Origin of the sequence: Streptomyces sp. NPDC004111 (assembly GCF_042874215.1) — a bacterium.
Taxonomy (GTDB): domain Bacteria; phylum Actinomycetota; class Actinomycetes; order Streptomycetales; family Streptomycetaceae; genus Streptomyces.
The window spans coordinates 170,831-334,737 of the sequence record NZ_JBIAMU010000012.1; the positions used below are offsets into that span (position 1 = coordinate 170,831).

At 72.7% G+C, this 163,907-nt stretch carries 141 protein-coding genes and 1 tRNA gene; 89 read left to right on the forward strand and 53 right to left on the reverse strand.

Going from position 1 to position 163,907, the window contains the following annotated elements; all coding sequences use genetic code 11:
- Positions 1 to 124: 124 nt before the first annotated feature.
- The 4 genes from ybaK to ACFYVL_RS23835 form a co-directional block, all read right to left on the reverse strand.
- Positions 125 to 625: a Cys-tRNA(Pro) deacylase gene (ybaK, locus tag ACFYVL_RS23820; protein ID WP_389247963.1), complete on the reverse strand. Its 501-nt coding sequence runs from the start codon at positions 623 to 625 to the stop codon at positions 125 to 127.
- 17 nt (positions 626 to 642) lie between these two features.
- On the reverse strand, positions 643 to 1,458 hold the full coding sequence (locus ACFYVL_RS23825; protein WP_389247965.1) for an LON peptidase substrate-binding domain-containing protein: 816 nt from the start codon (positions 1,456 to 1,458) through the stop codon (positions 643 to 645).
- Positions 1,459 to 1,463: 5 nt separating this feature from the next.
- Positions 1,464 to 2,528 carry a hypothetical protein gene (locus ACFYVL_RS23830; RefSeq protein WP_389247967.1) on the reverse strand — a complete coding sequence of 355 codons (1,065 nt, stop codon included), beginning with the start codon at positions 2,526 to 2,528 and terminating at the stop codon, positions 1,464 to 1,466.
- Positions 2,529 to 2,738: 210 nt separating this feature from the next.
- A complete protein-coding gene (locus ACFYVL_RS23835) occupies positions 2,739 to 4,286 on the reverse strand; it encodes an oxidoreductase (RefSeq protein WP_389248236.1) in 1,548 nt (515 codons plus the stop codon).
- Between the two features lie 208 nt (positions 4,287 to 4,494).
- Between ACFYVL_RS23835 and hisD the strand changes: the two genes are divergently transcribed.
- From hisD to ACFYVL_RS23890, 11 genes are all read left to right on the forward strand, one after another.
- Positions 4,495 to 5,817: a histidinol dehydrogenase gene (gene hisD / locus ACFYVL_RS23840; protein ID WP_389247969.1), complete on the forward strand. Its 1,323-nt coding sequence runs from the start codon at positions 4,495 to 4,497 to the stop codon at positions 5,815 to 5,817.
- Positions 5,814 to 6,920 carry a histidinol-phosphate transaminase gene (locus ACFYVL_RS23845; RefSeq protein ID WP_389247971.1) on the forward strand — a complete coding sequence of 369 codons (1,107 nt, stop codon included), beginning with the start codon at positions 5,814 to 5,816 and terminating at the stop codon, positions 6,918 to 6,920. Before hisD ends, ACFYVL_RS23845 begins: the two co-directional genes overlap by 4 nt.
- Positions 6,917 to 7,510, forward strand: coding sequence for an imidazoleglycerol-phosphate dehydratase HisB (gene hisB / locus ACFYVL_RS23850; RefSeq protein ID WP_389247973.1), 594 nt, complete (start codon positions 6,917 to 6,919; stop codon positions 7,508 to 7,510). The genes ACFYVL_RS23845 and hisB overlap by 4 nt, the downstream gene beginning before the upstream one ends.
- A 4-nt stretch (positions 7,511 to 7,514) precedes the next feature.
- Positions 7,515 to 7,682: a hypothetical protein gene (locus ACFYVL_RS23855; protein ID WP_389247975.1), complete on the forward strand. Its 168-nt coding sequence runs from the start codon at positions 7,515 to 7,517 to the stop codon at positions 7,680 to 7,682.
- The gene (gene hisH, locus ACFYVL_RS23860) at positions 7,679 to 8,320 is read left to right on the forward strand and encodes an imidazole glycerol phosphate synthase subunit HisH (RefSeq protein WP_389247977.1); all 642 of its coding nucleotides are present in this window, start codon (positions 7,679 to 7,681) and stop codon (positions 8,318 to 8,320) included. Before ACFYVL_RS23855 ends, hisH begins: the two co-directional genes overlap by 4 nt.
- Positions 8,320 to 9,051 (forward strand): bifunctional 1-(5-phosphoribosyl)-5-((5-phosphoribosylamino)methylideneamino)imidazole-4-carboxamide isomerase/phosphoribosylanthranilate isomerase PriA, encoded by a 732-nt coding sequence (gene priA, locus ACFYVL_RS23865; protein ID WP_389247979.1) that lies wholly within the window; start codon positions 8,320 to 8,322, stop codon positions 9,049 to 9,051. The genes hisH and priA overlap by 1 nt, the downstream gene beginning before the upstream one ends.
- On the forward strand, positions 9,048 to 9,449 hold the full coding sequence (locus ACFYVL_RS23870) for a RidA family protein (RefSeq protein ID WP_389247981.1): 402 nt from the start codon (positions 9,048 to 9,050) through the stop codon (positions 9,447 to 9,449). Before priA ends, ACFYVL_RS23870 begins: the two co-directional genes overlap by 4 nt.
- Positions 9,446 to 10,201 (forward strand): imidazole glycerol phosphate synthase subunit HisF, encoded by a 756-nt coding sequence (gene hisF / locus ACFYVL_RS23875; RefSeq protein ID WP_389247983.1) that lies wholly within the window; start codon positions 9,446 to 9,448, stop codon positions 10,199 to 10,201. The genes ACFYVL_RS23870 and hisF overlap by 4 nt, the downstream gene beginning before the upstream one ends.
- Before the next feature lie 112 nt (positions 10,202 to 10,313).
- Entirely contained in the window at positions 10,314 to 11,534 is a 1,221-nt protein-coding gene (locus ACFYVL_RS23880; protein WP_389247985.1) for a cytochrome P450, read from the forward strand.
- Positions 11,535 to 11,683: 149 nt separating this feature from the next.
- Positions 11,684 to 12,289: a helix-turn-helix domain-containing protein gene (locus ACFYVL_RS23885; RefSeq protein WP_389247987.1), complete on the forward strand. Its 606-nt coding sequence runs from the start codon at positions 11,684 to 11,686 to the stop codon at positions 12,287 to 12,289.
- A 15-nt stretch (positions 12,290 to 12,304) separates the two neighbouring features.
- Entirely contained in the window at positions 12,305 to 13,789 is a 1,485-nt protein-coding gene (locus tag ACFYVL_RS23890) for an MFS transporter (protein WP_389247988.1), read from the forward strand.
- Between the two features lie 71 nt (positions 13,790 to 13,860).
- On the opposite strand, the gene ACFYVL_RS23895 is transcribed toward ACFYVL_RS23890, so the two are convergent.
- Entirely contained in the window at positions 13,861 to 14,493 is a 633-nt protein-coding gene (locus ACFYVL_RS23895; RefSeq protein WP_389247990.1) for a TIGR03085 family metal-binding protein, read from the reverse strand.
- Positions 14,494 to 14,576: 83 nt separating this feature from the next.
- On the opposite strand from ACFYVL_RS23895, the gene hisI reads away from it, so the two are divergent.
- From hisI to lgt, 11 genes are all read left to right on the forward strand, one after another.
- Positions 14,577 to 14,957 carry a phosphoribosyl-AMP cyclohydrolase gene (hisI, locus tag ACFYVL_RS23900; protein WP_389247992.1) on the forward strand — a complete coding sequence of 127 codons (381 nt, stop codon included), beginning with the start codon at positions 14,577 to 14,579 and terminating at the stop codon, positions 14,955 to 14,957.
- An 11-nt stretch (positions 14,958 to 14,968) separates the two neighbouring features.
- Positions 14,969 to 16,465, forward strand: a complete 1,497-nt coding sequence (locus ACFYVL_RS23905; protein ID WP_389247994.1) for an anthranilate synthase component I — start codon at positions 14,969 to 14,971, stop codon at positions 16,463 to 16,465.
- A 6-nt stretch (positions 16,466 to 16,471) separates the two neighbouring features.
- Positions 16,472 to 17,176 carry a TIGR02234 family membrane protein gene (locus tag ACFYVL_RS23910; RefSeq protein WP_389247996.1) on the forward strand — a complete coding sequence of 235 codons (705 nt, stop codon included), beginning with the start codon at positions 16,472 to 16,474 and terminating at the stop codon, positions 17,174 to 17,176.
- 86 nt (positions 17,177 to 17,262) lie between these two features.
- The gene (locus tag ACFYVL_RS23915; RefSeq protein ID WP_389247998.1) at positions 17,263 to 17,517 is read left to right on the forward strand and encodes an HGxxPAAW family protein; all 255 of its coding nucleotides are present in this window, start codon (positions 17,263 to 17,265) and stop codon (positions 17,515 to 17,517) included.
- Positions 17,518 to 17,659: 142 nt separating this feature from the next.
- Positions 17,660 to 18,106: a DUF2752 domain-containing protein gene (locus ACFYVL_RS23920; protein ID WP_389248000.1), complete on the forward strand. Its 447-nt coding sequence runs from the start codon at positions 17,660 to 17,662 to the stop codon at positions 18,104 to 18,106.
- Positions 18,107 to 18,222: 116 nt separating this feature from the next.
- Positions 18,223 to 19,032 carry an indole-3-glycerol phosphate synthase TrpC gene (gene trpC / locus ACFYVL_RS23925; RefSeq protein ID WP_389248002.1) on the forward strand — a complete coding sequence of 270 codons (810 nt, stop codon included), beginning with the start codon at positions 18,223 to 18,225 and terminating at the stop codon, positions 19,030 to 19,032.
- Between the two features lie 9 nt (positions 19,033 to 19,041).
- Entirely contained in the window at positions 19,042 to 19,179 is a 138-nt protein-coding gene (gene trpM, locus ACFYVL_RS23930) for a tryptophan biosynthesis modulator TrpM (protein ID WP_389248003.1), read from the forward strand.
- A gap of 85 nt (positions 19,180 to 19,264) precedes the next feature.
- Positions 19,265 to 20,509, forward strand: coding sequence for a tryptophan synthase subunit beta (trpB, locus tag ACFYVL_RS23935; RefSeq protein ID WP_389248004.1), 1,245 nt, complete (start codon positions 19,265 to 19,267; stop codon positions 20,507 to 20,509).
- On the forward strand, positions 20,506 to 21,321 hold the full coding sequence (trpA, locus tag ACFYVL_RS23940) for a tryptophan synthase subunit alpha (protein WP_389248005.1): 816 nt from the start codon (positions 20,506 to 20,508) through the stop codon (positions 21,319 to 21,321). Before trpB ends, trpA begins: the two co-directional genes overlap by 4 nt.
- Positions 21,322 to 21,516: 195 nt before the next feature.
- A complete protein-coding gene (locus ACFYVL_RS23945; protein WP_389248006.1) occupies positions 21,517 to 22,452 on the forward strand; it encodes a DsbA family protein in 936 nt (311 codons plus the stop codon).
- Positions 22,453 to 22,680: 228 nt separating this feature from the next.
- Complete coding sequence (gene lgt, locus ACFYVL_RS23950) at positions 22,681 to 23,718, forward strand: prolipoprotein diacylglyceryl transferase (RefSeq protein WP_389248007.1); 1,038 nt, start codon at positions 22,681 to 22,683, stop codon at positions 23,716 to 23,718.
- Between the two features lie 108 nt (positions 23,719 to 23,826).
- Here lgt and rbsK read toward each other — a convergent pair whose 3' ends face one another.
- The gene (rbsK, locus tag ACFYVL_RS23955) at positions 23,827 to 24,720 is read right to left on the reverse strand and encodes a ribokinase (protein WP_389248008.1); all 894 of its coding nucleotides are present in this window, start codon (positions 24,718 to 24,720) and stop codon (positions 23,827 to 23,829) included.
- 239 nt (positions 24,721 to 24,959) lie between these two features.
- Between rbsK and ACFYVL_RS23960 the strand changes: the two genes are divergently transcribed.
- From ACFYVL_RS23960 to ACFYVL_RS23985, 6 genes are all read left to right on the forward strand, one after another.
- Positions 24,960 to 25,688 carry a VIT1/CCC1 transporter family protein gene (locus ACFYVL_RS23960; RefSeq protein WP_389248009.1) on the forward strand — a complete coding sequence of 243 codons (729 nt, stop codon included), beginning with the start codon at positions 24,960 to 24,962 and terminating at the stop codon, positions 25,686 to 25,688.
- A 487-nt stretch (positions 25,689 to 26,175) separates the two neighbouring features.
- Complete coding sequence (gene gltB, locus ACFYVL_RS23965; RefSeq protein ID WP_389248010.1) at positions 26,176 to 30,744, forward strand: glutamate synthase large subunit; 4,569 nt, start codon at positions 26,176 to 26,178, stop codon at positions 30,742 to 30,744.
- Positions 30,737 to 32,197 (forward strand): glutamate synthase subunit beta, encoded by a 1,461-nt coding sequence (locus tag ACFYVL_RS23970; protein ID WP_389248011.1) that lies wholly within the window; start codon positions 30,737 to 30,739, stop codon positions 32,195 to 32,197. The genes gltB and ACFYVL_RS23970 overlap by 8 nt, the downstream gene beginning before the upstream one ends.
- A gap of 247 nt (positions 32,198 to 32,444) precedes the next feature.
- Entirely contained in the window at positions 32,445 to 33,395 is a 951-nt protein-coding gene (locus ACFYVL_RS23975; RefSeq protein ID WP_389248013.1) for a hypothetical protein, read from the forward strand.
- A gap of 24 nt (positions 33,396 to 33,419) precedes the next feature.
- Positions 33,420 to 34,100 carry a hypothetical protein gene (locus ACFYVL_RS23980; RefSeq protein WP_389248015.1) on the forward strand — a complete coding sequence of 227 codons (681 nt, stop codon included), beginning with the start codon at positions 33,420 to 33,422 and terminating at the stop codon, positions 34,098 to 34,100.
- A complete protein-coding gene (locus ACFYVL_RS23985) occupies positions 34,093 to 34,917 on the forward strand; it encodes an inositol monophosphatase family protein (protein WP_389248017.1) in 825 nt (274 codons plus the stop codon). The genes ACFYVL_RS23980 and ACFYVL_RS23985 overlap by 8 nt, the downstream gene beginning before the upstream one ends.
- Positions 34,918 to 35,006: 89 nt before the next feature.
- Here ACFYVL_RS23985 and ACFYVL_RS23990 read toward each other — a convergent pair whose 3' ends face one another.
- Positions 35,007 to 36,206, reverse strand: a complete 1,200-nt coding sequence (locus ACFYVL_RS23990; protein WP_389248018.1) for an SLC13 family permease — start codon at positions 36,204 to 36,206, stop codon at positions 35,007 to 35,009.
- Between the two features lie 110 nt (positions 36,207 to 36,316).
- On the opposite strand from ACFYVL_RS23990, the gene ACFYVL_RS23995 reads away from it, so the two are divergent.
- Positions 36,317 to 42,241 carry a TIR domain-containing protein gene (locus tag ACFYVL_RS23995; RefSeq protein WP_389248020.1) on the forward strand — a complete coding sequence of 1,975 codons (5,925 nt, stop codon included), beginning with the start codon at positions 36,317 to 36,319 and terminating at the stop codon, positions 42,239 to 42,241.
- On the opposite strand, the gene ACFYVL_RS24000 is transcribed toward ACFYVL_RS23995, so the two are convergent.
- Positions 42,174 to 43,790, reverse strand: coding sequence for an MFS transporter (locus ACFYVL_RS24000; protein ID WP_389248022.1), 1,617 nt, complete (start codon positions 43,788 to 43,790; stop codon positions 42,174 to 42,176). The two genes, ACFYVL_RS23995 and ACFYVL_RS24000, sit on opposite strands and share 68 nt — an antisense overlap.
- A gap of 120 nt (positions 43,791 to 43,910) precedes the next feature.
- On the opposite strand from ACFYVL_RS24000, the gene ACFYVL_RS24005 reads away from it, so the two are divergent.
- Complete coding sequence (locus ACFYVL_RS24005) at positions 43,911 to 44,600, forward strand: HEAT repeat domain-containing protein (protein WP_389248024.1); 690 nt, start codon at positions 43,911 to 43,913, stop codon at positions 44,598 to 44,600.
- A gap of 56 nt (positions 44,601 to 44,656) precedes the next feature.
- Positions 44,657 to 45,679 carry a MerR family transcriptional regulator gene (locus ACFYVL_RS24010; protein ID WP_389248026.1) on the forward strand — a complete coding sequence of 341 codons (1,023 nt, stop codon included), beginning with the start codon at positions 44,657 to 44,659 and terminating at the stop codon, positions 45,677 to 45,679.
- A 257-nt stretch (positions 45,680 to 45,936) separates the two neighbouring features.
- On the opposite strand, the gene ACFYVL_RS24015 is transcribed toward ACFYVL_RS24010, so the two are convergent.
- The 3 genes from ACFYVL_RS24015 to ACFYVL_RS24025 are packed head-to-tail and all read right to left on the reverse strand — an operon-like array spanning position 45,937 to position 49,042.
- Positions 45,937 to 47,175 (reverse strand): alpha/beta hydrolase fold domain-containing protein, encoded by a 1,239-nt coding sequence (locus ACFYVL_RS24015; RefSeq protein ID WP_389248028.1) that lies wholly within the window; start codon positions 47,173 to 47,175, stop codon positions 45,937 to 45,939.
- Positions 47,172 to 47,903 carry an SDR family NAD(P)-dependent oxidoreductase gene (locus ACFYVL_RS24020; RefSeq protein WP_389248238.1) on the reverse strand — a complete coding sequence of 244 codons (732 nt, stop codon included), beginning with the start codon at positions 47,901 to 47,903 and terminating at the stop codon, positions 47,172 to 47,174. Before ACFYVL_RS24020 ends, ACFYVL_RS24015 begins: the two co-directional genes overlap by 4 nt.
- Before the next feature lie 5 nt (positions 47,904 to 47,908).
- Complete coding sequence (locus tag ACFYVL_RS24025; protein ID WP_389248030.1) at positions 47,909 to 49,042, reverse strand: LLM class flavin-dependent oxidoreductase; 1,134 nt, start codon at positions 49,040 to 49,042, stop codon at positions 47,909 to 47,911.
- A gap of 231 nt (positions 49,043 to 49,273) precedes the next feature.
- Here ACFYVL_RS24025 and ACFYVL_RS24030 point away from each other — a divergent pair, with 231 nt between their 5' ends.
- Positions 49,274 to 49,882 (forward strand): helix-turn-helix transcriptional regulator, encoded by a 609-nt coding sequence (locus ACFYVL_RS24030; protein WP_389248240.1) that lies wholly within the window; start codon positions 49,274 to 49,276, stop codon positions 49,880 to 49,882.
- Positions 49,883 to 50,225: 343 nt separating this feature from the next.
- On the opposite strand, the gene ACFYVL_RS24035 is transcribed toward ACFYVL_RS24030, so the two are convergent.
- A complete protein-coding gene (locus tag ACFYVL_RS24035; protein WP_389248032.1) occupies positions 50,226 to 50,915 on the reverse strand; it encodes a flavin reductase family protein in 690 nt (229 codons plus the stop codon).
- A gap of 121 nt (positions 50,916 to 51,036) precedes the next feature.
- Between ACFYVL_RS24035 and ACFYVL_RS24040 the strand changes: the two genes are divergently transcribed.
- From ACFYVL_RS24040 to ACFYVL_RS24055, 4 genes are read left to right on the forward strand one after another with little or no spacing between them, the layout of a single operon-like run.
- Positions 51,037 to 52,668: a FadD3 family acyl-CoA ligase gene (locus tag ACFYVL_RS24040; RefSeq protein WP_389248034.1), complete on the forward strand. Its 1,632-nt coding sequence runs from the start codon at positions 51,037 to 51,039 to the stop codon at positions 52,666 to 52,668.
- A complete protein-coding gene (locus ACFYVL_RS24045; protein WP_389248036.1) occupies positions 52,665 to 53,807 on the forward strand; it encodes an acyl-CoA dehydrogenase family protein in 1,143 nt (380 codons plus the stop codon). The genes ACFYVL_RS24040 and ACFYVL_RS24045 overlap by 4 nt, the downstream gene beginning before the upstream one ends.
- A gap of 40 nt (positions 53,808 to 53,847) precedes the next feature.
- The gene (locus tag ACFYVL_RS24050; RefSeq protein ID WP_389248038.1) at positions 53,848 to 54,573 is read left to right on the forward strand and encodes a vWA domain-containing protein; all 726 of its coding nucleotides are present in this window, start codon (positions 53,848 to 53,850) and stop codon (positions 54,571 to 54,573) included.
- A complete protein-coding gene (locus ACFYVL_RS24055; protein WP_389248040.1) occupies positions 54,525 to 55,160 on the forward strand; it encodes a HutD family protein in 636 nt (211 codons plus the stop codon). Before ACFYVL_RS24050 ends, ACFYVL_RS24055 begins: the two co-directional genes overlap by 49 nt.
- A gap of 126 nt (positions 55,161 to 55,286) precedes the next feature.
- Here ACFYVL_RS24055 and ACFYVL_RS24060 read toward each other — a convergent pair whose 3' ends face one another.
- The 4 genes from ACFYVL_RS24060 to ACFYVL_RS24075 all read right to left on the reverse strand — a co-directional run bounded on the left by ACFYVL_RS24060 (position 55,287) and on the right by ACFYVL_RS24075 (position 58,734).
- Entirely contained in the window at positions 55,287 to 55,490 is a 204-nt protein-coding gene (locus ACFYVL_RS24060) for a hypothetical protein (RefSeq protein WP_389248041.1), read from the reverse strand.
- A gap of 288 nt (positions 55,491 to 55,778) precedes the next feature.
- Entirely contained in the window at positions 55,779 to 56,717 is a 939-nt protein-coding gene (locus ACFYVL_RS24065) for an acyl-CoA dehydrogenase family protein (RefSeq protein WP_389248043.1), read from the reverse strand.
- Positions 56,717 to 57,862 carry an acyl-CoA dehydrogenase family protein gene (locus ACFYVL_RS24070; protein ID WP_389248045.1) on the reverse strand — a complete coding sequence of 382 codons (1,146 nt, stop codon included), beginning with the start codon at positions 57,860 to 57,862 and terminating at the stop codon, positions 56,717 to 56,719. Before ACFYVL_RS24070 ends, ACFYVL_RS24065 begins: the two co-directional genes overlap by 1 nt.
- Positions 57,863 to 57,867: 5 nt before the next feature.
- Complete coding sequence (locus tag ACFYVL_RS24075) at positions 57,868 to 58,734, reverse strand: enoyl-CoA hydratase (protein ID WP_389248047.1); 867 nt, start codon at positions 58,732 to 58,734, stop codon at positions 57,868 to 57,870.
- A gap of 49 nt (positions 58,735 to 58,783) precedes the next feature.
- On the opposite strand from ACFYVL_RS24075, the gene ACFYVL_RS24080 reads away from it, so the two are divergent.
- The 6 genes from ACFYVL_RS24080 to ACFYVL_RS24105 all read left to right on the forward strand — a co-directional run bounded on the left by ACFYVL_RS24080 (position 58,784) and on the right by ACFYVL_RS24105 (position 64,857).
- Entirely contained in the window at positions 58,784 to 59,923 is a 1,140-nt protein-coding gene (locus ACFYVL_RS24080; protein ID WP_389248049.1) for an acyl-CoA dehydrogenase family protein, read from the forward strand.
- The gene (locus tag ACFYVL_RS24085) at positions 59,920 to 60,705 is read left to right on the forward strand and encodes an SDR family oxidoreductase (RefSeq protein ID WP_389248051.1); all 786 of its coding nucleotides are present in this window, start codon (positions 59,920 to 59,922) and stop codon (positions 60,703 to 60,705) included. The genes ACFYVL_RS24080 and ACFYVL_RS24085 overlap by 4 nt, the downstream gene beginning before the upstream one ends.
- 21 nt (positions 60,706 to 60,726) lie before the next feature.
- Positions 60,727 to 61,341, forward strand: coding sequence for a TetR/AcrR family transcriptional regulator (locus tag ACFYVL_RS24090; RefSeq protein ID WP_389248053.1), 615 nt, complete (start codon positions 60,727 to 60,729; stop codon positions 61,339 to 61,341).
- Between the two features lie 21 nt (positions 61,342 to 61,362).
- Positions 61,363 to 62,520 (forward strand): acetyl-CoA C-acetyltransferase, encoded by a 1,158-nt coding sequence (locus ACFYVL_RS24095; RefSeq protein ID WP_389248055.1) that lies wholly within the window; start codon positions 61,363 to 61,365, stop codon positions 62,518 to 62,520.
- Between the two features lie 294 nt (positions 62,521 to 62,814).
- Positions 62,815 to 63,018 (forward strand): cold-shock protein, encoded by a 204-nt coding sequence (locus ACFYVL_RS24100; protein WP_003969786.1) that lies wholly within the window; start codon positions 62,815 to 62,817, stop codon positions 63,016 to 63,018.
- Positions 63,019 to 63,144: 126 nt separating this feature from the next.
- Positions 63,145 to 64,857: a DEAD/DEAH box helicase gene (locus tag ACFYVL_RS24105; RefSeq protein WP_389248057.1), complete on the forward strand. Its 1,713-nt coding sequence runs from the start codon at positions 63,145 to 63,147 to the stop codon at positions 64,855 to 64,857.
- Positions 64,858 to 64,971: 114 nt separating this feature from the next.
- Here the strand turns inward: ACFYVL_RS24105 and ACFYVL_RS24110 are convergent, their stop codons facing one another.
- From ACFYVL_RS24110 to ACFYVL_RS24130, 5 genes are read right to left on the reverse strand one after another with little or no spacing between them, the layout of a single operon-like run.
- A complete protein-coding gene (locus ACFYVL_RS24110; protein ID WP_389248059.1) occupies positions 64,972 to 65,898 on the reverse strand; it encodes a tyrosine-protein phosphatase in 927 nt (308 codons plus the stop codon).
- A 58-nt stretch (positions 65,899 to 65,956) separates the two neighbouring features.
- A complete protein-coding gene (locus ACFYVL_RS24115) occupies positions 65,957 to 67,027 on the reverse strand; it encodes an NAD(P)H-dependent flavin oxidoreductase (RefSeq protein WP_389248242.1) in 1,071 nt (356 codons plus the stop codon).
- 17 nt (positions 67,028 to 67,044) lie between these two features.
- Positions 67,045 to 67,806 (reverse strand): CoA-transferase subunit beta, encoded by a 762-nt coding sequence (locus tag ACFYVL_RS24120; RefSeq protein ID WP_389248061.1) that lies wholly within the window; start codon positions 67,804 to 67,806, stop codon positions 67,045 to 67,047.
- On the reverse strand, positions 67,803 to 68,654 hold the full coding sequence (locus ACFYVL_RS24125) for a CoA transferase subunit A (RefSeq protein ID WP_389248063.1): 852 nt from the start codon (positions 68,652 to 68,654) through the stop codon (positions 67,803 to 67,805). The genes ACFYVL_RS24120 and ACFYVL_RS24125 overlap by 4 nt, the downstream gene beginning before the upstream one ends.
- Positions 68,651 to 69,442, reverse strand: a complete 792-nt coding sequence (locus ACFYVL_RS24130; RefSeq protein ID WP_389248065.1) for an enoyl-CoA hydratase family protein — start codon at positions 69,440 to 69,442, stop codon at positions 68,651 to 68,653. The genes ACFYVL_RS24125 and ACFYVL_RS24130 overlap by 4 nt, the downstream gene beginning before the upstream one ends.
- Before the next feature lie 67 nt (positions 69,443 to 69,509).
- Here ACFYVL_RS24130 and ACFYVL_RS24135 point away from each other — a divergent pair, with 67 nt between their 5' ends.
- Together ACFYVL_RS24135 and ACFYVL_RS24140 are read left to right on the forward strand one after the other, a co-directional pair.
- On the forward strand, positions 69,510 to 70,277 hold the full coding sequence (locus ACFYVL_RS24135; RefSeq protein WP_389248067.1) for an SDR family oxidoreductase: 768 nt from the start codon (positions 69,510 to 69,512) through the stop codon (positions 70,275 to 70,277).
- Positions 70,278 to 71,198: an SDR family oxidoreductase gene (locus ACFYVL_RS24140; protein ID WP_389248069.1), complete on the forward strand. Its 921-nt coding sequence runs from the start codon at positions 70,278 to 70,280 to the stop codon at positions 71,196 to 71,198.
- Between the two features lie 84 nt (positions 71,199 to 71,282).
- On the opposite strand, the gene ACFYVL_RS24145 is transcribed toward ACFYVL_RS24140, so the two are convergent.
- Positions 71,283 to 71,912: a TetR family transcriptional regulator gene (locus ACFYVL_RS24145; protein WP_389248071.1), complete on the reverse strand. Its 630-nt coding sequence runs from the start codon at positions 71,910 to 71,912 to the stop codon at positions 71,283 to 71,285.
- Between the two features lie 106 nt (positions 71,913 to 72,018).
- On the opposite strand from ACFYVL_RS24145, the gene ACFYVL_RS24150 reads away from it, so the two are divergent.
- The 8 genes from ACFYVL_RS24150 (at position 72,019) to ACFYVL_RS24185 (ending at position 79,153) form a co-directional block, all read left to right on the forward strand.
- Positions 72,019 to 73,032 (forward strand): oxidoreductase, encoded by a 1,014-nt coding sequence (locus ACFYVL_RS24150; RefSeq protein ID WP_389248073.1) that lies wholly within the window; start codon positions 72,019 to 72,021, stop codon positions 73,030 to 73,032.
- Between the two features lie 303 nt (positions 73,033 to 73,335).
- A complete protein-coding gene (locus ACFYVL_RS24155) occupies positions 73,336 to 74,118 on the forward strand; it encodes a 2-keto-4-pentenoate hydratase (RefSeq protein ID WP_389248075.1) in 783 nt (260 codons plus the stop codon).
- 7 nt (positions 74,119 to 74,125) lie between these two features.
- A complete protein-coding gene (locus tag ACFYVL_RS24160; protein ID WP_389248077.1) occupies positions 74,126 to 75,034 on the forward strand; it encodes an acetaldehyde dehydrogenase (acetylating) in 909 nt (302 codons plus the stop codon).
- On the forward strand, positions 75,031 to 76,128 hold the full coding sequence (gene dmpG, locus ACFYVL_RS24165) for a 4-hydroxy-2-oxovalerate aldolase (protein WP_389248079.1): 1,098 nt from the start codon (positions 75,031 to 75,033) through the stop codon (positions 76,126 to 76,128). Before ACFYVL_RS24160 ends, dmpG begins: the two co-directional genes overlap by 4 nt.
- 10 nt (positions 76,129 to 76,138) lie before the next feature.
- Entirely contained in the window at positions 76,139 to 77,377 is a 1,239-nt protein-coding gene (locus tag ACFYVL_RS24170) for a Rieske 2Fe-2S domain-containing protein (RefSeq protein WP_389248081.1), read from the forward strand.
- Positions 77,374 to 77,604, forward strand: coding sequence for a hypothetical protein (locus tag ACFYVL_RS24175; RefSeq protein WP_389248083.1), 231 nt, complete (start codon positions 77,374 to 77,376; stop codon positions 77,602 to 77,604). Before ACFYVL_RS24170 ends, ACFYVL_RS24175 begins: the two co-directional genes overlap by 4 nt.
- Positions 77,601 to 78,602 carry a 2Fe-2S iron-sulfur cluster-binding protein gene (locus ACFYVL_RS24180; protein ID WP_389248085.1) on the forward strand — a complete coding sequence of 334 codons (1,002 nt, stop codon included), beginning with the start codon at positions 77,601 to 77,603 and terminating at the stop codon, positions 78,600 to 78,602. The genes ACFYVL_RS24175 and ACFYVL_RS24180 overlap by 4 nt, the downstream gene beginning before the upstream one ends.
- A 122-nt stretch (positions 78,603 to 78,724) precedes the next feature.
- Positions 78,725 to 79,153 carry a ribonuclease domain-containing protein gene (locus tag ACFYVL_RS24185; RefSeq protein WP_389248087.1) on the forward strand — a complete coding sequence of 143 codons (429 nt, stop codon included), beginning with the start codon at positions 78,725 to 78,727 and terminating at the stop codon, positions 79,151 to 79,153.
- Between the two features lie 64 nt (positions 79,154 to 79,217).
- On the opposite strand, the gene ACFYVL_RS24190 is transcribed toward ACFYVL_RS24185, so the two are convergent.
- Positions 79,218 to 80,222 carry an IclR family transcriptional regulator gene (locus ACFYVL_RS24190; RefSeq protein WP_389248089.1) on the reverse strand — a complete coding sequence of 335 codons (1,005 nt, stop codon included), beginning with the start codon at positions 80,220 to 80,222 and terminating at the stop codon, positions 79,218 to 79,220.
- A 253-nt stretch (positions 80,223 to 80,475) separates the two neighbouring features.
- Here ACFYVL_RS24190 and hsaA point away from each other — a divergent pair, with 253 nt between their 5' ends.
- From hsaA to ACFYVL_RS24215, 5 genes are all read left to right on the forward strand, one after another.
- Entirely contained in the window at positions 80,476 to 81,657 is a 1,182-nt protein-coding gene (hsaA, locus tag ACFYVL_RS24195) for a 3-hydroxy-9,10-secoandrosta-1,3,5(10)-triene-9,17-dione monooxygenase oxygenase subunit (RefSeq protein ID WP_389248091.1), read from the forward strand.
- Positions 81,654 to 82,526 (forward strand): 4,5:9,10-diseco-3-hydroxy-5,9,17-trioxoandrosta-1(10),2-diene-4-oate hydrolase, encoded by an 873-nt coding sequence (gene hsaD / locus ACFYVL_RS24200; RefSeq protein WP_389248093.1) that lies wholly within the window; start codon positions 81,654 to 81,656, stop codon positions 82,524 to 82,526. The genes hsaA and hsaD overlap by 4 nt, the downstream gene beginning before the upstream one ends.
- A 189-nt stretch (positions 82,527 to 82,715) precedes the next feature.
- Complete coding sequence (locus tag ACFYVL_RS24205; protein WP_389248095.1) at positions 82,716 to 83,624, forward strand: VOC family protein; 909 nt, start codon at positions 82,716 to 82,718, stop codon at positions 83,622 to 83,624.
- A 143-nt stretch (positions 83,625 to 83,767) separates the two neighbouring features.
- Positions 83,768 to 84,220, forward strand: coding sequence for a flavin reductase family protein (locus tag ACFYVL_RS24210; RefSeq protein ID WP_389248096.1), 453 nt, complete (start codon positions 83,768 to 83,770; stop codon positions 84,218 to 84,220).
- Positions 84,217 to 85,923: an FAD-dependent oxidoreductase gene (locus tag ACFYVL_RS24215; protein ID WP_389248098.1), complete on the forward strand. Its 1,707-nt coding sequence runs from the start codon at positions 84,217 to 84,219 to the stop codon at positions 85,921 to 85,923. Before ACFYVL_RS24210 ends, ACFYVL_RS24215 begins: the two co-directional genes overlap by 4 nt.
- Here ACFYVL_RS24215 and ACFYVL_RS24220 read toward each other — a convergent pair.
- On the reverse strand, positions 85,883 to 87,610 hold the full coding sequence (locus ACFYVL_RS24220) for an ankyrin repeat domain-containing protein (RefSeq protein ID WP_389248100.1): 1,728 nt from the start codon (positions 87,608 to 87,610) through the stop codon (positions 85,883 to 85,885). The two genes, ACFYVL_RS24215 and ACFYVL_RS24220, sit on opposite strands and share 41 nt — an antisense overlap.
- A gap of 113 nt (positions 87,611 to 87,723) precedes the next feature.
- Positions 87,724 to 88,629, reverse strand: coding sequence for a hypothetical protein (locus ACFYVL_RS24225; RefSeq protein WP_389248101.1), 906 nt, complete (start codon positions 88,627 to 88,629; stop codon positions 87,724 to 87,726).
- Between the two features lie 217 nt (positions 88,630 to 88,846).
- On the opposite strand from ACFYVL_RS24225, the gene ACFYVL_RS24230 reads away from it, so the two are divergent.
- The gene (locus ACFYVL_RS24230) at positions 88,847 to 89,635 is read left to right on the forward strand and encodes a S1 family peptidase (protein ID WP_389248103.1); all 789 of its coding nucleotides are present in this window, start codon (positions 88,847 to 88,849) and stop codon (positions 89,633 to 89,635) included.
- 385 nt (positions 89,636 to 90,020) lie between these two features.
- Here the strand turns inward: ACFYVL_RS24230 and ACFYVL_RS24235 are convergent, their stop codons facing one another.
- Positions 90,021 to 91,784: a glycoside hydrolase family 35 protein gene (locus ACFYVL_RS24235; protein ID WP_389248105.1), complete on the reverse strand. Its 1,764-nt coding sequence runs from the start codon at positions 91,782 to 91,784 to the stop codon at positions 90,021 to 90,023.
- 321 nt (positions 91,785 to 92,105) lie between these two features.
- On the opposite strand from ACFYVL_RS24235, the gene ACFYVL_RS24240 reads away from it, so the two are divergent.
- The 8 genes from ACFYVL_RS24240 (at position 92,106) to ACFYVL_RS24275 (ending at position 103,247) form a co-directional block, all read left to right on the forward strand.
- Complete coding sequence (locus ACFYVL_RS24240) at positions 92,106 to 92,993, forward strand: helix-turn-helix domain-containing protein (protein WP_389248107.1); 888 nt, start codon at positions 92,106 to 92,108, stop codon at positions 92,991 to 92,993.
- An 11-nt stretch (positions 92,994 to 93,004) separates the two neighbouring features.
- A complete protein-coding gene (locus tag ACFYVL_RS24245) occupies positions 93,005 to 93,394 on the forward strand; it encodes a chorismate mutase (protein WP_389248109.1) in 390 nt (129 codons plus the stop codon).
- 392 nt (positions 93,395 to 93,786) lie between these two features.
- Complete coding sequence (gene pepN, locus ACFYVL_RS24250) at positions 93,787 to 96,444, forward strand: aminopeptidase N (RefSeq protein ID WP_389248111.1); 2,658 nt, start codon at positions 93,787 to 93,789, stop codon at positions 96,442 to 96,444.
- 518 nt (positions 96,445 to 96,962) lie between these two features.
- Positions 96,963 to 98,420 (forward strand): pyridoxal phosphate-dependent decarboxylase family protein, encoded by a 1,458-nt coding sequence (locus ACFYVL_RS24255; protein ID WP_389248113.1) that lies wholly within the window; start codon positions 96,963 to 96,965, stop codon positions 98,418 to 98,420.
- A 265-nt stretch (positions 98,421 to 98,685) separates the two neighbouring features.
- Positions 98,686 to 100,110 carry a lysine N(6)-hydroxylase/L-ornithine N(5)-oxygenase family protein gene (locus ACFYVL_RS24260; protein WP_389248115.1) on the forward strand — a complete coding sequence of 475 codons (1,425 nt, stop codon included), beginning with the start codon at positions 98,686 to 98,688 and terminating at the stop codon, positions 100,108 to 100,110.
- A gap of 326 nt (positions 100,111 to 100,436) precedes the next feature.
- On the forward strand, positions 100,437 to 100,799 hold the full coding sequence (locus ACFYVL_RS24265; RefSeq protein ID WP_389248117.1) for a hypothetical protein: 363 nt from the start codon (positions 100,437 to 100,439) through the stop codon (positions 100,797 to 100,799).
- Positions 100,800 to 100,803: 4 nt separating this feature from the next.
- Positions 100,804 to 102,711: an alpha/beta hydrolase gene (locus ACFYVL_RS24270; protein WP_389248119.1), complete on the forward strand. Its 1,908-nt coding sequence runs from the start codon at positions 100,804 to 100,806 to the stop codon at positions 102,709 to 102,711.
- Entirely contained in the window at positions 102,708 to 103,247 is a 540-nt protein-coding gene (locus tag ACFYVL_RS24275; RefSeq protein ID WP_389248121.1) for a hypothetical protein, read from the forward strand. The genes ACFYVL_RS24270 and ACFYVL_RS24275 overlap by 4 nt, the downstream gene beginning before the upstream one ends.
- Before the next feature lie 76 nt (positions 103,248 to 103,323).
- On the opposite strand, the gene ACFYVL_RS24280 is transcribed toward ACFYVL_RS24275, so the two are convergent.
- Positions 103,324 to 105,132 carry a 5'-nucleotidase C-terminal domain-containing protein gene (locus tag ACFYVL_RS24280; protein WP_389248123.1) on the reverse strand — a complete coding sequence of 603 codons (1,809 nt, stop codon included), beginning with the start codon at positions 105,130 to 105,132 and terminating at the stop codon, positions 103,324 to 103,326.
- Between the two features lie 233 nt (positions 105,133 to 105,365).
- On the opposite strand from ACFYVL_RS24280, the gene ACFYVL_RS24285 reads away from it, so the two are divergent.
- Positions 105,366 to 106,061 carry an SIMPL domain-containing protein gene (locus ACFYVL_RS24285; RefSeq protein ID WP_389248125.1) on the forward strand — a complete coding sequence of 232 codons (696 nt, stop codon included), beginning with the start codon at positions 105,366 to 105,368 and terminating at the stop codon, positions 106,059 to 106,061.
- Between the two features lie 142 nt (positions 106,062 to 106,203).
- Complete coding sequence (gene pyk / locus ACFYVL_RS24290; protein WP_389248126.1) at positions 106,204 to 107,637, forward strand: pyruvate kinase; 1,434 nt, start codon at positions 106,204 to 106,206, stop codon at positions 107,635 to 107,637.
- 10 nt (positions 107,638 to 107,647) lie between these two features.
- Here pyk and ACFYVL_RS24295 read toward each other — a convergent pair whose 3' ends face one another.
- On the reverse strand, positions 107,648 to 108,409 hold the full coding sequence (locus ACFYVL_RS24295; protein WP_389248128.1) for a transcriptional regulator: 762 nt from the start codon (positions 108,407 to 108,409) through the stop codon (positions 107,648 to 107,650).
- Positions 108,410 to 108,518: 109 nt separating this feature from the next.
- Positions 108,519 to 108,591, reverse strand: a tRNA-Leu gene (locus ACFYVL_RS24300).
- A 99-nt stretch (positions 108,592 to 108,690) separates the two neighbouring features.
- Here ACFYVL_RS24300 and ACFYVL_RS24305 point away from each other — a divergent pair.
- A complete protein-coding gene (locus tag ACFYVL_RS24305; RefSeq protein WP_389248130.1) occupies positions 108,691 to 109,347 on the forward strand; it encodes an ANTAR domain-containing response regulator in 657 nt (218 codons plus the stop codon).
- Positions 109,348 to 109,431: 84 nt separating this feature from the next.
- Here the strand turns inward: ACFYVL_RS24305 and ACFYVL_RS24310 are convergent, their stop codons facing one another.
- The 6 genes from ACFYVL_RS24310 to ACFYVL_RS24335 form a co-directional block, all read right to left on the reverse strand.
- The gene (locus ACFYVL_RS24310; RefSeq protein WP_389248132.1) at positions 109,432 to 110,148 is read right to left on the reverse strand and encodes an ABC transporter ATP-binding protein; all 717 of its coding nucleotides are present in this window, start codon (positions 110,146 to 110,148) and stop codon (positions 109,432 to 109,434) included.
- Complete coding sequence (locus ACFYVL_RS24315; protein ID WP_389248134.1) at positions 110,145 to 111,062, reverse strand: ABC transporter ATP-binding protein; 918 nt, start codon at positions 111,060 to 111,062, stop codon at positions 110,145 to 110,147. The genes ACFYVL_RS24310 and ACFYVL_RS24315 overlap by 4 nt, the downstream gene beginning before the upstream one ends.
- 5 nt (positions 111,063 to 111,067) lie before the next feature.
- Entirely contained in the window at positions 111,068 to 112,873 is a 1,806-nt protein-coding gene (locus ACFYVL_RS24320) for a branched-chain amino acid ABC transporter permease (protein ID WP_389248244.1), read from the reverse strand.
- 5 nt (positions 112,874 to 112,878) lie between these two features.
- The gene (locus ACFYVL_RS24325) at positions 112,879 to 113,808 is read right to left on the reverse strand and encodes a branched-chain amino acid ABC transporter permease (protein ID WP_389248136.1); all 930 of its coding nucleotides are present in this window, start codon (positions 113,806 to 113,808) and stop codon (positions 112,879 to 112,881) included.
- A gap of 98 nt (positions 113,809 to 113,906) precedes the next feature.
- Complete coding sequence (locus ACFYVL_RS24330; RefSeq protein WP_389248246.1) at positions 113,907 to 115,124, reverse strand: branched-chain amino acid ABC transporter substrate-binding protein; 1,218 nt, start codon at positions 115,122 to 115,124, stop codon at positions 113,907 to 113,909.
- Positions 115,125 to 115,608: 484 nt separating this feature from the next.
- A complete protein-coding gene (locus ACFYVL_RS24335; RefSeq protein WP_389248138.1) occupies positions 115,609 to 116,013 on the reverse strand; it encodes a hypothetical protein in 405 nt (134 codons plus the stop codon).
- 213 nt (positions 116,014 to 116,226) lie between these two features.
- Between ACFYVL_RS24335 and ACFYVL_RS24340 the strand changes: the two genes are divergently transcribed.
- Entirely contained in the window at positions 116,227 to 118,164 is a 1,938-nt protein-coding gene (locus ACFYVL_RS24340; protein WP_389248140.1) for a Xaa-Pro dipeptidyl-peptidase, read from the forward strand.
- A 13-nt stretch (positions 118,165 to 118,177) separates the two neighbouring features.
- On the opposite strand, the gene ACFYVL_RS24345 is transcribed toward ACFYVL_RS24340, so the two are convergent.
- Both ACFYVL_RS24345 and ACFYVL_RS24350 read right to left on the reverse strand, forming a co-directional pair.
- Positions 118,178 to 118,639: a PaaI family thioesterase gene (locus tag ACFYVL_RS24345; protein ID WP_389248142.1), complete on the reverse strand. Its 462-nt coding sequence runs from the start codon at positions 118,637 to 118,639 to the stop codon at positions 118,178 to 118,180.
- A 59-nt stretch (positions 118,640 to 118,698) separates the two neighbouring features.
- On the reverse strand, positions 118,699 to 120,978 hold the full coding sequence (locus ACFYVL_RS24350; RefSeq protein WP_389248144.1) for an FdhF/YdeP family oxidoreductase: 2,280 nt from the start codon (positions 120,976 to 120,978) through the stop codon (positions 118,699 to 118,701).
- Positions 120,979 to 121,123: 145 nt separating this feature from the next.
- Here ACFYVL_RS24350 and polA point away from each other — a divergent pair, with 145 nt between their 5' ends.
- Positions 121,124 to 123,883: a DNA polymerase I gene (polA, locus tag ACFYVL_RS24355; protein WP_389248146.1), complete on the forward strand. Its 2,760-nt coding sequence runs from the start codon at positions 121,124 to 121,126 to the stop codon at positions 123,881 to 123,883.
- A 150-nt stretch (positions 123,884 to 124,033) separates the two neighbouring features.
- Here polA and ACFYVL_RS24360 read toward each other — a convergent pair whose 3' ends face one another.
- Positions 124,034 to 124,918 carry a DUF4184 family protein gene (locus ACFYVL_RS24360; RefSeq protein ID WP_389248148.1) on the reverse strand — a complete coding sequence of 295 codons (885 nt, stop codon included), beginning with the start codon at positions 124,916 to 124,918 and terminating at the stop codon, positions 124,034 to 124,036.
- A gap of 220 nt (positions 124,919 to 125,138) precedes the next feature.
- On the opposite strand from ACFYVL_RS24360, the gene ACFYVL_RS24365 reads away from it, so the two are divergent.
- The 3 genes from ACFYVL_RS24365 (at position 125,139) to ACFYVL_RS24375 (ending at position 128,250) form a co-directional block, all read left to right on the forward strand.
- Positions 125,139 to 126,944, forward strand: a complete 1,806-nt coding sequence (locus ACFYVL_RS24365) for a lytic murein transglycosylase (protein WP_389248150.1) — start codon at positions 125,139 to 125,141, stop codon at positions 126,942 to 126,944.
- A gap of 149 nt (positions 126,945 to 127,093) precedes the next feature.
- Positions 127,094 to 127,231 carry an SPW_0924 family protein gene (locus tag ACFYVL_RS24370; protein WP_389248152.1) on the forward strand — a complete coding sequence of 46 codons (138 nt, stop codon included), beginning with the start codon at positions 127,094 to 127,096 and terminating at the stop codon, positions 127,229 to 127,231.
- 14 nt (positions 127,232 to 127,245) lie between these two features.
- Positions 127,246 to 128,250: a DUF3068 domain-containing protein gene (locus tag ACFYVL_RS24375; RefSeq protein WP_389248154.1), complete on the forward strand. Its 1,005-nt coding sequence runs from the start codon at positions 127,246 to 127,248 to the stop codon at positions 128,248 to 128,250.
- 143 nt (positions 128,251 to 128,393) lie between these two features.
- Here the strand turns inward: ACFYVL_RS24375 and hrpB are convergent, their stop codons facing one another.
- Entirely contained in the window at positions 128,394 to 130,928 is a 2,535-nt protein-coding gene (gene hrpB, locus ACFYVL_RS24380) for an ATP-dependent helicase HrpB (RefSeq protein ID WP_389248156.1), read from the reverse strand.
- A gap of 229 nt (positions 130,929 to 131,157) precedes the next feature.
- The gene (locus tag ACFYVL_RS24385; RefSeq protein WP_389248158.1) at positions 131,158 to 132,024 is read right to left on the reverse strand and encodes a class I SAM-dependent methyltransferase; all 867 of its coding nucleotides are present in this window, start codon (positions 132,022 to 132,024) and stop codon (positions 131,158 to 131,160) included.
- Between the two features lie 386 nt (positions 132,025 to 132,410).
- Between ACFYVL_RS24385 and rpsA the strand changes: the two genes are divergently transcribed.
- The 3 genes from rpsA (at position 132,411) to coaE (ending at position 135,793) form a co-directional block, all read left to right on the forward strand.
- Positions 132,411 to 133,922: a 30S ribosomal protein S1 gene (rpsA, locus tag ACFYVL_RS24390; RefSeq protein ID WP_389248160.1), complete on the forward strand. Its 1,512-nt coding sequence runs from the start codon at positions 132,411 to 132,413 to the stop codon at positions 133,920 to 133,922.
- A 291-nt stretch (positions 133,923 to 134,213) separates the two neighbouring features.
- Positions 134,214 to 135,152 carry a PAC2 family protein gene (locus ACFYVL_RS24395; protein WP_389248162.1) on the forward strand — a complete coding sequence of 313 codons (939 nt, stop codon included), beginning with the start codon at positions 134,214 to 134,216 and terminating at the stop codon, positions 135,150 to 135,152.
- A 35-nt stretch (positions 135,153 to 135,187) separates the two neighbouring features.
- Positions 135,188 to 135,793, forward strand: coding sequence for a dephospho-CoA kinase (gene coaE, locus ACFYVL_RS24400; RefSeq protein ID WP_389248164.1), 606 nt, complete (start codon positions 135,188 to 135,190; stop codon positions 135,791 to 135,793).
- 278 nt (positions 135,794 to 136,071) lie between these two features.
- On the opposite strand, the gene ACFYVL_RS24405 is transcribed toward coaE, so the two are convergent.
- The 4 genes from ACFYVL_RS24405 to ACFYVL_RS24420 all read right to left on the reverse strand — a co-directional run bounded on the left by ACFYVL_RS24405 (position 136,072) and on the right by ACFYVL_RS24420 (position 140,330).
- Positions 136,072 to 136,923: an ABC transporter ATP-binding protein gene (locus tag ACFYVL_RS24405; RefSeq protein WP_389248166.1), complete on the reverse strand. Its 852-nt coding sequence runs from the start codon at positions 136,921 to 136,923 to the stop codon at positions 136,072 to 136,074.
- Positions 136,910 to 137,998 (reverse strand): glycine betaine ABC transporter substrate-binding protein, encoded by a 1,089-nt coding sequence (locus ACFYVL_RS24410; RefSeq protein WP_389248168.1) that lies wholly within the window; start codon positions 137,996 to 137,998, stop codon positions 136,910 to 136,912. The genes ACFYVL_RS24405 and ACFYVL_RS24410 overlap by 14 nt, the downstream gene beginning before the upstream one ends.
- Positions 137,999 to 138,162: 164 nt before the next feature.
- Positions 138,163 to 139,032, reverse strand: coding sequence for an ABC transporter permease (locus tag ACFYVL_RS24415; RefSeq protein WP_389248170.1), 870 nt, complete (start codon positions 139,030 to 139,032; stop codon positions 138,163 to 138,165).
- Positions 139,029 to 140,330, reverse strand: coding sequence for an LLM class flavin-dependent oxidoreductase (locus ACFYVL_RS24420; protein ID WP_389248172.1), 1,302 nt, complete (start codon positions 140,328 to 140,330; stop codon positions 139,029 to 139,031). Before ACFYVL_RS24420 ends, ACFYVL_RS24415 begins: the two co-directional genes overlap by 4 nt.
- Before the next feature lie 511 nt (positions 140,331 to 140,841).
- On the opposite strand from ACFYVL_RS24420, the gene ACFYVL_RS24425 reads away from it, so the two are divergent.
- The 4 genes from ACFYVL_RS24425 to ACFYVL_RS24440 all read left to right on the forward strand — a co-directional run bounded on the left by ACFYVL_RS24425 (position 140,842) and on the right by ACFYVL_RS24440 (position 147,427).
- A complete protein-coding gene (locus ACFYVL_RS24425; protein WP_389248174.1) occupies positions 140,842 to 141,834 on the forward strand; it encodes an acyltransferase domain-containing protein in 993 nt (330 codons plus the stop codon).
- 291 nt (positions 141,835 to 142,125) lie between these two features.
- Entirely contained in the window at positions 142,126 to 142,581 is a 456-nt protein-coding gene (locus ACFYVL_RS24430; protein ID WP_389248176.1) for a hypothetical protein, read from the forward strand.
- Between the two features lie 351 nt (positions 142,582 to 142,932).
- Positions 142,933 to 145,797: a DEAD/DEAH box helicase gene (locus tag ACFYVL_RS24435; RefSeq protein ID WP_389248178.1), complete on the forward strand. Its 2,865-nt coding sequence runs from the start codon at positions 142,933 to 142,935 to the stop codon at positions 145,795 to 145,797.
- Positions 145,798 to 146,161: 364 nt separating this feature from the next.
- Positions 146,162 to 147,427, forward strand: coding sequence for an SWIM zinc finger family protein (locus tag ACFYVL_RS24440; protein WP_389248180.1), 1,266 nt, complete (start codon positions 146,162 to 146,164; stop codon positions 147,425 to 147,427).
- Positions 147,428 to 147,463: 36 nt separating this feature from the next.
- Here the strand turns inward: ACFYVL_RS24440 and ACFYVL_RS24445 are convergent, their stop codons facing one another.
- Together ACFYVL_RS24445 and ACFYVL_RS24450 are read right to left on the reverse strand one after the other, a co-directional pair.
- A complete protein-coding gene (locus ACFYVL_RS24445; protein ID WP_389248182.1) occupies positions 147,464 to 148,021 on the reverse strand; it encodes a hypothetical protein in 558 nt (185 codons plus the stop codon).
- A 164-nt stretch (positions 148,022 to 148,185) separates the two neighbouring features.
- Complete coding sequence (locus ACFYVL_RS24450) at positions 148,186 to 148,860, reverse strand: DUF2293 domain-containing protein (RefSeq protein WP_389248184.1); 675 nt, start codon at positions 148,858 to 148,860, stop codon at positions 148,186 to 148,188.
- A 160-nt stretch (positions 148,861 to 149,020) separates the two neighbouring features.
- Between ACFYVL_RS24450 and ACFYVL_RS24455 the strand changes: the two genes are divergently transcribed.
- A complete protein-coding gene (locus ACFYVL_RS24455; RefSeq protein WP_389248186.1) occupies positions 149,021 to 149,755 on the forward strand; it encodes a hypothetical protein in 735 nt (244 codons plus the stop codon).
- A gap of 364 nt (positions 149,756 to 150,119) precedes the next feature.
- Here the strand turns inward: ACFYVL_RS24455 and ACFYVL_RS24460 are convergent, their stop codons facing one another.
- Both ACFYVL_RS24460 and ACFYVL_RS24465 read right to left on the reverse strand, forming a co-directional pair.
- Positions 150,120 to 150,548: a MerR family transcriptional regulator gene (locus ACFYVL_RS24460; RefSeq protein ID WP_389248188.1), complete on the reverse strand. Its 429-nt coding sequence runs from the start codon at positions 150,546 to 150,548 to the stop codon at positions 150,120 to 150,122.
- A gap of 138 nt (positions 150,549 to 150,686) precedes the next feature.
- Positions 150,687 to 151,514 carry an SDR family NAD(P)-dependent oxidoreductase gene (locus ACFYVL_RS24465; RefSeq protein ID WP_389248190.1) on the reverse strand — a complete coding sequence of 276 codons (828 nt, stop codon included), beginning with the start codon at positions 151,512 to 151,514 and terminating at the stop codon, positions 150,687 to 150,689.
- A gap of 65 nt (positions 151,515 to 151,579) precedes the next feature.
- Between ACFYVL_RS24465 and ACFYVL_RS24470 the strand changes: the two genes are divergently transcribed.
- Positions 151,580 to 152,221, forward strand: a complete 642-nt coding sequence (locus ACFYVL_RS24470; RefSeq protein WP_389248192.1) for a uridine kinase — start codon at positions 151,580 to 151,582, stop codon at positions 152,219 to 152,221.
- A gap of 84 nt (positions 152,222 to 152,305) precedes the next feature.
- On the opposite strand, the gene ACFYVL_RS24475 is transcribed toward ACFYVL_RS24470, so the two are convergent.
- On the reverse strand, positions 152,306 to 152,587 hold the full coding sequence (locus ACFYVL_RS24475; protein ID WP_389248194.1) for a GlsB/YeaQ/YmgE family stress response membrane protein: 282 nt from the start codon (positions 152,585 to 152,587) through the stop codon (positions 152,306 to 152,308).
- 161 nt (positions 152,588 to 152,748) lie between these two features.
- Here ACFYVL_RS24475 and ACFYVL_RS24480 point away from each other — a divergent pair, with 161 nt between their 5' ends.
- Positions 152,749 to 153,255, forward strand: coding sequence for an SRPBCC domain-containing protein (locus ACFYVL_RS24480; RefSeq protein WP_389248196.1), 507 nt, complete (start codon positions 152,749 to 152,751; stop codon positions 153,253 to 153,255).
- The gene (locus ACFYVL_RS24485; RefSeq protein ID WP_389248198.1) at positions 153,242 to 153,625 is read left to right on the forward strand and encodes a cupin domain-containing protein; all 384 of its coding nucleotides are present in this window, start codon (positions 153,242 to 153,244) and stop codon (positions 153,623 to 153,625) included. Before ACFYVL_RS24480 ends, ACFYVL_RS24485 begins: the two co-directional genes overlap by 14 nt.
- 126 nt (positions 153,626 to 153,751) lie before the next feature.
- Here the strand turns inward: ACFYVL_RS24485 and ACFYVL_RS24490 are convergent, their stop codons facing one another.
- From ACFYVL_RS24490 to ACFYVL_RS24505, 4 genes are all read right to left on the reverse strand, one after another.
- Positions 153,752 to 155,002, reverse strand: coding sequence for an MFS transporter (locus ACFYVL_RS24490; RefSeq protein WP_389248248.1), 1,251 nt, complete (start codon positions 155,000 to 155,002; stop codon positions 153,752 to 153,754).
- A gap of 191 nt (positions 155,003 to 155,193) precedes the next feature.
- Entirely contained in the window at positions 155,194 to 155,607 is a 414-nt protein-coding gene (locus tag ACFYVL_RS24495) for a hypothetical protein (RefSeq protein WP_389248200.1), read from the reverse strand.
- A 74-nt stretch (positions 155,608 to 155,681) separates the two neighbouring features.
- Complete coding sequence (locus tag ACFYVL_RS24500) at positions 155,682 to 156,251, reverse strand: methylated-DNA--[protein]-cysteine S-methyltransferase (protein WP_389248202.1); 570 nt, start codon at positions 156,249 to 156,251, stop codon at positions 155,682 to 155,684.
- Positions 156,252 to 156,332: 81 nt separating this feature from the next.
- Positions 156,333 to 157,247 (reverse strand): glycerophosphodiester phosphodiesterase, encoded by a 915-nt coding sequence (locus tag ACFYVL_RS24505; protein ID WP_389248204.1) that lies wholly within the window; start codon positions 157,245 to 157,247, stop codon positions 156,333 to 156,335.
- Between the two features lie 243 nt (positions 157,248 to 157,490).
- On the opposite strand from ACFYVL_RS24505, the gene uvrB reads away from it, so the two are divergent.
- From uvrB to ACFYVL_RS24525, 4 genes are all read left to right on the forward strand, one after another.
- Entirely contained in the window at positions 157,491 to 159,623 is a 2,133-nt protein-coding gene (gene uvrB / locus ACFYVL_RS24510; protein WP_389248206.1) for an excinuclease ABC subunit UvrB, read from the forward strand.
- A gap of 169 nt (positions 159,624 to 159,792) precedes the next feature.
- A complete protein-coding gene (locus ACFYVL_RS24515) occupies positions 159,793 to 160,371 on the forward strand; it encodes a TerD family protein (RefSeq protein WP_389248208.1) in 579 nt (192 codons plus the stop codon).
- Between the two features lie 116 nt (positions 160,372 to 160,487).
- Positions 160,488 to 162,485: a TerD family protein gene (locus ACFYVL_RS24520; RefSeq protein ID WP_389248210.1), complete on the forward strand. Its 1,998-nt coding sequence runs from the start codon at positions 160,488 to 160,490 to the stop codon at positions 162,483 to 162,485.
- A 266-nt stretch (positions 162,486 to 162,751) separates the two neighbouring features.
- A complete protein-coding gene (locus ACFYVL_RS24525; protein WP_389248212.1) occupies positions 162,752 to 163,747 on the forward strand; it encodes a TerC family protein in 996 nt (331 codons plus the stop codon).
- The last annotated feature ends 160 nt before the right edge of the window (positions 163,748 to 163,907 follow it).

The window sequence follows — 163,907 nt, forward strand, 5'->3', positions numbered from 1 at the left end:
GACTTCTTGACGCGCCACTTGCGTTTGCGGGTCTTCTTCGACATAAGTCGTGCTCCCTCGGGGTCGGACCGGGAAACGAGCCTTTCCTGAGGTCCTAGTCGGGGGAGCGCGATCCGTCGAGTCCCTACGCGCGGCCGATCGGGGCCAGTACCGCCGAGGTCAGTGCCGTCAGGTCGGCCGGGGCGAGTTCGACCTCCAGGCCGCGACGGCCCGCCGAGACGCAGATCGTGGCGTGGGCCCGCGCCGAGTCGTCCAGGACCGTACGCAGCCGCTTGCGCTGGCCCAGCGGGGAGATGCCGCCCCGGACGTAGCCCGTGGTGCGTTCGGCGGCGGCCGGGTCCGCCATCGTGGCGCGCTTGCCGCCCACCGCCGAGGCGAGCGCCTTGAGGTCCAGGGAGCCGGCCACCGGCACCACCGCGACCGTGAGCGTGCCGTCGACGTCCGCGACCAGGGTCTTGAAGACGCGGTCCGGGGTGACGCCGAGCGCCTCGGCCGCCTCCTCGCCGTAGGACGCCGTGGCGGGGTCGTGCGCGTAGGAGTGCAGCGTGTACGCGGTGCCCGCCGCCGCCAGGGCCACCGTCGCCGGGGTCCCGCCCGCCGGCTGGGCCTGCTTCTTCTTCGCCAACGTACGCGGCCCTTCGGTCAGTTGGGGCAGGTGGGGGTGCGGGTGAGGGCTTCCGCGGGGATGGAGGGGAGGTGGCGGATCAGCGCCGTCTCGGTGCGCAGCACGGTCAGCTCCTCACGCAGCCGGGTGGCCGTGTCCGGGGCCTGGAGGAGCCGCTGCCTGGTCGGGGTGTCCAGCATCGTCGCCGCCGCCACCAGGTAGGAGACCACCGACGGCTCGTCCGGGAGGTCCGCCGAGGTGGTGAGGGTCGCCTCGCGGGCGCCCGCCAGCCGCTTCTGGTACTGGCGGAACGCGCGCAGCACCCCCTCGGCGAGGGCCCCCGCCCCGTCGCCCTGGTCCTCCTCCAGCTCCTCCAGCTCCGCCACGAGATACGGGCCGCTCGCGTCCACGGACAGCAGCCTGACCCGCTTCGTACCGGTGGCGAGCACCTCGAAGCTGCCGTCCTCGCGTTCGCGGATGGTCGCCGCGTCCGCGATGCAGCCCACCCGGTGGAACGCCTGGATCGGGTCCTTGCCGAAGCCCGCCGCCGGACCGCGCTCGGACATCGCGGTGGGATCGTCGGGCATACCGGTGGCGGTCCTGGCGGTCTCCCTGCCGTCGCGGATCGCGACGACGGCGAACCGGCGGGCCCCCTCGTCACCGGGTGCGTCCTGCGGGCCGTCGCCGGGCGCACCGGGAAGGGAGCCGTCGTCGGCCCCCTCGGTCCCGGGAGCCGACTTCAGCAGGTCGCGCATCATGGCGCGATAACGCTCCTCGAAGACGTTCAGCGGCAGTACGAGGCCGGGGAACAGCACCGAGTTCAGCGGAAAGAGCGGAAGGCGAACGGTGGTCACAGCGCTCAAGCGTAATGGCCGTTCGACCGGCTACGGCCGGTACTCCACTTGCGGGCCCCCACCACCCGTGTCCCGCCCGTCGCGAGCGGCACCGCCGAGGCCGCCCGGGTGCGGGTGACGTCGCGCACTTCGAGGAAGCGGCCGAGGGGGTCCTCGGTCAGCGACGCCCACGGGAAGGAGGTCGCGTACGGCCCGATCAGCTGGAACTGCTCCAGCGCCTGCGGCCACCGCTCCCTGCTGACCAGCACGTACGCGAGCAGGTTGCGCATCTCCGCGGCCCACGGGTCGCCGCTCTCGAACTCCGCGGACAGCGCGATCGCCAGGTCGGCCGCCTTGTCGATCCGGGCGACCAGGTCGCGGGCGGGCGACGCGGCGGAGGCCAGGCCGTCGGACAGCAGGATGAAGGCGGCCCGCACCGGCAGCGCCTGGATGAGGGAGCCGGGCAGCGCGTCGTCCGCAGCCTGCTCGGCGAAGTCGAAGCACTCGCGGTACGTGGAGCCCTGCGCGGCCAGATAGCGCAGTGCCGCCACATGGCAGCCGTAGTGGTGCGAGGAGCGGCGGATCGCCTGGCCCCACAGCGCCTCGAACGTGTCGTGCGCGGCCATGGTGCCGCGCGCGTGGTCCAGCGCGATGCGCCAGGGCACCGGGTCGCACGGGGAGCCCGCCGCCGCGGCGTCGATCAGGGCGCCCGCCGGACGCAGCCGGTCCGCCGGAGCCGGCGACTCCAGGGCCCTGCGCACCTCCAGCTCCGCGTTGACCAGCAGGGCGTCCGGGTCCTGCGGGTCGGCCAGCAGCCAGTCGGTCAGCCAGTCCTGCCGGTGATGGGCGAACGCGGCCAGCCGCAGCGTGTAGCGGTCGCGGTTCTCCCACTCGGCCCGTTCACGGGTGGTGGCGAGGAGTTCGGCGGCCGGGGCGTAGCCGCCCTGGGCGGCGGCGACGAGGGCCGGGGCGATGCGGGCGTCGGGGGCGTCGAGCAGCAGGTCGTCGTCCGTCGCCGGCCCTGCGGTGGCACGCGGCGCGGGGCGGCGGACCAGGCGGGCGGAGCTCAGCAGCGCGCGAAGGAATGACATGGTTGAACCATTGAAAACCGCAGGTGAGCGGGGTGCCAGGGGCTGGCTGTGAAGCTTTGGTAGCGGCCGGAAGGTTGTACTGGCAGAGGTCAAGGGACGGTAAAGAAAGGCGGCCCAGGGGGAGGGCGTGTGGCGCAGTTGGGAGGGCCCGGTGAATGCCCGCGGGCCCCGGGCGCACGCCGCGCCCCGGCCGCACGGCGCGCACCCCCTTCACCCGCGCCGCAGCAGCCGGGAGGCGCCCGCGGCGACCGTGGTGGCGAGGATCCAGCCGAGCAGGATCAGCCCCGCCGCCGCCCACTGCCAGCCGCCCTCCAGCCGCCAGTAGCCGTCCTGCCCGAGGTTGATGACCGGGATCAGCAGGTCGAGGGCGAAGAGCGGGGCGCTCCACTGCGGATGCTCGTCCGGCTTGATGGGCGCCGGGTCGTAGCGGGCGAAGGCGAAGGTGCCCGCCGCCCACAGGACCGCCATCCACAGGGCCGCCCGGCCGGGCCGGTAGCCGTAGGCGACCACCCAGTCCTGGAGGACGCCCCACGCCTTCCCGGCCAGCGGCAGGGTCTCCCGGCGGCGCCGCTGCTTGGCGAGCAGCACCTCGCGGGCCTCGGAGTCCTCGCCGCCCGCCCGCTTCACGGCGGCCAGCCGCTCGTACGGCTCCGGCGCGTACTCGGGGGTCGCCGCCGTCACCCACTCCAGGCGCCGGGCGAGCGGGAAGTGGCCGAGCGGCACCAGGTTCTCGTACACGAAGCCGCCCATCGACAGCATCCCCGGCCCCGGCCAGCTGGTCGACCTGTCGACCAGGGTGATGATCCGCGCCCCGGACAGCACCACCTTCCCGCGCTCCGGCCGCTCGGAGAGGAAGCGCAGCTCGGGCGTCTGGATGCGGCGCAGCGACAGCTCCTGGTCGTTCTCCAGCGTGAAGCGGGCGTCCTGGAGGTCGACGGCGTCGCCGAACCGCCCGTCGTCCAGCCGCAGCCCGCCCTCGCACTCGAAGCGCTGTATCCGCTGCCCGCGCACCGGCGCCTGCCCGAGGCCACGGCCGATGCCGTACGGCGGCGTCGTGTTGCCGTAGGTGGCCGAGGACAGGCCCGCGGGTGTCAGGTACAGCGTGCGTTCCACCGTGAGCTGCGGGGCGTTCAGCGCCCGCTTGCCGTACGGGTTGCGCAGCCGGCTGCCGCGCAGGCTCAGCGAGACGCCGACCTTCGCGCCGCGCAGGCTGATCTCCCCGTACGACTCGATCAGTTCGGCCTGGAGGTCCTGGCCGACCGCGAGCCCGTCGGCGGCGATGGAGCGGTTGTTGCGGTCGCGGTGCACGACGATCTGGTTGATCAGCAGGTCGGTGCCGATCTGGGCGTCGGTCAGCCGCATCCCGCCCTCGATCCGGCAGCGGGGCAGGTGCAGGTCTCCCTCGGTGTGCAGCCGGGCCGCCTCCAGCCGGGGGATCGCGCAGCCCACCAGCCGCAGCGTGGTGAAGCGGCACTCCGGCAGCAGCACCTGTCCGTCGAAGCGGCAGCCGGTCAGCTCCACGTACGGGGCCACCGTCCCGCCCGACAGGTCGAGCGCCCCGGTGATCTGCACTCCGCGCACCTTGAGCGCCGCGACCCGCCCGGGGAGCGCGTCGGGTCCGCTGAGCAGCAGCAGGGCCACCACCTCGGCCCGCACGGTGCGCTCCGCCCCCCACGGGCGGTCCACCATCGGGTCGTCGGCCAGTGCGTCGTCCACCCGCAGGTCGTAGGTGTTGCCGCTGCGGAACGCCCGCCACATCCCCAGCTCCGCCGCGGTGAGCCAGTCCGGCGCCTCCTGGTCCCGCTGCGACTCGGTCACTGAGACCTCCCCCCTCGATTCCGCTACGTGACGGAGTGCACGCTAGTGGTCACCGATGACATGCGGGACGGCTGCTTCGTCCTGTGGCCTGTATCAGCCATTGATACGGGCGACCGTTGGCCGGAAGCGGTCTGAGAGAATTGACCGCGTGATCTCACGAATCGATCTGCGCGGTGACGCCCTCCCCGAGGGTGGAGCCCTGCGCGACCTGCTGCCCCGTGCCGACTTCGACGTCACGGCCGCCCTGGAGAAGGTGCGGCCGATCTGCGAGGACGTGCATCATCGTGGCGACGCGGCGCTGATCGACTACGCGGAGAGGTTCGACGGCGTGCGGCTGTCCGAGGTCAGGGTGCCCGCACGGGCCCTCGCCGACGCGCTCGCCGGGCTCGATGCCGAGGTGCGCGCCGCCCTGGAGGAGTCGATCAGGCGGGCCAGGCTGGTCCATCGCGAGCAGCGCCGCAGCACCAAGGTCACCCAGGTCGTCCCCGGCGGCACCGTCGCCGAGAAGTGGGTCCCGGTCGACCGGGTCGGGCTCTACGCGCCCGGCGGCCTGTCCGTCTACCCCTCGTCCGTGATCATGAACGTGGTCCCGGCGCAGGAGGCCGGCGTCGCCTCCGTCGCGCTCGCCTCGCCGCCGCAGAGCGCCTTCGGCGGCCTGCCGCACCCCACGATCCTGGCCGCCTGCGCGCTGCTCGGCATCGACGAGGTGTACGCGGCCGGCGGCGCCCAGGCCGTCGCGATGTTCGCGTACGGCACCGAGTCCTGCCAGCCCGCCAACATGGTGACCGGTCCCGGCAACATCTGGGTCGCCGCCGCCAAGCGCTACTTCACCGGCCGCATCGGCATCGACACCGAGGCCGGCCCCACCGAGATCGCCGTGCTCGCCGACGACACCGCCGACCCGGTGCACGTCGCCGCCGACCTGATCTCCCAGGCCGAGCACGACCCGCTGGCCGCCGCCGTCCTGGTCACCGACTCGGCCGAACTGGCCGACGCGGTGGACAAGGAGCTGGCCGGGCAGGTGGCGGCCAGCAAGCACGTCGACGACCGGATCGTCCCGGCGCTGGCCGGCCGCCAGTCCGCGATCGTGCTGGTGGAGTCGCTGGAGGACGGCCTCAAGGTGGTCGACGCGTACGGCGCCGAGCACCTGGAGATCCAGACCCGCGACGCCGCCGCCGTCGCCGACCGGGTCCGCAACGCGGGCGCGATCTTCGTCGGCGCGTACGCCCCGGTCTCGCTGGGCGACTACTGCGCGGGCTCCAACCACGTCCTGCCCACCGGCGGCTGCGCCTGCCACTCCTCCGGCCTCTCGGTGCAGTCCTTCCTGCGCGGCATCCACATCGTGGACTACTCCCGCGAGGCGCTGGCCGACGTCGCGCACCACGTGGTGACGCTCGCCGAGGCGGAGGACCTGCCCGCGCACGGCGCCGCGGTCAAGGCCAGGTTCGGATGGAAGGTGCCGAACAAGTGACGCGCATCGACGACCTCCCCATCCGGGAGGAGCTGCGGGGCAAGTCCCCCTACGGCGCCCCCCAGCTGGACGTCCCCGTCCGGCTGAACACCAACGAGAACCCGTACCCGCTGCCCGACGCCCTGGTCGACCGGATCGCCGAGCGCGTCCGCGAGGCCGCCCGCAACCTCAACCGCTACCCCGACCGGGACGCGGTCGAGCTGCGTACGGAACTGGCCGGGTACCTCACCAGGACCGCCGGGCACGAGGTCACCGCGAGGCACCTCTGGGCCGCCAACGGCTCCAACGAGATCCTCCAGCAGCTCCTGCAGACCTTCGGCGGCCCCGGCCGTACCGCCCTCGGCTTCGAGCCCTCGTACTCGATGCACGCGCTCATCTCGCGCGGCACGGGCACCGGCTGGATCTCCGGTCCGCGCAACGACGACTTCACCATCGACGTCGAAGCCGCCACGAAGGCCATCGCCGAGCAGCAGCCCGACGTCGTCTTCATCACCAGCCCCAACAACCCCACCGGCACCGCGGTCGAGGCCGCCACCGTCCTCGCGCTGTACGAGGCGGCGCAGGCGGCGAAGCCGTCCCTGGTCGTCGTCGACGAGGCGTACGGCGAGTTCAGCCACCACGCCTCGCTGCTCCCGCTGATCGAGGGCCGCCCGAACCTGGTGCTCTCGCGCACCATGTCCAAGGCCTTCGGCGCGGCGGGCCTGCGGCTGGGCTACCTGGCCGCCGACCCCGCCGTCGTGGACGCCGTACAGCTGGTGCGCCTGCCGTACCACCTGTCGTCGATCACCCAGGCGACCGCGCTGGCCGCGCTGGAGCACACCGACACGCTGCTCGGCTACGTCGAGCAGCTCAAGGCCGAGCGCGACCGGCTGGTCGCCGAGCTGCGGGCCGCCGGATACGAAGTGACCGATTCGGACGCCAACTTCGTGCAGTTCGGCCGCTTCGAGGACGCCCACGGGGTCTGGCAGCAGATCCTCGACCGGGGCGTCCTGGTCCGGGACAACGGCGTGCCCGGCTGGCTGCGGGTCACCGCCGGCACCCCCGACGAGAACGACGCGTTCCTGCAAGCGGTACGCGACCTGAAGAAGGAGTCACGAGCATGAGCCGCACAGGGCGCGTCGCACGCACCACCAAGGAGACCTCGGTCGTCGTCGAGATCGACCTCGACGGCACCGGCAAGGTCGACGTCGCCACCGGGGTCGGCTTCTACGACCACATGCTCGACCAGCTCGGCCGGCACGGCCTCTTCGACCTCACCGTCAAGACCGACGGCGACCTGCACATCGACACCCACCACACCATCGAGGACACCGCCCTCGCGCTGGGCGCCGCCTTCAAGCAGGCCCTCGGCGACAAGGTGGGCATCTACCGCTTCGGCAACTGCACCGTCCCCCTCGACGAGTCGCTCGCCCAGGTCACCGTGGACCTCTCCGGCCGCCCCTACCTGGTGCACACCGAGCCCGAGAACATGGCGCCGATGATCGGCACGTACGACACGACGATGACCCGGCACATCTTCGAGTCCTTCGTCGCGCAGGCCCAGATCGCGCTGCACATCCACGTGCCGTACGGGCGCAACGCGCACCACATCGTGGAGTGCCAGTTCAAGGCCCTCGCACGGGCCCTGCGGTACGCCGCCGAGCGCGACCCGCGCGCGGCCGGAATCCTCCCGTCGACCAAGGGCGCTCTGTAACCCCATGAATGGCCTTTCCACCATCCTCATCGTCGTCGGGCTGTTCCTGCTCGGCGGCATGTACTCCTTCTCCAAGCAGAAGATGCCCAAGGGCGTGATCGTGCTGCTCGGTCTCGCCTCCGCCATGTGCCTGGCCGCGGGCGTCCTGCGAATTCAGGGACTCTGGGAATGACGAACATGAAGAAGGTCGTCGTCTTCGACTACGGCTTCGGCAACGTCCGCTCCGCCGAGCGGGCGCTCGCCCGGGTCGGCGCGGACGTCGAGATCACCCGCGACTACGACACCGCGATGAACGCGGACGGGCTGCTCGTGCCCGGCGTCGGCGCGTTCTCCGCCTGCATGAAGGGGCTGAAGGAGGCGCGCGGCGACTGGATCGTGGGCCGCCGCCTGTCCGGCGGGCGCCCCGTGATGGGCATCTGCGTCGGTATGCAGATCCTCTTCGAGCGCGGCATCGAGCACGGTGTGGAGACCGAGGGCCTGGACGAGTGGCCCGGCGAGGTCGCCCCGCTCAAGGCCGACGTCGTCCCGCACATGGGCTGGAACACCGTCGAGGCGGCCGAGGGCTCGGAGCTGTTCACCGGGCTGGACGCCGGCGAGCGGTTCTACTTCGTGCACTCCTACGCCGCCCACGACTGGACGCTCGAAGTCACCAACCCCCTCATCCGTGCCCCGCGCGTCAGCTGGTCCACGCACGGCGAGCCCTTCGTGGCGGCCGTCGAGAACGGGGCGCTCATGGCCACCCAGTTCCACCCCGAGAAGTCCGGCGACGCCGGAGCCCAGCTGCTCACCAACTGGATCGGAACCCTCTGATGTCCCAGCACAAGCTTGAACTGCTGCCCGCCGTCGACGTCCGCGACGGCCAGGCCGTCCGTCTGGTGCACGGCGAGTCCGGTTCCGAGACGTCCTACGGCTCCCCGCTGGAGGCGGCCCTCGCCTGGCAGCGGTCCGGCGCCGAGTGGCTGCACCTGGTCGACCTGGACGCCGCCTTCGGCACCGGTGACAACCGGAAGCTGATCGCCGAGGTCGCCGCCGCCATGGACATCAAGGTCGAACTGTCCGGCGGCATCCGCGACGACGCCTCCCTGGAGGCGGCGCTCGCCACCGGCTGCCGGCGCGTCAACCTCGGCACCGCCGCCCTGGAGACCCCGGAGTGGGTCGCCAAGGTCATCGCCCAGTACGGCGACCGGATCGCGGTCGGCCTGGACGTACGGGGAACCACCCTGCGCGGCCGGGGCTGGACCCGCGACGGCGGCGACCTGTACGAGACCCTGGCCCGCCTCGACTCCGAGGGCTGCGCCCGCTACGTGGTCACCGACATCGCCAAGGACGGCACGCTCCAGGGCCCCAACCTGGAACTCCTGAAGAACGTGTGCGCCGCCACCGACAAGCCGGTGGTGGCCTCCGGCGGCGTCTCCTCGCTGGACGACCTGCGGGCCATCGCCTCCCTGGTGCCGGACGGCGTCGAGGGCGCGATCGTCGGCAAGGCGCTGTACGCGAAGGCGTTCACGCTGGAAGAGGCACTGGAGGCGGTCTCGCGATGACGGCTCCCGAAGTACGTCGCGTACAGACCGGCGCCCCCTGGGAGGAGCGGTTCGGCTACGCCCGCGCCGTCGAACTCCCCAACGGCACCGTCCTGGTGGCCGGCTGCACGTCCGTGGTGGACGGCGTCATCGACGCCGGAACCCCCTACGAGCAGACCGTGACCGCGTTCGGCGTCGCCGAGAAGGCCCTCCAGCAGCTCGGCCTGAGCCGCGCCGACGTCGTCCGCACCCGTATGTACCTGACCCACGCGCGCGACGTCGACGAGGTGGGCCGTGCCCACAAGGAGCTCTTCGACGCCGTCCGCCCGGCCGCGACCATGCTGATCGTCTCCGGCTTCGTGGACCCGTCGCTGGTCGTCGAGGTCGAGGTCGAGGCGTACCGGAAGGCCGCCTCATGAGTGTCTCCGTACGCGTCATCCCCTGCCTCGACGTGGACAACGGCCGCGTCGTGAAGGGCGTCAACTTCCAGAACCTGCGCGACGCGGGCGACCCCGTCGAGATGGCCAAGCTGTACGACGCCGAGGGCGCCGACGAGCTGACCTTCCTCGACATCACCGCCTCCTCCGGCGACCGGGAGACCACCTACGACGTGGTGCGGCGCACCGCCGAGCAGGTCTTCATCCCGCTCACGGTGGGCGGCGGCGTGCGCACCGCCGACGACGTCGACAGGCTGCTGCGGGCCGGGGCCGACAAGGTGGGCGTCAACACGGCCGCCATCGAACGCCCCGAGCTGATCCGCGAGATCGCCGAGCGCTTCGGCCGTCAGGTGCTGGTGCTGTCGGTGGACGCCCGGCGCACCGCGGACGGCTCCTTCGAGGTGACGACCCACGGCGGTCGCCGCTCGGCGGGCATCGACGCCGTCGAGTGGGCCCACCGGGCCGCCGAACTGGGCGCGGGCGAGATCCTGCTCAACTCCATGGACGCCGACGGCACCAAGGACGGCTACGACACGGAGATGATCGCCGCGGTGCGCAAGCACGTCACGGTGCCGGTGATCGCCTCGGGCGGCGCGGGCAGGCTGGAACATTTCGCTCCCGCCGTCGGCGCGGGCGCGGACGCGGTGCTCGCCGCCTCCGTCTTCCACTTCGGCGATCTCCGGATCTCCGAGGTCAAGGCGGCACTGGGCGAGGCGGGGCACCCGGTGCGCTGAGCGCCGCGCAGCCGCTCCGCACGCCGTACAACTGGCCCAAAACTGGCTGTAGCTGAAGATCGCCGATGGCTAGCGTTCCCCCTCGGAAAGACTTAAACGAGGGGGAACCGTCATGTCGTCATCCGTTTCCGGCGCACCGCCCGTCAAGCTGCTGGACCTCAGCCCCGACTTCGTCGCCGACCCCTACCCGGTCTACGCCCGGCTCCGCGAACAGGGTCCGGTCCACCGGGTGCTGACCCCCTACGGCGAGGACCTGTGGCTCGTCGTCGGCCACGAGGCCTGCCGGGCCGCGTACACCGATCCCCGCTTCAGCCGGGACTGGCGCACCCACGGGCACCTCGCCCCGCAGCTGCCCGCGTACGCCTACGGACCCGGCAACGCCCACGTCCTGCTGAGCGACCCGCCGGACCACACCCGGCTGCGCCGGCTGGTGGCCCGTGAATTCACGCCACGCCGCATCGAGGCGCTGGCGCCCCGCGTGCAGCAGGTCACCGACGAGCTGATCGACGCGATGACCGCGGACGGGGCGCGCGCCGCCGACGTCATCGACGCGCTGGCCTTCCCGCTGCCGATGACCGTGATCTGCGACCTGCTGGGCGTGCCCGACCTGGACCGCGAGGCGTTCCGCGGCTGGTCCAACGAGGTGGTGGCGCCCACCAGCCCGGAGGCCGAACAGGCCGCCTACGGGGCCGCCATGCCGTACCTGACCGGGCTCATCGCCGCCAAGCGCAAGGCGCCCGGCGAGGACCTGCTGAGCGCGATGATCCACACCGCCGACGAGGACGGCGACCGGCTCAGTGAGGACGAACTCCTCTCCATGGCCTTCCTGCTGATCGTCGCGGGCCACGAGACCACGGTGAACCTGATCGGCAACGGGCTGCGCGCGCTCTTCCACCACCCCGACCAGCTCGCGCTGCTGCGCGGCGACCTGCCGGGCCTGATCGACGGCGCGGTGGAGGAGGTCCTGCGGTACGACGGCCCGGTGGAGGGCTCCACCCCGCGGATCGCCCGCGAGGACGTCGAGTTCCTCGGCGCGCACATCCCGGCCGGATCCTCCGTGGTGATCGTGATGGCCGACGCGGACCGCGACGAGGCCCGCTTCGAGGACCCGCACCGCTTCGACATCCGGCGCGACGCCCGCGGCCACATCGCCTTCGGGCACGGCATCCACTTCTGCCTGGGCGCCCCGCTGGCCCGGCTGGAGGGCCGGATCGCGCTGCGCACCCTGCTGGAGCGCCTCCCGGAGCTGGCTCCCGACGGCTCCCCGGACGCGGGTCCGTGGATCCCCGGCGAGCTGATCCGGGGCGTCCGCAAGCTGGCGGTGCGCTGGTAGCACCGGAGGCATGGGTTCCGGTCGCCCGCGCAGGGCGGCCGGAACCTGCCGGAACCTGCGGGAACGGGCTTGTGGGGAAGTGGAGTTGACCGGGGGAAGTTGCGCAAAGATTATTGCGCAACTTTCTCTTCCCTCTTTAGTGTGCGCACATGGCACCGATATCCGAACACCCGCCCCAGCCCCGGCGCATCACGGATCTCGATGCCCTGAAGGTGTTCGCGCACCCCCTGCGCATCGATCTCTACCGCGCGCTCTTCACGGGCGGTGCCGCCACTGCCTCGCACCTGTCGGACCAGGTCGACGAGGCCGTCTCGCTGATCAGTTACCACCTGCGCAAGATGGCCGCCCACGGCTTCATCGTGGAGGCCCCCGAGCAGAGCACGGACGGCCGGGAGCGGTGGTGGAAGGTGGCCTCCGAGCAGGGATTCACCTTCCGCCACTCGGACTTCGGCGACGACACGGAGAGCGTGGCCGTCATCGGCCAGGTGACCCGGCAGCTCCTCCAGGCCCGCCAGGAGAGGTACTCCACGTACCTCGACGAGAGCGGCAGCTGGGGCAAGGACTGGGTGGACGCGGCGTTCAACTGGGAGTACATGCCCCGGCTGACCGCGGCGGAACTCCAGCAGATGTCCGAGGAGATAAGGGAGTTGATCATCGCGTGGCGGGAGCGCGGGCGGGCCGCCGAGGCGGCCGGTGACACGGAGGGCCGCGAGCGCACCTCCGTCCAGATGTTCGGCTTTCCGTTCCGTCCCTGAGAGGGCAGCACAGCGATGACTGAACCACGCGTGGAACCGGCGGGCGCGTCGGAGCCGCCGGTGACACCGGAGGCGGACGCCGCCCCGGGCGCACCCGCGGCGGCCGGGGCGCCCGGCGAAGCGGCCGGGCCGGAGGCACCCGGTGCGGCGCGGCCCGCCGGGACCCCGGAGAGGCCCGCCCACCGGGACGCCAACGTCCTGCGCTGGCTCGGCGCGTACGCCTCCTCCCTCGTCGGCGACACGATCTACTTCCTCGCGCTCGGCTGGGCGGCGGCGCAGGCGGGCCGCCCCGCCGAGGTTGGCATGATCATGGCCGTCGGAGCGATACCCCGGGCCGTGCTGATGCTCGGCGGGGGAGTGGTCGCCGACCGCATCGGCCCCCGGCGGATCGTCATCGGCTCGGACGCGGTGCGCTGCGTGGTGATCATCGGCATCGCGGCGGCCCTGCTGCTCACCGGCCCGCAGGTGTGGCTGCTGGTGGTGGTGGCGCTGGTCTTCGGCGCGGTGGACGCCCTGTTCCTGCCCGCCGTGGGCGCGCTGCCGCCACGCATCACCACACCCGGCCAACTGGTCCGGGTCCAGGGGCTGAAGGCCCTCACCAACCGGTTCGGCGGCATCGTCGGCGCCCCGGTAGCCGGACTCGCGATGGGCCTCGGCGGCCCGGCGGCGGCCTTCGCGGTGGCGGGCGGCCTGTTCGCGGTGTCGCTGGTGCTGCTGGTCGCGCTCAAGGTGGCGCCGCTGCCCGAGAAGCCGGCCGGGGAGAAGCCCGGGGACGCCGGGGAGAAGTCCGGGGACACCGGGGAGATGTCCGGGGACCAGGAGGAGAAGGCCCGGGAACGGTCCGACCGGGCCCCGGACGGCAGCGGCCCGGGACGGACCCGCTCCGTGTGGCAGGACCTCACCGACGGCCTCGGCTACATCCGCCGCCACCGGCTGATCGGCCCGCTCGTCCTGTCCAACCTGCTGTTCGAACTGGGCGGCATCCCGCTCATCAACGTCGGCATCGTCCTGCTCTCCGCCGACCGCGGCTGGGGAGCACCCGGCGTCGCCTCGGTGGTCGGCGCCTTCAGCGTGGGCGCCGCGGCCAGCGCCATGCTGCTGACCGTCCGCGGCCGGCTGGCCCGCGCGGGCACCGTACGCCTGCTCGCCCTCACCGGCGGGTCCGTCATGGTCGCCGTCCTGGGCACGGTCCCCGCCCTCGGCTGGGCCATCGCCGTCGCGGCACCCATGGGCATGCTGGTCGCGCTCAGCGGCGGCCTCACCGCGGGTCTGCTCCAGACCACCTGCGACCCCGCCTACCTGGGCCGCGTCACCTCCGTCACCTCACTGGTCAGCCTGGGCATCGCCCCGCTGGCCTACCCCCTGGTGGGCCTCGCGACCGGCCTGTGGGGGGTCTCCCCGGTCTTCCTGGGCTGCGCGGCGGTGTGCCTGTCGGCGGCCCTGATCGGGGTCACCTCGGCGGAGGTCCGGGGAGCCGAACTCCCCGAACCGAAGAAGTAGCCGCACCCCGCCCCGGGGGCCCGCACTCCGCCTCCCGGGGGCCCGGGACCCCGCCCCGGGGCGCACGCCCGTCAGAAGCCCAGCCTGGCCTCGTGGACCTTGGTGACGGCCTCCTTGTCGCCCTCCAGTTCCACCCGCGCCGCGTCCTGCCGGCCGAAGGCGAACAGGATCAGCTCCCCGGGCTCCCCGGTGACCGTCACCACCGGCGTTCCCCGGTGCGCCACCGCCGTCTGCCCGTCCGGCCGCCGCAGCACCAGACCGACCGGGGAGCGCCGCCCGAGCACCCGGGCCATCTTCTCCACCCGCGACCACAGCGCGTCCGAGAACACCGGGTCCAGCTCGCGCGGCGTCCACTGCTCCTGGGCGCGGCGCACGTCCTCGGCGTGCACGTAGAACTCCACCGTGTTCGCCGCCTCGTCCACCTGCTTGAGCGCATAGGGCGAGCGCCGCGATGGCCCGGTGCGGACGAGCTGCACCAGCTCCTCGTACGGCTTCGCGGCGAACTCCGCGTGCACCCGGTCCAGCCGGCTCTTCAGCGCGGAGAGCAGGATTCCGGCCGCCGCGTCCGGGCGGCGCTCCCGCACCACCACATGGGCCGCGAGATCGCGGGTGCGCCACCCCTCGCACAGGGTCGGCGCGTCGGGGCCCGCGGCCTCCAACAGATCGGCGAGAAGGAGCCGTTCACGCTTGGCATGGGTCGACATGCCGGCCAGCGTACGACCGCGCGGGGCCGTCCGCACAGTGGACGACCGGCCGATGTCGGCCACCGAAGCGGCACAATTGCCCTATGAGTACGCCCACGCCCCACGGGGACCGCAGCGGCCTGGACCCGGCCGTCGCCGCCCGTCTCAAGCGCACCCCCGACGGTCTCGTCCCCGCCATCGCCCAGCAGTACGACACGGGCGAGGTGCTGATGCTCGGCTGGATGGACGACGAGGCCCTGCACCGCACCCTCACCACCGGCCGCTGCACCTACTGGTCGCGCAGCCGCCGGGAGTACTGGGTCAAGGGCGACACCTCCGGCCACGTCCAGCACGTGAAGTCCGTCGCGCTGGACTGCGACGGCGACACCCTCCTCGTGCGGGTCGACCAGACCGGCGCCGCCTGCCACACCGGGGACCGCACCTGCTTCGACGCCGATGTGCTCCCCGTCACGGGCGCCGAGTAGGGTCGGCGGCCATGGATCTGGAGACCTTCCGCAAGCTCGCGTCCGACCGCCGCGTCATCCCCGTCAGCCGCCGGCTCCTCGCGGACGGCGACACCCCCGTGGGGCTCTACCGCAAACTCGCGGCCGAACGCCCCGGCACCTTCCTCCTGGAGTCCGCCGAGAACGGCCGCTCCTGGTCCCGCTACTCCTTCGTCGGCGTCCGCAGCGCCGCCACCCTCACCGCCCGCGACGGCCGCGCCCACTGGCTGGGCACGCCGCCCGTCGGCGTACCCACCGACGGTGATCCGCTCGACGCGCTGCGCACCACCGTGGAGACCCTGCACACCCCGCGCGACCTGGCCGGGGACCTGCCGCCCTTCACCGGCGGCATGGTCGGCTACCTCGGCTACGACATCGTGCGCAGGCTGGAGCGGATCGGCGAGCACGGCACCGACGACCTGCGGCTCCCCGAGCTGACCATGCTCCTCACCTCCGACCTCGCCGTCCTCGACCACCGGTACGGCACCGTCCTGCTGATCGCCAACGCGATCAACCACAACGACCTCGACACCGGGGTCGACGAGGCGTACGCGGACGCCGTCGCCCGCCTCGACGCCATGGAGGCCGACCTCTCCCGGGCCGTCCCCACCGCGCCCGCCGCACTGCCCGCGTCCGAGGTGCCGGTGTACACCGAGGGCTGGGGCGGCGAGCGGTACCAGGCCGCCGTCGAGGACATCAAGGAGCGCATCCGGGCGGGCGAGGCCTTCCAGGTCGTCCCCTCGCAGCGGTTCGAAACCCCCTGCGAAGCAAGCGCGTTGGACGTCTACCGGGTGCTGCGGGCCACCAACCCCTCCCCGTACATGTACCTCTTCCGCTTCGACGGGTTCGACGTCGTCGGCTCCAGCCCCGAGGCCCTGGTGAAGGTCGAGGACGGGCGGGCCATGGTGCACCCCATCGCCGGCACCCGGCACCGCGGCGCCACCCCGCAGGAGGACCAGGCGCTCGCCGACGAACTGCTGGCCGACCCCAAGGAGCGCGCCGAGCACCTGATGCTCGTCGACCTCGGCCGCAACGACCTGGGCCGGGTCTGCGAACCGGGCTCCGTCGAGGTCGTCGACTTCATGTCCATCGAGCGCTACTCGCACGTCATGCACATCGTCTCGACCGTGACCGGACAGGTCGCCCAGGGCCGCACCGCCTTCGACGTCCTCACCGCCTGCTTCCCGGCCGGCACCCTCTCCGGCGCCCCCAAGCCCCGCGCGATGCAGATCATCGAGGAGCTGGAGCCCGGCAGGCGCGGACTGTACGGCGGGTGCGTCGGCTATCTCGACTTCGCCGGCGACTCCGACACGGCCATCGCCATCCGCACCGCGCTGCTGCGCGACGGCACCGCGTACGTGCAGGCCGGAGCGGGTGTCGTCGCCGACTCCGACCCGGTCGCCGAGGACACCGAGTGCCGCAACAAGGCCGCCGCCGTGCTCCGCGCGGTCCACACGGCCAACCGGCTCGGAGACCCGCGGGGGGCGTGAGGGATAGTGGAGGGTGTGAGCGCCGTACCCCCCTCCCCCCAGAACCCCGCGGAGCCCGCCCCGAGCCGGGGCGGCGGCAGGCGCAGCCTCGCCGCCGCCCTGCTGCTCGGCGCGCTCGGCTCCACCGTCGTCCTGATCTCCTCCGGGCAGATCTGGACCTCGGGCACCGCCACCGTCGCCGGCATCGGCTCCAAGACCCTCGAAGCGGACGGCCAGGCCATCACCGGGGCCCCCGCGGCCCTGGCCATCGTCGGCCTGGCCGCCCTCGTCGCGGTCTTCGCCGTCCGCCGGGCCGGCCGGGTGCTGGTCTCCGCACTGCTCGCGCTGAGCGGCGCGGGCACGGTCGTCGCCGCGCTGCTCGGCGCGGGCGACCACGGAGCACTCGACGAGCAGGCCGCCAAGCTCTCCGGCGACCTCGCCGCCACCGTCGACTCGGTGGCCCGCACGGGCTGGCCCTACGTCACCGCCTTCGGCGGGCTGCTGCTCCTGGCGGCCGGCCTGCTGGCCCTGCGCTTCGGCGGCACCTGGCCCGGCATGGGCGGGCGGTACGAGCGCGAGGGCGGGCCCCGCAGCCGCGGCCGGGCCGGCCGCCCGGTCGACCCGGAGCGCCCCGAGGAACTCTGGAAGGCGCTGGACCGGGGCGAGGACCCGACCGCCCGCGAGGACGCGAAGGGCCGCGAGGACTCGGCGGCCCCGACCCGTGAAGGGTGACCCGAGGTCATCGGCGCCGTACCGGTGCGGGACAATGGCACCGAGCATCTCGTAGCTGAAGAGTTGAAGACAACAAGGAGCACCTCATGGCCAGCCGCGGACACCACGGACACACCCCGGCCGCCTGGACCGGCGTAGTCATCGCCTTCATCGGCGTCTGCGTCGCCAGCGCGTACATGGTGATGGCCAACTCGGTCGGCTTCTGGGCCGGCATCGCCGTCTCGCTGGTCGGCGGTCTGGTGGGCCTGGGCATGCGCGCCGCGGGCATGGGCATGCCGAAGGAGTCGCCGGCGCTCACCGAGGCGCGCGCCGCGGCCGGCCGGGCCCAGCTGCAGCGGTAGTCCCGCACGACGGGCCGAGGACGCGAGGCGCAGCCCACCGGGCTGCGCCTCCTCGCGTCCCGGGTCGACGCACGGACGAGGACGCGCGGAAAACCGCTCGTCCCGCAGGGCGCTTCGCGGGCGGGTGCGGGATACTCGCCGGGTGGATGCCACCTCCCCGACCCAGCAGGCCGTCGCCCCGCCGCCGCCGCGCTCCCTGGCGCGCCGGCTGGCCGCACCCGTCGGGACCCTCGCCGGGGTCCTGGCCGCCTTCGCGTACGTCGGGGCGGTCGACCCCAACGAGGCCGGGCACTACCCCACCTGTCCGCTGCTGGCCACCACCGGCATCTTCTGCCCCGGCTGCGGCGGGCTGCGCAGCGCGCACGCGGTGGCGCACGGGGACCTGGCCGGGGCGCTCGGGGCCAACGCGATGGCCGTCGTCGGCTACGGGATCTTCGCCGTGCTGATGGTGGTGTGGATCACCCGTGCGGTGCGCGGCCGGCCCATGAGGTTCGCGCCCTCCCCGCTCCAGTGGTGGGTCGCGGGTACGCTCCTCGCGGTCTTCAGCATTGTCCGGAACCTGCCGTTCGGGGCCGCGCTGGCGCCCTGAATGCCCAGGTAGTGGGACAGTTGTCAACCGGATGCGGGTCCTTCGCCCTCGTACGGATACCATCGCTCGTGGCCGATCCTGGCCCTCCATCACCGTCCCGGAAGGGGGCAGCTCGCGTGAGTGTGCTCGACGAGATCATCGAAGGCGTACGCATCGACCTCGCGGAGCGGCAGGCACGTGTCAGCCTGGAGGAGCTCAAGGAGCGGGCTGCCAAGGCGCCCGTCGCCAAGGACGGTGTCGCGGCCCTGCGCGGCGACAGCGTCAAGGTCATCTGCGAGGTCAAGCGGTCCAGCCCCTCCAAGGGCGCGCTCGCGGCCATCGCGGACCCGGCCGCCCTCGCCGCCGACTACGAGGCGGGCGGCGCCGCCGTCATCTCCGTGCTCACCGAGGAGCGCCGCTTCGGCGGCTCGCTGGCCGACCTGGAGGCCGTCCGGGCCAAGGTCGACATCCCGGTGCTGCGCAAGGACTTCATCGTCACCGCCTACCAGCTCTGGGAGGCCCGCGCGTACGGTGCCGACCTGGCGCTGCTGATCGTCGCGGCCCTGGAGCAGGACGCCCTGGTCTCCCTCATCGAGCGCGCCGAGTCCATCGGGCTCACCCCGCTGGTCGAGGTGCACGACGAGGACGAGGTGGACCGCGCGGTCGACGCCGGAGCGAAGATCATCGGTGTGAACGCGCGCAACCTGAAGACCCTCAAGGTCGACCGGGGCACCTTCGAGCGCGTCGCCCCGGAGATCCCCGACCACCTCGTGAAGATCGCCGAGTCGGGCGTCCGCGGACCGCACGACCTGATCGCGTACGCCAACGCGGGCGCGGACGCCGTGCTCGTCGGCGAGTCGCTGGTCACCGGCCGCGACCCCAAGGCAGCCGTCGCCGACCTGGTCGCCGCGGGCGCCCACCCGGCGCTGCGCCACGGACGGGGCTGACCGCACCCCATGACCCTCGTCCGTCTCGCCCGCGGCTGCCGCCCCCGCGGCTGCCGCGCGCCCGCACGACGGGTGCACGGCAGGCGGGTGCGGTACCACATCGGTTCCGAGCCGGGTCAGATCAACGGCATGCGATGGCGTCGCTGAACGCCGGATTCCGGCGTTCGCGCAGTGACACCATTTTCTCTTGCCGGGCGCAGTTGTAGCGCTCGGCTCTACGAGGAGTTTCCGCATGCCCAGCGAGTTCTTCATTCCCGACCCCCAGGGTCAAGTCCCCACCACCGAGGGCTACTTCGGTGAATTCGGCGGCAAGTTCATCCCCGAGGCGCTGGTCGCCGCGGTCGACGAGGTCGCCGTCGAGTACGACAAGGCCAAGGCGGACCCGGCGTTCGCCGCCGAGCTGGACGACCTGATGGTCAACTACACCGGCCGGCCCAGCTCGCTCACCGAGGTGCCCCGGTTCGCCGAGCACGCGGGCGGCGCCCGGGTGTTCCTCAAGCGCGAGGACCTCAACCACACCGGCTCGCACAAGATCAACAACGTGCTCGGCCAGGCGCTGCTGACCAAGCGGATGGGCAAGACCCGCGTCATCGCCGAGACCGGCGCGGGCCAGCACGGGGTGGCCACCGCCACCGCGTGCGCCCTCTTCGGCCTCGACTGCACCATCTACATGGGCGAGGTCGACACCGAGCGCCAGGCGCTGAACGTGGCCCGGATGCGCATGCTCGGTGCCGAGGTGGTGGCCGTGAAGTCCGGCAGCCGCACCCTCAAGGACGCCATCAACGAGGCGTTCCGCGACTGGGTCGCCAACGTGGACCGCACCCACTACCTCTTCGGCACGGTCGCGGGCCCGCACCCCTTCCCCGCCATGGTCCGCGACTTCCACCGGGTGATCGGCGTGGAGGCACGCCGCCAGATCCTGGAGCGGGCCGGCCGCCTCCCCGACGCGGCCGTGGCCTGCGTCGGCGGCGGCTCCAACGCCATCGGCCTCTTCCACGCCTTCGTCCCCGACGCGGGCGTGCGCCTGGTCGGCTGCGAGCCCGCCGGGCACGGCATCGAGACCGGCGAGCACGCGGCCACCCTCAGCGCGGGCGAGCCGGGCATCCTGCACGGCTCACGGAGCTACGTCCTCCAGGACGAGGAGGGCCAGATCACCGAGCCGTACTCGATCTCGGCCGGCCTCGACTACCCGGGCATCGGCCCCGAGCACTCCTACCTCAAGGACATCGGCCGCGGCGAGTACCGGGCGGTCACCGACGACGCGGCCATGCAGGCGCTGCGGCTGCTCTCGCGCACCGAGGGCATCATCCCGGCCATCGAGAGCGCCCACGCGCTCGCCGGTGCGCTGGACCTGGGCAAGGAGCTGGGCAAGGACGGGCTGCTCCTGGTCAACCTGTCCGGGCGCGGCGACAAGGACATGGACACGGCGGCCCGCTACTTCGGGCTGTACGACGGCGCAGAGGGGGACACGAAGTGAGCGGGAACGTGACGCTGTTGAACGACACCCTCGCCGCGGCGAAGAGCGAGGGGCGGGCCGCGCTGATCGCGTACCTGCCCGCCGGGTTCCCCACCGTCGACGGCGGCATCGAGGCCGTCAAGGCGGTCGTCGCGGGCGGTGCGGACGTGGTCGAGGTCGGGCTGCCGCACAGCGACCCGGTGCTCGACGGCCCGGTCATCCAGACCGCCGACGACATCGCCCTGCGCGGCGGCGTCAAGATCGCCGACGTGATGCGCACGGTGCGCGAGGCACACGCGGCGACCGGTGTGCCGGTGCTGGTCATGACGTACTGGAACCCCATCGACCGGTACGGCGTCGAGCGGTTCACCGCCGAGCTCGCCGAGGCGGGCGGTGCGGGCTGCATCCTGCCCGACCTGCCGGTCCAGGAGTCCGCGCTGTGGCGCGAGCACGCCGAGAAGCACGGCCTCGCCACGGTGTTCGTGGTCGCCCCGAGCAGCCAGGACGCGCGGCTCGCGACGATCACGGCGGCGGGTTCCGGCTTCGTGTACGCGGCCTCGCTGATGGGCGTGACCGGCACCCGCGAGTCGGTGGGCGAGCAGGCGCAGGACCTCGTCCGGCGCACCCGGGCGACCACCGAGCTGCCCGTGTGCGTGGGGCTCGGGGTGTCGAACGCCGTGCAGGCGAAGGAGGTCGCGGCCTTCGCGGACGGCGTCATCGTCGGTTCGGCGTTCGTCAAGCGGATGCTCGACGCGGACGACGAGGCGGCCGGACTGGAAGCGGTGCGCGCGCTGGCGGCGGAACTGGCGGCGGGCGTACGGCGGGCGGGGTGACCCCTGGCGCGAGGGGGGCCGGCCGTGCGGGGTGACCGCTCGAACGGGCTGATCATTCCCGTCGGCCGGTCACTCACCTGGGCCGATCACATCTGAACACCTTTCGGACGCGTGACTTTATGGTTCCGTAGTCCGTCCGGGTGGAATTGCGGCCGGGGTGGCACATCGGTGCCGCCCCGGTTCGTTGCTCCGGATGTGAGCGAGAAGAACTCTGCAGGCAAGCGAACCGCGCGAGAGCGGCTCATCCAGGAACGCGAAGCACAGAAGTCGCGTGACAAACGACGGCGGCTGCTGATCGTCGCCTCGGCGGTGGTCGGTGTCCTCGGCCTGGCCGCGGTGGCCGGGGTGGTCGCCGCGAACAGCGGCGGCGACAAGGGCAAGGCCGGCTCGGCGTCGGACGGCGGCGGAGCGGTGGTGTCCCCGGCCGGGACCGTCGGCGACAAGAAGGTGGCCGTCCCGGTGGGCATGACGGACGCCCCGTCCGTGCTGACGGTCTACGAGGACATGCGCTGTCCGGCGTGCGGTGCCTTCGAGCAGAGCATGCGGACGACCGTCAACAAGCTGGAGCAGGAGGGCAAGATCCGCGCCGAGTACCACGTGGTGTCGTTCATCGACAACGCGATGCGCGGCAACGGCTCCAAGTACGCGGCGAACGCGCTGGGTTGCGCGCAGGACGCGGGCATGTTCCACGCGTACCACGACGTCCTCTTCCAGAACCAGCCCCAGGAGCAGGACGACGCCTTCGGCCAGAAGAGCCGTCTGCTGGAACTGGCCGGCAAGGTGCCGGGGCTGCGCGGCCCGGCCTTCGACACCTGCGTGGACAAGCAGAAGTACGCGCCGTGGGTGACCAAGGTGCAGGAGGACTTCAGCGCCTCGGAGTACAAGGCGACGCCGACGGTGCTGCTCAACGGGGAGTCGGTGTTCCCGCAGAAGGGCAGCGAGCAGATCTCGCCCGCGAATCTGATCAAGTGGGTGGACGAGGCGAACAAGGGGAAGCGGCCGGGGACGACGGCCCCCTCGGCGCCCACGTCCGCGTCGCCGGGAGCGGCGTCCTCGGGGGCGCCGACCCCGACTCCGACGAGGGCGGGGACCGGGGCTCCGGCGGCGCCGGGGGCCGCGGGCACGCGGTAGCGGTCCGGCGGGCGGATCCCCGGCCGCTCGCGCGCTTCCCCCAGCCCCTGAGCACGCAGGGGCGCGGGGAACCGCGCGGTCGGCCACGCCGGAGCCGAGCGTGCGGGAGGGCGGGGCGGGGGAGAGGGCCCGCGCGGCGCAAGGGCGTCCGCAAGCGGGGCTTGTTACGCAGACGTTGCCGGGCGGGTTGTCACCGGTGCAGCCCGGCAGGGTAGCGTCGACTCCGCCATGAAACTTGCCTACATTCCCAGCCCGGCGGCCGGTGAGATCCACCTCGGACCCCTCCCGCTGCGCGGCTACGCCCTCTGCATCATCATCGGCGTCTTCGTAGCCGTCTGGTACGGCAACAAGCGCTGGATCGCCCGCGGCGGCAAGCCGGGAACGGTCGCCGACATCGCCGTCTGGGCGGTGCCCTTCGGACTCGTCGGCGGACGGCTCTACCACGTCGTCACCGACTACCAGCTCTACTTCAGCGAAGGCAAGAACTGGGTCGACGCCTTCAAGATCTGGGAGGGCGGCCTCGGTATCTGGGGCGCCGTCGCCCTCGGCGCGGTCGGTGCCTGGATCGGCTGCCGGCGCCGCGGCATTCCGCTCCCCGCCTGGGCCGACGCCATGGCCCCCGCCCTCGTCATCGCGCAGGCCATCGGCCGCTGGGGCAACTGGTTCAACCAGGAACTGTACGGCCGGGAGACCGACCTGCCCTGGGCGCTGAAGATCACCAAGGGGGAGGACCCGGGTCTCTACCACCCGACCTTCCTCTACGAGTCGCTCTGGTGCCTGGGCGTCGCCGCCGTCATCGTCTGGGCCGACCGCCGCTTCAAGCTCGGCCACGGGCGGGTCTTCGCGCTGTACGTCGCCCTGTACTGCGCCGGGCGCGGCTGGATCGAGTACATGCGCATCGACGACGCCCACCACATCCTGGGCCTGCGCCTCAACGTCTGGACGGCGATCATCGTCTTCGTCCTGGCTGTCGTCTACATCGTCCTGTCGGCGCGGCTGCGTCCGGGCCGTGAGGAGATCGTCGAGCCGGACCGCGAGGGCGACGGCGGGGCGGCTGACGAGGACGCCGCCGGAGCCAAGGACTCCGCGAAGAAGACCGTGAAGGCGGCGGCCGTCAAGAAGCCCGCCGGGTCCGCCGGGAAAACCACGGACCTGACGAAGGACACCAAGGACACCAAGAGCGCCAAGGACACGAAGGCAGCCAAGGGGGCCGAGGACGCCGAGGTGGCCGGGGACGGTGCGAAGGGCGAGGCCAAGAAGGGCTGATCCCCTTCGCGGCGCGTACGCGGAAACGGCGCAAGGGCCGTCCGGGCCGAGAGGTCCGGGCGGCCCTTCCCGCTGCCCGGGGGCGGGCGCGTGCGGCGGCCGAACCGGTCAGCGGGCGTCGATCTCGCGGCGGTGGGGCATCGAGGTCGACGCCCCGTGCCGCTGCACCGACAGCGCCGCGGCCACCGACGCCCACGCCATCGCGTCCGGCACCGGCCTGCCCTCGCCGAGCGCGACGGCCAGCGCGCCGACGAAGGTGTCCCCGGCCGCCGTGGTGTCCACCGGCTCGGCCGGGACCGCCGGGACGAACACCGGGTCCGGGGCGCTCCTGCTGACGTACGCGCTGCCCGCCGCGCCCAGCGTGACGATCACCTCGGGGACGTGGCCGAGGAGGGCGCGGGCGGCGAGCAGCGGGTCGTGCAGTCCGGTGAGGGCGGCGGCCTCGTGCTCGTTGGGCACCAACAGGTCGGTGGCGGCGAGGAGTTCCGCGGGCATGGCCGCCGCGGGGGCGGGCGTCAGGATGGTCCGTACCCCGTGCCTGCGGGCCGCTCGGGCGCCCGCAGTGACGGCGGACAGCGGCAGTTCGAGCTGGAGGAGCAGCGCGTACGCCCCGGTGATCAGGGTTTCGTCGCCGGGGGTGAGCGCGGTGACGGTGCCGTTCGCGCCCGGGACCACGACGATCGAGTTGCCGCCGTTGTCGTCCACGACGATGTGCGCGGTGCCGGAGGGGCCCTCGGCGGTGCGCAGGAAGTCGGTGCCGACACCGGAGTGTTCGAGCGCGCCGCGCAGCTGGGGGCCGAACTCGTCGGTGCCGACCGCGCCGATCATCGTCACGTCGCCGCCCGCGCGCGCGGCGGCGACGGCCTGGTTGGCGCCCTTGCCGCCGGGGACGGTACGGAACGCCCGGCCGGCGACGGTCTCGCCGCTGCTCGGCGCCTTGGCTGCGTAGGCGACGAGGTCCATGTTGGTGCTGCCCAGCACGGTGAGGGGGGTCGGTTGCATGGGGGATGTGTGCCACGAGGGGGCGCCGGTGACCCGCACCGTGCCCGGAGTCACCCGGTCGGTGCGGCGCGGGGGGTGAGCAGGCAGGAAGGTAAGGCTTGGATTACTTGGCGAAGTGGCCCTCTGGCCAAGTAAGTACGGCCTACCTTGCTGGCGCGGGCTTCGAATCGTGCGTACTTTCGGGGGTGTCGGGGCAGACCCCGGCCGCTGGTTTGCACGAGGGGTGTGGGTTTTCCGATATGGCCATCATTGAGAACGAGGCGACGCTCCACGAGGCGCACCGCGACAACCACACCCACCGTGATGTGAACGGCGGTTGGCTGCGGCCGGCCGTGTTCGGGGCGATGGACGGGCTCGTGTCGAACCTGGCGCTGATGACCGGTGTCGCGGGCGGGGCCGTCTCCCAGGAGACCATCGTCATCACCGGGTTGGCCGGCCTCGCCGCCGGAGCGTTCTCGATGGCGGCGGGCGAGTACACCTCGGTGGCCTCCCAGCGGGAGCTGGTCGAGGCCGAACTCGACGTCGAGCGGCGCGAGTTGAAGAAGCATCCGCAGGACGAGATGGAGGAGCTGGCCGCCCTCTACGAGTCGCGCGGGGTCGAGCCGCACCTCGCCCGGCAGGTCGCCGAGCAGCTCTCCCGCGACCCCGAGCAGGCGCTGGAGATCCACGCCCGCGAGGAGCTCGGGATCGACCCCGACGACCTGCCGTCGCCGCTGGTGGCCGCCGTCTCGTCGTTCGGCGCCTTCGCCCTCGGCGCGCTGCTGCCCGTGCTGCCCTACCTCCTCGGGGCGACCTCGCTGCTGCCCGCCGTGCTGCTGGCGCTGGTCGGGCTGTTCGGCTGCGGTGCGGTGGTGGCCCGGGTGACCGCCCGCACCTGGTGGTTCAGCGGGCTGCGGCAGCTGGCCCTCGGCGGGGCCGCAGCGGCGCTGACGTACGGCCTCGGGGCGCTCTTCGGCGCGGCCCTCTGACCGTCCCCGTCGCCACGCGCACCGAAGCCCCCGGGGGCCGGGAGATCCCGGTCCGCCGGGGGCTTTCGCGCACCGGCGGCGTCGTGCGTGGTGGCGGGGGTGTGCGCCGGGCAGGGTGCCGGGAGTGCGCCGGGGAGTGTGACGTACGCCCCGGAGCGGATCGCGAGCATGCGCCGTAGGATGTGGCTATATGCAAGGTGTCGCATAAGTAGTCGTTACCCATCGGTTTCGTCTAGTTGACGGCCGGGCATGAGCCGTAAGCGCCGCAGGCAACGTTGCTTGCTCCGCCGCGGTCCGGAGGACACCGATTCGTCCACCCCCGCAGCACATCTACCGCGCCGCGTCCGCCGCGCGCGGTGTCCGCATGGTGGAATGAGCTATCCGCTTCCTGAGAAGCCAGCCATCATGTAACCTGCACGAAATTTCGCGGAGGGCCAATGTCGTCCCTCGGTATTTTGCATATGCCACGACGACGACGGGAGTGCCGATGCGTACCCACGCCTGGTCGCCCATGGACGGTCGCCCCGCCCAGCAGGGGCTGTACGACCCCCGTAACGAGCACGACGCATGCGGCGTCGGCTTTGTGGCCACCCTCACCGGTGTGGCCAGCCATGACATGGTCGAGCAGGCGCTGACCGTACTGCGCAATCTCGAACACCGCGGCGCCACCGGCTCCGAGCCCGACTCCGGCGACGGTGCCGGCATCCTGCTCCAGGTCCCGGACGCGTTCTTCCGCGAGGTCACGGAATTCGAGCTTCCGGCCGCTGGGGAATATGCCGTCGGCATCGCCTTCCTGCCCGCCGACGAGAGCGCGGGCGCCGAGGCCGTCTCGCGGATCGAGACGATCGCGGACGAGGAGGGCCTCCGCGTCCTCGGCTGGCGCGAGGTCCCGGTCACCCCGGGCCTGCTGGGCAACGGCGCACGCGCCACGATGCCCGCCTTCCGCCAGCTCTTCGTCGCCGACGGCACCAGCAGCGGCATCGCGCTGGACCGCAAGGCCTTCGTCCTGCGCAAGCGCGCCGAGCGCGAGGCCGGTGTCTACTTCCCGTCGCTCTCCGCGCGCACCCTGGTCTACAAGGGCATGCTCACCACCGGGCAGCTGGAGCCGTTCTTCCCCGACCTGTCCGACCGGCGGCTGGCCACCGCCGTCGCGCTGGTGCACTCCCGGTTCTCGACCAACACCTTCCCGTCCTGGCCGCTGGCCCACCCGTACCGCTTCGTCGCGCACAACGGTGAGATCAACACCGTCAAGGGCAACCGGAACTGGATGAAGGCCCGCGAGTCGCAGCTCGCCTCCGACCTGTTCGGTCAGGAGAGGCTGGACCGGATCTTCCCCGTCTGCACGCCCGACGCCTCCGACTCCGCGTCCTTCGACGAGGTCCTGGAACTGCTGCACCTGGGCGGCCGGTCGCTGCCGCACTCGGTGCTGATGATGGTCCCCGAGGCGTGGGAGAACCACGACTCCATGGACCCGGCCCGGCGCGCCTTCTACCAGTACCACTCCACGATGATGGAGCCCTGGGACGGCCCTGCCTGCGTCACCTTCACCGACGGCGTCCAGGTCGGCGCGGTCCTGGACCGCAACGGGCTGCGCCCCGGCCGCTACTGGGTCACCGACGACGGCCTCGTGGTGCTCTCCTCCGAGGTCGGCGTCCTGGACATCGACCCCGCGAAGGTCGTCCGCAAGGGCCGCCTCCAGCCCGGCAAGATGTTCCTCGTCGACACCGCCGAGCGCCGCATCGTCGAGGACGACGAGATCAAGGCGTCCCTCGCCGCCGAGAACCCGTACCAGCAGTGGCTGGAGACCGGCGAGATCGAGCTGGAGGACCTCCCCGAGCGCGAGCACATCGTGCACACCCACGCCTCCGTCACCCGCCGCCAGCAGACCTTCGGCTACACCGAGGAGGAGCTGCGCGTCATCCTCGCGCCGATGGCCCGCACCGGCGGCGAGCCGCTCGGCTCGATGGGCACGGACTCGCCGATCGCCGCGCTCTCCGAGCGCCCCCGGCTGCTGTTCGACTACTTCACCCAGCTGTTCGCGCAGGTCACCAACCCGCCGCTGGACGCCATCCGCGAGGAGCTCGTCACCTCGCTGCGCTCCTCGCTGGGCCCGGCGGGCAACCTCCTGGAGCCGACCGCCGCGTCGTGCCGGAGCGTCACGCTGCCCTTCCCGGTGATCGACAACGACGAGCTGGCCAAGCTCATCCACATCAACGCCGACGGCGACATGCCCGGCATGAAGGCGGCCACGCTCTCCGGCCTCTACCGGGTCTCCGGCGGCGGAGAGGCGCTCGCCGCCCGCATCGAGGAGATCCGCGCCGAGGCGGACGCCGCCATCGAGGCCGGCGCCCGGCTGATCGTGCTCTCCGACCGGCACTCCGACGCCGAGCACGCGCCGATCCCCTCGCTGCTGCTCACCTCCGCCGTGCACCACCACCTCATCGCCACCAAGCAGCGCACCCAGGTGGGCCTGCTGGTGGAGGCCGGTGACGTCCGCGAGGTGCACCACGTCGCGCTGCTCATCGGCTACGGAGCCGCGGCCGTCAACCCGTACCTCGCGATGGAATCGGTCGAGGACCTGGTCCGCGCGGGCACCTTCATCGAGACGGACGACGCCGAGCAGGCCATCCGCAACCTCATCCACGCGCTGGGCAAGGGCGTCCTGAAGGTGATGTCCAAGATGGGCATCTCCACCGTCGCCTCCTACCGCGGCGCCCAGGTCTTCGAGGCCGTCGGCCTGAACGAGGACTTCGTCGCCACCTACTTCAACGGCACCGCCACCAAGATCGGCGGCGCCGGTCTGGACGTCGTCGCCAAGGAGGTCGCCGCCCGGCACGCCAAGGCCTACCCGGCCTCCGGCATCGCCGCCTCGCACCGCCGACTGGAGATCGGCGGCGAGTACCAGTGGCGCCGCGAGGGCGAGCCGCACCTGTTCGACCCCGAGACGGTCTTCCGCCTCCAGCACGCCACCCGGGGCGGCAGGTACGACGTCTTCAAGCAGTACACGGACCGGGTCAACGAGCAGTCCGAGCGGCTGATGACGCTGCGCGGCCTGTTCGGCTTCAAGTCCGAGGACCGGGCGCCCATCGCGCTCGACGAGGTCGAGCCGGTCTCGGAGATCGTCAAGCGCTTCTCCACCGGCGCCATGTCGTACGGCTCCATCTCCCAGGAGGCGCACGAGACCCTCGCCATCGCCATGAACCAGTTGGGCGGCAAGTCCAACACCGGTGAGGGCGGCGAGGACCCCGAGCGGCTCTACGACCCGGCGCGCCGCTCCTCCATCAAGCAGGTCGCCTCCGGCCGCTTCGGTGTGACCTCCGAGTACCTGGTCAACGCGGACGACATCCAGATCAAGATGGCGCAGGGCGCCAAGCCCGGCGAGGGCGGCCAGCTGCCCGGCCACAAGGTCTACCCGTGGGTCGCCAAGACCCGGCACTCCACCCCCGGCGTGGGCCTCATCTCGCCGCCGCCGCACCACGACATCTACTCCATCGAGGACCTCGCCCAGCTCATCCACGACCTCAAGAACGCCAACCCGCAGGCCCGCATCCACGTGAAGCTGGTCTCCGAGGTCGGCGTCGGCACGGTCGCGGCGGGCGTCTCCAAGGCCCACGCGGACGTCGTCCTGATCTCCGGCCACGACGGCGGAACGGGCGCCTCCCCGCTCACCTCGCTCAAGCACGCGGGCGGCCCCTGGGAGCTGGGCCTCGCCGAGACCCAGCAGACCCTGCTGCTCAACGGGCTGCGCGACCGCATCGTGGTGCAGACCGACGGCCAGCTCAAGACCGGCCGCGACGTCGTCATCGCCGCCCTCCTCGGCGCCGAGGAGTTCGGTTTCGCGACCGCCCCGCTCGTCGTCTCCGGCTGCGTCATGATGCGCGTCTGCCACCTGGACACCTGCCCGGTCGGCATCGCCACCCAGAACCCGGTGCTCCGCGAGCGGTTCTCCGGCAAGGCCGAGTACATCGTCAACTTCTTCCAGTACATCGCCGAAGAGGTCCGCGAGATCCTCGCCGAGCTGGGCTTCCGTACGATCGAGGAGGCCGTCGGCCACGCCGAACTCCTCGACACCGAGCGGGCCGTCACCCACTGGAAGGCGCAGGGCCTCGACCTGGAGCCGCTCTTCCACGTGCCCGAGCTGCCCGAGGGCGCGGTCCGTCACCAGATCGCCGCCCAGGACCACGCCCTGGAGAAGGCCCTCGACAACGAGCTGATCAAGCTCTCCGCCGACGCCCTCTCCGCGGAGAGCGCCGAGGCCGCCCGCCCGGTCCGCGCACAGGTCGCCATCCGCAACATCAACCGCACCGTCGGCACGATGCTCGGCCACGAGGTGACCAAGAGGTTCGGCGGGGCGGGACTGCCCGACGACACCATCGACATCACCTTCACCGGCTCCGCGGGCCAGTCCTTCGGCGCCTTCGTCCCCAGCGGCATCACGCTGCGCCTGGAGGGCGACGCCAACGACTACGTCGGCAAGGGCCTCTCCGGCGGGCGCATCGTCGTCCGCCCGGACCGCGGCGCCGACCACCTCGCCGAGTACTCGACCATCGCCGGCAACACCATCGGCTACGGCGCGACCGGCGGCGAGATCTTCCTCCGCGGGCGCACCGGCGAGCGCTTCTGCGTCCGCAACTCCGGCGCGACCGTGGTGTCCGAGGGCGTCGGCGACCACGGCTGCGAGTACATGACCGGCGGCCACGCCGTCGTGCTCGGCGAGACGGGACGCAACTTCGCGGCCGGCATGTCCGGCGGCATCGCGTACGTCATCGACCTCGACCGCGACAACGTCAACCCGGGCAACCTGGCGGCCGTCGAGTCCCTGTCCACCTCCGAACAGCAGTGGCTGCACGACGTGGTGCGCCGCCACCAGGAGGAGACCGGGTCGACCGTCGCGGCCAAGCTGCTGGCCGACTGGCCCGCCGCGGCCGCACGGTTCAGCAGGATCATCCCGTCCACGTACAAGGCAGTGCTCGCCGCCAAGGACGCCGCTGAGCTGGCCGGGCTCTCCGAGCAGGAGACCACCGAGAAGATGATGGAGGCGGCGACCAATGGCTGACCCCAAGGGCTTTTTGACCACCGGGCGCGAGGTCGCCCAGACCCGCCCGGTCGAGGACCGCGTCAAGGACTGGAACGAGGTCTACGTTCCCAAGTCCCTCCTGCCGATCATCAGCAAGCAGGCCGGCCGCTGCATGGACTGCGGCATCCCCTTCTGCCACAACGGCTGCCCGCTCGGCAACCTCATCCCCGAGTGGAACGACTACGCCTACCGCGAGGACTGGCGGGCCGCCTCCGAGCGGCTGCACGCCACGAACAACTTCCCGGAGTTCACCGGGCGGCTGTGCCCGGCGCCCTGCGAGTCGGCGTGCGTGCTGGGCATCAACCAGCCCGCCGTCACCATCAAGAACGTCGAAGTCACCATCATCGACAAGGCGTGGGACAGCGGCGACGTCACCCCGCAGCCGCCCGAGCGCCTCTCCGGCAAGACCGTCGCGGTCATCGGCTCGGGCCCGGCGGGCCTGGCCGCCGCCCAGCAGCTGACGCGGGCCGGCCACACGGTCGCCGTGTACGAGCGCGCCGACCGCATCGGCGGACTGCTGCGCTACGGCATCCCCGAGTTCAAGATGGAGAAGTCGCACATCAACCGGCGCATCGAGCAGATGCGCGCGGAGGGCACCAAGTTCCGCACCGAGATCGAGATCGGCCGGGACATCGACGCGGCCAAGCTGCGCCGCCGCTACGACGCGGTGGTCGTCGCGGCCGGTGCCACCGTCTCCCGCGACCTGCCCGTCCCCGGCCGGGACCTGAAGGGCATCCACTTCGCGATGGAGTACCTGCCGCTCGCCAACAAGGTGCAGGAGGGCGACCTGACGGTCGCCCCGATCACCGCCGAGGGCAAGCACGTCGTGGTCATCGGCGGCGGCGACACCGGCGCGGACTGCGTGGGCACCGCCCACCGCCAGGGCGCGGCCTCCGTCACCCAGCTGGAGATCATGCCCCGGCCGGGCGAGGAGCGGAACGCGAACCAGCCCTGGCCGACCTTCCCCATGCTCTACAAGGTCACCTCCGCGCACGAGGAGGGCGGCGAGCGGGTCTACTCCGTCTCCACCACCCACTTCGAGGGCGACGAGGACGGCAACGTGCAGTCGCTGCACCTCGTCGAGGTCGAGTTCAAGGACGGCAAGCTGAACCAGAAGGCGGGCACCGAGCGCGTCATCCCCGCGCAGCTGGTCACCCTCGCCATGGGCTTCACCGGCACCGACCAGGCCAACGGCCTCGTCCAGCAGTTCGGCCTCGACCTCGACGAGCGCGGCAACATCGCCCGCGACAAGGACTACGCGACCAACGTCGACGGCGTCTTCGTCGCCGGTGACGCCGGCCGCGGCCAGTCCCTCATCGTCTGGGCCATCGCCGAGGGCCGCTCCGCCGCCCGCGGTGTGGACCGCTACCTCACCGGTGTCAGCGCGCTCCCGGCCCCCGTGAAGCCGACCGACCGTGCACTGACCGTGTGACCTGGCGTACGGTGTCACCCTGGTTGTTCCGCGAAGGTTGAGAACAACCCCACAGATGTCCCGTACAGCGTCGTACGGAACTGAACGCGGCGCCTGCCCCACCTCGTCCCCGACCGGACAAGGGGCAGGCGCCGCGGCGCTTTTCCGCACCCCCGGCACCCGCCGGCCGGTGCGCGCCGCCGCTTCGCACCCTGGCGCCCCCTCCCGGCCTTCCCTACGATCGGGTATGCACGGGGGAGGTGTGCTCATGACAGTGCCGGCGAGGCGGCTGGAGAGGGCCGTCGGCTGGGCGTTCAAGAACATCGACGTCGTCGTCGCGGCCGGGATCGCGCTCACCATCGGCCTGCTCGACATCTTCGGCGACGTCCTCAGCGACGACGTCGTCTCCGGCGCCACCCTGCTGGTCCTCGGCGCCCTCGCCATCGGATCCATCGTGGAGCGGGTGCGGCAGCCCGCCAGCATCCAGGAGGCGCTGGCCGGGACCCGCCGGGCCCTCGACGACCAGGCGATGGTCAGCTCACTGATCGGGGCCGAGGTGGGGGAGGCGCTGCGCGAAGCCCGCCAGCACACCAACCTCTGGTACTTCAAGGGCGGCACCGGCACCTACCTGCGCGCCGTCACCCTGCCGAGCTGCGTCAACGCCGCCAAGGTCCAGCGCTCCCAGCTCAACATGAAGATCGACATCGTCAACCCGGACGACGAACGGGCCTGCGACGCCTACGCCCGCTTCCGGCAGATGTTCGCCGGCCAGCACAACGCCGCCGAGGCGGCCCTGTGGACCAGGGACCGGGTGCGCAAGGAGGCGTACGCGACCGTACTGGCGGCCTGCTGGTACCGCCAGCGGCTCGCCACCCTGGAGATCGCCGTGCACCTCTCCTCCGTCGTCTCCACCCTGCGCTACGACCTCTCCGAGAGCTGCCTGGTCATCACCCAGGACGACAGATCCCGGATGAACCTCCTGGTCAGACGCGGACAGCCGCTCTACGACTACTACGTCACCGAACTCCACCAGAGCCGCGAACAGGCCATGGAACTCGACCTGCGCCCGGCCCCGCCGCTCGCCCCCGAACCCACCGTCGACGAAGTGCGGCTGCTCTTCGACGAACTGCGGCTGCCGCTCCCGCGCACCTTCACCGACAGCGACATCGGCGAGATCACCACGAAGGCCCTGCACGCCGAGGACCCCTACCGGAGGTGAGGCGCCCGGACCGGGCGCGCACTCATGGACGACGACCTGGACCGCTTACCGGAGTTGCTCGACTACGACGAACTCGTACAGGCCCTGGAAACGCGGCGGGTGGCGCTCCTGCGGGAGCGGGCCCGCGCCGCCCTGGCCCGGATCGCGGACGGGGAGCGGGAACTGCCGGCCGTCCGGCACCCGCTCGGCTTCCTCTGCCTGCCCCTGCTCAGGGACGGCGACCGGGGTGTCTGCGTGCACCTCTTCGAGAGCGGCCTCGCCCCCGAACCGGGCGCGGCCCCCATGCACGCGCACAGCTGGGACCTGCACAGCCACGTGCTCTACGGCCAGGTCACCAACCTCCTGGTGCGCACCACCGACGGCGGCGCCCGCCCCACCCACCGGATCTTCGAGATACGCAGCGACCCCGACGGCATCGACGAGATCCGGCCCACCTCCCTGCTGGTGCGCGGCAGGCCCGGACCGCGCCGGGTCAGCACCGGCGGCCAGAGCTACACGCTGCGCGCCGGGGAGTTCCACGCGACCGTGGTCGCCCCCCGGCACCCGACCGCCACCCTCGTCCTCGGCCTGGTCCGGCCGGGCGCCATGGACCTCTCGCTCGGACCGCTGGACGGGCGGGCGGGACGCACGGTGCGGCGGCTCTGCGACCGGGTGCAGACGGTCAAGACGGTACGGACGGCGCTCGGAAGGATGGCGGATGTCTGAGCCGGCGGACCCCTGGGAGAGCGAGCGCAAGGTCGCCGTCGGCGCCGCCGAGGAGGCGGGCGACCTGCTGCGCGACCGGTGCGGGGCGGCGGTGACCGTACGGGAGAAGGGCACGGCGGGGGACGTCGTGACCGACCTCGACCTGGCCTCGGAGAAGATCGTGCTGCGCCGGCTGCAACAGCACTTCCCCGGCGACCGGATCTTCTCCGAGGAGGCCGGCATCCTCCCCGGCAACGGCGCCCGCACCTGGCTGGTCGACCCGCTGGACGGCAGCAACAACGTCGCCATCGGGCTGAGCGTGTACGTCGTCGGCGTGGCCCTGTGCCTCGGCGAGCGGCCGGTGGTGGGTGTCGTGCACGAACCCACCAGCCGGGCCACCTGGTACGCGGTCGCCGGACAGGGCGCGCACGGCCCCGACGGACCGCTGCCGGGCCCCGGCGCCGCCCTGCCCGCCCGCGGCCCCCTCGTCGCCTGGACGCAGGGGTACGGAGTCGACCGGGCGGACCCGCGCGCCGCGGCCCTGCGCGGCATGCTCGAACAGCGCTGCCGGCGGATGCTCCAGCTGTGGGCGCCGCTGGTCGGCTGGAGCCTGCTGGCCCGCGGGCTGATCGACGGGTTCGTGGGCTACCGGGCGGAGGGCGTGGACCTCCCGGCCGGGGCGCTGCTGGCCGCCGAGTCGGGGGTGGAGCTGCGGACGCTGGCCGGGGAGCCCTTCCACCCCGGATTCAGCGGGCCGGGCAGCGGACGCAGCTTCGTCGCGGCGCGGGGCGGCACACTGGACTGGCTGTTGGGGGAGGTGGCCGCGACCGGGCGGTGAGGCCCCGGGCCGCAGCGGGGGACCACGGCGGGGAGCGGCAGGAGGCGGGCACCGGAGATCCGGGCGCCCCGTCCGCCGGACGCGCCCCGTTACGTCGTGGCGGCCAGCGCCAGCGTCGCCGCCAGGGTCGCCGACACCGCGAGCACCAGTCCCGTCCCCAGGAACCGGCCGAGCTTGATCTCCGTACCGTGCCAGCGGCAGCGCTCGAACCACAGAAGCGTGGCGAGCGACGCCCAGGGGGTGACGACCGGGCCCACGTTGACGCCGACGAGCAGGCCGAGGAGCTGGTGGGAGTTGCCGTCCGGGACGGCCGCCTCGCCCGCCACGTACGCCGGAAGGTTGTTCAGCACATTGGAGACGCCCGCGCCGACACCCGCCGCGCGCAGCATTCCCGCGAGCCCGTCGTCGGAGCCGAGGGCCGAGGCGAGCAGGTCGTGCAGGCCGTTGGAGTTGACCGTCTCCACCACCAGGAACATCCCCGGCACCAGGATCAGCAGCCGCCACGGCACCAGCGACCACTTCAGCTCGCCCCGGCGGCGCAGCGCGAACGCCACCACCACGACCAGCGCCGCCGCCCCCGAGGCCGACCACAGCGGGACGTCCGCCACCAGGATCGCCAGCAGGAACCCGCCGCAGGCCACCGCGCTCACCCGGAACAGCACCGGGTCGGTGGGCACCGGCGTGTTCGGCGGGGTGTACCGGTCGGCGCCCCGTTTGCCGCGCCGCCAGTAGAAGCCCCACAGGCACGCCATGGTCACCGCGATCGAGGCCAGCTGGGCCGCCCACAGGGTGGCGGCCAGACCGGAGGCGGAGAGCGCGATGCGGTCCGCGGCCAGCAGGTTGGTGAGGTTGGACGCCGGGAGCAGCAGGCTCGCGGTGTTCGCCAGCCACACCGTCGTCATCGCCATCGGCAGCGCCGCGATGCCCACCCGGGCGGCCAGGGCCAGCATCACCGGAGTCAGCAGGACCGCCGTGGTGTCCAGGTTCAGGGCGATGGTGGTGACGGAGGCGAAGGCCACGCACAGGCCGAACAGGGCCGCGTAGTTGCCGCGCGCGGTACGCGCCACCCACGCGGCGACCACGTCGAAGACGCCCGCCTTCCCGGTGAGTTCGCCGAGCACGATGACCGAACCCAGGAAGGCGAGCAGCGGCACGATCCGGGCCATGACGTCCGAGGCGGGACCGGTGGGCAGCAGCCCCGTCGCCACGGCGAGCAGCCCGAGCGCGAGCAGCCCGACGGCCACCCAGTCCAGCGGGTGGAGACGTCCGAGACGGCGGAGGAGGGACACGCGGGACATGCTAAGCCCGCGTTGATCGCCCCACCACGAGGCGTCCCGCCGGCCCTCGCGACACGCCCGGCCACCTTCCGCGGGCCGGATGTCGACCTACCATGAACCCTATGGCGACGAGCGGTGAACTCGGCAGCAGATCAAGTGAGTTGGACTTCTTCATCAGCTACTCCCCGGCCGACGAGCAATGGGCGGCCTGGATAGCGCGGACGCTGGAGGACGCCGGGTACACCACCCTGGTGCAGGCCTGGGACTTCGTCGTGGGCACGAACTTCATCGACTTCATGGACCGCGGCGTCAGCCGGTCCGCCGCCGTCATCGCCATCCTCTCCCGGCACTACGCCCGCTCCACCTACGGCCGGATGGAGTGGCAGGCGGCGCTGCGCGCCTCGCCCGAGTCGCCGGAGCGCAAGCTGCTCACCGTACGGGTCGAGGACACCCCCATCGAGGGGCTGCTCGCCACCCTCACCTACGTCGACCTGGTCGGGGTCACCGACGCGCAGACCGCGCGCGGCCTGCTGATGACGCGCATCGAACAGGCCCTGGAGGGCAACGCGCGGCCCGCCAGGCAGCCCGGCTTCCCCGGCGGGGAGTCGCAGCGCAGCACCTCCACCGCCGACCTTCCCGACCTCCCGCACCCCAGCAGGCTCGGCGGACCCGGCTGGGCGGGCCGACGGCGGCCCGCCAAGGCACCCGCCTACCCGCTGTCCGGCCCCGGCCGGGGCGGCCGGGGCGAGGTGACCGTGCTGCACCTGGCGGGCCCCGACTTCGGCCGCGGCCGGGAACCCGAGACGCTGGCCCGCGAGGTCCGCGGCGACCTCATCGAACTGCGCGACGCGGGCGCCCCCGACCCCGACCTCCTCGTGGTCACCGGGGACCTCACCGCGTCCGGCAGCCCCCGCGAGTGCGACCAGGCGCTCGGCTTCCTCACCGCACTGCGCTCCCACCTCGAACTGCCGCCGCAGCGCGTCGTGGTGGTGCCCGGCGGCCAGGACGTCAACCGGGCCGCCTGCCTCGGCTACTTCCACACCTGCGAGGCCGACGAAGTGGCCCCGCTGCCGCCCTACTGGCCGAAGTGGCGGCACTACACCCGGCTGTTCCGCAGCCTCTACCAGGGCCTGGACACCGTCTTCGACAGCGACCAGCCGTGGACCCTGTTCCCGGTGCCCGAACTGCACACCGTCGTCGCCGGCTTCAACTCCTCGATCGCCCACAGCCACCGGCCCGAGGAGCAGTACGGGCTGATCGGCCGCGACCAGGCCGCCTGGTTCGCCGAGGCGCTGCGCCGGTACGAGGCCGAGGGCTGGCTGCGGATCGGCGCCCTCCGGCACCCGCTGACCGCCGGGTCGCGCCCCGGCGACGAGGCGGGCGGGCCGGGCGCGCTGCGCGACGCGGACGCCTTCGCCCGGCTCGCCGCCCCCCGCCTCAACCTGCTGCTGCACGGACCCACCGGCGGCCCCCGCACCAGCACCGGCCGCCCCAGCCGGGGCGAACTGGCCGCCCCCGGCGACCGCAAGGGCAGCACCCCGCTCCAGCTCTTCGGGGCCGCCGCGCCCGCCCGCTTCCAGCTCCTGAAGGTCACCGCCGGCGGCGTGGCCCGCTGGACGGACCGGCCCGCCGCCGCACCGGAGGACTTCGCCGCCGACTGGCAGCGGACCTCGCGGGTCTTCCCCGTGCCCGACCTGCCCGAGGTCGACTTCCCCGGGCCACCGGCCCTCGGCGGCTCCGACCGGGAGGGCGACGGACACCCCGACGACCTCCTCGTGGAGCGGGTCAAGGAGATCTGCCGGGTGCGCCGCGCGGGGGTCAGCCTGCGCGACGCGGCCCGCAGGTCGCCCGCCGACATGGCGCAGATCCTGGCGACCTGGCAGGAGGAGGGCGTCGTACGCCAGCAGCGGATCGCCGTGCACCCGGGCACCCCCACCGAGGAGGAACTCGACCGGTTCACCGCCGAGGTGCACGCCACCGGAACGGACGCCGAAGCGGTCCTGGTGTACGCGGGCGAGGCCCCCTCGCGCGGGCTGCGCGAGCGGGCCGCCCGGCACGGGGTGCGCGTCCGGGTGCGCAGCTTCCTGCAGTTCCAGGGGCTGCTCGACCTGCGTGGGCACGTCGCCGCCCAGACCGCGGCCCTGCACGAGGGCGGCCAGTACGCACCCGACCTCTACCTCCCGCAGCGCTACCGCGACATCTCCCGCCAGGACGGCCGCACCGACCCCCCGGGCGAGGAGAGCGAGGGGCTCGTCGACGCGCTGCTCGAACTCCTCGACTCCGACCACGGCCGGTTCGTACTGCTCCTCGGTGACTTCGGCCACGGCAAGACCTTCGCCCTGCGCGAGCTGGCCCGCCGCATCCCCGAACAGGTCCCGCACCTGATCCCGCTGCTGATCCCGCTCAACACCCTCGACCGGGCGCAGAGCCTGGAGGGACTGGTCGCCGCCCACCTGGCCGGCCACCACGTCGACACCATCGACCTGCGCGCGCTGCGCTACATGCTCGCCCAGGGCCGGGTCGTGCTCCTCTTCGACGGCTTCGACGAACTCGTCAACCGGGTCAGCTACGACAGTGCCGCCGAGCACCTGAAGGTCCTCATCGACGCCTGCGTCGGCAACACCAAGATCGTGGTGAGCAGCCGCACCCAGCACTTCAAGAACCAGCAGCAGGTACTGACCGCACTCGGCGAACAGGTCGGCCTCCTCCCGCAGCGCCGGGTGCTCACCGTCGCGGGCTTCACCCCGCACCAGATCCACGCCTACCTGCGCAACACCTACGGCGACGAGCGCGTCGCCGAGCAGCGCTTCCGCCTCCTCCAGGGCATCCCCGACCTGCTCGCCCTGTGCCGCAACCCGCGGCTGCTGTCCTTCGTCGCCGACCTCTCCGCCGACCAGTTGCGGGCCGTCGCCGGAGCGGGCCGCGCACTGAGCCCGGCCAGGCTGTACGAGGACGTCTTCACCTCCTGGCTCAGCTACGAGGAGCAGCGCGGCCAGGGCGGCCCCGGAGCCCCGCCCGGCCTCGGCATCGACGCCCTGTGGAAGGCGGTCACCGCGCTCGCCGTGCGCCTGTGGGAGTCCGGGCGCACCGCCCTGCGCCTGGACGAGCTCACCGACGTCGCCGCCCGCACCCTCAGCGGGCTCACCGAGTCCCCGATGACGGTCGACGAGTCGGCGCAGGCCGTCGGCGCGGGCACCCTGCTGGTGCGCGGCGACGACGGGGTGTTCCAGTTCATCCACGGCTCCGTCGTCGAATGGCTGGTCGCCCGCGAGGCCGCCGCCCAGCTCGACCGGACGCAGCACGGGCTGCTGTCCACCGGGCTGCTCAGCCAGCTCTCGGTGGAGTTCCTCTGCGACCTCGCCGACCACGAGAAGTGCGTCACCTGGGTCCGCAACGTCCTCGACTCGCCCGGACACGGCGTCAACGACGCGGCCCGCGCCAACGCCGTCCGGATCAGCAACCGCCTCAAGGTCCCCGCCCACGCCGACCTGCGCGGCGCCCGCCTGGTCGCCGAGGACCTCTCGCACCGGGACTTCTCCGGCGTCGACCTCACCGGCGCCGACCTCACCGACGCCCGGCTGATCGGCGCCAACCTCTCCCGCGCCGACCTCACCGACGCCGACCTGACCGGCGCCCGGCTGGACCGCGCCGACCTCACGGGCGCGAACCTCACCCGGGCGAACCTCAGCCGGGCCCGGCTCACCAGGGCCGACCTGCGCGGGGTCACCCTGACCGGCAGCCGCTGGCCGCGGGCCGCCCTGATCGACGTACAGCTGGACGACACGGTGCGCGGCGCACCCGAGCTGGCCCGCGCCTCGCTCGCGCCGGGGATGCCGGTGGAGGCCGGGTTCCGGCCCTCCGCCGTGGGGGTTCCGTACGGCTTCGACATGCGGACCAGCAGACTGCCCGAACCCATCTCCTACAGCCCCGACGGGGAACTGCTCGCCGTCGGCAGCGAGGACGGCGGCGTCCTGCTCTGCGGCACCGACAACGGGCTCGCCCTGCGCACCCTCCAGGGGCACGTGGGCCGGGTGTACGCGGTGAAGTGCCGGTCCGACGTCATCGCCACGGGCGGCTCCGACGGCACCGTGCGCCTGTGGGACCCGGTGTCCGGACGGTGCAGGCACCGGCTGGACATCCACCCCGACGGGGTGTGGCCGGTCTCCCTCGACACGGCGGGCAGCAGGCTGGCCACCGGCGACCGGGAGGGCCTGGTCACCGTGTGGGACACCGCCACCGGGCAGCCGCTGCACCGGCTGCCCGGCCACACCGCACCCGTCTACACCTCCGTCTTCAGCCCCGACGGGCGCGTCCTGGTCACCGGTGACGCCGCCGCCCGGGTCCGGGTCTGGGACCTGGCCACCGGCAGCTGCACCCACGAGGCGGCCGGGCACCGGGGGGCCGTCTACCGCAGCCGGTTCAGCCCCGACGGCAGCGTCTTCGCCACCGCCGACATGGGCGGCGAGGACGAGCACGGCACCATCCGCGTCTGGCGCACCTCCGACTCCCGCCTCCTGCACGAACTCACCGGCCACACCGGCCGGGTGTACACCCTCGACTTCCACCCCTCCGGCACGCTGCTGGTCAGCGGGGACACCGAGGGCCGGGTGCGGTTGTGGGACCCGGTGGTCGGGACGCCCGCCGGAGCCCTGGAGACCTTCTCGGGCGCCGTCTACCAGGTGCTCTTCGGCGACGACGGGAAACTCCTCGCCGCGTGCGACAGCGACGGCGCCGTCCGGGTGTGGACGGTCACCGAGCGGCGGCACGGCGGGCGCGCCGGCGGACAGCAGAGCGGCGACCCGGGCGGCCAGCACGGCGGGCACACCGTCACGCTGCGCTCCCGCCAGCCCTCCGAGCACCGGGGGTCCGCCTGGGCCTGCGCCTTCCGCCCCGGCGACGGCCAGCTGCTGACCGTCGGCAACGACGGCGGCGCCCGCATCTGGGACGCCAACACCGGGCAGGGCAAACGGATCCTGCGCGGCCACGGCCGCCGGATCGGCGGCGTCGCCTTCGGCGCCGACGGCCACCAGCTGGCCGCGGCGGGCAACGACGGCGTGGTCCGCCTCTGGGACACCCGCACCGGCCAGCGCACCCACGAACTGGTGGGCCGCGGCGACCGGCTGGTGTCCGCCGTCTTCAGCCCCGCCGAGTCCGTGCTGGCCACCGCGAGCAACGACGGCGACATGTACCTGTGGAACCCGGCGGGCGGCGAGTACCTCCGCGAGTTCGACGCCGAGACCGAGCACATCTGGGCGGTGGCCTTCAGCAGCGACGGCGTCCTGCTCGCCACGGCCAACGACGACGACTCCGTCCGCCTCTGGTACCGCTCCACCGGCGCCCACGTCTGCGACCTCCACCAGCACCGGGGCCGGGTCCGCTCGATCGCCTTCCACCCCGGCAGCGACCTGGTCGCCACCGGCTGCGACGACAGCCACGTCCGGGTCTGCGACGGGCGCGACGGCGGCCTGGTCGCCGACCTCGCGGGGGAGCGGGGTCACACCGACCGGGTGTACGGGGTCGCCTTCGGCCGCGGCACCGCCGGCGAGCACCTGGTCAGCGCCGGCTGGGACGGCACCGCGATCGTCTGGCGGGACGGGGCGGCGGTGCACCGGCTGCGCGGCCTCGGCGGCCGGCTGTGGACGGTGGCCGCGCACCCCGCCCGCCCGCTGGTCGCGGCGGCCGGCGACGACCGCCGCATCCTGCTGTGGGACTCCGACACCGGTGAGCGGGTCGCCGACCTGGCCGGACACACCGGCCGGGTGCTGTCGGTGGCGTTCTCCCCGGACGGCACGACCCTGGCCAGCGGCGGCGAGGACGGCACGGTCCGGCTGTGGACCCTGCTGCCGGACGGGCCGCCCGTGCTGCGGGCGACGCTGATCGGCGTACCGGAGGGATGGGCGGCGCTCACCCCGTCCGGTGGGTACAAGAGCGACGGCGACGTGGACGGCGAGTTCTGGCACGTGGTGGGCATGTCCCGGTTCACCCCCGGAGAGCTGGACGAGTTCCTGCCGGGGGCGCGTCGGCTGCCGCTGGGGGAGGAGCTGTAGCACCCTCCACCGTTCCCGCCGCGGTCTCCTGCTCCGCGGCTCCGGCCGCCGCGGTCTCCTGCTGCGCCCCGGTCTCCTGCTGTGCCCCGGTCCTCTGTTCCGCCGCCCCGGCGCTCTCCGCGACCGGGGCGGTGGTGCGCAGCAGCCGGTGCACCAGCAGCGTCGCCCCGGCCATCAGGACGGCCACCGCACCCACCGCGATCTGCCAGGAGTACGTGAACTCACCCGCCAGCTCCGCGTGCCGGGGCCCGGCGAGCTGCCCGGCGGCCACCTCGCCGGCCAGCGTCCCGGCGCCGAGCCGGGTCTGCAGCAGGGCGATCAGCGCGGCCCCGAAGACGGCCAGCATCAGCGAGTTGGAGCCCGCGCGGACGGTGTTGAGGAGCCCGGAGGCCATGCCGACCCGGGCGGGGCCGACCATGCCCATCGCCTGGCCGTCGACGAGCCCCATGGCGAGCCCGTTGGCGATGCCGACCAGGGCGAGCGGGGCGGCCAGTTCGGCAGCCGTGATGCCCGGGTGGAGGAGGACGGCCAGCAGCACGTTGCCGGTGGCGGACAGCGCGAGGGCGGTGACGATCAGACGGCCCGCCCGGACGCCCCGGTTGACCAGCCGGGCGGTGACCTGCGGGGCGACGAACACCGGTGCCGTCATCAGCAGCATCACCAGCCCGGCGCCGCTCGCGGTCAGCCCGCCCGCGCCCTGGAGGTAGGTCGGGAAGTAGATCATGATGCCGGAGGAGCCGAGCGCGATGGACGTACCGCCGACGATCCAGCCCATGAACCCCCGGTTGCGGACCAGCCCGAGGTCCAGCATCGGGTGGTCGCTGCGGCGCTCGACGCGCACGAAGAGCACGAGCAGCGCCAGCCCGGCCGCCAGCCCCGCCCAGCGGGACGGGCCGCTGTTCGTGATCGAGAACATCACCAGGCCGAGCCCCGCGATGAAGGTGACGGCACCGGGCCGGTCCACCTTCGGCCGGACCGCCGCCCGCGACTCCTGCATGAAGAGCGTCGCCGAAATGATCACGATCCCCGCGACGCCGAACACCAGGAACGTCGTACGCCAGCCGAAGGAGCCGACCAGCAGCCCGGAGAGCGAGGGCCCCACCGCGATGCCGATGCCCGCGACGGTGCCGACCGCCGCGAACACCCGTGTCCTGGCCGCCCCTTCGAACGTCGAGGCGAGGATCGCGCCGCCGCCCGCCATCACCCCGGCGGCACCGATGCCCGCCAGGGTGCGGGCCGCGTCGAGGAGCAGGATGTCGTGCGAGGTGGCGGCGGCGAAGGTGCCGAGCGTGTAGAGGGCGGCGCCGGTCGCGTACACCTTGCGCCGCCCGAACAGGTCGCCGAGCGAGCCCGCGAGGAGCATGACGGCGGAGGCGGTCAGGAAGTACCCGGTGACCACCCACTGGAGGGCGGGACCCGAGGCGTGCAGATCGCGGCCGATCTCGGGCAGGGCGATGGTGGTGCCGGTCATGCTCATGGGGAGGGTGAGGTACCCGAGGAGGACGATCACCAGCGTGATCGCGGAGCGTGGGACGCGCAGCGGTTTCATGGGGGAGAGCCTCCGACCTCAAGCGGGCTTGAGGTCAAGGGGGTTCGGCGGGCGGACCGGTCCCGCTTGACCTTGACACGGTGACAAGGTCTTCAGTGGGCTGCCGAGGAGGTGGTCCCGATGACCATGGCGGAGCAGGACGACAGGACGGCCGCGAACGCGGGGACGGACAGGGTGGTGCTGCGGGCGCTGGCGGACGGCCGCGCACAGGTGCGGCTGCGGGCGGCGATGGCGGTGGGCACGGACCCCGACGCCGGGTACGTCGGCACGCTCGTCGCGCGCTGCGCCGTCGAGCCCGAGTTCTCCGTACGGGAGATGCTGACGTGGGCACTCACCCGGCACCCGCCGGCGGCGACGGTCCCCCCGCTGCTGGAGGAGGTCCGCTCGGGAGGGCCGCAGGCGCGGAGCCAGGCCCTGCACACCCTGTCCAAGGTCGCCGACCCGCGGGGCTGGGAGGTGATCACGCCGGAACTGCTCGCCGACCCCGACGACGAGGTGGCGCGCAGCGCCTGGCGGGCCGCGGTGGTACTGGTGCCCGAGGCGGCGCGGTCCGCTCTGGCGTCCTCGCTGGCGACCCAGCTCGGCCGCGGCGGCCTTGCGACGCGGCTCAGCCTCAGCCGGGCACTGATCGCGCTCGGAGAGGCGGGCGCGCCGGTGCTGCGCGCCGCGGCCGGGGACCGCGAGCCGCGGGTGCGCACCCACGCCCTCGCCACCGAGCGGCTGGCGCGCGACCCGGACGCCGGGTTCGAGTTCGCGATCGAGGAGGCCAAGCGTGTCGTGGCCCTGGGAACGTCCGCCCCGGAGGACTGAGTGGGGGAGAGTGTCGGAAGGACATGCGGGGCGACATTCGGGAGGTTCGGCGGGCGATGCTGATCGGTGAGGTGGCGCGGCGGTCCGGGGTGAGCGCGCGCATGCTCAGGCACTACGAGTCGCTGGGCCTGGTGCGGCCGACCGGCCGCAGCGGGTCCGGCTACCGGGAGTACTCCGGCGAGGACATCCGGCGGATCTTCCACATCGAGAGCCTGCGGTCGCTGGGGCTGTCGCTGCGGGACGTCGGCCGCGCGCTCGACGACCCCGGCTTCACCCCCGCCGAACTGGTCGACGACCTCGTCGGGCGGTCCCGGGCGCGTCTCGCGGCGGAGAGCGAACTGCTGACCCGGCTGCGCCGGATCGACGCCGCTGAGCCCGCCGCCTGGGAGGACGTCCTGCAGACCGTCGAGCTCCTCCAGGACCTGGGCTCCCGGAGCGCGGGCAGACGGCAGCGCGCCGCCCTGTCCGCCGTCGACGAGGTGCCGGTGGAGGCGCTGGTCGAGGCGGCCCTGGTCGAGCGGGACCCGCACGTGGCGGGCGCACTGCGCTGGGCGCTGGCGCAACAGGGCGAGCAGGGCGGCCGGGAAGCGGGCGCGGAACTGCTCGACCTCCTCGGGCAGGGGCTGCGGGCACCGTCCGCCGAGGTCCGCGAGCGCGCCGCCCAGGCGCTCGCGGAGCTTCCCGGGGACGCGGCGGGCACCCTGCTGGCCGACGCGCTCGGCCACTTCGACCTCGCCGTACGCCGCCGCGCGGCCCTCGCGCTCGGGGCGCGCGGCGCGGGCGACGCGGTGCCGGTCCTGCTCGACATGGTCGTCGACGAGGCCCACGACGTCGACGCGGCCGACGCCCTGAGCGCGCTCGCGCACGATCCCGCGCTGGCGGAACGGATCGCCGCCGGGCTCGTCGACCGGCTCGCCCGCGACACCGCCCCCGCGGACGCACGCCGACGGCTGACCCAGGCACTCGCGGACATCCCCGGCACCACCGCGGACCGGGCCCTCGCGGACCTGGCCCAGGACGAGGACCGCGCCGTCGCCCTGACGGCGACGTACCTGCGCATACGACGCGACGCGCGCTAGCACGGCCGCGCCGGCCCATGCGGCCGGCCCGGCCTGGCGCGGGCGCTGGTGGGCGGGACGCCGGTACCGCCCCGCCGCCGGTCGCGGGTGCCGGTGGTCGGCGCACCCGCACCGTCCCGCTACCCGCTGCGGGCATCTGCGGACGGGTCACCCGTATCGCCCCGCCGCCGGTCGCGGGCGTTGACACACCTGTACCGCCCTGCCGTCCGCCGCGGGCACCTGCGGTCGGCGCACCCGCACCGTCCCGCCCTCCGCCGTCAGGTCGCGGTGGGCGGCGGGCCGCCGTCTCTCAGCCAGCGGGACGCGGTCTCCAGCGCCGCCTCCGCCTCCGGCAGGATTCCGATGCCGCCCAGGAAGCCGTGGAACATGCCGGGGGAGAGGTGGACCTGGGCCGGGGTGCCGGTGCGGGCCAGTCCGCGTGCGTACGCCAGTCCCTCGTCCCGCAGCGGGTCGCAGTCCGCCAGGACGACCAGGGCCGGGGGCAGCCCGGACAGGTCGGGGGCGAGTCCCGGCGACGCGTACGGCACGGAGGGGTCGCCGTCCGGGCCCAGATACTGCTCCCAGTACCAGCGCATGTGCGCGGCGGTGTGGAAGAAGCCGTCCGCGAACTCCGTCGCCGAGGCCCCCGCCAGCCGGTGGTCCAGTACCGGATAGATGAGCAACTGGCCGCAGATGTACGGGCGTTGCTCGTCCCGCGCGCGCAGTGCCGCCGAGGCGGCCAGGTTGCCGCCGCTGGAGTCGCCCGCCACCACCACCGGCCGGCCCCACCTCTCGTACGCCCACACGACCGCCGCGTACAGGTCGTCGGCGGCGGCCGGGAAGCGGTGCTCGGGCGCCCGGCGGTAGTCCACCGAGACCACCGTGGCGCCCGCCCGCGCCGCCAGTTCCCGGCAGAGCCCGTCGTGGGTGTCCGGGTCGCACATCACCCAGCCGCCGCCGTGCGCGAACACGACGAGCGGGCCGGTCGGGGCGCCGGGGGAGCGGTCCGCGGAGTAGACGCGCACCGGCACCCCGCCCGCCGACCCGTCCCGCACGAAGCCGACCTCGCGCACCCGCCTGCCGTCGCGCGGCGTCGTGGCCAGCCGCAGCGCCGCCGCGTCCCCCGGCCCGGGGAACGCCGCCGACATCGCGTCGCACAGCCTCCGCGCCCGAGGCGTCAGCGGATCGACCGCCGGGCCCGCCGCATCGACCGGGCCCGCCCCGATCGCGGTCGCCCCGGGCTGGGCGGTCCCGCCCGGCCTCGGTCCGGCGGAGGCCGCCTTCTCGGCCGGGGCCGTCACGTCCGACCTCGGTCCGGCCACGTCCGTCCCCTCGGGCTGGGCCGACCCGTCCGGCCTCGGACCGGTCGCGGCCACCCCCTCCGGCTCGCCGGGCCCGGCCGCCGCTTCCGCCCCGCCCGCCCCGTGCGGCTCGTTTGTTCCGTCCGCCGCTTCCGCCCCGCCTGCCCTGCCCGGCTCTTCCGTCCCGGCCGCCGCTTCCGTTCCGGTGTGCGTCATCCGGCCGTCGACCCCCCGTCGACCGTGAACTCCGTACCGGTGATGTACGAAGAGGCGTCCGACACCAGGAAGCGGACCAGTTCGCCCACTTCCTCCGGCCTGCCCAGTCTGCCGAGCGGCAGGTGCGACCAGTCGCGGCCCGCCGTGCTCGCGATCATCGGGGTGTCGATCGCGCCCGGATGGACCGAGTTGACCCGGATCCGGTACCGGGCGAGGTCCAGCGCGGAGGACCTGGTCAGCCCGCGCAGGCCGAACTTCGTCGAGCCGTACGCCGCGTGGCCGGGTATTCCGACCAGCCCGGCGGTGGACGACACGTTGACGACGGACCCGCCGCCCGCCTCCTTCAGCGCGGGCAGCACCGCTTGGATGCCGAGGAAGGGGCCCAGGAGGTTGACCCGGAACAGGGCCTCGAAGTTCTCCGGACTCTCCTTCTCGACGGACGCGGTGCGCCACAGCGCGGCGTTGTTCACCAGTGCGTCGATCCGCCCGAAGCCGGACAGGGCCGCCGCCGTCACCTCCGCCCAGCTCTCCGCGTCCGTAACGTCGTGCGGCACGAAGAGCCCCTGGTCGCCCAGCGAAGCGGCGGTCTCCCGGCCCGTCTCCGCCACGATGTCCGTCACCACCACCCGCGCGCCCGCCTCGGCGAACAGCACGGCCTCCGCCGCCCCCTGTCCCCGGCCGGCCCCCGTGATCACCACGACCTTGCCGTCCAGCAAGTCCACCGGCATGCCGCTCACTTGCCCTCCCGCGCGCGGAAGTGCGGGATGACGCTCTCGCCCCACTGGCGGATGGTCTCCATGCACGCCTCCTGCGGCACCGTGCCCATCTGGATCAGGCACATCACCTCGTCGACGCCGATCTCCCGCAGCTGCTCGACGTAGGAGATCGCGGTGCGGGCGTCGCCGTACGCGTGCGCGGCGTTGTACGTACCGGTGTCGACCGGTCGGGCCGGGATGTTCGCGTCGTGCAGCCTGGCGACCAGCTCGTCCCGGTCCTTCGCCAGGGCGGCGACGTGGTCCTCGGCCGAGTCCGACTCGGCGTACCCGGTGGGCTCGGGGCCGTTGCCGTACCAGTGCGCGATCGACTCGGCGAAGAAGCGCTGGCCGCGCGTGCCGATGCGCAGGGCCCGCTCCGCGTCGTCCAGGACGATCGTCGGGCAGAGCGCGGAGAGGTGGTTGTTGACCTCGGTGGAGACGAAGCGCTCGCCGCTGCGGGTGGCGATGGCCTCGTCGTACACCTTGCGCATCTCGCGCACGTCGTCGGCTCCCGCGAAGCCCATCACCAGGGCTCCGATGCCCAGTTCGGCGGCCAGCTTGAGGGTGTCGTGCTTCGAACAGGCCATGAACAGCGGCGGATGCGGTTCCTGGACCGGGCGCGGGAGGATCGCGCCGGGGCCGATGTCGATCGAGCCGTGCCACTCGAACCGCTCCTCGCGCCAGGCGCCGGAGAAGATCCGCAGGGCCTCCTCCATCTGCGGGTAGGTGTCCTCGGGGCGGACGCCGTACATGGACATCTCCTGGCGCGTCGCGCCCCGCCCCGAGCCGATGTCGACCCGGCCGCCGGAGAGCACGTCGAGCATCGCGGCGCGCTCGGCCACCCGCACCGGGTGCTGGTAACCGAAGGGCATCGTCACCACGCCGTGGCCGATCCGGATCCTCGACGTACGGGCGGCGACCCAGGTCAGGAAGATCTCCGAGGCGCTCATGTGCGCGTACTGGGTGAGCGAGTGGTGCTCGACCGCCCAGATCCGGTCGAAGCCCATCTCCTCGGCGAAGACGGCCTGTTCGACGCAGTCGTTGATCACCTGCCGCTCGCGTTCCGGGGTCGGATCGGCGAGCTGGGCCTCGAAGATCATCGAGAACTTCATGGGGCGGTCCTCCGGGGGTCGACGCTGACGTGTCTATTTCTAATAGAAATACTTCTAGCAGGCATACGAGGGTGGGGGAAGGGGGGCGGAGGGGTCCGGGCCGGCATCGGGGGGCGGGTGTGCCGATGACCTGCGGCGGGGGCCTCGCGGATTCGCGGCGGGCCCGGAGGTGATCCGCCGGGCAGGCCCTAGACTTCCCGCGTGGCGAAGAGGGAAGCAGCAGACGACGGGGTGCGCGACGGCGGTACGGGAGGTGCCGACGAGGCGCTCCCGGGCCTCCCGGCGACGAGCTGGGCGGTGCTCGGGCTGCTCTCCTTCGGCGAGGAACTGTCCGGGTACGACCTGAAGAAGTGGTCCGACTGGTCGCTGCGCTTCTTCTACTGGAGCCCCTCGTTCAGCCAGATCTACAGCGAGCTGAAGCGGCTGGAGAAGGCCGGGTTCGCCACCTCCCGCCTGGTCGCCCAGGAAACCGGAACCCGGGACAAGCGGGTCTACCGGATCACCGACCCGGGGCTGGACGCGGTGCGCAGGTGGGCCCGCGAGGCGCCCGTGGACCCGCCGGTCCTCAAGCACGGGCCGATGCTGCGACTGTGGCTCGGGCACCTTCTGGAGCCGGAGCAGATGCGCGAAGTGCTGGTGCAGCACCGGGAGTTCGCGGAGAAGATGCGCCGCCGCGCGGTCGCCGACGCGGAGGGCGCCCAGGGCAAGGCGGCCTGGGCCTATCCGACACTGACCCTCAAGTGGGCCGAGCGCTACTACGCGTCGGAACGCGACCTGGCCGGCGCGATGCTCGCCGACATCGAGGAACTGGAACGCGAATCGCGGGACGGGGAGGGCTGACGCGGCAGACGCGCCGATCCGGCCTAGGGCGGTGCGGCTGGGGGCGGGCTGATGCGCCCGAGGGGTCTCTCCCGCCGAGGGACCCGGACTCCGGCTCCGCGCACTCCGTGCCCAGCGCCTCCCGGGCGGCCCGCGTCCGGTACGCCGCGTCCCGTGCGCAGTACGTCCCGGGCGGCTCGCGTCCGGTACTCCACACCCCGTACTTTGCGTGTCCTGGGGCGCGCGTCCCGTGCGCAGTACGGTCCGCGCGACCCGCACCCCGTACCCCGCGCGTCCCGTACCCCGTACTCCGCGCATCCCGTATCCCGTGCGTCCCGCGCGACCCGCCTCCCGCCCGACCCGCTCAGTGCGGCACCCGTCCATAGCTCCGCCTGAAGTACACCAGCGGTTCGCCGTCGTGGTGTGCGGTCAGGGCGGTGACGCGGCCGAGTGCGATGGCGTGGTCGCCGCCGTCCAGGACGTCCGCCAGTTCGCACTCGACCGTGGCCAGGACCCCCGCGATCAGCGGTGCCCCGTTGGCCCCCGGCCGCCAGTCCACCCCCGCGAACTTGTCCGACCCGGTCACCGCGAACTGCCCGCACAGGTCCCGCTGGTCGGCGCCCAGGATGTTCACCGCGAACCGTCCCGCCGCCCTGATCCGGGGCCAGGTCGAGGAGGTGTGCGCCGGGCAGAAGCAGATCAGCGGCGGGTCCAGCGACACCGACGAGAACGACTGCACCGCCATCCCGGCGGGCCTGCCGTCCGCGCCGGACGCGGTGACGAGCGCGACCCCCGTACAGAAGGAACCCAGCGCGGTCCGCATGTCGATCCCCTCGACCGTGCAGTGCGGGTCGGCGAGTCCGGGGGCCGTCCTCGGTGCGGGGGTGGCGGTGCCGGTGGATGTGCCGGTGGATGTGCGGGCGCGGGGGGCGGCGGACGCGTCGGCCGCCGCGTCGGCGGGGGTGCCGGCCGCCGCGCCGGCGGGAGTGGCGGCGGGAGTGCCGGCAGGTGTGGCGGCGGCTCGTGCCGCGCCCGTTGCCGTGGCGATGCCCATGGGTGGTCCTCTCGCTCTGGTCCGGTCCTCTTTTGTTCCTACTAGGTATATGCCTAACCGAAACACCTGTGATTGGATACCGGCCACGCCCGCACGTCAAGTAGGCATGTAGGAGGGTTCCTTGAGCAGCTCCCCGCACCAGCCACCCCCGCCCCCGGCGACCCTCGCCGCCCTCCCGCAGTACGCGGCCGACGCGTACGGGACGCGCGAAGCCCTCGCCGACGGCGAGGTCCGCCGGTCCTTCGTCCGGCTGAACGAGGACATCGCCGCCGCCACCCGGGCCGCCCTCGCGCACGGCGTCCGGCGCGGCGACCGGGTCGCGATCTGGGCCCCGAACAGCCGCAGATGGATCACCGCCGCCCTCGGCGCGGTCTGCGCGGGCGGCGTCCTGGTACCCGTCAACACCCGCTACAAGGCCGCCGAGGCGGCCGACATCCTCCGCCGCAGCGGCGCCACCGTGCTGCTGACCGAACGCGGCTTCCTCGGCACCGACTACGTGGCCGCCCTGCACGAATCCGGCGAGGACCTGGGCGCCCTGCGCTCGACCGTCGTCCTGCGCGGGGAGCCGGGCGGGCGGGCCACCGGCTGGCAGGACTACCTCGCGGCCGGGGAGCGGACCGACGACGCCGACCGGCTCGCGAGGATCGCCGAGGTCCGCCCCGACGACCTCTGCGACATCCTCTACACCTCGGGCACCACCGGCCGCCCCAAGGGCGTCACCACCACCCACGCCCAGACGGTCCGGCTGTACGGCGACTGGTCGCGGCTGGTCACCCTCCGCACGGGCGACCGCTACCTCCTCGTCAACCCGTTCTTCCACACCTTCGGCTACAAGGCGGGCATCCTCGCCTGCCTGCTGCGCGGCGCGACGATGCTCCCGGAGGCGGTGTACGACGCCGACCGCATCCTGCACCGCATGGCCGCCGAACGCGTGACCTGCCTGATGGGCCCGCCGACCGTCTTCCACGGACTGCTCCACCACCCGCGGCGGGCCGCCCACGACCTCTCCGCGCTCCGCCTCGCCGGCACCGGCGCCGCCGCCGTGCCCACCGAACTCGTCGAGCGGATCCGGAACTCGCTGGGGGCGCCGGACGTTTTCACCGCGTACGGACTCACCGAGACGGGCGGCGTCGTCTCCGTCTGCCCCACGGACGCCGACGCCCGCACCGTGGCCCGCACCGTCGGACTCCCGCTGCCCGGCACCGAGGTGCGCATCGCCGACCCCCTGGGCGGTGCGCTGCCGGTGGGCGAGCCCGGCGAGGTGCAGGTCCGCGGCTACCACGTCATGCACGGCTACCTGGACGACGAGGCCGCCACGGCGGAAGCGGTGCTGCCGGGCGGCTGGCTGCGCACCGGCGACATCGGGATGCTCGACGCGCGCGGCTTCCTCACCCTCACCGACCGGCTCAAGGACATGTACGTCGTCGGCGGCTTCAACGCCTACCCGGCCGAGGTGGAGAACGTCCTCCTCGGCCACCGGTCGATCACCGACGTCGCGGTGGTCGGCGCACCCGACGAGCGCCTCGGCGAGGTGGGCGTCGCCTTCATCGTCACCGCACCGCCCACGGACCCGGCCGCCGCGGCCGGGCTGACCCCGGAGGCGCTCACCGCCTGGACCCGCGAGCGCCTCGCCAACTTCAAGGTTCCGCGCCGCTTCGTTCCCGTCGAGTCCCTGCCGCGCAACGCCGGCGGCAAGCTCCTCAAGGGCGAACTGCGGCGCGCGGCAAGAGGAGAGGACACACCGGGAACATGAACCCCACCGAGGAACAGGAAGAACTGAGAACGGCCGTACGGTCGGTGCTCGCCCGGCACGAGGGCACGGCCGCCTGGCGCCCCCTCGCCCGGGACATCGGCATCGCCGCACTCACCGTCCCCGAGGAGTTCGGCGGCCTGGGCTGCAAGGGACGCGGCGAGGTGCACGTGGTGATGGAGGAACTGGGGCGGGCCCTGAGCCCCGTCCCCTATCTGGGCTCGGCGGTCCTCGCCGCGGAGGCCCTCGTCGCCGCGGCCAACGACGAGGTGTCCGCCCGGCTGCTGCCGCCCCTCGCCGCAGGCACCTCGGTGGCCGCCCTCGGCTGGGCGGAGACGGACGGCGGAGCGGACGGCCGGTCCGGCGGCCGGGGCAGCTGGGAGCCCGGCGCGCTCACCACGACCGCCCAGGAGGCGGCCACCGGCGGCGACTGGCTGCTGACCGGCGTCAAGGAGTACGTCCCCGGAGTCGCGGGCGTGCCCGACGGCGGGCCGGGGTCCGGTGACGGTGTCCCGGACGTCCTGCTGGTCCTCGCCCGTACGCCCGCGGGGCTCGCGCTCTTCGAAGTCGCCCCGGACGCCTGGCGGTTCGAGGCACTGCCGGTCATGGACCGGACCCGTCCGCTCGGCCGGGTGACCCTGGACCGCACCCCGGCCAGGCTGGTCACCACCGAGGGCGCCCGGGTGCTGGCCCGGGTGCGGGACCTGGCCTGCACCGCGCTGGCCGCCGAGCAGGCCGGGGCGGCGGCCCGCGCACTGGAGATCACCGTCGGATACGCCAAGGAGCGGGTGCAGTTCGGCCGGCCCATCGGCTCCTTCCAGGCGGTCAAGCACCGGCTGGCCGACCTGCACGTGCTCGTCGAGGGCGCCCGCTCGCTCGCCCTCGCCGCGGCGGACGCGGACGCCGCCCCCGCACCGGCCGCGGCGGCCAAGTCCGCGTGCTCGGAGGCGTACCTGACGACCGCGGGCGAGATGATCCAGCTGCACGGCGGCATCGGCATCACCTGGGAGCACCCCGCGCACGACTTCTTCAAACGGGCCCACGGCACCGCCCACTTCCTCGGCTCGCCCGCCACCCACCGCCGCCGCCTGGCCAACCTGCTCGGCCACACGGCCGGGGACCGGGCGGTGGCGAACGCGTAATCTCGGGTTCCGGAAACGGACTTACGAAAGCGGGGCCGCCATGCCCATCGACCTCCGCAAGATGGAGGAGAGCGCACCCGCGCTCGTCAGCCTCTACAAGAGCGCGGGCGTCTCCCTCACCAAGCACGGCCTGCACGGACAGCGCGCCGCGGTCTACCTCGTCATCGACTACTCCGGCTCGATGAAGCCGTACTACAAGGACGGCAGCGTGCAGGCCCTCGCCGACCGGGTGCTCGGCCTGTCCGCCCACTTCGACGACGACGGCACCGTCCCCGTCGTCTTCTTCTCGACCGAGGTCGACGCGGTCACCGAGATCGCCCTCGCCGACCACCAGGGCCGCGTCGAACGCATCACCGCGTCGCTGGGCCACATGGGCAGGACCAGCTACCACCTCGCCATGGACGCGGTCATCGACCACTACCTCGACAGCGGCTCCACCGACCCCGCCCTGGTGGTGTTCCAGACGGACGGCGGCCCGATCAACAAGCTCGCCGCGGAGAAGTACGTCTGCAAGGCGGCCCGCCTGCCCCTGTTCTGGCAGTTCGTCGGTTTCGGCAACACCCGCAGCACCCAGTTCGACTTCCTGCGCAAGCTGGACGAACTCGCCGTGCCCGACAAGCGGGTGGTGGACAACGCGGGCTACTTCCACGCGGGCGAGGACCCGCGGAAGGTCCCGGACGACGAGCTGTACGACCGGCTGGTCGGGGAGTTCCCGGCATGGCTGGCCGCCGCCCGGAGCCGGGGAATCGTCGGAGGAGCCGCGTGATCCGGCTGCTGCGCGCGGCGGAGCGCACCGTCGCCCCCTGGAAGAACGGCGGCGGCGTCACCCGGGCGATCGCCGGCGGACCGGCGGGCTCCGGTACGGCCGGCTTCGACTGGCGGGTCAGCCTGGCCGACGTCGCGTCCGACGGCCCGTTCTCGGCTTTCCCCGGCGTCGACCGGATCCTCACGATGGTCGAGGGCGCAGGCATGGACCTCGCCCTGGACGGCCTCGGCCGCCGCCAGGTCGACACCCGCCACGTCCCCCAGCACTTCCCCGGCGACGTACCCACCCACTGCCGCCTCCTCGACGGCCCGGTGGTCAACCTCAACGTCATGTACCGCAGGGGCGGGGGTACGACGGCGGAGGTCGCGGTGGTCCGCGGTGACGTCACCGTCGCGCCCGCCGCACCGGACGGGACCACCGTCGCGGTCGTACTGGACGCACCGGCCGCCTTCACCGGCAGCGCCCTGACGGCGGAGCTGGGGCCGTACGACGCGGTGCTGTGCGACGGCGCGGACGGCGGGGTGCTCGCGGCACCGGGAGGCGCGGTGCTGATCACGGTGCGCGGGACGGCCGGAGGGGACCGCTGAGGGCCCGCACCGCCGCGGGCCACGGACCGCACGCACGGTCCGGACGCGCCGATGCCCCGCCCCGCCTCTCGGCGGGGCGGGGCATCGGCGGCTTTCGGTGCCTCGTGCGGTGCGGTCGCCGTCCGGCTACTTCGCGGAGTCGGCCGCCTGGGCCGCCTGCGCGGCGCTGCTCGTGACGGTCTGGGTGGCGGTGCCGGACACGTCGTCGAGGAGCTGGCCCGAGACGGGCAGCGAACCGAGCTGGTCCGGGGCTTCCTCGGCGTGGGCGCCCGGGGCGGGGGAGACCAGGGCGGCGAGGAATCCGGCGGCGAGGGATGCGGCGGCGGCCATGCTTCGCTTCTTCATGCCCTGACCAACGCGCGCGACGCGGATGGGTCACGGCCCGCCGCGCCCCGGGCCCCGAAGCGTGCCCCGCCGTGCCCCGGTGACCGAAGCGTGCCCCGCCGTGCCCCGGTGACCGAAGCGTGCCCCGCCGTGCCCCGGTGACCGAAGCGTGCCCCGCCGCGCCCCGGGCCCCGAAGCGTGCCCCGCCGTGCCCCGGTGACCGAAGCGTGCCCCGCCGCGCCCCGGGCCCCGAAGCCTGCCGCGCCGTGCCCCGAAACCGCCGACCGGACCTGCTCAGCCGGCCAGTACCCGGGCCCGGCACTGCGACGGGGTGCCCCAGGCGTCGCGCAGCGGCCTGGCCTTGCGCAGCCACAGGGACAGGTCCAGCTCCTGCGTGTAGCCGACCGCGCCGTGCAGCTGGAGTGCCGTGCGGGCCGCCGCGTACGCCGCCTCGCCCGCCGTCGCCTTCGCCGCCGCGATGTCCGCCGGGGCCGCGCTCAGCGCCGCCCCGTGCAGCAGCGGGCGGGCGAACTCCAGGCCCACCAGGGTGTCGGCCAGCCGGTGCTTGACCGCCTGGAAGGAGCCGATCGGGGCCCCGAACTGGGTGCGCTGCCCGGCGTACTCCACCGTCCGGGCCAGCAGCGCGTCACCCACGCCCAGCGCCTGGGCGGCGGTCAGGAGTCGGGCCGTGTCCCGGGCCCGCGCGATCCTTTCGGGAGAGACGCCGAGGGGCTCGCCCGGGTGCGGCCGGTACAGCCTGCGCGCCGGGTCCGAGGAGGCGTACGGTTCGCCGCCCGGCGGGGCGAGCGCGGGGGACGGGGCGAGCGAGAAGACGGCCTCGGCGGCGTCCGCGTCCAGCGCGTAACCGCCGTCCGCCAGCGTCACCACCGCCTCCCCGGCGGCGATCCGCGGCAGCCACTCCTTCGCCGCCGGACCGTTCGCCAGCAGCACCGCCACCGCCGCCGTCTCCACGTACGGGCCGGGCACCGCGTGCCGCCCCAGCTCCGTGAGGGCGAGCGCGAGTTCGACGGGGTGCAGGCCCAGCCCCTCGTGCTCCTCGGGGACCGCCAGCGCGAGGACGCCCGCCTGCGCCAGCCGCTTCCACAGCGCGAGGCCCGGGGCGTGGTCCCCCGACTCCCAGGCCCGTACCACCGCGGGGGTGTCCGAGGCCCGCAGCAGCGCGCGCAGCGAGCGGACGAACTCCCGCTGTTCTTCGGTGAGCAGGAAACGCATCAGCGGCGGCCCTTCGGGAGGCCGAGCAGGCGCTCGGCGATGATGTCGCGCTGGATCTCGTTGGTACCGGCGTAGATGGGGCCCGCGAGGGAGAAGACGTACCCCTCCGCCCACTCGCCGTGCGCCAGCTCGCCGTCCGGGCCCATGAGGTCGAGCGCCGTCTCGTGCAGGGCGATGTCGTACTCCGACCAGAAGACCTTGTTCAGGCTGGACTCGGCGCCGATGGTCTCGCCCGCCGCGAACCGGGAGGCGTTCGCCCAGGTGAAGAGCTGGTAGGCGCGCGCCCCGATCAGCGCGTCGGCGACCCGGTCGCGCAGCGCGGTGTCCGCAGGGTCGCCGTGCGCGCGCCAGTCGGCCGCCAGCCGGTCCGCGGCGGCCAGGAACCGGCCGGGGGAGCGGAGCATCAGGCCGCGCTCGTTGCCGGTGGTGGACATGGCGATGCGCCAGCCCTGCCCCGGTTCGCCGATCACGTCCGCGTCCGGCACGAAGACCTCGTCGAGGAACAGCTCGGCGAAGGCGGGCTTGCCGTCGAGGCGGCCGATCGGCCGCACGTTCACGCCCGGCGCCCGCAGGTCGAACATCAGATACGTCAGCCCCCGGTGCGGCCGGTCCGCGTCCGGGTCGGTGCGGAAGATGCCGAAGGCCCGGTCGGCGAACGCGGCCCGCGAGGACCAGGTTTTTTGCCCCGACAGCAGCCAGCCGCCGTCCGTGCGCACGGCGGTCGAGCGCAGGGACGCGAGGTCGGAGCCGGACTCGGGCTCGGACCAGGCCTGCGCCCAGATCATCTCGCCCGTTGCCATCGACGGCAGCACCCGGGCCCGCTGTTCCTCGGTGGCGTGGTCGAAGAGGGTGGGGGCCAGGAGGTTGATGCCGTTCTGCGAGACCCGGCCGGGCGCGCCCGCGGCGAAGTACTCCTCCTCGAAGATCAGCCACCGGAAGATGTCCGCGCCCCGGCCGCCGTACCGCTCGGGCCAGGAGACCACCGACCAGCGGTCGGCGGCCAGCCGCGCCTCCCACTCGCGGTGGGCGGCGAAGCCCTCCTGCGTTTCGAGGGAGGGCAGCGGGGCGGCGGGCACATGGGCGGCGAGCCAGTCGCGGGCCTCGGCGCGGAAGGCGTCCTGCGCGGCGCTGAAGTCGAGGTCCATGACGGTCAGTTCCCGGCCTTCTTCATCGCGGCGACGTCCATGCCGCCCAGTGAGTCCTCGGCCGTCTCCGCGTTGTGGGCGTGCGCGAGGTGGTGCAGGCCGAAGACCGAGTCCAGGCCGGTGTGCAGGCCCTGGAGGTCCTCGGCCTGGTTGACCGCGCGCTTGGTGAGGGCGAGGCCCAGTCGCGGCATTTCGGCGATGCGCCGCGCCAGTTCGTCGGTGCGGGAGGCCAGTTCGGCGCGTGCGACGACCCGGTTGACCATGCCGACCTCGTACGCCCGGCGTGCGCTCATCCGGTCGCCGGTGAACAGGAACTCCTTCGCGATCCGCGGCGGCATCACCCACGGGTGTGCGAAGTACTCGACGCCGGGGATGCCCATCCGTACGACGGGATCGGCGAAGAACGCGTCCTCGGACGCCACGATCAGGTCGCACACCCAGGCGAGCATCAGCCCGCCCGCCACGCACGCCCCCTGCACCGACGCCACCACCGGTTTCGGCAGCTCCCGCCAGCGCCGGCACATCCCCAGGTACACCTCGGACTCGCGGGCGTACCGGCTCTCCGCGCCCGCCTTGTCCGAGTGGTCCCACCACAGGCCCGCCCTCCGCTCGAAGGGGAGGTGGGCGTCGCGCTCCGGGGTGCCGATGTCGTGCCCGGCGCTGAAGTGGTCGCCCGCGCCCGCCAGCACGACCACCTTGACCTCGTTGTCGTCCGCCGCCCGGTAGAGGGCGGCGTCCAGGGCGTAGGTCATCGCGGAGTTCTGGGCGTTGCGGTAGCGGGGGCGGTTGAGGGTGACGTGTGCGACCGGGCCGCGGCGTTCGTACAGCACGGGGCCGGCGGCGGGGGGCGTGTCGGGCGTCTCGGCTGTCATGGCGGAACCATCCTTCCCTAACAAGTGTTTGGTAGGTTAACGTACGGCCATGAGCAGCGTCGAGGAGTTCCGCGCCGAGATCCGGGACTGGCTGAGGGAACAACTCAGCGGAGAATTCGCCGAGTTGAAGGGCCGGGGCGGCCCCGGCCGGGAGCACGAGGCGTTCGCCGAACGGCTCGCCTGGGAACGCCGCATGGCCGCCCACGGCTGGACCTGCGTCGGCTGGCCCCAGGAGTACGGCGGCCGGGGCGCGAGCACCGAGGAGCAGATCGCCTTCCACGAGGAGTACGCCCTCGCCGACGCCCCCGCCCGCGTCAACCACATCGGCGAACAGCTCCTGGGCCCCACCCTCATCGCCCACGGCACCGAGGAGCAGAAGGCCCGCTTCCTGCCGCCCATCGTCGCGGCCGAGGAACTGTGGTGCCAGGGCTACAGCGAACCCGGCGCGGGCTCGGACCTCGCGAACGTCCGCACCCGCGCCGCACGCGACGGCGACGCCTGGGTGGTGCACGGCCAGAAGGTCTGGACGTCCCTCGCCCACGAGGCCCAGTGGTGCTTCGTCCTCGCCCGCACCGAACCCGGCAGCACCCGCCACGCGGGCCTCTCCTACCTCCTGGTCCCCATGGACGGACCGGGCGTCGAGGTCCGGCCGATCGTCCAGCTCACCGGCACCTCGGAGTTCAACGAGGTCTTCTTCGACGGGGCCCGCACCGACGCAGGCCACGTCGTCGGCCGGCCCGGCGACGGCTGGCGCGTCGCGATGGCCACCCTCGGCTTCGAACGCGGCGTCTCCACCCTCGGCCAGCAGGTCGGCTTCCGGCGGGAACTGGAGGCACTGACCGAGGTCGCCCGGCACAACGGCGCCCTGGCCGACCCCCTGGTGAGCGACCGCCTGGCGCACGCCTGGACCGGGCTCGCGACCATGCGCGCCCACTTCCGGCGCGGCGACGTCGACCCCTCGGTCGCCAAGCTCCACTGGTCCCGCTGGCACCGCGACCTCGGCGAACTCGCCATGGAGGTGCGCGGCGCCGCGTCCCTGCGGGCCGAGGCGCCGCCGTACGAACTCGACGACTGGCAGCGGCTGTTCCTCTTCTCCCGCGCCGACACGATCTACGCCGGGTCCGACGAGATCCAGCGCGACATCATCGCCGAGCGCGTGCTCGGCCTGCCGAAGGAGGTACGGGCGTGAGCGACGCTCCCGCGTACGTGAAGGGCCACGGCCTGCTGGCGGACCGCACCGCCGTGATCACCGCCGCCGCCGGGGCGGGCATCGGCGGGGCGACCGCCCGCCGCTTCCTGGAGGAGGGCGCACGGATCGTCATCGGCGACGCGCACGCACGACGGCTGAAGGAGAGCCACGAGGCGCTCGCCGGGGAGTTCGGCGCGGACCGCGTCGCCTCCCTGCCCTGCGACGTGACCGACGAGGAACAGGTCCACGCCCTGTTCGCACTCGCCGACAAGACCCACGGCGGACTCGACGTCGTCGTCAACAACGCCGGACTCGGCGGCACCGCCGAACTCGTCGACATGACCGACGAGCAGTGGGCGAAGGTACTCGACGTCACCCTCAACGGCACCTTCCGCTGTACCCGGGCCGCCCTGCGCGCGATGAAGGCGGCGGGGCGCGGCGGCGTCGTCGTCAACAACGCCTCCGTCGTCGGCTGGCGCGCCCAGGCCGGCCAGGCCCACTACGCGGCGGCCAAGGCCGGCGTCATGGCGCTCACCCGGTGCGCCGCCGTCGAGGCGGCCCGGTTCGGGGTGCGGGTCAACGCCGTCTCCCCGAGCCTGGCCATGCACCCGCACCTGGTGAAGGTCACCACGCCCGAACTCCTGGCGGAACTGACCGCGAAGGAGGCCTTCGGGCGCCATGCCGAGCCCTGGGAGGTCGCCAACGTCATCGTGTTCCTGGCGAGCGGCTACTCCTCCTACCTGACGGGGGAGACGGTCTCGGTCAGCAGCCAGCATGCGTGAGCGCTGCCCGAGAATGGGCCCGTGCCTACCAAGAAGAAGCCCCAGGTGACCGCATCGCCCCAGCGCCGGCGCGAACTCCTCGACACCGCGGCCGAGGTGTTCGCCGCCCAGGGCTACAACGCCACCACCGTCCGGAAGATCGCCGACGCCGCCGGAATGCTCGCCGGCAGTCTCTACTACCACTTCGATTCCAAGGAATCGATGCTCGACGAGATCCTCTCCACCTTCCTGAACGAACTGTGGGAGGGGTACGACACCGTGCTCGCCTCCTCGCTCGGCCCCAGGCAGACCATCGAGGCCCTCGTCACCGAGTCCTTCCGGGAGATCGACCGGCACCGCGCCGCCGTCGCCATCTACCAGAAGGAGGCCAGGGCCCTGGCCGCGCAGCCCCGCTTCCACTACCTCGCCGACTCGCAGACCAAGTTCGAGAAGGCCTGGCTCGGCACGCTGGAGCGCGGAGTGGCCGACGGGGCCTTCCGGGACGACCTCGACATCCGCCTCACCTACCGCTTCGTGCGCGACACCGTGTGGGTCGCCGCGTCCTGGTACCGGCCCGGCGGACAGCACAGCCCCGAGGAAATCGCCCGCCAGTACCTGTCGATGGTGCTGGACGGGATCGCCGTACGTATCGAATAGCCCTCTCGCATTGGAGTCGTCATGGCCGAGGCCTACATCGTCGAAGCCGTCCGCACCCCGGTCGGCCGCCGGAAGGGCGGTCTGTCCGAGGTCCACCCCGCCGACCTCGGCGCACACGTCCTGAAGGCACTCGTCGAGCGCTCCGGCATCGACCCGTCCGCCGTCGACGACGTCGTCTTCGGCTGCCTGGACACGGTCGGACCGCAGGCCGGCGACATCGCCCGTACGTCGTGGCTGGCGGCGGGCCTGCCCGAGGAGGTGCCCGGCGTGACCATCGACCGCCAGTGCGGCTCCTCCCAGCAGGCGGTCCACTTCGCCGCCCAGGGCGTGCTCTCCGGCACCCAGGACCTGGTGGTCGCGGGCGGCACCCAGAACATGACGCAGATCCCCATCGCCTTCGCCTCCCGCCAGGCCGCCGAACCGCTCGGCCTCACCGAGGGCCCCTACCTCGGTTCGAAGGGCTGGCGCGCCCGCTACGGCGACGCCCCCGTCAACCAGTTCCACGGCGCCCAGCTGATCGCCGACAAGTGGGGCATCAGCCGGCTCGACATGGAGGAGTTCGCGCTCCGCTCCCACCGGCGGGCGCTGCGCGCCATCGACGAGGGCCGCTTCGCCCGGGAGACCGTCGCCCACGGGGACGTCACGGTGGACGAGGGCCCGCGCCGGGACACCTCCCTGGAGAAGATGGCCGCCCTGCGGCCGGTGCTGGACGGCGGCACGATCACGGCCGCCTGCTCCTCCCAGGTCTCCGACGGCGCCGCGGCCCTGCTGATCGCCTCCGAGCGGGCGGTACGGGAGCACGGGCTGACCCCGCGCGCCCGCATCCACCACCTGTCGGTGCGCGGCGAGGACCCGATCCGGATGCTGTCCGCGCCGATCCCCGCGACGGCGCACGCCCTGAAGCGGACCGGTATGTCGATCCACGACATCGACCTGGTGGAGATCAACGAGGCGTTCGCCCCGGTGGCGCTGGCCTGGCTGAAGGAGACCGGCGCCGACCCGGAGCGGGTCAACGTCAACGGCGGCGCGATAGCCCTCGGCCACCCGCTGGGCGCCACCGGCGTCAAGCTGATGACGACACTCCTGCACGAGCTGGAGCGGACCGGGGGCAGGTACGGCCTGCAGACCATGTGCGAGGGCGGCGGCCAGGCCAACGTGACCATCGTCGAGCGGCTCTAGGCCCCGCGGGGAGGGGCGCCCTTGGGGACGGTTCCCCGGAGCTGTGGGGCCCGGATCCCTTGTGCCCCTTGAGGTGCCGGGTTTCACCGCGCGCCTCCGGCAGGGGCGTGCTACGGTAGCCGTGTTGCAGTTTTGGTACCCATGAACTTTATGTGCGCCTGACGAGAACTTCGGCAGGCGCACATTTGTTTTCCGGTCTTTGCCGGTTTCCGGATCTCCGGATGGGGTCATTGCGGCGACGAGGAATTCGTAAAGTGCGAATTTCCGGCTCTGCCCCTGTTTTAGGAGAAAAAAATGGCTACTGGCACCGTGAAGTGGTTCAACTCGGAAAAGGGCTTCGGCTTCATCGAGCAGGACGGCGGCGGCGCCGACGTCTTCGCCCACTACTCCAACATCGCCACCTCGGGCTTCCGTGAGCTCCAGGAGGGCCAGAAGGTTTCCTTCGACGTCACGCAGGGCCAGAAGGGCCCGCAGGCGGAGAACATCGTCCCGGCCTAATCGCCCGGACGCGAACCTCCTAGCCGGGGCCCGCACCGTGAAGGTGCGGGTCCCGGCTTGTTGTTGTGCCCGCCGGCCGCGCGAGGCCGTGTCCCAGGCAGTCCCCAGGAAGAAGGCAATTACTGCATGACCCGTTTCGAACGATCCGCCACCGAGCGCACCGGCCGTCCGGCGCGCAACCGACCGTCGAACGCCACCCCTTCCCGGGGCCGCGGCAAGGCTTCGACGAAGAATTCCGGCAAGGGCCCCGCCCGCCGGTCCACGCCGCCCCAGGGTGAATTCGCACTGCCGGAGACCATCACCCCCGCGCTGCCGTCGGTCGAGGCTTTCGAAGCGCTGGACATGCCCGCCGCACTCCTGAAGACCCTCGCCGCCCAGGGGGTGACCGAGCCGTTCCCGATCCAGGGCGCGACGCTGCCGAACTCCCTGGCGGGCCGGGACATCCTGGGCCGCGGACGCACCGGTTCCGGCAAGACGCTGGCCTTCGGCCTCGCGCTGCTCGCCCGCACCGCCGGGCGCCGGTCCGAGCCGCACGCCCCGCTCGCGCTGGTCCTCGTACCCACCCGCGAGCTCGCGCAGCAGGTGACCGACGCGCTCACCCCGTACGCCACCGCCGTCAACCTGCGCCTGACCACCGTCGTCGGCGGCATGTCGATCACCAAGCAGGCGAACTCGCTGCGCCGCGGCGCCGAGGTCCTGGTCGCCACCCCCGGCCGGCTCAAGGACCTCATCGAGCGGGGCGACGCCCGGCTCGACCAGGTCGCCATCACCGTCCTCGACGAGGCCGACCAGATGGCCGACATGGGCTTCATGCCGCAGGTCGTCGCGCTGCTCAAGCAGGTCGAGCCGGGCGGGCAGCGGATGCTGTTCTCGGCGACCCTGGACAAGAACATCGACAAGCTCGTCAAGATGTTCCTGACCGACCCGGTCGTGCACTCGGTGGACCCGTCCGCCGGTGCCGTCACGACCATGGAGCACCACGTGCTCCACGTGATGGACGAGACCGAGAAGAAGGCGGTGGCGGCCCGGATCGCCGCCCGCGACGGCCGCGTGATCATGTTCGTGGACACCAAGCGCGCCGCCGACCGGTTCGCCAAGCGGCTGCTGGCCGCCGGTGTGTACGCGGCGGCCCTGCACGGCGGACGTTCCCAGCCGCAGCGCAACCGCACCCTGGAGCAGTTCAAGAACGGCCAGGTCACGGCCCTGGTCGCGACCAACGTCGCGGCCCGCGGCATCCACGTCGACGACCTCGACCTGGTCGTCAACGTGGACCCGCCGACCGACCACAAGGACTACCTGCACCGGGGCGGGCGCACCGCGCGCGCCGGTGAGTCCGGCGTCGTGGTCACCCTCGTCCTGCCCGAGGAGAAGCGGGAGATGACCCGGCTGATGAGCGACGCCGGCATCACCCCGCGCACCACCCGGGTCAAGTCGACCGACGAGGAGCTGACGACCCTCACCGGCGCCCGCGAGCCGTCCGGGGTGGCCGTGGTCGTGGAGGTGCCGCAGCCCGTGCAGCAGCAGCCCGCCAAGCGCCGTCCCTCCGGCGGTGGCCGGGGCGGTTCCGCCGACGGCCGCAGCCGCACCCGTGGCCGCCGTGGCGGCGGCGGTGGCGCCCCCGCGGCGGGCGGATCCGGCACGGGCACCGGGCGCCCCTCGCGTCCCGCGCGCAGCGGTGGCGGTACGGCCGGCGGCGGCCAGGGCGGCCAGTCCCGGTCCGGCGGCCAGCCCCGTTCCGGCTCGGCGGGCCGGGCCGGCGGCGGTCAGGGCCGTGCGGGCCAGGGCCAGTCGCAGCGCCGCCAGGGCGGCGGCCAGGGCGGACGCCGCCCCGTCGCCTAGCGGCGGGCGGCAGGTGACGAGGACGGCGGCCGGGCCCGAGGAGATCGGGCCCGGCCGCCGTCCGTTTCCCGGCGGGCCCGTCGGCCCGTCGGCCGTCGGCCCACCGGCCGCAGGTCAGTCCACCAGCCGGTCCTGGAGCCGGGCCAGGGTGCGGACGTCCAGCCCCAGCCCCTTCGTCAGATAGCCGTACAGGCTGCCGTAGCGCGCCTCGGCCTCCGCCAGCGCGCTGTCGAGGTAGGAGTCGCGCACCTCCTGGAGCGGGATCAGCAGGTCCGGATTCTGCATCATGCCCGCCTGCTTCAGCCCCTCGCGGACCTTGGCGTCGTACGCGGCCCGGAACCCGTTCGAGGCGAGGTAGTCGCCCCGGGCGGTACGCTCCGGCACCCCGAGCGCCCGCAGCAGCACATAACTCGTCCAGCCCGTACGGTCCTTGCCCGAGGTGCAGTGGAACAGCACCGCCCCGCGCGCGGAACCGTCCGCCAGGTCGCGGAAGGTGGCGGCGAACTGGGCGCTGTTCGCCGGGTCGGTCACCAGCGTCCGGTACACCTGCCGCATCAGCTCCGCGCCCCTGCCGCCGCCGAGCGCCTCCTCCTGCTTCACCGGGTCCCTGGTGGCGATGGCCGCCATCATCCGCCCGTACAGGCCGCTGTCGTTGACCGGGCGCGGCGTCACGGCGAGCGGGGCCGGGAGGCGGTCCTGGCCGTCGTACTGGATCTCCACCGGCACCCGGTAGTCGATCACCTTGCCCAGCCTCAGCCCGGCCAGGGTGCGCACGTCCGCGTCGGTGAGCTTCGACAGCGCGTCCGCCCGGTAGGCGACGCCGTAGCGCACCCGGTCGCCCCCGTAGGTGCGGTAGCCGCCCAGGTCACGGATGTTGGTGGCGCCCTGGACGACGATCTGGCGGACCGTGTCGGTCCGCTGCTGCGACCCGTGGCGCGGGGGGTGCGCCGCGGGGGCGGCGACGGCCGTGGCGGGCAGGGCGCCGAGGGCCAGTGCGGACACGGCCGCCGCAGCGGCGAGCCGGACCCGGTGACTGCTCATGGTGAACTCCTGGGGAAGGAAGGGAGCCCCCAGCCAAGAGGGCTCCGGGAAACGGCACTCAACCCGCGGTCGACAGGCCGGTGTGGAGCCTCTGCAGTTCCTTCAGCGCCACGTCCGCCTCGGACATGACACGTGCGACCAGTTCGGCGCAGCTGGGCAGGTCCTCGATCACGCCGGCCACCTGCCCCGACGCCATCACGCCCAGATCGGTGCGGCCGTCGACCATGGAGGCCTTCAGCAGCATCGGGGTGTTGGCGGCCAGCAGTACCTGACTCCAGGTCAGGTCCTTGCCGTGCTTCATGGCGAGGCCGTCGCGGACCATCCGCGCCCAGGACAGCCCCGAGAGCCTCCGGAACCCGGCGGCGCGGACGACGGCCTGCGCCAGCGCCCTCGTACGGCCGGCCCGCTCCAGCGAGGCGACCAGTTCCGAGCGCAGCATCCGGTGCGGCAGCCCGTCGACGGCGGTGGTGACCGTGATGTCCCGGACGGCCGCCTCCAGGTACTTCGCCTTCACCGCGTCCGGCACCGTCGAGTCGGAGGTGAGCAGGAAGCGGGTGCCCATGGCGACCCCGGCCGCCCCGTACGCCAGCGCGGCCACCAGACCGCGCCCGTCGTGGAAGCCGCCCGCCGCGACCACCGGGATGTCCACCGCGTCGACCACCTGCGGCAGCAGCACGGTGGTGGCGACGTCCCCGGTGTGCCCGCCGCCCTCGCCGCCCTGCACGATCACCGCGTCCGCACCCCACGCCGCGACCTTCTCGGCGTGCCGCCGCGCGCCGACGGACGGGATCACGACGACCCCCGCGTCCTTCAGCTCGGCGATCAGCTCGCGGGACGGCGCCAGCGCGAACGAGGCCACCCGCACGCCCTCCTCGATGATGATCCGCACCCGTTCCCGCGCGTCCCCGGCGTCCGCCCGCAGGTTGACCCCGAAGGGCGCGTCGGTGCGGGAGGCGACCTCGCGCACCGCGTGCCGCAGTTCCTCCACGGTCATCGTCGCGGAGGCGAGGATGCCGAGCGCGCCCGCGTCGGCGGTCGCCGAGACCAGCCGGGGGCCGGCCACCCAGCCCATCCCGGTCTGCACGACGGGGTGCCGGACGCCGACCAGGCGGGTGAGCGCGGTCTCCATCCGGGGTGCCTCCCGCGTCACGGCTTCACCTCCCGGTCGCGGGTGCCCCGCGGGTCCACGACCTCGCGGATCAGCCGCAGCTCCTCGCGGGTGGGCTCGCGGGTGTGCGGCACCTCGTCGGCGACGGCCAGTGCGAAGCCGGTGGCCGCGCGCACCTCGTCGACGGTGACTCCCGGATGCACGGAGGCCAGCCGCATCGAGCGGTCGGGGGTCCGGAAGTCGAAGACGCCGAGGTTGCTGACCACCCGGGGCAGGCGGTGGTAGCGGGTGGCGGCCGGGCCCGCTGCCGCGGCGCTGTCGTAACCCACCCCGCAGACCATGTCGACCTGCGGGACGAAGACCCGGGTGGAGTGCCGGGGCACCCAGTAGCTCGTCGGGTTGTTGAGGGTGTTGACGGGGGCGCCGCGCACGCCGAGCAGCTGGCGGGCGGGCTGCTGCCAGTCGCCGATGCAGGAGATGTTCTGGTTGCCGAACCGGTCGATCTGGCTGGCGCCCATCATCACGTGCCGCTTGCCGCCGGTGACCATCGTCAGGTGGTGGCGGTAGGGGAGCCAGCCCTCGGCCGTCCCGTCGAGGCCGACCAGCAGGGCCTCGCCGTCGGTGAGCAGCAGGTCGGGGGCGAAGGTGCGCTTGGCGAGGCGGGCGCCGATGCCGGGGATCAGGCCCATCGGGCTGGCCAGCACCTCGCCGTTGTCGCGCCAGGCCTCGGCGCAGGCGATGACGCAGTACTCGGCGCGGGTGACGGTGCCCGCGGCCCGGTCGCTCGTGGACGTACTCACTTCTGCTCCTCGTGCCAGGTCCGGACGGCGCTCTGGTAGGCCGGCTCGTCGTCGCCGGACAGGAAGCGTGCGGCGAACTCGGGCCAGGGGGTGGTCGCGTACAGCTTCTGGAAGGCCTCGTCGCGCCCGTAGTCGGGGGCGCAGGTGGTGAAGTGCGCGCCGCCGGGCGTCTCGACGACCCCGGTCACCGAGGACCGGCGCAGCAGCAGGGACTGCGGCGGGGCGTCCTTCGTCAGTTCGGCGGTGTCCACGATCTGCTCGCAGGAGACGTAGGCCTCGTCGGCGGCGTCGCAGAACAGGTCGTCGAAGTAGGGGTCGGGGCCCAGGTACTGGCCGTTGCCGAGCCGGTCCGCCCGGTTCATGTGGACCAGGGCCGCGTCCAGCCGCAGGGCGGGCATCGCGACCAGGGTCTCGCCGTCCTCGTACGGCGAAGTGACGGTCCGCAGGCCGGGGTTGACCCGCATCACGTCGGAGCCGATGCCCGCCCGTACGGGGAGGAAGGGCAGCCGGTTCGCGGCGGCGTGCAGCCCCCACATGAACATCGCCTCGTCGATCTCCGTCAGTTCGACGGCGCCGGACTCGCGGGCGGTGCGGAAGTGCGGTTCCAGCGGGATCGAGTCGAGCGTGGCGAACGCCGTGACCACCTTGCGGAGCTTGCCGGCGGCGGCGAGCAGGCCGAGGTCGGGACCGCCGTAGGAGACGACCGTCAGATCCCTGAGGTCGCTCCGCAGGATCGCCCTGACCAGGGCCATCGGCTTGCGGCGCGAGCCCCAGCCGCCGATGCCGAGCGTCATGCCGCTGCGCAGCCGCGCCACCACCTGCTCCGGGGTCGTCGTCTTGTCGGTCATGCGGGGTCGTCCTTTCCGGAAGGGGTGCGCCCGAAGGCGGAACGGACCCGGTCGGCGGTGCCGTTGAGGTTGGCCTCGAAGGTGAAGCCCTGCTCGAAGCGGTAGCTGCGGCGCACGTCCACCGGGTCGATGCCGTTGATGGCGGCCTTGGCGAGCCGGATCAGGTACGCGTCCTTCGCTGCGATCTCCCCGGCCAGCTCCATTGCCGCGTCGTGCAGGTCGGCGCGCGGTACGACCTTCCACACCGAGCCGTGGTGGTGCAGCTCCCGCGCGGTCGCGGTGCGGGAGGTGTAGTAGAGGGCGCGCATCAGGTGCTGCGGCACCAGGCGGGCGAGGTGGGTGGCGGCGCCGAGGGCGCCCCGGTCCAGCTCGGGCAGGCCGAAGGTGGCGTCGTCGGAGGCGACGATCGCGTCCGCGTTGCCGACCAGGCCGATGCCGCCGCCCAGACAGAACCCGGCGACCGCCGCGACGACCGGGACCTCGCACTCGTACACGGCGGCGAACGCCTCGGCGCAGCCGCTGTTGGCGCCGATCAGTGCCTGGTGGCCGCCGCCGGACGCGGTCTCGCGCTGCATCTCCTTGATGTCGACGCCCGCGTTGAAGCCGCGGGAGCCGTCGGGGGTGGTGAGGACGACGCAGCGCACGCCGGGATCGCGTCCGGCGGCGCGGACCGCGTCGGCCAGGTCGTACCAGCCCTGTACGGGCAGTGCGTTGACCGGTGGGAAGTCGACGGTGACGACGGCGATGCCCCGGTGGGAGCCGGAAGGGCCGGAGGTGGAGACACCCATGAACGGATCAGCTACCTTTCCACCAAACATTTGTTAGGTGCGTGTTGTGTCAGGAAGGTAGCAGCGAATGGAACTGGACGGGAGGGTTGTCGTCGTCACGGGTGGCACCCGGGGGGTCGGCGCGGGGATCGCGCGGGCCTTCCTCGCGGCGGGCGCCGAGGTCGTGGTGTGCGCCCGCAGACCGCCCGAGGAGCCGGTCGAAGCGGCCGGCCGGACGGCGGACTTCGCGTCCGTCGACCTGCGGGACGCGGCGGCGGTGGCGGAGTTCTTCGCACGGGTGGCGGCCGGGCACGGGCGGCTGGACGTCCTGGTCAACAACGCGGGCGGGACGCCCTACCGGCTGCTCGGGGAGGGCACGGCCGAGCAGCACGCCCGGGTGGTGGCGCTGAACCTGGTGGCGCCGATGACGGCCTCGCTGGCGGCCCGCGGGCACCTCGCCGAAAGCCGCGGCTCCATCGTGATGATCGGCAGCGTCAGCGGCGAACGGCCCTCGCCCGGTACGGCGGCGTACGGGGCGGCCAAGGCCGGACTGGCCGGCCTGGCACGGTCGATGGCCGTCGAATGGGCACCGGAGGTACGGGTCAACACCCTCGTCCTGGGCATGGTGCGCACCGAACTGTCCCATCTGCACTACGGCGACGAGGCCGGCATCGCCGCGGTCGGGCGCACGGTCCCGGTGGGCCGGCTGGCCGAACCCGCGGAGATCGGCGACGCGGCGGTCTTCCTGGCCTCGCCGAAGGCGGCGTACATCACCGGAGCCTCGCTCCAGGTCCACGGCGGGGGAGAGCGCCCCGCCTTCCTGGACGCGGCCAACGTCAACAAGGAGGAGATCTAGATGAACGAGCAACTGCTGTGCTCCGGACGGGTGGTGGCCGTCACCGGAGCGGGCCGGGGGCTGGGCCGCGCCCACGCGCTGGCCTTCGCCGAGGCGGGCGCGAGGGTCGTCGTCAACGACCTCGGCGTGCGCGCGGACGGCGCGGGGGCCTCGGGCGGGCCCGCCCAGGACGTCGTCGAGGAGATCCGCGCGCGGGGCGGCGAGGCGGTCGCGCACGGCGGCGACATCGCGACCGGCGGGGGCGCGGCGTCCCTCGTCGCCACGGCCCTCGACACCTTCGGCGCCCTGGACACCCTCGTCAACAACGCCGGGTTCCTCCGCGACCGGATGCTGGTCAACCTGGAGGAGGACGACTGGGACGCCGTCGTGCGCGTCCACCTCAAGGGCCACTTCCTGCCGCTGAAGCACGCGGCGGCGTACTGGCGGGCCGAGGCCAAGGCGGGCCGGGCGCGGGCCGCCAGGGTCGTCAACACCAGCTCGGGGGCGGGCCTGCTGGGCAGCGTCGGCCAGGGCAACTACGCCGCGGCGAAGGCCGGCATCGTGGGCCTGACCCTGGTCGCCGCCGCGGAGATGGGCCGGTACGGAGTCCAGGTCAACGCGCTCGCCCCGGCGGCCCGGACCCGGATGACCGAGCAGACCTTCGCCGGGGCGATGGCGGCGCCGCGGGACGGCGCGTTCGACGCGATGGCCCCCGAGAACGTCTCCCCGCTGGTGGTGTGGCTGGGCTCGGCCGCTTCCGCGGGCGTGAGCGGCCGGGTCTTCGAGGCGGAGGCGGGCCGGATCACGGTGATGGAGGGCTGGCGGGCGGGGCCGACCGCGGACAAGGGCTCCCGGTGGACCCCGGCGGAGGCGGGCGAGGCGGCCCGCGGACTGCTGGCCGAGGCGGAGGTGCCGCAGCCGGTGTACGGCGCCGGGGGGTAGCCGCTGGGCGGGGCCGGGGGCGGTCTCCTCCCCGTACGGGGAAGCCGCCCGCGGTCGCGGGCGATCCGCGCCGGGCCGTCCGGGCTACGGCCCGGCGCCGTCGCCGTCCAGTGCCGGGGCGATGACCGCGAACGCCTCGTCCATCAGCGCCGCGGGGTCCGCCGTGCCGTCGCTGTCCGACCAGCGCTGGAGTACGGCGTCGAACGCGGTGAGGGCCATTCCCGCGGTCAGACGCGGACGGAGGCCCGCCGTCCCGGCGGCGGGGCCCGCGCGGCGCACCAGCTCCGCCGCCATCTCGTCGCGCCACTGTGCCTGGCGTTCCAGGAAGCGGGCGTGCAGGGCCGGGGTGCGCAGGATCAGACGGACCACGTGCAGGGCGCGTTCGGAGTGGTCGGCGGCGCAGGCGCCCATCGGGACCCAGACCGCGTGGCGCAGCGCGACGGAGGGCGGTTCACCGGCCGGCCGGGCCGCGAGTTCCGCGTGGATTCCGGCGCCCATGTCGGCGAGGAACCGTACGACCACGTCCTCCTTGGACGCGAAGTAGCGGAAGAACGTCCGCTTGGAGACCCCGGCCGCCGCCACGATCTCGTCGACGGTCACCGCGTCGAACCCCGTGCGGGCGAGCAACTGGAGCGCGGCCTCGCTCAGTTCGTCGGCGACGAGCAGGCGCTTGCGCTCGGCCAGGCTCAGCGGCGGTTCGGGACGGGAGGTCATGGGGCCATCGTAATGCCTCGCCCGCGATTCCATGCCGCGCATGACACTCGGGCGCGCCTTGACACCAAGTGTCATCGGAGTCAGTCTGTGCCGCATGACTCCGGACATGACTTCTCAGACGGCAGCAGACACCGGGCTTCGGCAGCGCTGGAACGCCGGGCACATTCCCGACCAGACCGGCCGCGTCTGCGTCGTCACCGGCGCCAACAGCGGTCTCGGCCTGGCGACCGCCCGCGCGCTGGTGGCCAAGGGGGCGCACGTGATCCTGGCAGTGCGGGACGAGGAGAAGGGGCGGCGCGCGATCGAGGAGGCGGCCGGGGGAGCGGACGCGGCCGGGCGGGCCGGTGCGGTCGGACAGGCTGGCGCGGGCGGCGCAGGGCGCGGCCGGTGGGAGGTGCGGCGGCTCGACCTCGCCGACCTCGACTCGGTGCGCGAGTGCGCCGAGCGGCTGCGCACCGAACACCCCCGGCTCGACCTGCTGGTCAACAACGCCGGCGTGATGGCCCCGCCCCGCACCCTCAGCGCGCAGGGCCACGAGCTCCAGTTCGCCGTGAACCACCTCGGCCACTTCGCGCTCACCGGGCTCCTCCTCGAACCCCTCGCCGAGGGCCGTGACCCGCGCGTGGTCACCGTCAGCTCGGTCAACCACCGCAAGGCCCACCTGTTCCTCGACGACCTGATGGGGGAGCGCCGCTACTCGCCGATGGGCCACTACAACCAGTCCAAGCTGGCCAACGCCGTCTTCGGGCACCAGCTGCACCGGCGGCTGACCGCCGCGGGCAGCCCGGTGCGCAGCGTCCTCGCGCACCCCGGATACACCGCCACCCAGCTCCAGTTCAGCGCGCCGGTCGGCCTGTGGCGGGTGGTGTTCGGGCGGATCGGGAACCCGCTGCTGGCCCAGCGGCCCGAACGCGGCGCGCTGCCGCAGCTGTACGCGGCGACCGAACCGGGCGTACGCGGCGGCGAGTTCATCGGACCGGACGGCACGGCCGAACTGCGCGGCGCCCCGACCCGGGTCGCCCTGGCCCCGTCCGCCACCGACGAGAAGACGGGCCACCGGCTGTGGGAGGAGTCGGAACACCTGACCGGTGTGCACTACGGCCTGCCCGCCACCGGATGACCCGGGCCGCATCCCCGGGAGCGGCGCCCGCGCAGGGGGGCGGGGTGCGGGAAGGGGGCCCGCGCCGGGGCCGGGGGAGGGGGCCCGCGCAGGGGGGGGCCGGGGCGCGGGAGGGGGGCCTGCGCAGGGGGGTGCCGGGGCGCGGGAGGGGGCGGGTGCCGGGGGTGTGGCGGGGCGGGGGCCGGGCGGTCCGTCGGACGGCCGCGTGCTTTCCCACTCACCGGGAAGTGGCCCTCCCCGCCGCTCCCGGCGGGACCTAGCCTCGGGCATCACCCACCCCGAGCCCCGCCCTGGAGGCGCCCGATGCTCACCGCACGCCGGCGGCAGGAGGCGGCGGAGCTGCTGCGCTCCGCCGAGTACGGACGTACCCCCGTACCGCCGCTGACCGAGACGTTCCCCGGGATCGACACCGAGGACGCGTACGAGATCCAGCTTCTCAACATCGGCCGCCGCACCGCCGCCGGAGCCACCGTCACCGGCCACAAGGTCGGCCTCTCCTCGCCCGTCATGCAGCGCATGATGGGCGTCGACGAACCCGACTACGGCCATCTGCTCGACGACATGGCCCTCGACAGCGCCCGGCCCGTGCCCGCCGCGCGCTACTGCGCGCCCCGCGTCGAGGTCGAGATCGGCTTCGTGCTCGGCGACGACCTGCCCGGCGAGGGCTGCACCGCCGCCGACGTCCTTGCGGCCACCGAACGCGTCGTACCCGCCCTGGAACTCATCGACAGCCGGGTCCGCGACTGGCGGATCGCCATCGCCGACACCATCGCCGACAACGCCTCCTCCGCCGGCTACGTGACGGGCGAGGGGCGCGATCCGCGCGCACTCGACCTCAAGGCGGTCGAGGCCCGGCTGACCGGCGGCGGCGAACTGCTCGCCGAGGGGCGCGGGGACGCCGTGCTCACGGACCCCGCCGAGGCGGTGGCCTGGCTCGCGCGGACCGTCGCCCGCTTCCGGGTGCCCCTGCGCAAGGGGCACCTGGTGCTGCCCGGTTCCTGCACCCGGGCCGTGGACGTCACCGCCGGGCGGACCTACACCGCCGAGTTCACCGGGCTCGGCTCCGTCTCTCTCACCTTCTGCTGAGGTACGCATGACTGTCACGACGGGCAGGCGGGCCACCGCCGCCATCGTCGGCTCCGGCAACATCGGGACCGACCTGCTGTACAAGCTGCGCCGCTCCCCGTACATCGAGCCGCGCTGGATGATCGGCGTCGACCCGGCCAGCGAAGGGCTCGCCCGCGCACGGAAGCTGGGCGTGCGCACCAGCCACGAGGGCGTCGACCCGCTGCTGGCGCAGGACGAGCTGCCGGACATCGTCTTCGAGGCGACCTCCGCCCACGTGCACCGGGCGAACGCCCCGCGCTACGCCGAACTCGGCATCAAGGCCGTCGACCTGACCCCGGCCGCCGTCGGCCCCGCCGTCGTACCGCCCGCGAACCTCACCGCGCACCTCGACGCGGACAACGTCAACATGATCACGTGCGGGGGGCAGGCCACCATCCCGATGGTGTACGCCGTCTCACGGGTCGTGCCGGTCGCCTACGCGGAGATCGTCGCGTCCGTCGCCTCGGTGTCCGCCGGGCCCGGCACCCGCGTCAACATCGACGAGTTCACCCGCACCACCGCGCGCGGCATCGAGGAGATCGGCGGCGCCGGGCGCGGCAAGGCGATCATCGTCCTCAACCCCGCGGAGCCGCCCGTCGTCATGCGCGACACCGTCTTCTGCGCGATCCCCGAGGACGCCGACCGCGAGGCGGTCACCGCCTCCGTCAAGCAGGTCGCCGAGGACGTCGCGGCGTACGTGCCCGGCTACCGGCTGCGCACCGAACCGCAGTTCGACGAGGCGTCCGGGGCGAACGGGGGGCAGGCCCGGGTGGCGATCTTCCTGGAGGTGGAGGGCGCGGGCGACTACCTGCCGCCGTACGCCGGAAACCTGGACATCATGACCGCCGCCGCCACCAAGGTCGGCGAGGAGTTCGCGAAGGGGATGCAGGCATGACCGCCGCACGGACCTACACGCCCAGCGCGCGGGGGACGTACTCCGACGCACTCGACATCCGCGTCACCGACTCCTCCCTGCGCGACGGCTCGCACGCCAAGCGCCACCGGTTCACCGGCGAGGACGTACGGAAGATCGTCGGCGCCCTGGACGGTGCGGGCGTGCCCGTCGTCGAGGTCGCGCACGGGGACGGACTCGGGGGCTCGTCGTTCACCTACGGCTTCTCGAAGACGTCCGAGCAGGAACTCATCAAGATCGCCGTCGACACCGCGCGGCACGCCCGCATCGCCTTCCTGATGCTGCCGGGCCTCGGCGTGAAGGACGACATCCGGGCTGCTCACGGCAACGGCGCCGGCATCTGCCGCATCGCCACCCACTGCACCGAGGCCGACATCTCCGTCCAGCACTTCGGGCTGGCCCGGGACAGGGGCCTGGAGACCGTCGGCTTCCTGATGATGGCCCACTCGACCACCCCCGAGAACCTCGCCCGGCAGGCCCGGATCATGGCCGACGCGGGCTGCCAGTGCGTGTACGTCGTCGACTCGGCGGGCGCGATGGTCGTGGACGACGTCACCGACCGGGTGGCGGCGCTCGTCGCGGAACTCGGCGGCGACGCCCAGGTCGGCTTCCACGGGCACGAGAACCTCGGGCTCGGCGTGGGCAACTCGGTCGCCGCCGTACGCGCGGGCGCCCTCCAGATCGACGGCTCGACCCGGCGGCTCGGCGCGGGCGCCGGGAACACCCCGGTCGAGGCCTTCGCCGCGGTCTGCCACAAGATGGGCATCCGCACCGGCATCGACGTACTGAAGATCATCGACGCGGCCGAGGACGTGGTCCGCCCGGTGATGGACGAGGAGTGCCTGCTCGACCGGATGAGCCTGCTGATGGGCCACGCCGGGGTCTACTCCAGCTTCCTCAAGCACGCCTACCGGCAGGCCGGGCGCTACGGCGTGTCCGGCGCCCAAATCCTGCTGCGGGCCGGCGAGCGGCGGCTCGTCGGCGGCCAGGAGGACCAACTGATCGACATCGCGGTCGAACTCGCCGCGGAAGCCGCGCGATCCGGCCGGCCGGGTACCGGCACGCGCCTCGACTAGGGGGAGAACCATGGTTGTTCAGCAGCGCCCAGAGACCGCGTCCGGCACCGCGGCAGCCACCGCGGCCGACGCCGTGCGCGTCATCGAAGCGACCGCACCGCCCGCCCGGTTCGCCCGCGGCTGGCACTGCCTCGGCCTCGCCGGCCCTTTCAAGGACGGCCGGCCGCACGAGATCCGGGCCTTCGGCACCAAACTCGTCGTCTTCCGCGGCGAGGAGGACGGACAGCTCCACGTGCTCAACGCCTACTGCCCCCACATGGGCGGCAACCTGGCCCACGGCACCGTCAAGGGCGACGCCGTCGCCTGCCCCTTCCACGACTGGCGCTGGGCCGGCGACGGCAAGTGCGCCGGCATCCCCTACGCCCGCCGCGTCCCCCCGCGCGCCAGGACCCGCTCCTGGACCGCGCTGGAGCGCAACGGCCAGCTGTACGTGTGGCACGACCCGGAGGGCAACCAGCCCCCGGCCGACGTCACCGTCCCCGAGATCGAGGGCGTCCACGGCCCCGACGCCGACCAGTGGAGCGACTGGTCCTGGAACTCCCTGCGGGTCGACAACGCCAACTGCCGCGAGATCGTCGACAACGTCGTCGACATGGCGCACTTCTACTACGTGCACTACGCGTTCCCCGAGTACTTCAAGAACGTCTTCGACGGGCACGTCGCCACCCAGTACATGGAGTCCTCGCCGCGCCCCGACATCGACCTCGGCACCCTCTCCGCCTCCGGCGGGCTGCGCTCCGACGCCTCCTACTTCGGCCCCTCCTACATGATCGACAAACTGTGGGCGGACGCCGGCGGCGGACAGGAGATGGAGTCCGTCCTGATCAACTGCCACTACCCGATCGACGAGAACAGCTTCATGCTGATGTACGGGGCGATCGTCAGGAAACTCCCCGGCATGACCGACGAACAGGCCGCCGACGCCGCCCGCGTCACCTCCGAGGGACTGGCCGTCGGCTTCGAGCAGGACGTCGAGATCTGGCGGAACAAGACCCGGATCGACAACCCGCTGCTCACCGAGGAGGACGGCCCGGTCTACCAACTGCGCCGCTGGTACGAGCAGTTCTACGTGGACGTCGCCGACGTCCGCGACGAGATGGTCCGCCGCTTCGAGTTCGTGATCGACACCACCCGGGCGGGCGAGGCCTGGCGGGCGGAGGCCGAGGCGAACATCGCGGCCCGCGAGGCCGCGGCCCGCGAAGCCGCCGCGCACCCGGTCGCACCACCCGCCCCGAAAGCCGGTTCGTGATGCGCCCCGTCACCTGCGGGACCTGCGGAAACGAGGTCCTGTGCGAGAAGTTCAGCCCCGCCCACACCCAGATCCAGTGGACCGCCGAGGCCACCGAGGTCTGCCCCCGGATCCGCGAGCGGGTCGCCGCCGGCGAACCCAGCGCCCGGGTGCGGTCCTGCGCCGGACTGCGCGACAGCATCCGGGAGGCCGTGTCCCGGGGACTCGTCGAGGTGGGTGGCGAGTGAGCACCTCCGTGAAGGTCGGGGTCGTCGAGGTCGTACGGGAGACGGGCGACGCCGTGTCCCTGGTGCTCGACGCCCGGCTCCCGTACAAGCCGGGCCAGTTCCTCACCCTGCGGGTGCCGGGGGGCGCCGCCAGGTGCTACTCCCTGGCCAGCTCCCCGCACACCGGGGAACCCATGAAGGTCACCGTGAAGAGGGTGCCCGGCGGGCTCGGCTCCGGCTGGGTCTGCGACCGGGTGACGGCCGGCGACGAGCTGGAGGTGCTCGCCCCGGCCGGCACCTTCACCCCGCGCGACCTGGACCGCGACGTGGTCCTGGTGGCGGGCGGCAGCGGCATCACCCCGGTGCTGTCGATCGCCAAGTCCGTCCTCGCGGCCGGGCGGGGCCGGGCCGTGCTGCTGTACGCCAACCGGGAGCAGAACGCCGTCATCTTCCGGGACGAACTGTGGGGGCTCGCCGAGGCGCACCCCGGGCGGTTCGCCGTGGTGCACTGGCTGGAGACCCTCCAGGGGCTGCCCACCGCCCAGCTGCTGGGCGCGGCACTCGCCCCGTACGCCGGCCGCGACGCCTATCTGTGCGGGCCCCGGCCCCTGATGGACGCGGCGGAGGCGGCTCTGCGGGCGGCCGGGGCGTGCACGGTGTCGCGGGAGAAGTACTTCTCGCTCGCCGACGACGTATTCGGCCGCGCACCGGCCGCAGCCACCGCCACCGCCGCAGGTGCGCAGGCCGCGCACACGGCCAGGGTGACGCTCGACGGGGAGTCGCACGAGGTCGGCTGGGCGGCGGAGGTCCCGCTGCTCGACACCCTCCTCGCGGCCGGGATCGACGCCCCCTACTCCTGCCGGGAGGGCGCGTGCAGCGCCTGCTGCTGCCGGGTGGTCTCCGGCGAGGTGAAGATGCTGCGCAACGAGGTGCTGGACGAGGAGGACCTGGCCGAGGGGTACGTCCTGGCCTGTCAGGCGGTGCCGCTGAGCGCCCGCGTCGAGATCGGCTACGAGTAGGCGGGGGCCTGCCGGGGTCGGGTGCGGGGGTCCTGCGGGGACGCTGGGGAGGAGGTGAACGTCCGGGGAATTCGCGGGAGTTGGCGTTGACCCCGGTGCGTTCTACGCGCATCAATGGGGGCATGCGAATCCCCCCACGAATCGCCGTCATCGGCTCCGCCGTCGCCCTCTCCTCGGCCCTGCTGGCCGGCGGAGCGACCGCAGCCACGGCCACCGCACCCGCCCCCGTCACCGCCGTCTCCTTCTCCGTCGCGAAGATCACCGCCGTCGGCGAGATCTGCCACTCGAAGCTGCCTTCGCAGGCCCACGACACCCTCGAACTCATCGAGAAGGGCGGCCCCTTCCCGTACGAGCAGGACGGCACCGTCTTCAAGAACCGTGAGGGCATCCTGCCGAGCCAGACCAACGGGTACTACCACGAGTACACGGTCGTCACCCCCGGCGCGCCCACCCGCGGTGCCAAGCGCATCGTGACCGGCAGCAAGGCGCAGGAGGACTACTACACCGCCGACCACTACAAGTCGTTCGACCTGGTCAAGTACGGCTGCTGACGGCCGAACAGGCAGACGGGACGGCGGCGGACGCGTCCACCGGGAGGACGTCCGCCGCCGGCCGCTACATCCACTCGCTGCGGCCCAGCCACCCCATCATGGTGTCCATCGCCTGCTCCGACATCCGGGGCCGCTGTGCGACGGACCCGGGCGGGGTGGCTGCCGCGTGCCGGGCGCGGGCGCGGCCGGGACCGTACAGCTCCCGCCAGACCGCACGCGAGCAGGCGAGTACCGCGGGCGCCAGCCGCTCCAGTTCGCGACGGGCGGCGGCGCCGCCCCGGCAGGACAGGGAGATCGCCGCGACGGCCCGGCCCGCGCCGCGCAGCGGGGCCGCCACACAGACCACGCCCCGGAAGCTCTCCTCCCGGTCGAAGGCGATGCCCCGGTCGCGGACCGCCGCCAGCTCCGAGCGCAGCGCCACCGGGCGCACCAGCGTGGCCGGGGTGCGGGGGCGCAGACCGGCCGCGACGACCCGCTCGGCGGCGTCCGGTTCGCCGAACGCGAGGACCGCCTTGCCCGCCCCCGTGCAGTAGGCAGGCATCCGGCCGCCCACCCGGGATGGGACGCTGCGGTCGTCGAGCCCGCCGATCCGCTCCAGGTAGACCACCTCGGTGCCGTCCGGGACGGCGAGGTGCACCAGGTGACCGGTCTGCTCGTGCAGGGAGTGCAGCAGAGGGAGGGCGGCGCGGCGCAGCCGGTTGTGGTGCGAGGCGAGGGCGCCCAGCTCCAGCATCCGCATGCCCATCCGGTAGTCCCGGCCCTCGCGGTCCAGCCAGCGCAGCCCGACCAGCTGGTCGAGGATGCGGTGCGCGGAGGAGCGGGGGATGCCCGAGCGGCGCACCACCTCGGTGAGGGAGAGCCGCGGCTCGGCGCCGTCGAACGCCCCCAGCACCTCGGCGGCCTTCTCCAGCAGCGAGAGCGGATGGGGGGCGCCGTCCGGTGACCCGCCGGGCCTCCCGGACGGGACGGACGGGACGGACGGGACGGACGGGACGGGCGCCCCGGATACCGCTGTGGCACGTGTCAGCATCTCGGTGAGCCCGGCCTGCCCAGGCGTGGGAGCAGTCATGAGAGAACCCCTGTGTGCGGTGCGCATCCGCGACATTGCGGACGCGCCGGCGACCTTGGGGCGACCCTGTCACGGGGGCGGCCACGGGGGAAGGGGTCGTGCGAAGGTATTTCTTTTCGGAATAGGTTGGGGGATCGCGGAACCCTTCCCGCTGAGTGGGAAACCGGTATTTCGTGCCCGGTGGACGCGGGCGTACCTTCCTGCCACCACCCGCACGGCGGGCACACCCCGTACATCCCGAGAGGCGACACGCATGGGTGACGAAGAAGTCCTCGAAGTCCTCGCAGGCGTCCGCGCCCTGGCCCCCGCGCTGCGCGAGCGCGCCCCGGAGGCCGAGGCCGGGCGCCGGGTCCCCGCGGCCAGCATCAAGGAACTGGAGGCCGCCGGCTTCTTCCGGCTCCTCCAGCCCAAGCGGTACGGCGGCCTCGCCGCGCACCCCGCCGCCTTCTACACGGCGGTCAAGGAGATCGCCCGCGCGTGCGGCTCCACCGGCTGGGTCTCCTCCGTCGTCGGTGTCCACCCCTGGCACGTCGCCCTCTACGACGTCCGCGCCCAGGACGAGGTGTGGGGCGCCGACCCGGCCGCCCGGATCTGCTCCTCGTACGCCCCGACCTGCAAGGTCACCCCGGTCGACGGCGGCTTCAGGGTCACCGGTGCCTGGCACTTCTCCTCCGGCTGCGACCACACCGACTGGGCCCTGCTCGGCGGCATGATCAACGACGCCGACGGCCGCCCGGTCGACATGCGGACCTTCCTCGTCCCGCGCGCCGACTACCGGATCGACGACGTCTGGGACACCGTCGGCCTGCGCGGCACCGGCTCCAACGACGTGATCTGCGAGGACGTCTTCGTCCCCGAGCACCGCGCGCTGAGCTTCGGCCCGGTCACCGCCCTGAGGACCCCCGGCCAGGACGTCAACCCGGAGCCGCTCTACCGGCTCCCGTACGCCTCGGTCTTCACCACCACCATCTCCACCCCCATCGTCGGCATCGCCGAGGGCGCCTACGAGGCGTACGTCGCCGCCACCCGCGAACGCTTCCGGATCTCCTACGGCCAGCAGGTCGCCGAGGACCCCTTCGCCCAGGTGCGGATCGCCCGCGCCGCCAGTGACATCGACGCCGCCTGGCTCCAGCTGGAGCGCAACATCACCGAGCTGTACGAGCGCGCCGTGCGCGGCGAGGAACTCCCGATGGCACTGCGCACCCGCACCCGCCGCGACCAGGTCCTGGCCACCGAGCGCGCGGTGGCCGCGGTCGACCTGCTGATGGAGAACGCGGGCGGCAGTGCCATGCGCAACAAGGCGTCCAACGCCGTCCAGCGCGCCTGGCGCGACGTCCGCACCGGCCGCGGCCACGCCGCCAACGACCCCGAGCGGGCGCTGGTCCTCTTCGGCCAGGGCGCCCTCGGCCTCGACATCCAGGACACGATGCTGTGAGCGACACCGGGACGACCTACGAGTCCACCTCGCGCACCGTCGAGGCCGGCGGCCTGACCCTGCACTACCACGAGGCCGCACCGGCCGGCGCGACCCCGGACACCCCCGTCGTGATCATGCTGCACGGCGGTGGCCCCGGCGCCTGCGGCTGGTCCAACTTCGGCGGCAACCTCCCGGTGTTCGCCGAGCACTTCCGCACCCTCCTGGTCGACCAGCCCTGCTACGGCAGGTCCGACAAGCCGGAGCCCGACAAGGACTTCTTCTCCTTCGCCGCCGACGCCGTGGCCGCCCTCATGGACGAACTCGGCATCCCCCGCGCCCACTTCATCGGCAACTCCCTCGGCGGCGGCACCTCCACCCGGATGGCACTGGACCACCCGGCGAAGGTCGCCAAACTCCTGCTGATGGGCCCCGGCGGCGTCTCCCTCAACCTGTTCCACGCCGACCCCACCGAGGGCATCAAGCGGCTCTTCGCGTTCAGCACCTCGCCCGAGCCCACCCGGGAACAGATGAGGGCCTTCCTCACCACCCTCGCCTTCGACCCGGCGATCGTCACCGACGAACTCGTCGACGAGCGCTACACCCGGGCCACCGACCCCGACGCCGCCCTCGGCAACGCCCGCATGGGGGCCTCCTTCGCCAAGTGGCCCGAGGACACCATGCTCTGGCGCGAGGCCCACCGGATCACCCAGCCGACCCTGCTCACCTGGGGCCGCGAGGACCGGGTCAACCCGCTCGACGGCGCCCTCGTCGCCCTCAAGGCCATCCCCGACGCCCGCCTGCACGTCTTCCCGCACTGCGGCCACTGGGCCCAGCGCGAACAGGCCGACGAGTTCAACCGCCTGGCGATCGACTTCTTCCGCCACTGAGGCGCTGGGGTGCTGTGCGGTGCGGGTTCGACCGTGCCGCACCATGCCCGGCTGATGCCACCACCGGGGGCGCCCCCCCGGATCCCCGCTCCTCCAACGCCGGAGGGGTGTGGTTCTCCCTCGCCGGACGGGCTGCTTCTGCCCTCGCCCGAAGGACTTGTCAGGCCCCCTTTCCAAAGGAATCGACTCATGGACATCCGCGCTCTTGGCTACCTGCGCCTCGAAACCACCAAACTCGACGAGTGGCGCACCTACACCTGCGACATCCTCGGCATGGTCGAGGCCGAAGGCTCCACCGAGCAGCAGCTGAACCTGCGCATCGACGACCGCATCCACCGCTTCCAGATCGTCGCCGGTGAGAGCGACCGGCTCCTCGCCGCCGGCTTCGAGGTCGCGAACGCCGCCGCACTCGCCGCCACCGCCGCCGAACTGGAGGCCGCCGGAGTCGTCGTCAAGCAGGCCGACGCCGCCACCCTCGCCGAGCGCCGCGTCCAGGGCCTCATCCAGCTCCAGGACCCCAGCGGCAACCCGCTGGAGATCTTCTGGGGCCAGGCCCAGGACCACAGCCCGCTCGGCACCCCGTACGGCAACCGCTTCGTCACCTCGACCCCGAAGGCCGGCAACCTCGGGCTCGGGCACGTCGTGGTCCCCGCACCGGACACCGAGGAGACCCTGGCGTTCTACGAGAACGTCCTCGGCTTCCAGCTGCGCGACTCGATGAAGCTGCCGCCCGCCGCCGTGCCCACGGGCAAGCCCGGCGAGGACTTCCACACGATGCACTTCCTCAGCCCCAACCGCCGCCACCACAGCCTGGGCCTCTACCCGGGCGCGCTGCCGCCCGGCATCGTGCACTTCATGGTCGAGCTGGAAACCCTCGACGACGTCGGATACTGCCTGGACCGCATGCAGAAGGCCGGAGTGCCGATCGCCTCCTCTCTGGGCCGTCACTCGAACGACCACATGGTCTCCTTCTACGCCCAGGCGCCGGGTGGCTTCCAGGTCGAGTACGGCTGGGACGGACTGATCGTCGACCCCGCCGACTGGGTGGCGAAGGAAATGACTTCGGACAGCTTCTGGGGCCACCAGTGGAACGGCTGACGGGACGCCCATCCGCTGATCACCTCGTACGGGAAGAACGGCCGGGAGCCGCAGGGGAGTTCCCAGCCCCCCTCACCCCATCGGGTGAACCCGACCGCCCTGCCGGGACGGAGACCCCCGTCGACCCCGCCCGCTTCCGCGACGTGCTGGGACGTTTCGCCAGCGGCATCACCGTCGTCGCCGCCCTCGACGAGAGCGGCGGCCCGGTGGGTCTCGCCTGCCAGTCCTTCGCCTCGCTCTCCCTCGACCCGCCGCTCGTCCTGCTCTGCGTCGGCAAGAACTCCAGCAGCTGGCCCAAGGTCGAGCGGGCCCGCCGCTTCGGCGTCAGCATCCTCGCCGCCGACCAGGCCGCCACCTGCGCGGCCCTCGGCCGCAAGGGCGCGGACAAATTCGCCGGAGTCGACTGGGAGCGCACCGGGAACGACGCCGTCCGCATCAACAACGCCCTGGCCACGGTCGATTGCGAGCTGTACGCCGTCCACGAAGCGGGTGATCATTACGTGATCACCGCCCGCGTACTGGACCTGGCCGCGCGCGAAGACGGATCACCCCTGCTCTACTTCCGCAGCGACTACGCCACCGGAGTGTTCACATGACGGCACCGCAATCACCCGCGCAGACCCCGCAGTGGGACCACACCTACGACGTCGTCGTGGTCGGCTCCGGAGCCGCGGGCCTGGCCGCGGCCCTCACCGCCCGGCTGCGCGGCCTCAGCGCACTCGTCGTGGAGAAGACGGACAAGTACGGCGGCTCCACCGCCCTGTCCGGTGGCGCGATATGGGTGCCCACCAACTTCCACCTCGACGACGCCTCGCTCGGCGACACCCGCGAGAAGGCCCGCGCCTACCTGGACGCCACCGTCGGCGACCGCGTCCCGGAGGCCCGCAAGGAGGCCTACCTCGACCACGGGCCGCGCATGGTCAAGGAGTTCCACGACCGCACCGACGTGCAGTTCATGTACACCCCCGGCTACTCGGACTACTTCCCCGAAGCCATGGGCGGCATGGCACAGGGCCGGTCCGTCGAGCCGTGCATCGCCGACCTCAAGGCCCTCGGCCCGCTCGCCCGCGACATGCGCCGCGCCGGCCTGCCCACGTACGGCCTCACCATCACCTCCTACGACTTCCGCCACGTCAACATGGTGCGCCGCACCTGGGCCGGCCGACGGGCCTCCCTGCGCGTCGGCGCCCGCGCCGCCAAGGCCCTGGCCACCGGCAGGAAACCGGTCTCCCTCGGCGAGGCACTGATCGCCCGGCTGCGGCTGTCGCTGCACAAACAGGGCGCCGACCTGTGGCTCCGCGCACCGCTCACCGGCCTCGTACAGGACGGCGCGGACGGCGGCGGACGGGTCACCGGCATCCGCGTCACCCGCGACGGCAAGGAGGTCACCGTCCGCGCCAGGGGCGGCGTCGTCCTCGCCTCCGGCGGCTTCTCCCACCACCAGGAGCTCCGCGAGAAGCACCTCCCCGCCCCCACCTCCACCGCCTGGACCCACGCCTCCGAGGGCCAGACCGGCGACGCCCTGCTGCTCGGCGAGGAACTGGGCGCCGCCACCGACCTGCTGGACAAGGTGTGGGGCGCGCCCTCGATCTGCCCGCCGGGCGAGAAGAGCTTCTTCCTCGTCGCGGACCGCGGCATCCCCGGCATGGTCATCGTCAACGCGGCCGGCCGCCGCTACGCCAACGAGGCCGCCCCCTACCACCGGTTCGTCGACGCCATGTACGAGGCGGACACCGAGGACGCCACCACCGTCCCGTCCTGGCTGGTCATGGACGCCCGCTCCAAGTCCCGCTACCTGTTCGCCGGCCTCTTCCCCGGCCAGCCCTTTCCCAAGTCCTGGACCGGGAGCGGCTTCCTGAAGAGGGCCGCGACGATCGAACAGCTCGCCACCCTCCTCAGGGCGCCCGAACTGCCCGCCACCGTACGCCGCTTCAACAGGATGGCGGACAACGGCAAGGACGAGGACTTCGGCCGCGGCGACAGCGTCTACGACCGCTACTACGGCGACCCCACCCTCCCCAACCCCAACCTCGCCCCGCTGGAGAAGGGCCCGTACTACGCGGTCCCCGTCCACCCCGGAGACATCGGCACCAAGGGCGGCCTGGTGACGGACGGCGACGCCCGCGTGCTGCGCGAGGACGGCTCCGCCGTCGCGGGCCTGTACGCCTCCGGCAACTGCTCGGCGGCGGTCATGGGCGAGACCTACCCCGGCCCCGGCGCGACCATCGGCCCCGCGATGGCGTTCAGCTGGGCCGCGGTCAACGACATCGCGGAAAGGTCGCCGCGAGACGACGCCTGACCCGCTCGTCCCGCACATGGGCGAGCGCCTCCACCGCGACGGCCCGCCCCGGACCCTCCGGCGCCCCGTCCGCGAGCACCCGCAGCAACGCCCCGGCGGCCCGGGGGTCCTGGCGCACGGCCAGCCCCCGGGCCGCCTCGGCGTAGCCCGCACCGGCCGGGTCCGTGCCCTCCGCCACCTGCTCGGCCAGCGCGTCGCGCACCGCCGCCGAATCCCCACCGGCCCGCGCCAGCGCGACCACGGCCGCGTACCGGACCGCGGGGACGGGGTCACGGGCCAGGTGCAGGAGCGCGGCGACGGCGGGAGCCCGCGGACCACCGGGGGCCGCGGGGGAGGCAGGAGCCGCGGGGAAGCCGGGGGACCCCTGCCCGGGGGCCGCCCGGTGCTCCTGGTCCGGGTCCTCGTCGTGGTCCCGCTCGGTGCGCTCGGCTCCCGGTACGGCGCGCTCGGCCCCCGGTACGACGGCCCCGGGCTCACCGGCGTGCTCCGGGCGCCCGGCCCCCCGCTCCTCCGCCGTCAGGCCGAGCCGGCCCAGGGACTCCGCCACCCGGTGCCGTACCTCCGCGTCCGGGTGCGTCACGTGCGCCAGCACCTGGGACAGGGCCGCCGGGTCGCCGTGCCGGCCCAGGGCGCGCACCGCCGCACGCGTCAGGTGCGCCGGGCCGGGGCGGGCCGCCAGGTCCCGCAGCAGCGGGACCGCGGCGGCTGCCGGTGCCGCACGGGCGAGTGTGTCGGCTGCGAAGGTTTGGTGCAGAGAAGAAGCGCTTCGTCCACACCACGACCGCGCCGCCCGCAGCGTCTCCGCGTCGGCCCGCTGCCACAGCACCGCCACCGACTCCCGCCAGTCGTTGCTCAGCGGGGACCGCGAACGCACCGCCCGCTCGGCCAGCTCGGCGGCGGACGTCGCGATTCCGAGTACCGCCTCCAGGCGGGTGACCACGGCGGCGTGCCCCGACTGCTGCTCGGCCGCGGCTATCGGAACACCGTCGCGCAGCAGTTCGGCGACCACCGTCGTGCCGCCCTCCTCGGATATCCGGCGCAGCGCGAACTCGTCCCCGTCGCACACCCCGTACGTGTGCTTCAGCCCCTCCCTGAGTGACACCTCCAGGTCGCTTTCCAGCCACCGCCCGGCCTCCTCCAGCGCGGCCTCCCGCGCCGCCGCCCGGTGCCGCAGGAGCACCCGTACGGTCGCGGGCGAACCCCGCCGCGCCGCCAGCACCAACGGCGGCTCACCGGACGGACCCGGCAGGTCCGGGTCCGCGCCGTGCGCCAGCAGCACCTCCGCCACCCCGGCGTGGCCCCGGCCCGCCGCCCACACCAGCGCGGTGAACCCGTACGCCTCCCGCAGATCGGGCCGGGCGCCCGCCGCGAGCAGCGCCCGCGCGACGTCGGTGTGCCCGCCGACCGCCGCCGCGCAGAGCGGCAGATCGCCGGTGCCGTCCCCGCCGCCCGGCCCGCCCGGCCCTCCGGGGCCGCTGGGCCGGTCCGGGTCCGCACCTGCCGCGAGCAGCAGCCGGACCGCGCCCGCCCGGTCGCCCACCGCCGCCGCGTACAGGACGGTGGTGCCCTCCTCGTCGGTGGCCTCGGCAGGGGCGCCCGCCCGGAGCAGCCGTACAACAGCGTCGTCCTCGTCACCGTGCACAGCCTCGAACAGGTCCCGCAGGCCCGCTGTCGGCTTGATGTCCATCCCTCGACCCTACGCGGACCGCCGACCGTTCCCGCAGGTCAGGGGCTACGCGGGCCAGACGGGCGGGAGTTGAGGATGAGGCGGCGGACGGCCGGCGGGAACCGCGCGGCGGGTCAGGCGTCGCAGTCCAGGACGGTCCGGCACAGCCCGCAGCGCGCCCGCAGCACCCCGCGGGCCGGCACCCGGATCCGCTGGTGGCAGGTCGGGCACGGGAAGGACACCCGCAGCCCGGCCCCGGTGCCCGCCCGGCCCTCGAAGGCGTACGAGGACAGCGGCCCCGGCACTCCCGTGCCGCCCTGCCCCAAGGCGCTCCTGCGGTCCTTCGCGTACCGGTGCCTGGCGAGCCGGCCGGCCGCCGTCAGCGGAGGCTGCTGCCCGTCGCGGCGGGCCTGCGCCAGGCCCTTGGTGTACGCCGTGTACGCCTCGGCGCTGGTGAACCAGGGGGAGGGGTCCTCACCGAACAGCAGCGACCGCTTGGCCAGCACGTACCCGAACTCCTCGGGGGTGAGGTAGCCCAGCTTCTGGCTGGAGGCGCCGTCCTGCCGGTAGGCGTCCAGCAGCAGCCAGCCGGCCCCGAGGTAGGTGGTCACCGTGTCGGTCAGGATCTCGTTGTCGCGGGTGCCGGGGAAGGACAGGCCGAGCCGGTGCAGCAGGACATGGGTGATCTCGTGGGCCAGTGCGGCCCCGACGTCCTTGCGGTGGTTGCGGAAGCGGTCGTTCAGTTCGATGAAGTACTCCGGCCCCGCGGTCAGCTCCACCCCGGCCGCGTGCTCCATCTCCCGGTAGCCGACGATCATCCGGGCGTCCGGCAGCCGGAAGTGCGAGACCAGCGCCCGCGCCACGCCCTGCGCTCCGAGGTACGGGTCGTCCTGGTCGGAGAAGGCCACGTCGACGGGGAGGACGCTGGTCCCGTACGAGCGCACCCCGTCCTCGCCGATCCGCCGGTAGAGCGCGGTCAATGCCGACCTGACCGTCGTCAGATGCGGAAAGCCGTGCACGATCTCACTGCCGATCCCCATGCCCCTACCCCCCTTTCAAACCTCGTCCGGTGCTGGCCGAAAAGGATCCCTTGTCGGCCGGACGATCAACTCCACATAATCCAACAGCGCGTTGACGGGCTCATGCCAGCGAACGGCCGGTGTGTGTCCTGTGACCCTGCTGTGCCGATTCGCCGTACCCCAGTGTGTGCCCGTTGTCAGCGTGCGTCCCTCTCGACCCCCCACGAAAGGCACTCCGTTGAAGAACGTACTCCGTGCCATCAAGAGATACGCCGTCATAGGCGCCGTCGCCCTCGCCGCGGTCAGCCTCCAGCCCGCCGGTGCCTCCGCGAGCACTCCCACCCCCTCGGGCACCCAGCCCGTCGTGGGAGGAACGCGCGCCGCCCAGGGTGAGTTCCCGTTCATGGTCCGGCTCTCCATGGGCTGCGGCGGCGCGCTCTACGCGAAGGACATCGTGCTGACCGCCGCGCACTGCGTGGACGGCTCCGGCAACAACACCAGCATCACCGCCACCGGCGGTGTCGTGGATCTCCAGAGCTCCAGCGCGGTCAAGGTCAAGTCCACGAAGGTGCTCCAGGCGCCCGGCTACAACGGCAGCGGCAAGGACTGGGCGCTCATCAAGCTCGCCAAGCCGATCAACCAGCCGACGCTGAAGATCGCCACCACCACGGCGTACAACTCCGGCACCTTCACCGTCGCCGGCTGGGGCGCGGCCACCGAGGGCGGCGCCCAGCAGCGCTACCTGCTCAAGGCCCAGGTGCCGTTCGTCTCCGACGCCTCGTGCAAGGCGTCGTACTCCGACCTCATCGCCGGCGAGGAGATCTGCGCCGGACTGCCCCAGGGCGGGGTCGACACCTGCCAGGGCGACTCCGGCGGCCCGATGTTCCGCAAGGACAACGCGGGTGCGTGGATCCAGGTGGGCATCGTGAGCTGGGGCAACGGGTGTGCCCGGCCGAACTACCCGGGTGTGTACACGGAGGTCTCGACCTTCGCCTCGGCGATCGCGCAGGCGGCGGCGGGCTTGTAGGCGGGGATCGGGGTGCGGGGATGCGCGTCGGTGCACCCGCACCGGTAGATGCCGGTGCACCCGCACCGGTAGATGCCGGTGCACCCGCACCGATAGGTGCGCGGGTACGGCCACCCGCACCGGCGTGACGCCCGCGCCCCGCTCCGCCCGCCCGAGCCCCCGCACCTGTGCGGGGGCTCAACCGTGCCGACGGTTCGCCGCCGAGCGGGGTCCCGCGCGTGCGGCGGGCAGCGCCCCTCCCCGCCCCTGGAAGGGGCGCGGGGAACTGCGCGAGCGGGCACGTACTGCCCGCGGACGCGCACCCGGCCGGGAAGGGACCGCCAAGCCGTTTCGGGAAGGGGCGGGGTGGAGGAGAGGCCCCGCGCAGCGGACCCCCGCCGCCCGGCTACCGGCCCAGCAGACCCGCCACCTCACCCGCGCACCCCTCCAGCTCCCACACCCACACCTCGTTGTCCCCGGCCCGCAGCACCGCCCCCGGTACGTACAGGGAGCCCTGGGGGCCCGCCCCCGGCCAGTAGCGGCCCAGGCAGAAGCCGTTCACCCAGACGAACCCCCGCGTCCAGCCGGGAAGCTCCAGCCCCGCACCCCCGCACGCGGCGGCCAGCTCGAAGGAACCCCGGTAGAGACCCGGACCGGCCTCGCCCCCCAACGCACGGAAGCCAAGCTTGCGCACCGCCACCGCGTCCTCGAACGCCTCCAGCCGCAGCCCCCGCGCCCGCACCCCGTGCAGATACTGCCGCTCGTGCAGCACCCCGCCCGTGATCCCCTTCGCCTCCGCCAGCCGCGGCCCGTAGTTGACCCGGCCCAGCGACTCCACCCACAGCTCGACCGCCGCGGGCCCGGCCACCGGCTCCGGCAGGTACGCGTCCTCCTCCGTCAGGAACCCCGCCCGCTCCCCGTCGACGTACACCGCCGCCCGGTCCCGCAGCCCGCGGACCCCCAGCGGGTACGGCTGCCGGGGACCCGGCACGTCCACCCGGTAACGGACCACGCCCCGGTCGATCCCCAGCTCCTCGAAGGTCGCCGGAGCACCGCGCTCCGACTCCTCCCCGCCCAGCGCGTCCATCAGCTCGCCCTGCGGCAGCCACCCGTCGAAGCCCACCCGCACCGGCTCGGCGGGCGGTGCGGCCGGAGCCTCGGGGACCTCCGGAAGCGGCCCGTCCGCGTACTCCGCCAGCACCTCCCGGAACTGCCAGAACTTCTCCGTCGGCCGCCCGTACTCGTCGACCGGCGCGTCGTAGTCGTAGGAGGTGACCGTCGGCTGGAGCTCACCGCCGTGCAGCTCGCCGGACCGGTTCGCCCCCGCCCAGCCCGCGAAGTTCGTACCGCCGTGCGCCATGTACAGATTGACCGAAGCCCCGCACTCCAGGATCTCCCGCAGCGCCGCCGCCGCGTCCCGCGCGTCCCGTACGACCCTCTCCGCACCCCAGTGCTCGAACCAGCCGCACCAGAACTCCATGCACATCAGCGGCCCCACCGGCTGGTGTGCGCGCAGCACGTCGAACGCCGCCCGCGCCCCCGACCCGAAGTTCGCCGTCGCCAGCGTCCCGGGGATCGAGCCGCCCGTCAGCATGTGGTCCTCCGGACCGTCCGAGGTGAACAGCGGCACCGTCACCCCCACCTCGCGCAGGAACCCCGCGAGATGCCCCAGGTACACCTGGTCCGAGCCGTAACTCCCGTACTCGTTCTCCACCTGCACCATCAGCACCGGGCCGCCCCGGGTGATCTGCCGCTGCACCACCTGCGGCAGCAGCCGGCGGAACCACCGCTCCACCTGCCCCAGGTACGCCGCGTCCCGCGTCCGCACCCGGTTGCCGAGCGGGCCCGTCAGCCAGTGCGGCAGCCCGCCGTTCTCCCACTCGGCGCAGATGTACGGACCCGGGCGCACGATCGCCCACAGCCCCGCCGCCTGCACCGCGTCCAGGAACCGGCCCAGCGCCTCCACGTCGTGGAAACGGCCCGCGTCCGGCTCGTGCAGGTTCCACGGGACGTACGTCTCGACACAGTTGAGCCCCATCGCCCGCAGCATCGACAGACGGTGACCCCAGCTGTCCTCGTGCACCCGGAAGTAGTGCAGCGCCCCGGACAGCAGCCGCACCGGCCGCCCGTCCAGCAGAAAGTCCTCGTCACCCACCGTGAAGTCAGCCACGGTCCCGCCCATCGCTCGTGCCTCGCCCGCGCACGAACCCGTGCCCGGCCCCGCACTCGATATCGCACGGGACGATTCACCCTTGCCCCTTGGCGGCGGGCCCGTCCATGGACAAAGATCAACGAAAGTTGGACGGTTGGCACGGCACGTACGACACCCACCACGCATGCGGCACGACCTGCACAACACGTACGACCCGCACAGCACGCACGACCTGCACAGCACGCATGCGGCACGACCTGCGCAGCACGCACGACCTGCACGGCGGACACGACTCGGACGGTTGGCACGACCGCGGGGCACTGACGAAGAGGGACGCGGATGTACCACACCTGGATGCGCTACTTCACCCCCAGCCCCACCCACCACAAGCTCGGCCTCGTCTGCCTCGGCGTCGGCCTCCAGCACGGGGCGCTGCCCACCGTCGGCCCCCGCACCCTGGACCACCACGTCGCCATCGTGATCAGCGCGGGCTCCGGGTGGTACCGGGGCACCGACGGCCGCCGCACCACCATCACCGCACCCGCCCTGCTCTGGGTCACCCCCGGCGTCCCGCACCACTACGGCCCCGACCCGGACACCGGCTGGGACGAGAGCTTCGTCGACTTCACCGGCCCCGCCACCGCCACGTACACCGAACTCGGCTACATAGAGCCGGAGCGGCCCGTCGTCCCGCTCGCCGACACCGCGGGAGCACGCGCCGCCGTCGGCCGCATCGCACGGGCCGCCCGGCGCGGGAACCCGCTCCTGGAGGTCGAGACCGGGGCCGCCGTCCACGAACTCCTCGTCGCGCTGCGCCGCGCACGGGCCGACCTCGGCGCCGACGGCGACCCGGTGCTGCAGGCCCTCGCCCGCGACGCGTTCCAGCCGCTGTCGGTCGCCGAACACGCCGCCCGGCACGGCATGACCCCCGCCGAGCTGCGCACGGCCGTACGCCGCGGGGCGGGCTGCAGCCCCAAGGACTACCTCCTGGGCATCCGGCTCGGCCGCGCCAAGGAACTCCTCGCCGCCACCGAACTCCCCGTCGCCGCCGTCGCCCGCCGCGTCGGCTACGACGACCCCGCCTACTTCTCCCGCCTCTTCACCCGCCGCGTCGGCACCGCACCGGTCCGCTTCCGCGAACAGCAGGGCCGCACCGTCCCCGGCGGCTGGAGCAACCAGATCCCGGATCCCGAACACCCGCCGACGATCACGCCCGGACCGTCGTAAGCTCGCTGACCATGACCACCAGCGCTCCCGGACCCACCGGACCCTCCGACCCCGCGGGCACCGCCCACTCCGTAGACCCGGCCGTACGCGCCGAACTCGGCAGGCTCCGCGACAGCATCGACAACATCGACGCCGCGGTCGTCCACATGCTCGCCGAACGCTTCAAATGCACCATGCAGGTGGGCCACCTCAAGGCCGAACACCACCTCCCCCCGGCCGACCCGGCCCGCGAGTCCCGCCAGATCGAACGGCTGCGGGGCCTCGCGGAGAGCGCCAAACTGGACCCGGCCTTCGCGGAGAAGCTGCTCAACTTCATCATCGCGGAGGTGATCCGCCACCACGAGCAGATCGCGGACCAGCCCGTGGAGGGGGAGGGGGAGGCGGAAGGGGCGGGGGCCTGAGCGTGCCGCGGCGCGGTGTGCGCCGTGCGCGGTGCCGGTAGCGGTGGCTTTCGTGCGGCCCGGGACAGGCCGACCCGACCGGTCCGGCCGGGCCCGCCAGGTGCGCGGGGTCGCGCCTGCGGCGGGCGGTTGCCCCTCCCCGCCCCTTCCCGCTGTGCTGGATGTGCGGCTGCCGCCGCGTGGCGCTGGGTCCGGTATGCGGGGCGGGGTCGCGGCTGTGGTGGGTGATCGCCCCTCCCCGCCCCTTCCCTGAACCGCTGCCGCGGGGCTGTTCCGTGCCCGCGGGAGCGTCCCTGGTTGCTCGCGCAGTTCCCCGCGCCCCTGATGGGTCGGGGCGCGGAAGGTTGCCGGGTGCTGCCCGCCTCCGGACGGCCATCGTGCAGCATGTCCCCATGCCCGTACTGACGCGCGACGAAGCGCAGACCCGAGCCCGACTCATCGACGTACAGCGGTACACGATCGATCTCGACCTCACCGGTGGCGACGCCACCTTCGGCTCCCGCACCGTCATCCACTTCACCGTCCCCGAGGGGACACCCCCCGCCACCACCTTCGTCGAGCTGAAGCCCGCCCTCCTGCGCTCCGTCACCCTCGACGGAAACCCCCTCGACCCCGCCGGCCTCGACGACAACCGGTTCCCGCTCACCGGCCTCACCCCCGGCCCGCACGAACTGCACGTCGACGCGGACATGCACTACTCCCGCACCGGCGAAGGCATGCACCGCTTCACCGACCCCGCCGACGGCGAGACGTACGTCTACACCCAGCTCTTCCTCGACGACACCCAGCGCGTCTTCACCTCCTTCGACCAGCCCGACCTCAAGTCCGTCTTCGAGGTCACCGTCACCGCGCCCCCCGCCTGGACCGTCCTCGGCAACGGCGTCGCCACCCACGGCGGCGACGGACGCTGGACCCTCGCGCCGACCCCGCTCATCTCCACCTACCTCGTCGCCGTCGCGGCCGGCCCCTGGCACTCCGTACGCACCGAACACGCCGGACTGCCCTTCGGCATCCACTGCCGCCGCTCCCTCGCGCCCCACCTGGACGCCGACGCCGACGAGATCCTCGGCATCACCCGCGCGTGCTTCGACCGCTTCCACGAGAAGTTCGACGAGCCGTACCCGTTCGACTCCTACGACCAGGCCTTCGTGCCGGAGTTCAACGCGGGCGCCATGGAGAACCCCGGCCTCGTCACCTTCCGCGACACCTACGTCTTCCGGTCGGCCGTCACCGACACCCAGCGCCAGTCGCGCGGCGTCACCATCGCGCACGAGATGGCCCACATGTGGTTCGGCGACCTCGTCACCCTCCAGTGGTGGGACGACATCTGGCTCAACGAGTCCTTCGCCGAGTACATGGGCTACCAGACCCTCGCCGAAGCCACCCGCTTCACCGACACCTGGACCGGCTTCGCCGTCTCCCGCAAGGGCTGGGGGTACGACGCCGACCAGCGCCCCTCCACCCACCCCGTCGCCCCCGACCCGCAGGCCGTGCCCGACACCGCCTCCGCCCTCCTCAACTTCGACGGCATCTCCTACGCCAAGGGCGCCTCCGCCCTGCGCCAGCTCGTCGCCTGGCTCGGCGAGAAGGACTTCCTGGCAGGCATCAACGTCCACTTCGCCCGCCACAAGTTCGGCAACGCGAGCCTCGCCGACTTCATCGACAACCTCGCCTCGGTCACCGACCGCGACGTGCACGCCTGGGCACAGGCCTGGCTCCGCACCACGGGCGTGGACACCCTGACCCCCACGGTCGCCCACAGCGACAGCGCGGAGGGCTGGACCCTCGCCCTCACCCACACCGGCAGCCGCCCGCACCGGATCACGGTCGGGGCCTACGACCAGGACCTGGTGGACGCGGGCGCGCTGGTCCTGCGGGAACAGTTCGAACTGGACGTGGCGGCGGGCGAGCAGGCACCGGACGCGGGCCGGGGAACGGGTACGGGTACGGAAACGAGCGCGGGCCAGGACGCGGATACGGGGACGAGCGCGGGCCAGGACGCGGGCGCCGGTACGGACCCGGATGCGCCCGTCGTCGTCGCCACCCGGCCCGGCCGCCGCCCCGCGCTCCTCCTCCTCAACGACGGCGACCGGACCTTCGCCAAGGTCCGCCTCGACCCGGAGTCCTGGAACACCGCACTGCGCTCCCTCTCCGGCATCCCGGACGCCGCCCAGCCCGCGAACGGCGGCGGAGCCCTCACCCGCGCCGTCATCTGGAACGCCGCCCGCGACATGGTCCGCGACGGCCAGCTCCCGCCCACCGCCTACCTCGACGCCGCCCGCGCCCACCTCCCGCACGAGACGGACCTCGCCGTCGTGCAGGGCGTGCTCGCCTTCGCCGCCACCTCCGTCACGGACCGCTACCTCGGCCCCGACCGCCGGCCCGCCGCGCTCGCCACCCTCGCCGACCTCTGCCGCGACCTGATGCGACGTACCGAGGACGGCAACAACCCGGGCCTGCGGCTCACCGCCGTACGCCACTTCATCGACGCGGCCAGCCAGCCCGACAGCATCCGCGACTGGTACGACTCCGACAGCATCCCCGGCGGCCCCGACCTGGACCCCGAACTCCGCTGGCGCATCCTGGGAAGGCTCGCCGCACTGGGCGCCACCGACGAGGCAGCCATCGCGGCGGAACTCGCACGCGACCCCAGCGCCACCGGCGAACAGGGCGCCGCACTGTGCCGGGCCGCACTGCCCACCCAAGAGGCCAAGTCGGCGGCCTGGGAAGCGATGTTCGGCTCGGACACGCTCTCCAACTACCTCTTCACCGCCACCGCCCAGGGCTTCTGGCAGCCGGAACAGACCGAACTCCTCCAGCCGTACGTGGCCCGCTACTACCCGGCCGCCAAGGCACTCGCCACCCGCAGGAGCCCGGCGATGGCCGAGGCCGCGGGCTGGCACGCGTTCCCGGTGTACGCCGCCGACGCGACGGCACTGGCCCTGGGCGAGGAGCACCTCGACGACCCCGACCTGACCCCGGCCCTGCGCCGCAAGCTCACCGACCAACTGGACGACCTGCGAAGGGTGCTGGCGGTACGCGGGGCCTGACCCCGACGCGGACATCCCCCCGACGGCGGCCGGCCCGGAACCCCCGGGCCCGGCCGCCGCCGCGCGTTCGGCCCTTCCCGTTCCTGGGTTCGGTCGCCGCCGCGTGTTCAGCCCCTTCGGCCCCGGGGTCCGGTCGCTGCCGCGCGTTCGGCCCTTCCCGCTCTTTGGTTCGGTCGCCGCCGCGTGTTCAGCCCCTTCGGCCCCGGGGCCCGGTCGCTGCCGCGTGTTCAGCCCCTACCACCCCCGGGCCCGGCCGCCGCCGCACGTCCAGCCCCTCCCGCCCCCGGGGACCGGTCGCCGCCGCACACCCACCCCCTCCGCTCCCGGTGCGGAGCAGCACCAGGCAGCGCAGCCGCACGCGCCCCTCGTGCGTATATCAGTCCCGTATCAACCAACTCCCCCTCCTCGTCCCGCAGTACCACTTTCGGGTCGAGATCGTTGACCACTCCGGACACGCGCTCACGCCCCTGTACACCCTGGTGTGTCGCCCCCGCGTTCGCACCTCCGGAGGACCCCGTATGAGCACCCCGCCCCCCGGTCCGGGGCCAGGCCCCGGACCCGGTGTCGTACCGAGCGAAGGGCCGGGGCCCCTCCCACCGCTGGCGGGGGGCGAGGCCGGGCCCGGCCGGCTGAGGCCCCTCCTCGACACCGTCCTGGCGGCCCTCGCCCACGGTGCCGCCACCCGCAACGGACCCCTGCCCGCCGGCGGCCCCACCGCCACCGCGGGCCATCTCCTCGCCGCCGCCCACCCCGTGCTGCCCGACACCGGCACCGGGCCCCACGAGGCGCTCCGCACCCTCGTCGGCGCACTCGCCGCGGGCGCCGCCGACCCCGCCCACCCGCACTGTGCCGCCCACCTCCACTGCCCGCCCCTCGCCGTCGCCACCGCCGCCGACCTCGCGGCCTCCGCGCTCAACCCCTCGATGGACTCCTGGGACCAGGCCCCGGCCGCCTCCGCCCTGGAGGAGGCCGTCACCCGCGCACTCGCCGCCGAGTTCTACCCGGACCGCCCGCACCCCGACGCCCTCGTCACCACCGGCGGTACGGAGTCCAACCAGCTCGCCCTCCTCCTCGCCCGCGAGCGGCACGACAACCAGGGGCCCGTCCAGCTCGTCGTCGGCGCCAACGCCCACCACTCCCTCACCCGCGCCGCCTGGCTCCTCGGGCTGCCCGAGCCCGCCGTCGTACCCGCCCCCTCCGGCACCCTCGACCTCGCCGCACTCGACGAGGCCCTCACCCGCCTCCACCACCCCGTCCTCGTCGCGGCCACCGCGGGCACCACCGACACCGGCCAGATCGACCCGCTGGCCGACATCGCCGACCTCTGCGAACACCACGGCGCCGACCTCCACATCGACGCCGCGTACGGCGGGCCCCTCCTCTTCAGCCCCACCCGCCGCCACCTCCTGCACGGCCTCGACCGCGCCCAGAGCGTCACCCTCGACCTGCACAAACTCGGCTGGCAGCCGGTAGCGGCCGGACTCCTCGCGGTCGCCGACACCCACTCCCTCGCCGCCCTCGCCCACCAGGCCGACTACCTCAACGCCGACGACGACACCGACGCCGGCATCCCCGATCTCCTCGGCCGCTCCCTGCGCACCACCAGGCGCCCCGACGTCCTCAAGGTCGCCGTCACCCTCAGGGCCCTCGGCCGAAGCGGGCTCGCCGAACTCGTCGACCGCACCTGCGACTGCGCCCAACGGCTCGCCGACCTGATCTCCAAACACCCCCGCCTGGAGCTCTACGACCGCCCCACCCTGAGCACCGTCCTCTTCCGCCCCGTCCACGCCACCGACGAGTCCGTCGCCACCACCCGCCGCACCCTCCTCACCACCGGCCGCGCCGTACTCGGCCGCGCCCACGCCGACGACCGCCTCTGGCTGAAGGCCACCCTCCTCAACCCGCACACCACCCCCGAGGACCTCGACGCCCTCCTCACCCTCGTCCTCGCCGAACACCCCACCCCCCACCCGTAGCCCTCCAGCCTCTGTCCCGTGCCCTCGTCCGGCAGGGCCGCGCGCCGGGCCCCCTTGGGCAGCGGGGCCGCCCGCCGAGCCCCCGCCCCCTTGGGCGGCGGGGCCGCCCCCGGGGGCGGAACGGGCGGGCAAGGGGGCGGCCCCCGGCGGAGCCGACCCCCCCCACCCCCGGACACCCCCGGCCCAACAGCCGCCCAACAGCCGCCCAACCCCGCACCCACTCCCTCCCTCCCACCAACCCAACGTCCCGCCCGAAAGGCCCCCGATGACCGCCCCCCAGCCCCCTCAGACCCCACCGCCCCCGCACCCCGACAACCCCCACGACCTCGTCGGCATCGGCATCGGGCCCTTCAACCTCTCCCTCGCCGCCCTCGCCGACGGCATCCACGGCGGCCTCAGGACCGCCTTCTACGAACAGCGCCCCACCTTCCACTGGCACCCCGGCCTCCTCATCGAGGGCGCCACCCTCCAGGTCCCCTTCCTCGCCGACCTCGTCACCCTCGTCGACCCCGCCAGCCCCTGGACCTTCCTCAACTACCTCCGCGACCGCGAACGCCTCTTCCCCTTCTACTTCGCCGAGCGCTTCCACATCCACCGCTCCGAGTACGACGCCTACTGCCGCTGGGTCAGCGAACGCCTCCCCGAACTCCATTTCGGCCACCAGGTCGACGCCGTCCGCTGGAACCCCGAACGCGTCGCCTTCGAGGTCGACTTCACCCAGCTCGACACCGACGGCGAGGCCGAAGCCCTCGGCCGTACGTACACCCGCAACCTCGTCCTCGGCGTCGGCACCGCCCCGCACATCCCCGAGCCCCTCAAGCCCCTCGCCGAGGCGCCCACCGTCCCCGTCATCCACTCCGCCGACTACCTCCACCACCGCGACCGCCTGCTCACCGCCGAGCACGTCACCGTCATCGGCAGCGGCCAGTCCGGCGCCGAGATCTTCCTCGACCTGCTCCGCGCCAGGCCCACCGGCCGGGAGAAGATCACCTGGCTCGCCCGCACCGAGGCCATCGCCCCCATGGAGTACTCCAAGCTCGGCCTGGAGCACTTCACCCCCGACTACACCCGCTACTTCCACGCCCTCCCCGAAGGCGTACGGGACGAACTCCTGCCCCGGCAGTGGCAACTGCACAAGGGCATCGACGCCGAGACCATCGCCGCCATCCACGACGAGCTCTACCGCCGCACCCTCGACGGCGGCTGGCCCGACGTCACCATCACCCCCGGAGTGCACGTCCGCACCGCCGGACGCGTCGCCACCACCAAGGTCGAACTCCACCTGGAACACCTCCAGCAGGGGACCCGCTCCCGCCTCACCACCGACGCCGTCGTCCTCGCCACCGGCTACCGCGAACGCCCCGTCGACCGGCTGCTCGCCGCCCTCGACCCGTACATGAAGCGCGACTCCGCCCAGCGGCCCCGCGTCGACGAGCACCAGCGCCTCGTCCTGGACCCCGTCGTCCAGGGCTCCGTGTACGTACAGAACGCCGAACGCCACACCCACGGCGTCGGCGCCCCCGACCTCGGGCTCGCCGCCTGGCGCAGCGCCGTCATCCTCAACTCCCTCACCGGCACCGACGCCTACCCCCTGCCGGCCCGCACCGCCTTCACCACCTTCGGCCTGGGCAGCCCGCCCCGCCCCGTCCTCCCCGGCCCGCGCGAGGGCCTCGTACAGCTGAAGGTCTGACACCCGCAGCGAACCCCACCGTGCCCTGCCGGGCGCCCGTCCGGCAGGGCACCGTGCTGCCGCGCGGCGGCCCACGGCCGCCACGAAAAGTGACTGCCATGGCCGAAGCAGCAAAGAGAAGTTGGTTACGTATGTGAAGGTTCATGGCGGCTTGAGGTCACCCCGTGGAGTGCGTCCAGGCGTCGGCCACCTTGCTAGATTGAGGCCGAACTGCCCGCCCAGCGGGTGATTAACGGGGAAGGGGACAGGCCATGGCCTGGGACGAATGGGTGCGACTGAAGGCAGAAGCCGCCTCAGGGTCGAATGCACACACGCAACTTGCCGGCGTGGACGACGGCACCGGCGGACGCGGCCCCGCCAGCGGCGACCGGCTGAAGCACTCCAGCAAACCGTGGAACGACGCGGCGACGGTCGCCCAGTCACTGGCCACCAGCATGGCCTCCGCCAAAACCGAACTGGCCGCCGGCAACAACGGCGTCGCCAAGGGAACCGAAGGCCTCGCCAGCACCGCCGTACTCAAGGAAGTCCTCACCTCCTGGGACAAACGCCTGGAATCGGCCCGCGCCGAATGCCAGTCGCTCGCACCGGCCCTGCGCGCCGCGTCCGGCGCCCAGGGCGAGTCCGACGCCGGCGTACGCGGCAAGGTCGACGGCATACGCACCCCCGGCGCCCACGGCAAGGAGGGCTGAGCCCGTGCTGACCTGGCAGCAGCTCAGAGACCTGCAGTGCGCCGAACTCGACAGCGCCGCAGACGGCTGGGGCAAGGCCGGCAACCGGGCCGACGCCGCCCAGGACCGGGTGAACAACGAGATGACCGCACTGCTCACCGCCCTCCAGGAAGGAGAAGGAGCCAGGGCCGCGGTGGGCAGACTCAAGGACCTGAACCGGAACTTCGCCTACATCCACACCGAATGCGGACTGATCCGCACCGCCGTCAACAGCCTCTCCTTCGAGCTCAGAACCCCGCAGCGGGACCTGAAGGACGCCCTGGCGGACGCGGCGACACTCGGCTTCACCGTCAACGCGGACGGCTCCGTCAGCTACCCGGCCGCCACCCGCGAGAGCCAGTACGGCCTCCCCCCGGGCCCCGAAGCCCCCGGCGGCTCCGCCAACGGACGCGCCTACCTGCTCGAACCCCGCCCCGCCCCGAACGGCATGCTGGGCACCACCCCCACCCCCGGACTCCTCAACGCCAACCCGAACCAGGCCAAGGCCGAGGAGATCGCCGACCGCATCGTCCGCGCCCTGCGCGACGCGAACGACATCGACGCCCGGTTCAGCCGCACCCTCGCCAAGCTCAAGGCCGAACCCGGCCTCAAGGTCAGCGACGCCACCTGGGCCGACGCCGCCAAGGACGCCGGCGCCGTACGCGAGGAAGCCGGCAAGTACCTCAAGGCGGACATCCCCCTGGACAAGACCCCCGCCGAACGCAAGGCCTGGTGGACCTACCTCACCCAGGAACAACGCGAAGAACTCCTCGCCGTCTACCCCGACGTCATCGGCAACCTCGACGGCATCCCCTCCACCGTCCGCGACCTGGCCAACCGCGACAACCTCCCCCTCCTGATCGGGAAACTGGAGGGCAAGGACGACGACGCCTCCCGGACCATGCTCGCCGGACTCCAGGCCATCGACACCAAACTGCAGGAGCCCAGCAAGCCACCGCTCTACCTCCTCGGCATCGGCGACCAGGGCAACGGCCGCGCCATCCTCTCCTACGGCAACCCCGACACCGCGAAGAACGTCTCGGCGTACGTCCCCGGCCTCGGCACCAAACTCGACGCGGAGTTCGCGGGCGGCACCCTCAAACGCGCTCAGGACACGGCCATCGGTGCCCAGGAAGCAGACAGGAACAGCAGCACCGCTTCCATCGTGTGGCTCGGCTACGACGCACCTCAGCTGCCCGCCGACGACCTCATAGGCAACCTCGACGTCATGTCCAAGGACAACGCCGAGAAGGGCGCCCCCGCCTACAACGAGTTCATGGCCGGGATATCCGCCACCAACGAGGGCAAGGACCCGCACGTCACCGCCATCGGACACTCCTACGGCTCCCTCACCGTCGGCCTCGCCGCACAGGAGAAGGGCGGCATCCCGGGCGCGGACGACATCATCCTCGTCGGCAGCCCCGGCACCGGAGCCGACTCCGCCGACCAGCTCGGCGTCGGCAAGGAACACGTCTACGTCGGCGCGGCCGAGAACGACCTGGTGACCAAGCTTCCCACCAATAACGAAGCGGCCGGCATGGGCGCCGGAGCAGCCGGCGGCGGCTCGGCAGGCGCGGTCATAGGGCTGGGCATGGGCGGCCCGGTGGGCGGCCTGATCGGCGGTGCGGCAGGCGCCGTGATCGGAGGCATAGCCGGATACTCCGCCCAGGACGCCCAGACCGACCCGAGCAAGATCTGGTTCGGCACCGATCCCGCCCACAAGGACTTCGGAGCGAACCGGTTCCTGGTGGACGACGGGCCCACACTCACGGAGGAACCCATGCAAGCACACTCGAACTACTTCAACCCGACAAAGGACCAGTACTCGTCCGACAACATCGCCAGTATCGTCGTGGGCCGAGGCGACGCCATCAGCAGGCAGCAGCCGCGATGAGGCGTCGCGTGGCCGCGCTCGGCACCGGTGCGGCACTGCTGCTCTCCGGCTGCACCACACCCGACGGGCCCAAGGAAGAGAAGCCCACCATGAACATGCAACAGGCCGCGGAACGCGCGGACGAAATCCTCGACAAAACCTTCGCCGCGATCAAACCCCCGGTGAACTGGACGCACGGGGAAACCAGCAAGGGAAGCTGCGACGTCTCACGGCGGAGACAAGTAATGACCATCATCTCGGCCGAACGAAGGGGAAGCCTCTTCGGGGTCGTGGAACGCCACTGGAAGGAGCAGGGCTACCGGCACCTGTCGTCCAACAACAGCAAAATTCCGGCAACCTACTTCGAAACGCAGGACGGCTTCCGGGTCCGGCTCCTCGTCGGCCTGCAGGGGCACGCATCCTTCGAGGTCGCCACCCCCTGCGTCGACCCCTCCGACGTGGCCCCGCCCAAGTCGAAGACCGTCGGCCCCGACTACTCGGGCGAATTTCCGCTCCCGCTCCCCGACGTCCACTCGGACTTCTGGTCCGCGAGCTGACCCGCCCCCCGCCGGGAAAAGGGGCCGGGCCCCGTGACCACCAGGATCACGGAAACCCGGCCCCTCCCCACAGCCGCTACGCGAACACCGGCTTCCCGTCCCGCGTCAGCTTCCACTCCACCGAAGCGAACACCTTCGGATCGATGGTCCCCTTCGCCTTCACCCACGTGATGATCGTGTTCCGGATCTCCTCCGAGTTCGCCCACAGCTGCTTCGCCCCCGCGATGTGCGGGAACGCGCCGCCGCCGGACGCCCGGTAGTTGTTCACCGCGAACACGAACTGCGCCTTCGGATCCAGCGGCTTCCCGTCGAACGCCAGGTTCGCGATCCGCGCGCCCTTCGGCTTCGCGATGTCGATCTCGTACGTCAGACCCGACACCACGTCGTAGTTGTAGTCCGGAGTGTTCTCCGCGTTCGTCAGCTTCGACGTGTCCACCGGACCGCCCGCCGGCGTCTGCACGTAGTACTTCGCCGAGTACTCCAGGTACTCCTTGATCTGCGCACCGGTCAGCAGCCGCGCCTCAAGGGTGTTCTCGAACGGATACAGCCCCGCCGCGTCCTTGATCGTGATCTCCCCGGCCGGCACCTTCGCCGTGCGCGAGAAGCAGGACGCCTGCGACAGCACCGGCAGCGCCGCGTACTCCCCGCCCGCGAGAGCCGCCTTCACCGTCTCCACCTGCACCAGATTGATCAGGTCGATCAGCGGCTCGTCCTTCCACGCCGCCTCGGCCGTCGACACCGCCGCCGCCGAGGTACCGATGACCTGGTTGACGTACGCCACGACCTTCTTGTGCTCGTCACCGAGCATCCGGGTGATCCGCGGGTCCTCCGCCACCGTGTTGGAGTTCAGGACCCGGGCCCCGGCCTTCTCCACCGTCCAGCGGCCCTTCGCCCACACCAGGTCGAAGTCGAACAGCGTCAGCCGCTGCCCCCACTTCAGCGGCTCCGACAGCACGACCTTCTTGCCGGTCTGCTTGTTCTCGACGAAGTACTCCGGGATCTCCGTGTGCGCGTGACCCACCAGGATCGCGTCGATGCCCGGCACCTGCTCGGCCACCAGACCCGCCGCGTTCTCCACGTACGGAAGCTGGTCACCGTAGGAGGACGTACCGCTGGAGCCCGAGTGCGCCGACACCAGCACCACGTCCGCGCCCATCGACCGCAGCTTCGGCACCCACTTCGCCGCCTGCTCCTCCAGCCCCGGGAACACCATCTTCCCCTGCACGTTCATCTTGTCCCAGATGGCGATACCGGGGTTCGTCAGACCCAGCACCGCCACCCGCACGTCCCGCCCGTGCGGGGTGCGCATCCGGTGCATGCTGTACGGGCGGAAGGCCGGCCGCAGCGTCTTCGCGTCCAGCGCGTTCGCCCCGAGCAGCGGGAAATCGCACTGCTCCTCGAATTTCCGCAGCACCGGAATTCCGTAATTGAACTCGTGGTTCCCGAGCGCCGCCGCGTCGTAACCGATCTTGTTCATCGCCTGCGCCATCGGGTGCACCGGACCGCGCTTCGCGGTGATCGGGTCGACCTTGGCGTAGTAGTACGAGAGCTGGGTGCCCTGAATCGTGTCGCCCGCGTCGATCAGCAGCGTATTGCGGCGGCCCTTCTCCCGGCGCACCTCGTTCACCAGCGTGGAGATCTTCGCCAGACCGACGTCGTTGTGGTCCTTGTCGTCGAATTCCTTGTCGGTGAAATAGTCCCAGTTGAAGACGTTCCCGTGCAGATCGGTCGTCCCCATCACGGTGAACGAGTACCGCTTCGGGCCCCGCCCCTTCGCGGTGCCCCGCTCCACGGCCTCCGCAGGCCCCGCGACCCCGCCCGCCAGCGCCACACCGGCACCGGTGGCAGCCGCACTGCCCAGGAACTTCCGTCGATTCAGCGGCATTTGCACTCCTTCGTACCCGCGTTGCCCTGCACAACGCGCGTAGATTCTGACCCAGGGCCGCCGACCGCGACACCCCCTGCAGATTTCGATCCGATGACTCCCCGGTGTCGGACCGGGACGACTTTCCCCACGTCCCGGCACGGACGACCGCCCGGACGGCTCCCCGATGTCCGACCCGGATGCCACAGTGGTCCCTACGACACCCGCCCCGCCACACACCAGGGAGCCCGCCCATGAGCGACCAGACCACCCCCGCCCCCTACGGCACCCCCGAAGCCCCCCGCGTCGCCGTCCGCGGCGAAGCCCGCCTCGAAGTGGACCCCGAGGTCGCCCGCATCGGCATCACCGTCAGCGCCCGCGGCACCGACCGCCGCACCGCCCTCGACGACCTCACCCGCCGCAACGCCGCCGTCCTCGAACTCGTCAAGACCTACGGCGACGCCGTCGAGAAGCTCGAAACCGGCGCCTTCTCCATCAACCCCGAACTCACCCGCAAGGGCCGCGGCGAACACGTCCGCGCCTACCACGGCCGCGTCCACCTCACCGCCGAACTCTCCGACTTCACCGCTCTCGGTGAACTCACCACCCGCCTCTCCGACCTCGAACTCACCCGCGTCGACGGCCCCTGGTGGAAGCTCCGCCCCACCTCACCCGTCTACGGCCAGGCCCGCACCCAGGCCGTCCGCGAAGCCGTCGTCCGCGCCCGCGAATACGCCGAAGCCCTCGACACCCGGCTCGTCGCCCTCCTCGAACTCGCCGACGAAGGCAGCGAGAACGCCTCGGCCTTCCCCGTCGCCGTCGGCTACGGCGGCATGGCCCGCAGCGCGGTCGCCGCCGAGTCCGCCCCCGCCCTCGATCTCGAACCCCAGCGCCAGACCGTCTACGCACACGTCAACGCCCGCTTCACGATGGCCCCGCCCACCCTCTGACGCTCCGCGCACCGCTCCCGAATTGCTCATCAGAGCGCCCCCGCGCACAATTCAACACTTGTCAATAACCTTTCACCCAAAGGTTGTTGTGTAGTCATGCACAGCCAATTACCTACCCATCGGTAAGCCCTAGGCTCGAACCATGCGCCGAGCAAAGATCGTTTGTACCCTGGGCCCCGCCACCGACACATACGACCAGATCAAGGCACTGGTCGAAGCCGGAATGGACATCGCCCGCTTCAACCTCAGCCACGGCACCTACGCCGAACACGAGGAGCGTTTCCAGCACGTACGCAAGGCCTCCGAGGAGACGGGCCGCAGCGTCGGAATCCTCGCCGACCTTCAAGGCCCGAAGATCCGCCTCGGACGCTTCCGCGAAGGCCCCGTACTCCTTGAACGCGGGGACGACTTCACCATCACCGTCGAACCCGGCGAGGGCGACCGCCACACCTGCGGCACCACCTACGAAGGACTCAACACCGACGTCACCACCGGAGAGCGCATCCTCGTCGACGACGGCAAGGTCACCCTCGAAGTGACCTCCGTCGACGGCCCCCGCGTCCACACCACCGTCGTCGAAGGCGGCATGGTCTCCGACCACAAGGGCCTCAACCTCCCCGGCGTCGCCGTCTCCGTCCCCGCGCTCTCCGAGAAGGACATCGAAGACCTCCGCTGGGCACTGCGCACGGGCGCCGACATCATCGCCCTCTCCTTCGTCCGCAGCGGACGCGACATCGAGGACGTCCACCGCGTCATGCGGGAGGAGAACCGCCGCCTCCCCGTCATCGCCAAGGTCGAGAAGCCGCAGGCCGTCGACAACATCGACGACATCGTGGCCGCCTTCGACGGCATCATGGTCGCCCGCGGCGACCTCGGCGTCGAGATGCCCCTCGAACAGGTCCCGATCGTCCAGAAGCGCGCCATCAAGCTCGCCAAGCGCAACGCCAAGCCGGTCATCGTCGCGACCCAGATGCTCGACTCCATGATCGAGAACTCCCGGCCCACCCGCGCCGAGGCCTCCGACGTCGCCAACGCCGTCATCGACGGCACCGACGCCGTGATGCTCTCCGGCGAGACCAGCGTCGGCAAGTACCCCATCGAAACCGTCCGCACGATGTCCCGCATCGTCGAAGCGGCGGAAGAGGACATCCTCGCCAAGGGCCTGCCCCCGCTCACCGAACGCAACAAGCCCCGCACCCAGGGCGGCGCGGTCGCCCGCGCGGCGGCCGAAATGGGCGACTTCCTCGGCGCCAAGTTCCTCGTCGCCTTCACCCAGTCCGGCGACACCGTCAAGCGCCTCTCCCGCTACCGCTCGCCCATCCCGCTCCTCGCCTTCACCCCGGAGGCCGCGACCCGCTCGCAGCTGAACCTCACCTGGGGCGTGGAGACCTTCCTCGGCCCCAAGGTCGACTCGACGGACGAGATGGTCGCCCAGGTCGACGAGCAGCTCCTGCGCATCGGCCGCTGCCGGAAGGGCGACGTGGTGGTCATCACCGCCGGCTCCCCGCCCGGCGTCCCGGGCTCGACGAACCTGGTGAGGATCCACCACATCGGCGAGGACGACAGCCCGAAGTAGGGCGGTACGGCTAGTACTTGGGCCCGACGTGGGCGTCCATGAGCGCCACGGACGCCCGTCGGGCCACGGAGATGTTGTACGGGTCGCTGCCGCGCGCGAGAGTGCTCCACTCCACGCCGACTTGCGTGAGGGTGTCCGAGCAGAGCGTGCGGATGTCGTCCGACTTCTGGGTGAAGAAGTAGCGCGGGTATTCGTAGCGCTTGCGCGTGCCGCACACCACCTTGGTTGTCCAGTTGATGATTCGGCATCCATCGGAGTGATAGAGACCCCGGATGAACTCCCAGGGGTGTTCGTCCACGATGCTCTGCTGCCACGGCGTCAGGACGATGCGCCGATCGTGCTTCTTTCCAGGTCCGTACTGCGGGAAAAGGTGGGGCCAACTGCGGCTGTAGCTCGTCACGTTGACGCACCCCTGTCGCTGGACGATGTAGACCTTGCTCTCGGGATGGACGTCTGTGATTGCCGTCCGGCACGCCTTGATGAGGCCGGGCCAGGCGTCGGCGCATGCGATGCGGAGGTGTTGGCCCTTGCCTCGCGGGTGATCGCTGATGCAGCCGTCGCCCAGATAGAGGCCGAGGAGGTAGGAGTACGCGACCGGGTCCGCCGGTGTGTCGCGGATCGGCGCCCCGGTGATGCGGGGGAGTGGTTCGACGCGGGTCTGCCAGGAGCGGATGGCAGACCGGGATATTCCGGTTTCCTCGCTCACGGAATTCAGACTGCGTCCTTGGGCGACGAGGGAGAGAACTCGCTTGCGCGTTGCCATGTCGTACACAGTGTCGATCTTGCGGGTGATCCCCTGGTGGGGCACGAAAAAGGCGACACGCTCACACGTCCGTGTGGTGTGTCGCCATTCTCACGCGACCTTGGAAAGCAAGGGAGAGTGCCCCGAGTCGGATTCGAACCGACGCTGTATGGGTTTTGAATCCATGGCCTCTTCCGCTGGGCTACCGGGGCTCCTTCGAAACGAAGGAAGGCGTGGACCCTCCGTGCCCTAACCATACCGCAGCTAGGTACGCTCATGGGAAGCCGTATCGCCCCGTATCGAGGAGCCCCGTGACCACCCCCGAGTCGCCCCAGCCGCCCGTCGCCGACGACGACAAGTCGCACGTTCCGCCGCTGACGACCCGTGTCGTCATCGCCGAGGACGAAGCCCTCATCCGGCTCGACCTCAAGGAGATGCTGGAGGAGGAGGGCTACTCGGTCGTCGGTGAGGCCGGGGACGGCGAGAAGGCCGTGGAGCTCGCCCGGGAGCACCGGCCCGACCTGGTGATCCTCGACGTGAAGATGCCCGTGCTCGACGGCATCTCGGCGGCCGAGCAGATCGCCGCCGAGTCCATCGCCCCCGTGCTGATGCTCACCGCCTTCTCGCAGCGCGACCTCGTGGAGCGGGCGCGGGACGCCGGGGCCATGGCGTACCTGGTGAAGCCGTTCAGCAAGAGCGACGTCGTTCCGGCGATCGAGATGGCCGTCTCGCGGTTCGCCGAGCTGAAGACGCTGGAGAACGAGGTCGCGGACCTCACCCAGCGGCTGGAGACGCGCAAGCTGGTGGACCGGGCGAAGTCGATCCTGCAGACGCAGTACGGGCTGACCGAGCCGGCCGCGTTCCGGTGGATCCAGAAGACGTCGATGGACCGCCGGCTGTCGATGCAGCAGGTGGCGGAGGCGGTCATCGAGGACGCCGAGGAGAAGAAGGCTGCGAAGGGGCAGTAGCCGGGCTCGTGACGAAGGGGCCCGGTCCGCGTGCAGCACGCGGACCGGGCCCCTTCGCCGTTGGTACGGGACGTGACGGCGGGGTCAGTCCTCGCCGAGGTACGCCTTGCGGACGGACTCGTCGTGGAGGAGGTGCTCGCCGGTCCCGGACAGGACGATCTTGCCGATCTCCATGACGTGGCCCTGGTCCGCGAGGGAGAGGGCCGCCTGGGCGTTCTGCTCGACCAGCAGGATCGTGGTGCCGGTGGAGCGGAGCTGGGCGATGGTTTCCATGATCTTCTGCATCATGATCGGGGAGAGGCCCATGGAGGGCTCGTCGAGCATGAGCAGTTTGGGCTGGGACATCAGGGCGCGGCCCATGGCGAGCATCTGCTGTTCGCCGCCGGAGAGGGTGCCCGCCGCCTGCTTCCTGCGTTCGCCCAGGATGGGGAAGAGGTCGTAGGCGCGCTGGATGTCCTTCTCGATGCCTGCCTTGTCGTTCCGGAGGAACGCGCCGAGCTGGAGGTTCTCGGTGATCGACAGGCGGGGGAAGATGTGCCGGCCCTCGGGGGAGTGGGCGAGTCCGAGGGAGACGATCTTGTGGGCGGGGATTCCGGTGAGGGGCTTCCCGTCGAAGACGATCTTTCCGGCGGTGGGCTTGAGGAGCCCGGAGATGGTGCGCAGGGTGGTGGTCTTGCCGGCGCCGTTGGTGCCGATGAGGGTGACCACTTCGCCTTCGTCGACGGTGAAGCTGATGCCCTTGACGGCTTCGATCTTGCCGTAGGAGACGCGGAGGTCCTCGACCTCCAGGAGGGCGGTCACTGGGTGTCTCCTTCGGTGCGGGTGGTGCGGGGTGCTTCGGCGTCGCCGTGGGCCTCGGCGGCGCTGTGGGCCTCGGCCTCCTCCACTTCGGCGGCCTCCTCGGCGCCGGGGGCGCCTTCGTAGGGGGTGCCGAGGTAGGCGGCGACCACGCGTTCGTCGGCCTGGACGACCTCGGGGGTGCCTTCGACGAGTTTCTGGCCCTGGACGAGGCAGGCGACGCGGTCGGAGAGGTTGAAGATGAACCGCATGTCGTGCTCGATGACGAGGACGGCGATGCCCTGGTCGCGGATGGCGAAGACGAGTTCTTCGGCCGCGCGGGTCTCCTGCGGGTTCATGCCGGCGGTGGGCTCGTCGAGGAGGAGCAGGCCGGGGTCGCTGGCGAGGGCGCGGGCGATCTCCAGCTTGCGCTGTTCGCCGTAGGGGAGGTTGCGGGAGAGGTGGTCGGCCTTGTGGGCGAGACCGGTGAACTCCAGCAGTTCCATGGCCCGTTCGTGGGAGGCCTGTTCGGCCTTCTTGAAGCCGGGGCCGCGCAGGAGGGCGGAGAGGAGGCCTTCCTTGGTGCGGGTGTGGCGGCCGACGAGGACGTTCTCCAGGACGGTCATGTTGGAGAAGAGCCGGATGTTCTGGAAGGTGCGGGCGATGCCTGCCTGGGTGACGAGGTGGGGCTTGGGCGGCAGGACGGTGCCCTTGTAGCTGACTTTGCCCTCGGTGGGGACGTACAGGCCGGTGAGGCAGTTGAAGAAGGTGGTCTTGCCGGCTCCGTTGGGGCCGATGAGGCCGACGATCTCGCCGCTGTTGACCTGGAGGTCGACGTCGCGGACGGCGGTGAGTCCGCCGAAGCGCATGGTGACGCCGCTGGCCTGGAGTACGGCGGTGGCGTCGTGGACGGCGGGGGTGGTGGCTGTGGTGGTCATGGTGTTCACGCCCCGGCCTTCGCGACGTCGGTGGTCGGGCCGGGCAGTTTTTCGTCCGGTACGGCCAGTTGGTCGTTCTCGTGGAATTCGAGTTTCTTGCGGCGGTCGGCGATGAGGCCCTCGGGCCGGAAGCGCATCAGCAGGATGAGGGCGAGTCCGAAGAGGACGAGCTGGTAGTCCTGCATGAAGGCGAGCTTGGCCGGGATGAGGTAGAGGAGTGCCGCGCCGATGAGCGGTCCCGCGATGGTGCCCATGCCGCCGAGGATGACGGCGGCGAGGAGGAACGCGGAGTTGGGGGCGACGGATCCGGCGAACTGGTACTGCTCGGGGGTGACGCTGTAGCCGAGGTGGGCCTGGACGGAGCCGGCGAATCCGGCGAGGCTCGCGCCGAGTGCGAAGGCGAGGAGCTTGAGGCGGAAGCCGTTGATGCCCATGGCGGTGGCGGCGGTCTCGTCCTCGCGGATGGCGACCCAGGCGCGGCCGATGCGGGACTGGGCCGAGCGGTGGAAGACCAGCACGGTGATGATGGTGAACAGCATCATCAGCAGGAAGTAGTTGGACGACCTGGTGAGGCTGAATCCGAGGATTTCGTGCTGGGTGCCGAGGTCGAATCCGAAGATGCTGAGGTCGGGCACGTTGGTGATGCCGTTGGATCCGTTGGTGACGTCGGGTCCGGTGGTGCCGTTGAGGTTGAGCACGGTGATGCGGAAGATCTCACCGAATCCGAGCGTGACGATGGCGAGGTAGTCGCCGCGCAGCCGCAGGGTGGGTGCGCCGATGATCACGCCGAAGATGAGTGAGGCCGCGGCGCCGGCCAGGGCTGCCGCCCAGAAGGGGAACTTGACGTCGAAGGCGGAGCTCGCGGTGCCGGAGACGAGGGCCGCGGTGTAGGCGCCGACGCCGAGGAAGGCGACGTATCCGAGGTCGAGGAGTCCGGCGAGGCCGACGACGACGTTCAGGCCGAGGGCGACGGTGGCGAAGATGAGGACCTGGGCGCCGATGAGGGCGTACTGGTCGTTGGTCTGTGTGAAGGGGAAGCAGGCCGCGGCGACCAGGGCGGCGATCATGGCGACCTTGCGGTGCCTGCCGGTGAGCTGGCCGATGCGGCGGGGCAGGCCCGCCTTGTTGATTCCGGCGAATCCGAAGCCGACGGTGATGAGGAACCCGATGAAGAGTTCGGGGTACTCGATGTCGATGCCGTAGGCGAAGACGAAGAGGCCGAGGGCGAAGACGACGCTGATGAGGAGGATCTCGGCCCAGCCGGAGAGCTTCTTGGCGGCGCTGGGAGCGGGTGCCTTGAGGCTGCGGCGGAAGCGGGCCCAGAAGGTGGTGGCTGCTTCCTCGGTGTACGGGTCGTTGGGGAGTGCGAAGGCGCCGAGGGTGGCGATGAGTGCGCCGACGCCGGAGATCCAGGCGCCCGGGTCGAGGTTGATCAGGCCGCCGAGTACGACGGAGATGGCGCCCATGGTGAAGCCGGTGGTGCCGAGGGCGGCGAGGGCGAGCAGTCGTACGGGGCTGTTGGTGCCGCCGGGGGTGAGCCAGCGCAGTCCTTTGACTCCGTACCCGGAGAGGGTGAACAGGAGGGTGAGGAGGGCGGTGGCGAGGGTGAGGGTCTGGAGGCCGCCGGGGTAGCCGGTGACGGTGAGGTTGCCGGGGAACTCCTGGCTCCAGGTCCAGGGGAGGAAGGTGCCGACGAGGGCGAGGGCGGCGCCGGCCAGTGTGGTGGCGCGGGCGGCGGTGGGGGGCAGCGGGACGAGCGGTGCCGAGGTGTCGGCGGTGTGGTCGCTGCCGGGCTTGGTGGTGTTGGTCATGGTGGTCACGCCCGATCCGCGACTCGTTCGCCCAGCAGGCCCTGGGGCCTGACGAGAAGGACGAGGATGAGCAGGCTGAAGGCCCAGACTTCCTTCCAGCTGCCGCCGCCGAAGAGGCTCATGCCGGGGATTTCGGCGATGTAGCCGGTGGCGAGGGCTTCGGCGACGCCGAGGACGAGTCCGCCCAGCATGGCGCCGTAGATGTTGCCGATGCCGCCGAGGACGGCTGCGGTGAAGGCCTTGAGGCCGAGGAGGAAGCCCATGCGGAAGCTGACCTGGCCGCTGTGGAGTCCGTAGCCGACGGCGGCGACGGCGGCGAAGGCCGCGCCGATCGCGAAGGCGGTGACGATGATGCGGTCGGTGTTGATGCCCATGAGCTTGGCGGTGTCGGGGTCCTGGGCGGTGGCCTGCATGCCGCGGCCGGTGCGGGTCTTGTTGACGAAGAGCCCGAGAACGATCATGGAGATCGGTGCGGCGATGAGCAGGAAGAGTCCACCGGGCAGGATGTTGGCGCCCAGGAAGCTGAAGGCGCCGCCCTCGAACTGCGGGAAGGGGTGGTCCTTCTTCGCGTCGGGGTACCACTGCCAGACGAGTTGCTGGAGAACGATGGAGAGCCCGATCGCGGTGATCAGGGGGGCCAGCCGTGGTGCGCCTCGCAAGGGCCGGTAGGCGAAGCGTTCCGCGGTTGTCGCCACGGCGACGGAGACGACGATTCCGCCGAGGATCATGAGCGGGATCGCCGCACCGAGGGAGAATCCGGTGGGCAGTATCAGGTAGACGGTCAGTGCGCCGAAGCCACCGACCATGAATATCTCGCCGTGGGCGAAGTTGATGAGCTGGACAATGCCGTAGACCATCGTGTAGCCGATCGCGATGAGACCGTACATCGCGCCGAGGATGAGTCCATTGGCCAGCTGTTGCGGCAGTTCGTGCACCGCAGGGCCTCCGTCAGTGGTTCGGAATATGGCACCGCGCGGGAGCGCTGATGGCGCGCCCGCGCGGTCTGGGGGTGACGCGTGGTGCGGCGGCCGGATTACGGCTTGTACGCCTCGCTGAACTTCGGCTTCCAGGCGCCCTTTTCGATCTGGTAGGCGGTCATCATGGTGTTGGTGGTGTCGCCGAACTCGTCGAAGGAGACGGGGCCGGTGACGCCGTCGAACTTGACCTTGGCCATGGCGTCGAGGACCTTGGTGCGCAGGTCGCCGGGGACCTTGCCGCCGTTGTCGGCGACGGCGATCTTGACGGCTTCGATGATCGACCAGGTGGCGTCGTAGGTGCCGCCGCCGTAGGCCTCGTAGCCCTCCTTGTAGCCGGCCGCCTTGTAGTCGCTGATGAACTTCTTGGCGGAGTCGAGCTGCTCGACGGGCTTGCCGACGGAGGTGGCGAGGTCGCCCTCGGCCTTCTTGTTCAGCTTGGGGAACTCGGCGCTGTAGATGCCGTCGCCGCCCATGAGCGGGATGTTGGTGCCGCCGTCCTTGAGCTGCTGGCTGAGCGGGCCGGCCGCGGGGTACTCGCCGCCGTAGTAGAGGGCCTTGGCGCCGGCCTTCTTGACCTTGGTGACGACGGCGTTGAAGTCGCGGTCCTCGGGGTTCACGTGGTCGGTGCCGACTATCTTGCCGCCGAGCTTGGTGAACTGGTCCTTGAAGGACGCGGCGAGTCCGGCGCCGTAGGTCTTCTGGTCGTCGATCAGGTAGACCTTGTCGATCTTCGCGGTGGAGAAGAGGTACTTGGCCGCGAAGGCGCCCTGGACCTGGTCGGTGGTGGCGGTGCGGAAGAAGGTGGCGAAGGGCCGCTTCTTGTCGCCGGTCTTCCAGCCGTCGCCCTGGGTCAGTTCGGTTCCGGTGTTGGCCGGGGAGACCTGGGTGAGCTTGGCGTCGTTGAGGGGCTTCTGCATCGACTGGGAGACGCTGGAGTTCAGCGGGCCGACGACGCCGACGACGTCCTTGTTGCTGATGAACTTGGCGGCGTTCTGCTGGCCGACGGAGGGCTGGGCCTGGTCGTCGAGGGGCTGGGTGACGAATTCGACGCCGGGGACGGTGTTGCTCTTGTTGGCCGTCTTGGCGGCGAGGTCCGCGGAGTTGCGGATGCCGAGGCCCAGTGCGGAGAGGTCGCCGCTGGTGGGGGAGTCAACACCGATGACGACCTTGGTCTTGCCGCCCTTTTCACCGCCGCCGCCACCGTTGTCGTCGCGGGATCCACAGGCGGTGAGGGTCAGTGCTCCGGTGGTGAGCACTGTGGTGAGGATGAGCAGAGAACGGTGTCGCACGAAGGGGTCCTTTCCCTGGCGCGGCCTCCTCGGCACGAGGAGAGCCGAGTTGATCGCCGGGCCGTACTCGGGAGTTGCTGAGAGGTGCTGTGGCGACGCGCCCGGCGGCGCGGTGACTGGCCGTGACTCTAAGCGCAGGCGGAGGCGGCGGGGAGCGGCGTGCACAGGATGTGACGCTCTTGTTATGCCGTGGCCAGGGGCGGGGGGAGCAGGTGGGGTTTTTCGGACCTTTCCGCAGGGGCGCGGAATCTCGAATACCGGGAATTCCCAGCTGAGTTAAGGGGCTTGGGGTGTTCATGGTGCTGACAGTCCGGTATGCGGACATCTTGTGTGCGGGGGGTTTGGGGGGTATTTCGCAACGCCCTGGAATGGGTGGTTCCACTTCTCGCAAGTGTTACGCTGTGTAACTTTTTCGCGGCATGCGGACGGTAAATCCCGGAGAACGGTCACTGTCCGGCGGGGCGGGGGGTCAGTGCCAGGGGTTCCCGGTGGGCGTTCCGTTGCGGTATCGCTCGGTGCAGTCGTGTGTGGTGCGGTCGGTGATGAGCTTCTCGGCCGCCGCGTCACCGGCGCGTTCGCGCTCCTTGCGGGCGGCTGCCATGACTGCTACGACGATGTCGTTCGTGCCGTTGGAGAGCCCTTCCTTCATGAAGTCGCCGGTGCCCCGTCCGGCGAGCCGCTCGCGCACCCAGTGCGCGGTGATCTCCGAGCAGATCCGGGCCGGCGACTTGGTGGTCGGCGGCGGGAAGGAGGGGGTCGCGGCGGGTGTCGGCAGGGCCGTGTTCGTACCGCTGTCGCAGCCGGTCAGCAGGGCCGCTGCGGTGAGCGCGGTGAGGAGAGCGGTGACGACGGCGGACGTGCGCTTCGGCTCCATCTCCTCAAGGTAGGACGGCGGTTGGAATGCGCAAGATTCCGCGCCGCGGTTGCGTACCGGCCCTCGGGGGCGGCGCGGGCCGGGTGGTGCGGACGCGGCGGGTGTGCGGCCGGCCGGGGGTGTGCCCTCTGGTGCGGCGGGGGCGGGAGCGGTGGAATGTGCGGTGCGCCCCGCGCGTGATCGTCACCCACCCGTGCCCCTGGAGGCTGCCCGATGGCGAGACCGAACGGAACACGCACCAGAGCATCGCACGTACGCAAGTGGGGGACGGCGGCGCTCGCCGCCTCCCTGCTCGCCGCGCTTCCCGCGCGGGCCGCCGCGCAGGACCCGCCGCCCGCGCGGGAGACCCGGCCCGCGCTGAAGATCGTCGACAACACCACGCAGCCGGTGTTCTCGCGCGCCGACGCCGTGTACCAGCTGGTCGACGTCGAGACCGAGGCGGACAGCGACAACGACGGCAGGCGGGACACCGTACGGATGCGGATCCTGCGGCCCCGGGAGACCGACGCCGGGCTGAAGGTCGCCACGATCATCGAGGCGAGCCCGTACTGGGGCGGCGGCCCCGACGTGCCGTTCCACAACGTCGACCTCGACGAGGACGGCCTGCCGCTGGACGGCCGGCGGCTCCGGGCAGCCGCCCGGCAGCCCTCACTGGCCGCCGCGGGCCCGGTGACGTACGGCGGCTACTACGACAACTACTACCTGCCGCGCGGCTACGCGGTCGCCGAGGTCGACAACGTCGGCACGGGCGCCGCCACCGGCTGCTCCACCTCCGGCGGGCGCAACGAGACCCTCGGCGCGAAGGCCGCCGTGGACTGGCTGGCCGGACGCGCCAGGGGCTGGGACCCGGCCGGGAAGCCGGTCTCCGCGACCTGGTCGACGGGCAACTCCGCGATGATGGGGATCTCGTACAACGGGACGCTGCCCACCGCCGTCGCGTCCACCGGCGTCAAGGGCCTGAAGGCGATCGTGCCGATCTCCGGGATCTCCTCCTGGTACGACTACTACCGGGCCGGCGGCGGGGTCGTCGCCCCGGGCGGCTACCAGGGCGAGGACACCGACATCCTCGCCAAGGGCGTCACCAGCCGGACGAACCCGGAGGTCTGCGCGCCGGTCCACGACGCGCTGACCGCCCGGCAGGACCGGACGAGCGGGGACTACGGGCCGTTCTGGCGGGAGCGGGACTACCTCAAGGACGTCGCCAGGATCAAGGCCGGGGTCTTCGTCGTCCACGGCTTCAACGACTGGAACGTGAAGACCAAGCAGTCCCTCCAGCTGTGGGAGGCGCTGAAGAGGAACGGGGTGCCGCGCAAGATGTGGCTGCACCGGGCCGGGCACAGCAACCCGATGCCGCTCCGGATGGAGGAGTGGCTGCGCCAGACCCACCAGTGGTTCGACTACTGGCTGTACGGGCTGAGGAACGGTGCGCTGGACGAGCCGAAGGTGGATGTCGAGCAGGCGGACTTCAGCTGGCAGCGGCAGTCCGACTGGCCGGCCCGCGGGACCCGTGAGCAGACGCTGCGGCTGAACGCCGACGGGCTGTCCGCCCGGCCGGGGCCGCCGGTGAAGCAGTCGCTGACGGATGCGGGCCGCACCGTGAAGGCCGAGGAACTGGTGGCCGCGCCCGACGGGACGAACCCGAACCGGCTGGCGTACACGACGGGCGCCCTCGCGAAGGACCTGCGGATCAACGGGGTGCCGAAGGTGTCGGTGCGTGCCTCGCTGGAGGGGACCTCGCCGTACGTGACGGCGCTGCTGGTCGACTACGGGAAGGACACCCGGGCGACGGCGGGCCTGGTGGCGGACACCTCGCAGCCGCAGGTCTGCTACGGGCAGGGCATCCCCGGCGACACCGGCTGCGCCTACCGGACCAGGCACCGCACCGAGAGCGCCGACTTCAAGATCGTGTCGCGGGGCTGGCTGGACGCCCGCAACCGCAACTCCCTCTCCCGCCAGGACAGGGTCGTGGAGGGCCGGGAGTACGGGCTGAGGTGGGAGATGCAGCCGCAGGAGTACGTCTTCAAGAAGGGGCACCGGCTGGGCGTGGTGCTGATCTCGACGGACTACGACTACACCCTGCGCCACCCGGCCGGGACACGGATGACGGTCCGGGCCGGGGTGAGCAGTGTGACGCTGCCGGTCGGGAGGTGACCGGCGGCCTTAGTCAGGCCGTGGGGACGTCGCGCAGCATGCAGGTCAGGCGGGCCGTGCAGACCCGCTTGTCCTGCTCGTCGGTGATGACGATCTCGTAGGTGGCGGTGGAGCGTCCGCGGTGGACGGGGGTGGCCACACCGGTCACCAGTCCGCTGCGGGCGCCCCGGTGGTGGGTGCAGTTGAGGTCGACGCCGACGGCGAGCTTGCCGCTGCCGCCGTGCAGCATGGCGCCGACCGATCCCAGGGTCTCGGCGAGCACCGCCGACGCGCCGCCGTGCAGCAGTCCGTACGGCTGGGTGTTGCCCTCGACGGGCATGGTGCCCACGACGCGGTCGGCGGACGCCTCGACGATCTCCACACCCATCCGGGTGCCGAGGTGCCCGGCGGAGAACAGCGCGGGGAGGTCGACGCCGAGGGCTGCGTACTCGTCGACGACTTCCTGCGGGAACTTCACTTGCGACTGCTCACCCATGGGCGGGGCTCCGTTCGATGCGCGTCCGGGTCCATCACTGACACTCGCTAAGCAAACGCTCAGCCGGTCGGTGATTGTTCCAGACGCACGACGACGGACTTGCTGGCGGGGGTGTTGCTGGTGTCGGCCGTCGCGTCCAGCGGGACCAGGACGTTGGTCTCCGGGTAGTAGGCGGCGGCGCAGCCGCGGGCGGTCGGGTAGTGCACCACCCGGAAGCCGGGGGCGCGGCGCTCGACGCCGTCCTTCCACTCGCTGACGAGATCGGCGTACGAGCCGTCGGCGAACCCGAGTGCGCGGGCGTCCTCGGGGTGCACCAGCACGACGCGGCGGCCGTCCTTGATGCCCCGGTAGCGGTCGTCGAGACCGTAGATGGTGGTGTTGTACTGGTCGTGCGAGCGCAGCGTCTGCAACAGCAGCCGCCCGGCCGGGAGTTCGGGGTACTCCACGGGTGCGGCGGTGAAGTTGGCCTTGCCGGTGGCGGTGGGGAAGCGGCGCTCGTCGCGCGGGCCGTGCGGGAGGGTGAAGCCGCCGGGGCGGGCCACCCGGGCGTTGAAGTCCTCGAAGCCGGGGACGACCCGGGAGATCCGGTCGCGGATGGTGGCGTAGTCGCGCTCGAACTCCTCCCACGGGGTGGCCGAGTCCTCGCCGAGGGCGGCGCGGGCCATCCGGGCGACGATGGCGGGCTCGGACAGCAGGTGCGGGCTCGCTGGCGGCAGGTTGCCGCGCGAGGCGTGCACCATGCTCATCGAGTCCTCGACCGTGACGAACTGCTTGCCGCTCTTCTGGACGTCCTTGTCGGTGCGGCCGAGCGTGGGCAGGATCAGCGCCCGGGTGCCGGTGACGACGTGCGAGCGGTTGAGCTTGGTCGACACGTGGACGGTGAGGCGGGCCCGGCGCACCGCCGCCTCGGTGACGTGGGTGTCGGGGGTCGCGGCGACGAAGTTGCCGCCCATGGCGAAGAACACCTTGGCGTCGCCGTCGCGCAGCGCCTGGATGGCGCGCACCACGTCGTACCCGTGGTGGCGCGGCGAGGTGATGCCGAATTCCTTGTCGAGGGCGTCGAGGAAGGCGGGTGCGGGCCGCTCGAAGATGCCCATGGTGCGGTCGCCCTGGACGTTGGAGTGGCCGCGCACCGGGCAGACCCCGGCTCCGGTGCGGCCGATGTTGCCGCGCAGCAGGAGGAAGTTGACGACCTCGCGGATGGTCGGCACCGAGTGCTTGTGCTGGGTGAGGCCCATCGCCCAGCACACGACGACGCGCCGGGACTCCAGGACCATGCGCAGCGCGCGCTCGATGTCGGTGCGCGCCAGTCCGGTCGCGGCCAGCGTCTCGTCCCAGTCGGCGGCCTTCGCCGCCGCCGCGAACTCCTCGTACCCGTGGGTGTGCTCCCGCACGAACAGTTCGTCGACGCCGCCCTCGGTCTCAAGGATCAGCTTGTTGAGGAGGCGGAAGAGGGCCTGGTCGCCGCCGAGGCGGATCTGCAGGAAGAGGTCGGTGAGGGCGGTGCCCCTGAGCATGCCCTGCGGGGTCTGCGGGTTCTTGAACTTCTCCAGGCCCGCCTCGGGCAGCGGGTTCACCGAGATGATCCGCGCGCCGGCCCGCTTGGCCTTCTCCAGGGCGGACAGCATGCGCGGGTGGTTGGTGCCCGGGTTCTGCCCGGCGACGACGATCAGGTCGGCCCGGTGCAGGTCCTCCAGGGAGACGCTGCCCTTGCCGATGCCGATGGTCTCGGTCAGCGCGGAGCCGGACGACTCGTGGCACATGTTGGAGCAGTCGGGCAGGTTGTTGGTGCCGAACTCGCGGGCGAAGAGCTGGAGCAGGAACGCCGCCTCGTTGCTGGTGCGGCCCGAGGTGTAGAAGACGGCCTCGTCGGGGGAGGACAGCGCCTTCAGTTCGCCGCCGATGAGCTCGAAGGCACGCTCCCAGGTCACCGGCTCGTAGGTGTCCGAGCCCTCCGCCAGGTACATCGGCTCGGTGATCCGGCCCTGCTGGCCCAGCCAGTACCCGCTGCGCCCGGCCAGCTCGGAGACCGGGTGGGCGGCGAAGAACGCGGGGGTGACCCGGCGCAGGGTGGCCTCCTCGGCGACCGCCTTCGCCCCGTTCTCGCAGAACTCGGCCCGGTGCCGGCGGTCCTCCTCCGGCCAGGCGCAGCCGGGGCAGTCGAAGCCGTCCTTCTGGTTGACCTTGAGGAGGGTGCGGGCGGTGCGCAGGGTGCCCATCTGCTGGTGGGCGGCGCGCAGCGTGTGCGCGACGGCGGGCAGGCCGGCGGCGGCGTGCTGGGGGGAGGCGACCTGCGGCGCGTCCTGGACCGGGTCCCCTGCGGGCGGCTTCGCTGCCATGGCGCTCCCCTTCGAGCGGTGGTTCCTCGCATCGGCGTACTGCGTCTTCGATCCTGTCACGGACCACTGACAGTGAACCCGCCGGGGGCGCAGCGTGAACGGTTCGCGGACCGAATTGTCAGTGGCGCCGCCTAGGATCGGGGGCGTGGCAAAAACAGCAGCGAAGACCGCAGAAAAGACCCCCTCCGCCGGAGGCGGCAAGGAGAACGGAGCCGCCGGGGCGCGCCCCCGCCTGCTCCTCATGGACGGGCACTCCCTGGCCTACCGTGCGTTCTTCGCGCTGCCCGCGGAGAACTTCACGACCGCTTCCGGCCAGCCGACGAACGCCATCTACGGCTTCGCGTCGATGCTCGCGAACACCCTGCGTGACGAGGCGCCCACGCACCTGGCGGTGGCGTTCGACGTGTCGCGCAAGACGTGGCGCTCGACGGAGTTCCCCGAGTACAAGGCGAACCGCTCCAAGACCCCCGACGAGTTCAAGGGGCAGGTCGAGCTGATCGGGGAGCTGCTGGACGCGATGCACGTCGACCGGTTCGCCGTCGACGGCTTCGAGGCGGACGACGTGATCGCCACGCTCGCCACGCAGGCCGAGGAGGCCGGGTTCGACGTACTGATCGTGACCGGCGACCGGGACTCCTTCCAGCTGATCACCGAGCACGTCACCGTCCTCTACCCGACCAAGGGCGTCTCCGAGCTGACCCGCTTCACCCCGGCCAAGGTCGAGGAGAAGTACGGGCTGACCCCGCAGCAGTACCCGGACTTCGCGGCGCTGCGCGGCGACCCGTCCGACAACCTGCCCGGCATCCCCGGCGTCGGCGAGAAGACCGCCGCGAAGTGGATCAACCAGTTCGGTTCGTTCGCCGACCTGGTGGAGCGTGCCGAGGAGGTCAAGGGGAAGGCCGGGCAGAACTTCCGGGACCACCTGGACGCGGTGAAGCTCAACCGCAAGCTCACCGAGATGGTGCGCGACGTGGAGCTGGCCAAGGGCCCCGCCGACCTGGCGCGCGCCCCCTACGACCGCGACGCGGTGGCCGGTGTGCTGGACGTGCTGGAGATCCGCAACCCGTCGCTGCGCGAGCGGCTGTACGCGGTCGACCCCGGCGCGGCCGAGGAGGAGGCGGTCGCCCCGGCCGCCGGCATCGAGCTCGACGGGGCGGTGCTGGCCGCCGGCGAGCTGGCCCCGTGGCTGGCGGAGCACGGCGCCCGGCCGCTGGGCGTGGCCACCGTCGACACCTGGGCGCTGGGCACCGGCAACGTCACCGAGGTCGCCCTCGCGGCGGCCGACGGCAAGGCCGCCTGGTTCGACCCGGCGGCGATCGACGAGGCCGACGAGAAGGCCTTCGCCGGCTGGATCGCGGACCCCGAGCGCCCCAAGGTGCTGCACAACGCCAAGGGTGCGATGCGGGTCTTCCCCGAGCACGGCTGGCAGGTCGCCGGGGTCACCATGGACACCGCGCTCGCCGCGTACCTGGTGAAGCCGGGCCGCCGCTCCTTCGCACTGGACGCGCTGTCGGTGGAGTACCTGGGCCGCGAGCTGGCACCGGCGGCGGTCGCCGAAGGTCAGCTGGCGTTCGGCTCCGAGGAGGACGACCGGGCCGAGGCGGACGCGCTGATGACGCAGGCGCGCACCGTCCTGGACCTGGGCGAGGCCTTCGACGCGCGGCTGAAGGAGGTCGGCGCCGCCGAGCTGCTGCACGACGTGGAGCTGCCCACCTCGATCCTGCTGGCCCGCCTGGAGCGGCACGGCATCGCCGCCGACCGGGCCCATCTGGAGTCCATGGAGCAGCAGTTCGCGGGTGCCGTGCAGCAGGCGGTCGGCGAGGCGCACGACGCGGCGGGGCGCGAGTTCAACCTCGGCTCGCCCAAGCAGCTCCAGGAGATCCTCTTCGGCGAGCTGGCGCTGCCCAAGACGAAGAAGACCAAGACCGGGTACACCACAGACGCGGACGCGCTGGCCTGGCTGGCGGCGCAGACCGAGCACGAGCTGCCGGTGATCATGCTGCGTCACCGGGAGCAGGCCAAGCTGCGGGTCACCGTCGAGGGCCTGATCAAGACGGTCGCCGCCGACGGCCGCATCCACACCACCTTCAACCAGACGGTCGCGGCCACCGGACGCCTGTCCTCCACCGACCCCAACCTGCAGAACATTCCGGTCCGCACCGACGAGGGCCGGGCGATCCGCCGCGGGTTCGTCGTCGGCGAGGGCTACGAGTGCCTGATGACGGCCGACTACAGCCAGATCGAACTGCGCGTGATGGCCCACCTCTCCGAGGACGAGGGCCTCATCGAGGCGTTCAGGTCGGGCGAGGACCTGCACACCACGGTCGCCTCCCAGGTGTTCGGGGTGGAGCGCTCCGCGGTCGACGCCGAGATGCGCCGCAAGATCAAGGCGATGTCGTACGGGCTGGCCTACGGGCTGTCCGCGTTCGGTCTGTCCCAGCAGCTGAACATCGACGCGGGCGAGGCGCGCGGCCTGATGAACACCTTCTTCGAGCGGTTCGGCGGGGTGCAGGACTATCTCCAGCGCGCCGTGGAGGAGGCCCGCGCGACCGGGTACACGGAGACGATGCTGGGCCGCCGCCGCTACCTGCCCGACCTCAACAGCGACAACCGCCAGCGCCGCGAGATGGCCGAGCGGATGGCGCTCAACGCCCCGATCCAGGGCACCGCGGCCGACATCGTCAAGGTCGCGATGCTGAAGGTGGACGCGGCGCTGGAGAAGGCCGGGCTGACCTCGCGGATGCTGCTCCAGGTGCACGACGAAATCGTGCTGGAGATCGCGGAGGGCGAGCGGGAGCGGGTCGAGGAGATCGTCCGCCACGAGATGTCCTCGGCCGTGGAACTGCGCGCCCCGCTGGACGTCTCGGTGGGCGTGGGCGCCAACTGGGAATCCGCCGCCCACTGACCCCCCGGGTCACCAGGCCCCGCCCCCGCCCCCTTGGGCGGCGGGGCCGCCCCCCGGGGGCGGAACGGGCGGGCAAGGGGGCGGCCCCCGGCGGAGCCGCACGCACCCCGCCCCGGACGCCCCCGGCACCCGAACCCCTCCCGCCCCGCCCTACGGCACCCGCACCCGTTCCGCCCCGACCGTCTCCCGCCCCCACCACCTCACCAGCCCCGCATACAGCACAAGCCCCACCATCAACCCCGCCCCCGCCCCGAAGCAGATCGTCGGGATGTAGTCGAACGGCCGCAGCGGCACACTCTGAGCCGCCGCCCACCGCACACACCGCTGCACCGCCCCCACCACCGCGCACCCCAGCAGCAGCCCGCCCCCGGCCACCCGCCGCCGCACGTCCAGCAGCGGTACTTCACCCGGCCCCGCACCTTCACCCGGCCCCACGCCTTCACCCGGCCCCACGCCTTCACCCAGCCCCGCACCCCCGCCCCCCTGCCGCCGCAGCGCCGTCAGCAGGAACCAGCCGAGCCCGAGCGCGGCCAGCGCCGAAGTCCCGTACTGCGCGTACGTGTAGAGCGGAAACCCCGCGACGACCTGCCCGAGTACCGGGAACAGTTCCATGCCGAGCCGCCCCGGGTGCGTGAAGAGGTCCCACGCCACGTGGGTCAGCGCCCCCACCACCGCCGACAGCACGAACTTCCCGGCCAGCGCCGCCGACCCCCGCTCCCAGCGCTCCCCGCGCACGAACCCGTACACCCGTCCCTGCATGCGGCGCGGCAGCAGTGCCACCAGGGGTGCCCGCACCAGCAGCCACAACCCCACCAGCAGCGCCGCGCACAGCACATCGACGGTGAGGATGCCCGGCACCGAGTGCGTGAGACCGCCGAACTCCATGCCGCCGGGGACGCCGGACGCGGCGTAGTACGTCAGGTCGGGCGCGAAGGAACCGGCCACCAGCGCCGACGCGAGGAAGGGGCCGCGTCCGGTGCCGCTGCGCCGTATCCCGGGCAGCACGGCCGCGGCATGGCTGAGTGTGAAAGGCACCCTTGTCCCCCTGATGGCATCTGCTGCGCACGTGACCGGTTGTGATCAATAACGCTCAGTATGCGGGACCGTTGGGGCCGGTCTTTCAGGAGTTTCTCAGGTGTCGAACTGGTGAAAAGCACCCAGAACCCTGTGTTCGGCCGCCGAGAGTTGTCGTAGTGTCACGTGGGTCGTCGCGCTGGGGAGCGCGCACTGCCGCCGATGGGGAGGGACCACTCGCATGGCAGCACAATTCGGTCGCCGTTTGCGCAAGGGTGCGACCACGACGGCGGTCGCGGCGATAGCCGTGGCCGCTCTGTCCGCGTCGCAGGCTCCCGGAGCCCCGGGAACGTACGACGGTCAGACGGCCGGCGCGAAGCCCAAGCCCGAGTCCGCGGCCACCGGCAACTCCCCCTATTACACGGACCTGCCACCGCTGACGACCCCCACCCCGGGACCGACGACAGGCACCCCCGGCGGCAGCACCACCCCGGTCGGCGCCGCGGAGGCGGGCCTCCCGGCGACCGTGCTGGACGCGTACAAGAAGGCGCAGGCGGCAGTCGAGGCGGCCGACCCCTCCTGCCGGCTGCCGTGGCAACTCCTCGCCGCGATCGGCAAGGTGGAGTCGGGCCAGGCGCGCGGCGGACAGGTCGACGCGCAGGGCAACACCCTCAAGCCGATCCGCGGCCCGGTGCTCAACGGTGTCGGTTTCGCCCACATCGCGGACACCGACAATGGCGAGTTCGACGGCGACGCCACGTACGACCGGGCGATAGGCCCGATGCAGTTCATCCCGTCGACCTGGGCCCGCAACGGCAAGGACGGCAACGGCGACGGCCGCAAGGACCCGAACAACATCTACGACGCGGCCCTCGCCGCCGGGCACTACCTCTGCGCGGGCTCCCGCGACATGACCAACCCCGAGGACCGCGACCGGGCGATCCTCAGTTACAACCGGTCGCGGGAGTACCTGCGGACGGTCCTGTCCTGGTACGACTTCTACAACCGCGGCACCCACGAGGTCCCCGACGGCTCCGGCGTCCAGCCCTCCGTCCCCGAGCCCGACAGCCCGCCCACCGCCGGGCCGGGCGCGGGCGGCGGCCCCGTGGTACCGCCGGCACCCACCACACCGGCCCCCGGTGCCACCACACCGGCCCCCGGTGCCACCAAGCCCGGTACGAAGCCGACCGCTCCCGGCACGAAGCCGACCACCCCGGGCACCAAGCCGCCGACCAAGCCGCCGACGACGCCCGCCAAGGTGTCCAAGCTGGCCGCGGCGAGCGGGCAGAAGATCACCGCCGTCGCGGGCAAGAACTTCGCCGCCCGGCCCGCCGTGCGCGCCCTGTCCGCCGCGGGGAAGCCGGTCGCCGGGGTCAAGGTCGACTTCACCCTGGTCGGCGCCACCGGCGCCCGCTTCCCGGGCAACGCGCTGCGCACCACCGTCACCACCGGCAAGGACGGCACCGCGACCGCGCCGGTGCTCGCGGCGGGCGAGAAGGCAGGCTCCTTCGTGATCCGGGCGAGCGCGGCGGGCGTGCCGGCCACCGAGTTCTGGGCCTCCGTCACCGCCAGGCCCGCACCGGCGCCCAAGGCCGACGCGCTCGCCCGTACCTCGGACACCGCGCTCAAGGCCGAGGCCGGGACGGTCTTCAAGGACGAGGTCGAGGTCAAGGCCACCGACGGCGGCAAGGCCTTCGCCGGGGCCAAGGTCTCCGCCGTGATCGCCGGCACCAAGGGCCCCTACTTCAAGGCCGCGGACGGAAAGGCGGTACGTACCGTGGGCGGCCTGGTCACCGGCGCCGACGGCACGGTGAAGCTGCCGAAGCTGTACGCGGACGGCACGCCGGGCACCTACGTCCTGCGCATCGTGGCCGACGACGTCGTACTGAACGTGGAGCTGAAGGTCACCGCCGCGACCACCACGCCGCCGACGACGCCGCCCACCACTCCGCCCACGACCCCGACCACGCCGCCCACGACGACGCCGACCACCCCGGGGACGACCCCGTCGGGTTCGGCATCGCCCTCGGGCACGGCCAAGCCGTAGCACACCAGCGCGCCCCGGAGGCCGGGCGCACACAGGAAGGGCCGGGGACGCCGTCGCGTCCCCGGCCCTTCCCGTCTCGCGCCCCCGTTGCTACCGTGCCCCCTCGCTGACGGTACGTCAGAAACCGTATCTCGGGAGGGAGTCGGGCCATGCGCGCACTCATCGCCGCCGCCGTCGGACTGGCCGCGGCGTTCGCCCTGGTCCTCACCATCACGGCCATCGGCGCACCGCCCGGCGAGACCTCGCCGAAGCCGCTGCTGACCACCGTCCCCGGCCCGAAGAAGTAGGGGGCGAGCCGCAGATGCGACGCAAAGCCAGCCTGGTCCTGCTCGCCTTCGCGGTCTTCTTCGCCGCGCTGTCCCCGCTCTTGCGCTGGTACGCCTTCCCCAGGCTGGCCAAGATCCCGCCCAGCCAGTACCAGGAGGCCGTACTGGAGGCGAAGCCCGCCGTCCTCGTCGACTACGGCACGATGCAGGCCAAGAAGGTCGAGAAGCTGACCATCGTGCAGACCCTCAAGGGCAACGTCGAGGAGTCCGAGAAGATCGAGGCGACGGCCGGCCGCGACGTCGTCGTCTGGGACACCCTCTCCTACGTCGTCGGCCCCGACGGCAAGATGATCTCCTCCATCCCGGAGCGCTACATCTTCGACGCGCACACCCAGGACCCGGTGCACGCCACCGGCGAGATGGTCGACGGCGACCCGGTGCAGCGCCGGGGCATCGAGTACAAGTGGCCCTTCCTGACCGAGAAGCGCGACTACGAGTACTACGACTACCGGGCCCTGAAGACGGCCCCCATCCACTACCGGGGCACCCAGAACTTCCGCGGTCTGGAGGTCTACTACTTCGAGCAGACCATCCCCTGGACCAAGGTCCGCTACCCCAAGAAGATGCCGATGCCCGGCATCGACTCCACCAAGCTGGAGAAGCAGACCGGTACGAGCATGTGGTACACGACCAAGCGGATGTTCTGGGTGGACCCGGTGACCGGCGCCCCCGTCAACGGCGAGGAGATCCACCAGGAGGAGATGCGCGGCGGCACCCTGCTGGGCGGCCGGGACAAGGTCACCGCGTTCTCCGGGCACGTCAAGATGCGCGCGGACTACGTCGACTCGACCGTCGCCCTGGTCAAGTCCAACCGCACCCTGGTCCTGCTCCTCACCTCGTACCTCCCCTGGGGCTTCCTCGCCCTGGGTCTCGCCCTGCTGGGCCTGTCCCTGTGGCTGGAGGCGAAGTCCCGGCGGGGGCGGGAGAGGGGGAGCGAGGGGGAGGGGAGCGGGGTGACGGAGGTGTCGGCGGTGAGGTGAGTGGGGGCGGGGCGGGGAGGGGTGTACGGGGCGGGGGCGTCCGGGGCAGAGGGGTGCGGCTCCGCCGGGGGCCGCCCCCCTTGCCCGCCCGTTCCGCCCCCGGGGGCGGCCCCGCCGCCCAAGGGGGGCGGGGCACGGTGGGGTCAGTTGGGGCGGGGCTTTGTGTGGCGGGTCGCGGCCGTCGTCGACGGGTCCTCCGGCCAGGGGTGCTTCGGGTAGCGGCCCCGCAATTCCGCCCGGACCGCCCGGTAGCCGTCCTGCCAGAACGACTCCAGGTCCGCCGTCACCGCCGCCGGACGCCCGGCCGGCGACAGCAGGTGCACCAGCACCGGCACCTGCGCCGCACCCCCCACCCGGGGCGTTCGCGCCAGACCGAACATCTCCTGCAGCTTCACCGCGAGCACCGGCTGCTCACCCCCGTAGTCCACCCGGATCCGCGACCCGCTCGGCACCGCGATCCGCTCCGGGGCCAGCTCGTCCAGCCGGGACGCCTCCCCGGTCGCCCACGGCAGCAGCCGCGGCAGCGCCTGCCCGGCGTCGATCCGGCCCAGGTCGGAGCGGCGCCGCGCCCGCGACAGCTCCGGCTCCAGCCACTCCCCGGTACGCCCCGCCAGCGCCCCGTCCGACACGTCCGGCCACGGCGCCCCCAGCACCCGGTGCAGGAACGCCAGCCGCTCCCGCAGCCCCTGTGCGTCCCGCGACCAGCGCAGCAGCCCGAGCCCCTCCCGCCGCAGCCCCTCGCACAGCGCCTCGTGCACCCGTGCGCGCGGTGCGTCCTTCAGCGGCCGTACGGTCAGTTCCACCGCCCCCAGCCGCTCCACCTGCCGGGCGACGACATCACCGCCCTCCCAGCGCACTTCCTCGGCGGACGCGCGCAGGTGCTCGGCCGCGAGGCGCGCCGTGGCCTCGTCGATCACCGCCGCCAGCCGCACGCGCGCCGACGCCGCGTGCGAGGGCCGGTCCGCGACGGCCACCGCCAGCCACCCCGCGCTGCGCAGCCGCGACGCCTCCGTCACCTCCGCCCCGGTCCCCGACGCCATCAGGAACGCCCCCGCGCCCCGCGCCCGCGCCACCCGCTCCGGGAACGCCAGCGCCGCGACCAGCCCCGCGACCACGTCGTCCGACGGCGCCCCGGCAGCCCCGTCCGCCGCACCGCCGGCCCCCTCCACCTGCGAGGACAGCCGCCGTGCCTCCTGCTTCCAGCGCGCCCCGTACCCGTCGGAGCCGCGCCGGGCCGCCCGCCAGGCCGCCGCCAGGTCGTCGCCGTACTCCCGGGGCGGCTCCTCGCTCAGCAGCGCCACCACCTCGGCCGCCCGCCGCGCGCCCACCTCCCGGGCGCCGTCCAGCAGCGCGCGGCCCAGCCGCGGGTGCAGGCCCAGCCGGGACAGCCGTACGCCCCGCCCGGTCGCCCGGCCCTGCGCGTCCACCGCGCCGACCGCCGACAGCACCTCCCGGGCCGCCGCCATCGCCCCCGCCGGGGGAGCGTCGAGCAGGGCCAGACCGGACGCGTCCGGGTCGCCCCAGCAGGCCGCCTGGAGGGCGAACGCGGTGAGGTCCGCCACCTTGATCTCCGGGTTCGGGAAGGCCGGCAGCCGGCTCTCCTCCGCCTCCTCCCAGCAGCGGTACGCCGCCCCCGGGGCCTCCCGGCCGGCCCGGCCCGCCCGCTGCCGGGCCGCGGCACGGGACGCCCGTACCGTCGTCAGCGCGCTCAGCCCGCGCGCGTGGTCGGTGCGCGGCTCGCGCGCGAGCCCCGAGTCCACCACCACCCGCACCCCCGGAACCGTCAGGCTCGACTCCGCGACGGACGTCGTCAGGACCACCCGGCGGCCCGTCGTCGAACCCGCGAGCACCGCGTCCTGCACGGCTGCCGGGGCCCGCCCGTGCACCTGCAGCACCTCGGCGTCCACACCACCCAACTGCCCCGCCACACGCGCGATTTCGCCCACCCCGGGCAGGAAGCACAGCACGTCGCCGGTCCGCTCCGCCAGCGCCCGGCGCACCACCGACGCCACGTGCGAGAGCTGGGCCGGATCGACGCGCATCCCGTGCGGCGGGCGGACCGGGCGGGCGGGCGGCGCCCACACCGTCTCCACCGGGTACGAGACCCCCTGCGCCTCCACCACCGGTGCGCCGCCCAGCAGCCTGGCCCAGCCCGCGGCGTCCGTCGTCGCCGACGCCGCGACCAGGCGCAGGTCCGGGCGCAGGGTCTGCCGTACGTCGAGGAGGAACGCCGCCGCGGTGTCCGCGTCGAGGTGGCGCTCGTGGCACTCGTCCAGCACGACGACGTCGACGCCGGTCAACTCCTGGTCGCGCTGGAGGCGTTGCAGCAGGACGCCCGTGGTGACGACCTCGACGACGGTGTCCCGGCCGGCCCGGCGCTCGCCGCGCACGGTGAAGCCGACCCGGTCGCCGGCCTGCTCGCCCAGCAGCCAGGCCATGCGGCGGGCGGCGGCACGCGCGGCGATCCGGCGGGGCTCGGCGACGAGGACGCGGCGCGGGCGCGGGGGGCCTGCCGGGGCGTCGTCGAGGAGCCCTGCGAGGGCGAGCGGTACGAGGGTGGTCTTGCCGGTGCCCGGCGGGGCGCAGAGGACGGCGGTGCCGTGGGAGGAGAGGGCGGTGGTGAGGGCGGGGAGGGCGGTGCGTACGGGGAGCTGGGCCAGGGCGTGGGTGCGGATCACGGGTCCAGTGTCGTACGGGGGGGAGGGGTGTGGGGGTACGGGGCTGGGGGCGGCCGGGGGCGGGGGTGTGCGGGTCCGGCGGGGGCGTGCGGGGCGGGGTGCGTTCGGGTCCGCCGGGGGCCGCCCCCTTGCCCGCCCGTTCCGCCCCCGGGGGCGGCCCCGTCGCCCAAGGGGGCGGGGGGAGAGAGGGGTGGGTCCGGCGCCCAAGGGGGCGTTGGTGTGCGTGGGGTCAGGGGCGTTCGCAGAGGAAGATGGCGGTGCCGGGGATGAGGTTGCCGCGGAGGGGGGACCAGCCGCCCCATTCCGCGCTGTTCCAGGCCGGCCACTCCGGCTCCACCAGGTCGACCAGGCGGAAGCCGCCGGCGACCACGTCGCGGACCCGGTCGCCCAGGGTGCGGTGGTGCTCCACGTAGACCGCGCGGCCCCGCTCGTCCTGCTCGACGTAGGGGACCCGGTCGAAGTAGGACGCCGAGACGGAGAGGCCCTCGGGGCCGGGCTCGTCCGGGAACGCCCAGCGGATCGGGTGGGTGACCGAGAAGACCCAGCGCCCGCCGGGCCGCAGCACCCGGTGCACCTCGCGGAACACCTTCACCGGGTCCGCGACGAACGGCACCGCGCCGTACGCGGAGCACGCCAGGTCGAAGGAGCCGTCCGCGAAGGGCAGCACCCCCGCGTCCGCCTGCACCAGGCCCACCCCGTCCTCGCCACCGCCGATCCGCAGCGCGTGCTGGAGCTGGCGGTGCGAGAGGTCCAGGGCGACCGGCCTGGCCCCCTGGGCGGCCAGCCAGCGCGCGCACTGGGCGGCGCCCGCACCGATCTCCAGAACGGAGAGCCCCTTCAGCGAGCCGGCCGGGCCCAGCAGCCGCGCGTCCGCCTCGTCGAGGCCCTCGGGGCCCCACACGAAGCGGTCGTCGCCCAGGAAGCTCCCGTGGTCCTGCTGGTACTCGTCCGCGTTGCGGTCCCACCAGCCCCGGCTGGCCCGGCTGCTCTCGGCGTCCCCGGCCTCGCGCCTGGTCGCCTCCGGCTCGGAGTCGTCCGGCTCCGCGGAGTCGCCGAACACGTCAAGGGCCTCGAAAGCGTCGTCCTCGTGGATCATTGCGCCCGTCTGAATCGTCTGAGTAGGCTCCGCCCGAACGGTGCACCGTCCACGGGTCCGCGGCGGTGCCGAAAGGGAGCGGAAGGGCCATTGTGGCCTCGCCGAACCTGAGTTGTGCCGGGTATGGGGCGTTCCGCCCCGGGTGTGTGCCTTCGCGCATTGACCCTGCCCGGCGGCCCCCGTATGCTACAAGTTGCGCTGCGAGCCTGCGCGCCTCAGACCTAGCAGGCCGCGCTCGTATCTGTATGCATGTCCCCTCGGTTTTCGAGGTGCCTCCGGCGAAATTTTCGGTGGTGCTTCTTCGGCTGTCCGGTCTCCTGCAGAGCGAAGGGCTCACGGCGTAGCAGTACCTACGACTTACTGTCCGTACCGGAGCCCTTTCCCACATGACGAGCAGCACCGAGACCACCTCTACCACCCCGCAGGTAGCGGTCAACGACATCGGTAACGAGGAAGCCTTCCTCGCCGCGATCGACGAGACGATCAAGTACTTCAACGACGGCGACATCGTCGACGGCGTCATCGTGAAGGTCGACCGGGACGAGGTCCTGCTCGACATCGGTTACAAGACCGAAGGCGTCATCCCGTCCCGCGAGCTTTCCATCAAGCACGACGTCGACCCCAACGAGGTCGTCGCCGTGGGCGATGAGATCGAGGCCCTGGTTCTCCAGAAGGAGGACAAGGAAGGCCGTCTCATCCTGTCCAAGAAGCGCGCTCAGTACGAGCGTGCCTGGGGCACGATCGAGAAGATCAAGGAAGAGGACGGGATCGTCACCGGCACCGTCATCGAGGTCGTCAAGGGTGGTCTCATCCTCGACATCGGCCTCCGTGGCTTCCTGCCGGCCTCTCTCGTCGAGATGCGTCGTGTCCGTGACCTCCAGCCCTACGTGGGCAAGGAGCTCGAGGCCAAGATCATCGAGCTGGACAAGAACCGCAACAACGTGGTCCTGTCCCGCCGTGCCTGGCTCGAGCAGACCCAGTCCGAGGTGCGCCAGACGTTCCTCACGACCCTCCAGAAGGGTCAGGTCCGCTCCGGCGTCGTTTCCTCGATCGTCAACTTCGGTGCCTTCGTGGACCTGGGTGGCGTCGACGGTCTCGTGCACGTCTCCGAGCTGTCCTGGAAGCACATCGACCACCCGTCCGAGGTTGTCGAGGTCGGCCAGGAAGTCACCGTCGAGGTCCTCGACGTCGACATGGACCGCGAGCGTGTCTCCCTGTCGCTGAAGGCGACGCAGGAGGACCCGTGGCAGCAGTTCGCCCGTACGCACCAGATCGGTCAGGTCGTCCCGGGTAAGGTCACCAAGCTCGTTCCGTTCGGTGCGTTCGTCCGCGTCGACGAGGGCATCGAGGGCCTGGTCCACATCTCCGAGCTGGCCGAGCGCCACGTGGAGATCCCGGAGCAGGTCGTCCAGGTCAACGACGAGATCTTCGTCAAGGTCATCGACATCGACCTTGAGCGTCGCCGGATCTCGCTGTCGCTGAAGCAGGCCAACGAGTCCTTCGGTGCCGACCCGGCCTCGGTCGAGTTCGACCCGACCCTCTACGGCATGGCCGCGTCGTACGACGACCAGGGCAACTACATCTACCCCGAGGGCTTCGACCCCGAGACGAACGACTGGCTCGAGGGCTTCGAGACCCAGCGTGAGGCTTGGGAGGGTCAGTACGCCGAGGCGCAGCAGCGCTTCGAGCAGCACCAGGCCCAGGTCATCAAGTCCCGCGAGGCCGACGAGGCCGCCGCTGCCGAGGGCGCTGCCGCTCCGGCCGCCGCCGGTGGCAACGCCGGTGCGGGCATCTCGGGCGGTTCGTACTCCTCGGAGTCGGACGACAACTCCGGCGCCCTGGCGTCGGACGAGGCCCTGGCCGCCCTGCGCGAGAAGCTGGCGGGCGGCCAGAGCTGACGCTCCGACCCCCACCGGTCCGCGTGACCGCCCAATGACGGCGGTCGGCAGCCGAACCTGCTGAACGGCGAGGCCCGTTCCCCTTCGGGGGAGCGGGCCTCGCCGCATGTCCGGGCCCGCATGTCCGGGTCCGCATGTCCGGGTCGGCCCGCATGTCCGGGGGCGGTTGTCGGGGTCCGGTTCCCGCCGGGCGCGAACTGCACGCTTACGGGGGAAGGAGCGCGTGGAAGGGAATGCCCGCGCCGCCCGGCACGTTCTTCCTCATGGAACCACGAGGAGGTAGCGGGAATCGTGCTTGATCCGCAGGGTTTGTACGCATGGGAGCCGAAGGGGCTGGCAGTCGTCGACATGGCGCTCGCCCAGGAGTCGGCCGGACTTGTCATGCTCTACCACTTCGACGGCTACATCGACGCGGGGGAGACCGGCGACCAGATCGTCGAGAAGCTGCTGGACACCCTGCCGCACCAGGTGGTGGCCCGCTTCGACCACGACCGGCTGGTCGACTACCGGGCCCGCAGGCCCCTGTTGACGTTCCGGCGCGACCGGTGGACGGCCTACGAGACGCCGTCGCTGGAGGTCCATCTGGTGCAGGACGCCACGGGAGCGCCGTTCCTGCTGCTCTCGGGTCCGGAGCCGGACGTGGAGTGGGAGCGGTTCTCGGTCGCGGTGCGGCAGATCGTGGAGCGGCTCGGGGTGCGGCTGGCGGTGAACTTCCACGGCATACCGATGGGCGTCCCGCACACCCGCCCGGTGGGGCTCACCCCGCACGGCAACCGTACGGACCTGGTGCCCGGCCACCGCAGCCCGTTCGACGAGGCGCAGGTGCCCGGGTCGGCGGAGTCGCTGGTGGAGTTCCGGCTCGCGGAGGCGGGGCACGACGTGCTCGGCGTCGCCGCGCACGTGCCGCACTACGTGGCCCGCTCCGCCTACCCCGACTCGGCGCTGACCGTACTGGAGGCGATCACCGCCGCCACCGGGCTGGTGCTGCCGTCGGTGGCGCACTCGCTGCGCACGGAAGCGCGGCGCACCCAGGACGAGATCGACCGGCAGGTCGGCGAGGGCGACGAGGAACTGGTCGCGCTGGTCCAGGGCCTTGAGCACCAGTACGACGCGGTGGCAGGCGCGGAGACGCGCGGCAGCCTCGTCGCGGAGGCCAAGGACCTGCCGTCGGCGGACGAGATCGGCCTGGAGTTCGAGAAGTTCCTCGCCGAGCGCGAGGGAGACCTGTAGGTTCCGGCCGGGGAGCGGGGCCCTAAGCTGCGGCCATGCTGAAAGTGGGCCTGACCGGCGGTATCGGCGCCGGCAAGAGTGAGGTGTCGCGGCTGCTCGCGTCGTACGGCGCGGTCGTCGTCGACGCGGACAAGATCGCACGCGAGGTCGTCGAGCCCGGGACTCCCGGGCTCGACGCCGTGGTGGCGGCGTTCGGCGAGGGCATCCTCGCGGCGGACGGCACCCTGGACCGCCCCGCGCTGGGGGCGATCGTCTTCGCCGACCCGGCGAAGCTCAGGACGCTCAACGGGATCGTGCACCCGCTGGTCGGGGCCCGGTCCGCCGAGCTGGAGCGGGCGGCGGCCCCGGACGCGGTCGTCGTCCACGACGTACCGCTGCTGACGGAGAACTCCCTCGCGCCGCTCTACGACCTCGTCGTGGTCGTGGACGCGTCCCCCGGGACACAGCTGGACCGGCTGGTGCGGCTGCGCGGGACGACCGAGGAGGACGCCCGCTCCCGGATGGCGGCGCAGGCCACCCGCGAGCAGCGGCTCGCCGTCGCGGACCTGGTGATCGACAACGACGGGCCGCTGGAGGCCCTGGAGCCCCAGGTGCGCAAGGTGTGGCGGGAGCTGAGGGACCGGGCGGACGCGGCGGGCTAGGGGCGTGCCCCTGGACCGGGTGGGTCTCTGGGGGCTTGCCGTGTTGCGCAGGCCGGGTGGGCCTGCGGGGCCTTGCCGTGTTGCGCAGAGCAGGGGGGACTGCGGGGCCTGCGGGTGTTGCGCAGAGCGGGTGGGCCTGCGGGGCCTGGCGGTTCTGTGCGGTGGCGGCCCCGGTGACCAGTTGATCGCGTACGCGATGCCAGCGGCCGTCCACGCGGCCCCTGGCGCGCGTCCGGTGGCCCCGGCGGCCCTCCTTCGAGGTGCCGCCGGGGCCTCCGTCATGCCGGGAGCGTGGCCGCCTCGCGCATCGTGTCCGTCAACTCGCCGCGCAGCCGGGCGAATTCGGGGGTGGCGCGCAGGGCCGCCGGATCGGTGCCGGGGCCGCGCGGCAGGTCCACCTCCAGCTCGGCGACGATCCGGCCCGGCGCGCCCCCGGGTGCCGCCATCACCAGGACGCGGGTGCCGAGCAGTACCGCCTCCTCCGCAGAGTGCGTCACGAACAGCACCGTCGTCCCCAGGTCCGCCGCCAGGGTGCGGACCTCCTCTTGGAGGCGCTCGCGGGTGAGGGCATCCAGGGCGGCGAACGGCTCGTCCATCAGAAGCAGCCGGGGCTCGCCCGCCAGTGCCCTGGCGATGGCCACCCGCTGCTGCTGGCCGCCCGACAGCTCCCAGGTGCGCCGGCCCGCCATGCCCACGAGGCCCACCCGCTCCAGCAACTCCGCGATGCGGGAGGGGCGTTGGTCGCGCGGGACGCCGTGCCTGGCGAGGGCGAAGGCCAGGTTCCCGCCGACCGTGCGCCACGGGAACAGGCGCGGCTGCTGGAAGACGATGCCGGTGCCGCCGCCCGGCGCGGGCGCCGCTCCCCGTACCGAAACGGACCCCTCCGAGACCGGCTCGAAGCCCGCGACGACGCGCAGCAGGGTCGTCTTTCCGCAGCCGGACGGACCCACCAGCACGGTGAAGCCGCCGTCGTCGAGGGTGAGCGAGACGTCCGCGACGGCGGTGGCCGTGGCCGGGGCGCCGCGCCTGCCGGTCAGGGTGCGCGAGGCGCGCCCGTACCGCACGGTGACGTCCGTCAGTACCGCCGCGGCCGTGGGCGCGGCGTCGGTGGTGGGCTCAGCCGGTGGCACGGGACAGCTCCTCGACCGCGAGGGCCCGCTGGAAGTCGGTGAGCGGAGCCACCGCGTCCACGGCCTTCTGGCCCTTGAGGAACCCGGCGGCGTCGCGCAGGTTCGCGGCGAGCTTGCCCGGTGCACCGGGGCGGCCCAGGTAGTCGGGCCCCGCCTGCTCCTTCGCGGTGAGCAGCACGAGCTGGCCGAGCTGCCGGCGTGCGTCGGCGGGCGAGATGTTGAGCTCCTTGCCGATGGACTCCGCCGCCTTCGCGGGATCCGCCTTGGCCTGCGAGACGGCCTGGTCCTGGGCCTTGAGCCAGGCGGTGACGATCTCGGGGTGGCCCTTGGCGAAGGCGTCGGTGACGATGCCGAGGTCGGCGGTCGGCCTGCCCGCGTCGGCGACCTTCCGGCTGGTGGTGAGGACCTTGCCGTCCTTGGTGAGGTCGTCCAGGGTGGGCGTCCACACGTACGCGGCGTCGATGTCGCCGCGCTTCCACGCGGCCAGCGCGTCCTGCGGCTGGAGGTCGAGCACCTCGACCTCGCCGGCGGGCACGCCCGCCGCGTCCAGGGCGGCGAGCAGCGAGTAGTGGGACGTCGAGCCGAACGGGGTCGCGACCTTCTTCCCCGCGAGGTCCTTGACGGTGCCGATGCCCTTCTTCGCGACGAGCGCCTCGTTGTCGCCGATCAGGTCGTGGATCCACAGGACCTTGTACGGGATGTCCAGCGGCTTGGACAGGCCCTTGGTGACCGGGCTGGAACCGGCGAGTCCGAGGTCCACCGAGCCCGCGATGACCGCGGTGTTGACGTCGCCGCCGGAGTCGAACTTGACCCACTTCACGGACACGTCCGGCAGCGCCTTCTCCAGCAGCCGCTGGTTCTTCACCACCAGATCGGCGTTGGGTATCGCCTGGTAGGCGATGCGGACCACGGTCTTCCCGGACGCGTCCGTGGCGCCCGCGCCGTCGGACCCGCCGAAGCCGCAGGCGGTCGCGGCGAGCGAGGTGAGCGCGGCGACGGCGGCGAGGAGGGCGGCGCGGCGGCCGGGCCGGGAGAGCGGGGACGGCTGGGGCGGACGAGGGTACGGCAGGGACATGGCGGGGCTCCGGGGTGTGGAGGGCGGGGGCGGGGCGACAGGAGTGGTGAGGACGCGTGGGTGGGCGGGGGCGTGTGCGGCGCCGGGGGCGCGTGGTCCGGCGGGTCCGTGTGCTGCGGCGGGGTCGCGTGGTCCGGCGGGTTCGTGTGCTGCGCCGGGGCGGCTCACTTGTGGCCGCGCCACGGGACGAGGTGTCGCTCGGCGGTCCTGAGCAGGGCGTCGAGGAGGATGCCGGACAGTCCGATGGCGATGATCCCGACGATGACCACGGCGGTCTGGTTGTAGCGCTGCGCGTCGCGGATCATGCCGCCGATGCCCGGGACGCCGTTGATCGTCTCGGCCGCGACCACCGAGGTGTACGCGACGCCGACGGCGATCCGTACCCCGGTGAGGATCTCCGGCAGCGCCGCGGGCAGCCGTACGGACAGCAGCAGCGACAGCGGCCCCGCGCCCAGGGCGCGCGCAGCCTCGACGAGGTGCTCGGGAACGGTCCGCACCGCCGCGGCGGTCGCGGCGGCGATCGGCGGCAGCGCGGCGATGATCAGCAGCCACACCTTGGGGGACTCGTCGATGCCGAACCAGATGACGAGCAGCGAGAGGTACGCCAGCGGGGGCAGCGTCCGCAGGAACGTCACCGCCGGTTCCAGGACGACGGCGATCGGGCGGACCGCGCCGATGAGCAGTCCGAGCGGCACTCCGGCGAGGACCGCGTACCCGGTGCCGATGCCGATCCGGCGCAGGCTGACGCCGAGGTGCTCGATCAGCAGGTGGCCGCTCTGTCCGCGCACCCCGTCGTGGACCGTCGAGGACAGGACGAACTGGTGCCACACCTCGCCGGGCGACGGCACCAGTACCCGTGGCCACACCTCCGCGAGCACCACCAGTTGCCAGGTCCCGAGGAGCACCGCCAGGGCGACGGCGCGCAGCGCGGCCCAGCGCAGGGCGGCGAAACGGCGGTGGGGGCCGGGCGAGGTGCGGGCGGGGGCCTCCTTGGCCGGGGCGGCCGGCGCCCCGGGCCGGACGGTGAGCGTCATGCGCGGGCCGCCTCGGCGGTCGCGGCGGCGGTTGCCGGGGCGGGGGCTGCGGAGGTTGGCGAGCCGGGGGCTGCGGCGGGTGCGGACGGAGCGGTTGCGGGGAGGCCGTCGGGTGCCGGGTCCGGCGCGTCGACCAGGGCCCGCAGCCGGGGTGCGACCTCCTCGCCCACCCGGTACGCCTCTTCGAGGTGCGGATAGCCGGACAGGACGAACTCGTCCACGCCCAGCGCCCGGTACTCGTGCAGCCGCCGCGCCACTTCGTCGTGCGAGCCGACGAGTGCGGTGCCCGCCCCCTCCCGTACGAGCCCGATGCCCGCCCAGAGGTTGGGGGAGATCTCCAGCTTCGCCGCGTCCGCCGAACCGCCGTGCAGGGCCGCCATCCTGGCCTGGCCCACCGAGTCCATCCGGGCGAACCGCTCCTGGCTGGCGCGTACCGCCGCCGGGTCGAGCCGGGACAGGATGCGGTCGGCCTCGGCCCACGCCTCGGCGGCGGTGTCGCGGGAGATGACGTGCAGCCGCAGTCCGAACCGCAGCGGCGCCCCGGCGTGCGGGGACGCCGCGACGCGGTCCGCCGCGTCCGCCTTCGCGCGCAGCCGTGCGATGCGCTCCGCGATTGCCGACGGCGGCTCGCCCCACAGCAGTTGTACGTCGGCGTGGCGTGCGGCCACGTCCTCGGCGGCGGGGGAGGCACCGCCGAAGTACAGCGGTACGGGGTACTCCACGGCGGGGTCGACCAGTCGCGCCCCCTGGAGGCGGAAGTGGGTGCCCTCGTGGCCCGCCTCCGCACCGGCGAGCAGGGTGCGCAGCGCCGCCATGAGTTCGGCGGTGCGGGCGTACCGTTCGTCGTGCGCCAGGTGGTCGCCGTACGCCCGCTGTTCGGCGGGGTCGCCGCCGGTGACCACGTTCAGCCGCAGCCGCCCGCCCGCGAACCTGCGGAACGCGTCCGCCTGCTGGGCCAGCAGCGTCGGGCTGGCGAATCCGGCCCGGAAGGCGACCAGGAACCCGATCCGGTCGGTGTGCTGGGCGAGGGCGGCGGTGAGTATCCACGGGTCCACGCAGCCGAGCCCCACCGGGGTCAACAGCGAGTGGAATCCGGCCTGTTCGGCGGCGCGCGCCACCTGCGAGAGATAGCCGATGTCGGCGGGCCGCCGGGTCGCGGCCCCCGTCCGGCCCTGCACGGCGGTCACCCCGCCGGGGTCGCGACCGTCGCCGCCGGTGGGCAGGAACCAGTGCAGCAGGGGCTGGTGGGGCGCGGCGGGCGGTGTTCCCGGCGTGGCTGCGGGCACGGTGCTGGGCATGGGGAGACCTCGAAGGCAGCGGGGAGCCCCGCACGGCGCAGGGGCGCGGCGGGACTCCGTACGGAGGGGTGCGACGGAGGGGCGGTGCGAGAGCGCGCGGAGTGTGCGGGGGCTCGCGGAAGCGGCGTACGGCAGGGTCGCGGGTCCGGCGGGGCCGGGGCGGGGTGCCGCCGGCCGGGCGCCGGGGTCCGCCTGCCCGCGGGTCAACGCGCGCGGACGGGGCCGCGCGGGAGGCGTTGCGGGACGAGCGGAATCAGTGCGTCAGCAGCCGGACGTACGGCAGGAAGAGGCCCGACAGAGCATGGTCGAGACACGCAGCAGATCCACGTGACGACGCGATACGAGAGCAGGGGCCATGCCCGCATCCTTGCCGCCCCGAGCGCCGCCCGACAACTGTGGTCCGCATGGTGGATGAGTGGGTCTCGCTTCGTGGACACAGAAGCCGGAGTGTCCTGCGGCCGGGCGAGGGATGATGGGAGCTCCGGGAGAGCGACGGGGAAGGGTGGTCCGCATGGTGGACGTCTGGGAAGTGCTGCGGGCGGACGCGGAGTTGGCGAAGTGGCTGACGGAGATGGAGGCACTGGAAGGGCCCGAGGTGGACGCCGCGCTGCCGGCGGCCGACGAGCTGCCCGCCGTGCTGCTGGACCTGGCCGTGCCGCACGAGGACGTCAACCCGCTGGTCGCGCTCTGGGGCGAGGTGGCGGGGGACCCCGTCTGGAGCCGGCTGCGCGAGCTGTCCGTGCGCGGGCTGATGCGCGACCTGGGGGTGCCGGGCGGCGGGGTGAAGGTCCCGCTGCTGCCCGCCGAACTGGGCGCCGCCGGGCGGTACTTCGGGGTGACGGTGTTCCTGGCGATGCTCCCGCACGTCCGCGCGTACCACCGTGCGCTCGGCATCCCGGCGGACACGTCCCGGCGCACCCTCGCCGACCTGGGGCGCAACATGGCGGTGTGCCGCAGGCTGACCGGGCGGGGCGGGCTGCTGGTCCCGTACTGGATCACCCTGCACTTCCGCGGCGAGCTCTACCAGCTGGGGCGGCTCCAGTTCCAGCTGGGCACGGTGCGGAGCGCGGCCGCCGCCTCGATGGCGGAGGCGGGGCGCACCGAGCGGGTGGGTGACCCCTGTCTGCACCTCCACATCCCGGACTTCTCCGGGCCGCTCGCCCCCGGCGCGTGCGCGGGTTCGCTGGCCGCGGCGCGCGAGTTCTTCCCGCGCCACTACCCCGCGGTGGGGTTCCGGGTGGCGGTCTGCGAATCCTGGCTGCTCGACCCGCAGCTGCGGGACCACCTCCCCGCACACTCCAACATCATCGGGTTCCAGGACCTCTTCGCCCGGATCACCCCGGGGGACGAGGACCTCGACCGCACCATCGTCCGCTTCGTGTACGGCGACGCCGACACCCCGTTCGCGGAACTGCCCCGCCGCACCTCCCTGGAACGCGCGGTCGCCGGACACCTCGCGGCGGGCCGGCACTGGCACGGGGGAGCGGGGTGGCTGGCGCTCTGAACCGGAGCGGCGGCAAGGGACTGGTGGACGGGTGCACGGGCGGTGCGACTTCGGACCCGGGCGCGGGTTTGCGCTCGGGTCCGCCGCCCGCCCGGCCCGCCCTGACAGGTGCGCACCCCTGCCCCGGCCTGCCCGGAACCACCTGTTCCGGGCGGCGGAGGGTTTCCTCCTGGGGTGAAGGCGGGCACGAAGCCGGTGAAGGGGATGCCCGGCGGCGGGGGCGGATCTACGGTGGAGGCAAGGGGCGGGCACGGCCGCGGAGGCCCGCCCGGACGCGACGAAGGGGGCCCGGTGGAACCGGAATTGATCGCGCTGGCAACGGCGGGGGCGACCACGCTGGTGACGCAGATGACCACGGACGGCTGGGCGCAGGCACGCTCCCTGCTCGGCAGATTCTTCTCGCGCGGGGGCAGGGCGGAGGACGTCGAGACGGTCGAGGGCGAACTGGAGACCACGCGGGGCGAACTGGCCGCTGCCAGGTCCGCCGCCGACCACGAGATGGAGGCGGTGCTGCGGGGCCAGTGGCTGGTGCGCATCCGCGACACGCTCGCGGCGGACCCGGAGTCCGCCGAGCAGCTCCGCCGGATCCTGGACGAGCTGAAGCCCTCCCGGGAGGCCGAGGGGGTGCGGGTGAACAACGCGCACAACAAGATGTCCGGCACGGTCCACGGAGGCACGGTCATCCAGGTCGGAGCACTGGGCCGGCTGCACCACGGGGACACCGGAAGCGGCGACCGCACACCCTGACAGCACGGCTGCCCCGGGGCGCTCGTGGACTTCCGTCGAGGGGAGCCCCTCGTAGTGCCCCGTTCGGGTCGCCCCGTTCGCGCCCCGTTCGGGTCGCCCCGTTCGCGCCCCGTTCGGGTCGCACCGCTCGCGCGCCGGGAGCCGCATCGGGGGCGGCCCGCCGCAGGGGTGCGGCTGCGGGTGGCCGCCGGTGCTCCGACCGTTCGGGCGGGCCGCCCCGAAAGGCCGTTCCCCCCAGGCCGGGGCCGTCGGCGCACCTCGTTGTCAGACCCCGCCCGTAGACTTTCCGGTCCGAGCGCGATCCCTGCGTTCACCTGCACAGATCCGGACCCGGAGGGAGGCGCGGGCAGCATGGCCGCACCGTACGAACCGCCACGTCGGCTGCCGCCGTACGCCGCCGTCCTCCATCTCCCCGCCCCCCTGCCGCGTGACGGCCGCATCGCGCTGTGGAGCCCCGACGGGACCCCCCTCCCGGACGGCACCGGCCTCGGTGACGCGGGCGAGGTCGTGGTCGTCCGGCGGCACGGGGCGGTCCTGCGGAGCCGTCCCGTGCCCGCCCGGCTGCTGACCCTCACCGACGCGCTGCCCCTCCTCGTCGCCGCCCGGCACGATCCCACCGCGCACCCCGCCGCCCGCTGCTGGGGCGCCGCGGCCCTGCACGCCCTGCACCTCGTCGCACGCGGGCGGCTGCTGCCCGGACTCACCCCGTCCGACGAGGACGCCTGGCGGGCCGGGCCGCCGGACGCCGACGACGTCGCGCAGCTGCGGGCCGTCGCCGCCGCCATGCCCGTCGAGGCGTACGCGACCCCGGTCGCCGACCGCAGACCGCTCCAGGTCCCCGACCCGGCCCACCTGGTGCGCTCCTTCGTCGACGCCGTCGCCGACACCCTGCCCCGGACGCCCGCGGCGGCCCTCGCGTTCGGCGCGCCCTTCGCCGCCCGCGAGGCGCAGCACCTGCCCGGACTGCGCGAGTGGGCAGCGGAAGTGGCGGCCGGCGCGGATGCCGGGGTGCGGGTCTCGCTGCGGCTCGACCTGCCCGCGTACGGGCTCTTCGACAGCCGCGAGGACGAGGGCGGGGCGTCGGACCGCGAGCGCCGCGCCGGGGCCGCCGTCGTCCAGGTGCACAGCCTCGCCGACCCCACCCACCTCGTCGACGTGGCCGACCTCTGGGCCGGGGAGGGCGGCGAGCACTTCGGGCCGCGTTCGCGCATCGACACCGTGCTCGCGCTGCGCCGCGCGGGCCGCGTCTGGCCACCCCTCACCCGCCTCCTCGAACAGCCGGTCCCCGACGTACTGCCGCTGTCCGACGACGAGTTGTACGACCTGCTGGGCGCGGCGGCGCACCGGCTGGAGGCGGCCGGGGTGCGCGTGCACTGGCCGCGCGAACTGGCCCGTACGCTGACCGCCACCGCCGTGGTCCGCCCGGCGCCCGGCTCGGCCACCGACGGCACCCCCTTCTTCGAGGCGGACCGGCTCTTCGACTTCAGCTGGCAGCTCGCGCTCGGCGGCGAGGAGCTGACCGAGGCGGAGATGGACGCCCTGGTGGAGGAGCACCGGCCGGTGGTCCGGCTGCGGGACCAGTGGGTGGTGGTCGACCCCGCACTCGTACGCAAGGCGCGCAAGCGGCAGTTGGGGCTGCTGGACCCGGCCGACGCGCTCACCGTCGCGCTGACCGGCACGGCGGAGATCGACGGCGAGCGGGTCGAGGCGGTACCGACCGGTGCGCTGGCCGCGCTACGGGACCGGCTCGCGCGCGGCGGTGCCGACGCCGTACCGCAGCCCGCCGCCCTGAACGCCACCCTCCGCGACTACCAGCTGCGCGGACTCGCCTGGCTCGACCTGATGACCTCGCTCGGCCTCGGCGGCTGCCTCGCCGACGACATGGGCCTCGGCAAGACCATCACCGTGATCGCCCTGCACCTGCACCGCGCCCGCCGGGCCCCCACCCTGGTCGTCTGCCCGGCGTCACTGCTCGGCAACTGGCAGCGCGAGATCGAACGGTTCGCACCCGGCGTCCCGGTCCGCCGCTTCCACGGCACCGGCCGCAACCTCGAAGGACTGGACGGCGGCTTCGTCCTCACCACGTACGGCACCATGCGCACCAGCGCGCCCGAACTGGCCACGTACGACTGGAACATGATCGTCGCCGACGAGGCGCAGCACCTGAAGAACCCCCGCTCCTCCACCGCCAAGGCGCTGCGCACCATCCCGGCCCCCGCCCGGATCGCGCTCACCGGCACCCCCGTCGAGAACAACCTCTCCGAGCTGTGGGCCCTCCTGGACTGGACCACCCCCGGCCTGCTCGGCCCGCTCACCACCTTCCGCGCCCGGCACGCCCGCGCGGTCGAGGGCGGCGAGGACCCGGACGCGGTGGAGCGGCTCTCACGTCTCGTACGGCCCTTCCTGCTGCGCCGCAAGAAGTCCGACCCGGGCATCGCCCCCGAACTGCCGCCCAAGACCGAGACCGACCACCCCGTCCCGCTCACCCGCGAGCAGGCCGCCCTCTACCAGGCGGCAGTGCACGAGACGATGGCCGCCATCGAAGCGTCCGAGGGCATCGCCCGACGCGGCCTGATCATGAAGCTGCTGACCTCCCTCAAACAGATCTGCAACCACCCGGCGCAGTACCTGAAGGAGGGCGGCACGCAGGACGGCGCCGCCGGGGCCGGCCCCGTACGGCTCACCGCACGCTCCGGGAAACTGGCCCTCCTCGACGAACTCCTCGACACGATCCTCGCCGAGGAACAGTCCGTCCTGATCTTCACGCAGTACGTCACCATGGGACGGCTCCTCCAGCGGTACCTGTCCGCCCGCGCCATCCCCGCCCAGCTCCTGCACGGCGGGACACCGGTGGCGCAGCGCGAGGAGATGGTCGACCGCTTCCAGTCCGGTGCGGTCCCGGTGTTCCTGCTCTCCCTGAAGGCGGCGGGCACCGGACTCAACCTCACCCGCGCGTCCCACGTCGTGCACTTCGACCGCTGGTGGAACCCGGCGGTCGAGGAGCAGGCCACCGACCGCGCGTACCGCATCGGCCAGACCCAGCCGGTCCAGGTCCACCGGCTGATCGCCGAGGGCACCGTCGAGGACCGCATCGCCGAACTCCTCGCTGCCAAGCGCTCGTTGGCGGACGCGATCCTGGGCAGCGGCGAGGCCGCCCTGACCGAACTCAGCGACCGCGAACTCGCGGACCTGGTGTCCCTGCGGAGGCCGTCATGACGCCGCGGGACCGGTCGCGGCCGTCGCGACGCGGGACGGGGACACCGCCGCGCCGGCGCCCGGGAGCGGTACTCGCGCGCCCAGTGCGGCCCCACTCGTGTCCTACGGCGACACCGCTGTGTCCTGCGGCGACATTGCTGTGTCCGGATGCGGCACGCTCGCGTCCGGAGGCGGAACTTCTGTGTCCGGCGACACCACCGCGCCCGCGTCCGGCGATGGCACTCCCGCGTCCGGTGCGGCCCCACTTCCGTCCAGTGGCGGCACTCCCGCGCCCAGTGCGGCCCCACTTCCGTCCAGTGGCGGCACTCCCGCGTCCGGTGCGGCCCTGCCTGCCCCCGGTGTCGTCGTCCACGAGGAGGCGCTCATGACTCCGCCGCCCCGCACCCCGTCGTCCGCGGCCCCGGCCGACCGGCGGCGCACCTTCGCGCCGTCTGCGGAGACCGCCGGGCCGGCCACCACCTGGTGGGGCAAGGCCTGGGTGACCGCGCTCGAAGCGCTCTCCCTCGACCCTGCCCGCCTCGCCCGTGGCAGGGCCTACGCCGACGACGGGCACGTCGACACGATCACGGTCACCCCCGGCCGGGTCGTGGCGTACGTACGCGGCAGCAGGGCCCGCCCGTACCGGGCCGACCTCCGGCTGCGCACCCTTCCCGACGAGGACTGGGACGAGTTCCTGGACGCCGCCGCGGACGACCCGGCCCACCTGGAGGCCCTCCTCGCCAAGACGCTGCCGCCCGCCCTCCTCGACCCCGCTTCGCCGCTCTCCGGCGTCCCCCTGCTGCCCGCCACGGCCGGTGACCTGCTGCCCGCCTGCACCTGCCCGGACGCGGGCCGCCCCTGCAAGCACGCCGCCGCCCTCTGCTACCAGGTGGCCCGGCTCCTCGACGAGGACCCCTTCGTCGTCTTCCTGCTGCGCGGCCGGGACGAGCGCGAGATCCTCGACGCGCTCTCCCGCCGCAACGCTGCCCGCACCGCGAGCAGCCCCCGCAAGGCCCCCTCCGCCCCGACCCTGACGGCCCGCGAAGCCTTCGCCCGTACGCCCCTCGGCCAGCTGCCCGTCCCCTTCGCGCCGCCGCCGCACCCCGGCACCCCGCCCTCCTACCCCGACGGCCGGAAGGTGCCCGACCCGCTCACCCTCGACCACCTCGCCACCGACGCGGCGGCCCGCGCGCACACCCTGCTCACCTCGCACACCGACCCGGTCGGCGAACTCGGCCCCTGGCAGGACGCCGTGCGGATCGCCGCAGCCCAGCCCGGCTCCGGACTGACGGCGGCGACCCGCTCGCTCTACACCTCCCTCACCCGCGCCCTGGGCCGCACCCCCACCGAACTCGCCCGCGCGGTCTCGGCCTGGCGGCAGGGCGGCCCCACCGCCCTCGCCGTCCTCGACGAACCCTGGGACCCGCCGGCCGGCCCCTTCGACCGCGCCCGCTCCACCCTGCACGCCCTCGGCCGCTCCGACTTCCGCCCCTGGCGCAACCGCCTGACCGCCGACCGCTTCCAACTGCGCTACGGCCGCGACGGCCTCTGGTACGGGTACGAGTCGGACAGCGGCAGCGACGACTGGTGGCCCGGCGGAACACCGGGAGGCGACCCCGTCGACGTACTCACCGGGCTGCTGGACGGCTGACTCGCCGCGTACCCGCCGTGCGGCCGGACGGCCGAATCACCGCCGCCCCTCCGCGACCTCCCGCGCCCACCGCTCCAGCGCCACGAAGTCCGGCCTGCGCAGGCCCTGTTTCGGGTGGATGCGCAGGAGCAGCGCCGGGGCGTCGTGATGGGCCGCCACATGGGCCGTGTCCAGATCGGTGATCATGTCGTCGACCCAGGCGAACGGGCGCCCCGCGGCCCAGGCCAGCAGCGGGCGGGTCTTCCAGTACAGGCCGTCCGGGTCGGCCGCGAAGAGCTCGGGCCACTCGATCACCGGGAGCGTGACGGGAAGGCCGACCGCCGGCGCGATCATCTCGTTGGCCTGGTGCATCCAGGTGGTGGCCCAGGCCAGGTCGTAGGGGAGCGCGGTGAGGCGGGGGCCGTGGGAGCGGTGCAGACGGACCGGGAGACCGCGGCGGTGGGCCCGGGAGCCCGGGGTCTGGCGGCTGAGCCAGTTGGTGGGGCGGAAGTGGTGGGTGGTGTAGCCGCGCAGCAGCGGGAAGCGGGCCTCGTACGGATTGAGGGGGCCGTCGACGTCCAGAAGGAGGAGCGGCCGGAGCGAGGAAGCCGTCATGGAGAAGGGATGCCCGGCCGGAACCCGGAGTAGCTGACTTCGCTTCGGGGCATCTCATGGGCCGTCGGGTCACCTGCCGTGGAGGCAGCCGCAGCCGTGTCCGAGGGGAGCCGCCCGGCTCGTGTCGGACACGGCTACGCCTGCGGCCAGGGGCCCGCCTGCGCCTACGCCTGCGGCACCGCCCGCCACCCCTCCAGCACCGCCTCGATCGTCCCCGCGACCCTGGCCCGCGCCTCCTGCCGGGGGACGCCCGCCATCAGCAGACCGTCGTACGGGGTGTCCTCGTGCCGCACGGACGCGCGCACCGCCGCCGTGACCGCGCCCTCGTCCAGGGCGCGCCCCGCCGCGCTGCGGCCGACCCGGCCGCTGCCCCGTACCGAGGTGTGGGCCGCGACGGTACGGGCCCGCTCCGGCGGGCAGCCGGGGAACAGGTCGTGGACGGCGGCGGCGAACGCGGCGGTGAAGCGGGTGTCCTCGGCGGCCCGGCGCGCGGCGTCGCGGGCGCGTCGGCGCTCCCGGGCGTCGGCGTCGGCCAGGCAGGCGGACTCGGCACGGGCCAGGGCCTGTTCCTCGACCAGCAGGCCTTGGCGCTCGTACCGCTTGCGGCGCCGGTGGAAGCGCACGACCACCGCCCACAGCGAACTGCCCTCCCTGGCGCGGCGGGTGAGGGCCGTGTCGCCGCGCGGCAGCAGCACGAGGTGGCCGAGGTCGGCGCAGTCCAGGCAGCGGGGTGCGTTGAACTCCAGGATGTGCAGGGGCAGCGGGCCCCGCCGGCACTCCGCGCAGTGGCGGCGCCTCAACGGCTCGATGACGACGAGATGCCCCGTCGGGTACGCCACGGAATCGGCCGGATCCACAGGTTCCGGATCTACGGGTTCCGGATTAACAGGTTCCGGATTAACGGGTTCCACCGGAAGAGAGGTCATACCGATGACGTACCGCCGATCACGGATCAATAATCCCTGGAACCGCGGGCGTTGGCGCTGTTACTTTTCCGGTGTGGCGAAACTCAATCAGATCATCGCAGTCGAGAAAGGCGTCAAGTCCAAGGCTCACCAGGACCTGACGGCGGCCCATCACGGTCTCCAGAAGCCGGGCCTGTTGGCGGGAATTTCCCGTACCTATCAGCCGAAGGACGAGGAGGGCGAACAGCTGCCGCCCGAGTCGACGCGGGTCCAGGTCAAGGCCGAGGACGTACTGCGCGACACCGCGAACGCACTGACCCGCCTTTTCGACGTGACCGCCACCAAGGACTGGGCGAATTGCGAGGCACGCGCCGATGTCGAGGTCGAGGGCCGGGTGCTGCTGGAATCCGTCCCCGTCTCCTATCTGCTCTTCCTGGAGAAGCAGCTGACGGACATCCACACCTTCGTGCGCAGGCTGCCGGTGCTGGACGCCGCCGAGTCGTGGGCGCAGGACCCCTCCACGGACGCCTGGCGTACGGACCCGCCGGTCCGCACCGTGCGCACGCGGAAGGTGCCGCGCAACCACGTCAAGGCGGAGGCGACCGAGCAGCACCCGGCGCAGGTCGAGGTGTACTACGAGGACGTTCCGGTCGGTTACTGGACGACCGTGAAGTTCTCCGGGGCCCTTCCCGCGCGGCGGGTCAACGAACTCCTCGGCCGGGTCGAGAGGCTCCAGCAGGCGGTCAAGTACGCCCGCGAGGAGGCGAACGGCGCGGAGGTCACCGACCGGCGCGTCGGTGACGTGGTATTCGGCTACCTCTTCGGGTAGCCGCACGATCTCCCCCGCCGTGCGAAGCGGTGGGGGTGCGCCAGGAGCGCAAGCTGAAGATGAGGCTTGTCGTGAGGTACGGCCGCCGGTGGCGGACCGCATTCAATCTCAGACTATTGCTCCAGATTCAGTATCGCCGTCGATCACCGGATCGACCGGGCGAGGGCATTGATCGCTGGATGCTGGTTCAAGTCCAGCCCGTGCAGCTCATTCGCGAAATTCCTGGATTTCCTGATTCCCGGGCCACCGGGAATCAGGATTCCCGGAATGCGTCACCGATGCGCGGTAGTTCAAAGGCAGAACACGGCGATGTAACTGCTGACCCTCGTCCTCAAGTGTGCCGGTGTGCGCATGACGACGGCATTCACAGGGCTCGGGGGATGGCCAAATCCCCCGAGTCCGCTCCGGCATGTCCGGGCCCGCCCGCCGCGCCCGCCACGGCTTTCGACGCTTCTCCCAAAGCCCTGGCCAGCTTCTCGCGGGCCGCCGTCTGCGCCGCGATCCGGGCGTCCAGCACGGCCAGCCGCTCCCGGGCGAGAGCGAGGGCCCCGGCCGAGGGCGCCGCCGCCAGCACGTCCCCGTCCAGGCACGGCCCGAAGGCCTGTACATCGTCCAGGGTGAGGCCGACGTCGAGGAGCCCGCGGATATTGCGCACCCGGACCACGGAGCGCTCGGCGTCGTACTCCCGGTAGCCGTTCGCCGACCGTTCGGAGGTCAGCAGGCCCGCCTGCTCGTAGTGGCGCAGGGCCCGCGGGGTGCAGCCCGTGGCCCGTGCGAGTTCCCCGATGCGCAAGGCGGCCCCTGTCCGACGTACGGCCCGCCGTCGAGCCGCGCTGAGGGGAATTCGTACCACGTACGACCGGGGGCGAGGGGCGCGGGGCGAGGGGCGAGGGGCGCGGGACGAGGGGCGCGGGGCGGGGGGAGCGCGGTCTCAGGCCACCACCGCGCCCCCGTCCACCGCCAGTACCGTGCCCGTCACGAACGAGGCGCCCGGAGAGGCGAGCCGGGTGACCGCCCAGGCGACCTCCTCCGGGCGGCCGATCCTGGCCAGCGGGGTGTGCGCGACCTGCCATCCCCGTACGGCCTCCTGCTGCTCGGGGGTGAGTCCCCGGTGGTCGCCGATCGGGGTGTCGATCGCGCCGGGGGCGACGGCCACGACACGGATGCCGCGCGGGGCGAGCTCGACCGCCCAGCTCCGGGTGAGCAGTTCGAGCGCGGCCTTGGTCCCGGCGTACACGGAGTTGCCGGGCCAGCCGCGCTGGCCCACCGAGGTGCTGATGTTCACCACCACCCCGCCGTCCGCGCCGAACGCGGGCAGCGCGGCCTGGGTCAGCAGGACGGGGGCGACGAGGTTGGTGGCGAGCTGTGCGTCGAGGCCGGGGCGGGTGTACGTGCCGAGGGCGCCGTCACCGACGATCCCGGCGTTGTTGACGAGCACGTCGAGGCGCCCGTACCGCTCCGTGGCCGCGCGGACGACGGCCTCGCCCGCCCCGTCCTCGGTGAGGTCGGCCGGGAACGGGAGGACGCGGCCGGTGCCGTGCGGCGCCGCGGCGGCCGTCTCCGCCAGGGGCCGCGGCCGTCGGCCCACCGCGATCACCGACGCCCCCTCGGCGGCGAAGGCGAGGGCGGTGGCCCGGCCGATGCCGGTGCCCGCCCCGGTGACCACGACGACCCGGGCGGCCTCACCGGGGCCGGTGGGAGCGGTGGGAGCGGTGGGAGTGACGGCAGGGACGGGGGTGGAACTCTGTGCGCTGTTCATGGCAGCGATGCTCCGACCCTGACGCCAGGGGCAGGGTCAAGCGGACGCCGCGCGATGATGGCCGGGTGCAGCTGAGACCGATCACCTGGGAACGCCTCGCCGATGCCGTCGCCGACCACCTCGACTCCCGCGCACCCGCCGACGGCAGCCCCTGGCTGAAGGCCGGCGTGGACGGCGCGCCCGCCGCCCGCACCGCCGAGTGCGCCGAACTGATCGCCGCGGCGCTCCGGCTGCGCGGCCGTACCGTGCACGTCGTCGGCACCGAGGGCTTCCTGCGGCCCGCCTCGCTGCGCTTCGAGTACGGGAAGCAGGACCCCGACACCTACTTCGACGGCTGGTTCGACACCGGGGCCCTGTGGCGGGAGGTGTTCGGCCCGCTGGAACCCGGCGGCAGCGGACGGGTCCTGCCCGACCTCTGGGACCCGGCCACCGACCGCGCCACCCGCAGCCCGTACGCACAACTCCCGCACGGGGCGGTGCTGTTGCTGCACGGTCCGCTGCTGCTCGGCCGCTGGTTCCCCTTCGACCTGTCGGTGTACGTACGGCTGTCGGCCGGTGCGCTGGCTCGCCGCACCGGCGAGGACGCGCGGTGGACGCTGCCCGCCTTCGCGCGCTACGAGGAGGAGGTCGGCCCCTCGGACACGGCGGACGTCGTCGTACGGGCCGACGACCCGCGGCACCCCGCCTGGACGGGGCTGCCCGGCTGACCGTGCCGGACGCCGACGCCGGACGCCGGACGCCGGGCCGGGAAAGGGCGCAGGGGACAGGGGGCAGGGCCGCGGGCGGCCGGTCTACCGGTGGCTGCGGCTGCGGCCGCTGTCCTTGAACCGGTCCAGGGCGGCCACACCCAGCGCGGCCAGCCCGATCTGGATCAGCCATTCGATCCAGTCGACGCCCTTGGTGTCCGCCACACCGAAGGCCGCGGCGATCGCCGCACCCACCAGCGCCGCGACGATGCCCACCAGGATGGTCCACAGGACGCCGATCCGCTGCCTGCCCGGGACCACGAGCCTGCCGAGTACGCCGATGACGATGCCGATCACTATCGCGCTGAGAAAGCCTGATATCTCCATGGTCGTAGCTCCCTGTCGTGGCTTGTGCCTATACCTGTGCCCGTCGTGGACCGGAGCACGCGCTGCCGGTATTGCCGGTTTCGACCGGCTCGGCGAGCATCTGAGGTGTACGGGGCGAGAGGCGACGGGCGTGGTCCCGTGCGCCGGAAGGGACTCCCACCATGGCCAGTGATTCCCCGGCGCCGGGCGCATCGGGCATCGACCTCAGCCGGGTCTTCGACGCCCCCGGGGAGCGGGTCTACGAGGCGTGGACGGAGCCGGAGCGGTTCGCCGGCTGGTTCGGGGCGCCCCTCGACGTTCCGGTCTCCGGGGTCCTGCTGGACGTGCGGCCGGGCGGCGCCTGGCACGCCACGACGGTCGCGCCGGACGGTGCGGAGCTGCCGTTCTGGGGCGAGTACCAGGAGGTCGTACCGCCGCGGCGGCTGATGTTCACGCTCGCCGACCGCAGCTCGGACGACGGGGCGGAGGGCGAGCTGGTGGTGGTGACCTTCGAGGACCTCGGGGACGGGCGGACCGCCATGCGGTTCCAGCAGCTCGGCGGGAACCTCGGCGGGGAGGGTTACGCGCGGGCGGAGGCGGGCTGGAGCCGCTTCTTCGACCACCTCGCGGACCAGCTCGCCGGGCCCCCGGCGCCGGGAGCTAAGGTGACCGGCCATGACGACAATTGATCAAGTTTCTGCTGCTTCCGACGCCGCGCCCGCGTCCTTCTCCGTGCACATCCCGGACGCGGAGCTGGAGGCCGAGCCGCTCGACCCCGAGCAGATCGTCTCCGGCACCCCGGAGGTCACCGGCAAGGTGCTGTGGGAGTCCCCGGACGGCAAGCAGCTGCGCGGCATCTGGCAGATCACGCCCGGAGTGGTGACCGACACCGAGGCCAACGAGCTGTTCGTGGTGGTCAGCGGTCGCGCCACCGTCGCGGTGGAGGGCGGCGCGACCCTGGAGATCGGTCCCGGCGACGCCTGTGTGCTGCGCGAGGGCGACCGTACGACCTGGACGGTGCACGAGACGCTGCGCAAGGCGTACCACATCAGCCTCTGACGAGTTCCGGCCCGCACGGCCCCGCTCCGGCGCGTGCCGGGCCGCGGGAGTCCGGCCCTGGTCCGGCCCCGGGTGTCGCCGGTCACCGTCCGGACGCTCCGCGTGTCACCGCCCGGACGTCGCCGGTCAGCCCCCGGACGCCGTGCGGGCGGCCTTCTTCGCGGGTGCGGTACGGGCCGTGAAGAGGGCCAGCGCAGCCATCGGCAGCAGCAGGAGGGCGCCGGCCGCGTTGAGCCAGCCGTAGCCCGCCTGCGCGACGATCAGTCCGGCCGCCGCACCGCCGACACCGGCAGCCGAGTTCATCGTCAGGTCGGACAGGCCCTGCACGGCGGCGCGCGCGGGCTGCGGCACCGAGTCCGTGAGCAGCGCGGAACCCGAGACCAGACCGGCCGACCAGCCCAGACCCAGCACGAACAGGCCCGCGGCGGTCTGCCCGTGGCTGCCGCCCGAGGTGCCCGCGAGGAGCGCGGCCAGGGACAGCAGCCCCGCCGCGAGACCGATCACCGACAGCCTGCCCAGCCGGTCCGCGAGCCAGCCCATCACCGGTGAGAACGCGTACATGCCCGCGATGTGGCCGCTGATCACCAGCCCGACCAGCTCCAGCCCGGCACCGTGGTGGCCCAGGTGGACGGGGGTCATCGTCATGATCGACACCATGGCGGTGTGGGTGACGGCGACCGTCACCAGGGCCAGCCTGGCGCGCGGGGACGCCTTCACCGCGGCGATGCCCGCCCGCAGCGAGCGGCCCGCGGCCGACTGTTCCTCGCGCGGAGCCAGCGCCCGCGCCGTGAGCAGCGGGTCGGGCCGCAGCAGCGTCGCCACGACCACGCCCGTGACCAGGAAGATGACGGCGGCCCACAGGAAGGGGGCCGCCGTCACGGGTATGGAGGTACCGGCGAAGACGCGCCCCGCGGGGGCCGCGATGTTGGGTCCGAGCACCGCGCCGATGGTGGTCGCCCAGACCACCGTCGAGATGGCCCGTGCCCGCCGGTCGGGTGCCGCCAGGTCGGCCGCGGCGAACCGGGCCTGAAGGTTCGCGGAGGACGCGGCTCCGAATCCGGCCATGCCGATGAGCAGCAGCGGGAAGCTGTCCGCCAGCGCGGCCAGCACCACGAGCCCGGCCCCCAGCGCACCGATCAGATACGCCAGCACCAGACCGGGCCGTCGCCCGCGCGAGGTCATCAGCGAGGCGAGCGGCACCGAGAGCAGCGCCGTGCCCACCACGGAAGCGGTCGGCGCCAGCCCGGAGACTGCCTCCGTGCCACTGATCTCGGTGGCCAGCACGGGAGCCAGCGCGATGCCGATCGGCACCCCGAGCCCGCCGAGGATCTGACTCACGATGAGCACCGCGGTGGTCCGCCGCTGGAGCGCGGGCAGCGCCTCGGCACTGACGGGCGCGTCCGCGAGATCGGTCGCGAGAGCGGCGGCGTCGGGCGCGGTGACGCCGCTGTCGGATGCGGGCACCCGGGCGTCCTCCGGCGCGCCCGGCCGGACCGGCCGCCCCTCGCCGTCGAAGCCGCTCGTGCTGTCCGTGCCGCTCCGGTCCCTGCCGTTCCTGTCCGTGGTGCTCACTTCGCGTACGCCTTTCCGCCGTCGGCCGCCAGCGCGGTCGCGATGTGCAGGTGCGCCGCACGGCGCTGTTCCCCGGGCATCCGGGGGAGCACGCCCTCCCACGCCGGGAGGAACGACCCCCGCAGCTGCTGCATTCCGGCGGGGTGGTCGTCGGCCCACAGCGCGTCCTCGACCGGTGAGGTGCAGCCCGCGCAGTCCTCGGGGCCGTCCTCGCCGTGGCGCGGCGGCTCGGGGAACACCGGCGGCTCCAGCGCCTTGACCCGCAGGGTGCCGTCGAAGGGGAAGGTCTCCCAGGTGGGGGCCGAACCGGCGGGCAGTTCCTGGGGGACGCCGATCGGCAGCCGGGCCAGATAGGCGTCGGGGTCGTAGGCCGTGTCGGTGCCGTCGGGTATCGGGGGAGTAGTCGTCACCGCCGCAGTGTGCCAGCACCCTCCGGCGGGCGGCACGGGGTTTCCCCGACGCACCGGGGGGCGGGGGGCGCCGGTCAGAAGAGCGGTCGCGGCAGGACCCCCTCCAGTGCGAGCAGCACCCGCTTGGTCTCCAGGCCGCCGCCGAATCCGCCGAGCCCGCCGTCGCTCTCCACCACGCGGTGGCACGCCACGACGAGGGGCAGCGGGTTCGACCCCATGGCCGCGCCGACCGCCTGGGCGGCCTGCGGCTGTCCGACACGTCGGGCCAGATCGCCGTACCCGACGACGCTGCCGTACGGCACCGAGTCGTTCAGCTCGCGCAGCACCTGACGGTTGAAGCCTGAGGTCAGCGACCAGTCCAGCGGGAGGTCGAAGGCGCGCAGCCCGCCCGCGAAGTAGGCGGCGAGCTGCCGGACCGGTTCGGCGAGCCGGCCCGAGGCCGGTATCGCGTCCGCAGGCACCGCGACGAGCGGGCGGCCCAGCCGCGACGACAACTGCTCCAGGGCCTTCTCGCGCACCCGGGGACGGGCGTGGAAGACCACGTTCACCAGGCCGGTCCCGGTCGCGGCCAGGAGCAGCGGGCCGATGTCGCTGTCGACGACGGCCCACTCGACACAACTCTCGGGGAGCACTTCGCTGTTCACGTCCCCCACGGTACGACCGGCCACTGACAACGCGCCCCGGGTCCGGGGACGGAGGCGCTGCCGGTGGCCGGTCCGGTCCCGCTACTTGCGGCGCAGGGCGTCGCGCACGACGTCCGGCTTGTTGGTGATGATGCCGTCCACGCCGAAGCCGCGGACCTTCTTCGCGTTCACGGCGTCGTCCACGGTCCAGGTGTTCACCTGGAGCCGCCTGCCGTGCGCCCCCTTGAGCCGGTGCACCGCCTGCACGTAGGCCGCGTCGATCGTCCCGTGCTGCGGGTTGATCCGGTCGGTGTACGCGGCGTACTTCGGCAGGTCCGCGACCGCGGGCGTGCCGAGGAAGCCGGTGGTGAGGTCGGCCCGCAGCGTGTGCACGGTGCGCACGCTGTCCGCGCTGAAGCTCTGCACGACCAGCTTGCGCCGCACGTGGTCCCCGTCCAGCCAGCCCTCCTGGGCCAGCACGCCGAGCACGTCCTTCTCGATGCCCGGGTACATCTCCGGGTTCTTGACCTCCATCAGCAGCTTCTGCTTGTTGTCGTCGAGCCGGTTCAGGTACTGCTTCAGCGTGGGCACGCGCGCGCCCGCGTACGCGGGACCGAACCAGCTGCCCGCGTCCAGAGTGTTGATCTCGGCCGCGGTGAAGTCCTTGATCTTCCAGGGCGCGCGGTCGGGGAAGAGCTGCTCCACGTTCGTGGTCCGCGCCAGGCTGTCGTCGTGGACGATCACCAGCTCACCGTCCTTGGTGCGCTGTACGTCGTTCTCCACCCAGTCGATGCCCATCGCGTCCGCCCGGTCCACCGCGGCCAGGGTGTTCTCCGGCGCGTACGCGGAGGCCCCCCGGTGGGCGAAGAGGGTCGGGCCCGCGGAGGCGGTGACGGCGGCCGAGGCCGCGTCGGCGGCCCCGGGCCCCGGGGCTGCCTGGGCGGTGGCGGGCAGGGCGAGCGCGCCCGCCCCACCGGCGAGGACGGCAAGGGCGAGGGCAACGGTGCGTCTGTGCAAAGGAGTTCTCCTCGTGCGAGAGGTGCAGGTGGCCGCTTGGACCAGAGCGTGACACTAGAGCGTCAACACGGAGCGGGCGAGGGGTGGGCGCCGAGTGGCCGCACGGTGAACGCCGCGCCACGCCCCGCGCCGGGCCTCGTGCCGCCCCCCGCACCGCGCAGGGGCCCGCACCCGGCCCCGCGCCGGACCCCCTGGCGGGGTGATCGCGGTGTGAGTGTCAGTGGTGGGTCGTACGGTGGTTCCATGCGGCCCGTTTCCAAGATCGAACGTACGGTGGCGCCCTTCGAGGTCGTCAGCCCCTACCAGCCCAGCGGTGACCAGCCGACGGCCATCGCCGAGCTGGAGAAGCGCATTCGCGCAGGTGAGAAGGATGTCGTCCTGCTGGGTGCGACCGGCACCGGCAAGTCGGCGACGACGGCCTGGATGATCGAGAAGCTTCAGCGACCCACGCTCGTCATGGCCCCCAACAAGACCCTCGCCGCCCAGCTGGCGAACGAGTTCCGGGAGCTCCTGCCGAACAACGCGGTCGAGTACTTCGTCTCGTACTACGACTACTACCAGCCCGAGGCGTACGTCCCGCAGTCGGACACCTACATCGAGAAGGACTCCTCGATCAACGAGGAGGTCGAGCGGCTGCGCCACTCCGCGACGAACTCGCTGCTCACCCGCCGCGACGTGGTCGTGGTCGCCTCCGTGTCCTGCATCTACGGCCTCGGCACGCCGCAGGAGTACGTGGACCGGATGGTCTCCCTCAAGGTCGGCGAGGAGATCGACCGCGACGCCCTGCTGCGCCGCTTCGTCGACATCCAGTACACCCGCAACGACATGGCGTTCCAGCGCGGCACCTTCCGGGTCCGCGGCGACACCATCGAGATCTTCCCGGTGTACGAGGAACTGGCCGTACGCATCGAGATGTTCGGCGACGAGATCGAGGCGCTGTCCACGCTGCACCCGCTCACCGGCGAGGTCATCAGCGAGGACGACAGCCTGTACGTCTTCCCCGCCAGCCACTACGTGGCGGGACCCGAGCGCATGGAAAAGGCGATCAACGGCATCGAGAAGGAGCTCGCCGAGCGCCTCGCGGAGCTGGAGAAGCAGGGCAAGATGCTGGAGGCCCAGCGGCTGCGCATGCGCACCACCTACGACCTGGAGATGCTCCGCCAGATCGGCAGCTGCTCCGGCGTCGAGAACTACTCGATGCACTTCGACGGCCGCGAGCCCGGCACCGCCCCGCACACCCTCCTCGACTACTTCCCCGAGGACTTCCTCCTCGTCCTCGACGAGTCGCATGTCACCGTCCCGCAGATCGGCGCGATGTACGAGGGCGACGCCTCCCGCAAGCGCACCCTGGTCGACCACGGCTTCCGGCTGCCGTCCGCGATGGACAACCGTCCCCTGAAGTGGGAGGAGTTCCAGCAGCGGATCGGCCAGACGGTCTATCTGTCGGCCACCCCGGGCACCTACGAGCTCTCCCGGGGCGACGGCTTCGTCGAGCAGATCATCCGCCCCACCGGCCTCGTCGACCCGGAGGTCGTCGTCAAGCCGACCGAGGGCCAGATCGACGACCTGGTGCACGAGATCCGGCTGCGCACCGAGCGCGACGAGCGCGTCCTGGTCACCACCCTCACCAAGAAGATGGCCGAGGACCTCACCGAGTACTTCCTCGAACTGGGCATCCAGGTGCGGTACCTGCACAGCGACGTCGACACGCTGCGCCGCATCGAGCTGCTGCGCGAGCTGCGCGCCGGTGAGTACGACGTCCTGGTCGGCATCAACCTGCTGCGCGAGGGCCTCGACCTGCCCGAGGTCTCCCTGGTCGCCATCCTCGACGCCGACAAGCAGGGCTTCCTGCGCTCGGGCACCTCGCTCATCCAGACCATCGGCCGCGCGGCGCGCAACGTCTCCGGCCAGGTGCACATGTACGCCGACACGGTCACCCCCGCCATGGCCAAGGCCATCGACGAGACCAACCGCCGCCGCGAGAAGCAGGTCGCGTACAACAAGGAGCACGGGATCGACCCGCAGCCGCTCCGCAAGAAGATCAACGACATCGTCGCGACGATCGCCCGCGAGGAGGTCGACACCGAGGAGCTGCTGGGTACCGACTACCGCAAGCCGCGGACCGGCAAGGACGCCAAGGCGCCGGTGCCGGCCCTCGGCGGGAAGGCGGGCCGGGCGGGCAAGGGCGGGAAGAAGGACGCCGAGGTCCTCACCGATCGCCCCGCCGCCGAACTGGCCCAGCAGATCGAGGAGATGACCGACCGGATGCGGGCCGCCGCCGCCGAGCTCCAGTTCGAGGTCGCGGCCCGGCTGCGCGACGAGGTCGGTGAACTCAAGAAGGAACTGCGGCAGATGCGGGAGGCGGGACAGGCGTAAACGGGCGGGACCGGGCGGCTGCCCCGGTGCGCGTGACGCGGGCGCGTCGCGGAGTGTTGCAGGACCGACACAAAACGCACCGGGGTTGCGACCCCCTGCCGGGAACTGCGTAGGGTGCTGGTCAACCGCACACACGGGCGGTGGTGGGGCATGTGGAGAGGGGTAGCGCGTGACGGTCAACATGACCAAGGGCCAGGCCATCAGCCTGCAGAAGAGCGATGGGGGAACCCTGACCGCGGTGCGGATGGGGCTCGGCTGGCAGGCGGCGCCGCGCCGTGGTCTGTTCGGCTCGCGCACCCGCGAGGTCGACCTCGACGCCTCGGCGGTGCTGTTCGCGGACAAGCAGCCGGTGGACGTCGTCTTCTTCCGCCACCTCGTCAGCGACGACGGCTCGGTCAAGCACACCGGTGACAACCTCGTCGGCGGTGCCGGCCAGGGCGGCGACGACGAGTCGATCCTCGTCGACCTCCAGCGCGTCCCGGTGCACATCGACCAGATCGTCTTCACGGTGAACTCCTTCACCGGCCAGACCTTCCAGGAAGTGCAGAACGCGTTCTGCCGCATCGTGGACGAGACCAACGGCCAGGAACTGGCCCGCTACACGCTCGACGGCGGCGGCCAGTACACCGCCCAGATCATGGCCAAGGTGAGCCGCTCCGGCGCCGGCTGGCAGATGACGGCCCTCGGCAACCCGGCCAACGGGCGCACCTTCCAGGACCTGATGCCGTCGATCCTGCCGCACCTGTAGAAAGCCGACGGACGGCCGGGCCCGCGGGGGACGGCCGAGCGGCACCGCCGCAGCAACACCGCAGCTCCCGGAGGCGACAGGCCGCCGGGAGCTGCGACCGACTTGGGGGAGAGACGATGACGGCCGAGCTGGTCCGGGGGCAGAACCACCCCCTGCCCCAGGCCCGTTTGGAGATCCGGGTCTCGGCCGGCCAGCCGGTCGTCGCCGGAGCCACGCTCGGCGACGAGCACGGCACCGTACGGGGCGTCGCACAGGTGGCCCACCCGGGCGCGCCCCAGCTGCCCGGCCTGGAGGTGTCCCGGCAGGCCGCGGCCGACCACCGGCTCGCCGTCGACCTGGGCGCGCTGTCCGCGACGGTGCACCGGGTCAACGTGCTGCTCGCCCTGCCCACCGCCGTCGGCTTCCCCTCCCGCTTCGGCGCGGTCGCGGCACCCTTCGTCGCCGTGACGACCCCCGAGGGCGAGGAGGTCGCCACCTTCACCCTCACCGGACTGGACGCCGAGGCCGCCGTCGTGGCCCTGGAGCTGTACCGCCGCGGCGACGCCTGGAAGGTGCGGGCCGTCGGCCAGGGGTACGCGGGCGGACTCGCCGAGCTGCTCGCCGACCAGGGCCTCGGCCAGGCCCACGAACTGGCCGCCGGCATCCAGGAGGCGGTCGGCCGCGGCCTGGCCCGCTCGGTGGCCCCGCCCCCGCCGCGTACCGCCGAGGGCGAGCGCTCCCGCCGGGCGGCCTCCCCGGCCCGTCAGGACGCGGTACGCAGCAACGGTGCCGCGGCCGACCCCGCCCCCGCCGCCCCGGCCGGCGGCCCCGTACGGCCCGCCCCGGAACCGGCCCCGCCGGCCGCCGGGCCCGCCGCCCCCGCCCCGGACGGGGGCCCCATCGACTACAGCCACCCCCGCCGCCGGGCCGCCGCACCCCCGCCGCCCCCGCCCGCACCGCCCACCCGCCCCGAGCCCGCCCCGCACGAGCCGGGGCAGCCGCCGCGCCCGGTCGCGGGCGACGCCTCCGGCTGGTCGCTGGAGGAGCGCCTCTACAACCAGGTCTGGGGCATGTTCGAGGACCTGGCCCGCACGGTCGCCGCGTACCGCAGCGCCGTCGACTTCGCCGAGTCCCGGATGGAGCAGGAGCTCGACAAGGTCCTCTCCGACCCCCGCAGCCGCATCGGCGGTGCGGGCGACGCGGCCCGCGAGAGCGCCCGCGCCAAGCGCGACCAGCTCGTGGAGCAGGCGCGCGCGGTGCTGGACCGCGACCTCGCCCAGCTGATCGCCGAGTCCGAGGTCGTCGAGCCCGCGCTGCCGCCGTCCTTCGCCCGCTGGGACAACCCGGCATGGCACGCCTACCGGGTCCCGATGGAGATCCCGATGGCGCTGCGGATCGGCGATCTGCACCTCCCGGAGCGCCCGGACCTGCACATTCCGCTGCTGGTCAGGCTGCCGTTGGAGCGGGGTCTGTGGATCGACAGCGGACGGACCGGGTCCGAGGCCGCGATGATGATGGACACCGACCAGCTGCGCCGCCAGTCCATGGACACGGCCGTCGCGCACGCCGCCCGGCTGCTCGGCTCCTACCCGGCCGGCGAGTTCACCGTGCACGTCGTCGACCCGGCGGGCTCCGCGCAGGCGGCCCTCGCACCGCTGGTCAAGTCCGGTGTGCTGGCCGCGCCCCCGGCGGCCGGGGCGCAGGGCGTGCAGACCGTACTGGCGCGGCTGACCGAGCGGGTGGACCTGGTCCAGATGGCGATCAGGGCCGGGGCGTCCGACGCGCTGCCGCCGCACGTGGACACCGCCGAGCAGCTGCTGATCGTCAACGACTTCCCGCACGGCTTCGACGACCGGGCCGTCACCCAGCTCCGCTATCTCGCGGACGAGGGCCCGTCCGTCGGCGTCCACCTGATGATGGTGGCCGACCGGGAGGACGCCAGCGGATACGGTCCGGTGCTCGACCCGCTGTGGCGTTCGCTGCTGCGCATCACACCGGTGCCCGACGCGCATCTGGCCGATCCGTGGGTGGGCCACCCCTGGACGTACGAACCGCTGCTGGCGCCGCCCGGCAGCCAGGTCCTGTGGAACGTGCTCAGCCAGGTGGCTGCCGCGCGCAGGGCTCTGGGGCGCTGACCCGAGATCTTTCCCAAACCTCAGTAAACAGCTCTGACCTGCGTATTTACCCGATTCTTTACTAAACCCTTTACCTGTTCTTGGTACTTCCTGTAGTCTCGGCGGAGCGGAGGGGAGTACTCCCGGCCTGCGATGTTCCCGTCAGTACGGACCGCCATCGGTCCCGGGGCATCGGCCCGGCGCACGCCACAGAGCGGCTCGGGTGGAAGAGACCTCCGGCAGCGACGACGCTGATTGAGTTGCCGTAGCTATCTGCCGGAGGCGCAGTGGACGTTTCAACGAGCATGTGGGTCTTCACCATCCTGGGCCTCGCGGCCCTGATCGGTGTCGACTTCTTCATCGGGCGCAAGCCCCACGACGTGTCGATCAAGGAAGCCGGAATCTGGACGGTCGTCTGGATCACCCTGGCCGTCCTCTTCGGCTTCGGCCTGCTGTGGTTCGGCACCAGCCAGGCGTCGGCCGAGTTCTTCGCCGGGTTCGTCACGGAGAAGTCGCTCAGCGTCGACAACCTCTTCGTCTTCGTCCTGATCATGGCGAAGTTCTCGGTGCCCTCACACCTCCAGCAGCGAGTGCTGCTGATCGGTGTGCTGATCGCCCTGGTGCTGCGCGCGATCTTCATCGCGGCCGGCGCCGCGGTCATCTCCAACTTCTCGTGGATCTTCTACATCTTCGGCGCGTTCCTGCTCTACACCGCCTGGAAGCTCATCCAGGAGGCGCGGGCCGACGAGGACGACGAGGACTGGGAGGAGAACCGCCTCCTCAAGAAGATCGAGACCAAGTTCGGCGTCGCCGACCAGTACCACGGCACCAAGCTGTTCATCCAGAAGAACGGCAAGCGGATCCTGACCCCGCTGATGGTCGTGATGCTCGCCATCGGCATGACCGACCTGCTGTTCGCGGTGGACTCGATCCCGGCGATCTTCGGCCTCACCCAGGACCCGTACATCGTCTTCACCGCCAACGCCTTCGCGCTGATGGGTCTGCGACAGCTGTACTTCCTGATCGGCGGCCTGCTCAAGAAGCTGGTCCACCTCAGCTACGGCCTGTCCGTCATCCTCGGCTTCATCGGCGTCAAGCTGGTGCTGCACGCCCTGCACGAGTCCGGGGTGCCCGTCCCGGAGATCTCCATCGCGGTCTCGCTCGCCGTCATCGGCGGTGTCCTCGTCATCACGACGATCACCAGCCTGATCGCCAACAAGAAGCGGGAGGCGGCCGAGGCCGCCGAGACGGGGAAGTCCGACCGGACGCCCGTCGACTCCTGACCCGCACCCGCCGCCGAGCGGCAGCGGCACGACGCACGAGAGGTGGGGGGGCCCCCCGCGGCCCCCCCCCCCCGGGGCGCGGCGGTTCAGACCCCTGTGGGCCGGGGGCCAGCCCCCCCCGACCGACGCCCCGGCCCCGGGCCGGGACTGGGGCCTCCCG

Coding starts and splice junctions, on each gene's coding strand:
- ACFYVL_RS23830 (WP_389247967.1), bottom strand. CDS start 2,528: ATGTCATTCCTTCGCGCGCTGCTGAGCTCCGCCCGCCTGGTCCGCCGC.
- ACFYVL_RS23835 (WP_389248236.1), bottom strand. CDS start 4,286: ATGTGGCGGGCGTTCCGCAGCGGCAACACCTACGACCTGCGGGTGGAC.
- hisB (WP_389247973.1), top strand. CDS start 6,917: ATGAGCCGCACAGGGCGCGTCGCACGCACCACCAAGGAGACCTCGGTC.
- ACFYVL_RS23855 (WP_389247975.1), top strand. CDS start 7,515: ATGAATGGCCTTTCCACCATCCTCATCGTCGTCGGGCTGTTCCTGCTC.
- hisH (WP_389247977.1), top strand. CDS start 7,679: ATGACGAACATGAAGAAGGTCGTCGTCTTCGACTACGGCTTCGGCAAC.
- priA (WP_389247979.1), top strand. CDS start 8,320: ATGTCCCAGCACAAGCTTGAACTGCTGCCCGCCGTCGACGTCCGCGAC.
- ACFYVL_RS23870 (WP_389247981.1), top strand. CDS start 9,048: ATGACGGCTCCCGAAGTACGTCGCGTACAGACCGGCGCCCCCTGGGAG.
- hisF (WP_389247983.1), top strand. CDS start 9,446: ATGAGTGTCTCCGTACGCGTCATCCCCTGCCTCGACGTGGACAACGGC.
- ACFYVL_RS23880 (WP_389247985.1), top strand. CDS start 10,314: ATGTCGTCATCCGTTTCCGGCGCACCGCCCGTCAAGCTGCTGGACCTC.
- ACFYVL_RS23885 (WP_389247987.1), top strand. CDS start 11,684: ATGGCACCGATATCCGAACACCCGCCCCAGCCCCGGCGCATCACGGAT.
- ACFYVL_RS23890 (WP_389247988.1), top strand. CDS start 12,305: ATGACTGAACCACGCGTGGAACCGGCGGGCGCGTCGGAGCCGCCGGTG.
- ACFYVL_RS23895 (WP_389247990.1), bottom strand. CDS start 14,493: ATGTCGACCCATGCCAAGCGTGAACGGCTCCTTCTCGCCGATCTGTTG.
- hisI (WP_389247992.1), top strand. CDS start 14,577: ATGAGTACGCCCACGCCCCACGGGGACCGCAGCGGCCTGGACCCGGCC.
- ACFYVL_RS23905 (WP_389247994.1), top strand. CDS start 14,969: ATGGATCTGGAGACCTTCCGCAAGCTCGCGTCCGACCGCCGCGTCATC.
- ACFYVL_RS23915 (WP_389247998.1), top strand. CDS start 17,263: ATGGCCAGCCGCGGACACCACGGACACACCCCGGCCGCCTGGACCGGC.
- trpM (WP_389248003.1), top strand. CDS start 19,042: ATGACCCTCGTCCGTCTCGCCCGCGGCTGCCGCCCCCGCGGCTGCCGC.
- trpB (WP_389248004.1), top strand. CDS start 19,265: ATGCCCAGCGAGTTCTTCATTCCCGACCCCCAGGGTCAAGTCCCCACC.
- lgt (WP_389248007.1), top strand. CDS start 22,681: ATGAAACTTGCCTACATTCCCAGCCCGGCGGCCGGTGAGATCCACCTC.
- rbsK (WP_389248008.1), bottom strand. CDS start 24,720: ATGCAACCGACCCCCCTCACCGTGCTGGGCAGCACCAACATGGACCTC.
- ACFYVL_RS23960 (WP_389248009.1), top strand. CDS start 24,960: ATGGCCATCATTGAGAACGAGGCGACGCTCCACGAGGCGCACCGCGAC.
- gltB (WP_389248010.1), top strand. CDS start 26,176: ATGCGTACCCACGCCTGGTCGCCCATGGACGGTCGCCCCGCCCAGCAG.
- ACFYVL_RS23970 (WP_389248011.1), top strand. CDS start 30,737: ATGGCTGACCCCAAGGGCTTTTTGACCACCGGGCGCGAGGTCGCCCAG.
- ACFYVL_RS23975 (WP_389248013.1), top strand. CDS start 32,445: ATGACAGTGCCGGCGAGGCGGCTGGAGAGGGCCGTCGGCTGGGCGTTC.
- ACFYVL_RS23980 (WP_389248015.1), top strand. CDS start 33,420: ATGGACGACGACCTGGACCGCTTACCGGAGTTGCTCGACTACGACGAA.
- ACFYVL_RS23985 (WP_389248017.1), top strand. CDS start 34,093: ATGTCTGAGCCGGCGGACCCCTGGGAGAGCGAGCGCAAGGTCGCCGTC.
- ACFYVL_RS23995 (WP_389248020.1), top strand. CDS start 36,317: ATGGCGACGAGCGGTGAACTCGGCAGCAGATCAAGTGAGTTGGACTTC.
- ACFYVL_RS24000 (WP_389248022.1), bottom strand. CDS start 43,790: ATGAAACCGCTGCGCGTCCCACGCTCCGCGATCACGCTGGTGATCGTC.
- ACFYVL_RS24005 (WP_389248024.1), top strand. CDS start 43,911: ATGACCATGGCGGAGCAGGACGACAGGACGGCCGCGAACGCGGGGACG.
- ACFYVL_RS24010 (WP_389248026.1), top strand. CDS start 44,657: ATGCTGATCGGTGAGGTGGCGCGGCGGTCCGGGGTGAGCGCGCGCATG.
- ACFYVL_RS24015 (WP_389248028.1), bottom strand. CDS start 47,175: ATGACGCACACCGGAACGGAAGCGGCGGCCGGGACGGAAGAGCCGGGC.
- ACFYVL_RS24020 (WP_389248238.1), bottom strand. CDS start 47,903: ATGCCGGTGGACTTGCTGGACGGCAAGGTCGTGGTGATCACGGGGGCC.
- ACFYVL_RS24025 (WP_389248030.1), bottom strand. CDS start 49,042: ATGAAGTTCTCGATGATCTTCGAGGCCCAGCTCGCCGATCCGACCCCG.
- ACFYVL_RS24035 (WP_389248032.1), bottom strand. CDS start 50,915: ATGGGCATCGCCACGGCAACGGGCGCGGCACGAGCCGCCGCCACACCT.
- ACFYVL_RS24045 (WP_389248036.1), top strand. CDS start 52,665: ATGAACCCCACCGAGGAACAGGAAGAACTGAGAACGGCCGTACGGTCG.
- ACFYVL_RS24050 (WP_389248038.1), top strand. CDS start 53,848: ATGCCCATCGACCTCCGCAAGATGGAGGAGAGCGCACCCGCGCTCGTC.
- ACFYVL_RS24055 (WP_389248040.1), top strand. CDS start 54,525: ATGGCTGGCCGCCGCCCGGAGCCGGGGAATCGTCGGAGGAGCCGCGTG.
- ACFYVL_RS24060 (WP_389248041.1), bottom strand. CDS start 55,490: ATGGCCGCCGCCGCATCCCTCGCCGCCGGATTCCTCGCCGCCCTGGTC.
- ACFYVL_RS24065 (WP_389248043.1), bottom strand. CDS start 56,717: ATGCGTTTCCTGCTCACCGAAGAACAGCGGGAGTTCGTCCGCTCGCTG.
- ACFYVL_RS24070 (WP_389248045.1), bottom strand. CDS start 57,862: ATGGACCTCGACTTCAGCGCCGCGCAGGACGCCTTCCGCGCCGAGGCC.
- ACFYVL_RS24075 (WP_389248047.1), bottom strand. CDS start 58,734: ATGACAGCCGAGACGCCCGACACGCCCCCCGCCGCCGGCCCCGTGCTG.
- ACFYVL_RS24080 (WP_389248049.1), top strand. CDS start 58,784: ATGAGCAGCGTCGAGGAGTTCCGCGCCGAGATCCGGGACTGGCTGAGG.
- ACFYVL_RS24095 (WP_389248055.1), top strand. CDS start 61,363: ATGGCCGAGGCCTACATCGTCGAAGCCGTCCGCACCCCGGTCGGCCGC.
- ACFYVL_RS24100 (WP_003969786.1), top strand. CDS start 62,815: ATGGCTACTGGCACCGTGAAGTGGTTCAACTCGGAAAAGGGCTTCGGC.
- ACFYVL_RS24105 (WP_389248057.1), top strand. CDS start 63,145: ATGACCCGTTTCGAACGATCCGCCACCGAGCGCACCGGCCGTCCGGCG.
- ACFYVL_RS24110 (WP_389248059.1), bottom strand. CDS start 65,898: ATGAGCAGTCACCGGGTCCGGCTCGCCGCTGCGGCGGCCGTGTCCGCA.
- ACFYVL_RS24115 (WP_389248242.1), bottom strand. CDS start 67,027: ATGGAGACCGCGCTCACCCGCCTGGTCGGCGTCCGGCACCCCGTCGTG.
- ACFYVL_RS24125 (WP_389248063.1), bottom strand. CDS start 68,654: ATGACCGACAAGACGACGACCCCGGAGCAGGTGGTGGCGCGGCTGCGC.
- ACFYVL_RS24130 (WP_389248065.1), bottom strand. CDS start 69,442: ATGGGTGTCTCCACCTCCGGCCCTTCCGGCTCCCACCGGGGCATCGCC.
- ACFYVL_RS24135 (WP_389248067.1), top strand. CDS start 69,510: ATGGAACTGGACGGGAGGGTTGTCGTCGTCACGGGTGGCACCCGGGGG.
- ACFYVL_RS24140 (WP_389248069.1), top strand. CDS start 70,278: ATGAACGAGCAACTGCTGTGCTCCGGACGGGTGGTGGCCGTCACCGGA.
- ACFYVL_RS24145 (WP_389248071.1), bottom strand. CDS start 71,912: ATGACCTCCCGTCCCGAACCGCCGCTGAGCCTGGCCGAGCGCAAGCGC.
- ACFYVL_RS24150 (WP_389248073.1), top strand. CDS start 72,019: ATGACTTCTCAGACGGCAGCAGACACCGGGCTTCGGCAGCGCTGGAAC.
- ACFYVL_RS24155 (WP_389248075.1), top strand. CDS start 73,336: ATGCTCACCGCACGCCGGCGGCAGGAGGCGGCGGAGCTGCTGCGCTCC.
- ACFYVL_RS24160 (WP_389248077.1), top strand. CDS start 74,126: ATGACTGTCACGACGGGCAGGCGGGCCACCGCCGCCATCGTCGGCTCC.
- dmpG (WP_389248079.1), top strand. CDS start 75,031: ATGACCGCCGCACGGACCTACACGCCCAGCGCGCGGGGGACGTACTCC.
- ACFYVL_RS24170 (WP_389248081.1), top strand. CDS start 76,139: ATGGTTGTTCAGCAGCGCCCAGAGACCGCGTCCGGCACCGCGGCAGCC.
- ACFYVL_RS24185 (WP_389248087.1), top strand. CDS start 78,725: ATGCGAATCCCCCCACGAATCGCCGTCATCGGCTCCGCCGTCGCCCTC.
- ACFYVL_RS24190 (WP_389248089.1), bottom strand. CDS start 80,222: ATGACTGCTCCCACGCCTGGGCAGGCCGGGCTCACCGAGATGCTGACA.
- hsaA (WP_389248091.1), top strand. CDS start 80,476: ATGGGTGACGAAGAAGTCCTCGAAGTCCTCGCAGGCGTCCGCGCCCTG.
- ACFYVL_RS24205 (WP_389248095.1), top strand. CDS start 82,716: ATGGACATCCGCGCTCTTGGCTACCTGCGCCTCGAAACCACCAAACTC.
- ACFYVL_RS24215 (WP_389248098.1), top strand. CDS start 84,217: ATGACGGCACCGCAATCACCCGCGCAGACCCCGCAGTGGGACCACACC.
- ACFYVL_RS24220 (WP_389248100.1), bottom strand. CDS start 87,610: ATGGACATCAAGCCGACAGCGGGCCTGCGGGACCTGTTCGAGGCTGTG.
- ACFYVL_RS24225 (WP_389248101.1), bottom strand. CDS start 88,629: ATGGGGATCGGCAGTGAGATCGTGCACGGCTTTCCGCATCTGACGACG.
- ACFYVL_RS24240 (WP_389248107.1), top strand. CDS start 92,106: ATGTACCACACCTGGATGCGCTACTTCACCCCCAGCCCCACCCACCAC.
- ACFYVL_RS24245 (WP_389248109.1), top strand. CDS start 93,005: ATGACCACCAGCGCTCCCGGACCCACCGGACCCTCCGACCCCGCGGGC.
- pepN (WP_389248111.1), top strand. CDS start 93,787: ATGCCCGTACTGACGCGCGACGAAGCGCAGACCCGAGCCCGACTCATC.
- ACFYVL_RS24255 (WP_389248113.1), top strand. CDS start 96,963: ATGAGCACCCCGCCCCCCGGTCCGGGGCCAGGCCCCGGACCCGGTGTC.
- ACFYVL_RS24260 (WP_389248115.1), top strand. CDS start 98,686: ATGACCGCCCCCCAGCCCCCTCAGACCCCACCGCCCCCGCACCCCGAC.
- ACFYVL_RS24275 (WP_389248121.1), top strand. CDS start 102,708: ATGAGGCGTCGCGTGGCCGCGCTCGGCACCGGTGCGGCACTGCTGCTC.
- ACFYVL_RS24280 (WP_389248123.1), bottom strand. CDS start 105,132: ATGCCGCTGAATCGACGGAAGTTCCTGGGCAGTGCGGCTGCCACCGGT.
- ACFYVL_RS24285 (WP_389248125.1), top strand. CDS start 105,366: ATGAGCGACCAGACCACCCCCGCCCCCTACGGCACCCCCGAAGCCCCC.
- pyk (WP_389248126.1), top strand. CDS start 106,204: ATGCGCCGAGCAAAGATCGTTTGTACCCTGGGCCCCGCCACCGACACA.
- ACFYVL_RS24315 (WP_389248134.1), bottom strand. CDS start 111,062: ATGACCACCACAGCCACCACCCCCGCCGTCCACGACGCCACCGCCGTA.
- ACFYVL_RS24320 (WP_389248244.1), bottom strand. CDS start 112,873: ATGACCAACACCACCAAGCCCGGCAGCGACCACACCGCCGACACCTCG.
- ACFYVL_RS24335 (WP_389248138.1), bottom strand. CDS start 116,013: ATGGAGCCGAAGCGCACGTCCGCCGTCGTCACCGCTCTCCTCACCGCG.
- ACFYVL_RS24340 (WP_389248140.1), top strand. CDS start 116,227: ATGGCGAGACCGAACGGAACACGCACCAGAGCATCGCACGTACGCAAG.
- ACFYVL_RS24345 (WP_389248142.1), bottom strand. CDS start 118,639: ATGGGTGAGCAGTCGCAAGTGAAGTTCCCGCAGGAAGTCGTCGACGAG.
- ACFYVL_RS24350 (WP_389248144.1), bottom strand. CDS start 120,978: ATGGCAGCGAAGCCGCCCGCAGGGGACCCGGTCCAGGACGCGCCGCAG.
- ACFYVL_RS24365 (WP_389248150.1), top strand. CDS start 125,139: ATGGCAGCACAATTCGGTCGCCGTTTGCGCAAGGGTGCGACCACGACG.
- ACFYVL_RS24370 (WP_389248152.1), top strand. CDS start 127,094: ATGCGCGCACTCATCGCCGCCGCCGTCGGACTGGCCGCGGCGTTCGCC.
- ACFYVL_RS24375 (WP_389248154.1), top strand. CDS start 127,246: ATGCGACGCAAAGCCAGCCTGGTCCTGCTCGCCTTCGCGGTCTTCTTC.
- ACFYVL_RS24385 (WP_389248158.1), bottom strand. CDS start 132,024: ATGATCCACGAGGACGACGCTTTCGAGGCCCTTGACGTGTTCGGCGAC.
- rpsA (WP_389248160.1), top strand. CDS start 132,411: ATGACGAGCAGCACCGAGACCACCTCTACCACCCCGCAGGTAGCGGTC.
- coaE (WP_389248164.1), top strand. CDS start 135,188: ATGCTGAAAGTGGGCCTGACCGGCGGTATCGGCGCCGGCAAGAGTGAG.
- ACFYVL_RS24410 (WP_389248168.1), bottom strand. CDS start 137,998: ATGTCCCTGCCGTACCCTCGTCCGCCCCAGCCGTCCCCGCTCTCCCGG.
- ACFYVL_RS24415 (WP_389248170.1), bottom strand. CDS start 139,032: ATGACGCTCACCGTCCGGCCCGGGGCGCCGGCCGCCCCGGCCAAGGAG.
- ACFYVL_RS24420 (WP_389248172.1), bottom strand. CDS start 140,330: ATGCCCAGCACCGTGCCCGCAGCCACGCCGGGAACACCGCCCGCCGCG.
- ACFYVL_RS24425 (WP_389248174.1), top strand. CDS start 140,842: ATGGTGGACGTCTGGGAAGTGCTGCGGGCGGACGCGGAGTTGGCGAAG.
- ACFYVL_RS24435 (WP_389248178.1), top strand. CDS start 142,933: ATGGCCGCACCGTACGAACCGCCACGTCGGCTGCCGCCGTACGCCGCC.
- ACFYVL_RS24440 (WP_389248180.1), top strand. CDS start 146,162: ATGACTCCGCCGCCCCGCACCCCGTCGTCCGCGGCCCCGGCCGACCGG.
- ACFYVL_RS24445 (WP_389248182.1), bottom strand. CDS start 148,021: ATGACGGCTTCCTCGCTCCGGCCGCTCCTCCTTCTGGACGTCGACGGC.
- ACFYVL_RS24465 (WP_389248190.1), bottom strand. CDS start 151,514: ATGAACAGCGCACAGAGTTCCACCCCCGTCCCTGCCGTCACTCCCACC.
- ACFYVL_RS24475 (WP_389248194.1), bottom strand. CDS start 152,587: ATGGAGATATCAGGCTTTCTCAGCGCGATAGTGATCGGCATCGTCATC.
- ACFYVL_RS24480 (WP_389248196.1), top strand. CDS start 152,749: ATGGCCAGTGATTCCCCGGCGCCGGGCGCATCGGGCATCGACCTCAGC.
- ACFYVL_RS24485 (WP_389248198.1), top strand. CDS start 153,242: ATGACGACAATTGATCAAGTTTCTGCTGCTTCCGACGCCGCGCCCGCG.
- uvrB (WP_389248206.1), top strand. CDS start 157,491: ATGCGGCCCGTTTCCAAGATCGAACGTACGGTGGCGCCCTTCGAGGTC.
- ACFYVL_RS24520 (WP_389248210.1), top strand. CDS start 160,488: ATGACGGCCGAGCTGGTCCGGGGGCAGAACCACCCCCTGCCCCAGGCC.